This is a genomic window from Paraburkholderia sp. A1BS-2L (assembly GCF_051125205.1).
Lineage (GTDB): Bacteria > Pseudomonadota > Gammaproteobacteria > Burkholderiales > Burkholderiaceae > Paraburkholderia.
The window spans coordinates 1-230686 of record NZ_CP120432.1 but is presented as its reverse complement, the minus strand read 5'-3'; the positions used below and the strand labels follow the sequence as shown (position 1 = coordinate 230686).

Genomic DNA, 230686 nt, shown 5'->3' with positions numbered 1-230686 from the left:
CGCGGGTGCTATCGAGGCCGCGCGTGCGAACCTCATCGTCCCGATACTTGTCGGACCAGATGCAAGCATTCGCGCGGCTGCGGATCGGGCCCAGCTTGATCTCACGCCCTGTGAGATCGTGGCCACCACGGATAGCGAAGCTGCGGCCGCGCAAGCCGTGGCGATGGCTCGAGCCGGCAGGGTCCAGGCGCTCATGAAAGGCGCGCTTCACACCGATGAACTGATGCACGCCGTGGTCGACGACGAGCGCGGCTTGCGCACCGCGCGACGTATCAGCCACGTCTTTGCGATCGACGCGCCCGCCTATCCAAGGCCGTTGTTCGTCACGGACGCAGCCATTAACGTTTCTCCCACGCTCGACGACAAGCGCGACATCATTCAGAACGCGATCGATCTCGCACATGCGCTGGGCATTGCCGAGCCTCGTGTCGCAATACTCTCCGCCGTCGAGACTGTCACCGCGAAATTGCGCTCCACGCTCGATGCCGCGGCGCTCTGCAAGATGGCCGATCGCGGCCAGATCACCGGTGGCATCCTGGACGGGCCGCTCGCATTCGACAATGCGGTATCCGAAGAAGCTGCGAGGACCAAAGGTATCAAATCCCCGGTAGCGGGCCGCGCCGATATCTTCGTTGTGCCGGATCTCGAAGCCGGCAACATGCTTGCCAAACAACTCGAGTATCTCGCCGGCGCGGAGATCGCAGGCATCGTGCTAGGCGCCCGCGTACCCATCATCCTGACGAGCCGTGCCGATAAAACGCTTGCACGGCTCGCCTCCTGCGCGGTCGCGTTGCTGCTCGCGCGCCATCAGGGCGGAACGAAGCCGTGAGCGATACCATCCTTGTGCTGAACGCCGGCTCGTCAAGTATGAAGTTCTCGGTTTTTCCAGGCCACAGGCTACCGAGTCGCCAGGATCTCGTCTGTGAAGGCGAGTTCGAAGGCATTGGACATCAACTGCATTTCATCGTGAAAGATCGTGCAGGTACGTTTCTGGCCGATGATTACCCTCCCGGAACGACGCATGAGGACGCTCTCTCCGTGCTACGACTGTGGCTCGATCGTCGCTATCCAGACCAATGCGTGATGGCGGCCGGGCATCGCATCGTGCACGGTGGCCTGCGCTATACGGCGCCCGTTCGCATTGACGCGACCGTCATGACCGAACTCCAGCGTCTCATCCCGCTGGCGCCGCTTCATCAGCCACATCACATTGCCGCAATTCAGGGCGTCTCAAAGCTGCACCCTGCGCTGCCGCAAGTCGCCTGCTTTGATACCGCCTTCCATCATACGCAATCTGCGGTGACGACTGCCTTCGCCTTACCGCGAAAAATGGGTGACGAAGGCATTCGGCGTTATGGATTTCACGGGCTTTCCTACGAATACATTGCGAGTGTGCTCCCGCAGTTCATTGGGCGCGAGGCCGCTGATGGTCGCGTGATCGTTGCACACCTGGGACGCGGCGCAAGCATGTGCGCGATGCGGCGTCGAAAAAGCGTGGCAACGACAATGGGGTTTACCGCGCTCGATGGCCTGCCGATGAGTCGCCGCTGCGGAACCCTTGACCCGGGCGTCGTCCTCTATCTGATGCAGGAGAAGGGTATGTCGGTCGACACCGTCAGCCACCTCCTCTATCAGGAATCAGGCCTACTTGGCGTTTCGGGCCTGAGCGACGACATGCGTGTCCTGCTGGCGAGCGACGAGCCTGGCGCGCGAGACGCCGTCGATCTGTTCGTCTACCGCATTGGAAGGGAACTGGGTTCCCTGGCTGCAGCCCTGGGCGGCCTCGATGCGCTGGTTTTCACTGCAGGCATCGGAGAACACGCAAGCGAAATTCGACGCCGGGTCTGCGAGCAGGCAACGTGGCTCGGTGTGGATCTGAACGACATTGCAAACCGGTCCGGCGGCCCGCGCATCACCCGCGACGAGAGCCAGGTGCGAGCCCTGGTCATTCCGACGGATGAAGACCTGATGATCGCACAGCACGTCTGGACGCTTCTCGGGCGTCAGGCGCAAGGCGTTTGAACCCCGGCAGCAATACGGGACGCAATCGGCAATGGCGGTGTGTCGCCTATGGCGCTGAACCGTACATCGGTTTGGATCAAACGCGCAGGAAGGAGGTAGGCATGAACCAGGATCAGCTGTCCTATGAGGCGGGCCAGCCAGCAGTCGAGCAGGCCGCTATCCAGTGCGGACTCACGGAGGCCGAGGCGGCTCGGCGCCTCGACCAATTCGGCGAAAATGCGCTGGTCGAGCATCACGTTACCGTGCTCGAGCGGCTCGCTCACTTCTTCTGGGGGCCGATCCCCTGGATGATCGAAATAGCGGCAGTGCTCTCGGCCACGCTAAAGCATTGGGCAGACCTTGCGATCATCCTGACAATGCTTCTGGTCAATGCTGGCGTCGGGTTCTGGCAGGAATTCAAGGCCGACAATGCCATTGCGTTGCTGAAGAAGCGCCTCGCACTGAAGGCACGCGTGCGACGCGATGGTGTCTGGAAAGACATCGAAGCCCGGTTTCTCGTCCCGGGCGATCTCGTCCTCGTCAAACTTGGCAATGTCATCCCGGCCGACCTGAAGCTCGTCGATGGCGCTTACCTGAGCGTTGACCAGGCGGCATTGACCGGAGAGTCACTGCCGGTCGACAAGAAGATCGGCGACGAGGCTTACTCCGGATCGGTGGCCAAGCAGGGCGAAATGCGCGGCATCGTGACTGCAACCGGCATGAACACCTATTTTGGCAAGACCGCCCATCTTGTGGAACAGGCTAGAACCGTCTCCCACTTTCAGCGCGCCGTACTGCGTATTGGCAACTTCCTGATCATGGTGACAGTCGGGCTCGTGTTGCTCATTGGGCTCGCCGCCCTGTTCCGCCACGATCCGCTGGTCGAGACAATCCAGTTCGCGCTGATCCTGACCATCGCCTCCATTCCCGTTGCGCTGCCCGCTGTCCTCTCGGTCACAATGGCCGTCGGTGCCGAACGCCTCGCCGCGCTCAAGGCGATCGTCTCGCGTCTGGTTGCCATCGAAGAGATGGCAGGCATGGATCTGCTATGCAGCGACAAGACCGGGACGCTTACCAGGAACGAGCTCACGCTCGGAGACATCGAGCCCGCACAAGGCGTGCGACGCGACGATCTCATGCTGGCAGCTGTCCTCGCCTCGCGCCGCGACGCGCCCGACGCGATCGATGCAGCCATCCTCGCCGCGATGCCATCAGATCAGTCGTCAAATCGCTACGCGATCACAGATTTTCATCCCTTCGACCCGGTCGCAAAACGGGCCGAGGCCGACGTGACATACGAGGGCAGGCACTTCAAGGTCACCAAAGGGGCGCCCCAGATCATCGCCGACCTCTGTGACCCCGACGAGGATGCAAGGCGCGCAATTGCTGCGAGCGTCGAACGCGCCGCTGCGCGAGGCTTCCGTACCCTCGGTGTCGCCCGGACCGACGAGACGGGCAAGTGGAGCTACCTTGGGCTGATGCCGCTATTCGATCCGCCGCGCGAGGATTGCGCACAGACAATTGCTGCGACCCGTGAGATGGGCGTCGACATCAAGATGGTGACGGGTGATCACGAAGCGATCGCCAAAGAGATCGCGGGCCAGCTGAAACTCGGACAGAACATCGTTGTGGCTGAATCCGTGTTCGGACACGACAACGAAGGCGAGCAGCTCGCGCGCATCATTGCCGCAGACGGCTTTGCCCGGGTCTTCCCCGAGCACAAGTTCAAGATCGTCAAGACGCTGCAAACTGCAGGCCATATCGTCGGCATGACTGGCGACGGGGTCAATGACGCCCCCGCATTGAAGCAGGCCGACGTTGGAATCGCGGTAAGCGGGGCGACCGATGCCGCGCGCGCAGCCGCCGATCTTGTGCTAACGGCGCCTGGCCTTTCTGTTATCACAAAGGCCATCGAAGAGGCCCGGCGCATCTTTGAGCGGATGACCGGCTATGCAATCTACCGGATCGCCGAAACCATTCGATTGCTGCTGTTCATGACCGCGAGCATCCTCGTCTTCAATTTTTATCCAGTCACGGCGATCATGGTCGTGCTGCTCGCATTGCTGAACGACCTGCCCATCATGATGATCGCCTACGATAACGCTCCGCTTGCGATGAACCCTGTGCGATGGGATATGACGCGGGTGCTGACGATCGCTTCTGTACTCGGCGTGTTCGGGGTCCTGAGCAGCTTTGGCCTGTTCTGGTTCGTTCGTGACCACCTGAAGCTCGCGCTGCCGCTCGTGCAGGCCCTGATCTTCCTGAAGCTGCTGGTTGCCGGGCATATGACGATCTATCTCACGCGCAACAAGGGGGCGGTCTGGCATCGTCCCTGGCCAAACTGGCGGCTGGTGGTGTCGTGCGAGACAACACAGGTGATCGGGACGTTGGCGGTCGTCTACGGCTGGTTCATGGCGCCGACGGGCTGGACCTACGCGCTCATGGTCTGGGGCTATGCGCTTGTGATGTTCGCGCTCGCAAGTGTGGTCAAGATCAGCGTATACAGGCTGCTTGACCACCGCGCGGCTCGCCAGTCACGTCATCTCGCGCGGGTCGAGCAACACCTTGCGCCGTTACCGAAAGGAACCTGAAGGCGCGGCTTTAACAAGCTGCCCATTCGGCTTGACATAAATCAACGTGAAGGTCGTTCATGGGCAATAGTCTGACAATCGTCATGACAGTCCTGTACTACAGGCTATGCCGGGTAACGGGCGCGCCTCTATTTGGTTGACGTTACATGACAGGCGGCGACCAGACATCGGCGTGGCGCTACGGACGGGCGAAACGTATTCCGCATGTGCCACAACCGGATCTGGGCGGGCAGACATCGCCAGTATGCCAATGGCGGTCGCCGCTGCAGTGACGAGGAGCGCAATTGCAGTTCACGGGCCAGACAAGGCGCGACTGGAATTCGGATGGAGCGGGAGTTGGATCGATATGAGCCCGGATCAGCGGACACAGGATAAATCTCAGGTCGAGGCCGGTGAGACTCCGGTGAGTGGAAGCCAGGGCCTGACCGAGGACGAGGCGGCCAGGCGACTGGCGAGGTTTGGCGAGAATGTCCTGAGCGAGCACCACATTACCGCATTCGAGCGCCTGGCGCGTTTCTTCTGGGGGCCGATACCCTGGATGATCGAAATCGCCGCCGTCCTGTCTGCAGTGCTTGAGCACTGGGACGATTTCGCCATTATCGTAACCATGCTGCTTGTCAATGCGGGCGTGGGGTTCTGGCAGGAATTCAAGGCCGACAATGCGATTGCGCTCCTGAAGCAGCGGCTCGCGCTCAAGGCGAGGGTGCGCCGCGACGGCCAGTGGAAGGACATCGAAGCTCGCCTGCTCGTTCCGGGGGATCTCGTGCACGTGAAGCTCGGCAATGTGATACCCGCTGACCTGAAACTCGTGGACGGAGAGTATCTGAGCGTTGATCAGGCAGCATTGACGGGCGAATCGCTGCCCGTCGACAAGAAGGCTGGCGACGATGCCTATTCCGGTTCGATCGCGAAGCAGGGAGAAATGAGCGGTGTCGTGACCGCAACCGGCATGCAAACGTATTTTGGCAAGACAGCGCACCTGGTCGAACAGGCGAGCACCGTCTCGCACTTTCAGCGCGCCGTGCTGCGCATTGGCAATTTCCTGATCCTGGTTACGATCGGCCTTGTCCTGCTCATCGGTCTGGCCGCTTTGTTTCGCCGCGATCCTGTGGTCGAGACGATCCAGTTTGCTCTCATACTGACGGTCGCATCGATTCCCGTTGCGCTGCCTGCGGTCCTGTCCGTCACTATGGCTATTGGAGCGGAGCGTCTGGCGAAGCTGAAAGCCATCGTTTCGCGGCTGGTGGCGATCGAGGAAATGGCGGGCATGGACCTGCTGTGCAGCGATAAAACCGGAACGCTCACCAAAAACGAGTTGACGCTGGGCCAGATCGAGCCCGCGGCATCGGTCAAGCCTGAAGAACTCATGCTGGCCGCGGCACTGGCCTCTCGCCGCGAGGCGCCGGATGCGATCGACGCCGCCATCCTCGCCGGCATGCCGTCCGGCGCGACGAATCGCTACACGATCAAAAGCTTTCGCCCGTTCGACCCGGTCGCCAAGCGCGCAGAGGCGGACGTCCAGGGCGAGGGCCGCGGCTTCAAGGTGACCAAAGGCGCCCCGCAGGTTGTCGTCGATCTCTGCGCACCGGACGAGCACACGCGCCGCACGATCGCTGATAGCGTCGAGCAGGCGGCGTCGAGAGGGTTTCGCACGCTCGGTGTCGCGCAAACCGACGAAACGGGGAAGTGGCACTACCTGGGACTTCTCCCGCTTTTCGACCCGCCGCGCGACGACTGTGCGCAGACGATCGCGGCCACCCGCGAGATGGGCGTCGGGATCAAGATGGTAACGGGCGATCACGAGGCGATCGCGAAGGAAATCGCGGGGCAACTCAAGCTTGGCCAGAACATTGTCGTCGCGGAATCGGTTTTCGAACATGACAACGAGGGCGAGCAGCTAGGGCGCATTCTCGCCGCAGATGGTTTTGCGCGGGTGTTCCCGGAACACAAGTTCCGGATCGTCAAGACGCTGCAGGATGCCGGGCATATCGTCGGCATGACGGGCGACGGTGTGAACGATGCTCCAGCGCTCAAGCAGGCCGACGTCGGCATCGCGGTGAGCGGCGCGACCGACGCAGCACGCGCCGCGGCCGACCTCGTGCTGACCGCGCCGGGTCTGTCGGTGATTACGACGGCGATCGAGGAGGCGCGGCGGATCTTCGAGCGCATGACGAGCTACGCGATCTACCGGATCGCCGAGACGATCCGTCTGCTGCTGTTCATGACGGCGAGCATTCTTGTCTTCAACTTCTATCCAGTGACTGCCATCATGGTCGTGCTGCTGGCCCTGCTCAATGATCTGCCGATCATGATGATCGCGTATGACAATGCACCGATGGCCACGAAGCCCGTAAGGTGGGACATGGCGCGCGTGCTCACCGTCGCGTCCGTACTCGGCGTTTATGGTGTGATCGAAAGCTTTGGCCTGTTCTGGCTCGTACGGGATTACCTCGCCTTGCCACTGCCGGTCGTGCAGGCACTCATCTTCTTGAAGCTGCTCGTTTCCGGTCACATGACGATCTACCTCACGCGCAACAGGGGCGCCGTGTGGCAGCGCCCCTGGCCCAACCTTAAGCTCGTTGTACCGTGTGAACTGACCCAGCTTGCCGGCACGCTGGTGGTCGTCTACGGCCTGTTCATGGCCCCGACCGGCTGGCGTTACGCGCTGCTGGTCTGGGCCTACGCGCTGCTGTCGTTCGGTGTGGCAAGCATGATCAAGATCGCTGTGTACCGTCTGCTCGATCACCGCGAAGCGAGACAGGAGCGTCATCTGTCACGTGTGGAAGGCAATCTGATGCCGCACGCAACGAAGTTTCGTTGACCACGGGGCCGGTCGTGCGCAAGCCCTCACGGCCCCGTTGCCCATTCACATCATGGAAATGTATATGCCGAAAGAACCCTCGATCAAAACATCCGGGCTGTCGTTGCTGAGCGTACCCGCATTCTGGCCCGTGGCCATGGCGCAGGCACTTCTCGAGGAAGGTGGTGAGCTTTACGCAAGGAACCTCAAGTTCATCGACGAAGAGATCAGGATCCGCGAGGAGTCAAGGCCAAAGCTCGCAACGGCGAACCAGATCCGTCTGGACCTGCGCACGATGCTGCTGCGGGACTATGGCAAGCCGGATGGCCACGTACCGACTCTGGTCGTCGCGCCCTATGCCGGACACACCGCGGTGATCGCCGACTACCGCCAGGGGCAGAGCCTCGTCGAAACCTTGCTTGCGAACGGCATAGGCCATGTGGCGCTAACCGACTGGAAGTCGGCCACGCCCGACATGAAGGACCTGGAAATCGACAACTATCTGGCAGAACTGGTGGTGGCCATCGACGACCTGGGCGGGCGCGTGAACCTCGTCGGGCTTTGCCAGGGCGGCTGGACGTCGGCCATGATTGCGGCGCGCTTTCCCCAGAAGGTGGCCAAACTCGTGCTCGCGGGCTCACCGATCGACACCGATGCCGGAAACGGAGCGATCAAACGGATGGTGCACACGTCGCCGCTGTCGTTCTACGAGGAACTGGTCGAACTGGGCGGCGGCCTGATGAAAGGTAAATTCATGCTGCAGGGCTGGAAGAACATGCACCCGGACCAGCACTACATCCAGCAGCATGTCGATCTGTACGAACATATCGACGATCCCTCGTACCTCGCGAAGGAGGAAGCGTTCGAGAGCTGGTACGAAAACCCGATCGACCTGCCGGGACGCTGGTACCTCCAGGCGATCACGCAGCTTTTCAAGGAGAATCGGCTCGCGAAAGGCACGTTCGTCGGGCTGGGCCGCAGGCTCGACCTCCACGACATCGTCTGCCCCGCGTTTTTGCTCGCGGGTGCCGCGGACGACATTACCACGCCCGAGCAGGTCCTCGATGCCAGCCGGTATCTCGGTACAGCAAAAGACCTGATTGTCCGGAAGACCGTCGCGGGCGGGCACATTGGTCTATTCATGGGGGCGAGAACGCTGTCGGAACACTGGCCGCAGATCGCCCGATGGATCGCGGGGCAGTGAGGCCGATGATCGACGAGGGCGCGTCGACCGTGCCATGTTCATGGCGCCAGGGGGCATGACGCGCAGGCTGGGAGAGGCAGGATGAAAATCGATTCCGGTGACTTTCGGGTACGCGAGGGCGCGCTGGTTCAACTCGGGAAGTGGCCCACGCGCGTGGCCCCGGTCTACAAGTCGAAGAGCCAGTATCACGCCATGCTGGACGAACACATCCGGCACTTGAGCGAGCAGCAAAGCCTGCTCTATGCCGATGATCGTTACGCGGTCCTGTTCATCTTCCAGGCGATGGACGCCGCGGGAAAGGATGGAGTGATCAAGCACGTCATGTCGGGTGTCAATCCACAGGGCTGCCAGGTGTTCAGCTTCAAGCATCCGAGCGCGCAGGAGCTTCAGCACGATTTCCTCTGGCGTACCACGCGCGACCTGCCTGAGCGCGGCCGCATCGGCATCTTCAACCGCTCGTATTACGAGGAAGTACTGATCCTGCGGGTGCATCCGGAGATACTGGCCGGTGAGGGCGTGGCCTCCCACGCGGGCACCGGCGAGAACCTGTGGCAGGGCCGATATCGCTCGATCAACGATCTCGAGCGTCACCTGCATCGCAATGGCACGTGTATCGTAAAATTCTTTCTGCACCTCTCGAAGGAGGAGCAGCGCAAGCGCTTCCTCGCGCGCATCGACGAACCCGACAAGAACTGGAAATTCAGCACGGCGGACATCGAAGAGCGCAAGTTCTGGGCGCAGTACATGAGTGCCTATGAGCAATGCCTGAGTGCGACGAGCACAGATGCAGCCCCCTGGTACATCGTGCCTGCCGACGACAAGGAGAACGCGCGGCTCGTCGTGTCGCAGATCATTCTGGATACGTTCGAGCGCCTGAAGCTGCGCTATCCCGAGACAACGCAGGCGCGACGAAGGGAACTGGCCGGGATTCGCAGCCAGCTCGCGGGAGATGAGGGCGGTTAAGCGCCGCCGGAAAGCGAGACACACTGAACGCCGGAGTCGCTCGGCGCTGCGCCGCGGATTTCGCCAGCGCATTGATGACCTGCACCTTTGCATGAAGGGATAGTCTGCGAAAGCCGGCCGCAGGTGAGGGTCATGCACGTGCAAGGCATCATAACGGATTCCCGACAGACAGGCCATTACCATGAGTGAAGCAAGTGACAACGAAGTGTTGATCTCCGATAACGCGGGGGCTGTCAACCATCATTACCGGTTTCACATGCAGCACCTTCATCTCAGTTCGGTGTTCGGCGACGACTGGTTCGGGCGCAAGGCCGAGCACTTCGCGCGTTTCTTTGGGACACCGACCTTTCTCGTGGCGCAAACCGCGATAGTTGGCGTGTGGATTGTCGTGAACGTACTGGGATGGACAAAATTCGACGTCTACCCGTTTATTCTGCTCAATCTTGCGTTCAGCCTCCAGGCTGCGTACGCCGCACCGATGATTCTGCTTGCACAAACGCGCCAGGCGGACCGTGACAAGGCACATGCGGACGCCGACGCTCGTCACCGCGAAGACCTCGCCAAGGCGAGTGAGCAGCGGCAGGCGTTAGCTGCCCAGCAAACGGAGCAGCTCGTTGCCCTGCTTGAACAGAATACCCGTCTCACCGAAATGACAAAGGCACTGAGCGAGCGTATTGAGGCCCTGACACTCGAAGTGCACGGCAAGCTGACGAAACACAAGGGAGATGCGTAGCGCCGTCTGACCAGCCAACGAGACACTGCAGGAGGCGTGACCGACCTGCAGTGTGAGTGAGCCACGTGTGCGCCAGGCCCAGACAGCCCCGGCTTCGTGCGCTTTCTGTGCCTCTGCGCGCAGCCGGCGTCGGAGTTCGCGCACGAGCATCCACGCGCCCATCGCAATCGCCACCGTAAAGAGAGCCGTCAACGACGTCAGCCATGCGGCGCGCACACGCCAGTCCGCATAGACCTCATTCAGCGCGGGCGCCACATCGACGATGGACGGCAAATCGCCTACTTGAACTTGTTCTCGTACGACCAGTCCTCACCCTGCGGAGCCATATCGGACTGACGTTGCCCGCGATTTTCGCATCCGCTAACCGAGCACTTATTATGCCGCTTCCTTTCGCTGTGCGGCGTGCCAGTCTTGTTCAAATTGCATCGGACTGACGTAATTCAACGTCGAGTGCAAGCGCGAATGATTGTAGAAGCTCAACCAGTCGATTACCTCGTCCATCGCTTCGCGACGCGTCGCAAAGCGTTTGCCGTGGATGCGCGCCTGCTTCAGCGATCCCCACAGGCTTTCGGTCGGTGCGTTGTCCCAACAATTTGCTCGGCGACTCATCGAGCTTTGCATGCCGTAGCTCTTGAGCAGGTCCTGAAACTCGGCGCTGCAATATTGGCTCCCACGGTCGCTGTGCACGATCAGACCGGTCTCGGGGCGACGACGGAACCACGCCATACGCAACGCGTCAGAAACCAGCTCCGTGCGCATGTGCGGCTTGAGCGACCAGCCCACGACCTGGCGGCTAAACAGATCCAGGATGACCGTCAGGTACAGCCAGCCCTCGTCGGTCCACAGATACGTGATGTCTGTCGTCCAGACCTGATCGGGCTTCGCCGGCGAGAAGTCGCGTTGCAGCAGGTTCGGTGCGACCGGAAGGTTGTGGCTGCTGTCTGTCGTGGCCTTGAAGCGGCGTTTGGTCCGCGCCTTGATGCCATGCAGCTTCATCAGCCGTTGAACCCGGTCCTTGCTCACGCGAATGCCTTGCGCAAGCAGCTTTTTCCACACGCGCGGCCAGCCGTACTCGCCTTTGGATTCGGCGTGCACGGCCTTGATGTGGACCAGCAACGCATCGTTGCTGATACGTCGGCGCGGCCGATCAGGATCAACGTCTCGGGCCTTGCGGTTGTGATAACCACTGGGGCTGACACCCAGCGCCTCACAGGCCACGGATACCGGCCATTGTCGGCTGTGCCGCTCAATCCAGGCATACTTCACGCCGACCTCTTCGCGAAGTATGCCGTCGCTTTTCCCAGGATGTCGCGCTCCATGCGCAGCTTCGCGTTCTCTGCCCTGAGTCGCGCAATTTCCATCTGTTCGGCCGATACCTGTTTGCCTGCGCCAGCGAGCTTGCCAGCCTCGTCAGCCTTGAGCCAGCTGTTTAGCGTCTGCGTACTGATGCCCAGAATCTTTGCCACCGCCGCCTGGCTCTGGCCGTTACGCACCATGCGAACCGCCTCAACCTTGAATTCCAGCGTGTACCGCGCCCTCGGGTTACCCATTGCTCAATCCTCCGTCACTGAAGTTTTACACACTCTCAATAACGGATACGTTTTTCGAGGGCAAGGTCAGACCAGTGTGGTGAGTTGCGGCTTAACAGGTCGCTGAAATACACCACTGACGCGGCCTCGCTCCAATTACGCGGCTCTCGCGGCAAGATCTTTCGCATTGCGCAAATTCAATGCGAATTCAACGTCCTCTTAAGCGCTTTGAGGCCAATTCCTGGCCTCATGTGCGCGTTTACCGTCACTATGGACGGACCTGTGCTAAGGATCGCAGACGCACGAGGTTGTAGGTGGCCATATTCAACACAAACATCTGATCCACCTTCTTCAACCCGCGCACCATCGCTTGGCGCATGCGCCCCGCGGTCTTCGCCCAGCCGAAGCCTTGTTCGATCAGCTTGCGCTTTTGCTGAGAAATGGCGTAGCCCACGCTCGAGGCAATCGTGTCGCCCACCGCCGAACGTCGCCCCGCAGTATTTTGCGCTACGTGCGGTGTGACCTTCATCTCGTGGCAGGCCTCGATGAATTCCTGTGCGTCGTAACCCTTGTCCGCACCCAGCGTGATCTCCGCGCTCGCATCCTGTACCGCTTGCCGCGCGTCGTTGATCATGATCTTGGCCGCTTTGCCACGCAATGGGAAGCGCCCAGCATGCGCATCATCCCTCAAGTTCCGCAACATGCCTCAGGAAGGCTTGCCCGGACCAGCATCCGGGCAGGGAATCAAGACGTCATCGACATTGTCAGTGACGTCGAGTGCGACCTTGAGCGACGGAATCGCCAAAGCCCAAAGATCGCGAGGTGACCGGCAAGCGCGAGGGAGCATGGCTCAGCCGCGTATCAGACATGATCAATCGCTTGAGCCGCGAATTTGACCATGGCGACGCGTTCGTTCCCCAATGCGGGTGCTTTCTCATTCCGCTTGTGCTCGCGCAGGTGGTAGGGCCGTTGGGGTGTTTGCCGATGCGCAGATCCGCCATCCAGTTCTTCCCCCTGAAGGAGAAGCCGACATATCAAGTCGCCACTCCGGGCTCACGTGATGTGGTCTTTTGATCCAGGTCAGTTGCACCAGGCTATTCAGCGAATAGGCTGGTTTTCAGGTTGCCATCACCTGACCTGCGCTGATGCGGCACGCTGTTGATCTGCCAGTTACTGTGCACGCGGTGGCCGACTGAGAAAAGGAGACGGCTGAGCCATTTCGCCTGCCTGCTTCCTTTGGCTAGGTGGTGGGGTGCGGGCTTAGCTGTCATAGCGTCGCCCTTGAGGCGGTTAGAAATCCGTCAATTGCGGCGCCCCACTAGCGGAAGGCCCGTTGTAGTCGGGGATATTCCGGAAGAGAGGATGCCATGAGGCAAAGTAATGCGCTCCGCGGTCTCATATTTGTCATTGTTTTATGCGCAGGTTTTCTTCTTTCGTACCACGAAATCGTTATCGGTTCGTACACGGAAAGCTTGCTTATCATTCCCGCGACATTGGTCATTTCCTTTCTGCTCAGTTCATCGCTCAGAATCGCCAATCAGTGGGAAAAAGCCATTGTTTTGCGATTGGGTCGCATTCGTTCAGTCAATGGCCCGGGAGTATTTTTTATCATCCCTATTATCGAGACGATTCCGTACTGGATAGACACCCGTGTGATTACGAGTGCCTTCAAGGCCGAAAAGACGCTTACGAAAGACACCGTGCCGGTCGACGTCGACGCGGTACTCTTCTGGAAAGTTATTGACCCCCGAAAGGCCGCCCTGGACGTTGCAGACTATTGGAGTGCCATCACGTGGGCCGCACAAACGGCCTTGCGCGACGTCATCGGAAAAACGGTACTTGCGGACATGCTCGAAGGCAGAGAGAAAATCAGCGATGAGCTTGGTCGGATTATCGACCAGCGCACCGAACCATGGGGTATCACTGTTATCTCTGTTGAAGTCAAGGACGTTTTGATCCCTTCGTCACTCGAGGACGCGATGTCGATGCAGGCGCAGGCAGAACGGGAAAGGCAGGCACGCATAATTCTGGGTGATTCGGAGCGGCAAGTCGCAGAAAAATTTGGCGAAGCCGCAAAGCGCTATGTCGAGGACCCAGTCGCGCTGCATCTCAGGGCAATGAACATGCTCTATGAGGGATTGAAGCAGAATTCTACGATCGTTGTCGTCCCAAGTTCAGCGGTGGAGACAATGCAACTGGGCTCCATCGCCGGACTTGCTGCACTCACAAAGCAACTGAATCAGGCTTCGACGATGGGCCATAGGGCGTCAGGCGCAGAGCGCGGGGAGCCGTCGGAGAGCGAGGTTGACAGGACGAGTGAAAATAACCGGCAACTCGAAACATCGGAGCAATTGACCTAATTTACGTATACATCCGGTTATCGGACGGGCGGGAAGGAAGTTGGAATGAGTACCGAACCATTACTCGTAGAAGAAGCAGAGTCCCTGACGATCAGCCGCGGTTACCTGTTTTCCGCAAACGGAGTCGGCCGGAAGATCAACGTGAATGAGGCTGTCGAGTGGCTGACGCACGATGATAGCGAGAAAGGATTCCTCTGGCTGCATTTCCCTGACGTCCCGAGTATCCTGAGCGGCTGGCCGAGGCGGCTTTTGAATTTGCCTCCGGGGTTCGGCGATACGCTTCGCGAAAGCTTGCGCTCGACCCGCATCGAGCACGTCAATCAAAACCTCATTGCCGTCGTCAATGACATCGACTATGACTTTGAGCGAAAAGGCCCGCTCAAGGTCGCAACGCTGTGGGTAAGCGTTGGGGCGCGCTGCCTTCTGAGCGTTCGAAGTCTTCCTCTGCGTTCAGTCGATCAATTGGCGCACGAAGTCGAGGCCGGGGTCACGTTCCCTAGTACGATGGCGCTCCTGATAGGGCTTCTTCAGCGACAGGCAGATCTCCTGTTCGGCATCGTGCGCAGTTCGACCCGAACAGCCAACGAGGTCGAAATAGCCTTGCGTGCCGGAAAACTGCCAAAGCGATCGAGTCTGGGTGGTGTTCGTCCCGACCTTGTGCGACTGCGGCGCCTGTTAGTGCCGGAGCCAGCGGCCCTGTTTCGACTCATCAACCGACCGCCCCTTTGGGTGCGGGAGGAGGACGTACAGTCATTGAGGCAGTCTGCTGAAGAATTTTCGGTGGCATCCCGTGACATGGCAAGTCTTCGGGAGCGTGTTCAGTTGCTCGAAGAGGAAATCGCAGCCAACGTTGCCGAGCATACCAATCGGAGCGTGCTGATACTGACTGCCGTGACGGTCATCGCTTTGCCTGTCAATCTGATTTCTGGCCTGCTAGGCATGAACATAGGCGGCCTTCCCTTTCGGCACTCGGATAACGGCTTCCTGTTCGTTGTTCTGCTGTCGTCGATCCTGACGAGTTTGAGCGCATGGCTGATTTTCCGGGGAAGACGGGACTGAATTTGCGATCGTGAGTCTCACTTCGGTCGTGCGCTACATGTGGCGTCCGTCACCAGTAAGCCTTGCGGGATCAGATCAGGTTCCGGATTAGCCTTCGAAGTCCCGCAAGTGCAAACCTCGCAATTGCCGCCAAACTCTGGAAAAGTCATTTGGCCGTCCAGACGACAGCTCCGCATCGCAATCCGCCGCTCGCCTGCCGAAAGCGCATATCACATCATCAAACGACACAAACGCACTGGCGGTCTCAAACAGGTGGGTGCTTTCGCCTGCCGACTCTGCTCGTCGGACGAGATCGCTCAGGAGCAACTTCGCGACCAGTTCAGGTCGGCTAATGCCAAGCGAAGCGAATTTGACCTCTCCGCCGCAGTAGACGATGGCCGATCCGGTCATTACCCGATATGTGCCGCTGTGCGTGGTGCCATCCCGGGATCATTCGGACATTGCGTCGCCAATTGTCGACGAGGCAGTTGAACAGGCGAAAGGGAGTCGCCAGCGACCCTTGCGCCGAAGGACCTCATCGTTGTCCATACACTCAGAAAAGCATACCTTCCGGTCAACAGCCATTCCACCGATGGCGGTGAAGGTACCGCTTTCAGTGATTACGTGAATATTTACCTGTCCGCCAAATCGCTCTGAACTGAGCGATCGGCCATTACTTCCTGGCATTTTATAACTTTTGGCCGAACTCAATGAGCCAGTAAAGAACTGGCGCCTTTTCTATGCTCCGATCAATCTCTTGCAATGTGACTCCAGTGGCGCAGAATGGCTTGCGCTGAACGGTCATCGGCAGCAGAGACGTCGCACGACCACACAGAATAATCCACTCGGGAACGTGCCTCACGCACCGCACTTTGTTACTCCCCGTGCCGCTTCACCTGAGATAATTTGGCAACCGGATTATATGCCTGCACCGAACTGGGTCCACTCGCAGTCACAGGCAGCTGCCCGACTTGCATCATGGGAAATCTCACGCTGCGCACGCTTTACGAATCGATCTGCGTTATCTCCTGCGCGTCGGTGCCAGCCTTGAGCTTGCCGTTTGGCGCATCCTTGTCCTCCAGCAACGGCTGCAGCACCGGCGCCATCGACTTGAGCAACTGTACCGCCATCGCACTCGTGAACGTGTAACGTGCCGCGTACGGCTCGTGCACCCACGCGGTGATCGCGCCATAGAAGCGGTCGCCGATCACGAACACAAAGGTCGCACAGCGGTTCACCTTGCGCGACTCAATCAGGTGCGCGCCCTTTGCGTAGACGTTGAAGCGCTGGTCGCCCGTGCCGGTCTTGCCGTAGACCGTCAGCGTCTTGCCATCCGGGAGCGTCATGCCAGCGGCGAGGCGCGTCGCCGTGCCGCCCTCCACCACTGATGTGAGCAGCTCGCGCACCACCTGCGAGATCTCCGGCGAGATGAGCGGCTGCGGTGGCGTAGTCGCATGCAGGAAGCGCGTTTCGTAAGGCGTGCCGCGCGCGAAGTCAAGCGATTCGAAGCTATGCGTCGGCAGCTTTGCGCCGTTGTCGGAGACGAGGCCGATCAGATACGCGAGCGCCGACGGCCGGTCGCCCGCCGCGCCGATCGCCGAGGCATACGAAGGCGTGATGTTGTCAAAGGGATAGCCAAGCGCGCGCCACGACCTGCCGATCGCGGTATAGGCCTTCAGCTCGATCATGTGGCGGATGCGCCGGTCCTGGGTGGCGTGATAGCGCGTCTTGAAGAGCCACCTGTAGGTATAGAGGCGTGCGTCGCGGCTTTGTTGCTGGACCTGATCGAGCGTCGCATTGGGATGGGCGCGCCGATCGTTCAGCAGCCACAGTTCGAGCGGATGGATACCCGCGATATAGCCGCGGTCGTTGAGGTTGAACTTGTCGATCGCGTACTTGCTGTAGTACTTCGCGAGGTCTTCGTCGTCGAGCCCCTGGAACCGGGTGTTCTTGAGCTGCGCACGCATCTGCGCGTTGAACCACGCCTGGTCGCCGTTCGGGTTCACGCTGCGCAACACCGTCGCGATCCGCGCCGGGCCCTTGCGCGTATGCTGCAGCAGGACTTGCAGCGACTCGTCGCTGTTCATGCCCTGGTAGCGCGTGTAGAAACGCTTCATATAAACCTGGCTTTCGGCGTCGGCGAACTGCGTGAGATAGTGGTTGCGCACCGCCGGATCGTCGAGGTATTTCGCGGGCGGCCCCGCGACCTGGAACATCTCGTAGTGGACGATGTCGCGCATGAGCCGCACGAACACAAGATTCACCGAATGCTGGAACGCGCGCTGCACGGTGAGGATCTGCGCGTTGTCGCTCGATTCGAAATTATTGAAGGTCTGCGCGCCGCCGCCCGTGTAGAAGACCTCGCCCGGATTCGCCGAATACTTGCGCTGCACGGCCGCTTCGAGCATGGCAGGCAGCGACCGGTCGGGCGTCGTCGAGAGATAGTCGAGCGCCCAGCGCGTGAGCGCATCGCCCGGGTCGACCTGCGGAATCATCGCGCGCAGCGTCTTCGCATCGTCATTCGCGTACTTCGCGTGCAGCACGCTCACGATCTGCAGATACGTAATGAGCGTGCGCAGCTTGGCCGTCGAGCCGAGATTCAGGCGCGCACCGGAATTGATGTCGAACGGCTCGTTCACGCTGTCGGTCTGCACGCGCATGAGATTCTCGCCTCCGCGGCGCTCGAACAGCGTGAAGCTGTATGCGATCTTCGAGGGATCGTCGGCAGGCTTCAGCATCTCGAAGCCCACGAGGCCTGCTGCGCGCGCGCCCTCCCTGGTCGCGGCATCGGTGAGCCGGTCGCTTACGGCCTGCTGCACGGCGTCGTCGAGGGTGGACGCCGCCGAAAGATCGAGGCGGTCGATATCGTAGATCGTCTTGAGACCCAGCGCCTGCATCAACTGCGTGCGCATCGTGAGCACCGCCTTGCGCTCCACGTAAGGGACGGCCGGGCGCGGCGCGGGCTTCGAGCGGCTGAGCGTGAGCTGCGTCTCGAGCGCGGCGTCGCGCAGCGTGGGCGAGATCACGCCGCCGTTTGCGAGCAGACGCAGATAGCTGTCGGTGAGCTTCGCCAGCGCGTCGTTGTTCTTTTGCAGGAAATACGAGGGCGCACGCTGGGCGATCAGCAGCGACAGCACCTGGCGGAACGCGAGCGCCTGCTCATCGAGCGTCGAGTTCGAAATGGGCTCGCGCAGGATGCGATTGACGTCGCCGAAGTCGCGCCCGTACCAGGCCGCGAGGCCGTCGCCGATGCCGTTGATCTCGCCTACGCCCGGCCTCGCCGAGAGCGGCACGGAATTCAGGTAGTGCACGAGGATCTGCTGGCGCGCGGGCATCGTCTGCGGGCCGTCCAGATAGGCGCGCACCGAGGCCGACGCGATCTGGCGCAGCTTTTCCGGCGGCGTGGCGGTGCGCCCGCCCGTGGAGTGGCGAAACTTTTCGATCTGCGTGGCGAGCGTGCTGCCGCCCGGCGTGTGCTGATGCCTGTTCACGAGGCGCAAGCCCTGATCGACGAGCGCGCGCGAAAAGCGCCCCCAGTCGATGGCCGGATTGCGGTTCGGCTGGTCGGCGGCAAGCAGATATTTGTCCTCGATGAAGAGCAGCGAATCGCGCACCAGCGGCGGCACAGCCTCGAAGCTTTCGTAGACGCGCTGCGGATAGCGTGTACGGAACAGCAGCGAGCCGTTCGCGTCGCGCAGCACAATTCCCGCCTGGTCCTTTTCCTCATAGGGGAGGAAGAGTCCCTCGTCGGCGAGCGAAATCATGCGTGCCGAATCGCGCGCCTGCGCCGCGACGGTGAAGCCGCGCTTTTCGAGCCGGTCGGTGAACGCTGGCAGCTCCGCATAGCCAAGCCGCACATCGTACGGACCATTCGTTGTGGGAAAGCGGATGCTGTGGCTCTGCCCCGGCTCGACCGCGAAGCCGATGTCGCGTGTGAGTTCTGAGAGGTAGTGCGCCTGCAGTCTAGAGGTGTCGATTTCGATCTGGACAATGCGCACCACGATGGCGATGGCAGCCAGCATAGCGACGACCAAAGCCCACTTGATCCACCGCCAGACTGAACCGGCATGGGTGGCAGGAAGAGGAGAACGGACCGACGGGCGATTCATGATTGTTCTCCTGGACGTCGCGTCAGATCGACCAATACACCTCCCAGATAGTCTAACTTGCTGGTTGATTCATGTGTGGCCATGTCGCACGATGGCGGCGTCAGTCGCATGGCTATGACCAACAGGTCCACCGGGCAGGTACGACCCGGGCTCGATGATGCCATGCCCGATCTCGGGAGGCTGAGTTCGCCAGAGCGCCCACCAAAAGCCAGGCGGCCTGGCGCCCGGGAGGCGACGCACGTGAGGTTTCACCGCACCTCTGTGGCCTGGGCGCCGCCTGCACCAGCCCGTCCGCGCGCTGACCTATCCACCGATGCCAGGTCCACGGTACCGCGAAAGCGCGGCGGCCACCGCGGTCACAACACGCGCAGGATCTCCCGAAAAGGCTCACCGATCTGTTCCGGTATCATCCACTCATCCAATACGCTCGGGCGCACCGCCGCGATGTATAGCCTGATCGGCCCAGCACGTCTCGACGGTCCCGATCCCGAGCCGTACCTGCGTCAGGTATTCAAGCGCGTCGCTGATTCTCTGGTCATCCCTTCGGTCGAAACGTCATGACAAAGCTCGTCGGCGTGTTGCCATTGAGATCCGCCGGCATCGGATCAGAGTTCTCGACGGCGGCGACCACAGCACGATCCCACCGCGGATCTCCACTCGAACGTTGGACCGTGACACTAAGCAGCGCCCCGCTGGGGGTGCACGTGACCGCGATTACCGCTGACGGATTGCCCTCGATATCGAAAGGTGCGAGAACGTTGGCGCGCACCCGACGTGCCACTCGCGAAGCATACGCCGCCGACGCCACCTCCCCACTATCCGGTAGCGGCCTGCCAGCGATTGCCTGGAGTGCGGCGAGCCGTGCTGCGCGCTCCCGGTCCACCGACCGATTTCGCTGCTGCGCGACGCTCAGTTCCTCCGTCAGTGGCGCCCGGAGTGTCGCACCAGCGCGCGCGATCTGCGAGTCGAGTCCACGTCGTTGCTGGGGCTTGACCGTCTTGTTGCTATGCCGCGTAAGCGGCGTCTGGTTGTTCGCAGCAACGAGCCGGGCTGGCACTGTCAACCGTGATGCCCAGTCCCGCTTGACCATGCGCGGGACCGGGACAGCAAGCGGCAAAGGCGTCACCAACCCGGAGACGGTCGTGTGCGGCCCGGCGGATGCAGTCTGCTGGCCCCTCGTGCCGGCAAACAAAAGCGCCAGTAGCACGACGTGCAGGGACACCGCGAGCCCAAACGCACGCCCCATGCCCCGCTCGCGCGGCGGTCGTAGCTGCAGGCTGGATTTCGTGCTCATGGCGGATTGACGCCGGCCCGCCCGTGCACTCTGGTGACGCGGCGAACCGGTGCCCGGTTTGCTGCCACTTCCAGTGTAGTCCCTTTACGGCGTAAAAACCCAGCCAGTGATCCCCTGATGCGTCGCCGCGGCCGCAAACCAAGTTTGTGGGCGGTCGGATGGGCGCTACGCGCTCAAGCCCTTGAGGTGGCTCCCCTCCGAGCCGTTAAGCAAATCTTAAGGATCCCGAGCTTGTTTCGTCGGCTGCGGACGAACTCGCTCGTTCGCGCCTGGGGGGCTGGCATGCGCTACGTCAGTTCAACTGTTCATGTACCTGATGTGAGGGCCGTGCCCCGGCACATCGCCATCATCATGGATGGAAACGGGCGGTGGGCGACGCAACGCAAACTGCCTCGGATGGCGGGCCACACGAAAGGTGTCGACGCGGTACGCACGACTGTCGAAAGCTGCTCAAACCGTGGCATTGGCTACCTGACGCTGTTCGCATCCAGCTCGGAGAACTGGCGTCGCCGCCGCGCAGAAGTATCGTTTCTGATGCGCCTCTTCGCCTCGGTGCTCATACGTGAGACGGCGCGGCTCGACGAGTACGGCATCCGGCTGCGAATCGTGGGTGATCTGTCGATGTTTGGCGCGGGCCTCCGGGCCCTCATTCAGCGCGCTGAAGCGAAAACCGCCCACAACTCCCATATGACGCTGACGATTGCGGCGAACTCGGGGGGCGCGGGGACATCCTCCGGGCCATCCGGCGGCTTCTAGAGCAGACTGCGGCCGACGAGCGGTCAGCTCTGATCGACGAGGCCAGCTTTGCGCAACATCTCGCACTGGCTTACGCGCCGGAACCCGATCTCTTCATCCGTACCGGCCGCGAGCGGCGCATCAGCAACTTTCTGCTGTGGCAACTGGCCTACACCGAACTGTACTTCACCGATACCTTCTGGCCGGACTTTGATGATGCGACGCTCGAGGCCGCTCTGGCATCCTATCGGACGCGGGAGCGTCGCTTTGGCCGCGCGAATGCGTGACACAGGTGCGAAGCTTGGCGGTCCCGACTGGCGGCGCGAGTTTTTCGACATTTGCCAGATTCTCAATTCTCAGTCCCGGCGAAACGGCGAAGCAAATGTGATTTTAAGTTTCTTTTAACGATATCCGCCTATATTGCAAACGCTGTCATTTTGAGCATGGCGCCTGCCGGCCCTTTTTAGCGGCCCAAAGCGCGCTGCAGCTCCGAGGATCGGAGTGGTGTGATGGAATACGCCCATCCCAGGGGGCTGGCGGCCCTCTTACTGGCGGCGCTTTCTTCAGGCTGCGTGGCACAACCATCGTCAACGCAAGCCTATTTCGGCGCGTCGGGCGGCAACGGCAAACCTGAGTCGCATGGTCATGCACCGGTCATCGTGACGGACTTCTCTACACTCGTTCGCAGGAACGGGCCGGCGGTGGTCAATATCAGCACGACGACCCCGAAACCCACCCCCGAAATGCCTCGCCTCTGGCCCCCTGCGGGCAGCGACCACGATCCGTTCTTTCGCTTCTTTGAACAGTTTTCGTCCGCCTTCCCCAGCATCACGGGAGGCCCTTCGCAGGACCTTGGGTCAGGCTTTATCGTGAATTCCAGCGGCTACGTTCTCACGGCTTCCCAGGTCATCACCGGCGCGACGAAGATCAAGGTCACCCTCGCAGATGGACGTGAATTCAAAGCCACGGTCCTCGGGAATGATCCTGCAAGTGGCATCGCGCTGCTGAAGATTCCGGCAACGAAGCTGCCCACACTCAGGATTGGAACGGTGGCCGAAGAAAAGGCCGGCAACTGGATTGCATCGATCGGCAATCCATATGGTTTGAGCAACACCGTAACCGCTGGCATCATCAGCAACATGGCGAGGGAACTGCCCCGCAGTTCATATATCCCCCTGATTCAAACCGATATGACGGAGAGCGCGGGCGACGCCGGCAGCCCTGTCCTCGATCCTGGCGGTGACGTTATCGGGATTGAGACGCCGGTCATCAGCACCCTTGGCGGCGTAGACGGGCTGGCATTTGCGATTCCGATTCACGAGGCCATGAAGATTGAACAGCAGTTGCAGCGACATCATGAGGTCCAGCACGGACGGCTTGGCATCACTGTCCAGGACGTGAGTGGGCCGCTCGCACAGGCGTTCGGCCTGACCAAGGCACAAGGCGCGCTTGTCAGCTTCGTCAACCCGGGCGGCCCGACGGCAAAGGCGGGTCTACGCTCGGGTGACGTCATCCTTCAGATCGACGGTGCCGCTACTGATTCCGCGCGATTGCCCGTAACCGTGGCGGATCTCAAACCCGGCACGAGCGTCCAGCTCGTGTCCTGGCGCGACAACGCGGCGCACAATGCGTCGATCATACTGGGCAAGCGCGGCAACGGTGCACAGGAATCCACCGCTTCCGCTCATGCCATCGCAACAGATGGACTCACCGTGCGTGGTCTGATGGCCGAAGAGCAACATGACGCAGGAGTCAAAAGCGGCGTCCGCGTCGAGAAGAGCGTCGGTCCCGCCGCATTCGCCGGCATCGAACCCGGTGATATTATCCTGATGGTCAATTACACGCCCATATCAAGCCCAATGCAGTTCCGCGACAAGGTCGAGAGCAGCGGGCATTCGCTTGCGCTACTCGTCGAGCGCAACGGTGAACAGATGTTCGTGACCATCGACGTGGTGTAGCCTAAATGGGTGCGCACGCAGGCCATCGCATGATCAATCAAGGAAACCGAAATGAAACTTGCAGCAACGCCGCGATCGGGCTTCACTGAAGAAAAAGGCCATGATTGTCCAACGCCGCCTGACAAGCGGCACGGATCCCATCGGCGCCTCTGGGTGCTCGTTCTCACGCTTCCCACGCTGATCATTGCGCTGGTCATCGGTCTCGAAATTTTTGGCCTGCTCGTACGATTGTTCAGCGTCTGAAATCAATTGACCTCTCGCGAGAACCAGCCTGCACATCGTGAATCCGATATCGACAGTCGAAGTGCGGAGATTATGATGAAAGCCGTTCTCGATGAACCTGTTGACCCTCAACGTCGCATCTGGCTGATCGCAACCTCGACTGCAGGCGGCATCGCCGGCGTCGCGACGCTCATTCCCTTCATCGACTCCTTTGCGCCGCCCGCGAGCGCCAGGGCCGCCGGCGCACCCGTGCATGCGGACCTCACGAATCTCATGCCCGGCTCGATGATGACCGTCGCGTGGCGCGGCAAGCCGGTCTTCATCGTCAATCGCATGCCGGAAATGCTTGCCGCCGTGGTGAAAGCGAATCCGATGGTTGCCGATCCATACACTGAGCATCCGTTCTCCATGCCGCTGCCAGCCTATTGCCGCAACCAGTACCGCTCGCGCCCGGAACACCGTAATTTTCTCGTGGCGGTCGGCGTGTGCACGCATCTGGGCTGCACGCCAATTCCCCGCTTCCAGGCCGGCGCGCAAGCGAATCTTCCAGATGATTGGCCTGGCGGCTTTCTCTGCCCTTGCCATGGCTCCACGTACGACCTCGCTGTACGCGTCTTCAAGGACAAGCCCGCGCCACAGAATCTCGACGTGCCACGCTTCATGTTCGTCTCACCCACGAACGTTGTCATCGGACGCGACGAGCACGAAGAAAGCTGAGCACATCGAAAAATATCAATGACCAGCGCTCTGTTCGTGCTGAATACCACGGTCTGGACTCGTCCAGACTGCGCGCTTGCCGCGGCGTCTCAAGGCGTCGGACGGCAGCGCGACAACCGTGGTCACCATGTTGATCAACCAGAACGCGATCGGATACGAGACGGTATCGAGCAAACAGAGCAGCAGCTTTTCGTCGTAGCGCTGGTCAATCAGGCAGCCCACGAAGATCTGCAGCACGCAAGTCGCAACCAGCAGCATCCAAGCCTGTTAGTCCGCAAGGTCCAGCAGGTCAAGCTACCGGACGGCGCAACGTCTGAGGGCTGTGCCGTCCGTCTCGAGATTGAACACGTGTCACGTCGACTCCATACTCCGTCTCCGTTCGGTCGGTGAGCCGACCTGTCAATTGCGCAGATCGCAATCCGGCACTTTCCGCGGCAACTGCGCGGAACAAGAACCGCAAGAAAGAGGCGCGCCGACGTCGTCGGCTACGACACGCCGCTCGCTCGTGGACGCCAGGAGCCGGTCGCAGACAACCATCGAAGTGCGCCGGCACCGCGTGCCGGCCGTCTTTCCCGTTCGCGTTGGGGGGCTCGCGTCAGAAACGATGCATCATCGCAACGCGATAGACCATCTGATTGCAGCTTGACGATGGCGCTGCCGAACCGAAGATGTACGCGTTGTCGAAGTCGGTTCCGGTCTTCCCCGTCGCGTGCTGGTACGCTCCCTGGACATAGAGGGACGTCCGCTTGCTCAGGTCGTAGTCGAGCATCAGCGAGACCTGGTGCCAGTTCGGCGATGCACTGCCCGTGGTCGTCGAGATATGCGCGTGCGTGAATGTGTACGCAGCGCCGAGCCAGAAGTTGGGCTGGAAGAAGTACTGGCCGTTGACTTCGAAGTTGTCGAACTTCCAGGAATTCTGGGTTCCCGCTGCCGGCTGATTGACGAAGTAGGCGTTCGACGTCGGGTTGTACACGTCAACGTGCGAGTAAGCAAAGGCGACTGTCGCCTTGTCACCAAACTTGTACGAGACGCCAGCATCAATGTTCTGCTGCGAGCTGCCCGTGAACACGGCTTCGTTGCTCGACATCGCACCGCCAAAGGTCGAGCCGCCGTTGTTCGTCTTCATGTAGGCAACCGCCGCCGCGAGCGGTCCCATCTGGTACTGGACAGCTGCGCTATAGACACGATTCTGCGCAAACCCTCCGGCCTGATTGCTGAAGCCGTAAAGCAGTTCGCCCGTCAGGCCCGCGTAGGTCGGCGTCACGTATTTGACGCTGTTCTGGATCCGGAAGTCGTAATCTGCGTTATCGGTGTCGTACGGGTGGGCGCCAAGATCTCCTTCCCAATTTCCCGCCGCCGTGAATCCGCTCCACATGTCGATCGTGGGGTCATACTGGCGCCCCATCGTCAGTTTGCCGTAGTAATCGGAAGCGAGACCCACATATGCCTGGCGGCCGAACATGCGAGATCCCTGCCCCAGCCTGCCGGTATTCGTGTCGAAACCGTTCTCGAGCTGGAAGATCGCCTTCATCCCGCCGCCGAGATCCTCCGCACCTTTCAAGCCCCAGCGGCTGCCAGCCGTATCGCCGCTCACCATCTGATAGCCCCTGTCGCCCGCCGCATTCGTCGTGAAGTTAAAACCCTCGTCAATCAGGCCATACAGTGTTACGGAACTCTGGGCGTGACTCGTCAACGTGAATCCCATTGCACCCATGGCTGTCATGGCCAGAATCGTCTTTTTCATTGCCGATCTCCTGTTGTTGGAATTCGAAACTTGAATATCTGCTGGTAAAGAGACGACCGGGTGCGGGGCTAGCAAACACACGAGGCAGATCTGCATGAACCTCGAGCCGCACAAGCGGCGCACTCAAGCCGTCCTGAATCAGCTGTACCGCGTTGTGCCGTCCATGCAATTTGTCGTTTTGCAGAACATTTTCTGATCGAGCTCAACGCGAAACTCCGCGCGCGTCGCTACGCGCCAAAAGAAGGGTTGCACATCGCTCGCATCCAGTAATCGGTGGGTAGCACTTCGGCGAACTCAGAGGACGTTTGTGGCATCTGTGCGTTCCCGATTCGGTTCATACGATCCCGGTCCCGAACCGCTGGGCTGCAGCTGTACTGGATACAACATGGAATTCGCACGTTCCGCCTTACTCATTTCCATTTGGAATCCTTACTGCATCAAGTGGTCATCGCTGAGCTCTTTTTGCATTCTATCGCTAACGAAGGACTGAATTTTTATAAGACTGCATCGTACCGTGGCAAAAGCGCGAACAAGGCGACTGTTGCTTTAAGACCAAAGATCTTGACACTCGTCGAGGACCAGGTCACTGGCGACTTTCGAGTCCGGCAGCAACTGGTCCGAAAAGATTCGCGCAAGCGTGTGACCGGCGACACGCAGCAACTCCCGATATGATCGCCAGGTTCTACTGTGTCGCGACTGCTATCGACGACAATCCAGTCATCGACCGGCTGCGAGCATTGCAAACGAACAGCAGGTCACCGCCCATCGCATTCGAGTTACGATCATGCCCAACGGCTAACGCTGTCGCTCAAGTCTGATCTCGCAGGCTGACTCAACAAGTCGCTGGATCGCTGGAACAATTTGACACTGATCAGCGAAGATGAGCGGCATGACCTGTCAACACGAAAATGCGATGGTTTCCTATTGCAAGGTAAGCGCAAGCTGGTAACGCAACCGCCATGTTGCCGCCGCGGATGCCATCATTTCGCCGCGTCGACTACCAGCGTGGCTCGCATGGCGTCACGGTAGTGTCCTGGCTCGTTACAGAAGGCAATATAACGACGCGGTTTGAGTACGAGCCGTGCAGTGACCGTCTCACGAGGATTGAGATCCTCGACGCCTTGAAGATCACCCAGGCGCGCTTCCTTTACCTGTTGTGTTTTCTGATCGTAAGGCAGCGCGGTGCTGGCACCGGACCACGGCAAAATCATGAAATCGTGCTTCAGCGCGCGAGACTCATTCGTAATCGTAAACTCGACCGGCCCAGCCCGTATCGTTGACGGCGCGAGAGTCAATGACATCCCCTTAGCTTCCCCCGTCTGACAGATGAACCGCGACGGTGGACGGCTCAGCGGATAGGGCTCCTGTCGAGACCGCGAAGAGGCCTGCTGTCATCGCAGCCTGCAATGCATTCGCCTTCATGACTACCCTCCCGTGCGACAGGAATCATCCACGCCGTCACCCGCTGCTGGGACGCAAACCCCTTCTATGTAAAGGTGCTGCAACCGCCTCGGGGATTCGACGCCCAATGTAATGCCCGTTGCCTTAAGATCAACTTAAGGATTCGCCTGAGATCGCGCAGGCGTTCCTCTGCACACGGGACCAAAGCCCCTATCGTCCAGTTCGTGATCGGGGCACATTTATTGCCAAGCCCGCACGCTTTCGGGTCCAGCCTTCCAATATTCACGAATTCACGACAAGCATCCCGTTAACCGTGTCTTAAGTCTGGCGTTTCAAACTGCAATTGCTGGAACACGAAGGCCAGCATGCCCCGACGGGCTAACCACGGAGGTACTTGTCATGAACACCATCATCAAGGCGCTTGCCCTGTTGCTTGCCGTCGCCACGCCGATCATGGCGTTTGCACAAGACGCAAACGATTCATTGACCCGCGCGCAGGTCGAAGGGCAACTGATCCAGCTCGAGCACGCCGGCTACACGCCGAGCAGAACACAATATCCTGCCGACGTTCAAGCGGCCGAGGCTCGAGTGGCGGCACAATCAGGCACAGGTTACGGTGGCACGGCAACCGGTACCTCGCAGTCCGGTAACACCATCTCGCATCACAGGTGGAATTCGGAATACGGCCACCACTGACGACAAGCCGAACAGAACGACAGCATGCGGATACTTCTGGTAGAAGACGATGAACTGATTGGCAGCGGCTTGCAGCAGGGACTGCAGGGCGAGGGCTTCGCGGTGGATTGGGCCCGGGATGGCAACGAGGCCGCCCTCGCCTTGCGTACGACCTCATACGGGCTCCTGCTACTTGATCTCGGCCTGCCGAAACAGGACGGGCTGACTTTGCTCGCCCGGCTACGGGAGCGGGACGACGACACGTCCGTCATCATCGTGACGGCCCGCGATGCCGTTCCGGATCGTGTGGCAGGACTCGACGGCGGCGCCGACGACTATATCGTCAAGCCCTTTGCACTCGATGAACTGCTCGCGCGAATGCGTGTCGTGCATCGTCGGCAGGCTGGTCGCGCACAGACAACGTTACACGCAGGCCCGCTGCGGCTCGACCCCGCCCAGCGTCGGGTCTGGCTGCACGATGAAGAGATATCACTCACCACGCGCGAGTTCGCGCTGCTTCACGAGTTGATGCACAAACCGGACACGATCGTTTCCCGGGAGCAGCTTGAAGAGCGTCTCTACGGCTGGAATGAAGAAGTCGAGAGCAACACGATCCAGGTGCATATCCACAACTTGCGCCGCAAGCTGGGCACAAAGGCGATTCGCAATGTTCGGGGTGTGGGTTACCAGATCGGAGAGATTGTTTGAGATCCCTGCGCCGGCGTTTGCTGATCTGGTTGCTGCCTGCCGCGTTGCTCACCGGGTTGCTGGCGAGCGCGGCGACCTACCGGGGGGCGCTATCTGAACTGAACGAGGTACTCAACGACCAGCTCAAGGGCATCGCACAGCACGTCGTGGTCGAACCCGACGGTCACCTCGCACTGCGGGACATGCAGGGCGCAAACGAGGACCGCCTCTCGGGCGAGCAATCGCACACCGTGCTGCTTCAGGTCTGGCGGGGCTCAACGCGCGTGTTCAGCACCGACCGTGACTCGTCCTTGCCGCCGCCACAGAACGCGGGGTTTTCGGACATCGAAGTCAACGGGCAGCTCTGGCATACGTATGTCGAGCGCAACGGCGACCTGCTCGTCCGTATTGCCCAGGCGCGCCGCGCGCGCTGGGAAGCGGTGGCGGAGATCGCCACGGCCCTGCTCTGGCCTGTGCTATCGCTGGTACCGGTGCTCGCCCTCTTTGTCTGGTTTGGTATCGGCTACGGTTTGAGGCCGCTGCGCCAGATCGCGGCCAACCTGAAACGGCGCGACATGGACAACATGCAGGCAATCGACACGACGGCCATGCCGGCGGAAGTCAAACCGCTGGTCGATGCCATCAACGATCTCTTGTCGCGACTCGATCACGCGTTCACCGCCCAGCGTCAGTTCATCGCCGACGCCGCGCACGAGCTGCGCACGCCGATCATGGGGCTCGGACTTCAGGCTGATCTGCTGCAAAAGGCGTCAGGCCCACGTGAACGCGAAGCGGTCACGGCGCAGATTCGCACCGGCACCGCACGCCTCGCTCATCTCGCTGAGCAGTTGCTGACACTCGCGAGACTGGGGCCCGAGTCGCCGGCCCCGGTCTTTAGCGAGGTAGACCTGAGCGCGCTCGCACGGGCCGTAGTCGGCGACAGGGTACGCCACGCAGAAGCCAGTGAAATCGACCTGGGCCTGATTGCTACGGGCGTTGTCGCCACGATGGGCAATGCCGATGGCCTTCGCATCCTGCTCAACAACCTCGTCGACAATGCCATCCGCTACGCAGGAGCCGAGGCACGCGTTGATGTCATCGTGCGCCGCGAGGACGGCTGCGCCGTGCTTGAGGTCCGCGACACCGGCCCCGGTATTCCGGAGGAAGACCGCACGCGGGTATGGGAGCGTTTTTACCGCGGCGAGGGGCACAGTGCGTCGGGCAGCGGGCTGGGGCTGTCGATTGTCAGGCGCATCGCCGAACAGCATCACGCGCCCATTTCGCTTGGCAGCGGTGAAGGTAATTGCGGTTTGGCGGTAACTTTGCGCTTTCCGCGTGGCGAACCCCATCTTGTTGGCGTGGAAAAGGAAGAAACCAGCCGTACGGCAACCGTCTAGACCCACAGGCAGCGGCCAGCTGTTCACGCGGGAAGCGACGCATTACCAGCTCATCACAAGGCACGACCACGGACACCATGTCATCCAGACGCATCGAAATTCCGTATAACGCCCGGGCTCCCGCCTTACTTAATCCTTTTCATGAGCGCGACTTCATCCTCGTGCTGCTGGCTACAGGACCACTATCACCCGGCACCTCCAGACGACATCTTCTACCGATGCCGGGTTCACGCCCCGGGGACGCTTCTCGCGCGCTCAAACGCGCGGCAACCAGTGCCTCCGGTGTTCTTGCTGAGAAACGTCACCAACCCGAGCGCATGAATGCAGGGATGAATTAAGGCTAACTTAAGTATTGTCACCCTACAGTTAGCGCGAAGTTGATGACGAACGTCATCTTGACGCCGATCCTGCCCGCTTCACGCAGGTGATTGATAGGCCAATATGCAGCGGAATCCGGTGCTGCGGCTGACATCACCTTTCAGGAGCCCCGGCCAGCAGGCCGGGGCCGCTTTTTCAGGGACGGGTGAATCCCCCGCTTGATACACCATCTTCAGTCATTAGCATTCCCCATCAAACTGAGCAGGCAAACCATACGAACGGCGCCGCCACCGGCGAAAGCGCGCACGGCATGCACACCGTCTGTTTGACCAACCAACCCCACTGTCTCGACATTGAACAAAAGTCACTTCGGTTCCAACGTCCATCTCTGCCCCGTCAGTGAGCCGATGTTGGCAATTGCGCGAATCGTAATTCGATGTTGGAATGCATGATAGAAAGATGTAAGGGAAACGGGATTCATGCTAATCCTTACGCAATCCTTAAGCCTACGGAATATAACGAAAAAATAATATCCAAGGATCGCAACGCCGATGCCGTCAGGCTATATGCCGTGTTTCGGCAAACTTTTTCGGGAATTTTTTCATGGCAATTCAAGCGGTTTCCGCGCAGCCCACTAGTCTAGCAGCCACGACACATGCACGTGGCCAATCCCAGAAGGCAACCGAAGCGGGCAGCGCAAGCAACGCATCCCAATCCCAGAATGGTACGGTGACACAGCAATCGGCATCTTCAGCTTCATACACTGTCAAGATCTCGCCCGGCTGGATGGACGACAGGGACTGTCCTGCGCGCCCACTGCTCAAGCGTTCAGAGCCCACATTCGCGCAACAATCCGGCGGGGGCGACCCGCATGGAGAGCTGCGCGGCATGACCGCGACGAATCTCCTGGCGGATACGCTCAATGGATCTGAAAGGCATGTATTTCCCGCGTGCCCAACGGCTCCCAATTGCCGACTCTTCCAGAACGGCGTCGCGCCGCAAATTCGTAACGTACTTCCTACCGGAAGTCGAGCAATGTCCCAGCCTGACGGAAACACGTCATCGAGCACCCATGCAATCGTTCACCATCCTGGCCACCACAGAATCCTGTGCGCACAGAATCCATCATGACGCACATTCCCTTCTGCTGAAAGGATTGAATGCTTTAGGGTTGAAATGCATACAAGTAGAAGACCGGCACAATCGGTGCCGTCACGGTGAGCGACGCGGGTATCGGCTGAAGACGGACGAATGGAATCGATCCGCATCCAGGTTCCAGGCCGGCACGTTTGCAGGATCGCGCCGGATCTGCGGCGGCTGGCTTCTGCACCATTGACCTGGCGCTTAACGAAGCTGGCAAGGTGTTCGACTGTGGCCGGCGCGCCGCCGTGCTGTCGCTGCAGCCGAACCTGGCGCACCCTCGCAAAACGCGGGTACCGAAATACGCAAGGCTTCGCTGACGGTTATTTCCTCGTCGGGATTGGAGACACCAACGGTGCACCGATTCATTGTTCGTCGCACAACGCGCCTTCACCGCGCGACCCCGCAGACTTCAGTACGATAGAGCATGCAGGATCGCACTGGCGTGCCGACGGCCTGCGGCCGGCCAACCATTGCGTGCGGGTCGCACGGCCCACCTCCGCGCTTGAAGAATTGATGCTGCGGCTCGTGGTGCGAGCCTCGTGCCTGCTCATCTTGTTCTTAACGACAGCCATCGCTTCCGTGATTATTGTTTTGCGTGCGAGGGCGCGCGACCTCGCGTCTGGCGGCACCCTAAAGTGGACCCCGAGTTTGAGACGGTAGTTTAAGCTGTCGTCCGCGAAAGGATGGCAGAGAATGAGCGAAGGAAAAAAACGCAGGGTGCACACGCCGGAATTCAAGGCGAAGGTCGGCTTGGAGGCGGTACGCGGGGTGAAGACGGTCAGCGAAATTGCGCAGACATATGGAGTGCATCCGGTACTGGTCGGGCAGTGGAAGAAGGAGATTCTGGAGAAGGCAGGCGCCCTGTTCGAGGTCAAGCGCGGCCCCAAGCCGGTGGACGAGAACAGCAGCGAGGACCGGTTATACGGCGAGATCGGGCGACTGAAGATGGAAGTGGACTGGCTTAAAAAAAAGTTGGGGGAGTAAGCAAGGAGAAGCGCCTGGCCTGGATCGAGCACGGTGATGTCCGGCTGCCGCTGACGCGCCAGTGTGAACTGGCGGCCGTGCCACGCGCCACGGTGTACCGACGACTGGACGCGGCATTGCGGCAGGCCCGTAAGGACGAGGAAGACCTGAAGCTGCGCGCGCTGATCGACGAGGAATACACGCATCGCCCGTTCTACGGCTCCCGGCGCATGGTGGTGTTTTTGCGTGGTCGCGGCTGGCGCGTTAATCGCAAGCGTGTGCAACGGCTGATGCGCGAGATGAGCCTGGCGGGCATGGCCCCGGGGCCGGCGACGAGTCAGCCCCACCCGCAGCACAAGGTTTATCCCTACCTGCTGCGCGGGGTGGCGGTAACGCGGCCCAATCAGGTGTGGTCCACGGACCTCACGTATATCCGGCTGGCACGCGGCTTCGCCTACCTGGTCGCGGTCATCGACTGGTACTCGCGGCGGGTGCTGTCCTGGCGCGTGAGCAACAGCATGGACGCCTCATTTTGTGTGGACTGCCTGGAAGATGCGCTGCGCGAGCATGGCAAGCCCGATGTGTTCAACAGCGATCAAGGCGCCCAGTTCACCAGCGATGCCTTCACGGCCGTGCTCAAACGCGAGGGCGTGGCGATCAGCATGGACGGACGCGGGCGGGCGTTGGACAACATCTTCGTGGAGCGACTGTGGCGCAACGTGAAGTATGAAGATGTGTATCTGAAGGGCTACGCCAACATGGGCGAGCTGATGGTGGGATTGGCACAATATTTTGCATTCTACAACGCCGAACGCCCGCACCAGTCGCTGGGATACGCAACTCCGGATCAGGTCTATCGCCTGGGTGTCGGTGGCGGCGCCCTGATCGTCGATAAATATGGCCACACGGATGAAGGGCCGGGAAAGGAATGCAGGACGGGGCAGCGCCGGGCAGCTGTGCAGTTGGACGCGATTACAGCTTAAATCAAGCAGAAAAGTGTCTTGACTGACGGGTCCACTTTACCCTTCCTCCGCGGTTGGGCACCCGCACGCACAACGCGCTCGCGCCGACCAACCCTGATAGTTCGATGACCACCAAGTTGAGAACACCATCCGGGCGGCTCGCCCCCCTCTACCAGCGTCCAGGCGCGCCTTCGCACGCACGTCGCCCCCTCCCTGACGAGTTCGCGCCCCAACTGCGGATGACGCTCACTGAGCTCGCATTACCCCTGCAGGGCACGTGCACAACGACATGCTGAGCGCCGGTTCGCCGACTATTGGACGCGGAAAGACGCGGCCGAAGCGACTCCTCCACCTCGCGCAGGAGTTGCTCCGACTCGTCTGCGAAGACGCCTACGCGCCGCGGCCGGGAACTACTGTGAGCCTGCGGCGCCTGAGTGAGCAAGTCATCAGCGACTTCTTGCCGCTGGCCGAGGAGAGGGACATAGACCTGGGGCTCACAGTGCGCCCGCGCGTAACTGAGGACGACAGCTGCGAGCTGGCAGCCGATCCACGGGGACTCGTCATGCTCATGAACGACCTGCTGGGCAAGGCGATCCGCTTTACGCCGCGCGGCGGCACGATCGTTCTTGTCCTCGCGCGCGTGGGTGGTCGTCCGGGTATCGAGGTGATTGAAAACGGCCCTGCCGTTGCCGAATAGCAGGCACGCGACTATTCCACCAGATTCGTCGCGCGACTCACGTACAAGGAATGAGCAATCGGAGCAAAACAGCTGCTGCCGCACCCGAACCGATGCCGTCCGCTTCAGCGAACCGCAATAAGCTGTACAGGCGTTCCGATCGTGGCCTGCATCTGCTTGCCTTAACATTTCATCGCTATGGTGGCCATGTTGACGATCACTGTGGAAATGCCAGATGACGAAGTGGCCGAACATGATCGCGCTGGCAGTCAGCCCACTTGCAACGAGCGTTACTGTGCATGCAATGTCCGTCGACGGATGTGTGAAGGAAGCACAAGTAAGCCTTGCGAGGACACGCGCGGTAGTCCTGAACGCTCAGCCTGGAAAGATCACGGCTGAGAAACTTGAAAAGGAGCCGGGCGGCAGTGGCTTGCGCTATTCGTTTGACATCTCAACGCAGAAGGGAACCCAGGAGGTTGGCGTGGATGCATGTACATGCGCGGTGCTTGAACACAAGGTGGAACGAACATTTGAGGACTGGGAAAAGATCTGAAAATGGGCGTTAACCTGCCCTTAAGTTCAAGGGGAGAAACTGCACTTGCTGGCACACATGAGGCCAGCGCACTGCAAGCAGGCACAACCACGGAGGTACTGCTCATGAACGCCACCACAAGGACGCTCGCGATATTACTCGCAATCGCTACTCCAGCGATATCGTTCGCGCAGCCGACGGGCGGTCCGGTTACCCGGGCGCAGGTCCGGGCAGAACTTGTCCAGTTCGAGCATGCCGGTTACAAGCCGGGCAAGGTCCATTATCCAGCGGATGTGCAAGCCGCCGAGGCCCGCGTGAGCGCCAGGGACGCCCACGGAGGTAGCGCAAATTCAGGTTATGGCGGAATGGCTGTCGGGGTGTCACAGTCCGGTCAGCGCGTTTCGACGGACAACTGGCGTGCGATGTATGGCTATCCTGGAAAGTAACCAAAGCGACATCACCGGGTAGAGGCGCCGCTTGTGGAAAGCACTGTACTGCCCGTCAGCATCGGAGCAGCGAAGCATTTGCAGTAACCTCGGCCTGAAACGGCGACGCGGCTTTCCTCGCGTTGTGCACGAAATCAGGGCGGTTCGCTCCGCTCGTTCGTGGCCTTCCGGCACACGGCCGGCCGAAGTTGCTCGCCGGGCTCTCATGTTTGCCTTCCCACGGGGACACGCCACTATCCGGAGCGTCCCGAATGAAATTTGACTGCCGCGCGACATGCGGCTCCGTCGCTTGCGAACCGCATCCGCGCACGTGCCACCAGGGCATTCGCAATTTCCAGAGGTATCTGCGGACAGCGCCACGCCCCGATCGACCGCAGTACCGATGAACGCGCGCAGCGCGTCCAGTATTTTCCTCCCTACTCCCCTACCGTGGAAGGCAACATTCTCCTTCAATCGCCACCGCCTTCTCTTGCCTCCTCCCTACGCCGCATACACCGACGATAACTCGTGGCGCCAGCCTACTGGGCGAAATGATCTGGGCGCGACGCTGGGCGCATCCGGTAACCGACGCCCCGGACCGTCACGATCTTCTCCCCACCAAGCTTGTGCCGCAAACGGTGTATCAGAACGTCGGCCGCATTGGCCGCGACGCCCCTGGGACGCCCATAGATTTGCGTCGCCAGTTCAGCACGCGTAAATACGCGCGTGGGCTCATTCATGAGCGCAGCCAGCAGCCGGTATTCGCTGGACCTTAATGCTACGGGTAGTCCGTCGAGCAATACCGAACAATCGAGCGGGTTTAAAACCAGATTGCCGATCGTGACCGGCTCCTTATCGTGGGGCGATCGGCGAAGCAACAGGCGAACCCTCGCGCTAAGATCCTCCGACTCAAACGGCTTCATAAGATAGTCGTCGGCGCCGGCGTCGAGCGCTACTGCCGGGCTATCAAAAAGACGGTGGGGAAGCATGGCGATGACGGCTGCACGGCCCCCGATTCTTCGGTAGCCTCGCAGAAGGCGGATCGGATCCAGCCCCGGGCTCCCAAAATCGAGAAGTACGAGTTCGTGGGATCGATACTCGTAGTCCGCAATAAAAGTGACACCTTTGCGACGATAAATGTGTCACAACGAGGCAGGCGGGCCCCAGCCCGGAGCCGAAAGATTGGCGCCGAGGCGACACAACAAGCACGTCGCCGCTCTCTGCGAACTTCCGGCATCGCCCCCAAAGGGGCAGTGGCACTTCTTTCATGCGCCATTCGCAGCGAAGCGAGACACGTAATCAGTATCGAGTCGGAAATTCCGTCAGCGTCTATGGCGCTATCGGATTCAGAAAGCGTACGATGCGACGCTATCTATAGCCAAGCTTTTCAACCACGATCGAGTCGTTTGACCGCTTCCTGGATGACGCAACGCAACCACACTAACCCCGGGTCTTGCGTACGATATTTATGCCATTGGATCGCTTCTTCCATTGGCGGAATCGCAAATGGAACGTCTCGCACCTCTAGCGGCCAGACCCGGCGCATTGCTCGAGCAAGCCGTTCATGCACGGTCGCTATGTATTCAGTCCCCACAACCAATGCTGGCATTACGGAGAAGCTGTAAGTAGTCACGGCGATGCTGCGAGAATAGTCGAGTCGCTTGACGGAGCCGGCTTCATATGAGGTATCGCGTTCCGGACCAGGAGGCTGCATTACCACGTGTTCCGCGTTGAGGTAACGCTCAATCGTCAACTCGCTTTGGGCGAGTGGGCTATTGCTCCACATTACGGCGACGAACCGCTCTTCATAGAGAACTTCGACGGGGTGCTCCGCCGACACAAGTCCCCGAGGAATGATCAGTAGGTCCGCCTCGCCGCGCTCTAGCGCCCTCTGAGGATTCGACACATGGGGAAGCAACTCAAACCGGGCTCTGGACCGCATCTCGGCGGCAACGGATAGCATCAAAGGCACAAGCACAGTTTGCGAATAGTCAGACGCGAAAATTCGAAAAGTTCGATTGGTTTCGCTTGCAACAAAGTCCGGTTGCGTCGCGATCGTGCTGTCCACTCGCAACAGTACGTCACGTACTGCATCGTGCAACCCCTCGGCACGCGGAGTGGGCTCCATCTTTCGGCCGACTTGCACCAGAAGTTCATCATCGAAGTAATCGCGAAGGCGGCCCAGTGCACTGCTCATCGCGGATGGGCTCATATTCAGCCGTTCGGCAGCACGAGAAATACTTCGCTCGACAAGTAGAACATCAAGCGCTACCAGCAAATTCAAGTCAAGCCCATTAAATCGCATAAGGGTATTCCCTCAATTGCTCCACGAAATCGAATCGTATCGTCTATCGAAACGATTTTTCATGCTGCTGGCGCAAGTATAAGCTTCGATCACGTTCAAAACAAATATCAGGAGACGATATGTTCCTGTTCCCGCGCCGAACCTCCGGGGGAATTGTGAAACGGAGCCGTATTTATGGTTTGCCGTTTCGAAGCGGATGGTCTGACCGGCTTCTTAAGTCTATAGGACTACTTACCGCTGTATGGTGCGTGGCCGCTGCCGCCCAAAATTCCCCGTCGCTGGAACAATCGACAGGCACTCGATTTGTCACACTTGGTACACAGGGAGGCCCCCTACCGGCTGGCCACCGGGCTCAACCTGCAAATGCTCTGGTCGTCCGAGGTCGTGTGTACCTTATCGATGCCGGTAACGGTGTCGTACAACAACTGCGTCTAGCGGGTATCGACTACCGGCGAATCAACCAAATCTTCATCAGCCATAACCACGACGATCACAACGCCGATTGGGGAACGTTGATGGGCCTTCAGTGGAGCACCGGACGTCGTAAAGAGGTGAACGTCTATGGTCCGGTCGGAACTGAATCCATGCTTCAAGGCTATCTCAGGTACTTTGAGCCAAACGCTCGAATTCGTGAGTCCGACGCCAAGATCGCGGAGACCCCGGAATCTCTTTTCCGAGCTCACGATATCGGCTCACCGGGCATCGTCTATCAAGACGACCTTGTAAAAGTGACGGCGATCGAGAACTGCCACTTCCACTTCGAGCACGGCACACCCGCAGACGTTGCGCAGGATAAGTCCTGGGCGTTTCGCTTTGAGACTGCAGATCGGGTGGTTGTCTACAGCGGCGATACGGGCAAGTGCGCAGACATGGTCAATTTCGCCAGGGATGCAGATGTCTTGGTGCATGAGGTAATCAGCCTGCCGCTCATTGAAGACAGCCTGAAAAAATTCATGGCCTCCCAGCCCGGAAAATCGCCAGCCGGTCTGCTCCAGGGACTAATGCGGCATATGGCCGAGGATCATACAGATCCCGAGGACATCGGCCGACTTGCTCAGGCGGCGAATGTGAAGGAAGTGGTGCTAACACATGTTGTGCCCGGCCGTGATACGGATCCGGATTCTGCATACACAGACGGCGTGTCGAAGTTTTACAAGGGCCCGGTGACTCTGGCCCGCGATCTGATGGAGTTTTAAAAGTGTTCCGCTATTTTCCAACCAACTACGTCTGGAACCTGTCCGTCGATCTCGCAATCGAGATGGGCGCGCGCATCGGCGAGATCGAGGAGATGTGCGCACCGCTGCAAGAAGCTGCGCGTCAGCCGGATGCTGCGGGAACGCAGGCCTTCCGTGAGACGTGGGCAAAGATGGCCGACAAACTATGTGGCCTTGCCGAAGAAGACGAGGCCGCGGGACGTATGCTGTCTGCCGGCGAGAAATACAACCGTGCCGCTATCTACTATCTGACCTGCGAGCGGCTCCAGGGTCAAGACTCGCCGGGCCGTCTGGAACTATACCGTCGCTTTCTCTCCACCTTCGAAAGGGGGATCAAACTTTCGAGGGAGAACTGCGAGCGTGTCGAGATCCCATACGAGGGTGGTCATCTGTCCGGGCTGTACGTGCGAGCCGAGGGCGTCGGCGGACGAGCACCGATTCTCATGCAGGTCAATGGCCTGGATTCGACGAAAGAAATGAAGTATCGGGTTGGGCTGCCAGGATGGCTTGCCAAGCGCGGAGTCTCGTCGGTCATTATTGATCAGCCTGGTACAGGTGAGGCGCTTCGATTGCATCACATGACAGCGCGGTTCGATAGCGAACACTGGGCTAGTCGCGTGGTCGATTGGTTAGAGACACGGGAGGATGTCGACCCCGCTCGAATTGGTATGGAAGGCGTTTCCCTCGGCGGTTACTACTGCCCCCGCGCAGTCGCGTTTGAGCCTCGTTTCGCGTGCGGCGTTGTCTGGGGCGCCAATCACGATTGGCGGGACGTTCAAAAGCGCCGACTGGAAAAGGAAGGTGATTTCCCAGTCCCGCACTACTGGGCTCACGTCCGCTGGGTATGGGGAGCGAAGGACATGGACGAATTCATGCGGATCGCCGAAAACGTGCATCTAGACGGCATTCTGGAACGCATTCGGGTTCCATTTCTGGTAACGCACGGGGAAAAAGACTCTCAGATTCCCGTGAAATGGGCCGAGCGAACTTACGATCAGTTGATCAATAGCCCGAAACGAGAACTGAAAATCTTCACGGCGCGGGAAGGCGGAGTCCAGCACTCCAGTTTTGATAACAGCATCAACGCCGGTCAATACATTGCCGATTGGGTCGCCGAGACTCTCGGCGGCAGCGTGGCTTAAGCAGGAGCATCATTATGAAAATTATCGGACCGGACACGCTCGTCTTCGGTGTTGAAGACCTGCAGAGTTGCAGGCAGTATCTTGTTGACTACGGCCTTGTAGACGATGGGAACGGCACGTTTGAGGCGCTAGATGGCACGGGGGTCGTGCTCAAACGAGCCGACGATCCCGCTCTGCCGCCGGCGCTGCCTACTGGAAGCATGCTACGCAAGACAATCTACGGCGTAGTGGATGCTACCGTCCTTGACGATATTGAGGCGGAACTGCAAAAGGACCGCGAAGTACGTCGATTGCCGGACGGATCCATCGAGTCGGTTGACGACATGGGCTTCGTCCTTGGCTTTCAAGTCAGCATTCGCAAGCCGCTCAGCATGGAGGGAGAAGTCTCAAACGCTCCAGGCGCATCGCTTCGCCGAGGCGTGAATACCGTTGGCGCATCGCAAGACAACGCTGCGTTACCCAGAACCCTCTCACACGTCGTCTACTTTGTGCCTGACGCGGCACGTGCCGAAGCGTTTTACGCACGTCTTGGGTTCGTCACCACCGACCGATTTACCGGCGTTGGTCCGTTTATGCGTCCTGCCGCAACCGAGGATCATCACACCCTTTTCATGATTCAAACGCCGCCGCAGATGAAGGGCGTGGAGCATTTCACTTTCCATATGGGTGGTCCTACAGAGGTCATGCTAGCTGGCACGCGCTTCGTTGAGAAGGGCTACCAGTCGTTCTGGGGACCCGGTCGTCACAAGTTCGGCTCGAACTGGTTCTGGTATTTCAACAGTCCGCTCGGATGTCACGTCGAGTACGACGCAGATATGGACCTCCACGACGACGAATGGATCGCACGCGAAGCTCCTATGAGCGCAGATGCGTCCCAGATTTTTCTCTTCCACCATCGGGAGAAATGGGCGCCGGGTGGACCGCCTCCCAAAAAGTAGGGAGAACTACTTTTGTCGTCGCTTAAACGTGCTGCGGTTTGTCTTCTTACAGTTGCCGAACTGAGTGAGTGGGAAGAAAGGACCTCAAGGGGATTCGATCCCGAGGGAGCGGGACAGGATTCGATATTCGTTGTTCGGCTTCAGGGTCTGCGGGCGTACCTGAACTCTTGCCCGCATTGGCCCGGAACACCGCTCGCGTGGCGCAAAGACCATTACCTGGATACAGACCGGCAATTCATCGTCTGCAGCGCACATGGTGCGCACTTCGAAATCAACACGGGAGTATGCGTTGCCGGTCCCTGCATCGGTCAACGCCTTACTCAAGTTTCACTCATACAAACAGCTAAAGGCGAAATATGCCTCGCTGATACTGACATTTAAGCATACGAGATCATGAGCTCGCACGAAAAGCGGATTCTAATTATCGGCGGTGGATTCTCCGGAATGTCCGCGGCCATTCAGTTGCGCAAACTGGGAATGTCTGTCGATCTCGTGGAGATTGACGGTAGCTGGCGCTCCTATGGGGCTGGCATCAGCTTGGGCGGCGCGACCTTCCGCGCATTCAGGACCCTCGGGATTTTGGACGAATTCATGCGTGCAGGCAGTGCGTCTGATGGCATGGAGTTGTACCGGCCAGATGGGGTCCATCTTGCGACGCTAGCAACTCCGCGCATCGCGGGCCCCGACGTCCCGGGCGGCGGCGCAATCATGCGGCCAACGCTCGCGCGCATCCTTGCTGACGCGACCCGAGCTTCGGGCACCAGAGTTCGCCTCGGATGCACCTTCACGTCGATCGAGCAAGATGCGGAAGGCGTTGAAGTCACGTTCAGTGACTCAAGCCGCCAACGCTATGACCTGGTAATTGGCGCGGATGGCCTCTATTCCAAGACTCGAGAACTGCTCTTCCCCGATGCGCCGAAGCCCAAGTACAGCGGCCAAGGCGTGTGGCGCGCAGTGCTTCCACGGCCATCGGGCGTTAAGACTGCGATGATGTGGGTAGGAGGAAAGGTAAAGCCCGGCGTCAATCCGGTATCTGCAAAATCGATGTACATGTTCATCACGGAACACCGCCCAGTGAACGAGTACATCAACCCGGCTGAATTTGCCGATCGTATGACGGAACTCCTCAAGGCGTTTACGGACCCTCAAATTCAGGAGATGCTTCCGCATCTACAAGGTCCGAACGCTCAGATCATTTACAGGCCGCTTGAAGGTTTGCTTGTGCCGCAGCCGTGGTACGCCGGCCGCGTGGTCCTGATCGGAGACACCGTTCACGCAACCACTCCTCATCTGGCTTCGGGCGCGTGTATCGGTATTGAGGACGCCATTGTCTTATCCGAAGAGATTTCTAAGCACGCAAATTTGACTGACGCGCTGGCAGCATTCCAACTCCGCCGATGGGACCGTTGCAGCATGGTTGTCCGGAATTCCGCGCGACTGGGTGAAATCGAAATCACATCGGGCGACAAGGAAGAACACGCTCGCATCATGCGGGATTCGATGATGGCATTGGCCGCATCGATTTAGTCTTGGTAGGAAACTAACTATATTCGGAGACACACAATGGTAAGCACGGAGCGCTGGACCGGGCGGCTAGCTTTAATGGTCGCACATTGTGCTGGGATGATAGACCTTGTTGCGCTGCCGATTTGGGTAGGTACACTCATTGAATCCTATCATTTCGATGCCCAGCAGGCAGGAGGGTTAGCTACCCTATTCCTTTGCGGCGCAGTGGCCAGCAGCGTCTTCTTCGCCCGTCAACTGAGTCGCCTCAGTGCTAGGGTCGCGGCTACATTGGGCTTTGCATTGGCGGCTATCGCCTTCGGATGCGTTTTCACGACGTCATCCTACTGGGAGATGGCAGCGTTGCATGTCTTGGCAGGCGTCTCTGCTTCGTGCGCGCTTACCTTCACTCACGGAACGATTGCACGAAGCGCACGCCCACACCGATTATTCGCGGTCGTTGGCGTTGCGCTTGGAGTTTTCGCCATTGCTTTTCTCGGCGGCGTCCCAAACGTTATTGCATCTATCGGGGGCAGGTCGCTCTTCTTAATCTTCGCTGGAATTATGGGATTTGCGTCACTTGTCTGTTTGGCGCTCTTTCCTTCGTGGCAATCCGAGGCAATCACGGGTGCGCACATCGATGTGAAACTGAGGCCGTTGGAGTGCACGGTCTGGCCGTGCGTGATAGGCATCGGAAGCCTCGGGTTAGTGCAGGCTATGATCTTTAGCTTTCTTGAGCGAATTGGAATCGATCGCGGCTTTGGACTCAACGCAATGACGGGGATTCTTGTCGCACTGGGCGTGATCAACCTGCTTCCTGCCGCACTCGCAGCCTTACTTGAACGCCGACTGCCCGCAAGGACGGTTCTGATTGTCGGCCCTATTGTACAGGCGACCCTTGCATTCGCCATCGCGCAAAGCACATCGTTCATATGGTTCGCGATCGGCGCCGCCTTCTTTGCAGCCACCATGATCTTTACGCATACCTTTGCCTTCGGGCTAGTCGCAAAGCTTGACTCGTCCGGTCGGGTGTTGGCGGCAACACCGGCGATGCTGATGGTAGGTGCTGCGATTGGACCGATCCTCGGAGGAACGCTAGTCAAACATGCTGGGTATGGCAGCTTAGGGTTTTCTGCTATCACGATCGACATCGTGGCAGTGATGTGTTTTATACGGATCCGGAAGCAGGAAACCACGCTTCCCCGCATCGCCTGAGAGAGGTAAAAATGCTAGCCAAATCAAAGCGCCAGCTCATCGATCTTTCGATCTATCTGGAAAACGACGTGTTGTCCGACCCGCCACCATTGGCACCCAAGATCACGTACCAGAAGCATGTCGACACTGTTGGCGAGTTTATGGCAATGCTTCCCGGCACAAAGGCGGAGGACTTTCCCGATGGGGAGGCGGCCGCAGCCGAGTGGGTCACACTGACGACTCATAACGGGACTCATCTTGATGCGCCCTATCACTTTCATTCGACCATGGATGAGAAGCTCGGTGAAAAGCGGCCCTCTATAACGATAGATGAGGTTCCGCTGGACTGGTGTCTTCAGTCGGGCGTGAAACTGGACTTTAGGCATTTTCCGGATGGTTACGTCGCAACAGCAAAGGATGTGGAGTCTGAACTGGCGCGTATCGGGCATGCGCTGCAACCGCTCGACATCGTTCTCGTCAATACCCGTGCCGGCTCGCGCTATGGGGAGCGCGACTACCTTCAAGCGGGGTGTGGCATGGGTTACGAAGCAACAATGTATCTTCTGGAGCGCGGAGTTCGTCTGACGGGTACAGATGCCTGGAGTTGGGACGCGCCGTTTTCATATACGGCAAAGAAGATTGCCGAAACGGGAAACAAAGCTCTGATTTGGGAAGGCCATAAAGCTGGCAGAGATATTGGATATTGCCATCTTGAGAAACTACATAATCTGGAGGCTCTTCCTCCGAACGGGTTCTTGGTAAGTTGCTTCCCCCACAAAATCCGGGGCGCTTCGGCAGGTTGGACACGAGCGGTCGCCATCCTGGAGGCGCAGGCCGAGTAACTCTCGTTGCAGTAGGCGGAAACCATTTAATCGAGAAAAGCCGGCCGCATTGCGGCCGCGGCGGCGTGCCGCCATTCAAAATATAAAAGTGGAGACAAACGATTATGAAAAAGGTCATTACAGCCGCGGGCTTATTATCTGTAGCTTACGCGCTGCCTGCTGCGGCACAGTCGTCCGTGACTATTTATGGGATTCTCGACGAAGCGGCTCAATACTCAAATGTAACGAATCGGGGAAGCGTGACTCAAATGCTCCCGATCGGGAACGTTCCCTCCCGCTTGGGATTTCTCGGAAGCGAGGATCTGGGAAATGGTCTCAGCGCAGTGTTTCGACTTGAGCAGGGGCTCGCATTGAACAGCGGAAATTCGGTTCCGCAGAATCGGCTTTTTGGCCGCGCGGCCTATGTTGGCTTGAACTCCAAAACCATGGGTGAGCTTCGCCTCGGCCGAGACTATGCGCTGATGCAGCTCGAACTGGGCAAGTATGACTTGGATCACCTGTCGAGCTATTCGCCCGCTCTTGCCGCGCAACAGTCGAATCTTGATCAGACGTCTCAAGACAATATGATCAAGTATCTTACACCGACTTGGAACGGCTTTTCTGCGCAGGCGACGGTGTCTTTGAGAGACCGCACTGGCGTGGCGCCCGGCCCCGGTCCACAGATCATCGGTGCGGGGAGCCTTCACAACGCTTATGGGGTGATGCTTGCGTATGACGGAGAATCATTCGAAGGCGGCATTACGTTTCAGACCAGAGGCCAAAATCTAAATGCGGGAGGGGAGGCGAACCAAAAACTCATTGCGGCCGCCGGCATTTACAAGTTCTCCAAAGTCAACGTGGGCGCCATGTTCTGGCAACAACGCAACGACCTTTCAAACGGGCGGACCCCGGTGACCAACATATGGTCGGTGGGCACCGTATGGAAAGTGACCCCCGCTTTCGAACTGGTCGGGCAGGTGGGCTTGGGGATCGACAACGGAATGACGTATGCGACTGGCGCGACTAAGGCGAAGGGGAGAAACACGTGGATCAACCTGGGTGCGAACTACAGTTTTTCGAAGCGCACAACCGCCTATATGCGCGTCGGACGCGTAACGGATTCCGATGGGGGATTCAACGGCCGTCCCAATCTGGCGGCCCCCTCGATGCAGACGACACCGCTTCCAGCTAACGGGTCCGCACGCGCAGTCCTGGTTGGCCTCCGTCAACGCTTCTGAGGTGCTCCAATGAAGTTTGCAACTTTGAAAAATGGTTCTCTCGATGGGCAGCTGGTGGTTGTTTCGCGTGACATGCGCGTTGCCCTGCCGGTCCCGGAGATCGCCGCTTCTCTGCTTGATGCACTGCAACGGTGGGACGAAGTTGCGCCTCGCCTGGAGGCCGTTTCAGCTGATTTGAATTCCGGCAAGACAAGAACCGCAATGGCATTTGATCCGGCTGTTTGTGCGGCGCCGCTACCCCGGAGCCCACAGTGGTGCGACGCTTCGGCGTTCCTCAACCATGGCAAGCTAATGGAGACGGCATTCAATACTGAGCCGATACCAGACTTCGACACGATCCCGGTAATGTACCAGGGCGCAAGTGACGATTTTCTGGGTCCTTGCGACAAGGTTTCACTACCCTCGGAGGCGGATGGTATCGACTTTGAAGGGGAATTCGGCGTCATTGTCGGGCCCGTGAACATGGCGGTTACGCCGGAGGAAGCTCTCAGTGCTGTTCGATTGATCGTGCAGATCAATGATTGGAGCCTTCGCGCACTAGGGCCTCGCGAGATGAAGTCGGGATTTGGGTTCCTGCAGGCAAAACCTTCGACGAGTTTTGCGCCGCTGGCCGTCACGCCAGACGAACTAGGTCAATCATGGCACGGTGGCCGAGTCCATATGCGCCTGCATGTTTCCTGGAACGGGCAACGCTTCGGGGAGCCGCACGGTGGAGAAATGAACTTTGACTTCGGCGAACTGGTAGCACACGCAGCGAGAACGCGCCGTCTCAGCCCGGGAAGTATCATCGGTTCTGGCACAGTGTCGAACCTGTCTCGGCATACCGGTTCCGCGTGCATCGCAGAGCGTCGGGTCATCGAGATTATCGACCACGGTTCGGCATCCACTCAATACATGAGGTTCGGGGATCGGGTTCGCATGGAAGCTCTGTTCGAGGAAGGACGTGAAGGTCCGTTCGGGGTCATTGACCAGGAAGTAACTAAGGCACGATAGCGAAATCCGCACGCTCAGGAAAAGCCCCCCAGTTACCTAGCGGGCCGACCTAGGTTCGCGACGCGTCGTTTCAATCCACACAGAAAAAAGTGTGCCCCGCTTCGCTCCCGAGGCTATGGCGGGACGTGGGTGCTTTGGGACCATCGTTCCTGATCTCGGGCCTAAGCCCTTAGTGCCCGTAAGCCGGAGCGGATTTTTGTTGCTACAAAAAAGGGAATAAAACCTGGGTCTGCAGGATTAAAGCGCAGATTAATATTCGAAAGGAAATTGAAATGGAATCGAAGCAAGCACCTAACTCTACCCGCCGAGCTTTGCTTGGCGGCCTTGCAATGGCTGCGGGTGCCGCGATCGTTGCTCCTGCGAGGGCGCAGTCGACTAATTTAGGTACCGGTGCACTAACACTCGATCAGCGGGCTGATCTCGTTAAGGCAGCGCTTCGTGACGCAAAAGGTACAAAGCTCGTCATTCTCGGAACTGGCGCCGGCCCCATTGTAGGAATGCCACGACATCAGACGAGCCATGTGATGGTGCACAACGGATCGGCTTACGTAGTCGATTTTGGCCTCGGGGTGTCTAACGAGTTCGCGCGTACGGGGTTGAAATTCGAACAGGTAAGGGCGGGTTTTCTGACGCACCATCATCCTGACCACAACATCGAGTATGGTCCATTCCTGCTGCTAAGCTGGATTTACGGCATGAACCCCTCCGCACAGATGTATGGGCCGCCACCTCTCAACCAGATGACACAGGAGTATATTCGCTCGCAAGCCTCGACGATCCAGTTCTGGGCGGAGGATTTCAAGGAGCCACCGCTGACGGCGGTTAAAGTGAATGAGTTCTCAGAATCCGGATTGGTCATGACTGACGAGAACGTGCGCGTGAGCGCCGTTCGCGTGGAGCACCCGCCCGTGAATCCGGCGTTCGGCTATCGCTTCGACTTTCACGACCGTTCAATCGCGTTCTCGGGAGACACGGTGCCTCTCGAGGCTGTCGCACAAATGGCAAAGGGTGCGGATATTCTGGTCCATGAGGCGATGAATATCGCAGCGACACAAAAAATGGCCCATGCACTTGCGCAATCAAATCCGAAAAGGGACTACGACCAGATCATGCATCACATGATGGCAGATCACTCGCCAGTCGAGGAGGTCGGGCGCATAGCCCAGGAGGCAGGGGTCAAGACGCTCATACTCTCGCACCTCACGCCGGTCATGCCGGTCACGCCTGATGCGGAATGGCGCAATCAAGCCGCGAAGCATTTCAAGGGCGAAATCATCGTGGGCTACGATCTGATGGTTATTTGACCAACTACGCTCGATGCTTCGAGAAATCAAGAGCGCATCATGTCGACCCTAGAACAGGTTGCTATAGGGATGCTACGTCGTGATGCGCCCTTTGCTTCATCTTTCTTACAACGCCGGAAATAGCGCATCGGGCGGCGCACCGAGCCAAGCGTGTGAGTGCTTGCTCTGGCGTGTCGAACGCCGCGGCACGGGATGGGGTGTCGCTAAGAGATATTAGCGACATAGCTGCGTTTTTTGCTCAAACACGCAGCCTGGAAAACGCGTCACACCAAGCCTCACCTCACCCCACCCCATAACCTGTTACCTATACTGGGGAGATGCCCAACCCATCCACCCCACCGTCGTTTCCCGGCACCGTCTCCCTCTGCGCGCTGCGCGCGTGGTACGACGGCGCCGGCGCTCGCGACGCAATCCTGCGATATTGCCCGCAGGCGCTCGATGGCAGCCATTCCGCGCGCGGTGCGATCGGTCGCATTCGCCGGCAGGTGGCCGGATTCGCCCTGACCCGCCATCGCGCCGATCTCGCGGAGCCGTTTCAATGCATGGACGGCGAGCGTACCCGTCATCGCGGTGCCGCGATGCGGGCGCTCGACCTCCTGCCGTTAGTTCCGGTTCCGCAGCCGCTAGTGAGCGATGCGGTCGAAACCTGGCTCCAACCCCGGGTCATTCCGGTACTGCACCGGCACGGCATCCGGACGTTAGCGGACCTGACTGTCCGGGTGCCCCGCCGCCGCCGGTGGTGGGTCGCGATCCCCGGGCTCGGTGAACGCAGCGCCCGGCGAATCGAAGCCTTCTTTGTCGCTCATCCCGCGCTCACCGAGCGGGCCCGCGCCCTGGTCGTCATGGCAGCGGGTTCCCCCGTTACACCATGGGAAAGCATCCGCGTTCCGCACGACGTGGACGGTTCATCCGGCATCTTCCGCGCGCCGAAGCGGCTGTGCGCCCTCGAGGCCGATAACGACTGGCAGGCAATCAATGCCTGGCTCGAACGCCATGAAGCGCCGGAAACCCGGCGTGCCTATCGCCGGGAAGCGGAACGGTTGCTGCTGTGGGCGATTGTTGAGCGCGGCAAGGCGCTGTCCTCGCTGGCGAGCGAGGACGCGCCGGCGTATCGCGCCTTCCTGCGTCATCCGGCTCCGCGAGTCCGCTGGGTCGGGCCAGCGCAGCCACGATCGTTCCCCGGGTGGCGACCGTTCACGGGCGCGATGTCGCCGGATACCATCGCCTATGCGCTGTCGGTGCTTCGCGCCATGTTCCGGTGGCTGATCGCGCAGCGCTACGTGCTGGCGAATCCGTTCGCGGATCTAAAGGTACGGGGGGCGCAGCGTGCCGGCGAACTGGACGTCTCGCGCGCCTTCACGGCCGGCGAATGGGAGCTTGTCCGTACCATCGCCGATGGCCTCGAGTGGTCGCATGGCTGGGCGACGCCGGCTGCCCAGCGCCTGCGCTTTCTCCTCGATTTCGGTTATGCAACGGGTCTGCGCGCGGCCGAGCTGGTCGGCGTCACACTCGGTGACATTCACAACGGCGCACACGGTGAGCGGTGGCTGCATCTCACCGGCAAAGGAGCGAAAGGTGGCAAGGTTGTGCTGCCACCGCTCGCGCGCTTTGCGCTCGACCAGTACCTGATGCAACGTGGTCTGCCGGTGAGCGCCAACCGGTGGGCACCGGATACGCCGCTGATCAGTCATCTCAACATGAACGGCAGCATCACCACGCCGCGCCTGAGGGAAATACTGCGCCGGTTCTTCCGTACGGCCGCCGACGTGATAGAGGCCGACGACCCGATGCTCGTCCAGAAACTGCGTCGCGCGACGCCGCACTGGATGCGGCACACCCACGCAACCCATGCACTGACCAACGGCGCCACGCTGACCACCGTGCGCGATAACCTGCGACACAAATCGATCACCACCACCTCAATCTACCTCGATCACGATGAAGTTCAGCGTACACGGCAGATTGAGCGGATCTTTGTTCGGCGGCCTTCGGCATAAACGCATCCGGGCGGATGCCGTGCCGGTCATCGCTTATCCGGCACTGCTCATCCCAGATACCGCTGGAAATACTGCCGCGCGAACGCCCTGCGATGTTCCGCTGTCATCCATGGATCCCGGCCTGGCGTCCACCCCGGGCCTCCATAACTCGCCAGGCAATACGCACAACGGTATGGCGCTTCAAGGAGCCGCACATTCACGCGGTACGGCGCTTCGTAGCCGCATGTCTCGCACGCCGATTCCAGTACGCGGGCGTGTGCGGGACACAGCTCGTTACTCTCCATCTGGTGCAGCACCGTGTGATAGCCGTGTGCAACACAACGGCGGCAGTAGCGGAATACGCTGCTGTACCGCCGGCGCGGTATCGCAGGCAGCAGCGACGCGCGCAGCGTTTCTACGGGCACGCGAAGACTCTCGTGCAACCGGTCGACATCGATGATACCCAGCTGCGGCACCACACCCTCGTATGGATCGACGTCCGGCCCCAGCAACCGCGCAACCACGTGGCCCGGCAGTGCGTTCGCCTTCTCGAACTTCCACAGTATCGAGACGAGAGACTCGTACGGATCGAGCCACTTCCTGTTGAAGATGTAACCCAGCGCAGGCGTCAGCTTCCGCTCATCGACCGTGAGGATCGGAAAGCGCGGTGCCTTGAGCGGCACCGCACTACGCTGCGGCGACGAGGACGCGACCGGTCGCATGACGGGACTGGACGTAACCGCAGTGCCGGACCGCGTGGGCCCACAGCGCTTCTGCCGGACAGTAACCTGGCGCATCCCTGGTCTCGCTATCCTTGAGCACGATCTCGACCGCGCGCGCGAACGATTCCATGGGCAGCTCCAGACGTCCGGGCAGCGTGGCCTTGTGGTGTGCGACCTCGAACGCACGCCAGAGTGTGTCGGCATCGTCAACCAGCCGGTACCCGGCGTCAAAGGCCTGCGGGACATAGAAGCGCGTGAAGCTCCACGCGCTACCCTCCGGATAGGCGGTCTGGTCATATCCGTTCAGACAGGTCGCAACATCCTGCGCGTTGCGGATCCCGTAGAACGACAACTCCTCGACCATCAGGCGCGCGACAATCTGGGTCTTGCCCGCGAGCTGCAAGGCCGTCTTCTGTGCCAGGAGTTCCTGCTGGCCTACCAGCAACGTAAAGAGCTTGATCTGCTGACGGTCCAGCGCGTCATGAACATCACGTAGCCATTCGTACTCGTTCTCGTTGTAGCGCTGGGCCTCGTCGCAAAACAGCAATACGGTGCCGCTACCGGTACGCGCGGCCGCCTCGCGTATGCGCAGCGACAGGCGCATGCGCTTTGAAGGATTCGTCCCGGCATTGGGGTCCGGGTCGCCTACGGCCTCGAGCAGATTGGCAAAGAACGGGCCTTCCGCGTGCCGCGGCTTGTGCTCGCACTGCGCGTGGTAACTCGTCATCCGCGGATGATTGCGTGCCAGCAGCAGGCGGACATATTCAATTGCCCGGGTTTTGCCGATGCGTGACGGGCCGTGAATCAGCGCGCCCATGATGCGGTAGCGCAGGCAGCGCTCGACGAGTTCGTAGAAAGCCTCGATGGCGGGTGTGGCAATGCGGTAGTTGCCGGTGACGAGCGGATGCAACGAGGGATCGACTGGCCGCGGAATTTCAACTGACATGATGACGCCTCCGATACAGGAGCTGGGGTTAGAAGACCTGGCCGGTACCGATCGTGAGCTTTCTGGGATGGACGGGCCCAATCGACACGGAGTCGACGACGGCCGCCGCCACTGCCGCGGGCGTTGGCATCGTGACCGCTGACAGGGTTTCCGGAGTTTGCGATGCGCGTGTCGGCCCTGCCGGCGTGCGTACGGTCGGCGCCGATGCAAGCAGTCGCACTGCGTGGGCAAGTTCCGAGGCCGCCTTGCGCGTTTTCTTTGCCTGTGCGAGTTTTTGCTGCACGTAGGCTTCGATTGGATTTTCTCCGCCTGGAGCGTCGGTCCGCCGTCGGCCTTTCTGCCTGCGTATCTCCTGCCGCAGCTTGAGGTTGTGCGGCACCACGCGCCACGCCCCTTGAGCATCGAGTACGCCAAGTTCGGTGCCATCGGGCAGAAACGCGCGCACGCACCGCAGATCGTCAGCGTTCATGTAGACGAGCAGCCGCTGGCCGATCAGATGCGTGCTCGTCGCCAGAACAGTGCTGGTGTAGCGCACGCCGTGAAGATTGATGTGGGGGCGAATGCCCTGATCGAGATAGGCACGCACAGGACAGCGGCGCGCCGATTGCATCAGACACAACGTGCGGCGGTGATGCTCAGCAAGCCACGTCACCATTGTCTGCCGTCCGCGAACAAAGAATTCCATCGCTTCGAGCGGCGTCGCATTGTTCAGCCCGCTGTGCGGCGTGCCGTTGTAGCTCGCAATCGAATACTCAACCAGTTCCTCGAGCTCGCCGAGCGAGACATACAGACGCAGGTTGCCCTTTGGGTCAGCCAGCGCTCGCCGCAGATCGCGCGGATGGGAGCCGGTGTAGCCAGGCAGGCGCGACGACAGGCGGCTGGCGACAGTGCCGAAAAAACGCTCGATATAAGGTCGCTCGTCCGGGCTGTGGCGCGGCCCCGCATCGACAAGGCACCCGACAAATTCACAAAGCGCCCTGATTGTGTCGTCGGCCAGGTTCGCCTTTGCGTTGTCGAGCTTCAACCGCTCCCACACGGCATACGCGAGCTCCGGCATCCGCTGCGACGCGAAGCCCTCGTGCACACCGTAGCCGAGGCCGGCGATCGAGAAGGTCTTCGGCCGATGCGGTTCAAGCGCGTTTTCGATGGTCTTGATGACATCGTAGCGGCTGTACTCGCTCGCCAGCACAATGTGATAGCCTAGGACGACCCGCGTGCACACGTCAATGATGACCAGCAGCCAGACACGCTCCATCTCGAATTCATGCTCAAATCCCAGCGGATCGCGCACCACAACCTTGAGGCGGATATCGAGCCGGTGGCCGTCGAATTCGACCACCTGATAGGGACGCGTCGCCGCCACCGTCACCTCGTCATCGAAGCGCGGCAGCCCCTTCAGGTGCGATGCGCCTGCCGCTCGTGCGGCTGTGCCGAATCCACGCAACATTTCCGCCTTCACGCGGCGGGACAGGGAACGTATAGCGTGCCCCGCGGTGTTGAACGGGTAGTCTGCAGCAGTGAGCCCAATTTCGCGGCACTGACGCAGGAATCCGTCATGCAGCGCCTGCAAGCCACGCAGGCGCGTGCGCAGGTGTCCGTCCGTATTAATCTGCCCAAGCAACACCCGGCGCTGTTTCACCTGCAACAACAGCCACGCGGCAAGCGTCGGAAAGCGCTCCAGAAGCTGGGAGAGCGCGCCGACCGTGCCACGGCTACCACGCTCGCCACGCACCACCACAGCACGCAACCTGACGTAGTCGGCAATCCTTGCGTACCTGACCAGGGCACGAAAGCCGAAGGGCCTGCCGTCCGGATGGGGAGACAGGGCCCGTGCGAGGAGGCGATAGAGCTGGCGTCGGTCGACTCCCGTCGATTGCTCTATCTGTACGAGCGAGTCGCCTCGTGTGTAACCCAGAATCGCCTGCATCCGCGATTCGAAAACACGCCGTGTGTCACCATCGAGCTCCGTGTAAGCGACGGTCGGCCATGCGGTGACATCGATTCCCTGAAATTCCGGTTTGCGGCGATTCATGGATGCGCCCCTTCGATCAGAAAGGTCGTGAGCAACGATAGCGGCTGCGTGCGCAGGTCCGGCGCACTGATTTTCCCGGCATGCAACAGGCGAAACAGCGTGGCTCGCACCAGCACGGGATCGCCGGTCGCAAACTCCCGCTCAACATCAAGCAGTCTGTGCGGTTGAGCCAGAAAGCGCTCGATCGCGCGGGACAATGCTGCAGACATGAGATCCCGGTTCGCAACGATGTACGGCAACATACGCTGCCAGTTTTCGATCCATACCTGTGCTGCGGCGATCTCTGCTGACGCAACGGTCCGGACTGGCAGGGTAGCGGCGTCGAGATCGCGATGCGTTACTACCGGCAGATTTTCGATTTCCACATCAGTAAGGATTACTAATTCTTGTCGACCAGAAAAGCGAACCCAGAAGTCTGCGAGCCGCCTCTCGTCCTCAACGACAACGTAGCCCGGGCGTTCGCAGAATGTGATCACACGGGGGTCCGCCTCAAGCAGAATCCACTGATCCAACTGCACACGCCGGAAAAAGATCATTCGTCGCGAGAGCTTCGGGCTGAACGCCTCGAGGCGCCGAGCGCCGCGAGGCCGAGCCAGCGCGACCGGCTCCGCGATTTTAAGAAAATTTTCCATAAGATCAGAACCTTACGGACGGGATTCGAAGTTTAGGAGGCGAAGTGACGAATTTAATGCGGACTTATGCGAATTGACGCTTTTATTACGATTCAAAGGTAAATAAAAGTGTCACCAAGGTGGCGCTTTGCCGTGCGCCGTCGCGCTGGTGGCAGTGACAGATTTATTGCGGTCTACGATACTGCAGGCCAAGCTCCGCCTCGTAGGCGCTGCTCGCCCAGTCGAGTTCATACCCCGAGCGATGCGCCCATTCCATGACCGGAAGCGCACCTTCATCGTCGTCTACAACCAGTAGCAGCCTCACGCGATCCCCCCAGTCACCTTGACGGGATTGTCACTGTACGGTACTTAAGCTCAGCTTAACCCGTGCAAACACATATGTCTGAAGTACCATGTCGATTCAGGCTGAAATGGATTCAGTGTTCCCTGCAGCACCAGGCAGGGATTGGTACACCGCAATGTCGCGCCCGCGACGGCGCAAACCATTCAGACAGGGCCCACACCATGACACATATGCTCCGCGCGATCCTGCGGCCGGAGGGCGACTGGACATCGAGCGTCCATTCAGGTTGGTCTACAACGCATCAGGCAGGCACGGATCGCGCAAACCCGTACCTGCCCACATGACACTTACTGGCTGATTTCCTTGCCGCTGGAATCCTTGATCTTTGCCTTCCATTGCGACTCAATTTCGCCAACGACCGACTGCGGCAGCGAGATGTAGTCGAGGCTGTCGGCAGCCGGCGTGCCGTTCTTGAACGCCCACTGGAAGAACTTGAGCGTTTCCTTGCCCTGCTCCGGCTTGTCCTGCGCCGTGTGCAGCAGCACGAAGGTCGCGCCCACGACCGGCCAGGAATCCTTGCCCGGCTCGTTCGTGAGAATCTGGTAGAACGACTGCTTCCAGTCCGCGCCTGCCGCTGCGGCCTTGAATGTTTCGGTGGTCGGCTGGACGACTGCGCCCGACTCGTTCTTCATGGCCGTGTAGACCATGTGATTTTGCTTGGCGTACGCCCATTCGACGTAGCCGATCGCGCCCGGCAGACGCTGCACGAAGGCCGCAACGCCGTCGTTGCCCTTGCCGCCCGTGCCCGTCGGCCATGCAACGGTCGTGCCTTCGCCGATCTTGCTCTTCCACTCGGGATTGACCTTCGAGAGGTAGTCGGTCCAGATGAAGGTGGTACCCGAGCCGTCGGCGCGGCGAACCACGGCGATGTCCAGATCAGGCAGCTTGACCTTCGGGTTCAGCGCGGCGATGGCCGGATCGTTCCACTTCTTGATCTTGCCGAGGTAGATGTCGCCGAGCACCGGGCCCGACAGCGTGATTTCGCCGGCCTTGATGCCAGGCACATTGATCGCCGGCACGACGCCGCCGACTACCGTCGGGAACTGGAACAGACCGTCCTTGGCCAGTTGATCGTCCTTCAACGGAGCGTCCGAGCCCGCGAAGTCGACGGTCTTCGCCTGAATCTGCTTGATGCCGCCCGACGAGCCGATGCCCTGGTAGTTGATCTTGCCGCCGCCCGACTTCTCATAGGCGTCCGCCCATTTCGCGTAGATCGGTAGCGCGAAGGTACTCCCTGCGCCAGTGATATCTGCAGCCTGGACTGCGGTTGCCGACGCCAACGCAAGCATCACCAGGGGAATCGCTTTCAGTTTCATTTATGCTCCTCATTTGCACAACCAGGTAAGTGGCGACGGAAGATAGCCCCGGCATGTGACATTTTCATGAACCTGAAATCGCTTTTACTTTTCCTCCAGGGACAGCAGCCAGTTCCGACGCCGGCAATATGCTGCGTTCGGAGAACCGTCGTCCGCCACTGACGACGTCACAAAAAACTGGCGCCGGACAACTGCGGCACTGGCCAGTGTCTGCCTGCGCGCACCGCACGTCTGCGTTGCGACGGACCTCGAAAACGCCCCGTAACGGGATAGAGCGCCGTTTCGACATGATTTTTCTTACGCATGCTTGCCAGCACGCAACGTGCCGTTAACTTTGGCATAAGTATCCCTTCCTAAGATGGAATTTAGATTCTCTTGGTACGACCTGAAGGTCGGGAGGCTTATATGAACGCGACAATCATCAGGATCGCCATTATCGGCGTTCTGCTCACCCCCCTGGCTTCGTTTGCCCAAACGACCACCCCACTGACTCGCGCGCAGGTACGCGCCCAGCTTGTACAAATTGAAAAGGCAGGCTACAACCCGGCCCGGCGTGACAACAACTATCCAGACGATATTCAGGCAGCCGAGGCCCGAATCGCAACTCAAGAATCGGCGGGCGCAATAGCTGTATCGGGCATGGGCAGCGGCACCGGGAGCAGTTCGCAATCAGGCGAATCCCACAGTGCACACTACGACAGTTCGACGTTTTACAAACACCACTAATAGCCGCGCACCCGCTTGTCGCGCAGGTCTCGGCCAGATCGAACCTCGTACGCGCGCTACACGACGCCGGAACGTTTGGCTCGTCCCGGCGGCATCAACACGCGGCCACAGCCGAACACCTGCGCCACAACGCCACTGTACCCGGTCAAATACCTGTAAAGATTTCTTCGAAGCCTTCAGGGGGCTGCAAGATTTCCCGCTGCTGCTCGTAGGCCTTGCGCACATCGTAGGCCAACCCCAAAAATGGTCCGTCATCCTGACGAAGTAATGGCGAACGGTCATTGACATCGTGAACGACCTCGTGCAGCTCGATAAGCGAATGGTAGTCGCCGACAAGCAGAATGCCAGCGTGATTTTTCAGCAGCTAATAGTCGAGCACAGGTGGCTCCCTCGGCATCAAAACGGCATGAATTCGAAGTCTGACGGTGCGGAAACGACCTTGCAGCGCTTCAGCCAGAGCTTCAGATTCCTGATATCTTCGAATGCAGCAAGATCCTGCTCCAGGGTCCGGACATTCAGACGGAGTTCCTTGAGATCAACTGCAAGGTTTTGCAACACGCCATCGGGAGAAACGGTTTCGAATGGATCGATTCCGTAGGCATAACGGAAAGATGACTCGACGTTAAGGATCTCCTGATCCAGTTCGCGCACCTGCTCCCTCAGGATTGTGTTGTAGTGTTTCAGCCGCTCTTCGCTCATGTTGTTGAGGGCGTGCTGGTCAATATGCTCGAGTTCGAGCTGCAGTTCCAGCAATTGAAGGAGGTTGTTTTTCTGGTAGGCCTCGTTCACGCGCTGCATCAACCGGGTCTTGCGCTCTCGCTCCTGCGGGTCGGTTTCGCGATCCGGATGCAGTTCGCTGGCCAGTTTGCGGTAGACCTCACGAATGGACAGGTTCAGCTTTGCCTGCTGCTCCTGTGCCCGCGCTTCGGCAGCCTGCTGCCTGGATGATTTCTTCCGTTTCGCGCGTCGGGCGTCGCTTTGCCTATTCTCGCTTTCCCATTGCGCCTGAGCCTGCTGAAAATGGGACTCAGCACGTTGCAGCAGGTCTTCCGGGGTATTCAAATCCTCATCGTCTCCCAGATCAACGCCAAACATCGCCTCAAGCATGGACTTCATCCCGCCGACTTCGGTCGCCACCTCGCTGTCGTAGCTGGTCGGGCTGTACTTGTCGTAAATCGCCTTCAGGGCTTTGCCTTCATTCTCGTCTTCGCCGATCAGATCACCTGCCAGATCGACGATCACGAGCGCAACCTTCCGGCGCTCTGTCTTGGTCAGGCTATCGAAGGCCCGGTCCAGGCAATGCACCATCCGGACCTGCAGTGCCACCGAAGTCTTCTCCAGGGGCAGGAGCTCATCGACGTACCGTTTCTGGAAGGCAGGCTTAACCGTTTCCCAGTCGCGCAAGCGCTTGCGTCGTTTCCCGATCTTCCCGATCAGCGAGTTGAACGTCTTCTGGGCTTTCGACAGGGCCGACGTGTTGTGATCGGGCGCAATGCTGACAGATCGCGATGTTCTGGACATGGGGAAATCCGCTGAAGTCGGGGAGAAAGTCAACGACGGCGCCCATTTTACCCGACGCAGGGCCACGCGCACCGGGATGCCGGACGGTCCGGAAGCGAAATCACATTAGGCTGTATCGCTAACCCTATTAGCGAGATAGCCGCGTTTCCTGTTCAAACATGCCGCAGGAGAAACAAGTCACTCCGACCGACACGTCGTTGCCTATACTGAAGAGATGCCGAATGCTTCCACGCCATCGTCGTTTCCCGGCCACCTCCCCTTTGAGCGAGCGCAAGTCGCTTGCACAACTAAAGTTGTTAACACTGCGGTGCGATGCAAAATCTATCTCGGAGGCCCACCGCGTAAGGCGCAACGCCCGGTTTGCATTTCAATTAAAGTTGTTAATAGTAAAGGCTCCGGCGTCAACTAAAGTTGTTATCTAATCGACGAATTCAACTAATCTTGTTAATTACTGAACGGCGCGGGCGTAGCTGCGGACATGAGATTGTGCAAGGAGCGTAGGGGCATCCGTGCTCGCGATGCCGATGATCGACAGACGGACATCGCGTCCGTTATCCGGGCAACCGCAGCAAAGTCAACAACAAGACCTCCCCAACCCGATAGGTTGCACGATCTGCGTTTTCAACTAATCTAAGCTGGTGATGTTGATGCGCTCGTGGAGGCTTGCGATGACACGACGCTCGCGCCTTCGGGCATGCAACTCTTTCAGAAGCGACGCCGACTTCTTGGGCGATATCGATTTAACACTCTGGGCACCCATCGATGAACTTGCGCTTTCGGTAGAACGGCGCGCGCTTTATCGCCGGCGCGAGCGAGCAATTCGCCTTTATCTTGCGGGCGGCACAGACGCCCAAATCAAGGCGGCTTGCGGCATGAGCCTTATCCAAACCTACCGCTTGTTGAACGAGCGCTGCCTCAAGCAACACATTGACGGATCCGTCTACGGCTGGCGCGGCTTGCTGCCGCACTCGCGGGTGAAGACCTACGAGCGAACAGCACCGTTGAAACTCAATGCATGGAACGGCGGGGCTGTCGGCGCCCTCCAGTGGGTGTTCGAGTCGTCGGCGGGACATGGAGTCGAAGACCGGTTGCGAGAACGAATCCTCGGTAAGCGTGGTGAGCTCGAGGCGTCGCGCCGGCCACGCATGGCCATTTTTCGCTGGTTCCTGGCCGAACTTCGCGAACGCGGCTTTGAGCGCCGCGGCGAATGGCCGTTCAACGTTGAGAAACGGGGCTACGTAACGCTCGCCCGCTACATCGACCGCGTACTCGCCGAGCATCCCGCTCGCGCTCGTCAGCTGACAGGAGGAGAGGATGCGGTACGCAAGGCTCGCAGCGGCGATGGAACGCGCCGTCCGCCCCTAGCACCACTCGACCGCGTCGAATGTGACGCCCACAAGCTTGACGCTCGCATGATGGTACTGGTGCCCTCCCCTCATGGCGGCACGGAGCCTCGCATGATTCACCGGCTGTGGGTCGTCGTCATCATTGATGTCGCATCGCGCGCAGTGCTTGGCTACCATTTAAGCCTGCGCCGTGAGTGCTCGGCCGAGGACGTGCTGCGTGCCGTCCGCTGTGCGCTAACACCGTGGACACCACGAGACCTTCAGTTCAGCAGCCAAGCCTACGTTCAGGGCGCGGGCTTGCCCTCGTACCTCCTCCCGCAGCTTTCAGGCGCATGCTGGAATGAATTTAGCGTTGACGGCGCACTCGCGAACACCTGCGCGCGCGTCGAAAGCGTGTTGCACGATCTGGTCGGGGCGACACTCATCAAGCCACAGGACTCAACAAGCTTCAGTTGTCGGCGCAGCAAGGACGATCGCCCCTTCGTCGAATCGTTCTTCGGACACCTGGCTACCGGAGGCTTTCACCGGCTTTCGACGACCACCGGCAGTTCACCAGTTGGCAAACGCGGTGCTGATCCTGACGCGGCCGCGCTCGCTACGCAATTCCAGCTCGAATACGCGCAGGAACTGCTCGATACGCTGATCGCCAACTACAACGCGACACCGCACTCAGGGTTAGGCTACCGCAGTCCGCTAGAACAGCTTGAACGATGGATGGCCGATCGCTCATCAGTGGTCCGTGTGGTTGATCCGGAGGCGGTACGCCGTATGGTCGGCGTGCGCAAGCTCTGCACACTGCTCGGCGGCATCGAGACAGGGCGTCGGCCGCATTTTAATTTTGCCAACGCCCGTTACTCAGCCGAATGGCTGTGTTTGCGCACCGATCTCCTGGGAAATAATTTCTGGTTACACCTGGACGATGAGGACGACGCACGTTATGCCGCCGTCTCCACGCAGCACGGCGTTTTCATCGGGGTGGTGCGCGCCGCGCCCCCATGGCATCGCACGCCACATTCGCTCTACGTGCGGCAGGCAATCCGCGCGCTTGAGAAGCGCCGGCTACTGCACCTGGCGAATCACGGCGATGCGGTTGAAGCGTTGCTGCGCTACGCAGAAGACTCACCTGAGCGGAAACTGCCTGTCCACCCGGCTTATCTCGAAGCTCGCCGGATTCTGGAGCAGCATGCGCAACGGTTAGCCGGCCAATCGATGGTGAGTATCGTCAAACACGCTGAGGTGGCAGCAGCGAACGTCAGCACGCCGACCGCTGCCGCTGCACGCAGTAATCCGATCGCCCTGCCGCCGATGCGCCGGGCCCAGCAATGGTAACCCCGTCCAGACCGGCCACGGGCGCGCTCGTAGCCCCGCACGTGCCCCGTGACCACCCCGTTGTCACGCGCGATTATTCGCTGTTCACGATCGCGATCAGTGACATGGTAGAGCGCATCGCTGGTTGGCTAGACGACCAGATCGATGGCGCAACCATCTTCGGGCCGTCGAGGTTCGGCAAATCAAGTGCTGTTGACCACTGGCTCCAGCGTCTGCTATCCGAACGCCACGGTGGCTACGTGCCACTCGTTATCTGGAGCCACACCGATTCAGGCTGCAGTCAGGGCGTTGGCCGTTTTTACGCGCACCTGCTCGAGGCGAGCGGTCACCGGCTCGCCCAGGCACGACGCAATCCGCTCGAACGACAGATCATGCTCGTGGAACGCTGGATCGAACTTGCGGCGCAAGGCGGGGGCCACTTTCTCGTTCTGGTCATCGATGAAGCGCAGGGTATGAGTCATCGCGAGTGGCTGTGGCTCGTCGAGCTGCACAGTCTTCTTGAGAAGCAGCGAGTCCGTTTGTGTGTATTTTCGATTGCTTCGTTGCAGTTCTTCGATGAACCACTCGGCATGGCGCTCGCGGGCGGCGCCCATGTAGCCGCCCGCTTCATGCTCGCATCGGAGCCCTTTCACGGTGTGCGAAGTATTGACGAGCTCGCGTACGTGATGCGTGGCTATGACGACGGTAGCGAATGGCCACCAGGCTCGGGCCGTTCATTCACAGCGGGCTTGGCACCGCGCCCGTGGGCCGGAGGATTTCGTATGGAGCATCAGGCCGACAGGCTCATGCGAGCGATGAACGAGACATTACCGTCGCATTATGCCGGACCGATGGATTTTCCAATGAAGACCGTGACGCAAGCGTGTCGCCATGTACTTCTTTACATCGCCAGTGGCGGGAACGTCGAGACAGGGACCTCGCCCGAAGCGTGGTGTCTGGCTGTGGAGAATTGCGGGCACCGGACACTGATGGCATTGGTGTCAGCGACTGCCGCTCTTCGCGGTGCGAGTCGCCGCGAAGCAAGTCATGCCTGAACGCTGTCTTGCCTGGCATCGTGGCAGTGTGTTGCCGTATGCATCGCTGTGGCACACAGTTCTGCGCGCGTGTGCGCTCAACGCCCTCCACCCTGCTGACCTGCCGACCACCGGGGCGCGTCCAGCCCAATCGTTGGATCTGTTCGATATCCACGCTGGCAAGATCGATGTTGCGGCGCTCGCGCGCGCACTCGGCGAGCCGCCAGAAGTCTTCCATTGGTCGACTCTTGACGCACTGCCAGATCCGCTGCGAGTCGCGCTCGCCATGCCCCAGCCACGCGTCTGCCTTGCATGTCTGGCGGCGGGCTACCATTCGGCGCTGTTTTCCGTCGCATTGCTGGATGCGTGCCCGATTCATCACACCGCGCTTGTCGGTCGCTGCCACTGCGGCGCACCGTTTGACGCCGCGCTACGGTCTCTTGCCGACTTCCGAATAGCAGGGAGCTGTCCGTGTGGGCAGTTGCACTTCTTTACGCATGAGACCTGCCGTCGATCGACGATGACGCCAGATATGACGCATGCGCTTACCGCCGTCGTGGCATGGCTGCACTCGTTATCGCAACTCATCCGACCGTCGCGATTGGACCTGGCCCTTTCCCAACAAGCGCCTGGCAGTCTCGAGTGGCTGATCACCACCGCGCAATCGCTTGGGATTGCTTACCCCGCGTGCCTTAGACATACGATCTTCGCGTCCGCTCGCATCGAAGCCGTTGGGTATGGCTCTCCTTCCAGGTTGGCACCGCACCGAGATCGTCCGTCGCCGACTGACGCTCAAGAGAGTGAGAGAACGCCGCTTTCGCAAACAGCCTCTGCCTTCGACGCGTACCGCGCAATCGCGCGCCATGTCCGGCGTCACGTCGCACCCGACGGCGATCTATGGATATCCCGGTTCATGGACTCGTGCGACCCAATCGAAATCGGTGAGCTCATTTGCCATAGCCGCAATGCGCAGACGGCATTTATCACCATGCTTTGGGCGCGCTCGGTTGAACCGGGCGTTGAACGACGTCGCTGGCCGCACCGACTCCCCGCAAGCGGATTCAATAACACGCTTGCCGAGATCGTGGCAGACGATTGTCGGCTCTGCGGCGCGGATAACGCCGACACCAGGACGCGGCACTGGCTGACATGCCATGCAGCTCGCGTGAGTCTCGGCGCGCTATGGCGCGACACTCAGGCACGCGCTTCGGGCGCTGCCCGATTCAGGCTTGCTACCTGGTACAGCGCGTCACCCGGGACGTCGTGGCGTGACAGCGCATGGCTCGCACTCGCCACCCCTCACGGCGTGCGATTCGCGGCTGAAACCTCAGCAAACTTGCCGACGGCGCCGCACACCAGCAAAACACGGCGGAAGGCGGCACACGCCATACATGAACTGGCGCGCCGCAACGCGATGTGGGCCACCTGTCATGGCTCGTGCTTGTCCTGGTCCGAAGCAAACAGCTGGCACGTGATCGATGCAATCTCGCCCGTTGACTTCGATGTGCGCCACCGCCGCTTGCTCGGGTGGCGAGACGGGCGTCCGTGGTGCTGGCTCTATCGAACGGCGGATGGCCATTTCGTTGCCAGATGGGATCACGCACCGTTACAGGTGCTGGCAGCGACGCCCGGCGACGCGCTTGCCGCGCTACGGCGCTGTGCGTTGGAATATCAGAGGATCTGTAAGGTCGCTTTACCGATCGCGCCTTCGTTTTCGACCGCAGCTCCCGCGCCGATGGAGACCCGTTCGGCACAGTACTACCGATTTTCCGTGGATGCCGCTCGGTGCAACGAAGGATTCTGGCGAGACGCGCGAATACTTGCTGAAGCAGCCCGCAAATATCGAAGCACCTACGTTCTTGCCACAACGCACCGGAGCAAGCAGCCCCATCGACGGTATGGTGACGAGTATTAACAACTTTAGTTGAAATCTATTAACAACTTTAGTTGTGTGAGCGTCAAGTTTTACTGAGAAATGCGCAACACAATCGCACTATTAGGAGGTGAGTAGACCCGGGGAGTTGCACCCCGAGTACCGGGTGACCGGAGGCAGTCACCCGCCCCCGGTTCCCACAGAACGTAGCGTGCGGATTTCCCGCACTACGCTCTTCAGCAGTTGATTCACAGCACCGCGATTGCTTGCAACGCCCGGTAGGGAAGATGCAGCTTTGGTCGCATTAATGGAAACCGCTTCTTGATCTCCTGGAATGTCTCCCAGGTAACGCCGCCTGAACGGCTCCGGCTGCTCAGCATTTTGCGCCAATAGCGCTCCACCGCTCTATGTACTTTCTGCAACGCCCGGAAGTTCCCGGCAATGCCATAGTAGGCATAGTGGCCACGTAATACCCGATTGAGCTTTTCAGCTTGCTCCCGAATCGATAGATGCCGAACTTGACGCATCAGGTCTTGCAAGCTAGCCAGGCTACGCCGGAGTCGAGACTTTTCCGTGCGCATCCCTATCTTGAAATTGCCTTTCAGGTTGCGCGTGCAGTACAGGGTGAAGCCCAGAAAGTAAATCGTCTCTGGACGCCGCTTCCCATGCTGGCTTGCGTACCGTTGGGCAAAACGACCAAATGCAACGAGCTTGGTTTTGGTCGGTTCGAGCGCGAGACCAAATTTCCCCAATCGTTTGCGCAAGGCATCCTGAACACGAAGGGCATCGGACTGATTCTGGAAACACATGGCGTTGTTGCGTAAATCAGGCGTAGAGACGACATGATCTGTGTGCTCTCAATCTCAGGCGATACGGACGGACTGCGGGCGAGCGAGGGCTACCATGCGATTGAGTACACCCGCACGGATTGATACCTCGGTGGCTTGCGAGCCCGTCGCGCGCGCCCACAGACAGGAGCCCGTGAGTACCTTGAGCCGGTACATCAAGGTCTCGGCGAGCGATCGCCGGTGGTAGCCGCTCGCCTGCTTCCATTCGCGCCTGCTGCTTCCTTCGATAGCGGCAATAGCTGCATTGCGCCAGGTGGCGCCGGGCGTGCGGTCTGGCCACGGCTTCGCTCCCTCGCGCGGCGGAATCGACGGGCTGGCGCCACGCGCGGCGATCTGCGCGTGACAAGGCTTGGTGTCGTAAGCGCCATCGCCTGCGATGGTATCGATCATTACATCAGCCGGAATCTGGTCGAGCAGATCGGGCAACACTTCGCCATCGCCTTCGTCCTGATGGGTCATCAGCGCGGCGCAGATCTGGCCTGTGTTCGCATCCATCGCGAGGTGCACCTTGCGCCAGGTGCGACGCTTGGACCAGCCATGCTTGCGCACCTTCCACTCGCCTTCGCCGTAAACCTTCAGCCCGGTGCTGTCGATCACGAGGTGCATGGGCTCATGGGGACGTTGCGCCGGCAGCGCGACCTTGAGGGTCTGGGCGCGACGGCTCAAGGTCGTGTAGTTGGGTACCGGCAAGCTCGGAAAGGCGAGCTTGCGCAAGCTCTGGGCGAAGCCTTGCAGTGCGCGCAGCGGCAGATGAAAGACTTGCTTGAGACTGAGCAGCATCTGGATCGCTGCATCGCTGTAGACACGCGGTCGGCCGTGCCTGGTCGGGCCAGCCTCGGGTACCTGCGTCAGTACGCCTTCATCAATCCACATGGTTACATCGCCTCTTGCGATCAAGCCCGCGTTGTAATCCCGCCAGTTCCTGACGCGGTACACCCCTTTGGGTTCGCTGGCCTTGCGTTCGTCCTTGCGCATCTTCTCGGGGAAAAAATCGAGAATCTACGCAGCTCGATGCGAAGTTAACATCCTGGTCAACCCGAGCGTTGCACGTAAACGTCAGTCCACCTGGAAGCGCCCCAATTTCTGCAACAACGCCGAAACACATCACAAAATCGTCGATATAGCGGACCAGATAAGCCTCGCCCTGCAGGTGACGCTTGACCACGCGCTCAAACCACAGATCAAGTACGTAGTGCAGATACACGTTGCTTAAAAGCACACTAATCGAACCGCCTTGCGGGGTCCCCTCCTCGTTTTGATGCACCTTTCCATCTTCCAGAATGCCTGCTTTCAGCCAGCGCCGGATCAGACTGATCAAGCGCGGATCCCCAACTCGGTGCTCAACAAACCGGAGTATCCATGAATGATCCAGACTTCCGAAGAAGTTCTTCAAATCCGCCTCCAGCACCCAGCTAACCTTGCCACCGGCAATCACCTCATTGAGGGTTGCCAATGCCTTGTGAGCACTCCGCTCCGGTCGCCCGCCAAATGAACAAGATAGAAAGTCCTGTTCATAGATGGCCGACAGTACTTCGGCGGTGCTTCGCTGAAGCGCCCGGTCAGCGACAGTCGGCACCCCTAAAGGGCGCATTTCCTGTTTGCCGGGCTTCGGGATATACACGCGCCGGATGTCTGGCGCATGGTACCCCTTGCGGTGCACAGATTGGACCATCGGCCCAATCCAGCTATCAAAGCTCTCCTTCGCCTGCGTCACCGTCTGGCCATCCACTCCCGCCGCCGAGTGATTCGGAATCTTCCACAGATTCGTCCACACCCGATCGGGCGTTATGTAATGCGCCAGCGAGGTAAAACGAAGGGCTGGTTCACGCCGAGCTTTTGCTGCTATTCGTTCGAGTCCCGTTTCCATGGCGGGTGATTCTTCTCTTTGCATAAAAGACCTTACCTCCCTTTGTATGGAGTCCATGTTGCCCACGAACGATTCAACTTCCGCTGGCCGCTTCCCCATGTAGCCGGTTCTCCCGGCCTCGGAGTACTATCAGCCAGTCTGACTTCCGTCAGGTCATCAGGCCGTTCTGCCTTCTCGGCTCGTCGGGCCTTACAAGCAAACTTCACTTGAACCTGACGGATCTCCCTTGTTCACATAAAATCCTTCGGTTGCATGCTGACGGTACGAACCCCGGAAGCACCCCAGTACACTTGCCATGACGTGTACCGGAATTCTGCCTTCCTCTTAGAGAGATAGAGTCGGCTACTCCGACCACGATCGATTTCGGGGCTATCTTTCCGTTCACTTATGTTTCGGCCTACAACCTCCCTGTCTACGCTTCGCAGTGGCCGTTGCCGGACACCACGCAAGACTCGGTACACGGCTGCTGGCTAAGCTTTGCCGCGGTTGCCATCTCAGGCAACTGAATTTCATGCGCTTGCAAGGCGCAACTCTCGCAGAACCGAACGTGAGCCTCTCGACTCATTCGGCTCCCGTTATCCAACCGATACCCCGACGACACGCCAGTGGACAAACAACCAGGGGTGGGCGGACTTCACCTTGCGTAGCCATTCCGCACTACGTCGCTTGTGCTGCCACAGCCGCTTGTACTTTCTCCGAGCCCACCGCATAAGCCGTAGGTCGATGTAGTTGAAGAGGTTGTGCATCGCCGTCCGATAGAACGCCCCATAGTAGTTCCACCACCCTTGTATCGTCGTGTTGCATTGCTGCGCGAGTTCATCAAGCGTCGCCGGTGTTCGTCGGTGTATGCGCCAACTCCGCACGGTATGCCTCATCCTCTTCAGGGCATCATTGCTCACCGCCGGCAGAAAGCCAGTAAATAACCGTCGATGTTTGCTCAATGCCCGTCTCGGTCTAAACGTAAAACCGAGGAACGTGAACTGCACGTTCGAATAAGTACCAGTGCGCTTACCGTCCTTGCAATACACGATCTTGGACTTCTCCGGATGCATCGTCAGACCACACTCTGCCAGCCGCTCTGCAATCGCTTGCATCACGGCTTGTGCCTCCGCCAGACTGCGGCAATGAACTACCGCGTCGTCGGCATAGCGCGCAAAGGGAGACTGCGGCCATGTCCGCTGCATCCAGCTATCGAACGTATAGTGCATAAACAGATTCATCAAGATAGGGCTGACCACACCGCCCTGGGGTGTACCCCGCATCCGGGGCAACCGTGCCCCCTCCGCAGTTTCGAACGGAGCTGTCAACCACCGCTCGATGTACAGCAGGACCCAGCCTTCCTTGATGTGGTGGCGCACCGCCTTTAACAACAACGCATGATCAATCTGGTCGAATGCCGCCTTGATGTCAAACTCAACAACCCAGTCGTATTTCCAGCAACGCGTACGCGTCACGGCAATCGCCTGTTTCGCCGACTTGCCCGGCCGATATCCATAGGAATCCATATGGAATATCGGATCGAGAATCGGCTCGATCATGAGCTTGGCGACAGTCTGAGCAACTCTGTCAGATACAGTGGGCACGCCCAGCTTTCTCGTGCCGCCCTTGGCCTTCGGAATCTCAACCTGCTTCACCGGTGGCGGGAGGTACGACCCCGACGACATCCGGTTCCACAGCTTGTACAGATTTCCAGAAAGGTTCTGCTCGAACATGGCGATAGTTTCATCATCCACGCCAGCAGCTCCGCGGTTGGCCCTCACCAACTGGTACGCTTCCCACACGACCCGCTTCGCAATGCTGTACGGTTTCGTTGAGGTCATGTCACTCATCCCCGCAGTGCAGGTTGGCGACCTTCGTCAACAGGATAACGCTGCCCCTTCGCTCCACCTTCATTACAAAGGCTTCAACACTACTACGAGCAGCTCCGCCCCTCGCTTCGACATCGGTATTCTTCCTCATGGTGTCTGCCATTTGTCATTTCCCTTTGCATTCGAAGCAAGGTTCTCACGTTCCATACCGAAGCCTGTATTGAGTTCATGCCGCCTTTACACCGGCTGCCATCGGGTCCGTAATCAGGTGTCGTCCCGACTGATCCTGGAATAAACTTACGACTCCAGTTTTGACAGCGCCTTATATAAGTAACGATGCGTCGTCGGACGGTTTGCTTTCGCTCATCTACTCAACACGTACCTGCCACCCTCATCGGGTGACTTTTTCCACGGTCGCTCACCACCACGCCTTTTGGACGCAGCAGCACCGGGCGGTTTGAAGCCTGCTCCTGAAAGCCGACTTCGGGAGGCCTACTCCCATCTTCAGTACAGCACCGCAGGCGCTCGCCTGCGTTCGTGACACACTAAGTTTTCTTATCATAAGGTGTTGATTCTTGCAGTAAACTCATCTGCATGAAAACGCGCCACACTCCTTGCCCTGCCCCCGTCCCCGCCGGCCCGCCCGGCTTTCCCGCTGCGGACGAACTTGCCATGCTGCGCGCGTGGTACGCAGGACTGCCGGTGAGCCAGGCCGTCGAGCGCTATCTGCCTGCGGCACCCGGTAACGGGCAATCCGCACGCGGCGTGCTCGGGCGCCTCCGGCGCAGGCTCGTCGCTGCGGCGCAGGCGGTGCACCGCGACGATCTCGCCGCCCTCCTCGCGCACCCGGTCGCCGAACGGATGCAGCACGCCAGGGCTGTCGCGCACGCGATCGACACGTTGCGCCACGCATGCGCGCCCGCGCCGCAAATCAGCGACGCCATCACGCAGTGGTTCGCGCCGCGCGCCGTGCGGGTGCTCCACGCGCACGGCATCACCACCCTCGCCGATCTCACCGTGCGCATTCCGCGCCGGCGCCAATGGTGGAAAGCCGTGCCGGGACTCGGCGCCGCGAGCGCACGCACCATTGAAGCGTTCTTCGCCGCCTGGCCCGCGCTCACGGAAAAGGCGCGCGCGCTCGTCGTGGCGAGCCAGCGCGGCCCAAAGGACGCGATCTGCGTGCCGTGGGAAGCCCTGAAGGTGCCTCATGAGGTGGACGGCACCGAAGGCACGTTTCGCGCCCCGCGCGCAACCTGCACGCTCGACGCGTCAAACGACTATGAGGCCGTGCAATCGTTACGCGCAAGAAAAAAAAGCAATGGACACCAGCCGGAGCCTTGAAAATGCTGGGATCCGCAGCCTGCGGAGTGTCCATCAGATCAGCCGAAAAAGTGGACAACTCGACCGTCTCAGTGTCCATCTTTCGCCGCAGGTTTCGCATGGTCGGAAGCCCGACAAAGCCGCGCTTCCGACCATGCTGGAGCGTGTCAAACCATCGCGCGTCAAGGGTTCACTGCGCCGGGCTGCGCCCGCCCTTGACCCGTTCAGCGGTATCACAGAACCACGATCGAATTTGACACGTCACTACGCCGGGTGCCCCGTAGCGGGAACCTTCGCGAGCACCAGGTCGAGGCAGGTGAAGCAGCCCAAGTCCCCGTTTCGAGCGAAAAGGCCCGGCCCGATCTAGCGCGGGTGCAGGGGCAGGACGCTACCGCCACGTAGCGCGGCCAGTTCCTTGCGCAGGTTGAACACCTGACGCAGCAGTGCGAGCTCACGAGCCAGCGATTCGTCAAGCTGTGCCTGCAGATCCTTTGCGTCGCCCTTCGCGCGGTTCAGACGCTCGGTGAGTTCGAGCTTCGGGTTCCCGGCGACTGCGTTGGCCGCGTCGATCGCTTCGATCAGCCCGGCGAACTGCGGGCGCGACTTCTTGATACTGCCTTTCTTGCGGCCCGCCTCGATCGCCACGGTGTCATTGTTGATACGCACTCCTTTGCGTTTCTTCAGCCGCTCAAGGGCGGCGTAGTAGTCGGCCATGGCGTCACTCATGCTGCCTCCGGCTTGATCAGTTTCTCCTGTGCGTCAAGGAGTCGTTGCAACGTCTGTGCCTCCATACGGTATTCGACGCTTGTCTCATCAACCGCGCGCAGTTTCCCGACCGTAGCCTGCTGCGCCTTGATCACTCGCTGAAGCTTCGACGGCACGACGATGAGATTACGGCAGTTCGATTCAAGGCAATCCAGACGCATCCAGTCGAGCGGTGTCGACCTGCACGACTCGACGCTGGCGCAGCCGCCCAGCACCGTCTCGCGATATGCGAGTTCACCCTTCTCGAACATTCTGATCGTTTGCTCGCGCGAGTAGACCGACACAGGCGAGGCCTGCACGGCACGGCTCTGCGTCCACGCTGCGTGCCCGCCGAATAGCCGCTCGTCAGAGAAAAGCACCTGCTCGGCGTACGCAAGATATTCGGACAGGCCTTGTGCCTCGGCCCATTCCTTCGCGAAGTGGGTCCTGTCGGTGTCGATGAAGCCCTTCGCGAACGCTGAGCCACGCGCGTAATACATCGACATTTCTTGAGTGATGTGCTGCAACTGACGCTTGAGCGTCGGCAGCGTCACGAGACCGCTGCGGTGCGCGTACAGCGCAAGCGCCCTGCGAAGCTGGTGGCGAGTGAACGGCCACTGCTTCCCGAGCGCGTACTTCGGCTCGTCTTCCCAGGCACGGTGCATGTCGACACGCTTCAGCTCAGCGATGTCCTCGACCGTGATCGTCGGAAAGACGCGCTCGCGAAAGGCTTCGATATCCTTACCTACTTTATTTGCCCGGTTTGCCACGTACCCATAACGCAGACTCGGCGCCCGGTCTGCCACGTACCAATTCCGCAGACCCATCCCGCAGAACAGCAGGTGCGAACCGTCCATCGATTCGGCGTAACCTCGCGCGCCGTGCGCACGGTGCGCCTCGCCCGACAGGCGTTGCGCGAGCCTGACAGCGCGGGCAGCGAGCGGGCTGGTCACCCAGCACGCGCGCCTGGGACGACCGCCCGACAGTTTGGTCGTGACGCCCTCGATGGTGTAGTGCGTCACACCATCCAGACGGGTCTCGCTCAGGCAGTTGTAGGGCAGGTTCTCTGCTTCTGCCGCGCGCATGCCGGTGAATGACAGGATGACAAGCTGGCATAGCGCGGTGATCGATCCCACAAGCGACAACACGAAGTAACGGCGGTCCTTGCACCGGAAGTGCTCAGCAACCCTTACCAGTGCGGCCGAGACGGCAGGCCTCTCACCAGCGTACACGCGTGCGAGGTAGTCCGACAGAACGTCAGCGACGTCCTCAGCGATGCCGAGGTCATGCTGACAGGTCGACAGGAAGTGCTGGTAGATCCGCGTCGGGATGACAGGGTATTGCGAGTATCCGGCGTGTTGCGCCCAGCGTTCAAGCAGCGGCTTATGCAATTGGGCCAGCGGTACGCACAGCCCTGTGGTCCCGACGCCCAGACGGTGAAGCTTCGCCAGAATCGAATGAAGGCGCTGGGCCTTCGTCTCCATCCCGGCTTGTGCCGCATAGTCCAGAACAACGGCGACGTTGGACAGGCCCTCGTAGAGCGTAATCTGACGTGTGGCGGCAAAGAACGTGAACTCCCTCAGGTTGATTGAACGAGCCTGAAGCGTGCCGGACGCCGGTACCATATCGGTCGCTTCGTGCATTAGAAAGTACATGACCTGCTTCCATTGACGCGTGGTCGCTTCCGAAAGCGCGCGGCTCACGCCGTCAGGCAAGTGGCTCCTAAAATGGAGATACGTGCTGCGTGACCCAGCCGCGTATGCACGGATGTCCCAGGCATCGTCACCAAACAGCGAAACAGTGTTCCCAGCCGTGTCGCGCGTGACGACCGTAGCGTCCTCGACCCGATACCATTCGGGGCGCCCGGCGATCGGCACGATTAGCGTGTTGTTCATGCCACTCCCAGTTCGTAAAGCTGGTCGAGCTTGGCCGACCAGAAAGCGTCCAGATTCCCCTCAATATCAACGTCCCGCTCGATCTGATCCACCAGCGCGGCGTCGCGCTTGCGCAATTCATCCAGCAGGAACCCAACGCGCCGCAGCACCGCGCCGAACGAGCTGTCGTATTGCTCGATCGAGCCAGCACGCCCGCTCACGAGCCTGACGCAGTGACGGCAGCTCAGCAGCTTGCGGATGTCGGCGGCGTCAGCGTGCACGCGGTACTGGTCGCAGAAGAGACACCCTTCGGTCGAGTGGCAGTCGGGCTGTACGGTGACCGAGTCCGCGATCGGCGCAGGCTTGTGGATCCCGATGCAGACGCCGACCGCGCTCCTGATGCTGCCAGCCGGATCGTCGCCGGGCTTCAGCACGGTCTTCTCGACCGAAGCGAGGAACGCGCCCAACTCGGCCTTGTGCGCGGCATCCGTGCCGTTCGAGTACAAGCGCAGCGCCGTTGCCAGCGAGTGCCCCATCAGCCTGGCTGCGACGAGAGGGTCGTGGTTGCGCACCGCCCAATCCTGCTTTGCCGCACGCCACTGACGTGCGCTAATGTGCGGCAGCACGATCCCGAGCGTGTCGAGTCGACGGTAAAGCCGATCCAGGAAACGGGTTGAGAGACCCGTTAGCTGCCGCAGCTGTGCATGATGCCCGACTACGACGAACAACGCGTCCCAGTCTGCGTCCTGCACCAGATACTCGCGCAACGCCAGATACGCCCTGAGCTTCGGCATGAAGCCTAGCGAGACGGTGAACGTAATCTCCTTCCCGCCTGCCCGGTACTTGACCTCACGAAACTTCTGACGCGCAACCGACGCATCCTGCAGACTTGCGGCAAGCTGCGGACTCCACTTCATGGCTAGCAGTTGCGCGAGGTTGATGCCCGTTTCGGCAAGAAACAGCGCGGCGAAGCAAGAGGCCGCTATCGAAGCGTGCGAGCGTCGGATCGGTGATTGCGCGTCCGCGTTCGCCGCAGCAAGATGTTTAGCCGCTAACCTGGCGATGTTCCACGAACGTTCACCCGGATTGTTAGCCCCTGCCTCAACCATCCGCGTCCTGAGTTCCTCCCGTGTGCGCGGCTCTCCTGTCTCCAGATTCCAGCCGATCAGGCCGCGCGAGTCGTCGCCGTCACTTCGGCCGTAGATGTGCGGAACGAGGCAAAGATTCTCACCTCGCACCGTGGTCACGCGTACCGGGTACGGCTTGAAGTCGAGCACCAGCGTGCTGATGCTGCTGAAGAGCGCGTCAGCCCACGCGAGCAGGGCGGCCTGTGCCTCGGCGTCCGGCACAACCGTCGGCAACCAGGCATCCTGTTGGTGACGCAGCACCCTCGCATCGGCGCAGAAGTCGTCGTTTCGGAAGAACTCACGGAGCATCGACAACAGATTACGCTGGTCGCTGGCGACGGAATGTATCCGCCCGAGAATCCCCATTATTGAGTGTGTGGCGCGGAAGGCGGACGATTCTCCCATTGCAACGACGGGAGAACATTCATGCAGGAAACGGAGAGGTTGTCTGGGGATGCAGCGGCGCACGCACTGCCCCGCAGAGAACGGCCCAATCGGAGTACACGTCCATGGCAGGAGCTCGTGGACGAGTATCGGGCGAGCGGCTTGTCGATCCTGGCGTATTGCAAACGCAGCGGGATTTCCCGTTCCTCGATGTCGAGGTATCTGGTGCGTGCGCGCGAAGCTGAGCGAAGCGGCGACACGCACGCCGCAAGTGCGACGGGCGCGATAGCGCAGGCCATGACAGGTTTTGTGCGCGTTGGGATCGTCGATGGCGGCGTTAACGCCACCGCCAACGGCAGCGCATGCGACGTACCGGAGTTGATTCTGGGCAACGGGATTCGGCTGCGACTTCCGGTGTATTCGATCGAGCCTTTGCTTCAGGCGATGATCGATCGTATTGGCGGGGGAACGCGATGATGATGCTCTCGACGGCAGTCAAGGTTTACATCGCGGCCGAGCCGATCGACATGCGCAAGTCAATCGATTCACTTTCGATGCTGGTGCGCCCGATGTTCGATCAGGACGCACTCAGTGGACACGTGTTCGTCTTCTATGGTCGGCGCAGGGACAAGATCAAGGTATTGGTTTACGACCGCACAGGTTTTTGGCTGATGTACAAGCGTTTCGAGAGCGGATCGCTCGCTGATCCCGCAGCGATCGCGCGGCGCGGAATCTCGCTTGCAGAACTGACGACATGGCTTGAAGGAATCGATGTCGGTGTGCGCCGGCGCGTGCATGCGGTGAACGCAACGGTGGTCGCATGAATCGTGAAGATATGCTCATGAGCGGGTCAATCGCGGCGATAATGCTGACCTATGCAACCGCTCAACGTCCCTGCCGCGAAACAACCCTTGCCGATGGCATTGGGGGCATGGAACCTGCCGGAGTTGCTCGGCGAGATTGCCGTGCGCGATGCGACGATCGAGCAGCAGCAGCGCGAGATCGAACGGCTGCGCGAACGAGTCGAGGGGCAAAGCGAGTTGCTGGCGAAGACGCAGCAGGTGCTGCTCGAGCTGCGGGCCAAACTGGCCAACGCGCGGCAGGAGATGTTCGGGGCGAGCCGCGAGCGCATGAGCGAGTGGCAACTGGATATCTTCGATCAGGAGCACGAAGCGCCACTGCCGCCACAGGAGCCGGATCTGTCGATTCCCGTGGAGGGGCACCGGCGCAAGCGCCGCAGCAAGGGCCGTCCGGCGCTGCCAGACGATCTTCCGCGCGAGCGCGTCGTGCATGCGATGCCGGAACAGGAACTGGCGCAGTACGACCAGGCGACGGTGATCGGCGAGACGCTCACGCGCACGCTCAAGTACACCCCGGCCCGGATTTCGGTCGTCGAGCATGCGTGCCTGCGCTATGCGCTGGTCAAGGACGGGGTCTCGACGGTGCGCGGCGTGACGTTCCAGGCGTCGCCGCTGATGAAGAGCAATGCAAGCCCGGAGCTGCTTGCGCGCATCATCGTGGCGCACTTCGACTCGGGCATGCCGTTTTACCGGCTGGAGGAAGAGTTCGCGATGCACGGGTTGCGGATTTCGCGCAACACGATGAGCGACTGGACGATCCGGCTCTCGAAGCTGATGCTGTGCCTGTACGAGGCGTTCAGGCGGCAATTGCTCAGCGCGCGGGTGATTTTCGGCGACGACACACCCTTTCCACAGTTGTGCAAACAACTGGAGCGCACCCGCACGGTGCGGCTGTGGGGCTATGCGAGTGCGGGAGCGGTGTTGCGCGATGCCCAGTGGGTGCCGGTTCCCAGGGTGGTGTACTACGACTACACGGCGAGCCGCGCTGGCTGTCATCCCATGGCGCTGCTGCGAAACTACCAGGGCTACCTGCAGGCCGACGATTACTCGGGCTGGGCGGCACTGTTCCGCGGTGGCAAGATCCAGCACGTAGCCTGTCATGCGCATGCACGCAGGATGTACTACAAGATTTACCGGCAGCTTCGCAAGGAGTCGCCCCAGACAGCCCGCGAGAGCGTGGCCGCGCAGGCGCTGGCGTGGATCCGCAAGCTCTACGACATCGAGCGCAAGCTGCGCGATGCCGATCCGTCAGAGCGAAGACGGGTGCGGCTGGAGGAATCGGTTCCGCTCTTGCGCGATTACCAGCTTTGGCTGCAGGCCCGGGCGGGCGAAGTCTTGCCCAAATCGGCTCTGGGCCGGGCAATCGCCTATACGCTGTCGAACTGGGAAGCGCTCACGCGCTACGTCGACGATGGCAACCTGGCGATGGACTCGAACCTCATCGAGCGCGCCATCCGCAGGGTCGCAATTTCTCGAAAGAACCATCTCTTTTTCGGCTCCGAGTCCGGGGGCAAGGCCGCAGCGGTGTTCTACAGCGTGCTGGCGACCTGCCGGGCGAACGATGTGAACCCGTACGACTATTTGGTCGACGTGCTCGGGCGGATTAACGACCACCCGGTTAACCGGATCGAGGAATTGGCCCCGTACAACTGGAAGCCCTCTGGAGCGGCCGGATCAACATCGAGCGTGGCCTCGACATCGTCCTTGCCGGTTGCGTGCCCGGCGACCCGCCACTGAACTGCGCGCGCATCAACGGAACGAAACGATGAACAAGACAAACGCGGGCAAGGCCGAGCGCAAGATCTCCGAGACGATTCTGGACTTCGGTGAACCGCTTCTGTCCGAGGCCATTACAGAAGACACGCCGATCGCCGTGGTGCGCGAGATATACAAATTGGTGGTGCTTGTCTGGAACGCGCATGTTGCAGCCACCCCTCGCTGGGGAGATCCTGGTCATCTGCAGATGCTGCAGCAGATCGCGGCCTCGCCGCAGATGCCATCGCAAGCGCGTGCCTGGATCGGCAAGCTCTCACACCGATGGCAGGAGAAGTTCTCCGACGCCAAATACTGTGTTGGAGAATGGCATGTCAAGATCAAGGATGACGACACCCTGAGCTTTTTCTGCGACGCCCGGGAAGCGCCGCGGCGGTAATCCGTCTTCGCGCGCACTGTTCTCCTAACAGTGTGCGATGTTGACGTGTATGCACGAATCGGCGCCGCCGCTAAACACTCTGCGCGACGGTACTGGAGTTTCCACGAAATCGGCCGCACTCTCTACCACGGGTATTCTCGGGCGGATACGACGGAATTGCGGTTCAGTTTACCCAGTGAGACCTGTTCGCGCTTCTCACGGAGGTAGCGATAAACCGCCTCCGCCGTAGCCTTCTCGTCACAGAGCACCTGATGCAAGCCCTGCCTGTCGGCCCAGTTCACGAAATCAAGCACAGCGCGCAAATACATGGAGATCGTCTCCGGGCGCCTCGCGCCAAGGGTCATGCGCGCTGAAAGCTGCGTCACCAGCAGACGCACGACCCTGGCGCGTTCGCTGCTGAAGCTTAGGATGTCGAAAGTGCGTCGCACGCGATGCGAGCTCGACGTGTCACGTACCAGATAGCAGATCTGGCCGATATCGGAACGCTTGCTCGTGCTCATGCCTTCCCACCTGAGCAGCACGCGCTCGGGATGCAGAAGCAGCGTGCCTTCCGTGAGCGGCATGCGCACTTCCTCGTACTGGCGGCTCATACTGCCACCGCAGTAGTGTCGAGGGTGCGCGCGACCAGCGTCGACAGGTGCGCGCCCCAGCCGTCCTGCACCGCGTCGAAGAGCTTGCGGTTCTCGCGATAGCCGACGTAATCCTCGGTCGTGGAGAGCCGGGCGTGCCACATCAGCTGCCGCAACTGATCGAGTGCCCGCGTGTACTTCGTCTCGTTCGCTGTCATCGCGTCGACCATGTTCAGCCCGAAGGTCGCGCGCAGGTCGTGGAAGCTGAACTCGTACCTGGGGTTGCCGAGCTGTACGCGCATCATGGGCAACAGTTCGTCCCTGATGAACTGACGCACGGCCTGCCCGGTCTTGATGTGGCGGCGCACCTGCGGGCCCGTGCTGAGCGGGCCGCGCGACGCACGATCCTCGTAGAGCGGCGCACCGCGATGGCTCAGGAAGAGCGGCTGGTCGGGGTGATCACCGCCGTCTGCCATCTGGCGGCGCCTGCGAGCACGATCGCTGTGCACGTAGAGGTACAGCCGCTCATAGAAACCGCGCGGCAGGTGCAACACGCCCTTGACACCGCCCTTCGTGTCGATGCCCGTACCCGGCCCGCAGGCGAGACGGATGTCGTCGCCGTGAAACTCGCCCGGCTTGCGCATCACGTGTTTCGCGCGCACGGTCAGTACCGTCTGGATGCGGGCGCCTGTCAACAGCGCGAACAGATGAACGAGCGTCATCTCGGTGTTGCCGAGTGTGGCTAACGATTCGAGCAGCACCGACTGCTCGGCAGAGGGGAGCGGGCGCAGGCGACCGCCGTCCTGAATGTGATCGTCCCACGGGTCATCTGTGCACCGGCCACTGATCGACAGGTCCGTGGTCTTGACCTCGATCGCGCTGCTGAAGCCCTTCTGGTCCCTGAACTCGATGAAACGGCCGGATTCGACCCACGGCGCGTTCGCGGGCTGGAAGCCCGCTTCGGCCATGAGCCAGCGATAGAAGCGCACCACGGTGCCCATACGACGCCTGGCGACACCCGCAGACAGCTCGCCTGCCTGCACGGCCAGCCTGATCGAGGCGCTATAGCGGTAGGTCGGACGTTGCCGCTTGTTCGCGGGGAACACCAGCCAGTCGATGCCTTCGTCATCCAGATAGCGACGAAACGCCACCAGGTCGGCAGCGATGCTGGCGAAGGTCAGCATGTTGGGCGACGGCTTCGACTCCATCATATCGATGAGCCAGATGTTCGCCTCCGCCCACGGCGCGCCGTCAGCAAGCCGGACAACAGGAAAGAGAGGGAAGGAGCCCGCGATCCACCGCGCGCGAGCGTCGCGTCGCCTGCCGGTGTCGGGGTCTGCGAGCGGGACCGTGTGATAGATGGTGCCGCCCTCGAGTGTGGTAATGCTGACCGGCGTCGCGCCGGGTGTGTCGCGGTCAACGACCTCGGTTAGCGGCAGTTGCCGGATGGTCGTTCGTCTTGCTGTCATCATGCAGGTCCTCTGCTGTGTTTGTGGGGGATGTCCGCTTTAACACAGCCTGCGAGTACCACGAAATCGTTCTTCACTTGCGCATAAGACCTGGCTCGCGCTGCACGAGTCGCCCGCCACCCAGCGCACCTACCGCAAGGAGGCCGAGCGGCTGATCCTGTGGGCCATCGTCGAAAGGGGACGGGCGCTCTCCTCACTCACGACGGAAGACGCCATCGCCTACCGGACGTTCCTGCGCCACCCGTCGCCGCGCGGCCGCTGGGTGGGGCCGGTGCGCGCGCGCACCTCACCGGACTGGCGGCCGTTCAACGGGAGCCTCTCTGCGCGCTCGGTCGCGCATGCGCTGTCGATCCTCGGCGCCCTGTTCCGCTGGCTCATCGAACAGCGCTACGTGCTCGCCAATCCGTTTGCTGGTGTGAAGGTGCGCGACGCGACCGGAATCAACGTGCTCGACGCCTCGCACGCGTTCAGCGAGGGCGAATGGGCCCTTGTGCGAACGATTGCGGACGGGCTGGAGTGGTCGCAGGAGGGGTCACCGCGCTGGTCAGCGCCCGCCGCACAGCGACTGCGCTTCCTGCTGGATTTCGGCTACGCAACGGGCCTGCGTGCGAGCGAACTCATCGGCGCGACGCTGGGACACGTCGAAACGGATGCGCGCGGCGACCACTGGCTGCGTGTCACGGGCAAGGGCAACAAGCTGGCCCGGGTCGCGCTGCCGCCGCTCGCCTGGGACGCGCTTGCGCGCTACCTTGCCGAACGCGACCTGCCGGTGTTGCCCGTGCGCTGGAATCCGGCGACACCGGTGATTGGCAGCCTCGAGGCGGACAGCGGTGCCGACAATCCCACCAGCATCAGTAGCACGCGCTTGTGGATGGTGATGCGGCGGTTCTTTGTACTGGCTGCAGAGGCGATCGAGGCCGATCACGCGCCGCTCGCTGAGAGGTTGCGCCGCGCCAGTCCCCACTGGATGCGCCATACGCACGCGACGCACGCCCTCGGCCGCGGCGCGGAACTCACCACGGTGCGCGACAACCTTCGGCATGCCTCGGTGTCGACGACTTCCATCTACCTGCACAGCGACGAGGTCAAGCGCGCGCGGCAGATCGGTGAGGCGTTTGGCTGAACCAGATGAATATGCACACAACCAGGCGCGCACGCCTGCCCCCCCGCCAAGCGGCACGAGGATCGTGCATAGCTCACCGTCAAGCGACCACAGTTATGCACATTGCATTTTCAACAGCATCGAACGTGATGCTCGTTGGTCGAGCAAGTCAATCCGGATACATTCCTGTCGACCAGTCATATATCATTGTGTCTGGCGTTATAGTCTTCACCAATACATAGAGACGTCTTAGGGGAAATTCCGTGTCTGCATATATCGCTCGTCCAAGCGGTGACGACTGGCAAAATGACCTTGCCCTCGAAAAACGTATCCGTTATTGAGAGTGTGTAAAACTTCAGTGACGGAGGATTGAGCAATGGGTAACCCGAGGGCGCGGTACACGCTGGAATTCAAGGTTGAGGCGGTTCGCATGGTGCGTAACGGCCAGAGCCAGGCGGCGGTGGCAAAGATTCTGGGCATCAGTACGCAGACGCTAAACAGCTGGCTCAAGGCTGACGAGGCTGGCAAGCTCGCTGGCGCAGGCAAACAGGTATCGGCCGAACAGATGGAAATTGCGCGACTCAGGGCAGAGAACGCGAAGCTGCGCATGGAGCGCGACATCCTGGGAAAAGCGACGGCATACTTCGCGAAGAGGTCGGCGTGAAGTATGCCTGGATTGAGCGGCACAGCCGACAATGGCCGGTATCCGTGGCCTGTGAGGCGCTGGGTGTCAGCCCCAGTGGTTATCACAACCGCAAGGCCCGAGACGTTGATCCTGATCGGCCGCGCCGACGTATCAGCAACGATGCGTTGCTGGTCCACATCAAGGCCGTGCACGCCGAATCCAAAGGCGAGTACGGCTGGCCGCGCGTGTGGAAAAAGCTGCTTGCGCAAGGCATTCGCGTGAGCAAGGACCGGGTTCAACGGCTGATGAAGCTGCATGGCATCAAGGCGCGGACCAAACGCCGCTTCAAGGCCACGACAGACAGCAGCCACAACCTTCCGGTCGCACCGAACCTGCTGCAACGCGACTTCTCGCCGGCGAAGCCCGATCAGGTCTGGACGACAGACATCACGTATCTGTGGACCGACGAGGGCTGGCTGTACCTGACGGTCATCCTGGATCTGTTTAGCCGCCAGGTCGTGGGCTGGTCGCTCAAGCCGCACATGCGCACGGAGCTGGTTTCTGACGCGTTGCGTATGGCGTGGTTCCGTCGTCGCCCCGAGACCGGTCTGATCGTGCACAGCGACCGTGGGAGCCAATATTGCAGCGCCGAGTTTCAGGACCTGCTCAAGAGCTACGGCATGCAAAGCTCGATGAGTCGCCGAGCAAATTGTTGGGACAACGCACCGACCGAAAGCCTGTGGGGATCGCTGAAGCAGGCGCGCATCCACGGCAAACGCTTTGCGACGCGTCGCGAAGCGATGGACGAGGTAATCGACTGGTTGAGCTTCTACAATCATTCGCGCTTGCACTCGACGTTGAATTACGTCAGTCCGATGCAATTTGAACAAGACTGGCACGCCGCACAGCGAAAGGAAGCGGCATAATAAGTGCTCGGTTAGCGGATGCGAAAATCGCGGGCAACGTCAAAACTGGGCGAATCAACTACTCAGCTGTCACTACGGGCCAGCTAACTACCAAGTTGTTCCCGACAATGACAAGGGCGATGCCGGTATTGAGGGATTTACGGTTTCGTGTGGACATGCCTACCAAGCGTACGGGTGCGAGGAGCCGCTTACGACGAAAGCGCGCTTCATCAAGCAGCGTACGAAGATGACCGATGACGTCGCGAAATTCATCAAAAACAAATCTGCCCTTAGCAAGATCTTTGGGACGGTGAAGATCACCCGCTGGATTCTGTTTGTTCCTTATTTCGACAGCAAAGAGATAGTTGCACTGAGGTTCCCTCGGTTTTTCGCCTTCCAGAGGCCCTTGGTTATGCAGCCGCATCCTTGGTCTGCTGAGCTTTGATCCAGTTTTGCAGGAACTGATCCGGCGATATGAAGCCGAGCGACGAATGACGACGACTGCGGTTATAAAACACTTCGATGTATTCGAACAAGTCCGTCATCGCTTCCTGATGGGTACGGTATCGCGTAGCATGCACCCGTTCGTTCTTCAGGCTGTTGAAGAAACTTTCGGTGGGGGCGTTGTCCCAACAATTTCCCTTGCGGCTCATCGAGCAGTGCATGCCGTATTGCGCCAGCTTGCGCTGGAAGTCGTCGCTGGCGTATTGGCTGCCCCTGTCCGAATGAAGCAGCGCGCCGGGCTCGGGCCGGCGTCGAAACCACGCCATCGTCAGCGCGTCCGTCACGATGTCAGCCGTCATGCGCGGCTTGATCGACCAGCCGACGACCTCCCGGTTGAACAGATCCAGCACGATCGCAAGATACAGCCAGCCCTCATCGGTCCAGATGTACGTGATGTCCGACGTAAAGACCTGATTCGGCGCCGTCGGCGTGAAGTTGCGAGCCAGCAGATTTTCTGCAACCGGCAGCTTGTGCTTCGAGTCCGTCGTGACGCGGTAACGGCGCTTGTGACGGGCCCGGATGCCATTGTCGCGCATGAGCCGCTCAACCCGCTCCTTGCTGGCCGGGAAGCCGCGTGCGCGAATCTCCTCGGTCATCCGTGGCGAGCCATAGGCGCCCTTGACCGCAGCATGGATAGACCGGATCAGGGCGAGCAACTGCGCATCTGTGAGCCGCTTGCGCGCGGGCGTGCCGCCGCGCTTCCACGCGCGATAGCCATTCAGACTGACCGAGAGGACCCCGCACAGCGCCGACAGCGGATAGTGCCGGCGATGCGAATCAATCCAGGCGTACTTCACAGGAGGTCCTTCGCGAAGAACGCCGCCGCTTTTTTTGCGATTTCAAGTTCCATCTGCAGACGCTTGTTCTCAGCCCGCAGGCGAGACAGCTCCATCTGCTCTGGCGTGACAACCTTTGCCCCCGCGCCATTGAGCGTGCCTGCCTCATCGGCCTTGACCCAGTTGCGCAGCGACTGGTGTGAAATCCCCAGTTCACGAGCAACGTCCCGCGCGCCTTGCCCGTCCTTCACTCGCTGTACCGCGAGCGTCCTGAACTCCGCGGTGTATGCCTGCTTCGGTATTTTGAACATCGATTCTTTCCTTCCTTCGGGTCGAGTTTACACACGACCTGCTGGAAGGCGAAATTTCAGGGGAAGCTCAGCACACGCGGCGACCAAAACTGCGGAAGTAATTGACGCTAACCTTCCGTACGTCGACAAGTCTTTCCGAGTTAAGGTGTCGCAGGAGGAAGACTTTGCCGTCGAGCGCGACAAGCTTCTAAATGTCACGTCCGAAAAACTTAAGATTCAGGCACAGCCTGCAAGCGCGATTGCACTGCAAGACTGGTCGGAAAAAAACAGCGTGCTGGTGGCAACCCTCGATTCAAAGCTACAGAAACTGCCAACACTTCCGACGGAAGCGGCGCGCATAGCATTTCGAACGAAAGTCCTCCAGTGGTACGTAGACGGTCAAGACGTACTCGATCAGTTGCGGGAATATCCAGAAATTTATGAGCGCGTGCTCGAAACGAAGTTGCATCGAGAGGGCTTTTTGGCAATGTCCAGCGTCCTCGGGAACAACTCGACCACATCGCTGAAATCAGCACTCGATGACGTGAAGAGTGATTTTCAGAAGGAGGTTAAGGCGCTACACGCCTTTTCTGCAGAGACGCTTGCGTACGAGGCGCTCTCCGATTGGCTCCTTCGCTGCCCGCTAGACTTCCCGGAGAAAAGCAGTGTCTGAGCTTCCTGACGAATTTGACATTTCTGAGCTAGACATTTCGTTTCTCTTTCGACAACGGCCGATTGCTATCCCAGGTGATCTCCGTACGACATGGAAAATCGCTCTGCTTGTTATGTTGCTTTCGAAGTGCTGCCGAGGTGGGAAGTCAAGCCTCACTAAGCTGCACGTGCTGAACTGGGCGATACGAAACCCTGCACATCGCGACGCGCTTCATGCCGCAACAACCGGAACAACTTCGCCAGAGACCCTGCTCGTCCGCTTTGAGCCTTCCATGAATCGAGCAATCGACCTAGCAGGCTGTTGAAAAGTGCCTCGTCATGAAGACCGAAGCAATGTTCAGGAGTGTTTCGCGTGCGATTTTCAGCTGAAATCCAGCTGCGCCAGTCAGTTTGTGCAGGCAACGCGCCTGCGCGGCGGTGCCATGCGCCTCAGTCCGTGCGCTACGGCGGCTCATCGCACCGCTCCCGTAAGCACCGCGTCCATTATTCGCGCCATGCGCGTAAGGTTGCTCGCCACCATCGTGAGCTTGAAGTGCTGGTCGACCCGCTTGATGCCGCGATACACGGTCTGCCGGATACGGCCGACCGTCTTGCCCCAGCCGAAATGCTCCTCGATGCGCTTGCGGATGACCTGGCTCATTTGGTATCCCGCGTGCCGCGATGTACGGTCATCGATCGCGCTGCCACCCGGGCGGGCATCATTGCGTGCGACATGCGGGGTCACATTTCGCACTCGGCAATCGTTTACGAAATCATGCGTGTCGTACGCCTTGTCGGCACCGACTGTCTTGGTGTGAGTGCCCGGCACGCAGTCAAGCAGTCGCAACGCATTGGCCCGCTCGGCAAAGCCATCTGCATGGCTTACCACGGCACCGACCACCAGCCCCGAGCGATTCTCCATCAGGATATGCCCCTGGTAACAAAGGATCGCCGGACTCTGCTTACTCTTCTTGAACAGGCGCGCATCCGCATCGGTGCTCGACTCATGCGTTTCATTGCTGCGCCGCTCTCCCTTCCAGTCGGCTTCGGCGTTGCGCCCGCCGCCGGCCGGCGGATCGTCCGAACCGTCCTTACGGCGAAAACTCTTGTGACTCGCCCATGCCTGAATCAGCGTACCGTCGACCGAAAAATGCTCCCGGGACAGCAGACCCTGTTTATCGGCGAGCCTCATGACTTCCGTGAAGAACGACTCCACAACTTCATGCTCGAGCAGCCGGTCGCGGTTCTTCGAGAAGACGGAGTGATTCCACACCGTGTCCTCGATGGCCAGTCCGACGAACCAGCGAAACAGCAGGTTGTACTGCATCTGCTCCATCAGCATGCGCTCGCTGCGCACCGAATAGAACACCTGCAACAGCAGCGCACGCACCAGCTTCTCCGGTGCAATCGAGGCCCGACCGCTGTCCGCATAGATGACGCTGAACAGTCCGTTGAGTCGCTTCAGAGCCTGATTGACCAGCAACCGGATGGGGCGCAACGGATGGTCGGCTGGAACGAAGTCCTCAAGCTTGACCGTCGTGAAGAGGGTTTCCTGCATCTCATCCATTCCGCGCATCGAATTCACTGCCAAAGATCATGAACACGATATCCATAACGCGTGGCCCCGGAACCCCGTTTACACGGGATCGAAGTTCAACACCCTGCTAGGCATCGGCGATGGCCTTATCCGTAGATGTGGCGGGGGACACGTCGAGCTCACAGCTTTGGGAAAGGCTTATGCCGAAGAAATTGAAAGCGATCAATCGCTCCTATTAGGCGAAAAGTGCTTTGCCAGTTCCATCCGATACAAAGTAACCGAGAAGCTAATAAATGAAATTTTCGGGGTGAGGTCTTAGCATGCGCTTCCGTTGTCTAAAAATCATGCTCGCGACCTCAGATGGTCCGTATGGGACCACATTAACGTTCCCAAACGGCCTTGTGGTTGTCTGGGCAGACAATTCCATGGGCAAGTCGACATGCGTGCGTTCTATACTCATAGCACTCGGCATGGAAGCTATGCTTGGAACTATAAAGTGGACCCGTCAGTCAAGACACTTTTCTGCTTGATTTAAGCTGTAATCGCGTCCAACTGCACAGCTGCCCGGCGCTGCCCCGTCCTGCATTCCTTTCCCGGCCCTTCATCCGTGTGGCCATATTTATCGACGATCAGGGCGCCGCCACCGACACCCAGGCGATAGACCTGATCCGGAGTTGCGTATCCCAGCGACTGGTGCGGGCGTTCGGCGTTGTAGAATGCAAAATATTGTGCCAATCCCACCATCAGCTCGCCCATGTTGGCGTAGCCCTTCAGATACACATCTTCATACTTCACGTTGCGCCACAGTCGCTCCACGAAGATGTTGTCCAACGCCCGCCCGCGTCCGTCCATGCTGATCGCCACGCCCTCGCGTTTGAGCACGGCCGTGAAGGCATCGCTGGTGAACTGGGCGCCTTGATCGCTGTTGAACACATCGGGCTTGCCATGCTCGCGCAGCGCATCTTCCAGGCAGTCCACACAAAATGAGGCGTCCATGCTGTTGCTCACGCGCCAGGACAGCACCCGCCGCGAGTACCAGTCGATGACCGCGACCAGGTAGGCGAAGCCGCGTGCCAGCCGGATATACGTGAGGTCCGTGGACCACACCTGATTGGGCCGCGTTACCGCCACCCCGCGCAGCAGGTAGGGATAAACCTTGTGCTGCGGGTGGGGCTGACTCGTCGCCGGCCCCGGGGCCATGCCCGCCAGGCTCATCTCGCGCATCAGCCGTTGCACACGCTTGCGATTAACGCGCCAGCCGCGACCACGCAAAAACACCACCATGCGCCGGGAGCCGTAGAACGGGCGATGCGTGTATTCCTCGTCGATCAGCGCGCGCAGCTTCAGGTCTTCCTCGTCCTTACGGGCCTGCCGCAATGCCGCGTCCAGTCGTCGGTACACCGTGGCGCGTGGCACGGCCGCCAGTTCACACTGGCGCGTCAGCGGCAGCCGGACATCACCGTGCTCGATCCAGGCCAGGCGCTTCTCCTTGCTTACTCCCCCAACTTTTTTTTAAGCCAGTCCACTTCCATCTTCAGTCGCCCGATCTCGCCGTATAACCGGTCCTCGCTGCTGTTCTCGTCCACCGGCTTGGGGCCGCGCTTGACCTCGAACAGGGCGCCTGCCTTCTCCAGAATCTCCTTCTTCCACTGCCCGACCAGTACCGGATGCACTCCATATGTCTGCGCAATTTCGCTGACCGTCTTCACCCCGCGTACCGCCTCCAAGCCGACCTTCGCCTTGAATTCCGGCGTGTGCACCCTGCGTTTTTTTCCTTCGCTCATTCTCTGCCATCCTTTCGCGGACGACAGCTTAAACTACCGTCTCAAACTCGGGGTCCACTTTACTACTCAGCAGGAGTTGCCGCTGCCGCCCGCGGTGAAGGCAAGTCTCAAGAATAACGAAGACGAGCACCATGTTCTCCAATCCGAAGTGTTTCTGGAGATTGAGAACAAGAAGGGAGAGCTGATAACAATTCAGCGAACCATTAAGGGTACCCGCGACAAAAACCTAATTACCGTTATTCACGGCCCCGCGCTCACTACGAGTGATAGGTCATTTACTTCCACCGACTTCTTCGTGAGTCGAGCAGGCGCAGCGACACGCGAGCTGGGCTTCCACCGCTACCTCGCAGAGTTTCTAGGATGGGAACTACCTGACGTCCAGACGTTCGATGGAAATACAGTTCCTCTGTACCTACAATGTATTTTCCCATATTTCGTCGTCGAGCAAATGCGCGGGTGGTCGACGATCCAGCCGCCGCTTCCTGGGCAATTCCGCATCCGTGAACCCCACAAGCGGGCGGTCGAATTCCTGCTTGATCTCGATGCGCATCGCAACGCGGTCAAAAGGCAGGAACTTCGCCTGAAGAAGGCTCAATTGGAGTCCAGCTGGGCCGCACAGGCGCGTCGCCTGTCCGCCCTAGCCAGTTCCGTGAATGGAGTATTCCAAGGCCTCCCTCGACAGCCTGTCTCAGCTTGGCCACCCGCGATCCACCCAATTTTGATGGTTCGACATCAAGATACATTGATCCCAATTGACCAGCGCGTCAAAGACCAGACCAGTCGACTTCGGGAACTTCAAAGGAGTGAAATTCCTCGGGTAGCCGACGCAGCCCCGGCCCTTGAGGGTGAACTTGCTTCTGCCGAAAGCGCAGTTCAAGAACGACAAGCGCTGGTAAATCGCTTGTCCGATATCCTAAATACAGAAACTCATGAGCTGGGCCAGGTTGAGCGACGTATAACAGTCCTGCGCGAAGATATCCAGCGTAATAAAGACGTGAAGACGCTGAAGGCTCTAGGTTCCCGCAGGAATTCGGAAGTTGAAGCCGATCATTGCCCCGTATGCCATCAAGACCTTTCGGGAGCCCTTGTTCAGTTGTCTCCTGAACAAGAAGTTATGCCGATTGATGAAAACATCGAATTCCTGTCTGAACAGCTCCGAACGTTCCAGGCGATGGAAGCGAGCGCAACAAAGCTGGTTGAAGCTCGACGCCAGCAGATGCATGCCACGCGCGACGACCTAAATCGGCTCCGTCAAAGAGTCCGCGTACTACGGAAGACTCTGATAGAAGACGACCGTGCTCCATCCGCAGCCGCAGTCCAAGAGCGTTTTGAGCTCGAAAACATTTTACGTCAAGACGAAATTCTCTCCGAACGCGTCGCCGTCGAATTTGAGACATTCTCCAATTTGGCAAAGGATTGGAGAGCCGTGGAAACAGGCCTTGCTGCGTTGCCCTCAGCCGACATCACCGACGGCGACCGCGCGAAGCTAAACCAATGGGGATCAGCTATTCGGACGCAGCTTGGCAACTATGGCTTCAAAAGCCTTTCCGCGGACCAAGTGGATCTGTCGTCCGACGCCTATCGCCCGGAGTACGACGGCTTCGATCTGCAGACTAGCATCTCTGCGAGCGACCTCATCCGCACAATTTGGTCCTACCTCTACGGCATGCTCGAACTCTCGCGCGATAACCACACTCAGCACCCTGGTTGCGTGCTATTCGACGAACCGCGACAGCAAAGTACCCGAGACGTGAGCTTCAGAGCTTTGCTCGAACAAGCGTCCCACGCAGGGAAGTTCGACCAGCAGGTAATATTCTTCACAAGCGAAGACCGTCAGCGTTTGAAACTGCATCTCAAGGGCTTACCACATACTTTGCGTGAGATCGATGGGCGTATTCTTAAGCCGCTAAATCCGACTGAGTGACTCTAGCCGTTTGGCGCGTTACCGCACCGAGGTCCGCGTCAAGCACGATTGAAATCAGACGGCGCCACGACAAGCTCATGTCGTTCGCGAAGCCGCGGAATACGGTGATCGGCGGACTGCCAGCAACATCGTAAGCGACTAGAGCCGTTACGCGCATCGTCGTGGCATCGGGGGAATGAATTTTTAGACCGCACGAGAGGTGAGAAGCAGGAATCTGGGAAATTTAAATCCTCGGCCTGATAGTTCTCGCGTCTTAGTCACAGGTAACCCGACGCTCGCGAGAGCGGACATGTATCGCTCAAGCGGGTGGTGGAAATGCGTTGTAAGCATATCACTAGCTTGCTTGCGGATTTTGAATTCGCCCTCTACCGCGAACGACTTTTCGTAGCGGAACTTGGGATCGGATGCGTACCCCCAATATAAAGGCCAGAAGCAAGGGTGCGGAATAGTGGCGATAAATAACGCGTCCCTCTTCAGTATCCGGCGTGATGCGGCGAAAAAAGTCTCCAAATCGGGCGCGCTACTCGCTGCCATGTTTGAGATTGCGGCATCGAAACGCGAACGCGAACGCCGATGCGCATACTCTTCGATACTCTCGGCATGATAGGTTATGGAAGGACTTGCATGACGCATCTGCGCAATTGCAATTGACTCATGACTTGGATCTAATCCGACAGCGATTTTGGCTCGCGACGCGACGCGGGCAGTGAGCCAACCGGTGCCGCAGCCGATGTCTGCCAAGTAGTCGACGTCCGTTAGCTCGTCAAGTATTGCAGGCGCGAGTACAAAATTGGCGCTGTGATCTTTGCCTGAGGAAATCTGTTGCTCCCGCAACGCAGCGATTGCATCCCACTCGCGCCTAATACGCGACAAGCTTTTAGTTTTTCTTAAACTTATCATTGGCGGCCCTAATGGAGCGAATGAGATCGTGTGCCATCGAATATGTTGGATGCGACGAGTCAAGTTCCTCAATAATGTGCGGCTCGTTGGGCTTTTTGCGACCTACAGCCACGTACGAAGAGGCATGATTGCCTGCATTCACGACCGTGAAGCGGGTCACTGGCTCGAATCCGAAGGCGCTGTATTCAATTATTTCCGCTCCGATCGCACCGAGTGCTTTGACCTGTTCCGTGCTGTGATGGACCAAGAATGTCAGTTCCCCACGGCGAGCCTTGTTCTCAAGTAGGGAGTAGATCCGCTGTTCGGAAATCCAGCTAGCGTCACGAGAGCAAATTTCGCATTTTCCACTGCTGCGCAGGATCGCATACATGTAGTCGTTGATCGCGCTAGTATTCTTATATTGCTTCGCGGCTCGCTTACGCTCCTCACGAATATCCGCGATGGCGACGGCACCGAATACCAACACCGTCAGAAAGACAAAGCCAATTTGTGTGTTAGTGAGAGATGCTGCTGGTGGTCGGAGAGTGAAAAACAGCCCAATGAGAGAAGCCGCCGCAGCGAGCCAGTTGAGAATAGGCCTCATAGACGTCCCAGTATGGATTAGCGCAATGCGTTCCGCAGGATCTGCAGGATAATCTGCGCCATGCGAGATGTTCTGGACATTGATTTTTCTTGGATGTGTCTTTTGGTTTTCGTTCAGGTTCGCGCCCCGATGCGCGGACGCGTAAGTATATAAGATCCGTAAAACTCGGCTTGCTTGATCTCGAACATCCCGCTTACCGACCAACGATGTAGTTTCACTCCATTTGATATTACAGGAGGAGTGTCGCGGCGCGGCGCCGCCGGGGCACGCAAACTGTCGGCGCAGTATCGTGTGGTCCACGACACCCCGTTTTCCTATGCCACTACCACGGCTTCTTTTGAACCGTTTTGTAACGCGTGGTCGCCCACTCGATCACATCCGGCTCAATCTGTCCGACACTATCGGACTGACCGATCTTAACGATCGTTGGCGGCTCGGCGTTCTCCGATCCGGCTGCGGCGAGCAGCCTGCCATTCCCTTTGGAGACGTTCCATGATCCATTGCTGTGTCCGTGGACTATCAGGTCTTCATCGCCTGCTTCCAACCGGAAGCAAACGGCGCATCGATGTTCGTTGATATCGCTCATAGTGGTATTCCGATCAGTCGTTCCAGTCCCGCGATCGCTTCCAAACGCCGTCTTTGTACTCGAACTCAGCTTCTTGGCTCGACTGCGCGTAGACGAACGTGACTGTCGCAATCAGCCGGCCGCCCTCACGAAAATAGCTGACGTACGGGGAGGTGTCCGTTGGCAGTGCCGCGATCTCCTTCGCGTACAGTACGTCGATCCGTTCGCAAAGTGACTCTTGCTTGTCCGTCTGGACGTTGAATTCTTCTTCTCGTTTCATTTGAATCTCGTTAGCCGATCAATGTGAAATTTTCCTGTGTCCAATTACTTGCGGCGGCGAGCACGCTCGATTGCGTCGTCGGCAATGGTATTCGGAGTCTCGAACGTCACGCCACCGTCCCATTCGAGCGTCACCGGAGCACCACACGACGCACAGGTGGACGCCTCGCTGAGCTTCCCCTGAAATTTCGCCTTCCAGCAGGTCGTGTGTAAACTCGACCCGAAGGAAGGAAAGAATCGATGTTCAAAATACCGAAGCAGGCATACACCGCGGAGTTCAGGACGCTCGCGGTACAGCGAGTGAAGGACGGGCAAGGCGCGCGGGACGTTGCTCGTGAACTGGGGATTTCACACCAGTCGCTGCGCAACTGGGTCAAGGCCGATGAGGCAGGCACGCTCAATGGCGCGGGGGCAAAGGTTGTCACGCCAGAGCAGATGGAGCTGTCTCGCCTGCGGGCTGAGAACAAGCGTCTGCAGATGGAACTTGAAATCGCAAAAAAAGCGGCGGCGTTCTTCGCGAAGGACCTCCTGTGAAGTACGCCTGGATTGATTCGCATCGCCGGCACTATCCGCTGTCGGCGCTGTGCGGGGTCCTCTCGGTCAGTCTGAATGGCTATCGCGCGTGGAAGCGCGGCGGCACGCCCGCGCGCAAGCGGCTCACAGATGCGCAGTTGCTCGCCCTGATCCGGTCTATCCATGCTGCGGTCAAGGGCGCCTATGGCTCGCCACGGATGACCGAGGAGATTCGCGCACGCGGCTTCCCGGCCAGCAAGGAGCGGGTTGAGCGGCTCATGCGCGACAATGGCATCCGGGCCCGTCACAAGCGCCGTTACCGCGTCACGACGGACTCGAAGCACAAGCTGCCGGTTGCAGAAAATCTGCTGGCTCGCAACTTCACGCCGACGGCGCCGAATCAGGTCTTTACGTCGGACATCACGTACATCTGGACCGATGAGGGCTGGCTGTATCTTGCGATCGTGCTGGATCTGTTCAACCGGGAGGTCGTCGGCTGGTCGATCAAGCCGCGCATGACGGCTGACATCGTGACGGACGCGCTGACGATGGCGTGGTTTCGACGCCGGCCCGAGCCCGGCGCGCTGCTTCATTCGGACAGGGGCAGCCAATACGCCAGCGACGACTTCCAGCGCAAGCTGGCGCAATACGGCATGCACTGCTCGATGAGCCGCAAGGGAAATTGTTGGGACAACGCCCCCACCGAAAGTTTCTTCAACAGCCTGAAGAACGAACGGGTGCATGCTACGCGATACCGTACCCATCAGGAAGCGATGACGGACTTGTTCGAATACATCGAAGTGTTTTATAACCGCAGTCGTCGTCATTCGTCGCTCGGCTTCATATCGCCGGATCAGTTCCTGCAAAACTGGATCAAAGCTCAGCAGACCAAGGATGCGGCTGCATAACCAAGGGCCTCTGGAAGGCGAAAAACCGAGGGAACCTCACGCCGTCATGCAAGTCACCATCGAGGCGTTCTTCACCACGCTTACCGCATGCAGCGCATTTGTACGTGTTGTGAACACACAAAAGAGTTTGACACCATGAACGTCACATAATCAGTCACTTAGCGGAACGCTTGATCACGCTCTGACGAAATAAAGTTTGACACAATGACAATCCAACACCTTTGGTATCGGCATCTCGCGATAAAAGAGTTTGACACAAGTGGGAGCGCCGAAAAGGCTTTTGAAAGTGCGCCGGCGATGCCGCCCCGAGATCGGAGGGCCGAAGCCGACCCGCTCCGGCCGCTCGCCTTGGCTTGAATGCAACGGCCGCTTCCAAGTTACACCGGCCGTTGCTATTACGCGGCCGCGATCGATGGAAAATCGGCCGGAACAACCGTTCGCATGTTGCCAGCTACGGTCAATGCGCAATAATCGATTTGACGCTTTGCGAACTGGAGATGCGGTTCCGAGCCAACATCCCCGCTGAGACATTCGTGCGCCCTTCAGGCGCCGGGATCACTCTGTTTTTCTCATCAGCAATTGCAGGAGCACCGGCAACACAAGCAGCACCAGCGGCAATTGCACGATCAGCCCGGAAATGATCGCGACCGCCAATGGCTGCTGCATCGCGGAACCCTGTCCCAACGCGAATGCGAGCGGCAGCAGTGCGAGAATTGCGGCGATCGTCGTCATCGCAATCGGGCGCAGCCGGTTTCGGCCCGCTTCGATCAGCGCCTGCCGGAACGGAACGCCTTCGTCGAGCACGAGGCCTTGCAGTTCCGATACATAGAAGATTGCGACCTCGGTTACGATTCCGATGATCATCGTCATGCCCATCATCGCCGAGATGTTCAGCTCTATGCCGCTCACCCAGAGTCCGACAAATACCGCGCCCGCCGCCAATAGCGGCATCGCCATTACGGCAAGCGCGACGCGAAAACGCTCGTACAGGAACAGAAGCAGGCCGAACACGAGCGCGATCGCCGCGCCAAACACCGTCAAAAGGCCCTTGAATGCGATCTGCTGTTGCCGATACAGGCCACCCAGTTCGTAGTAGACGCCGGCAGGCAACAGGCTGGACTCGCCGAGTGCCTTCTGCACGTCGGCAATCGTCGAGCCGAGATCTCGGCCGTCGATGCGCGCGGTCACCGCGACCATCCGCTTCAGGTTGTCCCGGCTGATCTCCGGCTGGCCGGACACTGACACGCGGTCTGCAACGCGATTCAACGCAAACAGATGGCCATCCGGTGCGCGGATCTCCAATTGCCCCAGTTGCGTATCGGTCAGTTTCATTGCATTCGCGACGCGCACGCGCACGCTGATCGTCTTCGGCCCCGTCTGGAACTGCGTCGCGACGCTCCCTTCGACCATGTCGGACACTACCTGCGCGATCGACTGCGGGTCCATGCCTTCCGCCGCGGCGGCTTCGGGCCGGATGCGCAGTTCGAGCGCGTCGCCGGCCGGATTGATGCCGTTGTCCACGTCCACGATGCCGGGAATCTTGCCGATTCGCGCTGCGACCTTTTGCGCAGTCGTGTCGAGCGTGTCCTGATCGTCCGAATAGATCTTGATCTGCACCGGCTGTGGTACCGCGGTCAGATCGCCGATCAGGTCCTCCATCAATTGAGCCAGCTCGATGCTGGCGCCCGGCACCTGCGTCTCCACCTTCGAGCGGATCTCTTCCATCACGGTTTCGATCGGCTCGCGATCGCCCGACTTCAGCCGCACGAAAAAGTCGCCCTTGTTCGGCTCGTTCAGGTCGCCGCCGAGGCCGGCACCCGTGCGGCGCGAATAGGTGGCGACATTCGGATTCGCGCGGATGATCGCTTCGATCTGCTGCATCAGCCGGTCGGTCTCGGTGATCGACGTGCCCGGTTCCGTGTGGTAATCGAGCACGAAGCCGCCTTCGTCCATCGTCGGCATGAAGCCGCTGCCGACACGGGTGAATGCAAACGTCGCGACCATCACGAGCGGAATCAGTCCGATCAGCACGAGCGGCGGCCGTGCGGTCACGTGCTCGATCAAATATGCGTAGCGCTGGTTCATCCATTGCGCGAAGCGCGACTCGGCGTGCTCCTCGGCGTCCTTCGCCTTCAGCCAGCGATCGCACAGAATCGGCACCGCGAGCCATGTGACGAGAAACGATATGAAAAGTGCGCTTGCCATCGTCACCGACAGCGCCTTGAAGAACGCGCCGGTCACGCCGGACAGAAACGCGAGCGGCACGAAGATGATCAGCGTCGCGGCCGACGAGCCGGCCAGCGGCCGCGTGAATTCGAGCGCCGCGCTCATCACGCGGCCGTGGAACGCCTGAGCGCCGGCCTCGCGCATCCGCCGCGTGATGTGCTCGATCATCACGATCGCATCGTCGATCACGAGGCCAACCGCTGCCGCCATCCCGCCCAGCGTCATGATATTGAAGCCCATGCCGAACACGTCGAGCAGCAGGATCGCGGCGGCCATCACGACCGGCACGACCGCTACCGCGATCGCGGTGATCTTCCAGTTGCGCAGGAACGCGAACAGTGTGAACGCGGCGAGCAGAACGCCGATCAGGATCGCGTCACGCACGCTGCCGGCCGACGCAATCACGAGTTCACTCTGATCGTACCAGTTGGACAGATGCACGCCCGGCGGCATCTGATGCTGGAACGCCGCGAGTTTCGCGCGGATCTCCTTCGCCATCGCGACGCTGTTCGCGCCCGGTTGCTGGAATATATTGATCAGCACAGCATCCTGGCCATCGGCGGTCACGCGCATCCATTGCGGTGTCACGCCTTCGCGGACCGATGCAATATTGCCGAGGCGGATCTGTGTCGCACCGGTTGCAGATACAACAACATCTTTCAACTGGTCGATTCGGGTGATCGTCGCGTCCGCAATCACAAGATACAACTTGTAATGATCTTCGATGCGGCCCGTTGCCATCAGCACATTGCTCGCGCCGATCGCCTTCGATACATCGGCTAACGACAGCTTGTACGCGGCCAGGCGCGCAGGATCGATTGCGACTTCGAATTCGTCCTGTGCGCCGCCCATCACGTCGACGCGCGCGACGCCTGCCACCGACGACAGCAGCGGCCGCATCTGAAACTGTGCGAGATCGCGCAGCGCCGACGGCGACTGCTGTTTCGACGTGAGGCTGTACGCGAGCACCGGGAACACGGTCGGATCCATCCGCCGCACCTGCATCGAGGTGCCCTGCGGGAGGGTCGCGAGAATCTCGCTGATTGCCGATTGCGCCTGCAACGTCGCCTGCGCCATATCGGTGCCCCAGTCGAAATTGATCGAGATCTGGGCTGACCCGCGGCTCGTCGTCGACTGGACGTCACGTACGTTCGGCACCCGGCGCAGCGCTTCCTCGACGGGCATCGTGACAAGCGTCGCCATCTGCTCGGCAGGGCGATCGCCGGCGTCGAGCGAGACCACGGCGCGCGGAAATGCGACGTTCGGAAACAGCGAAATCGGCAGACGGAATGCCGTCATCGCCCCGGCAATCGCGGCGAGCGCAATCACGAACAGCAGCGACCGCCGGTGCTTCTGCATCCATTGACCGAAATTCATCGTGCCGCGCTCCCGGCGATCTGCACAGCCATGCCGTCCTTTAATTCATAGTTGCCGCTGACGACGAGCGGCCGCGCCCCGTCGAGCATGCCGTCGACGCCGTAACGGTTGCCGTCCTCGACCTTCGTGACCACGGTGACGCGATGCGCCTTGCGATCCGGCGTGATCTGGAACACATATTCACCCTTTTCATCCGTCAATACCGCCGAGCGCGGAACGACCCAGTGCTCGCCAGTGAGCGTCGCAATATCGGCGCGCACCCGCGTGCCCGGGATGAACGCGGTCGGGCCGACCGGCACGTTGGCACCGACATTGACGAGCTGGCTTTGCGCATCGACCGACGCGCCAACCATCACCACACGCCCCGTCACCGCCGCCTTCGCGAGCGCGGTGGACAGGCCGTGCAGCGTGACGGCGTCACCGATGTGAACGGCGGCGGCATCCGCCGGTTCGATGCCGAGCATCACGTTCGCGCGTGCGTCCTCGCCGCTCGCCGCGACGGCCAACTGCATGATTGCGGCGCCGGCCTGCACCTGATCGCCTTGCGCGACGGACACCTGCAGCACGACCGCGTCGACCGGCGCGGCGATCGTCCTGCTGCCCGCGGCAATCCCCGTCTGGGCCTGGGCATCGAGCGCCTGCTGTGCGTCCAGCAGTGCCTTCTTCGCGGCGGCAAGCTGCGATTGAGTGGCGAGGCCCTTGTCATACAGCGATTGCGTGCGGCTGAGTTCGCCATGCGCAAGCGCCAGTGCGCTTTTCGCCTGGCTGGCGGCGACAACGGCGGCTGGGTCGGCCTGGACGACGACAAGCGGCGTGCCGCGCTTGACCGCTTGCCCCGGTTGCACGCGCATCTGCACGATCCGCGCGACGTAGAGCAGGTTCACGGTCGTCACGTTCGATGCCGAGGCTGCGACGATCCCGTACGCACGCACCGGTTGCGCAATTGTGCCGCGCTCGACATGCGCGGTCTGGACCGTTGCGACCGCGGCGTCAGGCGTGTCGTCGGCATGTGCGGGCAGGCTCCAGCCGACCGCGACAGCAACGAAGGTGGCTGCGCTGCATGCCGCAACGCGCCGGACCGGCATGGAGAATCGGTTATTTCGCATGGGTTTCGGTGAAAGTCTGATCGGAGGAGAAGGCGTCGGGAATCGCACTGCCGAGCAGCGCCTGCAGACCGACGCGTTGTTCGGCGAGCGATTCGTGCAGCGTCGCGACATCAACGCGCTTCGAAAGCGCAGCGATCTGTGCATCGGCGTACGCGCCGATCGTGAGATTGTGATCGGCATACGCTTGCGCGGCATGCCGCGCGTCGCTGTCGACTCCGGGCAGCGCAGCCTGGGTCTGTTCGAGCTGGCGCGCGAGAATCGCGCTGTCCGCGCGCAGGTGCGCCACGTCCGCGTACGCCTGGTTCAGGCGATTCTGGTATTCGTCGCGCAGCCGCTGGCGAGTGGCTTTTTCGATTGCGACATTGCCCTGATTGCGGTTGAAGATCGGCAGGCTCAGATTGATCTGGAAGCCGCTCGTGTAGATCTCCGACGTATCGCGTGCGCGGACGAATCCGACCGACAGGCTCGGAAACTGGCTCAGGATCGCCGCGCGATACTTCTGTTCCTGTGCTTGATAGCCCGCCTGCAGCGCAAGCAGATCGGGGCGCCGTTTCGGCAACGAAGCGGCGGCCTCGTCGATAGTCGCATCGGCCACCGGCGTTGCGTCGTCGTCACCCGTGAGCTGCAGGTGCACATCGGGGGCGAGTCCGAGCAGCGCGTTCAGATCGTGATGGGTCTGCTCCGCCGAGCGCTCGGCGTCGGTGTATTGCTTGCGGGCGTCGTTATATGAAGTGAGCGAGGCTGTCAGGGTGTCTTCCGTCAGATTGCCCTCACGCCGCGCTTCGGCCATCCGTTCGTAACGCGTGCGCGTCAGGTCGCGCTGTTGCCCCAGCAACGGCAATGTCTCGTCCAGGAGGCGAGTCTTCAGGAACAGTTGCTTCGCCTGAGCGACGACCTGCCATTCCTGCCACAGCAGGCCAAGATCGGTTTTGGCGACCGTCGCATCGGCCGACTTCCTGTTTGCGGCGCGCGTGACGATCGCCATCACGTCCATGCTCAAGCCGTAATTGAACGCGCGAGAGAAACCCGCAGCGCCGGGATAGTCACTTGAGACGCTCAGTTGCGGATCGGGCAGCAGACCTGCCGAAAATGCCTGTGCGCGGGCGATGCCGAGATCATCACGAGCCAGTTTCAGATCGGGATTGTTCGCGACGGCCAGCATCGCGACTTCCTCGATATCGAGTCCGTCGGACGGATCGAAGCGATGTGCGGCCAGTTCCGGCAGCGGCATCGTCGCCGGGTCAATCCGAATTCGTTCGAGTGAGCGAGCCGATGTCGACGTAAGTTGCACGGACAGTGGTTCGGGATGGTACCAGGCGCAGCTGGCGATGAAGAGCGCGCACATCGGCGCGAGGACGCGAAGTGACGCGCGACAGGCAGCGTGAACAGTTTGCAAATTTAGGCTCCTGACGGGAAGCGGCGCGAGTGCAAAGTCACAGAGGGACTCGTATCTGGACGCGGGCTATTCTGCCGGAACTTGCTTAGCTAAGCCTGAACATGTCGGCAGAAATTATGCATGAGCGGAAACGAAATAGAGCCTGGCAGTCTCGGAACAACCATGGAAGAAACAGGAATGACCTTGCAAGGCATGGGTCGCCCCCTAACGATGGCCGGACTGAGGGCTCAACGCCAACCACCACTCAAGGCGGACGCTCTTCGGCGCCTGCCCAACTATTTCCGGAAAGGACGAGACTTGAATCTGTCATCACCAGCCGACAGCCCGCTTTCAGGTGCGGCCCGGTCGCTCGAATGGCGGTGTGAGCACGATGAGGAATGGCTGATGATGGCCGGCAAGCGCCCGTCGCCAGCCAGCGCATCGATGCGATATGCATATTTGGGTCCGCACACATTGAGCATCGGAACGTGCTGTTCCCCGCTTCGGGACCGGCGTAGCATGGCGAATAGCACCGACTGTCGAGCTTGAAGATTTTCGATCTGACTCATTTCCGGCGCTGATACGCACGCCCACCGATCGCCTGACCTCGCCACGCCGGTGGACCATCCCACTTGATCGTAATTCCCGCTCTGGACAGTTTTTCCAGCACATCGATATTTGCAGCCAGTGGTAACAAAGGCTCCCATCCACAGTATTCGATGATTGCCTGAGCGGCGTATAGTCCTACACCGGACAGAACGACAGCTTCGAACATCGGCGGTGCGTCTCCCCGTGCGCTCAGCACGGAATATGCCCACCACAACCGCCTTGCCCGGAAGTGCCACGTCGACTCCCGGTTGTCGGTAACCCGCTTGAGCGTGCGTGGATATCGTTCGCGGTGCCGGGGGGTGTCCACGACAGACACAGGCAGCGCTGCGAGCAAGCGCTCCTTCGTTACCTGTTGTGGTTTGCCGGACTGGGCGAGTAATTCGGCGGCGGCCGTGTCAACGTGCGCTGCAAAACGCTCGTCATCCGGTGACGCAGTTTCCGCAGACGATCTTGGACGCACTCCGTCCGTTGCCGGCGCCGAGAGCGTTTCAATAAGCCATTTCCGGTCATGCTCGTAGAGCCACGAAGTGATGCGATTCACTCTGCGCCACAGGTCTTCGAGCGTCGTTTTCGGATATTTTGATAGCTCGTCCCGTATCCGGCCCCGGTACGCCGCACGTGGAGTGGTTGGCGGCGACATGACGGAACGCCCCGAATGTAAATCAGCGGCCCTCGTGCCGCGAACTGCATCCTCATCGGACACTCGTTGCAGGGCCAGCGCAAACTTGTCTCGCGTACCAAAAAGATACATCGCCAGCAGCAGATGCCGAGTAATCGGCATATCCCAGGTGGTGTTGTCACCACCTGTCAAGCGTATCCAGAAGCTCATCCTCTTTGAGGCAAATGCCGGATCAACCTCGGAAAGAAACGCGTCACCCAATTCTCCGATCAAGTGTTCCTCAAACGCTTTCGCCTGTACCTGCGATCCCCATGCAAAGCCCAATTCGCGAATACGGCTCTGATACGCAGCACGAAGGCGAAAGCGACCTACCTGACCCAATGGGTAATTAAGCAGATCGTGGGCAAAACGCGCGTAATCAAGCATGACCCGCAGGTCCGATGCACTCGTGTCTTCCGCCCCCGCCACGAGCCAGCCACAGTGGCAAGCGTGCCACGGTTGACGCAGCAGGCGTGCCCGAAACTGGAACGGTCGACGACATTGAGGGCAACTCGACAGCAAGCGCCCGCCGTGTCGCCAACACACGCTGACACCCGGCACATGGTGGGCACGGTGCCAGTAACCCATGCCAAACGCATGGACGTCCTCTTTCACGCAAGCTGGACACAACCGGGCTTCTCCGTGATGCCCGACCACGCGGCGAGGTAGTCGACTCACCATGGCGCCAATGTCTGTGGTAGTGGATTGTGGTCCACCGGCCAGAAATGGCTCGAAAAGCGGCCAGAGGGTATTCTGTTCCAGAAGCTTTTTCCGTGCCGCAGGCGAACTGTCACCCATGCGATCCGCAAGATTCAGCATCGGCGGCGACACGATTTGCTCCAACGCAAACGGGATGCTGTCGAACAGGTCCAGAAATGTCTCTGCCTCAACCCGGTTGCCCGACAGCACGTGATGACGGGCAACGCGCGACTGGATGGTCTCGTCAGGCAACGACGGAACAAAAAACAGTAGTGCTCGCATCGAAGTCATGAGGCAGCATATGCCGTCGAAAATTCAAGAGCATCTTCCAGCAGCCATCCGGCGTCTTGTAATGCAACACGCGGTGCCTCATGCCCGGCAAGGGCGCGTGCTTCGGACGGAATTCGCTCTCCAGCGTTCGTAGTGCTGGTCGCTGGATTTTGGGTCATTTCGCACACTTCCGGCGAAGATGGCACAGAGCTCGCGGCGACTGGTCGCCGCATCTCACGAAGCATCGACAGTTGTGACGGCAAACGCGCGTCGCTATCGATCACTCCCATCATCGCGGCGATCTGGCTGTCGGGTGGGAGCAGATCCTCGAATTTCGCCATGCGCGTGGTGTCGCCGCTACGCAATGCATCGAGCGCTGGTTTGAGCAACTGCATCCGCGTGTCGGCGATGGTGCGCAACAGCTTGACCGTCAGGCGTTCTTCGCCCGTATGGATAGCGTGCCGCTGGGCGAGCACGAGCAGCTTGATAAGTATGTCCGTGACGCCTTGCGTCAGGTCGTACAGCACGTTGCGCAACTCGGCGGTGATTGGCTCCGCATGGCGAATCCACTGGTACTGCCATGCAGCATCTACCAGAAGCGCCCAGGCCGGATCGTCACTCGTTGGCTGCCTGAAGTCACTCAGCCCGAGCCCCGTGGCGCGCCTTGCGTTGCGCATCACATTCGAAAAGAGATCGATCATCGAATTTGTGCCCACAAACACGACCGGTATGCCAATGCAGTTGATGAGGTTCACAAAGAAGTTCAGCATGTTTTCCTTGCCACCGGTCTTCGCCACACGCAGATGCTGAAGTTCGTCGATGATCAGCACACCGACGAAATGAGTGCTCGCGATCTGTTCAATCTGGTGAACAAGCGGGACGATCCCGCGTATTGACCTGTAGCGTTTGGCATAGCGCTCATCTCCGATCGCTCGGTCAATGGCGCGAAAGAAAGCGTGGCATAACCCTGTGAGCGAACCGTCGAACGGACATTCGATCTTCAGCCAGGGGATCTGCACCTGAACAAGCTCGCGACCTCTGTAATGCTGGTGACGAATAGCCTGCGGATAGAGCCGAAGAATGGATTCCAGAGCCGTCGATTTGCCGATCCCGCTCAGTCCCACAACGCTCAGTGTGGATGCAGTGGATCGGAAACCACTTTCTGAGGTTTGGCCAAGGGCAAGCGCATACATGTGCCGCCACGTCGAGTGCGCAAGTGGATTGCGACCGACGTATCCGCTACGAATCAGCGAGGACAGCGCAGATTCGAGTTCCAGGTGGATCGGCAGCGGTTGAACCAGCTGCAGCAACCGGTCGATGCAGTGCAGCCGAACTTCCTTCGACAGTCCAACCTCACTCCCCGGTTCTTCCGGGAACAGTGCCAGGGCTGCTGCGGCATCCGCCTCGGTGCGGATTGACGGCAATGCTTCGATGAGCGGATTACCCTGATACTGTGCGATGGGCGACTCGACATATCCAGCGGCAACGAGGCGAGCAGGTGTCGTCATGTCCGATTGCTCCTGTTACGCAGTCGCCCGAGCAGATCCAGCACTTCCGCGCCGCGTTCGCCAGCGTAGGTATCGACAACGCCTTGCGTAGCCACGGCAGGCGCGGGGCTGACTGCCGGTCTCTTACCATCCACCGGCGATATGTCGCTCGCTCGTCGACGCTCGGCAGCTTTTTCGAACGTCCGATGCATCCTGATATCGCCTACCTGGCGGCTATCCGGGAGGGGCGTGGCTGGTTTCGCCGCGCGTTTGTCGATGCGAGCCTGTTCCACGGTTGCGTCGATATGCGCATCCAGGCGGACCCGATCGTTGAGCGTGGCATACGCGTTTTCGGTTGCTGGCTTGCCGGTCATGCCAAGCATGTCGAGAACTTCCTCCAGACGGCGCCGGGCGACCCGCTCCTCTGATGCGAGCAGGTCGCAGCGCACGAAGCAGCGTTGTGGGTCCTGAAGCCACACGTGAGTCGTGTCGTTCGGGTCGTACCAGACCGGTACACTGCGGCGTCCGCTCCGGCGTGCTGTGGCGAACCAGTTCTGCTCAATAGCGAGGGTGCACGAGTAATACATACCCTTGAAGCAGATGCCACCACGCTGGATCGACGCATTGTCGCGTGGCAGCAGGTGCAGGTAAACGAGGTCCTGCGGCTGCGTATTCGGTGTGGAGAGTCCGTGGTCCATGCCCCATCTCCAGAGATTGACCGGTGATGGCTCCAGCTCCGAGGGGATCATGTCGGCCGTCAGCCGTTCAGGTCTGCGGCTGTGATGGTTGTAATGCAGCACGCTGCGAATCATGATGCGGGTGAACTCCTCGAGGTCGAGAATCGCATCGAGGCGGTAATCCCGCTCACCGCGTTCGGCGATTCGCTGCCTGACCGCGCCTGGAATCCAGTGAATCTGCGCAGTCTTGTTCAGCAGACGGAACCGGCTTTCCACGATCGATTTCCAGTCTGGCCGGAACGGCGGCGCGATCGCAATGTCGATCCCAAGACCCGATACGATACCCTCAGCCGCCTGCCCAAGCATTTCACCGCGGTCTGCCATCAGTTCATGGGGAAGATGGTGCGACGGCCACGCCGACGGCTCGATATCAATGCCATATGTACTGCAGAATGCCACCTTGTCGGAAAACGCGTTGAACAGTGCGTGCCGTGCCCCGTTCCAGCTCGGTCCTTCCAGTCCGACGAAGGTTCCCACGATCATTGTCGAGAAAACGTCGATCACTACGTAGACGACGGGGCGTCCGATGACCCAATTCCGGTTGTATCGGCTGACCAGATAGATGTCCGCAATGGTCGCGTCGATTTCGAAGCGGTGCCCCGGCCCGTAGACGCCGTCGTTGGACCGCCCGGTCAATCCGCGATGATCCTTTTGCCAGCGCCTCTCGCCCATGCGTGACCGGTGAACCACCAGATCATCAAATGCCTTTTTCCCCCAGTAGCTGAACTGCCTTTGGCTGGGCAACTGATGAAGGGGCTTGAGCGTGAGGTCGTCCGTCGACGCGCCGGGCATGACGTGCTCTTCAACGTAGAACCGTCGCAGGGTCCGGTGATAAGCATCCACCACCGACGCGACTTCGTTGTTCCGGTAGAGGGAGTATCCGATCCGGATGAAGCCTTTGTCGTCCTCACCAAGTATTTTTCCACAGCGCCCGTCGCCGGCAACTGCATATACAGGAGGCCGCCCGGGACGTTTGCCGGGCGCGAATACGCGATCTTTGCCGGGGCCACCGGCGTTCCCATAGTTGGGCAACAGCGCGTTGCGGATCTGACCGAACATCCAATACCGGTAGAGCAAGCGGTAGAGCGTCTTGCGCTGTGTTTCTGTCGCTGTGGCATGTCGCGCGACGAGCGGGCCCATTGCTCCTTCGGCGAATATTTCGCCTGGCACGCCGGTCTCGACCAGACCGGCAATACGCTTCCAGTTGCGATCACGTGAGTCCCGGTCGGACGGCGAGATATCTTCTTCAACCTGGAGCATGTACGCAGGCAATCGGAACTGGGTACATCGTGCGTCGCCGCGTTCAAGCCATGTGCGAATCTCTTCGCCCGAGATGACCCACGGTTTGCGGGGTGTGGGCACAATGGAAATTAGTGTGGCCGGTGCAGCAGGGCCGCCGATCCAGAGAATGCGCGCCAGTCCTTCGAACGGCAGGCTATCGGACAGAGCTTCAATAACCGTATTGAGCAGCGTCGTGGTGTCGTCCATGTCACGCTGCCCTCTTATGGTGAAGCAGACCGTCTGACGCGATTTGTATCCGCGGCGCGGGTGATGTTACTTTCATGGGCGTTTCGAGATCGACGAGAAGCACCTTGTGCCAGACCAAATGTCTGAACAGACTGACGGCATCTGGATAAGGCATGCGCAGCCGATAACTCACGGTGCGAAGCAGCGACAAAAGTGTCCGGTCGTGCGTGCCGGCGTCTGCAATACCCCCGACAAAACTGGCCTGCAGGGTGTCGTCGCGCAATTCCCGTGCAATTTCTGCGCAACCGCGAAGCCAGATAAGATTGCTGGCCATCACGTCGCTCATGCTTGTCTCGGTGACGAGCTTCCAGTCGACGCCGCGCTGCGCCCAGAAAGCTTTTTCGAGTTCGAGCTTTTCGAGTGTGCGAGCAAGCCGGTTGCTGGGTGCCAGCTCGTCCGCATATTTGACGGTCCGGGCGAATTCGCTAACTGTGCCGTCATCTGATTTCACGGTGACGACGAAATCGGTCGTCATCACGAAAGGCATGGTTGTCCCCGCATAAAGCGGATAGCGGATGCCCCGTCGTCTGGCGATATCCTGAACCGACTCAACCGGAAGAATCGGGAACTGCTCGCGAATGTCGATGACGCGCTCTGAAAACTCAAGCGCTACAAGATAGCGATACTCAAGATCAGAGAGCACGTGGTGAATGCGCCCAGCCTTGAGTCCATGAACCTTTCGCGAACGTCCGCGGGACGGTACGTCCTGGACGCGAAGCCACGGTTTGTAGTCAACACCGACGCCCTGCCCAAAGCCTTGGGCCACATACCGCTCGATGTCCTGCTGTGTTCTGAAACGCCGCGCCCGCATGCCTGCCCCGTAGAATGAGAGGGCAGGAGGATACCGGGATGCAACCGGTTTGTGTCAATCTTTATTGTCTTGTGTCTAACTATTTTGTCTCGTGTCGAACTCTATTGTTTGCTCACAAGTTGTCCACGTACAGACAAAGCGTTTGATGAGACATAAAATTTTCCGTTATGTTTGCCGCAGCCGGTAAGTTAGCCGTGCCTCAAGTGAGGTCTGGAGAAATTTTCCAACGTTTGTATGGCGGTGAGTATTTGCTTTGTCAATTCGTTATCGGATGAGGTGCGAGTTCCGAAGACCTCAGATCTGACCTTGCTCGAAAATTGACGGTCAACACGAAAATTTTCACCTTCACTTACACAGTTGTCCATATAGCTTTCGATCGCCGCATACAGGATCGATACGCATCGCGACAGCAGTTGTGTCGCTTCGCGCGCCTCGGAGCCCCAAATTGCTTCCGCTTCAAGACTACGAGTATCGAACTCTTTCAAAGCGGTCGCGACATGCGACCAGCGATTCTTGAAAACATGGTTCCAAGCGTTCACTTCGTCTTTCGTCGATGGATTGACGCCGGCTTGCTTGTACCCTGCGGGGAATTCAGCTGCGACCACGAGCGGAGCCCTGCAGTTGAAAAGAGCCTCACGAAGCGAATACGATGCGCGCATTAGCGCTAGTGCAGCCTCGAACTTTGTCCTTCCACCAAGCTCGCGGAGCCAGTTATTGAGTCCTTTCCGTGCAACTAGTGCCGTGACGATGCCTGCCACCCCGAGCAAAACATCTTTTCCCATGCCCACGACTAGACCGATCTCAGCTAGTCCCATGGCAACTCCCACGCAGTCTCATTCTTTGTTTTCCTTGATCCCTGATCAGTTGGGTACTGTGCATTTCCCCGTTAGCAGCCACATTCCGGTTCGGTCCTCAGCGAGATAGCGATGCCCGCGCTTGATGATCGTTGGCGACCCAAGGATCTTGCATCCAGCTGCTTGCGGCTCGCCCTTCGTCGTTATTTGATATTCGACGTCTCCGAGCGCAACGTGCATCGGATCTTCGGCAACGTCTTCCTTGGTCAGTTTGTGAATAACGATGCTCTCCACGCTCATATTACCGGCGGCGAGTCTGCTCCCTAAGTCGCCTTCATAGGCAGGGATGGAGTGCACAATCTTGCTTATCCCTATTGGGTCATTCACGCCCGAGAAGCTCTGTGCTTCAGCGCCCGACACCACCGAGAGCAGTGTCAGAATAAGCGCATGGTGTCTTGTCGTTAGTAACTTGTTCATTGACTTCCCTACGCACCTGTTTTCCTAGTCGCGTGGCGGTTCGCCATCGATTTCGAGCTTTGCCAATGTGGCCAAGCGGCTCAGATAGGCATTCATATGAGCTGTGCTGTCCGTGGGTACGCAACCGTCGTTGTAGAGGAAGATCGTGTCGACGTTGGTATCGCCTTTGTATGAGATCTTCGCGGCACGAGCCGCTGTTAGCCCCTTGATTTTCACCAAAGTGGGGTGATCGGCGTACGTGACAAACGCATTCGTCCAAAAACCGACTGGCTTGTATTCACGATTCAAAACTGCGTATCGGCCATCCTCTTGGCGCTTCACGCAGTACGGCAGAAAGGTCGAGCGGACATCTTTCAGTGGCATGGCATCCTCGTTTTCTCGTTATGCCTGGCGTGACCGGCTGGTTTCCGTTTTCCGTTATGGCTATTTTCCCAGAATCTTCCTATCGACAAACCGGTGGTTCCGAGGCGCGCGCGTTGGCTTGAGCAGCGGTCATCGTGCGATACATGTCGACCCGCTGCACAGAAATTTTGTACCGCTCCTCCGCGAGGTTGTACGCATCGATTTCTTTTCCACATCCCATACCAAACGTGGAGTTCTTTTGGCATTCTTCTACGGCATCGAGAGCCGTTCGCTGGTCGCCACTAGCTTGCTCAAGATCTTGGCCCAACTGAGCCATATCCATATTCTGAGTCAACGCTGCGATTCGAGTCTCCGTAGCCGCATGTTGCTGCGCCGAGACGCAGCCAACGCTCGTTTGCGCGTACACGGGAGTCAACACGAGGAGTACAGCCAGTCCATTCCATCTCGAAGGCGAGCGCACGCGATTCTCCTTGTTTCCGCCGTCAGATAGTCTCAGCGTACATCCGTCCGTCGAGGCAACCAAACTCCACCTTTGCCGGGAACGGTCGAATACCTTGCTGCGCTAAAGCGACGCAGCTGAAAGCCCAATCTGCTAGTTCGAGCGGAAGACGACACAACGTCCGTTCGTTTGCGCAATCTGCGGTGATCGTGGGTAACGCGCACTTTCCAGGGCCGATGGATGGCGCGTCAACCTTTGCCGCATCACAGTCGGCCACGTCGACATAGAGGAAGCCGACCTTATAGACGGTGAACACCGATCCGGTTTCTGATGCCACTGAGATTGCCGGAACGCCTATCTCGGGAAGGGCCAGCCACTCGGCCACTGACGTCACCTTTCTCTCGCTCATCGTGTACCTCTCCTTCAAATCAATTTTCCTATGTCAAAAGCGCAGCAATATCTTTGTCGCAGGAGAACTTGATTGCCAAGAGCATTTCTTGCGCTGAGGTCAGTCGTTGGATCCTCGTTTCGAACCTCCACGTCGAGCGATCCAATATTGGATCGCTCGGCACAACGCCAGCCATTCGGTGAAAATCTAGCGCATCAATGATGCGGCTCCAAGCGTCGACCGTCGTACAGGGGTAGGTGAAGCGCAGCATCGTGTTTTCCGTTCTGTTAGCTCGACGCCACTCTGAGGACCCTTACCTCGGCCACACGCACAATGAATTCGATGCGCCCGGTGCGATGCGAAGCCAGGACTCAGTTGTCGGTAGTCTCGTAGTTGACATACATCGATTGAATGCCCACGCGCCCCGGTCCAGTAAATCTGTTCACGATGAAATTCATTCCAGCCCCGAATAACCCGCTTGTGAGTCGATCGACCACTGTTTCCATTTTGACACCTGGCGTCTTATACAGCCAACCACCCGATTTCCGTCTGACCCATCGTACCTTTCGTGCGCGAGTGCACGTGGCGCAGTTCATTGGCGGAAGCAATCCCAAGTTCATCTCTTAAGCTCATAGTTCGCTTTCTCCTGTTCAAGCTGCTTTGCGGCGTTTTCCTACTTGTCCGTCACGCCGCCTCTATGTGACACCGCCAGATTTGCGCGGATTTAGACCGCCATCTACACCAAGCGGATCGTCGGCTGCCCGAGAGCGTTCGCGAAATGACGCCCCGGCGGCCGTGCGGCTCAACATGTCGCCGGCGGCGACGAACGCCACACTCAAACGCGCATGCTGCTCGACGATTCGCTGCTCGTGCGCAGCCGCTACAAGATGGTGCCGACCAAATTCGACGCGTGCACGTCGGTGCGCACCTACCGGATTGGCTGCCCCGACTGCCTGAACGTGCTTCGTGCCGAAGCGCGTAGCTCTGTCGTAGCTCATCAGGTTGAATCTTCATCAAAGTAATCGCTGTCTACTTTCGGCACCTTGACTGTCCGCACCGAGACGCCAAGCTCGTAGTCGATCATGAGTTCCGCCAACCTCACTCCATCGACGAGCACCACGCGCTCCACCGACTTGGCAAACTCAATCGCTTGCGAGGTATACGCGGACGTCGTGATGAACACACCCTTATTCGCCCGCTGTCCCGCGAGTGCGCCGTAAAACGCTTGCACTTCCGGTCGGCCAACAGTTTGCTGCCAACGTTTGGCCTGGACATACACCTTCTCAAGACCGAGCCTGTCGAGAGAAATAACCCCGTCAATTCCACCATCGCCGGAACCGCCAACGCGTTGCAGATCTGCCCGACTCGCTCCGTAGCCCATACGGTGAAGCAGATCGAGGACGATGGTTTCGAAGTAGGATGGCGATACGGTAGCAAGCGTTTCAAGAAGCTCAGCGGCGACCGCTTGACGTAGCTCCAATACCGCTTCGGCCAAACGGTCATCCGGACTCGCCACGGTTGGCGAAGCGGACGCAGGGGCGATTGCCACAGTCGATGCAAATGAAGCACCGTTTGGAGTCGGCCTTAGCCGGACGTCTGTAAACGCAAGGGCAAGTTTCTCGACGTCGCTTGAGGACAGGGGCGCAGGGTGTGACCGCGCGTACGCCAGACCTTCAGCGGTGAGCTGCCAATATCCGCGGCGTGGACTGCTGGATAGCCCCGCGCGCTTCAACCTGTCGTGTGCCCAGCCAGCGCGATTCTTGTAGATTGGCTGCGAACTGCTTGCCAACAACTCCTGGCGATCTGCGTCGGAGATCTGCAGCGCTTGCGCTGCGGCTTCGTACGCTTCGCGAGCGGGAGCTCCGGTAGGCCGAGCTTCAAGATAGCGAAGGATCGGTTCGATGAATTGATCGTAGCTCGGAATGGTCATTTCTGTGGTGGGTCGCTGCACTTTCCGTATCGATATTCAAGACGCTCAGACGCATAGGCTCATTTGAACGGCGATGGTGTTGCCGCGCTGCTACGAGTGTCCGCTCGCATTGTTGACCATTTCGCGCAGGTCATCAATCGGAAGGACTTCGGAGCCCCGATGCAACATCGCGTGACAATTCGGACACACGGGACGGAGATCGCGAATCGGATCGATCGCGTAGCGCTCCCCAATGCTTGAGAGCGGGACCACATGATGCACGTGAATATATCCCCTTCCCAGCGGCCCATAAACCACGGCAAAATCGAAGCCACATACACTACATTTCGTTCCGTAATGGTCAATGCAGGCTTTGCGTGCTCGAGGGTCACGCTCATACGCGTTGACGTTGACGGTGCGACTCGCGCCTTCAAAATACAGAGCGGGAGTCAGGATTTCGTCCGGTGTCATCGCCGGTGCCTGACCATGAGCTTGGAGGTGCGCACTCCAAAGGCCTTCTAGCTGCAATGCTGCCGTTGGTTCGATCGAGATGCCGGACGATTGCGTCCGCCAGTTGACGGCGGCCAATGGGCCATTTTGAAGTTGATCCAGCGGCAAAATCTCATTTTTCGTTGGATCGAGCAATGTGTCGAAGCGGACATAAACGTAGAGCGCTTTGTCCTCGCGAGCTACATCCCAATGCGCGTCGGCATGAGGGGATGACTTCGCCTGACCTGAGGCGACGATGCCACGCGGTTCCACTCCCTGGCGCAGAAGGAAGAGACGATCTCCCGGTTTTATGCGCCGTGTATGTCCGCAACTCCATCGATCTTCGAAGAACCCATGCGCCTTAAGGATCGCAAGGTCGCTGGCTAGGTCCCAGTTCCATCGCTTTGGGTTCCAGGTGAGGAGGTAAGTGTTCATCTCCCAATGTGCTCCGTATCGATTGGTTGATGCAATCGGAATACCTCACGAAGCTGCTCGCTTTATCCGCAGCACTCTGTTTTCCTTGGGCTCAGCCCTTGTCCGTGATCGCATAGTAGAGGTGCCACCACCAAGCGGTCCGAGTCTCCACCGTGCATTTACTCAAAGCGCTCGGATTTTGTGCACCAATCGCCGCAACAGTCTCGCGCATGTTCGGACACATCCCGAGCCACAGTGCATACCGCTCGTTTTCAACCCGTACCAGCGCTTTGCCGAGCACGAAAGCCACGGCAAGGAGAAGGACAATGAATAGAGTGCGCACGGATGTTTTCCGACTCAATGATGTTTGTGTACGGGCCGCCGGTGGGCAGTTGTAAGCAGGACGTTGTCGCCGGCCGCGGCGTCAAGCGATGACACCGAGGCATCAGCCACGACCACGTGGACTTGCTGCGCAAATGCTTCCTCAAACCGCTTCCGGGCGTGTGCAAGGCACTCAGCCTCCGTGCCTTCGCCGGCCGCCGCCGCAGCCCGAGCCGATGCCTTCGCCGCGAGACCGAACACGGCGACGGCTTCGTCCCATGTCAGGCCGGTCGAGATTGCCTCTTCGACGAATCGTTCGACCGGTTCGCTTGCTTTCGTTCGTAGGGTGCCCATGAATTCTTCCTTGCCTCCTTTAGAGCAAGTCATCTGCTCGCTGCTGCGCACATCCCAGTCACGTGAACCTCGCACGGTTGCTCCAGCGACGGGCGAAGGCGCGTGCACGCTCGGAACATGTGGAGATGGAGCGGCCGTTCGCTGATACTCACGTCCCCATTCGGCCTCAGGACGACAGCAGAGAACAGTACGCCGGGCCCGATCCGTATGCAATCGTCCATGATGTTCTTCTTTGATTCCCAAGTTGACGCGCGGCTATGTGGCGGTTTCCCCGTTGTCCCAGACGTGTCACCTGCGTACCGATTCCACTAGCCGCGCTGACACGTGCTGCGAGCTCGTCTCACGTCATCCGCAACTGCTTCATCGCGAAACGCAAGAAGTCCCGCCGGGCACGGTCCGAAGACCGCTTTGGTGCCTCTGTCTAACCCTTCTTTATCGGCATCTCTGTCCAAACCTGTATATCCGAACGAGGAGCTCGACCAAAATTTATGCGAAATGCATTTAATCGCGCAGGTTGACTGCAGCGACGGCTTCACGGAGCTCTCGCTGCGATACATCCAGATATGGCGCAATGTGATCGAGGTGCGAATGCCCAAAGAGGATCTGAACAGTCTCGAGCGAGTGCCCCTGGGCGACAAGGCGGCTCGCAAATGTCCTCCCCCACGACTGTCTGCTGTATCCGGCACGGAGGGCTGCGGCGCGGTACAGACTCGTCACGTAGCTCTGCAGGCTGTCGGCGGCCGGTTACTCGACAGCTTCGCCTTCGAAATTGACGCGGCGCTTCAAATTCAGTTCGAACGGCCCCCCTTCTGCGTGAGGATGAGTCGTGTGTGAGGCATGAGCCCGCGATACTCGCACTTGTCCAGCAAGACGCCATTAGCACGTATATACCCCCTCAGGCGGCTGAGAGTCTTTTTCCCGACATTCGAGCTTCAAAGCCACGAATGTCCGCTATCACTTCTCGTGGATGCGTAGTCTGGACCCGTTGCAGTCTTTCCGGAAATCTGGCTAACGGCCGCTCAGCAGCGGTTGCTGCCATTGACGGGCACGCCGTGAATTCACGGCTTCCCCCGCATCGCCGTCTCACACTGTTTGTCGCCCCGAGCGTGTAACATTCTGCCACACACGTTCCGCAAAGAAGATTCATGAGGCTGCAGGCCTTCTAACGACTGTAGGCGTCGCCGCGGGTAAAAACAGGGGGACAAGTGGCAACGAAAACCGACAAATACGCTGCCGGCGAGCAGGGGCTGGGTTACGTCTACCAGATTCGCTTCGCGCTCGCCCATCTGATGAAGCAGGACGAGGGGCAGTCGCTGCTTATTGAGGCGGACGACGATGTCGAGCTCCGAGACATCGAAGGCCGAAAGACACTCATCTCGCTGAAACACAAGCAGGCCGGCGAAACTGTTGGAACGCTATCGACCGATTTCTGGAAGTCAGTTCGAATCTGGCTCGATCGCTACGTCAGAGACGGCAAGCTCGCTTGCGAGCATTCGTATTGCATGGCGACAACCGCACGCGTCGGTCCAAGCTCGATGCTGAAGTACTTCCAAGAAGGCTCTGCACCGAAGCCGGCAGACTTTGCAATGCAGTTGATTGCTGAACTCAAGGGTTCGAAGGCCGACCTCAGTGCTGAGGTGAACGCTACCCTCGCTTCGTTGTCTGGTGATGAGCAACGCGACTTCTTTGAACGCATCGTGATCGCTGACAGCTCTTTGCGCATCAAGGAGCTGGACTCCGCTTTCGAGCCTCTCATGCGGTCCGTTGCCCAAAAATTCCGCGTGGATGTGCGGGAGCGGATGGAGGGCTGGTGGCTGAACCAGGCCATCGAAGTCATTCAGGGCGACCGCGAGCCCATCACAGGTGCAGAGGTGTGGGCGAAGTTCGCCAGCATCAACAGCGAGTACTACGATGAACGCCTGCCCATTACCTTCGACGATGAGTACCCGCCCGAGGGCATAGACCCGTTGAAGGACCCGCGCCAGTTCGTCCAGCAGTTGCGTGCCATCGGCATGCCGACGGACAGTCTCGAGTTGGCCATTCTCGACTTCTACCGGGCGTTCTCCCAGCGTGCGCATTGGGCTAGGGTGAACGTGCTGTTCGGGGGAGAGATGAAGAAATTTGAACGCCGCCTCGTTGAGGAGTGGAAGCGTGCCAAGGCATGGGTCAAGGTTAGCGAAACGGACAACGAAGAACAGCTTCAAGAGGCCGGCAGGCGACTGTATGACTGGGCAGAGAACCAGTCGAGGGGCCTTCAGATTCGGAGGCAGGTCACCGAGGACTTCATACGTCGTGGGAGCTTCCACATTCTGGCGGACGAGAAGCCCGATCCGCGAGTCCACTGGCATCCCAAGTTCCTCGAGAACCTAAAGGCCACCTTGAAGGTGCCAGCATGATTGATTGGTCCACACGCCCATTTGAAGAGCGAAACCTCTTCAATCCAGCTTTCTGCGCGCTGATCCTTGCCGCAGCAATTCGCGAGTACGAGCGGGTCGCCGGAAGACCGATGCCTTATTCGCTGACGCTCCTCGTACTGCCGCTGTGCCTGCATCAGGCAGCACGCGACGAAATTCTCGGCAGCAAGAAGCTCTCGGTATTGCGAATCGTCGCGCTCCAGCCTGACCTCCTGGTCGACTTCGCTGAGCGGGCTAGGTCACTCGTTCAGTACGCCACCGAAGCCTTCGCTTTACTCGCCAGCAAGGGCTGTATAGAGGTTTCCGACGACGGAGGCATCCACCTTATCCCTAGAAGAGTCTCCCCTCAGGCACTTAGCACCGACGACGCCGAGATGTGCCGCAACGCAGCCACGGCCTTAGGGCGAGACTTCGCCAAGATCAATGACCGCGTGACGATCTACGCAAGCTTGTCCATCCGACCATGAAGATTGCGTCAATCCACATCTACAGCCACGACGGACGTAGGCGCGACCTCACCTTGAAACCCGAGGGGCTAAATATCATCACAGGCCTGGCTTCGACAGGCAAGTCGTCGCTATCGGACATCGTCGAATACTGCATGGGCGAAGACAATTGCAAGATCGCGGAAGGGTTCATCCGCGAGAGGGTGTCGTGGTTCGCGGTGACGTTCCAATTTTTGCACGAACAGGTGTTCGTCGCCAAGCCCAACCCGAAACCAGGGAAGGTCCAGTGCTCGCTGGCAATGGTCTTGCGCGGCAGAGAGATTCGAACGCCCGACTTCGAAGCGCTAATGCACAACGGGGGTGACGAGCTTGTCCACGAGGTTCTATCGTCCCTTCTGGGTATTCCGGAAGCCAAGACGCCGGTGCCAGAGCGGAGCAGCCGCACGGGCTACTCAATCAACGTAAAACACACGACTTTCTACTTGTTCCAAAAGCAGGGACTGGTTGCTAGCAAAGAGCTGTTGTTTTACCGGCAGGCGGAAGAGCACCTTCCTCAAGCCATTCGCGACACCTTCGCAGTGCTGTTCCGCATCTCCAATGTGGGCGACATGGAGGCTGAGGCTAACCGGCGCGCCACGCAACGCGAGTTGAAGATTGCACAAAGGGAGCTACGCGTTGCTCAGGAGACGGAAGATACTCTGGACACGCGAGGCCTCGGGCTGCTAGCTGAGGCACGGGCGGCTGGCATCCCGTTCAGCAACTCCGCTGCCAACAATGCGTGGAGTGAACTGGCGGCTTCGCTCCGGGAGGTGTTGGCATGGCGACCCGGACAGATTCCCCTTCTAGCAGACAGCGAGATGGCCAAGCTGCAGGCCCGTCGTTCGAGACTGCGCGCGGAACGACGGCAGGTTCAGGACCAAATCGCTGCCGTGCAGCGGTACGTCAAGGGTGCCTCAGACTTTCAGACCGAGGTGCAAGAGCAGCGTTCGCGCCTGGAATCCATCAACGCCCTGCCGCGTTCCCCTAGCGGCGCATGGCAGTGGCCCTTCCTCAGCGAAGCCGACGCACGCATGGACGGGATCGCCCAAGCCTTGCTGGAGGAACTGTCCAGCTTGGATAGGGATCTCGAGAACGTCGGTGGGGCGCGTCCCCGGCTAGACGAGCACTTGGCCGGACTCACCGACAAGGCTAGTCGCCTGAGGGAAGAGATTTACGGGATCGAGGTCGACCTCAACGCTGCTGTGCTTGCCGAAGAGAAGGCTGCCGCTCAAGAAGACGCTAACACCCAGGCTGCCAAGATCCAAGGGCGCGTCAGCTTCTATCTGGAGAGTCTCACGCCCAGCAACACGATCAGCACGCTCAAGCTCAAGGTCGAACGGCTGCAGGCGAAGTTGAATCAACTCACTCAACAGAGCGGCTCCGACGACGCGGACGCACGGATGGAATCAGTCATCACGCACATCTCGGCGGCGATGAGCGCGCTTGTGCGCGAGTTCAAAGCCTACTTCTCGGAGTTTCCGTTCAGGCTGGATATGCGCAATCTCACCGTGCTGGTTCAGCGGCCCGGCAACCCCGTTCCCATGATTCGCACCGGTGGCGGCGCGAACTGGCTGGCGTATCACATCTCCGCTTTGCTTGCACTGCACCAGTACGCTTGGGAGAACAACGTGCCGATCCCTCGGTTTCTCATGCTGGACCAGCCGACGCAGGTGTACTTCCCATCGCAGACTGCCTACGAGTCGGTCGCGGGCGATGCCAAGCGAGTGCGAACCGTTGATGTCGACCTAGCTGCAGCCAAGCGGCTCTTCGAGACGCTGTTGAACTACACCAAGGTACTCGTACCCGGCTTCCAGCTCATCGTGACGGAACACGCCAACTTCGCTGAGGACTGGTTCCAGGAGGCGCTCATCGAAGAGCCGTGGATGGATCCGCCGGCGTTGGTGCCAAAAGACTGGCCAAGCTGGGGTTCGTAACGTCTCGGTGTCTATCTTCGCGCGAATGGGCAGGAACACGGTCACGGAGTACGGTCCAGTTCAAATGGAGAATGGCAATCTTGTAACTAGTTTGGTGAAGTACCTGCACCAGCTGCCTGTCGCATTCACGGTACTTTGCCAGTCTCACATCACTAATCGTCCGTTTCGTCTTGCTATGAACCAAAACGCAGAACCGCTTTGCCTAGACTATTTTTCCACCGGCGTACCTAGCGGGCTATCTTTCGAGATGGCGCTCGATGAGCTCGCCAAAGCATGCGATCGTTCAGCGAGAGGTCTAAGTCGTGTGAACGAGATCTGTTTTATCGGATTGGTTTCATATTTTGAAGCGTTTTGCAAGGACCACTTTGCATCGATCATCAATATAGAGCCGACGCTCCTGAAAGGTCTTCGGAAAAGTGGGCACGACACATCGATCGATCCAGAGAGACTACTTAATTTTCGTGATGATTGGATTGTCAAACTAGGATTTTTGGTCTCTGAGAAGTACGACTTTGGCACAGCACAAAAGATCAATGCGCTGTTCATGGCGCTGCTTAAAATCAGCCCATTTTCGAAAGACGAAGCAAAAGAATATGAAGAAATTTTGAGAGACAGAAATTTGCTGGTTCATCACGGCGGCACAATCACTCTAGCTTATGCCAATCAAACCAGTGCACTCGAAAACAAATCGTATACGCCATACTATGATTCGCTAGTGGTGACAGCAGACTATTTCGATCAACGACTCAAGTTCATCCGCGACATTGCAGCGAAATTGCGCAGAGCAACACATTCTGCGCTCAATTCATATATCCACCAGTCGGGTGAGCAATATAGCGAGGAGCGCAAAAAAGCGCTAGACGCATTCCTCTGGCGGTATGAGGACGAGCCGGATCCTGATGAGCCCATTATTGATGGCGCCGACGCGCACCAACTCTAGGATCATTGGGCGCTTGCAAGGGGTGTTGCTTTTGTCGTTAATGCGCAGGATTCGCCTGTTCGCGATACGAATCTTGACAGTACCCCCAGACTGTCAGCATTCCCGCCGACTCATCGCGGCCGCCATATCGCCGTTGGTCTAATCGCGGTAGGGATACCCATTACTGTGCACCCTCCGCACCGATCGCGGCGTGCGATTCGTTCTCAGCGGGAGCGGCGGCACAGCAATGCGGCGGCTGCCCGACCCGGTGTGCGAGCTGCGCGAGCGGCGCGGACTGACGGTCTGGCTCGTCTTTAAAGTTAGATACCCAACAACCTAATCCGACGGTCATAGTTCATCCGGGTGAGTACCTTTTTCATTGCCTTCACCTCTCTCTCGTCGATCTTTCGAATATCCAGCTCATAATTCCGAAGACTGGTTGTCAAACGCACTACGGCCGATTTTCTGTCAAGGTGCAGTGCTTCCAGCAATTCCTCATCGTCTTCCACGTACCGTTCAAACGAAACGCTCACTCCTCGCTCCCAATCGCCCAGCAGGTGTTCGTATTTCGGCGTGCGCAGAAGGGTGAGGCTTTCGATCTCGGTTGGATCCGCTGGGTCGATGACCGCAAAGGATACGATCAAGTCATCCCCGTTCTCGGTCGAGATAAACGCGACGGTTTCCATCATCTCCGGTCCATGATTTCGGCAGTCACAACGCACAGTCTTCGCGCCGCGTCGCCGCCTTAGCGACGAGAAGGAGGTCAAGTCCGAGTCTGACTCAAGCGATCCGGCTTCCTTCAGTTCTGACATCCGCAGCAAGGCTGCCTGTCGCTAGCAGAAACACTACAACATCGTGACGGCAATCGATTTTGCAGAGCACTGGGATGGCTTATCAGTGCCCAGAGAAGAAATGGTATCGTCCGCCGGTTTTGACGCCCGGCCCGCGCCCCGTCACGATGGCGCAGACTGAGAAGACACCCGCAGCGACCACCACGTGGCAATTGAAATGGCCTATGGCTGGATTCCCTCGCAAACAATCTTTGACGCTGGCCGTGAATTTCGTAGTCCTTAATCGAGCGAGCTACGATCTTTTTCGAGGCCGGCCCGCAGACGTGCAAGGGGATGGGTATTTCCGACGGCAGGCGGCGTCTGTCAGCGGGCATCGAGGATATCGGCGACCTGATCGCCGACTTCTCGCAGGCGCGGCAGTTGGCGGCTTGGCATTCGCATTTTTGAGATTGCGAACGAGACTGGCGCGCTGGCCTCGCTTGTCCTGCTCCCGGCAGCGCCGTCGCCGACACACGTAACGGCCAGTGCGTGTGCGGGACGTGTCGCTCAGAGGTCACCCTCGTCGATCTCGACAACGAATGGTGTGGCCAAGTCGACCGGACCCGAAGGTTGGTAGTGAACGCCACGCTCCTGCACGATTTCGCGGATGCGCGACGCAATCCTCGCCTGCGCCGGCGGGTTGCTCCTTTCATGGCGATCGATGGCTGCCGGATCGATGACGATGACAAAGGGCGTGTTGCGTCCCGGTGCGTCATCCGGCCCGACCACCTACCATTCGACAACGACATGGTTCGGTATGCTCCCTTCAAGGAATTCAACGTCAGACGGGAATTCCTCCTGGAGCACGAGCCTGATCCATTCGGACTCGTGGGACATGGTGATCTCCGCGATCGGATTCCGGAAATCCTAGGGGCCACGACAAGCATCTGGACGGACGTTCGAACCCGCATCGTTGCCGCGAGCGGCTCACACGGTCCGACGTCTCAGTGAGTTCGCGCGAGCGTACGAAGGAGGATGTGCCCGTTCTCCGTCATGCGAGGCCGCACGACACCGCCCGCAAGCTGCTCCATCGCAACCAGTTGACGTTCGAGCAGTGCGTCAAGTTCGTCGCGGTCGGCAATCTGGTCGGCGGAGTCCTTGACCAGCATCAATGTCGCAAATTCGTGGGGACTGAGCATACCTGCCTCCTGGAAGAATGAGTAGGTGCTGCATCGGATTGCATCGGCCACCGGGCTGCAAGCGGTGCCCGCCCGGCCATGTGCCTGCTTTCTGCAGCGCATTACCGGTCGCGTGTCTGGCTGCGGTATGCAGCGAGGGAGTCCATGGTAAAAGGCTGTTCGGGAGCACGGCAATTCGGGGTGTCCCGCATATTGGGAGATTTTGGCCGTCGGGCACTGCGAGGGACGCGGCAGTGACGAAACGCGTCATAGAAGCGAGCCGGTGAGCCAGGGGCTCTTTCCAGCCATCTACGGCCGAACCGCTCCGGCAATTGGCGACACAAAAATGCGCGTCGAGGCCAACCATCGTACGCGCGAACAGCTACTTGCAGGCATGCGTGCCCCGAGTTAGATCTCCCACCCTTCACTTGCATTGTCAGGCTCAGCCTGGGGGACGCAGCGCAAGCTCAGCGGCAAGAAAGAGGCGCTGTTGATCGCCACCGCCTGCGACAGAGGTACTAGACTGGAAGTCCGCCGGCGCCACGCGCCCGGCGACCCGGCACTGAACTGCGCTAACGCATCAACGGAACGAAACGATGAACAAAGCAAGCACGGGCAAGGACGAACGCAAGATCTCCGAGACGATTCTGGACTTCGGTGAGCCGCTTCTGTCCGAGGCCATTACGGAAGATACGCCGATTGCTGTGGTGCGCGAGATATACAAGCTGGTGGTACTTGTCTGGAACGCGCACGTCGCAGCCACCGCCCGCTGGGGAGACCCCGGTTATCTGCAGATGCTGCAGCAGATGGCCGCCTCGCCGCAGATGCCATCGCAAGCGCGTGTCTGGATCGGCAAGCTCTCGCACCAATGGCGGGAGAAGTTCTCCGACGCCAAATACTGCGTTGGAGAATGGCACGTCAAGATCAAGGATGACGATACCCTGAGCCTTTTCTGCGACGCCCGGGAAGCGCCGCGACGTTAGTCCGTCTTCGCGCGCACTGTTCTCTCCACAGTGGCGACGTCGCCGCCTGCCACGCTCCCCGACGGTACTGTAGTTTGCCCAGTGGTTCGGCAATTGGCTCAGTTTGACATTGGCGGCAACACTGACGCATCAAATGCCAACATCGCCAGATCTATAATGAAAAAATTCAGGATATCAACGATCGCATGGAGCCGTACTTTATGAGTCAAGCCCGCGGGCGATATGCGGGATCCCGCGACAGCGGCCAACGCCAGGCTCGCCAGGAAAAGAAGTCTCAGCCCAACCGGCCGAGACAACCGTATGTGAAGGCGCCTGCCCAGGACTCCGCCCAGACCGCCTCCATTTTCAAGACACGGTCGTTCCAGTTTCTGGTCGATACGGTAGGCGCAGAGAATATCGCCATCGCGCTTGAATCCAGCATGACGCGCGTGGCCGAACTGCTGAAGGGCGAAAGATTCACACCTGAGACCGCCTTTCATATGGAAACCACACTTGGTTTGCCGCAGGGCTTCTTTGACCAGCCCAATCCCGGGCTCGCGACGGAGACCATCGCCCGTCTGAAGTCACCACTCGACTTTATTCAAACCGACGACGGAACAGACGCGGAGTCCGAAGCACTCAAGCCGGCTTCTGTCCTGACCGTCGACCCGCAACCCTCTCTTGAAGACCGTTTGTCCGAGGAAGCGCAAATGCTAAGGAAAGCAACCAGCGGTACGCCCAGGGCCGTGAAGACCAGTCCGGGCGGAGCGGCTGGACAACCCGAAGCCCGTACGCCGCGAAAGGCTTCGCGTTCGAAACACGGCACGTCGCCTGAAACGGCCCAGCAGCAGTCACTGGCACTCAACGATGGCGCCGACGTAGAAAACATCCGGCGCGCGAACCTCCACGTTCTCACGAGTCGCACCGGCTCGAAAGCAAGACTGGGTGTGGTTATGGAGTTGAGTGGCTCCAACATGGCCCACCGGCTACATGGCAAGAAGCGCCTGGACACTGTCGAAGCCAACCGGTTCACGGAACGGCTTGGCTTGCCCGCTGGCTGGCTGGACACCCCGCGCTCCGAAGCCGAGATTCCAGCGTCGGTGTCGCAGATGCTTGCGCCTGCTTCGCGCGCACGCGTGTCCGGTCAACCACACGAACCGGTTGCGGCCGCAACAAATAACGACGTGCCAGTGAAGGCCGCCGGTACGAAGACGCGTGCGCGGCGCACGCGCGCGAGCGATCCAGAAAGCTCAACTGCTTCGGCGGATGTCGCCGCAGAAAAAGAGACGAACGTTGTCGGCCCGCAAGATCATGCGAACGTTTTTCCCGGCGACGTGACCGGTCACCGGCCTGAAGAAGGTCGTGACGGGGCCCCGGCAGCGACACCGGCAACCCCAGAGTCGTTCGCGGCGTCCGCCGTACCGCAGCGAAATCCGGCAGCGCTTGCGCTCGCTTCCGTGACGAGCCTGGACAATCTTCACGGTATTGAGCCGATAGCGGAAGCCTTGATCAAGACGCTGGCAGGCAAGGCACGCACGGGTCGCCTGGACGAACTGAAAGCGCTGGAACTGCTGCAGCAGGCGATCCTGCTATAAGCCGGTAGTAGCGCGCCGGCCCCCCTCGCGCCATGACGCACAAAGCGCATCGCGGTGACCGGGTCCCGGTACGCAAAAAAAAATGCGCCATGTCAGGTCGACTTGCCACCGACCTGCATCGCCGGGCTGACCGGAGAGGTCAATCATCTGACGCTGCCGGGGACGGCGGAGACTGAATTTTTCTCGCGGGTTTTCCTGGGCATACTGAACAGCGTGTGCCAGGCTATCCGCGGCGCGGAGTTCGCCTGCCGTTCAATGGAGTCTGGACATGTGACGGCGGCGGGCAGTTGCCAAAAGCGGATTCTCGTCGGCTTCGGCGTCGCGCATTGCCGCACCGTCATCCGCAATCACAACGTGGACGTCCTGCGCGAAGGCATCTTCGAAGCAGCTGCGCGCGCGTGCAACGCATTCATCTTCCGGCGCATCGCCCGCACTCGCGGCCGCCTGCGCAGCTTTAGCGGCCAGGCCAAATGCGGCGACGATCTCTTCCCACGTCAGTCCGGTCGTCATCGCTTCCTGCACGAGCTTGCCCGCGACAGCACCAATCTTCGCTCTTGGTTCATCGGTCATCTGCTTTTGCTCCCACAATCCTTGTACCGCGCACCTGTGGTATCACGCTTCCTGTTTCCGCGGGTCAGGCCGATGCGTCACAGGCGGCTACAGCTACCAGGACGGCTATTCTAGCGCCTGCTCATCGCTCACTACTCACCGGGTCCGTTGCTCCAATGTCCGCTGAACAGCGGAATCGTTCCCGCGTAGCATTCCTGGAAGGACATCGCGGGCAATGCGGCCCGCGACGCCATTTGACGGGCCGAAGCGCGTTTCAAGGTGAACCAGCCCATCTTTCCCGCGTGTCTTCCAGGTCCTCGACCGAGCCGGTATTGCGCCTCCCATCGTGAACGCCAGTTCGCGGACAGACTCCGGCTCCGCCTGCGCAATCAGCGCGAGGAAGGCACACCTGTTTTATTCCTGACCCGGGCAGCAATGCCCCTCTGCCTGCTCCGACTTTCCAGCAGTTCGTGGGGAGTGTCGCCAACGCAGGAAAGCGGAGGGCGCCGTCAGGCGTTTGCTGGAGTTGCGGCGCGCGGACAGTTAGTCGCGTTTATAGGCGGTTTCGCAACAAGGCAGCATCGAGGCATCGAAAGGCGACCACACAGAAAACGCGACGACCCGCGATACAGGGACAAAGTTTGACGGGTGCTCTTGCGCTGCGGTGAAGCGTCCCAATATGCGAACCCGAAATCCATTCGCCAGCTGTCGAACATGTCAAACAAGAACTACCGTTCCCCGCGTCGTCCGTCTGCCAGTGCGCGTGCAAAATCGCTCTTTCTGCCCATGCCCCGCAAGGAATCCTCGGATCTTGCGCTGCGTGCACGGATTGCGCTCGAGCGTCTGCGCAATGGAGAAGCGGACCGCTCGCTGGTCAATCTCCTGTCGCAGATCATCATCATCACGAGCTTCATCACCCGGGCCGGACACGGGCAGCTCGATATCGCGGACATCGAACGCGTTGAACGTGGCCTCGGAGAGGTACTCAATCAGGCAGACCACACTGGCGTCTGGAATGTGCCTGAATCGTTGACTGACGGTCTCACCGCCGTTGTCAATGAATACGACCGCGCGCTCAGCGTGACCCGAATGGAGATCGTAGTGAGGGCGAGTGATTACCTCGGAAAGCTGGTGGGTAGGGTCGCGCATGACACCCGCACCAACGACAGTCATCTCCAGGTTGCACAATAACGTCGTCAATGCGCCCCGTCGCGCATTCGCACATCAGTCTGCTCATGCGCATTAAAGGCTGTCGATGAACAAGGACGGGCGGACGTGAGAGAGGCTCACGCGAACGTCATACGGTTATTCTGGCATCGGACGGTAACCGGCCCCCATAGACGGGCACCAAAACGCCGGGCTTGCATCACAGGGAAATAGCGTCGCGGGCGGTACAGCCTGCGATGGTCGGCAAAAGCGCGCAAGCGCTTACAACAGAACAACGACAGGTGTATCGCGCGCTACACTGAGTCCATAACCCTGCATAGCCCTGTGCACATTGCATGCGCTCCCGGCAACCACATCTCCGAAAGATAACAGCATGGACATCCGCGTTGCGTACGAACACAGTCTCGCCACGGCGCCGGAGGACCTCATCGTTCAGGTGCCTTCGCAGCTCGTGACCGATATCCCCGCGAACGTGCCGCGCGCGCTGCTGCCGGAGTTCATCGCGAACCTGATCGTCGAACGCTCACCGGCAATCGGAAAGATTCGCAATCTCAGAATTCTCTAGCGGGCTATTTTCAGCGGTGATGCCTGGGTGTCGACAGGCGTTGTGCCCAGCCTCCTGAAAACTCAGAAGAGGCTCTGTTGCCGGATATCGCGCGCGGGAGGCAATGACGGTTTCTGGCGTCGCGCGCCCGTGCGCCGGCGAACAACACGGCGTACATGGGCGATCAGCTCGAAGCTTCCGTTCGCAAAACTGAGCGTGAGCCTGAATTGCGTCAGCCCATCCGGTCCGATACCGGGCTGCACCCGCAGCGACGCACGCATGTCGAGCCGACGGCAACGGTCCACGAGCTGCGCGCGGCTCATCCCCGGCCATGCGAGCGAGATCAGCCGACCCACCGCCGGAGGAATCGACTCGGGTGGACAGTCAACGGGCAACGCGAGAGATACGAGCGCGAATCGGTAAGCCATTGGATTGACGGCGCGCGGCGCTGTGTCCGCACTTCCTCATGTACAAGCATGGCGCCGCTCTCACGTGAGGCGACGCGCGAAGGGACTTGAGTAATCAGTCGTAGCGGGCCGCGAATGCGGCGTAGCCAGCATGTCACTCCGCCAGCTACGACTGGATCGCCCGTTACCGCCGTTGTCCTTTACGCTGCTGCGACTTCAGGCGTGGCAGCAGCCTCAACTGCGGCCGGTGCCTTTCTGGCTGCAACCTTGCGCGGTGCCGAAACCTTTTTCACGGGTGCTGCGGCCTTGCGCCCACGCACACCCTTTGCCGGAGCCGTTGCTGCATCGCCCGCCTTTTTCGTTGCGACTGCCGTCTTCGCCGCCTTTTTAGCCACGACACGTTTTGCGCCCGCCTTCTTCGCAGCAGCCGTCTTCGCAGGCGCTGCCTTGGCGCCGGCAGTCCTGGCCGTTGCCGCAGCTTCAATCAGGAATTTCGAACGGTCCTTGACGTCGCGAATCCAGAGCGGCGCCAGACCACGGCCCGACCACGTCGCGCCCGTTTTCGGATCCGCGTATTTCGGCGCCACGTGATGCACGGCCGCACGCGGGGCTTTTGCTGCCGCCTTTGCCAGCGTCGTCCCAGGTTTGCGACCGCGGCGCTTTGCAACAAAGCCTTCGATGTCAGCGACAGTCAGGCCGTGTTTTTGCATCAGGTCACGGATTTTCGTCAGCCCAACCGACGTCTGTTTTTCAGCGATCGTGGCCGCCTGTTTTTGCAGCTTTGCAATTTTCAAGTTGATTGCGTCCAAAGTAGCCATATTCCAATCCTCCCTGTGAGTTTTTCGACCAGGCGATCCTGAAACTTACCTGGCTTGTTTGCCAGGCACTTCGAAGTTTGGTCTGCCCGGCAGAGCTGACGCCATCGTCAATGGCGGTGATTATGACTTTATCAGTACGCTCGTGCAAACTGAATGCCCAGCGCCCCAGCAGTTCCAGTGTTACTGGACATTAAAACCTGAGTTTGATTCTCCATTTCCCGGACACGTACCCCGCGTTTCGTCGCTCGCGTGACCGATACTCTATTCCGTACACGAACTCATGAGTGAAACACAAGATTACAAACTGTGCGGGAGCTAACCAGGCAGCACCTTCCGGTTGATTTATACTGTCTGAAAAGAAAGCGACCGCCAGTCGCTGCGTTTTCGTGTGCTGTTCCCAACAGAGCGCCGTTCGAGAATACCCTACCCACTTCGCTACCGCAGCATGGCCTGCTGGAGTCGGGTGTTATCCTGGCGGCACGCGGTTTGCAATTACCGGCCCAACAACAGCTTGTTGTGCGGAGAATACCGAATGGATGAAAGAAAGCGCGATAGCATCGTGGCCTATCTGCGCAGACGGATGGCCGAATTTGGAATCAGACCGGAAGACATCGCGACTTCACTTGCGGCAGATCAGGCGCGTTTGCGGGCGGTGCGTTTTCGCGACGCTTCCGGTAATACATGGGATGGCAAGGGCGCTGCGCCGCAATGGATTGTTCAGGCAACCAGCGCCGGGCAGTCTCTTGAGCATTTCGCCATTGATGGAACGCCGAACCGGCACGCAGACAAGGGCACTGGCGCCGACTGGCGCAATGACCCGTTTGCTGGCACCAGACTGGCCACAATCAGGACAGAGGGCATTCCCGCCGCCTGAGGTGATGATCAAGGGTCAGCCAGGATCTGAAGCCAGACCGCCTCTTCCTTGCGCCAGGATCGTGGACGTGCGCGAGTTGCGCCTCGATGCCGATCAGGAATAGTGCTTCCACCATGGGTCAAAAAGCCACGTAGTACGCGACGCGCGCGAGCTGGCCAATGACTGGAAATACACCGACTGGAGCGCGCCTGACGAGCCAATGCGACGGGATCATGGCGAGGGGCAAGACTTCTGGCGCCCCGTCCTTCGCTGGATCTGCCGCACCTGTTTCAGACACGTCCGACTCTGGAGCGCAGCCGGTATCGTCAATCAGTTGCAGCGCGCGATCTGCACCGGCAGGCTCGCGTATGAGCGCGCACGGCGCCGCGACGAAATGATCGTGATATCCGGCTCGTTGATGCTGCTGGCAACCGTGGTGGTTGCAAGGCATGCGCAGAGGATGCGGGCGCCCCTTGACCGCCGGTGGAGCAATGGTGAAGGGATCGGCTACGACGGGTTGTGACGGCGCACTTCGCGTACCTAAATTCTCCGGCGACAGTCCCATGTCGCCGTCAGCCCCGTCAAGACGACTCCGGGCTTGCCGCTAAAAGCGGCTTCAGGAGCCCGGCGTCGCCATGTCGCCTGTCGTTCCGGACGCATCGGTTTTCATCCCGCTCTTCCGCTTGAACCAGTCTCCGAATGACGAGTCATCTAACGCGTATTCCCCGCGGGCCGAACGCCAGACCAGGTCTTTCTTGCGGAGTGCGTCGAGCGCCTTCTGGATGTGAGTCGCGGCGAGAGTCGAGCCCACAATCCGCGAGCAGGCGGTGATGGTCACTTCAGAGAAGGGTTCGAATTGTGGTCCGCCTTCGACAAGCAGGCTGAGCACCGCCTGCTGCGGCCTGCTCAGGTTGTCGTACGCCCTCGAATACTCGTCCCAGATTTCATCCTGCCGTGCGATCGCCCCTCGCGCCAGCCGCTCTCCAAGACTGTGTGCGGCGCCTTCATCCAGGGCGATTTCCGAAATGATTTTCTTCAGGACCTCGGGGCGATGGCCCACCAGCTTGAACGCGTCAAATACGGCATCCGGTTCAAACCGGTTGTCTTCTGCCAGGTGCTGATTGATTCGCCCGGTGTACCAGTCAACGTAGTCGCGACCAAGAAACGGGAAAGGTTGAACAGAACTTCCATAGAACGGCTGCTTCTTCGTGAGCACGAGGTGCAGGAGTTTGTCGCGATGTGAACCCGTGCATACGATGAAAAGTCGCCGGGCACCGTGCGCATCGACGCCGACAGTGTCGCGCGCCGACTTGAGCGAGAACATCAGGTCATCGGCAGAATTGAGTACCTCCTGCGCTTCATCGACGACGAGCATCACCGGCTTGCCGGCTACTTCGGACAGTGTTCTAAGGGCGACCGCGAGTGTCTTGCCGTCGGGTGCGCCGACGTTTCCAAGCCCGAAATCCTCAAGGGTTACGGCCGCGGCACTCATGCCGGACTTCAGGGCAAGTTCGTCGGCAACCCGGCTTTGCTCGATGCGCAGCGCGTTGACCACGGCCGTCGCGACGAGTCGCGTCGGCGGGGTCTGCTGCGACTCCCACAAGTCCACATACACCGGCAGCCATTGCCTCTCGACGGCCTCTGGCATCAGGTCGCGCCGGAGAAAGGTCGTCTTGCCGGTGCGCCGCGGTGCGGCCAGGAACAGGCCCGAACTCGCATCCACAAGTCCGTCGCCCGTCAGTGCGTCGCAGTAGTCTGCGGCCAGCTTCTGTCTGGTGAAATACTGCGACATGGCAATTACCCGAGATTATCCATTGTAGGATAAATTATACCAGTAAAAGATAATTTAGTATAACCCAGAGGACACGCGATCCGACCGGCCTCCCAGCCACAGTCGGCGAGGGATTCTGGCTAGATTCCGCGCGGCGCAATGACGACTCTCAGCGTCTCAAACCGTGTCGCGGTTTTCTCGAGATCCCGTACGAGACCGGCAGGATTCTTGACCCGAAGCTGCGGATCATAGACGAAGCAAACAAGGTGTCGGGCTTCGGGATGTTCTGAATATCGCCTGATGTCAACGAGCAACTCGTCCGCGAGTTTCTTGTCCGTCAGGTTTTCACGCGTCATTTTCGTTTCGACCGCGATGCCCGGGCCGACCAGGACGAAGTCGATGCGACTGTTCTGTGCCGCGACGGACGGAGAAAACTCCTCATCACGGACATCGTCGAAGTCCGCAGCGAGCACGGCCGCAAGGAGGTCCTGGACATCGTACTCGTCGTCAACGGCGATCGTCCGGCGGTTTGCATGACGCCGCGCCAGTCGCCTCGCGACAAGGTGGAAGCGCTGGCAGATCTGCTCAATGCGGGCGACGGCGTTGCTGGCGTTACCCGAACTGGATACGTGTTCAGCCCACGGATAGGCTGCGCCACATTGAGGACAGCGGTTGGGCAACGACCAGTTTGCGACGATGACGCCCGGTGCCCTGGGTTTGCCAGGAATGCGTGCGTTGCAGTGAAGGCAATGACCCAGCAGGGGCTCCCCGCAGATGAGGCATCGTCCGTCCGGGGGAGTTCCGTTGGGGTCGAACTGGTCCGTCCGGACATGGCCGTTACGGCACACATATGTCTGAGTTTCCTGCACCACGGTCATCCGCTGTCGTTACCAGAATCTGGTGATTTTAAAGGACCGTTAATTGCTCTGGCGGGTCATTCACCCCGCGGCCAAACCGTTTCAGAACACGATCAAGCTACCGTCGCTTTCTGGCTCGTGAACGGACGCCATGCGTGGCGACGCACGGATCTGGATGAGCCCCGACGATGTCCCGGGAAGCGCAATTACCGTTAATTATCTGAATGACGATAATTTATACCAAATTCGATAAACAAGGATAGTTCAACAGTTGCCCGCGACCAGCTCACCTGATTGGGGCGCCTCTCCTTAGGCACAAACTTCGCTGCCCGCCCCTTTCCGAGGCGGAATTGTCTCCGCACTGCGCAGACAATTCATCCCGTCCCCGACGCACTCAGCATCGAAATATCTGGGGGAGTGGGTCGTACGTCGACGCCCCGGTGACTTTTCTGGAGAGACCGGTTACGATAACTGTATATTTATACAGTATGTATTGGGGGCACCATGGCGCTGCCGCTACTGAACGTCGAGGCGATACACCCGGATTTGTGGCGAGCCTCACAACTGGCTTCGGCGCACGGCCGCACGGTGACGAGCGGACACGAGGCGCTCGACGCGGAGTTGCCGGGCCACGGCTGGCCGACGGGGGCCCTGACCGAGGTGATCATCCCGCAACCGGGCTGCGGCGAACTGCGTCTGCTTAAAGCTGCACTTGAAGCCGTCGCAACCCGGCCCGTCTTTGTGCTGCAGCCTCCGCATCGGCTGCAGCCGGCAGCGTTCACCTGGTGGGGTGTGGGCGCAGAAAACATCCGCGTGCGATGAGCGAGGCCACAACGGTGCGCGACGTAAACGAGTACGCCATCACGCGAATGCTCTTTCGCGCCTCACCGATCGTATGCAGCACCAGCTGCTCCGCACCGCCATCGGGAGAAAACGCGGATTCGACGGTCGCAGCATGCGCCGGTACGACCATGAGAACGGCGGCCGAAACGAGTGCTGCTGCCGCGGCTGCGATGACAATTTGTTTGTTCATAACGGGGTTCCTATACGGCCAAAGCCCCTCTCCTGTCGGAGCGGGGCCGTTGGCGAAGAGATGAAAAGTGCGTTCAGCAGGACTTGGGATGCTTCGCCGGAAACACCAGCACGCGCCCGTCCTCACAGATGCGGAAGTCGCCCTGTTCGCCCCGGGGGGGCGTGCACGACGATCGTTGGACGGGTAGCCTGCGGCCGTACCGTTGCCGGTGTGCATGCGCCGAGGGACGAGGTGCCCGCTGCCGCGATGAGCAGCATTAAAAAGTTCATCATGGAAGGTTAGAGAGAGAAAAATGAGGAGCCCCCTGCGGGGAAGCTCCCCGCAAGGGTTAAAAGAAAGTCACACCGCCAGGGCTTCGACGTCGATGACGGCATCGGCCTCGAGTACGAGATCGGGCGTCTGCGAGATAAAGAATTCGCGCGCATAGCCTCCCTGACGGAGAACCTCGCGCTTCATCTTCATGAACTGGACTTTCCGCTCAGGATCGAGCGGGCCGTCCGATTCGTCGCTGAACAACGTCTCGTAGGGCTCACCGGCATTGCGTGCGAGATACAGGGCGATGCCGCGTGTCAGGCACTCATTGATCCAGACCTTCTGCCCACCCGACATCACCGACACTGCCTTGGTGCTGTCGTTGTCGGCGTCATGGACAAGGATCTCGAAGCCTTCACGCAGGTCACCGCTCGCAAGCTCGCGCTGCGTACGGATTTCGACGGTGAAGCGCGGTCCGTAGCACGCCAGCAGCAGGTCATTGACCGTCTGCGTGAGTGCGGGGCCCGCATCGTCGATCGTCAGCGCCACGAGGCCATCGTTGCCAAGACCTCGCGTGAGCAGCTTCCAGTGCGCGATCTCATCCGAGAGACGTTCGGCCTGTGCCCGTGTCGCATCGAAGCCCGCCAGTTCCGTCCTCATCGCGTCGCGCTGTGTTTCGCGCGTCGCGTGCTGACGGATCAGGGCTTCAACGCGTGCATCGAGCGCGGTGGTGGCCTCCCGGTTCGCCAGCAGCTGCCTGTCGAGTTCCGCGATTGCAGCCGTGACGTCCTGCGCCGCGAGGCGTGAGGTTTCGCTGTCGATGTCGCGTAGCTGACCCTGCAGGCGCGTCGTCTCCGCCTCCCGGCGTTGAGCGACCTGCGCCGACTGCGCACCCATTTCGGCAAGCTCTGCCTTCACCTGTGCCAGCGCCGTTGCCGCGGCTTCGAGAAGCGGCTTGCGGGCCGCAAGCTCGGTGGTCGACTGCAACGTCCGGCGAGCGGTGGCCAGCGCATCGGTTGCCGAACGAAGCTCGTCACGTTTGTGCGTGAGCTGCGCAACGATGGGGGCAAGCCCCTCGGCAAACGCCTTCTTCGCGCGGTACTGCTCGCGAAGATCGTTCACGGCGATACGCTGCTCTCCAGCCTGCTGCGACGCAGAGCGGGCCTGGGAAAGCAGGGGGCACGTCGAATGCATGGCGTGACCCGCGCATGGCACCTGGCCGACAACCGCGGCCTGCTGCTCAAGCGTCTGAAGCAACTCGGCCTTGGTCCGGCCTCGCGACTGGAGGCTGGTCAGGGCCGCGTTTGCTTCGGTCAGGGCCATGTGCTTCGGCTCAATCGCCGCGACTTCGGTCTGAAGCGCCTGAATGCGCGCCTCTTCCCTCCCGATCGCGAGCCTCGCCTGATCACACTGCGCCTGGGCGCCTTCGATCTGCACACGCTGGGCCAGCGTTGCCTCGTGTGAAACACAGGTTCTCAACAGAGCCGTGTTGCGCTCGTTAAGACGACGGGTCAACTCACCCGCATCCGCGACGACGGCATCGAGTGACGTCTGCACCTCAGCCCGCATTTTCGCCAGCTCACGCAGGCGGGCCTCCGCCGTTGCCGACTCGGCCTGCTTCGCTGCGAGCGTCGCGCGCTGCTGCCCAAGCGTCTGCGCAGTGGCCAGAAGGCCCTCGCGCTCGCGCCGTGCTGCGGCGATCGACTCCGCGTCGGACAGAATGGCCTGCTCAGTCATCGCGAGGGCATCGCGTTTTTGGGCAAGCGCGGCGAGCTCGCGCTGGATGCCGTCCAGTTTCGCGGACAGCACCTTCGCCACTTCCCCAGCCTTCGCCGAGAGCGTACGCAGATGGTCGATATGCAGCAGTTCGGCCAACAACGACTTGATCTCGCCCGTGTTGTACGAGGCAAGCGGCCGCCGGTTCTGCGCCGAGAAAACGCTCGTAAAAAACGATTCGAGCGAGCCGCACACCGATTCGACACAGCGGTCATACGTCTCCGCCTTGCCGTCCGATTTCGTGCCGTCAGGCGCCGAAAACGGCTGCCAGAGGCCGGCCCTGTCGCGCCACGCGAGGAAATACTCCGCCTTGCCTGTCTTGCCCGGCTTGCGAAACGCGAAGGTCGAGCGGTAGCGCACGTTGGCGTGCTCCCACTCCAGGATCTTCTGCGCCTGGGCGCCACACAGATGGTCCCAGTACGAGAAGGCATCCACTGAGAGCTTCGCCGCGCGCGAGGGCATGATGCGGTACGGATGCAGGTTGTCCATCAGCGTGGACTTGCCTGCGCCGTTCGGCCCGGTGAGCGCGATGAGTCCACTGGGCAGCGATTCGAGATCGAGCGTGACGCTTTCGCGTTTCATCCCGTCGCGAACGCCCATGAAGCCCTCGAGAGTCAGGATCAGCGGTCGCATGGCAGTCCCTCCACCAGCGGTACCTCGTGCAGATAGTCGGATGGCAGCCAGGGCACGTCATCGTCATCCGGCAGCGAGGCGGCAATCACCGGATCGGGGACCGCTGCTTTCACCGGGACAGGGGCTGGAGGCTCAATCGTGCCGTCAATTGCGCGTTCGAGTGCCGTGCACGCGGCACGAAACCGCGTGCCTGCCATCGTCAGCAACTGCTCCCAGCTATCACACGCCGTGAGCGCCTTCAGTTCGCGGGGTGACCACTGGCTCGCATAGCCATTACTGTGCGACCAGAGCAGGTTCGTCATTTCGACGTCAGGCGCCACGACGAACTCAATCTCCGTAGCGTCGACGTCCTGAACCATCACGACGAAGCCGTGGCGGACTGCAATGACGGCGCCGCGTGCGGGACCATAGGGTTGATGGAACAGACCGGCCGTGAATCCAGCATGCTTCACGAGAAGCTGCTGGATCTCGCGGGCGGGCGTCGCGGTAGTGAAATGACGGACCCATTCGGGACCGGCGGGGTAAAGACCAAACATGGGCACACTCCAGGGTGATGGACGGAGTGCGCCCCTGCTGGGGATCGCTCCCCGTCAGGGTCAACAAGAAAATGGATGCAGCGGGTGCTGCGCTCGATGCGCCATGGGCGCGGGTGAACCTTGTTCCGGCAGTGCGCTCATCGGGAACGCACTGTCGGGACACGGCAGTGTCCACGCGCGGGCGAGCCGTACTGGCCCCGCCCGCGTTTGTGGCGGCATCAATCAAGCCGCGAAAATCACGCAGCAAAGAGATCGCCGTCAAGCCAGGCCGAGCCGTCCCCGTGCGCATGAGTTGCCTGCACAACGGGTGTGGCGTCGGCCGCCTCGACAGCCTGCGCCTGATTCACGACAAGCGAGAGCGGCGCAACGGACGGCGTCTGATCGAGGCGAGCGAGTACCGCTTCGGCGATCGCACCGGCGTCGCCCGTGTCGAGCAACTGCAGGCGCTCGAGCACAGGTGACGGATTCACGTTCGCCAGCTCGCACCAGCGATCGAGCTTCGCGTCGACGGACGTCTCCAGGCTGATGCCCTGTGCGCGACTGCGCACGACCGGGAGAATCCGGGGCTCGACCTTCAGGCCCCGCGAGTTTGCGAACATCGCCTCGATGGCGGCACGGTCGACCGACTGCCGGTGCTCCTCATCGATCTGCCAGCGAACGCGCACGAACGCATCGGACGTTCCGGCGGCCAGCTGCGCGAGCTGCTCCATGTCGGGCGGACCGTCGAAGTCGATGCAGAGCATGCGACGCGACGGCGTGGGCACCAGATCAGCCGAAGCCGAATCGGCATCCACTTCCCATAGCAGGTAACCCTTCTCGCCCTGCTCGCCGTAGTGAAAGCGGCCGATGGAACCCGGGTAGGCGATGCGGCGGCCGCCCTGCTCCCATGACTGCGACTTGTGGATATGCCCGAGCATGAAGGCCGAGCACTGCGCGTCGAACAGCGCCGAGAGCGAGAACTCATGATCGAATCCCGCCATCGTGACGCCATGCTCCGTTTCGCAGCCGACGACTGTGCCGTGTGAAATGCCCACGGTCGCGATGCCTGCCTCGCGAAATCGCGCGTTGGTACGCCCCGACGCCGCCAGATACGTCGCCAGCACATCGCCAAGATCCGTCGCCGCGGCGAGTGCGCCAACACTCGTTGCAAACTGCCCCTTGTTGACGGTTGGCAGGCAGGTAAACACGGCTTCCGGTTGCATCGCGATCAGCGAGGCCAGTTCGTCCTCGTTGAAGAGCGGCCCGGTCGATGCATGAAAGCGTCCACCGACCAGTGCGACCTGCTGGATGCGACTGGCGACGAAGACCTCATACGTCGATCCCATGAGCCCGAAGATATCGAGCGTCCCGGGCGGCTCATGCGAGAACGTGCCCTGCAGCATGATCACCGGCATGGCGGCCGCCAGACGATGGATCTGCCGTGCAAGCGCGGAAAGCGCAGGCGAGTGGGCATCGAGCCGGTGATCGGTCGAGTCACCTGAAACCACGGCGACGCGTGCGCCGCGCGTGATCGCGTCGTGCACGGCGAAGCCGAAGCAACGGTCCGCCTCGTCCAGACGTTCCGGCGAGTAATGCAGGTCAGAAAACTGTGCGATCTTCAAGATGCACCTCCGTAAACGAAAAATGGCCACCCGTGGGCAGCCTCAATGAACGATGCCGCGTGGAGCGGCGCTACGAATGGGAGCGAGGGTCGAGTACGCCGCGAACGTGCGTGAGCGTCTTGCCGAGCAGGTTCAGTCCGCGCCACTTCAGCGGATTGCCGATCTCAGGGTCGTCCGCTTTCAGTCCGACGCCCCAGATGCAGTCCCATGGACTTGCCTCGACGAGCTCAGTCGGATCTGTTGAGAGCAGCACGTCCTTCAGGCGAGCGTTCTGCGAGAACTTCTCGCGGCAGCCGACGAAGACGATCGACTCGCGCTTCGATTCCCAAATTGCGGATTCAAAGCCGGCGACCTTACGGCCAATCGCCTTCTGCTTGCGAGGGTCGTGCGTTGCGAGGATCGCGGCGGCCGACTGCTCGTCGCCGAAAAGCTTTGCCTTCGAGAACATCATGAACTGGTCGACTGACGAGAACGCATGGCCGCGATAGACAAACCGGCAGCGATGCCAGTTGCTGAGCGCGTCGTCCGCGCCAAAAAACATGGTGTAGTTGCCGATCCTTTGCACCGGACGACTCCTATAGCGAGGAATGGATGGCCGCACGAGGCGGGCGTTTTTCGATGCGCTATTGCGCGGTCGAAAGCGTTTGAGCAAGCCTGCTTGCTGAAACACTCTCGCGTCGCGGTCTGGAAAAGAAGGGACGCCGACCCCGTAAGGGGCCGGCGAGAATCAATCGAAAGCACCACCCACAACAGCTTCGATTTCCCGGTGCAGTGCGTCAGGATCATCGAGCGCAGCAGCCAGACGGACGTTCATGCTGTCAACGTCGTCTAACCGTTGCGACCACCCCCGACCGAATCTGGTCTGCGCGAAGATGCGGAAATCGGTTTGCCGGTTCTCCGCGTTCAGCCCGAGGCGCGCCAGCAGATCGGCCATGCGATCGCGCTTGTCCGCGAGCGTTTCCGGCTCGGTCTCACCGCCCGTTACGTCGGTGGCGTGCTCCGCCCCGGTTGCCCGGAGGGGGTACACCGTCGCCGTTGAGTTCTCGGCTGTGCCTTCGAGCAGCTGCGCGGCCTGCGTTGCAGCAGCAAGCGCCGGGGCATGATCTTCGGCACCGTCGAGCAACGCACTGATGTCGATATCGGCATCGAGCACCGTGAGCATCTGCGCCTGGCGAACTGCCTCGCCCTGCTCGTTGATGCGCGTGATCTCGAACTCGCGCTTCGAGATCCAGAACCGCGTGCCGGTGAGCCGCCCGCGCGCGAGCGCCACGGTCTGCATCGCCGAGTACGCCTTCTGCAGCACGTAGATCGAGTTGGTCGGAAGCTCGATGAGTCCGAGGCCCTTGATCTCTGGCACCGCGAAGATGAAACGCGCCGAGAGGTTGCATTGCCGCGCCTGATACTGCGGACACTGCTGCGGGTTGCACACACCATCGGGAATCGCATCGTCGTGCCGCAGCACCGCGGCGCGGGGTCCGAAGTTGCGCGGCGAGCGCTGCGCCCGTGGGTCACGCTCGGGCTTTGCGTACAGCTTGCAAAAGCGCGTGCCGTCTGCCCCGTACTCGGAGAAGAACTTGCGTCCGTTGGTGCCCCACGTTGCCATCTCGTTCGGGATGTTCGCCATCCAGTCGTTGAATGCGAAGGTGACGGGAAAGCGATAGAGCTTTACGCCATCGCCCCGATCCTCGCCATAGAGACGCAGGATCTCGTCGGCAACGTCTGGATTGGTGAAGTCCGAACGGCGGCACGTGAAGTAAGGCACGTTGCGTGGTGCAAGCGCATTCTTCAATCGGCAGCGCCGCTCGATCTCCTCGCCCACCTTCTCGAACGATTCACCGGAGGCAACCAGTTGCTCGTACAACCTGACGGCCTGCTCGTTTTGCCTCGCGGCAGATGTGAGGACCTTGATGCCGGGACGGATCCGGCCGATGACAGGAGCGCGCGGTAGACGCTCCTCGACGATGCTGCGAACAGGCGCAGCGCCGAGCGCAACGACAGCGTTCATGACGGTTTCCTCGCAAGAAAGAAGATCGCCGAAGTGCGCATCTCGCCGGCTGACTGCGCCAGGTTCGATGCTGCCGTCTCTCCGCGACGGCTGGCGATATGGGAAAGGACAACGCGGCGCTCGCTGTCGGCGAGCATCGCGATCTTTGCGACCTCACAGCGCTCGCGCCAGGCGGGCGATGCGGTGTCGGCTTGTTTGCGCTCGCCTTCGATCGTGCTGCTGATCGTTTCGGCGATGCGCTGGTCAATAGCATTGGGAAGAAGCATGGAAGCGCCTCCGGACAGGGAATGAAAAAACGCAGGACGAAAAAAAACGCGCTCCCCGGTCATGAGGAACGCGTTGGTGAATTCTGGTGAAGATGACCCGCGCGCCACGTCCCTTTCGGGGACGTGGCGCACAGGGAGCCGTGAGGCTCTCAGCGGGGAACGTTAGGTCGTTCCCGGCGCGACATGGTCACGTCGCGCAGACAGCCCATTTCCGAAAACCGTGTTTTCGCCGCAGGATCACGGGTCAGTCCACTTCGATCGCTCTACCCGGAAGGGTCTTGAGAGAGACACCCGAAATCTCCGGGTTCGAACGATGTCGCGGCGCAAAGACATGCGGCCGGCGACGAGTATTACGACTGACGGAAGGGGGAGCAGGTGGCGAGCTGCCCAGCACAAGAAAGATTCCACACCGGTAGCCAACCGGTCGGAGCATGCCCAGGGGCACGACTTGAGGCAGAGGACGGACTCCGGGCTACGGAGTCGAGGTCGATGCGTCAGAAGACGCAGGAAGTAGAGTCAGTATCGCCAAAATTCCGCGTATGTTGCGGCGAAATGGTGGCCGATTTGGGGTAGCTTTTGCCCGCAAACGTCTGAGGAAACGGTAAGAGAATGTCAGGCGAGAGAGACCAAACCCGAAAAACCTCTATGGCCGCCGTTCCAGAAACCGCGCCGCAGCCGGATGCACGATCCGGCAACGTGGCGCAAAGCGGGGTGCCCGACGCACCCGCCGCGCTCGCACTCGTTGCGTCAGCCACGGGCCTCAAGCCCATCGAGCGGCTGACGAGCGACACACGCTACGCGAAGATCATTCCCGACGCGGCGCAGACAACGCTTCTGCGCTACAGCTCGCTGTTCGTGCGCGCCTTCATCCGCTCGGACTACAACTTCTGCGCCACGAAGATTTCGGTCGCGCGCGATGGCAAGCTGCGCGCGCTCGACCAGGCCATGCGCGAGACGGGCGAATGGTTCAGGAAGGCCAACGACTGGATCGAGCAGCTGGGCGCACGCACCCTGCCCCGCCCCTTCGAGACGATCGAACTGGAGGTCAAGCGCCCGCTCGCCGGGCAGCTCGTGCGATGCCTCACGCAGTATGAGCGCCTCTTTGAGCGCGCGTTCTCCGCGCGCGCGGGCCAGGTACTGAGCGACGAACGGTGCACGGCCATGCTCGCGAATGCAGAAAAGAAGCTTAACCGTATCGTGCAGCTCTGCATCCCCGATAACGAAGAGTACGAGCCGGACGGCTCGCGCCGCGAACACTGAGCGCCCCCCTCGTTGAAACTGCCCGGCTTGACTTTCCAGCCGGACGGCTACGCTCGACCGTACATCCTGAAGGAGAAAGCCCATGCAAATCGATCTTCGCGAGATACAGGCGCTACATGCGCGCTATGCCCGCGAGCCCGTCGTGATCGACCTTGAGAACCAGATACGCGCCATGCCCGCGCCGCTGCTGTTGTCGCACGCGCCCACGAGCCGACCGACCGGGCTGCGCCGTGCGTGGAATGCGCGCTGGCAGATTGGACGTGTCTCGCTCACGGTCATCGGCGGCACTGTCGTCTGCGCGGCACTCGGTATGGGCGCTGCCCGGCTGTGGCCGACGCCCCACAGCCGCGCGATCAACACGCCGCCGGTTCCGGCAGCAACGCCCGCCTCCCCACAGTCCGACGCTTCCCTTTCCGCGCCCACGCCATCCGCTACGGCGCAGCCCCTGAACTCTCAGGCGCTCGAAACCAGTCCGCGGGGCACACCCGGCCTTGCCGCCGTCGATCCGTCAGCGCTGATTCAGGACCACGGTAGCTTGCGCGCACCCGGCACCGCGGCTACCCAGCCCGCTGCGACGACCGAGCAGAAGGCGATCGTGTCGCCGATCCGGCAACGCGCAATTACGGGCGCGTCCGCGGCGGCCGTCGCGAACGTGGCTCGCGTCGCCCCCGTCGCCCCCGTCGCAGCCAGCACGCCCCAGGCGGCTTCGGTCGAGCCGACAGCGCACGCGAGCGCCGCGTCGCAAGCGCCGGCGTCCCAGCCCGAGGCGCACAGGCCCGTGCGTCATCTGGTGCACCTACATCTGGTGACACCCAGGGACATGCCGCCCGCAGCCGATGCGCAAAAGTCCGCCGCCGCGCCCGCGCCGCGCAACGGCGACGTTCAACTCTTCTGAAGCAGGCGACCACCATGAAGCCACAAGCCACCCTTAACGTCACGCTGCTCGCCGCCGGCTCCGCCATCGAGGGCAACCTCATTCTCGATCATGGCCTGAGCCTGTTCGGCATCGTGGACGGCAACGTGATCACCAACGACGGGTTGCTGCATATCGGCGCCGGCGGCCTCGTGAAAGGCCAGATCGAAGGCGAGCACGTGCGCGTCGACGGCACGGTCGAGGGCGACGTCCATGCACGCGGCTCACTGGAAATCAACGGACGCGTGAGGGGCAACATCTTTTATTGCGGCACGATCCGGCTCGGCGAGCGGGCCTCGATCGACGGCCAGCTTAAGCGCGTTGCGCGCGAACTCACGATCGAGAGCGAACCGGCGGCGATCGCCGAGACGCCGAACGTCCAGTCATTGCAGCGGCCCGCGACCGCCGCCGCATAACGGATTCAACCACCAACGGAGCAATCAATGAAGAAGTCCCTCACAGCTCTTGCCACCAGCCTCGCACTCAGCACGGCGGCGCACGCCGGGCCGACGGCACGCACCTACACGCTGGACGCCACGTGGACCCGCGACGGGGTGCTGGTTGCCAGTGAGACGTCGATCATCCGGGACGCTCTCGGCAAGACCCAGCCGTTCCTGAGCTCATCCGGCGACAGCATCGGCTATCTCGAGTGCACGAAACTGCCCAACGGGGTGCGGCTCGTTTCGCACCAGAAGTGGGTCGGCCGCATGCTTCAGATCAATGCGACGAAGGACGACGGGGAATCCTTCGATCTGGACGTGACGGCGATTGATACAGTCTCGACCGGCAAGACGAAAACCGGAACCGGGGACTGCGTGAGCGAGGTTGTGAATACGACCGGTCTCGAGGCCCCGGACATCAACGTTCACATGCATGCCGGCAGAACGATTGAAGTGCCGCTGGGCGATCCGCACTACAAGCTGGTGCTCAAACTGGTTGCGGGGTGAAGACCCGGTGGCTGGGAATCAGCGGCCGTTCGCCCAGGTCGTCGGAGCCGCCCGGGTGGCATGAAACGTAACCGTTAAATGGACTATGAACAAATTCTATGATCCCGAAATGGCAGCCCTGATCGGGCACGAGGCGGCGCTCGAGGTGGCGCTCAAAGGCGCGGAGCTGGGCGCTGCGATCGAGTCGTTCAACGCGATCCGACGCGCCAAAGGCTTGCCATCGCTGCAAGAGGAAGACGCGGCATATCTGCAATCGATTCGCGACGACGTTGCGAGGGGCGAGGCCCACTTTCACGATCCGCTGTCGGTTGCGGAGGCTATGGGTTGGCCGATCACCGACGAGCTTCGCGAAGCATCGGAGCGGCTCTATGGGAATCCTCTTTCATGAAGTCGTAATATGGCCAGGGGACGATCCATCGTCTCTTTTCTTCACGCGTCCCATCTGTGTCCGCCTTCGGGCGGATTTTTTTATAACGCCACGAAGGCAACGAACTGTATGCCGCTGACGGGCGGGTCCGGTCGGCCGGATTGGACGGCTTTGTTTATCGCGCATCGACGGCGCGGGAAAAAATGATTGCGGACCTTCGGCGCTGAACATGGCTCGCAATTGCCAGCACGGAAACAGTGAGTTTCCTGCCGGCCGGTTCACGCGATGTGAGGACGTGCGTAGACTTCGTCTTGTGCTGTTTGCAATGAACGGCCGCGTCTCTCTCCCCATCTGCCCCGCTCCCCCGCGGGGATTTTTTTGGCGATCGTTTGGCGCCTTCCCGAAATAAAGCGGGACGGTGACCTTCCCGGGCTGCAACTCGGTCGAAGCCCTCAGGCTTCCGGCACCTGTGACTCATGGATGAACCGCGTCGGCGGATTCTTGCGGACCGACGAGATGGTCAGCGTCTCCCGGGCGCGCGTCATGGCCACGTAAAAAAGGCGCCGCTCTTCGGATTCGGGGCTTTTCTGGTCCGGCACAACGTTTTCCTCGGCGCGCGTGATCCACACGTGGTCCCACTCCAGGCCCTTCGAACTGTGCATGGTGGTCAGGACCAGCGCATCCGGTGCAGGCTCGTTGTTGGTGCGCTTCAGGAACTCGATCCGTTCGCTGAACGAGCCATTGAGCCGCGAAATCACGTCGTAGGTGGCGACGATCGCGCGCTCGGCAGCCTCCTTGCGCACGTATGTCATCATCCACTCGCGCACGCCCTCGAGCGCGAGCGAGTAGAACTGCCGCTCGCACAGCGCCTGCCATTCGGCAAGACGCTTCATGAAGCCGCGATAGGCCGTGGCGGTATCCTCGGTCAGGCCGAGCGCCACCAGTTCCTTCTTCTGTTTCTGCGCGAGCGTCGCGCCCATCGCGTTGTGCAGCGCCGTCAGGTCGCGCGTGCTCATCCCCGCATATCCGAGCACGGCATCAAGCCCGTTGAGCTTCACGCGCTGCACGATCTGCAGGAGGTTGCACATCAGCGCACCCTCGGGCTGGTCGAGCACCGATCGGCCGGAGGCGCGGTAGTACTTCACGCCGTACGAGCGGCACACGGACTCAATGGCGTCCAGCACGCGGTTCGTACGCGAGAGAATTGCGCAGGACTGCCCCGAACGGAGTCGTGGCTGGAATGCCTCGACGGCTGCCGCCGCGTCCTCGTACTCGTCGTTGAACCGGCGCGCGAGCACGACACCGCCTGCGCCCTTCTCGGCATGGAGAACCTTGGGGATGCGGTCGGTGTTGTGCTGGATCAGCCGGTCGGCGACTGTGAGGATCTCGGCGCGGCACCGGTAGTTGCTACCCAGAACGACGCGCTGCGCTTCGAATTTCGAGGCGAACCCCTCCATGCCGCGGAAGCCCATCGCCGCCCGAAAGCCGTAGATGCTCTGGTCATCGTCGCCGACGACCGTCACGCAGGCCCCTGCGGCCGCATGCAGTTCGACCCAGCGGTATTGCAAAGGGTCGGTGTCCTGGAACTCGTCAACGAGCAGATGGGTGAACGCGTATGGTTCTATGTCACCGGACTCCATGCCCGCGATCGACAGGCGCAGCATGTCCTGGAAATCGATCTTGCCGTTTCGCGCGAGTGCCTCCTGATAGGCCTCGTACAGAATCGCCTCGGGCGACCCCTCGATGGCATGCGTAACGCCGGTCTTTAGCTGCTCGATCACCGGCACGGCCTCCTCGACCTTCCAGTTCAGGCCCGTCTCGGCCAGGGCGCGCATGAGCAGGCCCGTGCGGTCGCCGTCGGAAGCGATGTCCTGACGCTTGCCGCCCTGGCGGCCGATCTGCCGGAAGCCGAGCGAGTGGAAAGTGCCCGCAATGAGCCGCGTTTTCGCGGCGGCACCCGCGAGCTTGAGAATGCGCTCGCGTAGCTCGACGGCGGCATCCTTGCTGAACGTGACCGCGCCCACCAACGAACGCGGCTCCTGAAGCAGCGCCGCAGCCTTCGTGGCGATCGTCTTCGTTTTGCCGGCGCCCGGGCAGGCGACGGCCAGGCAGTGCTGGCGCGACTGCGCGACCTCGCGCTGCTGGGGGTTCAGGCCGTCGAGCATGACGCGCCGCTCAAAGGCCGCGAACGGCCGTCATCAGGCGCAGGTGGGTCATGTAACCCCGCACGCCGACCGGCTGGAACTTGCGCAGGAAGCGGCCGGTTTCCTCGTCGATGTCTGACTGGTCACGCGCGCTGTTCCAGACGAGAAAATCGAAGTGATCCATCACCCGGTCAAAGCGCATGATGATCGACAGCAGTCGCATTGCGAAGCGCGAGTACGCTTCGACCGTGATATCAAGCGAAGGCTTGGTGACGGTGGGCTTGAACACGATATCGCCTCGGGCCGTCATCTCGCGTTCGGTGCGCTCACGAAATGCCTCGGCCACCTGGAACTGCTCGTCGACGTAGGCCTCGAGCGCGTCGAGCTGCTTGTCGAACCACGCGTTGACGGTTTCCTTGTCCTCCTCCCCGAACGTCGCACGGCCAAAGCGCTGCATATTCAGGCTCATGCGGTTCAGGTACGGCCACCATTGCTCGAAAAGCGGGCGAAGCCGCGTGTGATTCAGGCGAACCTGCGCGGGAACAATGGCGGCGCCAGAAAGTTGCTTGTCGAGCAGCTGCCGGCCGATTTCGCGACGGCGAAGCACGATGGCCCTGCGTTCAGCCGGGGGCAGGTCACGGAAGAAGCGGCGCGTGCGCTCGACCTGCTCGCGCTTCTCGTTGGCTTCGGTCTCGCTGATCATGCCTTCGCGCTGCAGCGTCGCGGCGTCGCTCTCCATCTGCTGGAGTTCGTTCTCCAGTTCGGCATCGTCTGCGCCGTCAGTCAGCTGGCGCGCATCCGCGCCGTTGGCCGCACTGGCTGCCTCGCCCTCGCCCGCCGCAGCCGGGCGGGTTGCCGGTGCGCCCGCCACCGTGGCGGCTGCCGCATGATCGATCGTCACATCTTCGTTGATGGTGCTCATGTCTGGGTCCCGTATCAGTTGCACGCGCACCAGCGCGCGGCACCTACCTATTGTTGCGGGACGCCAGCGGCGCACAGGGGCGAAACGCAGGCAATTCGGGGGGCTTTCAGGACGACGCGGGTTCAGCAGAGACGCAGCGCACGGTGTCGTGCAGGCGCCTGCACGTAAAAAGGCAGAAAGCTCACAAAAATCGTGAGCTTTCCGGGGTAGGGACGAAGGAGCGGATCGACGCTTCAGGCTGAAGAGTTCACGATCCATATGAGCAACGGCAGGAGGACGGCCAACAGCGTCCAGCATTGCGCAATGAGCGGTACCGGCAGCAGCAGCACGACAAAGGCACTGCCGAGCAGCATGAGTAACGCATGCATGGCCAGATGGAAGGAGAGCGGACTCGCCATGCCGGCGGCGGCCGCCCGGATCTTGCGCCGAACCGCCCCATCGATTGCGGCAGCCATGCCCAGCACCACAATTCCTGCAAGCCAGACGTGCATCACCAGCGCGCGATAGAGCGCGCGGTACACCAGCAACCAGAACTGGCGTGCCCAGTCCCGCGCAAAACCGCCCATGCCGTCGGCGTCCAGATCGTCATGGCTGCGCGCACTCATTGTCGCGCGCACGGCCCCCGAGTCCACAAACCAGCGCCGGAAAAGCACGTTAGCGGAGTCAACCGCCTCGCCTGCGCGCGCATCGCCCAGCGTATCGACGACCGACTGCGATTCGAGATCGCTGATCTCGAAGAGTGCCCGGTCCGGCACGACCGGTAGCACAACGGCGGCCAGCAGCGGCAGAACAAAAAACCACCATTTGACGTGACGTGCGAAGCGGCTGCTAGCCATTCAGCCACTCCACTACGGACACGAGCAGGTAGGCGGGGAACGCGATGAGACCTGCCAGCCCGAACCAGAACCGCACGGGGTTGCGTACGATCACCACCGCGAGTCCATACGCGCGGGCGGCTCGTCCGCGTGCAAATTCGCGCGGCGCAGGCGCGGCCAGATCGTCCTGGGCGCGCACCGTCGAGAGCACGCGCGCAGCGTCGGCCGCATCAAGCCCCGACAGTTTCGCTATCAGGGTAGCTGTGAGCGACATCGTAGTCCTCGAAGTAAAGCCGGAATCCCTCACCGGTGAGCGCGCGCGCTGCAAGCTGGAACGCGGCCGTCTTGTGCGTGATGCGCTCGGGACAGGCCTCGTGGACCATGGCGGCGGCGCCCTCAGGGAATCGAGCCTCGAAGCCCGTCACCGGTTCGAGCATCGGACACCACACGTGCACGCGCTCGCCGTCAGTCACCACGTAACGCCGGGCATAGAGCAGATACGAGCGGCGGAACAGGCCCTGCATGAACGCGACATGCGGCTCGCCCGTCTTGCGCACGCGCTTGTAGGCCGCGATACCCTCTTCCAGCATCTCGCACATGAGCGGCCTGGACTCGCCGACGAAGCGCTCGCCGATGAAGTCCGCCAGCCGCGAACAGGCGAGTTCGAGCTCGGGCGCGAGCGTGAACACCGGCACAAGATGCGACGAGAGCTTGTGTTCGCGAATGATTTTTTTGAACAAGGTGGAAGTCATGCCTGTTTTTTTAGCCTTGCAGGATTGGAATGCGGCCCTGATACACAGCGCCCCCTGAGATGCGCAGAAAGTACTGCAGGTTCGGTAATCGCTGGATCAGCGCCACCGGAATGAGCGGCGCCTTCTCCAGTTGCAGCGACCGGGTGATGGTTCCATTGAACTCGCCGATGTGCCCTTCGCTGCCGCGACTCGTGCCACCGGACACCTGGATATTGCGTATGGCAGTCTCCCCGACCTTGTCCGAGAACCACTGCGCCGTGTCGCTGTCCTCCAATCTTAGGATGACCTGATTATTGAGATTGCCCAAAACCTGCAGCATCTTCGCGGCGTTTCCGAGTTTGGCCTCAAGATCCGAGCGGGTCTGGAAGGCGACAAACGCCTTGAACCCCGCGCCGCGCCCCTTGTTGAGGATCTGGATCACCTGTTCGTTGATGGCTTCGGCCACCTCGTCGATGATCAGCACGACATCGGGCGTCTCCTTGTAGAAGTTGTAGATCGCGCCGCACACGGCCGCCACATCGGCCAGCACCAGCGACGCGATCGCCTTCTGCACGATGCTGTTGGACAACGAGTCGAAGCCCATGTAGAGCACGGCCTTCTGCTTGATGATGCGGTCGATGTCCCAGATTTCGCGCTCGTCATCGAAGTCCTCGACCTTGGGCGCGAGCAGGAGACCCGTCTCTCCCGTGGAGAGCATCTGCAGCAGCGGCATGACGGATGCGATGACCCGTGTGTAGTGGTCGCGGTCGTGCGTGTGCGTCGCGATGAGCCCGTCGATCGCCTCGTGACCGAGATCGTTGTGCGCGTACCGCTCGTTGTAGAGCAGCGCCATCGCGTCAACCCGGGACGTACTGCCGGGCTTGCCCCCAATTTGCGTGATCGTCGTCGCGACCAGCTCTTCCCAGTTGTCGAGCCCCTTCTCGCGAAAGAACCGCTCCAGGCTGCGCTCGAGCAGCTTGGCAACGCCCGCCTGCGCGTACTTGAGGATCGAGCGCAGGTTCGGCTTGTCGCCGATGTACAGTTCGCCCTTGACCGCGCGATCGATGAAGAGGAAAGCGAAGTCGCGAAACGGCCCCTCCTCCATCAGCTGCGCGATGCGCCCGGGAATTTCGGATGGCTGAGACCAGTTCTCCAGCGGGTTGAGCCGGATCGATTCGAGCGGCTTGGCCTGACTGAAATAGAGGAACTTGCGCCCCATGCGTGCGCACTCGCGCTCCACACGCGCTTTCCAGTCCTTGTCGTTCTTCGGGTCAATCACGATCAGCACGTCGCCGCAGTGAATGACCTGCGTCGAGATGACCTCGTAGGTCCGTGTCTTGCCCGAACCGGTCGTGCCACCCACAGCGGTGTGCGCGCTCATCGCCTTGTAGTGAAACGGCACACGGACCTTGTCCGGCTCCATGCCGTGGATCCACGACACACCCTGAGGCTCACGGTCGCGGATGCTGTCGGCCGGAACGAACAGTCGCTCAATCGCGGCCTCAATCTCGCGCCCGCGGCGAGTCTTCCCAAGCCACTTGGGCAGGCCGGGAATGTCGGTGGTGGGCATGCGCAGGATGTCGTGGGCGATCTGGCAATGCTTCTGCGTCCACTCGAATCCGGTGCCGAGGTACATCGAGTTGCTGTCCTCGCGCATCTTCTTCTGGACGGCCATGAGCTGCGGCACTGGCAGCGTCGTCAGCCACTTGGTCGAGATCGCAAGGCGAAAACGCAGGGCCTTCCACACCTGGGAGCCGCGCACGAGCAACGGTACCAGAATCACCAGTGCGAAGGCCCACCCGTACGGCATGCCCGAGAACGGCAGGAACGCGAGGGCGATGAACCAGAAAAGCGTGGCGCGGACCTCGTAGATCGGCCGGAAATGATTGATGTAGGGGGTCGTGGCGTTCATGCATGGCGCTCCACGATGAGTTCGCCCGCGCGCGGCGCGAGCACGATTTCCGCCTGCACGTTCGCGACGAGCAGGCCCTTCTTGCGCAGATGTTCAACGAGCGTGTCGCTTGCCACGCCGTAGCTGCCCACGAGCCGTTTGGGTACCGACAGGCCCTTGTCCGTCCAGGCCACCTTTGCCTTGCCGGCGGCGACGTCCTCGGCGAGCGCGCGGAAAAACTCGCGGATCATGTTCGGCTGACCCTCGAGCACCTGATCGAATGTACCGGGCACGCCCGCGCGCTCCTGGCGTGGTGCACGCGGACGCATCGCGGCCGGGTCGATGGGGGTGGGTGCGGTTCTGGCTGCGAGCGCGGCGGCCGCGTCCCCCTGGAAGGGCAGACCGAGTTGCGGATCATGCTTCGGGCTGGCCGTCGTCGGCATGCTGTCGGGCGCGGGCGACGAAAGGGATTCGTCCTCGCCCGCGACGGCCTGGGCCAGATCGTCCTGGATGGCTTCCATCACCGAGGACGGCTCCGGTGCGCGCGCCGCCGCCTGCGGCGACGCCATCGGAGCCACAGGCACCGAATGAGGCGAAGCGGCCTGCCCCGCGTCGACGGCCGCCGACGCAGGCGGCGCGGGCATGGCTGCCGATGGTGTCGCGGCGGTGTTGCCGGGCATACGAGCCGATCCAGCACCCGAAGGCTGGGCCGCGACCGGATGCGCGGCCGGCGTCACGACTGGCTGCACCGCGGCGGCGACGTGGATGGCGGCGGGCACCGGATACTGGACCGCCTCGTACACCCCCTGCTGCGCCTTGCGATCGAAGTCGGCCGCCACGTTCACCGCCTGGCGCACGACCTTGTGCACGAGCGATTCGGCGCCCTGGGGGTTCGCGACCGGATTGATTGCCCCGAAAAGCTGCGCGAGCACGTCGGCCTCGTAACCCGTAAGCAAATCATGGCCAATGAGGTTTTGTGCGAAGAGCGCGGTACGCATGCGCTCTACGGGCAGCGGCGCCGCCCGGCGCTGCAAGGCGTAGGCGCTCCCACCAAGCCAGGGCCCAAGCGGCCCGTGCGCGGCCGGATTCCATTCGGCGCGGTCGCGCTCGCGCAGCACCACGAAGTGCCGGTAAGGTTCATCCAGTCCCGAGCAGACCGCCGCGAGAAAGACGGCGTGGTTGTACTGCGGCTCAATGCGTCGACGATGCTCCGACGGCAGGTTCGTGCCGAACTTCTGCCCGCCCGCCAGACGCATCGCATAGAACGCGGTTTCGACGGTGCAGCGGAACGCACCGCCTGGCTCGCGGTAGAGCTGCGGCGACCAGGGCAGGCTCGAGAACCACGCCGCGCAGCGCCCGAGCACATCGCCCCAGCGCAGACGGTATTCCGCATCGGTTGCCTCGTTGGCCGCCTGGCGGATAAGCGCCACGCGGCGATCGTGCACCGCAAGCAGCGCCGCCGCTTCGATTGGCGAATGCAGGGCGCTGGCTGTCACAGGATGCCCCCGGTCGCCACGCTCCCCACCTTCTTCAGCATCGAGCCCGAAGCATTGGCACCTCCACCAAACATGGCCGCGAACTTCGGAATTTCGAACGACAGCAGAAAGACAAAGAGCGACAGGTCAAACACGTACACCCCCCCCTCGCCCGTCGTCAACCCCTTGGCCGTCGCGGTCGTAAGTGCCGTCGAGAGCGAACCGATCACGAGCCTCGTGAGAATGGCGCTCACCACGCAGTACATGCCGGCGCTGATCATGTAGTCCAGCCACGTCCTGAAATAGCCGCGCGTGTAGGACGAGAAGCCTAGTGCAATCGCGATCTGGCCCATGACGATGCCCACAGCCGCCTGGATCAGGCCGAGATTGTTCATGAAGGTGAAGACGACACCGGTGAGCATCAGGATCAGGTAGGCCAGGATGAGCGGGATCAGCGAGATCGTCAGTGCGATGTACTCGTACCAGTGCGTGCCCTTGTAGGCCTCGACGACGGACTCAAACGCAGAGCCGGCGATACCGCCGATCGCGCTGAGGAAGCCGCCTCCTGCGCCGGACTGGATCATGCCGGCCAGCGTCTGGAACCATCCGTAGAAACCCGGGGCGAAACTCTGGTAACCCACGTAGATCGACGCGAAGATCCCCAGCGTCGCGAGTTCCTCGAACACGACAACCCACGCATTGACCGGGTCTCGCGTCGCGGAGAAGCGCACCCATGTCAGCACCAGGGTGATGACACCAAGGCCCGCCGCGAACTTGTCCGCTTCCGGCTTCACGCTCTGGCTGGCCGTGACGGCGGCCGGAATCACCGCGCTGAACATGTCCGTCAGCTTGCCCATGGCCAAAGCATTGCCCTGCGCGATCTCGCCTTTCTTGATCGTCGAGGCGAACGTGTCATTGCCCTTGGACGTCACCGTGACCGTCGTGTCACTGGGTGGCGTGATCTGCTGCCCCTCAGCGGGTGTGTCGTCGGCGCGCGCGCCCATCGACACAAACAGCGTCAGGCAGAACGCCAGTACAGCGACCCAGTTGCGTCTTGCGTTCATGCTCAGCCTCAGTTCGTCGGCAGCGCGTTAAGCGCAGCGCGCTCCGCGTCCTGCTTCGCCTGGAAGCTCTGTGCGGCGGCGGACCGGTCCTTCGCCATCGCGTTGTCAATCGCGGACTGCTGGGCGTCGTTCTGGGTCTTCGCGGCCATCATCTGCAACAGGTCGCTGTTCTGGCTGGTGACGATATCGAGGTAGTGCGTCGTGAGCGACGCCGTCGCTTCCTGGGTCGGCGTCATCGACAGCTGCGACTGAAGCTCGGCACGCCGCGTGGCCAGCGTCTGCACGTGCTGGTTCACGTCGTTACCCATCTGGAAGAGGCTCGTCGCAGTTGCGTCGCCCTGCTTGTAGAGCGCGTTCATGTCCGAGAGCCACTGGGTCGGCGACTTGCCCGACGTGGAAATCAGGTTCTGCACGTGCGTGATGTACGAGCTGCCCTGCGTGAGGCTCCCGTAGAGACCCTGAAGGTTGCTGTTATACGCGCTGACCTTGGCGATGTCGCCCGTGATCTGGTCGTACTGCGCCTTCATCGCCGTCGGATTCAGGTTCGTCGCCTGCAGCAGCTGGTTCGCCATCATCTGGTACTGGTAGACGATGTTCGTGTTCTGGTAAATCTCGCCACGCACCGCCTTGGCGGCCGTGATGATGTTTTGCCCGAAGTTCGCCGGGTCGAACACGGTCAACTGGGCCGACGCTGTCTGGACGAGGCCCAACACGCCAGCCGCAACATAGAGAACACCTGCAATCAGCTTTTTCAAGATCACCTCCCTTAGTCGTGCGCGAGCATTTCGCGCATGTAGTTCTCGCGCCAGTGCTCATCGCCTGACGCAAAATGCCGGTCGAGCACGTTCTGCGCGCGGCCATCGGCGCGCAGCGCGGCGAGCGTCTCGCGGTCGAAACTCGCCTGCAACATGCGGGTATGCGTGGGCGTCACCCACAGGTAGTCGCGGTTGGGCACGGCGTCCGCGATCATGTCGATCTGGCTCTCCGTGAGCCCGAACACGTCCGCGTACAGCTTGCGGTTACTGCGCGCGTCTGCATTGGCGAGGTAGACGATGTTCTGCAGCTGCTCCTTCAGGATCTCGAAGTTCGCCACGCGCTCGAGCTGCTTGAGCGACTGCGTGGCGAGCGCGAGCATGCCGTTCAGGCGCCGGATCGTGACCGCCCACAGTTCGAGCCGCGCATAAAAGCGCGGATACAGGAAGTAGAAGCCGCACTCCTCGATCTCGATGACCGTGAAGCGTTTGCCGTCCAGCCACTGCGAGACGCGGTAGAAGGCGTAATCCATGAAGAGGAACGCCGCCTCGGGATGGTTCTGGAACAGGTCGCCGCACTCGATGGCGAGGTTTTCCGATAGGGCGAAGGCATCCTCCGCATGGTCGAAGAACTGGCCGTTCTTTTCGCCCTTCGTCCAGATGCGCAGGCGCTCGCGAAGCTCCGCCGACAGCAGCGTCGTCAGGTACGACAGCGTCCAGTACTCACGGTCGTAGCCGGTCGCGAGCAGCTGCACCTTCTCGTAGATTTCGCGCTCCTGCGCGGGCGAGCACCGGAAGCCGTTGCCCTCGTCGTCCTCGATCGCCATCTGCACCCAGTTGGCGACGTAGACGTAGTGGCGCTCTTCGTCGAGCAGCGAAAGCGGGTTGATCGGCGTTGCAGCCGAGTAGCGGCCCGTCACGTCGATAAAGTGCCCGCCCGAGAGCACGGTCGGGATGCGCGTGGAGCGCTCTTTGTCAAAGCGCACACGCCGCGCGTCGTGCCGCCCCATCTGCGAGAGCAGGTAGTTGAGCAGCATCGTCTTGCCCGCGCCGTTCGGCCCCACCACGAGCAGGTGGGCGCGGCCGCTCGGGTGATGGAGAACCACGCGCTGAAGCGTGCGGTGGCGCGTGGGCAGGATCGTCGTCGGCCCCGTCCTGCGGCCAAACTGCTGCGTCAGCCATTCGTTGACCTCGGGGCCTTCGGGGACGCCGCGCACGGGCGCCACATCCGATACCGCTGCGGTCTCAACGAACTGCAGGCGCTTTTGCTGGTCCCAGCGACCCGGCAGCGTGCTCGCCCAGGCCGCGGGCAGGTTGTCCTTTTCGAGGATGAGTCCGAAGCCCGCGTTGCTCAGGCGCCCCACGACCTCGGACGTTGCCTGGTCGCACTCATCCTGCGTGTCGCCGTACACGACTATGGAAATATTCGCGTAGCCGAACTGCGCACCTTCAGCATTCAGGCGTTTGAGCGCATCCTCGGCCTCGTCGGCCAGCGTCTCGCGGTCCTTGTCGTTCTTCTGCTCTTCCTTGGCGAAATACGCTTTCGCGATCGCCCAGGGATTGAACGCCGCCGCCTTGAAGAACTTGCGCACCGACTTGATGAACTGCTCCGCGCGGCTGGTGCTCAGGAACCGGAACATCACGCAGATGTCGAGTTCCGCATCGACGTCACACAGGACGTCGAGCGCCGCTTCCTGAAAGCCTAGCCACTCCTTGACCGCAACGACCTTCGCGAAGCGTTTGCCGTGCGCTGACTCGAACAGCAGGTGTTCGGCGCCATACGTGACGAACGTTTCGGTCAGGTGCGTGTCGAGCATCGTGACCGGGTAGCGCACACGCCGCGGCGGTACGGAGGGGTTGGCCGTCTGATGCAGGTAGGCAAGCGCGTTCTGCAATTCCAGCCGCTTCATCCTGAGCCGACCGACTCCGCCACGGAAGGCATCGAGCACGCCCTCGAAGCGCCGGATGTCCGCGGTGAGCTGGTCGATATCGAAGACGAAGGCATTGCGGGTGAGAAGCTGGTCGCGCACCGCCTCGAAGAGCGCGAGCGGCATGGACTTGCCGCCGACCTTCAGGTGGTAGCCGACCTTCTCGAAGAACTTGTTGATGCCGGTCTCGGGCGTGAAGGCGAGCGACAACGAGTGGGAGTTGCGAAAGAATCTTCCGCTGCCCACGTTGCGCCGGTTGATCTCATCGAGCCGCGCGTCGAGCGGCGAGGCGAACTCGCCGTCGATATCGCCTTTCACCCGCCGATGGGCCACCCGCCACCAGGCCGTGACGCGATGGTCGAAATTCTTGCAGGCCTGGTCGAGGTTGTTGCGCGCGGCCGTGATATCGCCTGCGTTCGGCGTATCGATGTCGATGCCCTCGAACGTGAACGACGTGAGCAGCGACCCGTCCTTGTCGAGCACGAGTTCGGGGGTCACCATCGTGGCCCACGGCGCGATTTCGTGGACGGGCCGGCGCGCGAGCGCGCGCCGCTTTCCGGGCTTCAGCATGGCAGGTCCTGATCGAATCCGTATGGCCGGCGAAAGCGCGCCGATGCCTTGATCGACGGCGACGGCTCGTGAACGTCCGGGTACCGGTTGTAGACGAGCATGACGACGCGCCACCAGGGATCGCGCGAGCTCATCCAGCGCAGGAAGAAATGCATGCACACGCCCATCGCGATAAAGCCGACGCAGCTGCCCAGGTCGAAACCGGTCGAGTAGCACAGCATGACGGTGACGAGGCCGTTGGCGAGCGCGAGCACCCGGTCCGCCCCGCCGATCTGGCGCGGCAGCGAGAGCGAGCGGCTGACCTTGACGGGCTGACGTCCAGATTTAGGTGCAGACATAGCTAATCTTGAAGTGGTCCTTCAGCACGGGGATCGCACAGGCGGCGAAGCCGATACCGACGAAGGCACCGGAGAGCACCTTGGCGATCGTGCTTTCCGAGGTCGCAATGGCGATACACGCCACGATCATGATCACGAGGCCAATGCCGAAAAGCCAAGGCCCGCTGATCCAGTTGGAGACGAGGCAGATCACGTCGGTTGCCGACCCCAGGTCGCTCAGGTCGGTGGAGCTTGCCGAGGCGATCGGCGCGACGGCGCTCAGTGCGAGCGCAACGAGCGTGGTGCGCAGCTCGTGCCGACTGAAGAATCGCGTGAACGCTGCGTGCGCGCGCTGCGCGATACGTCGTCGGATGGTGGTCAGGCGTTGCTTCATGGGGTGGTCCACTCCAGTGGTTTAGAAAACGCGTTTGAGGATGTAATCCCCGTTGTCATAGCCCCGCACTTCGAGGATTTCGGAGAGGTGGCGCATCTCGCCCGTGCGATTCATGTGCACGACGTAGTGAAAGCAGCTGGCGATGTTCTGGCGCAGGTCGCCGATGTCCCAGCGCGTACCGGACGGGACGCCCAGCATGGCGAGGCTCTCCAGCCGCCGAAGGCCGCCGCGCGCCGTGCTCGAGTGGATGGAGCCGAGGCCGCCGTCGTGGCCCGTGTTCAGTGCCTGGATGAAGTCGTACGCCTCACCCCCGCGCACTTCGCCCACGAGGATCCGGTCCGGTCGAAAGCGCAGGCACAGGGCGACGAGCATCTGCGTCGTCACGCCCGTGTCCGTGTTCGAGAGCAGGCGCAACAGGTTCGGCACCGGGAGCTTCAGTTCCTTCGTGTCCTCGATGGTGATCACCCGATCCTCATCCGGAATCTCCGAACCGATCGCATTGAGGAAGGTGGTCTTGCCCGAAGAAGTGCCGCCGGCAACGAGAATGTTCTTCTTCGCGCGCACGATGTCGCGCAGTGCCTGGCGCAGATCGTCGTTCTCGGCGCCGGGCGGGAAGTAGTCGACGTCTTCGTCCTGTCGCGCGCGCAGCCGCGAGAACGCGCCAGCGCGCACGTAGTCGGCGAGCGACAGGTGTTTGTCGCGATGCTTGCGGATCGCGAGGGCGTCGCCGTCGATGGAGGTGGGCCGCATAACCGCGGCGATACGCAGGTTGCCGTGGCCCGCGTTCAGGATGCCCTGGTTCGTCCCCGCCTTCGCGGACTTCTCAACCGACGAGGCCAGCGAATGGATCGCACCGGAGAGCGTCGAGGGATTCAGTTCCAGCGGCACGCGCGTGAGCACGCCACGGCGCTCGATCCAGATATCGTCGGGATGGTTGACGAGTATTTCCGCGATGTCCGGCGCGTCCAGGAACTCCTGCAACGGCCGAAGCGAGGCGAAAAACATCTTCACCGCGCTCTCTTCGAGGCGGTTGAATTTCAGGGCGGAGTTTTCTGCGGCATCGGACATGCCTGTATTGTTCTGGCGCGCCTGCGTACGCGGTCCGGCAAAAGCCCCGCGATATTGGTCAGCATTTTTCACCGGCCGCCCTCTCGCGCGCACGCGCGCGAGGCAGCCGGATCGCCGTGCAGGCGCCTGCACGTCTTTTCCCGGAAAGCTGCACTTTTTGTTGAGCTTTCCGGTCTCGCCAACGTCGCGACAGACGAAAAAAAACCCGGCTCAAAGAGCCGGGTCGGATGCAGGAAGATGGACGGTCAGACAATCACCTCGACCATCTCGCCAAACGGTGCGGGTGCCACACGGTTCAGTGGCGTGGTCGACGCCCAGAGGACCGGGTACGAAGGCGTCACGTCGGGGAACCTGCCGTCCATGTCCGTCAGGTAGACGAGGAATGCCGGGCTGATGCCCTCCTCTTCCAGCCGCCGGAACGGATCGACAAACGACGTGCCGCCGCCGCCCTTGACCGGTGCAAGCTCGATCGGATCGCCCCGCTCGAACACCTGAACCTGGGTGACGCGCGTGTCACAGTCCATCACGATGAGCCGCGCGGGGCGCACAACCTCGGCCACGTTGATGACCTCGGCCGCAAACTGCGCCTGCGTCTCGTCGAACACCGAACCGCTGCTGTCGCGCACGAACACGGCCTCTCCTACGGCCAGCGAATGCAGCGACGGCAGGTAGAGGCCCATATGCAGATACCGGCGGTTCGGCATCGCCCAGCTGTAGTCGTCGTTGGTCACCTGCTGCGCGAAGCGCATCAGGATCGCACGCCAGTCCACAGAGGGCTCGGTCGCCGCGTCCACGAGAGACGCGAGGCTACCGGGAAGCGCGCCACGCATCTTTGCCGCCTTCGCGGCCTGCAGCGTGGCGACCTTCCACTCGGCCTCCTTCACGGGCATGTCCGGGCCTGGATAGGGGCGGACCTCGCCGCAGGACGGCGGGGCATCGGGTTCGGGAGCCGCTGACGGAGTGTTCGCGCCGTTCGCGGGTGTCTTCTGGCCATCCGGCGCATTCGCGCCAGGCTTGCCGCCAGACTTCTCCTTCTCCTTTTGCCTCGCCTCCTGCGTCAGGACCGCGTAAATCTCCTCGGCCGACTTGCCATGAAAGCGCACATCGTCGAGGTGCGGCGATGGGAGCAGGAAACCCGCCTGCTTCACGACCGGGTTGATCGCATAGTCGCAGGCGTCGTTCCACCGGTCAGCGTCACGCGGCCCCTGCCGGAAGCAGTGGCCGTTGGCAACGTGCAGGATCTCGTGGGCGAGGATGCCCCGGCATTCAAGATCGTTCAGCGTGGCGAGAAACGCCGGGTTGTACCCCAGCGACTCCCCATCCACCCAGAACGTCTTGCAGGCCGGATCCTCGACCACCTTCAGCCGCAGTGCCAGCGAACCGAAGAACGGCTGGTCCAGCACCAGTGCCGAACGCTGCTTCGAGATACGGGGATCCATGGTCACCTCACGCAGCGATGCGCAGATGCGGCGCGTGGCCGGCCGCAGGCATTACCGCCTGCGGCTTGCCGCCCATGAAGGCTTCCATCAGTTCCTCGATCTCGGTTGCCTTGGCGGCCACCTGCGAGCGAAGCACCTCGGATTCCTTCAGGTCGTTGCCGGTGTGCACGGCCAGGTGCCGCTTCGCCTGTTCCAGGATGTGGTTGAGCTGCGGGTCGTTGCTGAAATTGAGCTTCGGCAGCAGTCCGCACAGCTCCCGCACGTTGTCGGCCACGTCGATGCGCACATTGCCCGCCGCATACAGCCGGTTGGCCATGGCCGACACCGCTTCGTACAGGCGCTGCACGATGTCCTGGTTGGCATGCTCGATCGAGCGCATGACGTGCTGGTCGATTTCGGAGCGCAAGGTCGTGAGCACGTCCTCGGGCAGATCGACACCAAACTGACTCGCGTCCGGGAACGGCAACACGGCCATGCGCACGCCGAACTTCTCGCCAAGCTGCGCGAGGGTCGGGTAGTCCGCCTCGTTGAACAGGCCGTTCATCTCCTGCCTGGCCTGTTCCTTGAGATCCAGGTAGTCGGTCAGGAACACCTGCACGGCGAGATCGAACTCGTCCTTCATTTTTCGCATCTGCGCCGAGAATTCCATATAGATGTCGGTCGGCAAAAGACGCACGGAGAGCTGGTTGTATTCCAGCGTGTGGTCGTAGAAGTAGCGGCGAATGCGCCCGCCCAGCGACACGACTTCCTTGAAGCTTGCGGCGTTCTCGGGCAGCAGGCGCTTGTTGAAGCGTCCGATGCCCTTCGTGTCGTGACGGCTTTCGACTTCTTCGGTGACCTTCAGGTCGAAGCGTCGTGCGACCCACGACGAGATGGTGACCGAGCAGAGCATGACGCGCGATTGAATATCGGTGATGTTCATGGAGAGACTCCAGAAAAAAGTATGGAATGGGATGAATCAGGAAAGGGAACTGCGACGCGGGAAGCGCGTTGCGCGCGACCCGGAACAACGAAAGGAAGGTGTGACGGTTAGCCGTGGATCAGCTTGCCGATGGGACCGCCCTGTGCCTTGATGAAGGCATGGGTGCTCGCAATGGCAGGCGTCTTGCGCAGCGCGTCCGTCACCAGCAGCGCGGCGAACTCGTTGAGCCCCGAGCCGATCAGGCGTTCGGTGTAGGTCACGACGCGCTCGAAATTGCTTTCGTTCGCGTACATGGCCAGCGCCGCGCTGATTGCGTACAGGGCTGAGGGCTTCTCGGGGATCGGCGCCACGTCGGGTGCCGCAAGGACAGCCGCCGGCGACGGCAGTTCGCGGTAGATCTGCACGAACGCCATCAACTCTGTCGCCGGTCCCTCGCCCACCGATCCTGCGTAGGAGATGAGTTCCAGTTCCTTCGGCAGCACACCCATCGTCTTTGCGACAAACCCCCAGCTGCGGGGACTCGGCGTCGCCTCGATGTCACGCGAGGTCTTCTGGACCGACAGCAGGTCCGGGCGAAAGCGCAGGAACGCGATGAGTTCCGGCTTCACATCGTTGGCCACAGCCCAGGCAGTCCATTCCTCGATGGTCGCCTCCAGCTCCACGACCGTCGCGAAGCGCGAAATCAGCGGATCGAGGATGCCGCTCACGCCCGCGTTGTCGTTGCGGCGGTTGGTGGCCGCGAGGAACGTGACGTTCTCCGGCAGCTTGTGCTCGCCGATACGGCGTGCGAGCAGCAGCTGCATCTTGGCGGCCTGCACGGCGGGCGAAGCCTGCCCGAGATCGTCCAGGAACCAGATGAGCGGGCGCTTGCGAGGTTGCAGCGCACGCTCCAGATCGCCAAACGGCAGGAAGCGCGCCGACTGCCCGTCGGTCGCCGCAAACGGCAGGCCCTTGGAGTCGGTCGGGTCTTCAACGACTGGATGGCTGATCAGCAGGTCGTGCTCGAGCGTGTCGGCAACCTGCGCGACGATGTCGCTCTTGCCGATACCCGGGCGTCCGGTGATGAGCACCGGCAGACGCTGCGGGACAAAGGCCGTGAGGAGAGAATTGAGTTGGGAAGCGTTGACTTGCATGAGGTTTCCTGAAAAAGAGAAACCCCGCGCGAGCAAACTCCCCGGCGGGAGCGTTGTCCCGGCGGGGTCATTGAGAATGCCGCGGTGGCGGCAATGCGATGCGTCGTGAGACGCGTTAATTCGTTTTTACAGCAGGGCTGCGTCGAGCGCTGCGCGCTGTTGTTCGCTCAGCGAGGCGCGCGAGACGCCCGCCCAACCGTGGTAGATCGCGAGACCATACACGTCGGCCAGTGCGCGTGCTTCTGCGCACAGCGACGGCTTTTCGGGATCGGCAGACGGGCGGCGTTCTCGCCAGTGATTGATTGCGCATTCAAGCTGCGCGACCGGCACCTCGGCGGGTTGCGGGTTCATGGCACAGGTCCTTTCGGAGAGCCTGGCAGGAGAGCACGCCCTTTCGGGGACGATGCCCCCGTCAGGCGGGTTGGATTGCCGGCTGCGCCGGCTGGGTCGATGCGTCAGGGACGCGGGGGATAGAAGCCAGTTTAGGCGCGCGCCTCTCGTCCGGGCGGTGCAATGCTCGCGAAATCGATACAGCTTTCGCCCTGCTCGCGTTTTCTACGGAATCGGGATAGGGGCAGGCCTCGCGGCCCGACCCCTCCCACATACATGGACGCCCCCGTTTTGCCAGGCCTTCGTTGATGACGGCTCGATGATTGAGATTGCGGCCATACATCCGGACTGTTGCGAGGCGCGTTCCGCTGCCTCTGTCCCTGATGGAATCAGCTGATCGGACTCTAATCACCACCTCGCGCTCGAAGCGCCTGTGGGAGGGCAGAGTGTCCCGATCCCGGTCCAACCTATCTTGCCATCACGGTGCGAGTGCCTGAGCAACCTCTTGGGGGGAACTGTTCACACCAAACCGATTGGATTATGCGGCGGCGCCAGACGACGCGTAATCCAATCGGAACGCAGTGCCTCGTGTCAGCAACGCCCAGACGATTCGGGCATTGTGGTTCGCGACTGCCACGACGGCAATGTTCTTGTGCCGCCGCGTCAAGAGACGGCGAAGCCAGTCCGAGAACGAATCATCTTTGTCGGCAAGGTACCGAACGACCGCACGCGCCCCGTGGACCATCAATGTCCGCAAGTACTTGTCGCCGCGCTTGGTAATGCCGAGCAGCAGCGGCTTGCCTCCGCTCGAATGCTGTCTGGGCACCAACCCCAGCCAGGCCGCCAATTGCCGGGCGCTGCCGAAGCACTTGGCGTCTCCGATCGAAGCAACGAGCGCGCTGGCCGTGATCGGACCGATCCCGGGAATCTGCGCAAGTCTTCGGCTGGCGTCGTTCGCATGGTGCCAAGCCTTGATCTGTGTCTCGAGATCTTCGACCTGTCGATCCAGTTCCTTCAGATGATCGATCAAGCGCTGAATCAATAAGCGAAACGAGCCTGGCAATTCGTTGCTGGCATCCTCGATGAGTTCCGGCACCTGTTGCGCGACCTTAGCAATCCCCAGCGGGATGATCAGCCCAAACTCCCCGAGCAGCCCGCGGATTTGATTCGCCTGCGCGGTGCGAGCATGCACGAAGGCTTGCCGAGCACGGTGCAGAGCAAGAACCGCCTGTTGATCGACGTTCTTGACGGGCACGAATCGCATGTTCGGCCGCGCTACGGCCTCGCAGATGGCTTTCCGCATCGGCCATGTCGTTCTTGTTCGTCTTCACGTAGGGCTTAACGAACTGGGGAGCCATGAGCCGCACCGTGTGCCCGAAGCCCTGCAGTTTCCGCGCCCAGAAGTGAGCGCTGGCGCAAGCCTCCATACCGATGAGGCACGCCGGAAGGTTCGCAAAGAACGTAGCCATCTGGTGTCGCTTCAGTTGCTTCGTCAATACCGGCTTGCCATGCTCGTTCACGCCGTGAACCTGGAAGACATTCTTGGCAAGGTCAATGCCGACTGTAGTAACGTTCATGATGACGCCTCCTCCGATGATGGTCGTGCTTCGACGCACTACCACTTTGGCACATCGATGCCGTTTCGGACGGGGGCGTCCATTCCATTACCACCGTGCGTACGGGGCCGTACACGGCGGTTCGGATCGGTTGATCGACTACTGACGTAAAGATGGAAGACCGAGGGACCGCAGGAAGCGGTTGGTGAGTGCGTGCTGGAGCGCGGGGCTATTGCTCAGTCTCCATGCAGCGTGCGGAGAACCCGCCGTCTGGGCGGCAAGGTCCCGGCTGACACCACGCGCGGTCAACTCCCGGAATCGTGTTCGGCCCCGCTTCCACTGCTTCCAGAAGAAGCAGCGTACGCGACGGCGAACCCATTCATCCAGGCGCTGCAGCACGCTGGGCGTTTCGCAGAAACCAAAGTAGCCACGCCAACCCGTCAGGTAACGGTGCAGCGTCCCGATCATCTGGTCAGCGCTGACCCCTCGCGTGCGTTGAGTCAACTCCCGGATTCGATCCTTGAAGCGAGTCAGCGCCTTGGGCGCAATGCGCCGTTTGACCTGTGCCCGGTTCGAGAAGGTGAAGCCGAGGAATTTGCGTGTGTGTGGCTGCGCGACCGCGCTCTTCGCCTCATTGACCTTTAGCTTCAGCTTGCCGGTGAGGAAGGCTTCCAGCCCGGCCATCACCCGCTGGCCCGCGCGTTCGCTGCGTACGTAGACGTTACTGTCGTCGGCGTACCTCACGAATCGCAGTCCGCGCCGCTCAAGCTCCCGGTCGAGATCGTCGAGCATCAGGTTGGATAACAACGGCGATAGCGGACAACCCTGCGGCGTCCCTTCGTCCGTTGCGCCAACCAGCCCGTTTTCCATCACCCCTGCCGTCAGAAAGGAGCGAATCAGTTTCAGGACGCGCCTGTCACTGACCCGCTTTGCCACCCGGCTCATCAGGATGTCGTGGTTCACGCGATCGAAGAACTTTTCGAGGTCGAGGTCTACCACCCAGCGGTATCCCGCCTGAATGTAGCCCTGCGCGCGCTCCACGGCCTGATGTGCCGAGCGTCCCGGACGGAAGCCATAACTGGAATCCGAGAACGTCGGGTCCCACTGCCTTTGCAGCACCTGCAGTACCGCCTGCTGGACGAGCCTGTCGAGCGCAGAGGGAATGCCGAGCTTGCGCACGCCCCCTCCATCCGGCTTGGGTATTTCGACCCGCCTCACAGGTTGCGGCCTGTACGTGCCGTTCAGCAGCGTGACTCGAATCGCCGGCCAGTGCTCACGCAGGTACGCCGGTAATGCCTGAACCGTCATGCCGTCCACACCCGGTGCACCCTTGTTCGCTTTCACACGCCTCAACGCCTGCTTGAGGTTCTCCCGTTCACATATTTCTTCCATCAGTCGGTCACAAGCCGACGGGCTTTCAGACTCGGGGTTCGCCGCCATAGGTTCAGCCCCTCGGACGTCGGCCTTCGGGGCTTCACCCCTACCTCCGGCGCCAAGGACGCGATGCGTTTTCTGCTGCGCTCCCATGTCGAGTTCTCCGGCTTACTCGCCGCTCCTCTCCGTTTGGGCCTTCAGGCGTCGCCGCCCTAATATGCCCGCTGCTGACTCCTGCACGGTGGTCAGCGGCCCTTACGAACCGCTCAGTCCTGAATCCAGGACACCGGGCAGGCCTCCCGAAGGTAAGTGCAACCGCCTTCGCCACACACCCGCCAGATTTACCACCCCGGGCCTTGATGGCTATGGACTTCGCGATCATTGGCTCGCTCGTCCGCCCGGGTAGGCCTCGCATCTGGTTTCTGTTCGTCGGGTCATGGCTTTGCTACACGCTTCCTTCAGACCCCGCCTCACGGCGACGCCCTTGCGTTTCGCTAGTCCTTCACCACCATCAGGTTGGACAGGGGACTCACACCCCCAAGCTGTTGCGCATGCTCGGCGCACCCAAAAAAAAAGCCGACGCACAGGGCGTCGGCGGGTTGCAGAAGTTGGGATACCGGCTCACGCAGCGCGCCGGTCCAGCACGGCGCGCGCATACGCGAGCGTGCCGTCCTTCGCGCTCAGGCGACGAGCGGCGCTTTCGTTGCCGCGCACGAGCGCGTAGCGCAGCGTCGCACCGTGCCGGAAGCTCTGGATCGTGCAATAGCCCTCGCTGATCGCGCGATCGATGTGCTCGACGCCAGTCAGCTCGCCTTGGCCCGGTCCGATGTAGCGGGCGCGGGCCGCTACATCGCGGGCTTCCTTCAGGTCGCGCTCGGCATCGCGTTCGGCCTTCGCCTGCGCCGCGTCGCGCTCCCACTGCGCCTGCTCATCTTCGTTGAAGCCGCAAAGGTGAAACACGGCGCGGCGACGGGCGGCGGAACGCAGTCCGAGAACCTTCACGCCGAGGACCTCGTGGAACGCCATCTTGCTCGAACGGTTATGCTCGTCCGAGGTGTCCAGCACGTCGAGCAGCAAGCCGACATTGCGTTCGTCCAGCGCGCGAGAGAGACGGTTGCCGTACGCGAAGGTATGGCGCCCGTGCTCAAGCCGCGCGATGTTGCAGCGATGCCGGTGCAAGCGCCGGCTGATGTTGCCCGCGGCCAGCGCCCTGTCGGCGTAGTCGATCGCACGCTTGCGCACGGTGTCGGCAACGAGCTCGCGCACGCGCTTCGCGAGTGGCGAGACCGGTTCGCCCACATCGACCGGCTGGTCGAACGTGGCAGGCAGCGGCAGATCGTCGATGAGGCCGTTGGCATGCAGCACGTCCTCGACCTCGGGGTGGCTCGGGCGGTCGGGCAGCAGCCGCGCGACCATGGTCAGGATGTCGGCATTCTGTGCGTCGATCGTCTTGCCGTTGTGCTTCATCACGGAGACGACCGGTTCCAGCTTGGCACCAGGCATGGCGCCGCGCAATTCCGGCACGCGGATGAGCGTTTGCGCCCAGTACGGGCCGTAGCGGAATGCTCCGGCGTTTTGCCGGTAGTCATCGAGCACCGCCTCGGGCACCGGCAGGTTCGCGAGCAGTGCATAGGCGACCTGCACTTCGTGGCGGCTGTTGACGTCGCGGGTTCCGGGAATCGCGGGACCGCAGTAGCCGAAGCTGAAAAGGCGCGTCATGGTCTCGATGCAGAGTTCGCAAAGCTCGAACCGGCGACCGCGCTCGCGCGCTTGCGAAGTGGCCGCCTCGACCTGGTTGGTCGAGAGCAGCAGCTGCGGCTTACGGCACACGTCCACGAACTCGAACAGGCCGTCCCAGTCCGCTGCGCGGATCTGCCACGACTCGCGCTGCGCGCCTTCGTCATCGAGGAATCCGCCGCTGCGCACCTCCTCGAGCATGGTGGTGACGATCGACTCCGCGCTGCCGGACTGACGAAGCGCCAGTTCGCCGTTGTAGCGGATGACGCTCACGTCGGCCGGCGCACCGCGAAGCTCGATGAGGGCCGTGTCGGTTGCCCGCACGCGCTCGTCGCGGAACAGATTGAAGAGACCGGCGAGCGTGCTGGTCGAAAGGACTGCGTCGGGAATGCAAAGCGTGTACATGGATGAAGCTCCTATGAGGCGAAGCATCACCCATCCGGGGCGATGCCCCGCAAGGGAAGAAAAAAACGGAAAAGTTGAAGGTCAATCGATATCGAGCAGGCGCGACACGACCGCAGCGACCGACCAGGCGAGCGTGCGGTTCAGCGTCTTGATCCGGATGAGCGGCACGCTGCCCCAGTGGCCATTGCCGTCGCCCTTCTCGTGAAACCGGACGTGCTCGATGGGACAATCCAGCCTTCGGACCGGCCACGCTCGACGGAGAGGCAAAGGCGTTCCCGTGGACCGTCTGTCTGTGGCCATGGCGCAGTTTCACGCAGGCCGTAGACGTTGGTCTTCGCGTCGCCGACGAAGTTGGAAATGGCGACCCACTCCGGTTCAAGTTCGGTCTTGCACAGGTGTCGGCCGATTTCGCGGGCCACCTCTGCGACCGTTTTGCCGAGCGTATCGAACGGCGCGGCCGCGAGTGCGACCGGCAGATCGAGTTCAAGCGTTGATTGCATGTTTGCGATCCTGCAAATAAAAAGGGCCACACCGTTAGGTGCAGCCCTTGATGGGATTTGCCGGCGTTCAGCCGGCGCTACAGTGAATTGTTCAGTGCGAATGCCCGCGGCGTTCGCGGTCGGCCTTGCGGCCATTGTGGTCCATGACGAGACCCAACGCGCTGAACGCGATTGCGACCGCCAGTGCGAAGAAACTCCAACCCATAGTTAGTCTCCGTTCATCGACACGATACCTGCATAAAAGAGTACCACAGCGGCAACACACAAATTGAGCTCGGCGAGGACATTCTGCCACCCCCAAGTCGTCGTCGAGTGCCAGAAACCGGTTGCGCCGATCGTCGCGCCCGCAGAGAGCGTGTGGAGGTAGCGTCCGGCCTGCTGTCGCTGGTCCTTGGTTGGCTGACGAATGAACTGTCGAAGCCGCGCGACGAAGCCTTTCGCAGGCGGCCTGACCGCTTGCCCGGCGGGAATCCGGAAGTCGCCGCGCAAAGTGGGCTCAATATCGATCTTCTGCCCGTGAAACGTCGCCTTGATGGAAGGTCGCGCTTCCGTCGTATCGAGCGCGCGCACAATCTGCTTGAGACGCTCCGAAACAAGCACGTCGCCAGTCTCTTGATTCCACGTAGCCTGGTCGACGATCGTCAGGCCGCCCGCGTATTCGATTTCTATCTCGATGATCTGCATCGGAGGCCCTCCTAACGGCGTTCGTGATCGAGCCCGTTGGCAAGGCGCAGCGAGCCGAGCATCGCCTCATAGCCCTCGCGCGACGATATCTGCTCGAGACTCACCGCGTTATCGCCACCGCCCGAAAGGTCGGCGCGGCCGCGGCGGGTGCGGAACGAAACGGCGACACTGTTGCGCGCCGGTGCGTCCGCCACCTCAACGATGAGGCGCCCGGTGTTGAGCCTCACGCGGCAACCCTGACCCTGTGCGGCCGGATGCTCGGTGATGTCGTGTTCGCCCGTGCGCAGACGCAGGTCGCCTGCCACGCGGCGCAGGAAACCCCGCGCGCGGCGTGTGATTTCAGTCTCGCGTGCCGCGCCCGCACTGCGGCGGTCGGCATGGAGTACTTTCGTAATGTGATTCATGGAAACCTCGAAACAAAAAAATGGCGAGGCGTCCCGGAAAGGGAAACGCCTCGCCGTGCTGGAGAGGAAGGCCGGCATGTCGCCGGCGAATGAAAAAAAGCGCCTCAGTGCGTGACGCGCGCGCCAGAGCTGCTGGTGACTAGCAGAACCTGGTCGCCCGGCTTGAAGTGCTGGTCGTCAGGCTGCGTGACCACGAGCATCGAACCGTTGGCCTTGCGGACCACGATTTCGAGGCCAGCGGTGCGTGAGAGCGCAGCGCCTACGCGTTGTGCGATGACGCCTGCACCTGCGCCTGAGATCGCACCTGCGATGTAGCGGCCGTTGCCATTGCCGATCACCTGCGAACCGAGAAACGCACTCGCGCCCGCCGTGATGAGGCTGACCAGTCCCGTGCCATCGCCCGGCGTCTGGATCGTGATGTTGCGCACGCGAACTACCGTGACTTCCTCCAGGCTACCTGTTCGTTGAACGTCGGAACGCTGGTAGACGTCGGGCGAGCCGAAGTCAGTCATGTTCGCGCAGGCGGCGAGCGTGGAGAGGAGAAGGATGGAGAAGAGAGTACGGATCATGGTTGCCTCGCGAAATTGCGGGCAACCGTCCCGTCAGGGGCGTTTGCCCTGTCGGGAAGACATGGATGAAGCGAAAGGCGCAGACCGGACAAACCGGTCTGCGTATGGCTGTGCTCAGGACAAGCGATTCAAGTTGTGAAGCTCGACGTGGCCGCTCGAGACGAGACGGCGTTCGGCATCAAACGGCAGGTCATAGTCCCAGATTACCGTGGCGGTGCGATCGCTCCAGACCGAGACAATCGTAGCGGGGTGAAGCTGGGGCGGACTGGACTGAACGTCCTGTGCCATGACACGTTGCTTCTCAGAAAAACCATTCAGTTCCGAAACCTTGAAAGCGGGTTGAGCGGAAACGTTCAGCATGGTGCGGCTCCTGAAAGGAAAAAGGGGAGCCGCATCCCTTCCGGGAGTGGGCTCCCAGGGGGATTCAAAAGATGGAGGCAGGACAGTCGACCGGCCGGTGAGACAAGCAGAAGGCACAACGGCAAGCCGCTGTGGTCAGGTCGATGCGCCAAAAGCGCGGGGAATAGGGACAGTCTACGGGTCGGCGGTCGCTGCGCCGACCGGAATGATCGCGAAAACCACCTGGCTTTCGTCTCGCGGGGCCGCCCTCACCTCGCGCACGATGTTCGCTGTACCGCGACGTCGTTGTATCGCCCTGGACTCAGCACCAACTCTCGACGACCCACCATGCCCAGCCTTATCCAGTCCACGCCGCCGATCGCCAGTATCGGGCTGCTCGCCGATCTGACCGGCGTTGCAGGTGCGCTCGGTGCGATCATGCCGGATCTTTCTGCAGCGATCGCCAGCGCGGTCCTGCGTTCGCTCGGCGAGGACACACATACACGTTCCGTGCGGCGGCGTGAGCGCGTGCTCGGTGCGCTAGCGTGCGCGAGCGTCGGGATCGTGGCGCTCACAACGACCGGGCTGTCGCTGGTCGCCCTTGCCGCCTGCCTGCTGTGCCTCCCGTTGCTTGTCGCAGCGGACATCGATCGCCGCCACCATCTGCTGCCCGACCAGATCACGATTCCGCTGCTCTGGCTCGGTCTCTTGCTCAATCTTGGCGCCATCGTCACGCCGCTAAACGATGCCGTCATCGGCGCAGTGACGGGCTACCTCGGGCTTCGCACCCTATCGTGGGGCGTCGCGGCCGCGAGCCGTTCGGAAGGCATCGGCCACGGCGACTTCAAGCTCGTTGCCGCGCTGGGTGCGTGGCTGGGCTGGCAGGCGCTGCCGGCCATCCTGTTCATCGCCGCCGCGCTCGCGGTCCTCACCGGACTGTTGCATGCTGCATCGACCCGGGCGCGCACGCTCCCGCGCCTCGCGTTCGGGCCGTCGCTCGCGGCCGCCGGAATATTCGTTCTGTTCGTACCGTCGCTGCGGCACTGGTGACGCTCGCCGCGCACACAGAGGTACAACGGACGAAAAAAAGCGCCGCCCGTTTGAAAGGGCGGCGCTTGGGTCAAGAGAGCAGCCGATACCGCATCACCGGGTCGGCCCTCGCGATTCGCTCACCTTCAGCAGGTGCAGCGACCAGAAGGCCAGCACCACGCCGAATGCGAAAACGACGACACATGCGCGGACGTTATCAATGAGCAGGCCATCGACGAACGCGAGCGCACTCACGAACGGCTTGAGGGTCCACTCCTGCACCTTCGTGCGCAGCACGGGCATGAACGTCGGCTCTGCGTACCGGAACGCCACACGGGCGATGTATTCAGCGCCGCAGAAGAGCGAACCGAACGCCGTCGCACCGAGGAGCAGCGGCAGCCACTTCTCGCCGCCGAGCCAGTACATCGTGTAGCGATACGCGTATTCGTCCTGCAGAGCAGCGACGGCTTCGGGATGGCGTGCGATGGTGGCGAGCAGCCAGCCAAAGACGAACATCGGCACGACGCCGTACAGCATGAACACGAGCGTGCGCGCTGCCAGCTTCGTATCTCGGTCAAACAGTTTTTTCAACATCACGAACGTCCTTTTGAGGTATGCGCAAGGACCGCCCCTCCCAGTGAGAGGCGAAGTCCTTGCAGTGGAGAAATGAGTCACACGCACGCGTATAGCGTTGCGCTGGCCTGATGGCCGGTGACTCGATGAGGTCAGCCCTTGCGTGTCGCCTTTCGGCGGCGTGGAGGCTTCTTTGCAGACGGCGCTTCGTAACCGAAGCGCGCCCATGCAGCGGGGTCGATCGGAACCGGATTCGTGCGTCCCGTTGCGAGATTCACGAACACAGCCGAATACGACAGACCACCATTTCGAAACAGCGACCAGAGCAGGTTGAACGCCTGCACCGAAATCGCCTGATTGATGACGAGCGACTGCTTGCGCAGCGCGTCCGCCAGCGAGCACGAAGGCGTATCGTCGCCCTTGTCGTTCTTCGGATTCAGCAGGTCCGGGAACAGGTCGCCCACGTGGGGCAACCGGTCGTGCCGGGGCTTGCCGAATTCACCGAGAATGACCTGGCCACGGTCCGTCTCGTTGCCGCAATCGAGGTAGTAGCGACACTTGCCCCGTTTTGCGGCCTGCACGATGGCGTGGCGCGCGCGTCGCGAATCGACGCAGCCAATCACGAGATCGGCATGCAGGTTGATCTGCGAATCGACGCGTCGCGGCTCGGCAATCCAGTCCGTGCCCATCAGCAGGTTCAGCCGGTTCACGAGCAGCGTCGCCTTGAACTGGCCGACATCGTTCGGATAGAACCCCTGCCTGCCGACGTTGAACTCGCTCACCGTGTCATCGTCGTAGACCGTGCACTCGATACCACCGGGGTGACCAAGCTCCACCATCGCGTGATGCAGGCGCGCGAGCGACGGCAACAATGCGCTGCCGGTCCCGCCCGCTCCGACCACGACGACTTTCCAGGCGCCCCGCGTCATGTGCTCGGGGGTAGCATGCAGAATCGGGGTACTCATACGACCTCCCCGGCCAGTGCCGACAGCCAGCGCGCCGGAGCGCCCGCCTGAACCTCGAAGCGGCCTTTCGCACACAGACGCAAGGCAATCGACGGCGTGCGATCGCAGTTGCCCAGCACGAGCGCGAGCTTCACGTCGTGCAGGTCATCACGATCATCGGTCGACGAGAAATACGCCCTCCCGTGGCCGTGCGAATGGCAGTCAACGACAAGCCACTCGGCCTCGCGCAATTGCGGACGCTCGTAGTGCAGATGGCCCGGACCGTGCGAGAGCGATGCGAGGCGCTCCATGCGAAAGCGCCCCGTCACCGCGTCCCACACGATCCACGCTCCCACCTCGTTGGGCAGTGCCGCCCGCGCGAGGCGGGCGAACTCCACAACGAGCGCGGCGGGAATCGCGCCGCAGCGCAGCTCCGTCAGTTCCTGCGCCTGGCCATACGGTACCGGCGTATGCCAGTCGAATGAGCCAAGGCGCCGGACCAGCCGGATCCACGGGCGGTCGATCTCAAGAAACACGCCGTTCGACGCGATGAGCAGGCGCTCGCCGGGACCGGACATCGGCGCCACCGGTTCGCGCGTGGGCACCATGACCGACGGGAACGAGCCCTGCAGGACGTTATCGACGGGATTCATTTGGCCCCTCCGATCTGACCTGCGACCAGCTTGCCGACCGTCGCATCCTTCATGGGGACGAGCACTTCGAGCGGAAAGGCCTCGAACTTCCCGCCCAGCATGTCGGTCCAGAACGAGTGAAACCCGTCCTTGTACTCAACGCGTTTGCCACCGGGATTCGGGTGCGTGAAGGCGGAGGTGAAGAAGCCCTCTTCCCAGCCGTCGATGGCAGAAACTTCAATGCGCCGTGGCACTTTGGCCGACCCGATGCAGATCTGGCCGTGGTCCCAGGTGTTGAAGTACGGCGGCTCAAAGAGTGCCGTGCCCGCCTCGGGACGCGCGTCGCCCTTCACCGCAAAGACGCGGAAACCGCCCGCGCCAGCCTGAAACACGAGGCCCGGATGCGGCACGACCGCGGTGCGCTCGCCCACCTTTCTGCACTGGAAGAACACACGTCGACGCGCAGGTGGAGTCCACCAGGTCACCGCGGCCGACGTCACGCCCAGCACACTGCCCGGCAGGAACTCGGCGCGCGGCGCTGCGTTGCGATCGAGTTGCACCAATGCATCGATGAGAGCGCGGCGGCTTAACGGCCGTCCCGCACCGATCACCGGTCGCCCGGTTTGACGCTCCGCTGCGACTGCATGCACCGTCGCGTAACACGAACCATCCCGTGCCGAATACAGCAACAGGGCCGAAGACAGGGCTACGTCATGCCCGGTCTGGCCGATATGAACACCTTTCATGGAAGAACCTCCTGGTTAAGGGCTCACCACAAGCGCCAGCAGGCGATCGAGGTGGCCAAGCATCTGAAGGGCAAGGCCCCACTGCGCGTACTGCGCGCGGATGCCCTGCTTCTGGTTGGAAAATGTGAGGAAGCGGCTGTACTCGGAGGCTTCACCACCCTGGTACTCACCGTTCATAAAGTCGTCGAGCGTCTCGCTGATCCGCTCGTTGTTCTCCAGCACGAACGTGCAGCCCGAATACATCGGCCGCGCGTCATAGCCGTCGTCGAGCAGCGGACGGTTTCCCGCACGCCGAAGGAGCCGGTGCAGCGCCGCAAGCTCCACGCAGACCCGTGTCACAAGCGGCGTGGACCCGGTCTGCAGACCGCGCAGCTCGTTCTCTGACAGCACCTGGGAGCGTGCGCGGCGCCCCGGCACCCTTGCCGGAATCCGGATTTCGTCGGGGCACAACTGCGGGCGAAGGACGGAAGGCAGGTACCGCTCCACCGTCTCCTTGTCGTCACCGTAGAAGTCCATCATCCATTGGCTGACGTCCTTATCGGTCGCGCTTTCGTCGCCCTCCCAGTGACGGCAGGCCGCCTCGCAGAGGAACCAGCCAGGCGTGCGGATGAGCACGGTCTTGCCCGAGACGCGATCGACAAGATTGAAGAGCGTGTTCAAAAGCAGCGGATGCGCTTGCCGTAACGGCTGGGCCAGTGCACCGACCTCATGGACCCACTCGTTCTCCAGCTTCACGCCCAGATGCAGCGGGCCCGTTGCCTTGAAGTCATCGTGCTCGTACTGGTGCTGGATGATGTCCATCACGGCGTTCGTGTCGCACAGGTCGAGGCCCAACGAGATGAAGCGAAGCGGCTGACGGATCTGCCGCTGCACCCATGCATAGAACGCCTGCTGAAACGCATCGACCGGACTGGCCGGATCGTCGACGTCAGAGGCGCGCAGGGGCCCGTGCCGGAACTGCTCGAGCACGGTTCCCTCCAGCTCCACGTCAGCGCGCCACCGGATGGTGGCCTCGCGCGGCACATCGGGACTGAACTGCGGCAGCGTCAGAACACAATCGGAAGATCGATGTCGGGCAGCGGCAGCGCGTGGCGGTTGCCATGCCCCGCCGGCTGTTGCATCGACCGTTCGATCAGCGAATGAAGGATCGAACAGCATTGGCGAACCTCGTCGTCATATAAAAAAACCGCCCTTTCGGGCGGTTCCTGGGAGTGGAAGCCGCTCGCCGGATCGGCGAGGGCCTTGAGCAGGGTTTTCTTACGCATGGGCGCCCTTTGCACCCGCCGCGCGTACGAACCGGAAGGACGCCACTTCACCGGCGTACTCGGGACCGTCGACCGTTGCGGTCGTCAGCTCCGGGTATTGCGCCGAGTAGAGATCGCGCACCTGATCCGGCGTGAACGCCGGGCCGGGATCGGGCAGACGCATGCCGTTGTAGGTGAACTCGCGGGTGAGCGTTGCAATTGCGATGGTCATGGCGCGCTCCTCACAGAAGACTCAGGAGGTCGGTCTGGCCAGCATCGGATGCCGCCGGCGCCGACTTCGAGGCAACGTTCGCAGGTTGCGGTTTGCCACTCCCCTCGCCCGTCGACTCTCCGTCATCGCTTTCGCCACCTTCATCGGCGTCGTCGGGCGACGATGCGGGCGCGGAGAGCGCCGGCTTCGAGCCCTTCGACAACGCCTTCTGCGCCTTGCCCGCCTGCGATTTCTCGGCCGCCTGCAGGATTTCCGCCGTGGCGCTCACCTGCTCCGCGAGGGAGCGGTGCGCGCCTTCGAACGTGCGCAATGCATCGGCAAAGCCTTCATCGAGTGCAGCCGGGCTGGCCGTCAGCACCAGCGGCTGACGCAGCGCCGCCTCTTTCGAGTCGCCGCCGGGCATCACGACCACGGCCATCTGGTCACCGGCCATCTTGAGTGTGAGCGTGACCTTGCCGGTCTCGCGCACGAACGCTTCGAGTTGCTGGAACATGTAAAACCTCACGAAAAAGAAAAAACGCCGCGCGAAGGCGGCGTGAGAAGAAGAAAGGAACCGCGGCGTTCGCCGCGGTCTGCATCAGAACTTCAGAACCTTGAGCACCTTGCCCGTGTAGTCGAATCCCTCGACCGACAGCAGGGCGTCGATGACTTCGGCCTTCGATTTCGCGAAGACCTTTTTGAAGTCGTCGCCCATGGTGGCACGCAGCCCCAGTTCGTCGGCCACCACCTTCATCTCGGACTTCGTGATCAGCTCCAGAAACTCCTTGTCGAGTTTCCAGTGCTTCGCGAGATCGAGCTTGTGATGGCGGCACATCTGCATGAGATACGGGACGTCGACGCCCTGGATCGCGGACATCGCGAGCGCGACCAGCAGCTTCACCTGTACGTCGGACTCCAGCTCTGCTGCCGCCGAGGCGGCCTTCGAGAAGTCGCCGACGGCGGGCTTGTCGTCGATGAGGCGCTCCCAGATCGTGTTGACCGGTTCGGCCGCGATGCTGCGTGCCTGACCGGTCGCAACGACCGCGATCAGGTACTGGCGCGCGAGCGCAACGTCGCTGCTGACCTCACGACGCAACGCCTTGCGCCAGAGCGCGACGCGGTACGTCTTGACGCGATCGGACTCAGCCACGACCGTGGCCTCGGGCGTCGATGCAGCGGCCTTGTCGCCCTTCGGCGCGCTTGCAGCCTTCGATGAGCCCGTCGCCGCTGCAGCTTTCGCCGCAGCCGTGTCAGGACCTTTCTCGCTTTTGATGCGCGCGGCCACCTTCTTCATGTTGCAGACGGTGTCGAAGCACTGGCCCTTGTAGATATTGCCCATCGAGTCGGGCAGGCCGCTTACCGCCGCGCCGAAGTTCTGGCACGCGTAGCAGGCTTTCAACTGTTCGGCGCCGACACCCTTGGGACCATCCGCCACGAGCTGGATGCGCGTGTGGTTGTCGCCGGGACGCACGATGCGAACGGTCTGGTACTCGTCGCGCAGGCCTGCGGCCGTCGCTTCGAGCTGCTTTTCCGTTTTCTCGTTGTAGCAGGCGCGGTTCGTACAGCTGCCCGTGCCGATCGACTCGCCGAACATCTCGGCCTGGGCGGCCGAATTGTGCTGACACCCCGCGCAATCGGTCTTGTCGAAGATCGCAGCGGGCAATGAGCACGAGACCTGTTCGAGCGTCTTCTTCAGATCCGCGACCGTGCGGTTCTCTTTCACGACAACCGGCAGGAGCTTGTCCTGCTGCCCCTTCGTGAAGGCTGCGAAAAGTTCAGCGTGGCCGAGCTTGATGGTGCGCGTGTTGAGCGCATCCAGCACCGCAGCGCTGCAGTTCATGAGCGCGAGACGCGAGTCGAGCACCTGACGGCTCCAGCCTAGCTGGAGCGCCGCCTCGTCCCGGTCGCCCTTGCACAGGCCGACGAGTTCCGCCGCGTCGATGGCCTCCTCGGACGGCGCCAGGCCGTCGCGTTGAATGTTCTCGACGAGCGCGACAGCGCGCGCTTCGGATTCGCTCAGCGGTTTGACGACGACCGGCATCGGATAGTCCTCGCCGTGTGCTTCCATCGCCGCGCGATAACGGCGGCCACCGGCGACAAGCTCGTGAGAGCCATCGTCGAGCGGACGCACGATCACTGGCTGCATGACGCCCTGCACACGCACGGACTCGACCATCTCCGCCATCTTTGCGGGGTCGAAATATTTGCGGGGATTGCGGCCGAGCTTGATATCGCCGAGCCGGAGGGTAGGTTGCTGTTGCATTGCGGGTCTCCAGAAGGGGAACCCGTTCCCCAACGGGAAGAGGATTCCCGATGGGTGAAAGAAAAAAGAATGGCCGCGAGGGCTGGGGTCGATGCGCATGAAGCGCGGTAGGTAAACAGACGATACCGCGCGGTGGCGGATCGAGATGCCGAAAAGATCGCCGATACGGGGTGGCTTTTAAAGAAAAAATGGCCCGGAGCGAATCCGGGCCGTTGTTCATCATCTGGTCAGGCTTATGCGCAGGGCGCTCAACGCTTCTGCATCTAATTCTCGGGGATACGCTAAAGAGGGCAAAACACGAGTGCCGCCCATCAGACCGCGGAAGGACGCTATTCGGTTTCCGCGATGATCACCGGCGTGACATTGAAGGCGATGTCACTCCAACGACGCTCGCCGTCATCGACGAGCTTGTACAGATCTGCCGCGAGCGACTTGATAGTGACTCGCCTCGGGACGACTTCGAAGCCGATAGAGCCCTCCAGTTGCACGAGCAGGCAATAGCAGCGATTTTCCGGATCGTCCTCGAGCACAACAAAGCCCTTGAGCTTCGCTTTAGCGACGCGGAATTGCAGCGCTGCAGAGAACACCGCATGGCCGTCATCCTTCGGATCGCGATATTGCAGGCGATCCGAATCCGCGCCGGCGTCGAGCAGCATCTCGAAGACTGTTCGGCTGCCCGGTGCGTTGAGGGCTTCGACCTGCTCGATCATGTCGAGCAGCCGCCGGGAGCGGATGCTCTCGCGATCGATAGGCAGTTTCGCGCTGGTGAACGGCTGTGGCTCATTGACCGTTTGCTGGCTGGCCCCGCTACACGTCAGAGATTCATTCGAAAACATGAGGTGACTCCCAAAGGAATGAGGGAGCACCGCCCCCTGTCGGGAGTTGGGCTCCCGAAGGGTGAAGAGGAAGGAAATGCGCCCAGATATAGGGCCGGTCGATGCGCTTGAAGCGCGGGTGGTAGAGGAGACGATACCGCGCAATGGCGCTTCGAGGCCGCGGAAAGATCTCCGATACCGGCTGGCTTTTAAAAAAAGCCCGGAGTGGTATCCGGGCCGTCGTTCAGAACAAGGTCATCTGGTCGATCAGTTCAAGGAACGGTTGTGCACGCGGCTGCCCCGCCACCGCTTCATCGAACAGGTCCGCAAGGCCAGCCGTGTCCACCTCGGGTTGGTCGAGCACCGCGACATCGCCGTCTTCGACCGCGACAGGCAGAGCCGGTAGATGCGCGGGCGACTCGCATGGCGCAGCAACCGCAGCGAAAACCGGTACGGCATCGTCACATGCCGGTTCGGTTTCGCTGCCGAGCAATTCGCGCATGGCATCCTCCGAGCCGCGGGCACGCAGACGATGGCTCCAGCCGCCGAGCACGTGCGCCGGCGTGAACCAGTGCCCCCACACCTCCATCGAAAGCGCGTTGCCGTGTACGACGATGGCCGGAATGTGCAGCAACGAGAGTTGCAGATAGGCCATATGAACGCAGCAGGGGTCGATGTCGATACACGTTGCGTGCATCGCCTGCTGGTAGTTGAGGCCCGCGTCGTGGAACGCCTCTGCCGTAGCGATGACCATGCCCCCGGCCCCGCACGCGGGTTCGTGAACACGTTCGAAGCCGCGTGAGCGTGCCGAGTCGATCGTAGCTCCAATCAGCATCGAGGCCATAAGATGCGAGACATGGTACGGCGTGAAAAACTGCCCGCTGCGGTCGTTACCCAGGTCGAGCATCATGTATGTCTCGCCGAGCACGTCGGTCAATCCACCGCCGAGCGCACCAACAGAGCGTGCCGCGACCAACACCTCGACGCGCTTTTCGAAGGACAAAGTGAGCTCGCCCAGCATCCTCGGGAAGCGCGCGACCTCTTCAGGCTTGTATTTCCCGACGATCTCCAGATAGCGCTTCTCGCGCGTGTCGCACTGCGCGCGATCCACGCTGTTGCTGATCGCAAGCGCCGCCATTTCAACAAAATCGCGAAACACCGTATTGATGTGGTGTCCGTACGAGAATTTATTGAACAGGGCGACGAGATTGCGCTGGTGTGCGTCCGCCGTCAGATCATGCTTGCGCTGTGCGCTCTTCTTGCTCATGCCCACTCCAAATGTAAGAAGGGCATGGCCCCTGCGGGCGCGATGCCCCACAGGGATAGAAAGGAAAGCCGGCAAAGCCGGTACAGGTCGATGCGTCGATGACGCAGGTGATGACGCCATGGTAAGCGCGAACCACGCGAGCCGACGTCCGCAAAGCACGCAAAACTGCACCAGCTTTCGCCTGATGTGCCGCCGCGTTATCCACAGATTCTGTTGGCAACACTGTGCAGAACGTCGTGCGGAACAAGTCGGCGGCCCCCCTATGAAGCCCGAATCTGCGGGCTTTTGGGCCAATCCCGTCACGTCGCGCGCCCGACAATTGACGCGCGCGGGCAATGCTGCCCACGCTCACTGGAGATACTCATGCTGGATCTTGCAAAACCCCGGGCGTGGGCGGGCTCGCTCACGTTCATTGCCGCTGTTTCGGCGCTCGCCTTCCCCTTCTTCTGGTTGTTTGTCGCGGCTGTAGCCCGGGAGCCGAACGTCGTCAGGATTGCCGGCGTTGCATTCGCCGCCGCACTTGCACTCGAAGCCATCCGACGGGTACGGATCGGACGGCTTCGCAAGGAACTCGCCGACGCCGACGACCAGGCCGTAGTAAAAATCTCGGTGAACGGCGTCGAGGTCGGCGAGGTCCCGGAGCCGGTCTTCGCCAATATGAAGCTCGTCGTCGCCAATGACGCACGTAATTACGTGACGCAGTTCTCGACCGCCATCGCTGCGATCTGGCGTCACGCTGTCCTCGCGCTAACCATCACCGCCGCTCTGCTGGGGATCTGGCTCGCATGGCAATGTCTTGTGTGTCCGGATGCTTTCGCGCACGCGATCCTGGCGTTCATCGCCGCGAGCAGCGCGCATTCCGTTCCCGTCGACGCGCTCGCGGCGGAACTGCACGCGGTCGCAGCCGCCGTCGCCAGCATCTATGCGATGCTCTTCATGCTGCTAACGTGCGCGCGCTTGACCTTTGGCGCTCCGGTTTCTGTATCGGGGGCGTTTCGTGCCGACCTACACCGCCGTGTGTGTCTGATCGTCGGCACACCGGCGGCGGGCGAGGTGTCCCTGCGCCGCGCGCTGGCTGCGTGAGGCTCACCGCGCCGCCTCACCTCCCTCGTGCAGGCGCCTGCACGTCTTTTCCCGGAAAGCTGCACTTTTTGTGGAGCTTTTCGGTCTTTCCAAAGCCTCGCGGAAAGACCGCCAAATCCCGCCTCTTTCGCCCGTTGACTCCGCGGTGGCTGCCTCATCATGTGGCCATGGACTTCGCGGCCGCACAACATGACGGCACCTCGTCGCTCCGCCTGCGACGTGTTCTCTATCCCACACTCCCCGCCGGAATCCGACCCGGCGTCGTCATCGAACACGAACTGGATCGCGGCATGGTGACCGTTCTCGACACCGAAGACGGCACGTTCTGGCGTGGCCGCGCAGATGACGTTCAGGTTCTGGCCTGAACCGCAGCAGCTGATCCGCCACGACCCCAACGTGACCAAGGAGATTCGTCCATGATCAACGTATCCTTCGATGGCAGCAGGTTTGCCCTGTCCGACCTGGAGGAGTATCCCGCCCGCTTCGCGCAACGCCTCGAGCGCACGAGAGTCACCACCGGATATGCGCGCTGCCTGTGCCCAACCGACGAGCCGCGTAAGCTGGTGATTCGCAGGTACGGCTCTCTATATTTCCTCGCCGGTTGGCCCGATGACGGTCCTATGCATGCCGAAGGGTGCGAATTCCGAAAGACGCCGGGCGACGGCACTGGCCGCAGCTCCGACAGCCGCGCGGCGATTCTCGAAGGCCCCAACGGGCTCAACGTGCGTCTGGACGCGTCACTCATTCAACGCGAGGCGGCATCCCGCCGCTCTCGCCCGCGTGCCACCGCAGGCTCGTCGGGCACTTCCCGGCGCGCGGCCCCGCTGCTTGCCTTTCTGCAGGCGCTATGGGCCAACGGGCGGCTGAACGCCTGGGACGGCTCGCCCCAGACCCGCGGATGGAGCGCGGTGCAAGCCATGCTGCTCCGAGGGCTCGGCGAAGACACGCGTATCAACGGCGTGGCCGCTCAGGATGTGTTGCACGTGATGCGCCGTTACGAGGAAACGGAGCGCGATGCGATCAATTCCGAGTTCGAGGCGTTCGTCGGCCGGATCACCGACGACGGCGCTGTGTCGCGGCGCGCGCTGATCGTCGGCGAGATCGGAGAAGTGGCGGACACGCCGTACGGCAAATCGATCTCGCTTCGCCAGCGCAGTCAACGCTACTTCACGACCACGGCGCTCATCGAGGAGGCCGCGAAAAAGTATGGACACGCCTGGCGCGCGATCGGCGAGGCGAACGCCCGTGTCGTGGCGCTCCTTCTCGTTGAGCGCACACCGAAAGGACATCTGCGCGCGGTCGACCTTGCCGCGATGCTGTGCTCCTCTGCTTTTCTGCCATGCGATTCGATGCACGAAGTCGCGATGGCCAACCGGCTTGTCGCTGAGCGCCGCATCTTTGGAAAGCCCATGAGTATGGCAGAAGGCGACGTGATGCTGCCGGACTTCTACCTGCTGGACACCAGGCCCACGACGCACATTGAGGTCTACGGCATGAACGGACTCGCGAGCTACGAACGACGCAAGCTGGAAAAGCAGGCGCTGCGCGAAGCAAACCGTATCCCGGCCGTTGAATGGAATACCGATAGCGAACAGCTTGCCGACGTGCGCCTGCCCGCCCCGAGTCGGCGCGGACAAGTCGGTGTCAAACGCGCCGACTGAAGGTTCAGCCAGAGCCGGCCAAAAAAAACGCCCACGGTTCCGAAGAACGCGTGGGCTGGTTTCAAGGTTTGAAGGCGAGGCGAAACTGGTCTCCACGCGCCGGTTGTACCCGACACGACGCAGCGGCCATCCACCGATCCACTTCGGCCGCACGGTGCGCGACCGTATTCGACACTCCGGCCTGACGCGCCTTCACTCGCGCAGCGAAATCGGCGGCCATTGAGTCGACGCTGGCCACCCACTCGTACATTTTGAGGCGTTCCAGCGCCTGCCCCTTCACGCCGAAGCAGTGAATTTTCGCGCCAGGCGGGAGATGCCCCTCGAGGCCTTCGAGAATTGCGAACAGGCCGTGACGTTGATCTGTCAGGTGTCGCCGACAGACGGAGCCCAGACCGATCAGCGCCGGCGGAGCGATCCACGGCATCCAGCGCTCCCACACCTGCATCATCAGGTCGATACTTCGACGGTAATCGTCCACCGCCCAGCCCTGCGCCACGGGTACGGGAATCCGGACCATGTTCTGCACCGCATTCGCACTCGAGGTTCGGGCGAGCTCGTCCTGCCATGCATACACGACTCGCAGCATGCCCTCAAGCAGCGTTGCCGTCGCATTCACCCTGTAGTCGATCGCCTGCTGGTCCACCGCTAGCTCGGGCTCGCAGCACAGATCGGGCTGCGAGACCCACGCCGCCCCGGAGAACGAGGCCAGTTCAACGAACTGTTCCATCGTCCAGGGATAGATGCCTGCAATCCCCGGCTGTCTGCCCTTCGACTGGAACAGCTTCATCGCGGTAAAACCCGCACTGTCCAGCGCGAAGTCGATCTCCGTCAGATCGCTAGCCTGAGGAATGCGAAACCGTCCCGTCTTCGGGTTCCAGAAAGCAGACGCGGACACCATCCCCTCGAAGCCTCTCTCAAAGGCATGAAATGCCAGTTTCCCGCCACTGTGAGGTATGCCCCCACGTATTAAAAGACCGTCATCGACGTGCGCGTTCAGCTGCCACATCGGCATGCGGCCGTGCTGCGTTTCAATCGGCATACGAGTGCTCCATTGCAAGCGCGGAGCAGCCCATGCGGGCCGCCCCGCATGGGTGAAAAGAAGAAGGCCGCTTACGCGGCCAACGTGCATCTGGTTGCCTTCGATGCCGCGCATCTGTGCATCGCTGATCGCGTTCTCGACCAGGTGGCCATCGAGTTCAGCGGGCGTCAGGTTCAAACGCTCGGCAAGGCGCGCGAAGTACTGGCCGCGCCGTGCCATCTCCTGATAGCGCTGCGACGCACCGGCAGGCAGTGTGAGAATCGTTTCGTTAAGCCAGAAACGCGCCGATTCGATCGCAGCATGGCCCTGAACGCGGGCATACCACGCGTGGTCGAAAGAGCAGGTTACGAACTCGCATGCCCTTGAAGCGTCGACGTCGAGCTGGTCCGTCTCCTCGAAGTAGACAGTGCGCTCTCCACCGGTGGTCTGCGCATAGGCCGACACCCGCTCCGGGTACCGATACGGGTTCCATTGCTCAGCCACGTAGTCGCGAAGCCCATCGGTCGGCGCCTCAGCATCGAAGCGGCCAACGCGGTACCAGCCGTGCAGCGGGATTGGTACTTTCGGAAACGCCTCGACCTGTGGAACACGGTAGCGGCGCCCGAGGCGATGCACTTCGAACCACGCTGATATGGCCGGAAACACGTGCGGCGCGTAGTGATGCATCGACAGCATGAAGTCGATCGCCACCAGTTGAGCCGGCGTGATCATTTCGAACTGCACGTCGCACAGGTCGCGGTTTGCCGGTGTATCGGGGATGCGACCACTCGCGAGGTCCGCATCGTGTTGCTCGGCGCGCTCCACTTCAAGCGCGTCGAGTGTGAGCAGGTACCTCAGAAGGCTCATCCTCTCCTGAAACGAGAGAACGTCGGGCTGCACCCGGATGTAGCCGTTCTCGCTCAACGACCGGCCGACCAGCTCACGCCTGCCGAGATCTCATTGCGTTGCAAGCAGGTAGTTACGGAAGTCGTTAAGACCCGACATGTATTCATGCTCAGGCTCACGCACCATCGATTCGAGCGACCGGTCGCGCTCGCCAGCGACGCAACAGAAGACGCAGCCGAACCTGGACCCGCAGGCCGCACGCTGGCCGTCCTCGCCGAGTACCACCCCGCACATTCCATCGTTGGCCGCACGGTAAAGATCGGACAGGCGCTAGATCGTCCGTTGCGAGAATGGACACGGGAAAGGCCGCTTCGCTTCCTCGGAAAACAGCGTAAGCATCGTCCACACGTCGTCGGCGCTCCAGTCACGAAGCTGGGACACGGCGAGCGCGCCGCGCGTGTCACGCACGGCTGTCGTCGCGCTTTCACCGCGCTCACGCATCGCAGCACCGCGCGAAGCGCTCTCGACCAGCCGGTTTCCCAGCACCGTCACGATCTCGCGATCGCCACGCGCGGCCGCATCGCGTTCGAGCGCCGCTCGCAAACGCCCCTGTGGGATCAACTTCCAGTCTGTCGCGCATGCGCGGGTGCGCTTGCCGTTTCGCACGCCGTTTTGCGGGGTCCGTACCAGCGTGCCGCGACCGATGGTCGATACCACGAATTGCGCCGCAAGCGATGGCGTAGCGACGTGGGTCGACACAGCCAACGCCTGCCTGTCGGCAAAGTCGTCAATCTCTTCGAGCATCGTCTGGATATGGCGGGCGAGACTGCTGTTCTCGATCGTTGTGTCGGCGGTCGAGATGAAATGAGCCGGTTGGGCTTCGCCGGCGAGGCCGACACGGCGCACGGCCTCGAGCATGAGAATGGTGGCGCAGGTCGAGTCCTTCCCGCTTACGGTGCCGCATAACGGATGGCCCGCTCTGACAAGGGCGATGAGCGCCGCGATCGCGGCTTCCATCTTCAGAATGATTTCGTCAAACATGGTTGCTCCGGTGCGCGGAGCGCTCCCAGCCGGGGAGCGTCCCCGCATGGGTTGATAAAAGAAAGGGTCTTCGCGCTTTTCTGTGGGTAAATTTCACCGACCAATGGTCTGAAAGCCAAGCTGGGCGTGGGTTTGCGGGATTTTCTGGCGTCGAAAAATCTGGCATGATTTCGCGATGGCTACTTCGCGCAAACGCAAGCGTCTGTCCGACGCATACCGCTTCGACGGATTCCGTCCTCTCGAAGAGCTCCATGGCGTCTTTGGCGACCGCATTGCGCGCGTCATTACTCTTGTTCGGCGCTCAAAAAAAAGCGCTGCAAGGGATGTGCGCGCGCATGTCCGGGTTACGACCACAAGCGAATTCTTGCGAGAGATTTGCCCAGTGGAGGTTGCAGAATCTATCTGGATCTCGAAGTATTCCGGGTCCGATGTCGATGTGATGGAACTGTGAAGCCCGAGCGACTGAGTTTTCTCGCTGACAACCCGCACTTCACGAAGCGCTTCGCGTGGTATGTCGGCCGTCGCTGTCGGGAAAGTACGCTCAAGGATGTGGCTGACGAGTTCAATCTGGATTGGCACAAGGTCAAGGAGCTGGACAAGCAGTACATGCGTGCTCAACTGGAACGGTTTGGCTCGCCCGGGCCGAAGGTCATCGGTATCGATGAGATTTCGATCGGCAAGGGGAAAGCAGCAGGCTCGTACCGGATTGTAGTGAGCGACCTGATACGGGGTCGTGCGATCTGGTTTGGTGGCGAAGACCGCAAGGATGCCAGCATGCGCCAGTTTTATGACTGGCTGGGCGAGAAGAAGACTCGCGGTATCCGTCTGGTCGTCATGGACATGTGGAGACCGTCTTACAACGTTGCAAAGGAGCGCGTCCCACAGGCCGACATTCTTTACGACAAGTTCCACGTCATGAAGCAACTCCACGAGGCCATGGATAAGGTTCGCAAGAGCGAATACGCGCGCCTGCAAGGCAAGCAACGACGCTATATCAAAGGCCAGAAGTATGTGCTGCTCAGTCACCGTGAGAACCTGTCGATGGAGGGCCGCAAGTCGTTGAAGACACTGCTGGCCGCCAACAAACGCCTTAACATTGCGTACCTGCTCAAGGAATCGTTTGGGCAATTGTGGGACTACGAGCGCGAAGGATGGGCCCGCCGTTTCTTCGATAACTGGAAAGCCAGTCTGAAGTGGCAGCGCATCGACCCGTATGAGAAATTCGCCACGATGGTCGAGAGTCATTGGGATGGAATCGCTTCTTACTGCAAGCCAGAGAACAAGGTACCACTGGGCTTCGTTGAAGGGCTCAATAACAAGATTCGAGTCATCCAGCGACGGTCATACGGACTACGTGACGAAGAGTATCTGCGGCTGAAAATCCTCACCTGCATGCTCCCTCGGCTATGAAAATCCGCATTTTTTACCCACAGAAAAGCGCGAAGACCCAAAAGAAAGTTAGTCAGTCAGCGCCGCCATCTCCTCGATCATCTGGCGATAGGTGATGAGGCCTTCCTGATGCCTTTGCATGACAGCCGAGCGGCGAACACCTCGCGTCCACCGGGCAGTCGATGCGATGCGATCGAGCGCTCCGCGATCGGTCACGCTGTAGCCCATTCGCAGCGTCTCTTCGACCGCCTCCTCAACGGAGTCGAAGCAGAGATGGCCAACGAATCCATCAATATCGAACTGCTGTATCCGCCACGTCCTTTCGCCGGACGCGTCCGGGAGCACGAAGGCCCATGACTGGCGATCCTTCATCCGGCATTCAACTCCAATCGGCTTACCGTCAAAGGCAGCCATCAGTTGCTGATAGGCGATCTGTAGTGGACGTGCGACTTCGCGCAAGTGACGCGCGAAGTCCTCCGGAAGGCCGCGGCAGGACGCTTTGCTGACACGTGCCCAGGAAGCGGACACGTAACGTCGCGGGCTGTGAGCGGTGTTTTTCATGACGGCTCCAGAAAGAACAGGAGCCTTCCCCTTCGGGAGAGGCTCCCGTGAGGAAAAAAGATGCCGGCAGTGCCGGACGGTCGATGCGCCAGAAGCGCGGGTGAATCAACAGCGTAACCCCAATACGCAGGCACGTCCCCCGGAAATGATGCTCAAATCGCGGTCTCTTTGCGCAAGGCTGGATACCCGATCAAGGTCCATCATCGGTGACGTGGACGGCAACGACGGAACAGTCGACCGTCTGGTCAGCGTACACGCCGAACTTACTCGCCCCACGCCGCCAGAGCACTTGACTTCCGCTCTCGCGCTGTAGTCTCGAAGAGATGACTGAATGTCGTGAAATGGCTTTCCTTTTCACACACACCGAATATGCCTGCCCAAACCTGTTTGCAGCCAGCCCCGAACGAAACCCCGCCTCGCGCGTCGCCCGCGCGCCGCCGGGCCATGCAGACCGCGAGGAACTAGAGATGGAAAACACAACGATCGAGTGGGGCTGACCACACGCTGAACCCGTGGGAAGGTTGCCAGAGTGTGAGCCGCGGATGCGACAACTGCTACGCTCAGGCGCGCAACGCCCGGTTCTCCGGCGGCGTCGCGCCGAACTGGGGGCCGGGCGCCCCGCGACGACGTACCGCACCGGCGACGTGGGATCACGCGCGGCGATGGAACGCGAAGCATGAGGCGTTCTTCGCGACACACAAACGTCGACAGCGTGTCTTCTGCGCTTCCCTTGCGGACGTGTTCGACAACGCCGTGCCGGATGCGTGGCGCATCGACCTCTTCCAGATGATCGCCAAAACGCCCAACCTCGACTGGTTGCTGCTAACGAAACGTATCGGGAACGTGCGAGCGTACATGCAGCGTGACGGACTCGCGTTCGACCTCATCGCCGGCGGCAACGTATGGCTTGGTGCAACGGTAGTCGACCAGATCGAGGCTGACCGCAACGTTCCAAAGCTGCTTGCTACGCCAGCGCGTGTGCGCTTCGTCTCGATGGAGCCGCTGCTCGGGCCGGTAACCCTTCCTTTCGATCGCGTCGCGCAATGGAACATGCTGGCCGCCGGACAGAACCAGACCAACGCATCGGCGTCGATCGACTGGGTGATCGTCGGCGGGAAGAGCGGTCCGAACGCTAGGCCTATGCATCCCGGCTGGGCCTCGTCGCTTCAAGCGCAGTGTGCTGCGGCGGGTGTGCCCTTCTTCTTCAAACAATGGGGCGAATGGCTGCCCGCACTGCATGCGAGCGCCGAGCAACACGCTCGCGCGAAAGCCGCCGGGTCGATGTCATGCTTTGGCCTGTTACGCGACGGAGCCGACGCGGTGATCCTGTCGGGCGACGACGCATACATGCTGAAGGTCGGCAAGAAGCACGCGGGCCGCTTGCTCGGCGGCGTCACGCACAACAGCTTTCCGGAAGACGGCGAGCCTGGTACCGACGCTCGCGCCCGAGACGGGAAGCACGTTTTTTAATCAAGCACTATCCGTGAGGAGAGCAGTTTTGCAAGGGATGGAATCCAATACGGCAGCGTTCCATGAAGCCGCCGCGGCGCCCTGTCTTAACAAAGAAGCGGCGATTGCCCTTCATACCAGAATGACCGAGACGGGCAGCACTTCATATGATTTCGGGCTGTTTTACGAAAGCATGCTCGTGGCCGGCGTATGGGCGAGCGGTACCGAAATGGCCCGGGATCTGAAGATTCAGGCGAGTCGCGTCTACGTAAAATGCAGACTGACTGTGGTCCCTCAGGCGCTCGCGGACTTCTTCGGTCGCGCACGGATTACCGGTTCGCTCGCCGAGACCGTGGATTTCGCCCTGCGTTACTGCGGCCACAGTAGTCCGTCACGGTTGCTCGAGCGCGCAGCGCTGATGCCGCCGAACGCGACCTTCGATGAAAAGGTTCGGGCCGTATTGAGTGTGGTCGAAGATCCCCCCCGCCCAACGCGCCCCGTTTCGAACTGGTGAAGGAATTCGGGCTCGCGCATCTCAGACGCTCATCCATTGCCAATCACAAAACCATGATGCACGGGAACTGCGAAATCGCGGAATTCGCTTTGTTCTATACCACGTGCCCGAAAGAGAAAATCTGGGCGAATGTGGGTTCGATGGCGAGAGCGTTGGGGATGCCGGCGCCCTTGGTGCGTCAGGTGCTTACCCCGGCCGACCTCCCCGAGGGAAATCGCTGATCTCGCGTTCGCTTCCCGACCGTGCATGGTCTAGCCAGCGAGTAAGAGCACCTGCACCGCTCACCTTGCAGTTTTGAAATCTCGCGGCCAGTGGATAATGTCGGGCAATCCATCCACGCCAACCGCCATGTACGAGCAGCTCATTCCCTGCGACCACTGCGGCGGCCGCCCCACCGTCGGCCGCTCCCAACGCCTCACCTCGTTCCTGCCCGACCCGACATACGACTGTACGCAATGGGGACGCCTCGCCGGCCCGCCCCGTATTGGCGACACCCTGCCCCGGCCGCCTGAAGCGCCCAAGACGGAACATCTGGTCTGCATCTATTGCGCCGAGTGCGGCATGCAGACACCGTGGGAAGCCATCGAGCCCAACGAGCGCGCAGCCATGAACCGCGTCGGCGAGCTGTGGAACCGGCGCCTGAACCGTCCCGAGGCCGAGATATCCGATCTGCAGCGCCTCGTTGAACGCGAAATCGGCGTTCCCGATATTCCGGCTGTACTCGACCTGCTCTCGCGCACCAAAGGCAACTGGGATGAAATGGGCCCGGTCTTCGCCATGCTCGCCCGCCGCCTCATCGACGCCACCATCGTGACCTTCGACGGCTGGCCCATCGAGCCGGTCCTCCAGGACGCTGCCCGCTATCGCAAGCTCGTGCAACTGGTGAAGTGGATTCAGGTCGAAGGTCAACGCTACGCGGAGTTCCCACGCATCTTCTCGCCCTCGGAAGACGGCGAACTGCTGTTCGAGGACCGCCTGGCGGTGGCGATCGACTCCCTGCCCGACCGCGACCGCTGGTAGTGGGCTGCACAAAAAAAAGAGACCGGCCATCGAGGCCGGTCGAAAGTTGTTCTGGCTTTGTCGAGAGGCCACCAGAACCGAGAGACAGTTCCTATTGTCCGTCCTCCCGCCTCATTAGCCGCCTCGTATCGTTCGTTCTTTGATACTCATTCGCGGCGGCGCGCTGTGCCACCCTATGCCGACGCGAGCAACCGGTAGAGCGCCTGCCGCGAAATCCCGAGTGCTGTCGCCGCGTGAGACTTGTTGCCCCCTGCTGCCGCGAGCGCGGCCACGGCCTGCTCCGGTGTCACCACAGGTTTCGCGAGCCGCTCCTGCCGCGCGAACGTAGACAGGTACGCATTCGCCTTCGTCACGCGACTATGCCCCGCCGCCTCGACCACCCGGCGCATCGCTTCTGCATGACGCGCCGGATCGGGACGCTCGCCCGCCCGCTTCACCGGCGCCGCCACCCCGGCTACCTTTTCATAGAGTTCCTGCAGATACTGGTGACGCAGGCCGTGGCTCGTCACGCCGAGTCCCGACTTCGTAATCCCGTGGCGCTCCATCACGTAGTAGTACCAGTCGCGCCACTGCCTGAGCGTCCTGTCTTCCGGCACCGTCGAACCCGTGACCGGATTGGAAAGATGAGCAGCCTCCTCGAGCACCGCGACCTTGGCCTCCAGCGGCAACTCGCGCGGCCGTCCGCCCTTGGTTCCGCGCGTCACCGCGAGGAATTCAACGTCCCTCACCGCCCGCTGCGGCTGCAGCATGAAGCTCTCTTCGAGGCGAAGGCCAAACGCGGCCTGCAGTTTCAGCTGCACCGCCACGCGCGGGCAGGTCTCGCCAATCTCCGCAATCTTCTGCGTCGCGTTCACGCCGTTGGCTTCCCACGATTTGTCCACTTCCGCGACATACGAGCGCACCAGTCCGTGTTCGCGCCGGTCCACGTAGTGCGCGAGCGTGCCGACCATTTCCGGCTTGTTGATCCAGCCAGCCAGCGCGCGCAGGTACGTCAGCTTGTTCTCGATCGTGCCGCCGCTCTGTTGCGCAGAGACCCACGTCTCGACCAGCCACGCTACATGTTTCTTGCGCAGGCTCCACGGGCTCGCCAGCGCGAAGCCACCCTCGCGCAGCTCCACGAACGCCTTGCAGATCGCGCTCGTTCGACGCTCCTGCGTCTTGATCGAGAGGGCCTTTCCGCTGATGCGCGTGCGGCTGTGCACCGCCGACACGTGCTTGTCGAAGAGGCGGATCAATTCTTCCGCAACTGTCGGCGTCAGACGATGGCCCCGTACCACCGCGCGTACATTCAGGATCGCAGCCATGCATACCTCCGTTGTGCGCCGGGCCCCACCCCGGCCATGTTCCCCTGCGCGAGCCGGTGACGCCCCTGCCCGACGTCCGGTACCTGCTCGCATAGATCGTTTTCGTGCCGCTCACCTTGCGGCTTCGCCGTTGTCCCCGGCGCGGGATGTACTGCCTTCCTGTCCTTTAGCGATTCCATCCGATCAGCCAGCCGCACGGAAGAGATGCGTTCGGACTGTCCACCTGCTGCGGCGCGGGGCGTTGCGCTTCGCGCATCACCGTCCCGCGTTCACTGCTGCTGCCGCCTGCTGTGGCTACCCGACCGACCCCGGACGCGTTCGTGCGTCTGGGCACCGCGCAGGACCATTGCGGCCTGCGGGTGCCCGGGCCAGCTGCCGGGCAATTCCTGTTGCGCTGTTCTGGTTACGGTAGCGCGCACCGTTCTGTCTTCCGTTCAGGGAGTCGCGAAACACCGGCGTTGCCGGCGCGCAAGATCTCCCCCGTCCCCAAGCACGTTCACGTCAGCCGCGGTGTATCGGGCCTCCTGAACGCACCCAGCATGTGTGCTGAAAGGACGTGTGTAATGCGCGTGAGGCAGGTCGTGGACTGTCCAACTGTCCGCGTCCACATTCGCTCATCGCGCATCATCGCGGCGGACACCCGCCGATCGTATGGATATCGCACTGTCCGGTGGTCCTCATGGTGGACCACCGTGGACTTGACGCGATTGAAAAAAAGCCGCCTCACGATGGAGCGCGGACAGTGGGGTGAAACGTGCCCTTGCGGGCGGGGGATGGTGGCCGGTTGGCCAGAGAGAGGACGCACGAAGTGCCTTGCACTTCAGGTCGATGCGTCAGGGACGCGGCAGGTATTGCCAAGAATAGCCGCCCGACGCAAGCGCGGCACACCAAAAGCTCACCAGAACAGGGCCGCTTTCGCTGACTTGACTTCTCGCAGCGCTCGATAGACTGGTCACAGCAATGTCGGAGAAAAAGATGGAGTTGCCTGGCACTGCGATGAATCTCCAGCAATTTCATGGAGATTGATCGAGCGCCGGTCTCATCCTTCAGCTTTGCTTCGTCATCGCTCTCTCGCACAGCCAAAGCCACCGCGTTTGGCCGTGCACCCGATCCAACCCGTTTGACCCTGTCCGAAGGAACACACGACATGAAAACCCCCGTCTTCGCCATCGACGTCGGCTACGGCAACACGAAATACGCGCATCGCGCGGCCAGCGGCACGGTCGCCACCGGTATGTTTCCGTCGCTCGCGCCGCTGGCCGCGAGCCGCTCACTTTCCAGTTTCAGTGAGGGCGTGCTCGGTGTGCGCAAGGTTGTGACCGTCACCATCGACAGTATCGAATACGAGGTCGGGCCCGACGTCCCGCTCACCGCAGCCTACGGCAAGACCGGGCGCGCGCTCGCTGACGACTACGTGCTCTCTGACAACTACGCGGCCCTGCTCTTCGGTGCGATTCATTTCGCGGGCCAGACTCACATCGAGCGTCTGGTGCTCGGTCTTCCGGTGCACAACATGAAGAAGTACGCCGCAGCGCTCAGGGAACGCTTTACTGGCGAGTTCGACTACGGCCATGGCCGCATTCTCATTGACAAGGTTGTGGTGATTCCGCAGCCCATGGGCTCGCTCGTGATCGCGACCAGCTCGCGCAATGGCGGCTTCGGGCGCGACGACGAACACCTGGTCGTCGACGTGGGCTACTTCACGACCGACTGGCTCTATGCCGTGGGCATTTCGATGGACGACAAGCGAAGCGACGGCGAGCCAGGCGGTGCCTCGCAGGTCTACCAGCGCATCGCGACCCTGATCGGGGAGGACGAGGGCGAACAGGTCGAGGGCATTGAACTCATCGACAAGGCGCTGCGTGAAAAGAAGCCGTATTTCTTCTACGGCAAGAACATCGATCTCGCGCCCTATGTTGCGAAGGCCGAGCCGATCATCTCAGGCGTGGTGAAGAAAATGCAGAACAACGTCGGCCGCATGCCCAACGTGCGCTCCATCATCCTGTCGGGCGGCGGCGCGGCGCTCTACGCCACGGCGATCCGGCGGGCGTTCCCGCGCCTGGTGATCGAATTGATCGACTCGCCGTGCATCGCGAACGCGCGCGGCTTCCTGCTGGTCGGCGAGGCCGGCCTTGCACGCGAGAGGCGCGCGGCATGAGCGGCACATACGAGATGGCGGTAACCATCAATCCGCTGGCTTCGCCGCTGCTGTATCAGCGGCTGGATCAGTGCGCGACGCCCCGCGAGCGCGCCGCCGTGCTGCGCGCGCTTGCCGAAGGCATGTTGCTCGCGCAACTGGCTGCGGGCGGTACGGCTGCGGCCGGTATCCTGCCCGCTGGCGCACTCATCGCGCCGGCGGGAGATCCATCCCATCGACCCGGAACTGCGACGGTCTCCGCTGCGGTCGCGGCCCCCACCCCGACAACGGGCGCGGACAATCCGACCGAGGGATTCCAGTCCGTTCGCGTCGAGGACTCCGAAGCTAACGGGCGAGCTGACATCGATGCGCTCGGGGACATGCTCGCAGGCATGTTCGACTGACGCGCCGCGCGCTTGACTTTGCGCGCGCTGTGCGAAGATAAATCAACAGCGCCGGTGTGGTGGTCGATGACCCCGCGCCGGTGCCAAACCGGAAATGGAGAGACGAAATGGAATACCAGCTTGTGAACGCGATCCTTCACGGCCAGCGTCTGGACGAGCCGCTGACTTGGGTGTACATCGCCGCGTGCGTCGCCGTCGGTATCGCCGGCTGGAAAGTCGGGTGCCTTCTCGATGCGTATGAGCACCGCGAGGAAAAGTGATGGAGCGCCTTCGAAAGGCGTGGACTGCGTTCCTGGGGTGGCACTGGTTCGCGCGCCGTGCCGCCATTGCAGCAGCGTGCTATGCGGGCTGGCTATTCACGATTTTCCTGTACTCCCAGGGACTCAAGAGCTTCGCGATCGACCTCTCGTTCATCTTCATGATCGGATTCGCCTGGGCGATCGGCGGCTGGTACGTGATTCTTGGCGCGCTACGCGTGTTTGGCTGGTGGACGCGGGCTTCGCGGTGGTAGTCCGCAGGAAGGACGAAAGACAAAAAAACGGCGGGTCCCACAGTTGCTGTGGGACCCGCCGTCGTTTCAGGGGTGAAAATCATTGAAGCGGCTTGGCCGCCGTGATGGCGAGCCGCATCGTGCAGAAGTCGAATGCCGCATCGAATGGCTGACCCTGCACCACGGTCCTGCATGCGTTGCGGTCGAACACATCGAACGCCACCGCATCGGACTTGCGCACGGGCCGGTTGCCGTTCGCCGCACCGTTGGTCGCAACGATCGTAAAGCGGTTGCCCACCATCATCTGGAAAAAGCTCATTTTCTGCCTCACAGGAAAAAGAGCCCGACGGACCATCCCCGGAGGGGACGAATCCCCACCGGGCAGGTTCAAGAAATGCCGGACTAGCCGACTTCAATCAGATGGCCAGCGCCACGTGTGATGCGTGAGATGCTGGCCGCCCCAAGGGGGCAGTTGCATTTGCTGCCATCCAGCGCGACTTCCATTGATCCGCGAAGTCTGTCCCACGTAGCTTCGGTCGATGCGGCACGACCGTGTAGCCTTCAGCACGCAACCGCTTGGCGAGGACCAGACCGGCACTCACGCCCGGAGACTGGCGCGTCCTGGGATCGATGTCATCGAAGTCCATGAAGATGTGTACGACCTTGATGCCGAGGCCTTCCGGGACAACGAACTTCGAGAGCAGAACGCGGTTCAGGCAATTCCAGACCGGTACGCCAGAGTCCATGTGCGCGCCGTAGACCGTTTCCAGTCCCTCTCCCACACCGATTTCTCCGTCGACGGGAGCCATCAAACGCACGGCACCGCCCGCGAGCGGGTTGAGCGTCATGTCGTTGAGCTTCGCATCGAGGATCTCGCCATCCGGCGACACGATCGTCGCCTTCGCGGGCTTGACCGAATCGAGGAACGTCCGATGCAATGTTCCAAGACGCCCATCGGGCAATTCGAATCGCGCCACGATGCCCGGCCACTTGCCAATCACCTTCTTGTCGTGGCGATACTCGAGCATGCCGAGACGCAGCGCCGGCGACGGCCCGGCCGTGAGGCCGGGCACGCGTTCCTGCAGATAGCGCATCGACAGATCGCCCACAGCCTGCGGCCTCGCATTACTCCACATGCCATCCAGCCGCTTCGCGACAAACGCCGGATCGGCCTTGCGTTTGGGCGCGGGCGCCGTCGAGGTGAGCGGCGCGCGTGACGGCGGCGGCGTGCCACCATCGAGCTGGCGCATCAATCGATACAGCCCGATGCGGTTCGCGCGGGCGATCAGCTGGAGGCCATCGCCTGCCATCGGATAGCCGTCGTTGCACTTTCGGCAAATCCAGTCGCCGCGGCCGCTCTTGTTGTCATAGGTAAACCGGTCATCGCCTCCGCACACCGGACAGGAACTTGCGTTGCCGGTCAGGCAGTCGGCGGAAATGCCATAACTCATCAAGGTCGAAATCCACGCTTCCGGGGAGAGCGCGAATTCCTTCAGCTTGCGTTGCAGCCACTCATACTTCTCGGGTGACAGCCCGCGTCCAGATGTACTCATAGTCACTCTCCATTCGGAAGTGGGTCGGGTCGGTGCCTGAGACAGGCGTGAAAACGCGTGCTCAAAGGAGCCGCCTGCGCGCGTGGCGTGGCGCGGGCGGCTCTTTTGAACACGGTTACGGTGTGAACAGAAACTGAGCGCGCAACGATCGGCGCGTGGACAGGAACGTCGTCGCGCGACGCACCCGAGGGTGCGCCACGACAACGATCGGTGAGGACTTACAGGATCAACAACCCCGACTGGTGAGAGGGTTCGGGATCAGATCGCAGTCCATGCGGCGCGCGGATAGGCACAAAGAAATGGGATGTCGTCATCGAGCGGATCGAAGCTACTACCCGACGGAGCACGCATGCCCGCGCCGCCGCCCGCTGACGATTGCGGCGGACGTGCGCGTGTTCCCGTTGCCGGCGGCGTCTGACGCGGCTGCTCACGCGCAGGTTGCGGGTTGCGGCCCTGAGGCTCGCTCTCGAAGTCGTCGTCCCCGCCCGGTTCGCGTCGGCCGCCACCGTTGCGGCCACCGAGCATCTGCATCTTGTCGGCGACGATTTCCGTCGAGTAACGATCGGTGCCGTCCTGCGCCTGCCACTTACGTGTGCGGATGCGCCCTTCGATGTAGACCGACGAGCCCTTCTTCAGGTGCTCGCTGACAATCTCCGCGAGACGGCCGAAAAACGAGACGCGATGCCACTCGGTCGCGTCCCTGAACTCGCCCGATGCCTTGTCCTTGTAGCGGTCCGTCGTCGCGAGCCGGATGTTGGCCACAGCGTCGCCGCTAGGCAAATAACGCACTTCAGGGTCCGCGCCGAGATTGCCGACGAGGATGACCATATTGACTGATGCCATGAGTTGAGTACTCCTTTTAACGTGTGATCGACCAGAGCCACTTGTCCCAGAGGACCTGCTGGCCGTTTTTCATGATGGGGCGCCCACTGTCAGTGAACGCCGGTACCTGGATCTTTTCGAGGCGTCTGAGGGTCACGACGTCGCCGACGCGGCAACCGCTTTGCGCAATCGCGTCCTTCAGGCCTTCGCCCTGCAAGGTGCGCTCGCCCGACAGCGTGTCGATGTGCATTGCAAACGACGTATAGAACGGCTTGCCCTGCGGCTTGCGGCTCGGAAACTGCTCCTCGCCCCAGCCAAGCACCCGGCCTACCGTCGCTGCCCCGCGATCGTCGCGCCGAGGGACCCGCTCCCGCGGTTGCCGCGGCGCAGTGGCCACGTCGTGGGCATCGGCATGATCCGGCGCGTGACCGGCTATCTCATGAACGATCTCAGCGGCCGGCGCGCTGCGTGCCTGTGCCGTTGCGGCCAGACCCTGGGCCTTGCCCTCTGCGCGGATCGCCGTGGCGATCGCGTCCTTCAGCGACGCGCGGTGCTCGCTCACGAGCGACCAGTGCGGCTCGGGTTCCGGCAGGATCTTGGTGCCGAAGCACGTATCGCGCGGCCCCTCCTCGAATGCCGGACTGAACTGCACGATGCAGTCACCCTCATCCACGAACAGATTGGGAACGCCGCAGATGAAGACGAACGTTTCGTTGGGCGCGCCCTGCCCGACCGTGCGGATTTCGGATGCACGGGGCCGCGACGGCGAAGGCCGCGCGGCGGGCGCAGCGACGGGAGGACGGGACGGAAAGAACTCCGCGAACGCGCGCAGAAGATGAATCCCAGCCATGATTGACTCCCTAGATCAGCGAACCAAAACAGAGGCGGCGCAGCTCCTCCAGATCGCGCGCAAGCAACGGCGTATCCAGGATCACCTGCTGCAGGGTCTCGGGATCAATGCCGTTCACGCTACACACGTGCTCGTAGGGCAGCGCGCCGCTCCAGTAGCCCATGATCCAGCCAAGGGTTGCGCGATGGTCGTCAGCGTCGACTTTCACGTTGCGCAGGCGCTCGCTGAGCATCGCAGCGCAGTCCATCAGGGACTCAGGCATGCGGTCGCCGCGGCGACTGTCGCGCGCGAGTGAGACGAGCGCATCGATCATCGCCTCGCGAACGGACGCGCTCCAGTACTGCGGGTCGGGGAGCGGGTCGGGTTTGGGTTGAACGACGAGCACCGGAGTGGCCTCGCCGCCGAAGATGTCGAGCTGCCAGGCAGCGACGTCTCGTTTCATGGGATTGCTCCGGAATGGCCGGGCAATCGCACCCCTGGCCGGGAATGGATTCCCGGGCCGGGTAGAGGGAACACCGCGGCAGGCGCCGCGGTGCAGGGGATGGACAGGACCCTAGTTGTGGGTACCTGTGCGCTTCATGAGAATGACGACGGCCGATTTGGCGTATTGCCGTGTCGGTGCCACCGCTTCAGGCTGTGCAGCCGCGGCAGCAGCAGCGGCGACGGCAGTCGCCTGCTTCTGTGCTTCCACAGCCGCAACGCGTTCTGCTTCGGCGCGGGCACGCTCGGCCTCGGCTTCAGCAGCTTCGAGCGCCTTGGCCTTGCGCTTGAGCGTCTGGACAAACTTGCCACCAACAGCGAGCGCCAGGAACAGGCTGACAAACATCGATATCGACGCGAGGTAGAGGACGAAGCACACGGCAACGAGTTTGCCGGGTGCCTTGAGAAGGTCCTTAATCAAAAGACTCAGCATTTTTCTCTCCAGAAAAAATAGCGCACAAGGGAATGGCCAGGCTATGCCTGGCGGTTTCGATGCCCAGATGGGGCAAGGAAATCCTGCGCGTAGCGCGTTCGCCGTGACCCCGCAGGAGGCCACCGCGATCGGACTCGCGAGACGGAAGGGAAATGGAATGAGCAGCACGAGGACCGTGCGGCAGGTTCGATGCGTCGAAGACGCGGGGGTAAAGGCAGATTACGGCAGTTGCGCGGACAACGAAGGGCGAAATGATCGCGAATTCGGGGGAGCTTATGCCGAAGGGCGGTCTCGTGCAGGCGCCTGCATGTCTTTTCCCGGAAAGCTGCACTTTTTGTGGAGCTTTTCGGTCCGCAACCGGACGCGCAAACGGCGACGATCCCGGCGACTTGACTTCGCGTGGCCTCTGACACACTCGAATCACCCCCAACTCATTGCGTGAGCATCCAAATGACCGCCTTTATCGTCCTCGCAATCCTTGCCTATATTGGCTACCGCTATTCGAAGCGTGGCGCCCGCCGCAAAACCGGCTGGCGATTCTTCGGTCCCGCCTACGTGCCGGGTCACGGCGGGCCCTACGCACCGCCCACCACCCGCGCAAGCCAGCGCGGCGAGGCCGGGGAAGCCGCCGTGCATGCCGAACTGCACCGCGTGCTGACGTGGCTATGCGGCGACGACTTTCATCTGCATGACGGGCCCGTGCTGATTGAGCATGCGCCTGGCACCGCGTTCCCCACCGCCGAAATCGACCACGTGGCCGTAACGCCGTTCGGGATATTCGTGATCGAAACGAAAAACTGGACCGGGCGCATCGCCCACGGCGCGGGATACGACGACCTGGACGTGATCCGCCCGGACGGCACGCGCGAGACGCGACGCTCGCCCCTCGCACAGAACCGCACGAAGGTCGCTTTTCTAAACGAGAAGCTGCCGCGCCTGTGGCGCATCGAAGGGCTCGGCGTGTTCGCCGCTGCTGCGTGCACACTCGATCGCGACCTTCCGCCCACCCTCCTTCACGTGAGCGAGCTGGCTTATTTCCTCAGAATGCGCCGCCACGAGTTCCTGCGCTCGGGCCAGAAACCCGTGAACGTCAAGACGGCGTGGGGCGCGATTATGCTCAATGCATCAATTAGCATAACGAAGCTAGAGGAACACGTCAAAAGGCTAAGGGAAAACCCTAAAGTATGCCCGGTAGGTGCCGATTAAGAGAGCACCCGATTGTGAAAGCTGTGTGTTTTTGATCGCCTTTCGAGCAGGTGTCGCCAAAAAGCACGCGTACCCTAGCTCTGTAACCGGGACCGGCGCCCGCTCCGCGCCCGATCCGTTGCACGCGCAACGGACAACTCCTGAGACCGACACGAAGGAAAAAAAAATGACGAAGAAAAAAACGCCACCCGTTGATCCTGATTTCGACCCGACCGTCCCGGAGGACGGCGCCCTCGTTCCCGCCGGCGAGAGCATCGGGGATGTCTACAGCGTCCACCTGCCCTCGCGCGACGAGATCTCGCAGGTCGCACGCGAGATGTTCGGCGGCAGGCTGCCTGACGAGATCATCCAGCAGCTGATGCAGATCAGCACCGATATCAACGAATCGGTGCGGCGCATCATGCACGAGCACATGGCACTCGGGTTCCGCTTCGGCGAGACCTTGAGGCTTTTGCAGACGGCTTATGCGCTGAGCTTTGGCGACACCCCGACCACCACCACGCGGGCCTACACCGATGCGCTGTCCTATCTTGAGAGGCTGCATCGCATGTCGAAGTCGAAGATACGCGTGCACCTGAAAGCCTACGCGCGTTTCCATGACAACAATGACGCCGTCGAATTCCTGCGGCTGACCGACATGCAGCTTCTGATCGTCAACGACATCGGCGACGACATCGTCGAGGCGATCATCGCGAAGAAGAAGAATGACCCGGAGATGTCGACGCGGGAGGTGAAGGAACTCATCGAGGTGCTGCGCCAGCAACAGGACCGCATTGCCGCCGACCAGGAACGACTGGAAGCCGCCAACGACGAGAACGCGAGTCTGCTTGAGCAGTTCAACACGGCCAACCTTGAAGCCCAGCGCCTGCGGCAGGAAGTCGAGCGGACGCGCGCGCAGCAGACCGAGACGCAGGCCGCGAGCGACCGCCTGCAAAACGAACTTTCGCTGGTCGCGCAGAGCAAGAACGCCCTGCATCAGCAGTTGCACGAGATGGAGCGCGAACTCGACGCTACGACCCGGCAGGTGACTGAACTTAAGACCCGCCCCCCGGCCCAGGACGATCCCCAAGTCAAGGAAGACCTGCGCCGGATGAGAGCGCATTACGACGACTTGATGAAGAAGTCGGACGAACTGGAAGATCAGATCGCCACGCGCACCAAAGAAGCTGAGCGTATCGCGGCGCAGCTTGACGCGAACGCCGCAGCGCTCGAGGCAAGCCAGCGGCTCGATCGCGAGATGAACGATCTGGTGCGGCGTTTCGGCGAGTTCGTGCAGGCATACCACAGTGTCCAGGTGATGTGCACCGCAGATGGCAACGCTGGCCGGTTCGCACCGGTTTTCGAGGCGCTGGACGACCTCGTCGGGAAGTTCCACACCGAAATCATGGCTGCACGCAAGGCGGCCTGATCCGGCGGGGCACGGGGCCGTGGCCCGCTTGAGGCCACACGAGATGACATACGTTGAGAAACACAGAAAAAACACAAAAATGCAAACGACACACAACCGGCCGAAAACCGTCGACGACTACAAGGCCATCACGCGGCTGCACGTGCCGCGCTGGATCGCGCAGCGCATCCTGGCGGTCAATTACGATCTGGTCGAGCACATCAAGCACGTGCTGGTCAAAGAGCCATCGTTCAATGAGATCTATGGGGTCGACTCCCGGGAGATCGATCATCTGGTGCACAACGCGGGCTCCTATCGCAACCTGTTGGGTACGCCGTTTCTGATCCTCGCGCCGTCGCTTCCGACGATTGAGGACTGGCGGTGCTTATTTGACGACACGCCGACGACGCTAACCGTCGATACGCTGCGCAGAAAGATGCCGCCGCTGCGCTCGCCGTTCACCACCCAGGCGATCCAGCACCACAACCGGCAGTTCCTCGACCTGGTGCAGTCCGTCGCGAACACGACCGTGCTGAGCGCGCCGTTGCTCGCCATGGCCCCCGACGTCGCCCAGTATCTCGGCGCCCTTCCCGGCTACAAGTTCCGCACGGCACTTGAGCTCATCGGCGACCTGCCGCTTTTCCGGTGGCGCTTCGTCAGCCCCGCTTTCTGGTTCGAGTTCACGGCCAACGAGCTTAACGTCGACCAGGTTGCCCACCACATCATGGCGACGACGCCGTACCGCGCGGGCGAGCTGCCCCATACCGCGAACTGGACGGAGCTGCGCCTCGGGCGCGAGACCCACGAAATGTACGCGGCGGCGCTCATGGCACACGGCTGCCGGGCGAGCACGGCCTCGAACCTCTTTGGACTGCCGCAAAGCAAGACACGCCAGATGTACATGGACATCCACGGCAAGCGCTCCCCCTGCGGCAATCAGCCCAATTCGGTCCAATGGTCCGTTGAGCGGCCGCAGCAGCGCCTGCATTCGACGGTATTCATCTGGCTGTATCGCTCCGCGCTGGAAATGGGCGCCAACTCGCCCCAAGCACTCATCGCCTCCGCAGACCTGTACAACCAGCTTTTCGCGGACCGCGCGCTGCTCGCCACCGATCGCGGCTTCAACCTGACGCGCGCGATGGCGGCCGACGCGCGACTGTCCATGGGCCCGTGCAGGGCGTGCCGCACGCACTACATCGTGTCGAACAACGAGTCGAAGATCGAGATGCAGCACAGCTTCCATTGCCCGGCGTGCAGCAACGGCCTCGGCACGCGCGGCAAGGGAGCGAAATGATGCACATCGGCGAGGAACGTTTGGACCTGCCCGCGGGCATGGTCGTCTTCAGCGCCGATGGTTCAGCGCAGTTCGGCTGGCAGCATCCCGAAACCGGTGCGTATTACGCCGAGGACGACGGGCACTGCATCATTGACGCGGTAGGCGGCGTGCTGTGGCACGCTGGCTCGATGCACTGACAGGGGCACTGCGATGGATGATCTTGCGTGGATGGTTCGCGACAGCACATCGGCCTGGCTTCGCGGTTACGGCGACTTGCGCTTCGACCAGTACGAGAGCTTCTATCGCGACGCGCGTACTGCGGACGGCTCAGGTTGCGACCTCGAACAAATCAACGAGGAATACGGGCAGTGGGTGACCGAGCGCCCTGGCAGGCTCGTCCACCTGCTCAACCGGCCACTCATCGGCCGTGCGCTGGTCGGGTTTTTCGCCGTGTGGGTCGCGGCCCAGGCCCTCCCTCACGCGGCGGGGCTCGCGCCACGATCGACCGCGGTATTGCTTGGAGTCGCGTTCGTCGGTCTGCGCGTCTTCCATCGAAAACGGCGCAAGTCCGGCTAATCGATGCACCGTGCATGAAATCCGTCCTGTGCGGCGGGTTTCTTATGCTCCCACTTAAAGAACTTTCGGATTCTTTCCGTTAGCGCTAGAGTGCGCCGCTCAGCCGCTGCGGTGACTTGACTTCGCGCACGGCCTGGCAAACTGGTATCAGGCTCGCGCGAGGGGCGCGGCTTATCACCAAAGGACTTGATCTCATGAACAACAAGAAGAATTTCCCGGCTCTCACGGCCCTCGCCTTCGCGGCCGCGCTCACGCTTGCGGCATGCGGTGGCGGTGGCGGCAGTAGCGGTGGCGGTGGCAGCAACAATTCGGCGTCGGGCTCGGGCACCGGCACGACAACCTCGCCTACCGTCACCGGCACGCAATCGACGGCTCAGTACCCGGCGAACAGCGCACAACAGGCTGCGTTCACCCTACTCAACCAGTACCGGCAGCAATGCGGCTTTGCTGCGTTCCAGGAAAATACCGTACTCGATGTGGCAGCGAACAACCACTCGAAATGGGAAGGGCTAAACAACACCGTTTCGGATAGCGAGCAATCAGGGCAACCGGGGTTTACCGGTGCGGACTACGCCACTCGCGCCACGTATGCAGGCTTTCCGGGTTCGGTTTATCTGACCGGTGCCAGCGGCGCGGGACAATCCGTATTCTCGACAAGCTTCGTGGCCGCCACGGCTGGCCAACAGTTTGTCTACGGCCTGCTGGGTGGCGCTTACCACGCAGTTGTCGCGGCTTACCCGGCAAACATCGTTGGCTTCGGTGAATATGAAACCCAAGCTACCGCTGGTTCGTACACCTATACCAACTCGTGGCAGTCGATAAGCTTCGCGAGCACGCAAACGCAGACGCTCAGCAACGCTCCCCTAACGTTCCCGTGTCAGGGTGTAACTGGCCTGCCGTACAGGGAAGTGGCGGAAATCCCGACTGCGCCGAACGCATCGGCCTCCGGAACGGGCACGCCGGTCGTCGTGATGGGGAATGCCACGGATACGATCGTGCTGCAGTCTGCAACGATGACTGACACCACAGGCAATACCGTCACGTTGCAGTTGCTCAATTCCGCGACCGATCCAAATAAGCTGGTTTCGACGCACGAGGCGGTTGCCTACCCGACATCACCGTTGTCGCCGAACACCACATACACGGTTTCTCTGGCGGGCACATACAACGGAGCGGCGTTCTCGCGCTCGTTCTCCTTCACTACGGGGAATGTGATCGGCTGACAGCAGGCAGCCCAGAAAAGCCCCACGCCACTTAACGATGCGCGGGGCTTTTTATCGTCAAGTTCCGCCGCCTTGTCCGCCGTCAGGTGATGGAACCATGGGAATCATCACTACTCCGTCAACGGTTCCACTAGGACTCAGCGCACAGGTAGCCATGTATGTGTTCCAGAGCGACCCATCAAAGTTCTCAAACGTGGGGCCTGAATAGGTGCCGAAATACCAGGCGTCCGTTGTTGCAGCTGAATTCGGTAGCTTCATGCCTACCTGCGCATTCATTATCTCGATATTGGTGAACGGATCATCCGTTGAATATGTCGGCCAATTCAGGTAGTGGTCCGTATTTGGTCCCCAATACCACCGCGAGAAATCCTGATATTTGGTGAACTGCGAAGCATTGGCAGTGTTCCAACCGAAACCAACTCCAAAGATTGTCACATTCCCCGTCACTACCGCGTTCGTACAAACCTGGGACGGGTCTTTTGGCGGTGCCGTAGGCAGCATACACCCCGGCGCACTCCAGCTTGATCCGTTCCAAACCGGGCCGCTAGTCTCGATCTGTCCACCCGGACACGGGGGCGGCGCCTGATAATTGCACGACGGCGCGCTCCACTGCGATCCGATCCACTGCGACGCGACGCTCGTTGTCCACCCTGCAGAAGCCGGACACTGTGGCTGCGGCTGCGGCGCGTTTGCCAATGCAGGCGTGCACGTCGAGTCCTGATAGCCCGGTGAACAACGGACCGGGTTGGCCAACGCGGCCGGCCCCAACAACAGAACGCCGACGAAGACCGCCGCGCGCAGGATTACTTTTCCCAGATTCACTTTCTGCGCCCTCCCTAAAACGCGCAATAGGTTGTCGCCACGGCCCACCCGCCGATGCCCGAGCCGCTTCCATCCGTGATCGACACAGTCCACGGCCCCGTACCGGACACCCCGTAGTTCACCGTCGCCGTCGGATCGACATAGAGGCTCTGACCGTCGATCACGATCTGCGGCGTTCCACCAGCCGCGCAGCTGGGCGCGGGCACCCCGGAGCCGTTTGCCACCGTGTAGTAGCCGTACCGGAGAATCGTCCCGCCAATCGGCAACCAGATGCCGCGCTGGCAGGAGAGCATGAGCCCCGACCCGTCAGCATCACCCGCGATTCCCGTGCCGCTGCACGCGGTCCTGGGCACTGCGACGTTCCCGACCTGCGCCGTACCCGTGATGGTTGCGTTGCCATTGACCGTCGCTGCACCCGTGTTGATCGGCGCCGGCGCCGTGCCCGCAGCGTTCTCAACCTGCAACGTGCCAGGTGTGCGGATCGAGTTACTCACCGCAACGTTGGATGCGGAAAGGGTCGGCGATGCAATCGTGCCGGTCGCATCGATGCTGTTGACGTTGTGCAGGCTCACGCCATTGACGTTCTGGTCGCCTGTCCACGTGAGGCTCCCGTCGCGCCGGATATAGAGCGAGGTGCCATCGTCGACTGACCCGTTGGTCGCGAGGATTGCCGCGGCCGGTGCGCCCGGCAACGGATTGCTGGCATTCCATGCCCCGTTGATCCCGTAGACGGTCGCTGAATTGCGCGTCGACGAATAGCCGAACTGCCCGTTGCTGGCGTTGCCTGCAAGCGCGATCTGCGCGGCGCCCTCGACGTCCGACACGCCGTTGCGCGTATACGGCATCGACGGGTAAAACGCCCATGTGACGTGACAGTTGCCCGCGGCCTGCGTGCAACCTGCGGGCACCATCGACATCTGGATGGTGTAGGATCCGCCCCAGAACGGCCCTGTAGCATAGTTCTGCTTCAACTCACCGGAGCTTTTGAGTTGCGCCAGCGTCGGCGCGCTCAGGACCGGATTGCCGCCCGAAGCGGTGTACTGCGTCAGCAGGTTCGAGAAGTTGTCGCTCACCCAGCTCGCCAGCGCACTGACGATCACCCCCTCGTTCTGCCCTTCGGCAGCCAGCACCTCGGCGCGGCGCTTCGCGACGTCCTGCTGGATCGACACGACCGTCAGGATCGCTGACGCCGCGAGGAACACCACCATCTCGATCAGGCTGCCCATCGCTCGCCGTCCTCAGCTGCGCGTCGTGTAAAGCTCGACGGTCGCTACCTTCCCCGCCGAACTGCACGCGCTGCCTGCGGCCGAACTGCTGAACGCAGTCGTCGGGCTGTAGACGACCGTGCCGTTGATGCTGACTTCCGTAAAGACGTTGGCCAGCGCTGCGGCGCTCATCGAGCACACGGCGGCCGGCACGGGATACGACGTAATCACCGCGTCATTGGCGTTCGTGACCGTACCCGGCGTGGCCGTGACGTCGCCGCCGAACATGCCCTGCACCGTGCTGTAGTCGCTCGCTACCCGTGCGCCTGCCGCATCGAAGGCATGGTTCTGCGCAAGCGACGTCAGCGACTCACCCGAGAAGTTCGCGTCGTTCTGCGTGGCGTTCTGGATGCCTGTGTGGAACATCGTGGCCTCGCTCTTGAAATGCGCGGCCTGCACCATGTTGCGCACGAAAGGCACGCCCAGATAGATGATCAGCGCGAGCAGCGCCATCGCGCCGAGCACTGCACCGGCTTCGATGAGCGAGAGTTCGCCAGTCTGCTTTTTCCTGCGCGCGAGGCGCCGTTGCGTTTCCAGGCGGGCCATCGTGGTTTGTTGCGTCTTCATGGTTCTTGTCCTTGTCAGAAATTGCCTGCGCTTGCACCCAGCGCGCTTTGCAGGCCAACGAGTCCGGTGACGGCATAGGAGCCCACGCCCACCCCGATAAAAAGCGCCGCTGCGATGCCCAGCAGCACGTAGTGCGTGATACGGGCGTTGCGGCGCACCGCCTCCACCACCCGGTCGAGCGAGCCGCGTCCGAGCGACTTGACCGCCTCGACGAAGTTGTCGCGCCGCTCTGCGTCCGCGATTCGGTCCACGACAAGCGCCGAGAAGATTCCGGTTTCGAGCGCACGCATGGGCTCTTCGGGCTTCAGTTCCAGCCGCCGCAGCATGCGCGTGACGTGCCAGCGCAGCCACGGATCGGCATTGACCTTGATGCGCTCGAGCGCGCCGCTGAGCGTGAGTCCGGAATCGAAAAGCCCGGACAACGAGACGATGAGCAATGCCGCACGCAGGTCGCGACGGTTGCGCCACATAAGGGGTGCCGCGTCGATCCGGTTGCGCATCGGCCCGGTCCAGCGCTTCAGTCCGTAGAAGTACGCCCAGACCAGCGCGCCGATCAGCGTCACGTTCAGCCACCAGTAATCGGCGCAGAACGTGTCGATGGCGTACAGGAATCGCCCGGGCGCGCTCCACTGCTCCAGCGGCCGGATCTCCAGCACCTGCGGATAGATGAGCGCTCCGAACATGGCGCCAAGCCCGTACATGTACGCGAGCAGCATCACCGGGTAGGCCAGCTGCATCGCCGTCGTCGTCGCCAGCACGCGTCGCGCCGAAGCGGTCATCGAGCACAGTTCGAATCCGCGCCGGGCCGCATCCTCCTTCGTCGAGGATTCGGCCAGTTCGAGCAGCGCATACTCCTCGCCGGGAATGAACGGCTTCATCGACTGCGCGAAGCCCTCACCCTTGCCGAGCCGCTCGCCGATCGCGTGATAGACCATCCACACGATCTGACGGCGTTTGCGGGCACGCTCCTCCAGTACGCCCAGCCGCTCCATCAGCGTCTCGCGGTTGCGCAGCCCCTTCGTCGCCTCGATATCGAGCCTCGATTCTTCATAGAAGGCTTCACGCACTTTCTGGAAGCGCCACGTCGCGAACTTCATGCGGTCCCGGTACGGCAGGCGCATGAGCAACGGATACAGGAAACGGCCGCTCACGACGGCATCCTCCCGTCGCGATCGGCCACGACTCGATAGGTGCGGAACGGCTTCATCGAGCGGTCAATGAAGCGCGGATCGATCAACCCCTGTGACGCCTTGTACAGCGCGTGCTCGTAGATCGTCTTGCCGGTCATGTCCGCCGAATTGAAGTCAGCCTTGCGCTCGCGGCGCCACGCCTCTTCCGCGCCGCGCCAGTCGCGCACGGAAATCTTGTCGAGGAATTCCGGCGTCGGCCGGTACAGTTCCATGGCGAGCGTCTGCCCCTTCGTGCCGGCCGCAACCTTGCCGTCGCGCGCAAGCAGCCCCTTCTTGCGGCAGTGTTCGCAGCCATCGTCGTTGCGACAGGCCATCTTCGAAGTGTCAAGGCCGAACTTCGTGCGCAGCAGTTCGAGATCGGACGCACGCATGACGTCGGCAGCAGGCAGCTTGCAATGCGGGCACAGCATCGGGATCAGTTTCTGATTGCCCACTGCATTGATGAACTTCTCGGAGGCCACCTCATCGGCCGTCATCCGCAGACGATCGCCGAGCAGCCGAATGAACACGCCGATGATGCTGTCCGCGTGGATGGTCGTGCGCACCGGGTGACCGGTCAGCGCAAGCTCAACGACAAGGCCCGCCACGGTCGAGTCGAGGATTTCCGCGACGGTCAGATCGTCCGGGTCCATACGCATGAGCGTGCGGATGATCGAGGCCACCTTGCGGCGGAATTCCTCTTCCGTTTCATCCAGACCGCGCGGCACCGACTGGTCGGAGAGCCACGGCATTGGGTATTCCGACGGCATGCTCACGGCGTACTGCTTCATGAGTTCGCGCCCGTCCACCATCCATGCCAGCGCGCGCAGCAGCGTGCTCTTGGCGGAACCCGTCTCGCCCGAGAGCAGCACCGCACCGCCGCTCGCGTGGCCAAGCGAATCCACGATCTCCAGCTGGCTCGCCTCAAGCCCCATCGTGTGCGGCAGGCGCACGCTGTACTTACGGAAGTTGCCGTCCAGCAGCCGCAGGGCGACGTCGAAACCGGCGACCTGCGGCGCACTCTGCCAGCGGATGTTCAGCGTATCGGTCGAGAGCGCGAGCGGAATCATGGCCGACTGCGCGGCCGTTGGCTGGAACGCATTGCCGCTGTTCGTGTTGCGCTGGACGAGATCCTGATAGGCCGCGGAGAGCGCACGCAGTACAGTCGCCTTCGGCATTCGACGGTAGGTGTAGAGATCGCCGTCGACGCGAAACCGCAATTCAGCATCGGACTCGTAGTCGCGCGATTCCCAGTGCACGTCATTGGAGCCATAGGCGTGCGCGGCGTCGATGATGTCGCGGAACAGCGCGATCGCGCGCGAGCCTTCGGGTACGTGCGACGAGAGCCGGATCCGCCCACGCTCGTAGACACCAGCGATCACGTCCTGGGTGGCAATCATTTCCTCACGCACCGAGATGTGCAGACGATCGAGGTCGCGCAGGTACGTCGTGTAGAGCGGCGTCTGGTGGAACTCGCGTGTGGTGATGACAACCGCCATGCCGGCCTGCATGTCGACGGCCACGAAACTGCGCCGCGTCTCGGACGTGATGCGAAGCGTTGCGTCCGCCGTGGTGTCACAGAGGATTCGCTTGAAATCGGCGAGCGCCTCGGCCGACACGAGGCGCGGCATACCCACCGGCGCGTATTCGACGTCCGGCACAGTGATCGCGTGCTCTCCGGCTACCGGGGCAGCCTCGGCTTCGGGCGGCGGGACATGTGCGCCGTCCCCTTCATGCGACGAGCTTTCCTCGCGGCAAACCTCGGCCTGCGCGTCCGCCCTCACCTCATCTTCCCGAACTGTCCTCGCCTGGTCGGTCGCGCCATCGCCCGGTTGCGCATACGCTTCACTCGCGCGCTGTGGAGCGTCGCTCACGGGCTCCCCATCAAACCGCACGCTTTCCGGCTCGCTTTCATCCGCGAACGTGGCTTTGGCGCCTGTGGGTACGTCGACAAACGCACCACCCGGCACCTCGATCGGATCGACGTCCGTGATGTCGCCGTCCCTTAGCCGCGCGCCCAGCGACCCGGGCGGCGCACCCGCGCCCCTGCGTGCGGGCCGGGCGGTTTCGAACACGGGCTCAACCGGCGCGGCGTCGCTTTCCTCCACGAAGCCCGGACGCCAGCCCCGAAGGCGCGCGAAGAGCGACGCGCGCGGCTTCGGTTCGTTTTCGACATTCCCAAAGAAAGACATGTTTTCCTCCCCGACTGAAGTTGTCTTATTGCGCGGTGGACGGCGCGATCCACGGAGGCAGCGGCGCGCCGACGTCGCGCAGCGGTCCCGACACCGCAACCGGCGTCGCATTGCCAGCGGGTGCGACGCCATCCTGAGCGCCCGAGCGCATCGCGACGGTGCGTGTGGCCTTGCCCTCGGCGACCGTCACAAACAGACCCTCGACCTTGCGCACGACCCATCCGTTGAGCAGCTTTTCTCCCCGACGCGCCGGATAGACAGCGCCGCCGTACTGATAGAGAACGTGCAGGCCCTGTTGATCGGTGAACGAACCGACGAATGTGACCGGATCGACGCGTGGTGAACGCCAGGCGGGCGCCACAAGTACAGGTGCCGGGGGCGTTGCAGGCGGCGGCGCCTCGGCACGAAGGGGCGCGGCCGACGCGGGGGCCGCGGGCGTAGCGCTCCCCGCGCCGTCGCCGTCGCGCAGCGCGCGGGCGACCTTGTTGCGCGCGAGCTGGTCGATATCGCGCAGCGTCAGATGCGCGTCGCTGGCCGGGGCGGGAGCCATAACCGGTGCCGCCACGGTCGCGGCCGCCTGCGAGGCGCTTACGACCGGCGCGGCTGCCATGTGGACGGCCGATGCAGCACCCGACGTTGCGGACGCAACGTTCGACGTGTTCGGGATTGCGGTTGCCGTTTTTACTGACTGCGCGGGCGGTGTCGCCGCGATGGCCCCATCGAACGAGGGCGTGGACGCTGCGAGCGCGCCGTTCGCCGGACCGACACCAAGTGCGAACCCGGCAGCAAGCGTCGTGGCAAGCGCGGTAGTGAGACGTTTATTGGACGACATAGTATTTGCCCTTCGCAACGAATTTGATTCCGACCTTGCCCATCTCCTCAGGCGCCTCGGTGTCGAGCGTCACCTTGAGGGTTTCAATCGTCATGTCCGGTGGCAACCGCGCGAGCAGCGGTGCCTGCCACCGGTAACCGTCGATCTCCCAGCTGCCCGAACGGATGAGCGGCCCGTGACGCTCGTTTGCCGGCGGCGGCGTATTGATGAGCGGCTGGGCGGGAGACAGCCTCACGCTGTAGCCGAAACTCTTGAGGTCGAATGGCCGGGTGGACAACTGCTGCGCCGGCGTCTGCAGCATGTCGATGAGCTGCTGCTCGCCAGGCCACGCCTTCGACTGCGTGGCGACGACCGCTGGCACTTCCGGCACCGCGGGGCCGCGCGCGCCGAGCGCGAGACCCGAGCGATCGAACGTGAGCGGCTGCATCGAAGCCGGTGCGCTGCGCGCGAAGTCCTCGAAGGTCCCGCCCATGCGCGTGTAGTTCAGCGCGCAGTAGCCCGCGCGCGGGCACGTTGCCTCCCTGAACTGCCAGCCCTCACGGTTCGAATCGAAGTCGACGATCGTCTCGATCAGCTGTGGCGCGAGCTGTGACGCCATCGGCGTACCCGCGGCGAACTCGTGGCGCAGGGCCTTCTCGTACTGCTGGGTCCAGGTCGGCCGCGCATTCGCGGGCAGCGCGGGCGGGCTGAATACGCTGACCGCTTCCTTGACCGCGAAAATGCCCACGCCTGCCGCGAGGAGGAAAACCACCGCATTGGGCACACCCACAGGGACACGGGCGAGCTTGCCGGCCTTCTTCAAGGCAAGCAGCTCGACCGTCTGGAAAGGCTCGTCGCCCTGAGCGAGCGCCTCGCCCGAGGCGAGCACAACGAGCGCCAGGCCCTGCCTGCGGCATTGCTGCGCGATCTCATCGCGCCGCTTTTCCGCCTGCGTGAGGCTCACGACCTGGTCGTTGTTGACCGCGCCGCGCACGACATAGACCAGATGCACACGCTGTCCGTCCTGCATGAGCACCAGCACGGCCGGGCGGGTACGCACGCGTTCGAGCATCGCCACACGCGCGGCGCCCGAGTAGAGCTTCACACCCTTGAGGTCGGAAGCGTCGGGCGCGCAGAATCCGCCGAGCATGACGTCGCCGACCTGCATTTCGACGTAATGCGTCGCCGTGAAGTCCTCCGCATAGCGGGCGCGTCCATCCTTTTTTCCCTTGAGGGGATAGGCTCGCCAGTCGAGGCCGAAGACCAGCCTCGCGCGCTTTTCACCCGGCAACGGTTCGGTGATATGCATGCCCATGCCTACATCGAGGGAACGACGGTTGCGGTGAGCATCACCACCTGGAACGTATGCGACTTGTTCCAGGCCCCGGTAATGCCCGCGATGCCCCCGTTTGTCGTGCCGTCGGCCGTGTCGGTGACTGCGCCGTAAAGAACGACGGTCTGTCCGTCCGAAAGCGCGATCGTCTCGTCGTCCTTGCTGCCGATCGTGTGGGCAAGCTGGATCTGCTGCGCCGTCTGGCCCGAGCCTGTGCCCGCCGAGGTGAACGGACCATTCGGCTTCGAACTGTCACGCCAGTACGCGAGGAGGATCTGGTTGTGATCGTTGACCGAGGGGAGGATGTGCAGAAAATCGCCGGTCGTTAGCGTGCCAGGCGTGAGGCCCACCACCCCGCTCGACGTGCCGGTGACGCTGCCCGCCGAGGGCGAGGTCGAACGCAGATAGTCGTCGCTCTGGAAGTTCGCCACCGATACCGGCAGGCCATTGAGCGTGAGCTTCGAGACCGTGTTGTCGGAGATCGTGCGGCCATACTTGTTCAGGCCGTTGATGACAGCGTTGGTGCCAGTGAATGGTGCGTTCGGCTCGAGCACAGACAGGCCAACAGTGCCGCCGCCAGAGGACAGCGACGTCGGTGAGGTGAAGTTCACCGCCCATTTGGCGAGCCCGCCCTGGATGCTGGTGTAGACGATATCGGCATTCACACCCGCCTGGGTGCCGCGGTTCAGCGCGATCTGGATCGTGCGCACGCGCAGCATCACCTGGCGCGTGGAGATCGCGTTCTCGCGCTTGAGCATCTCTCCCATGCGATCCGCCGCTTCCCGTGTGTCGTACACGGTCACGAGGCGGCTCTGCGGGTTCACGGTAATGCGACCCATCGGAGACTTCAGCTGCTTGAGCGTATTCTCGATCGACAGGATCTGGTCGAAGTCGCCCTTGCGGCCGCTGGAAGTCATTGCCGAGAACGTGCCGGTGTCCGTATTGGCACCGCCCGTGGAACCCGTCGACTGGTTGCCCGTCGACGTGTCGGTCCCCTTGGACATCCGCGACTCGATCGACACCTTGCCCGGGATCGCAGCGATCTGGTACATGCGCGTGACGAACCGGCTGATCGTGATGGCCGAGCCATCGAAGGACCAGTCGAGGCCGAGATCCTCCGTGACGTCGTGCAGATAGCGACCGATTGCGCACGATTCGCAGGGCTGGTCGTACACCGGCACTTCGGACGTTCTGACGCCGCCCAGGCTTGCGGGCGCGCTCTTGTCGTCGTTTGAGGCGCGCGGAATCAGGCTGTCGCGCGGGATGTAGACGTCGGGACTCACGCGCACCGGAAAACCCGAAGCGTTCGAGACAAGCGTCGCGAGCGTCCTCACGTCGAGCTTCGGCGGGAAGGTGATCTTCTTGTCGCGAAACACCGCAGGCAGCGTGGCCTCATACGCGAGGGGCACCGGGCGATCGCCGAGGAAGGCGCTGGGCACCACCTCAACGAGCGGAATACTGTTTCCAGCGCCGTCGAGCGCAGCGCTCGCCGTCGCATTCCCCTGGTCATAGGCACTGTTGACATCGCCTTGCGTGACGGCGCAACCGGCGATCATCACGACGCTCGCCGTCGCGATCAGGGTACGGATGGGATAGAGGCGCATGGTCAGTCCTTGCAGTTGGCCGCGCGGGCGATCACGCGAATTACGTTGTTGGTGTGCTCGCACACGCGTGAGGGCGTGCGCATGTGGTCGGTCGCCTGCATGACCTGCGTGAGCACCGAACGGAAGTCGCCGCTGAAGGTCGCGTTGAATTCGACCGGCAGGTCATCACCGATCTTCCAGGCAAGCTGCCAGCCCTGCGTCTGCAACCAGCGGTCGAGTGCGTTACGCAGGTTGGTGTCCTGCGGCGTGATCGTGAAGGACATCGTGCCCACAGGCTCGCCGCCTGCCGCAGCGGGGGGGACCACCACCGTCATCGTGTCAGCCGAAGCCGAAGCCGGAGCCGAAGCTTGCGGCGTAGCCGGCGTGATCGGCGCAGCGGAAGCCAGGACCGTCGGCGCGACTGGCGCCTGGCTGGACGCCGGAGCAGCCACCGGTTGCTGAGCGGGCGCAGCAGCGCCCGTGCTTGCCGCCCTCGGTGCGGCCGGCGCTGCAGGAGCGCTACCGCTGCCGAGCAGTTGCCAGCCATCGCCTGCGGGCGCCGGAACCTTCGACTGATCGGGTTGCATGGCAGCGACTGCCATGGATACGGCGCTACCGAGCGCCAGTGCCAGCAGGGCCTGCGCAATGGTCCGGACGCGCGGACCGGAATCCTTGGGGAAGTGATTTCTCATGGTTTTCAGTGGCCCTGAAGGCGTCGGTAGATCGAATTGGCGTAGACAAGCTGGCGTGAGCTCGACGTCGCGTTATAGGCGCCGACAGCTTTCCAGGTCGGCCCGAACTGGCGGAAGTTCGAGGCGAGAATCCACGTCCCCACGTAAGCGTTCACGCAGGCGTTAAAGAGGTGCTCGCGGCGGATGCCATAGCGGGCGAGCACAGGCAGCCACGAACTGTTGATCTGCATGAGACCGATGTCCTCGCTGCCATTCGCATTGACGTTGATCGCGCCCGCATGCATGCCCGACTCCTGCTGAGCAATCGCGCGCACGAGCTGCGCACTGATATGCCGGTAGGCGGCCGCATCATCGAGACAGTCAGCGTGTGCGCCCGCCGGAGCCACCGCGAGCGCGATCAGGGAAAGGAGTGCGTAGCGCATCACGAGGTCGCTCCCGCACGCTCGAAGTACTTCACGTCGTGCCGTCGTAGCACGCTGACGGTCTGTCCGTCCGCCGTCACGATGAACTGCTCCGAGGTGCCGTTGAACTTGTAGAAACGGCCTTTCTGTTCGCCCGAGCCCAGGTGGTGCACGTCAGCGACGGTCACGTTGATGACGCTTGGCGCGAACTTGAAGAACGTCTCGCCCTTCTCGTCGAATACCGCTTCCAGATGGGCGCTGTTGCCAACGGGGAAGTCGTACACGGTGCCCGGGCTGCGCGCGACCTCGACACGGTGCGCCTCGTCCGAAACGATGAAGCGCTCCGCACGGTCGATGGTCATGACGCCGGTGTCGGCATCCCACTTCGGGTGCAGCGAAACGCCATCGGTCGAGACAAACTTCAGGTCCTTCGGCCTGGCGGCAAAGCGGATCTGTGTGTGCGTGTCGTCGCCATCGCGGATCGCATTTGCGCCGAAGTACGTTGCGAGAAGTGACTGCGCGGGCGGCACCGCCGCGACAGCGTCCGGGGCCGCCGGGGCCGAAGCCGCCGCAACCACCGTCGGGTCGGCATGCGTCACCGTTGCCGCGGCGTAGGCGAGTGCGCCGGACTTTTCGACGTCGCGGCGCAGGCGCACATGACGCGCGTCGAAATCGACATCCGCGTAGAGGCCTGTCTGCCCCATGAGCCGGTCGAGTGCCTGCATCCAGTTCTCGCCCTGCCGCGTCTCGAAGCGGTCCGCGGCGGTCAGATCGACATCCTTCTGCGCCGATCCGCTCCAGCCCTGCGGCACCAGCGCCTTGACGATCGAGGCGACCGGCATGGTGGCGTTCAGCGTGCGCACGGGCTCGAGCGCGCCACGCTCGCCCACGAGCGACAGGCGTCCACTAAAGCCGGAAAACGCGACAGGCTGGTCGTCGCCAGAGCCTGGCACCGTGCCATGTCCGCCGATAAACGTGTTGGCCCGCTTCCAGCTCGCCACGGCTGTATGTCCGGCGACGCTGTACTGGATCGTGGCAGGTGTGCCGTCCACGACCATGTACGGCCCTTCGGCGTGTCCACCGGCTACCGTGATGACCTGTCCGGCACGCGGCTGGATATAGGTCTTCGAGCCGTCGTTGAAGACGAGCGCCGGACGCTCGGCGATGCCGCCCGCGATCTCGTAATCGAAATTAAAGGGATCGGTATTGGCAGCCAGAGCGAGGTGTGCTGCGCTGAATGCGCACAGGGTCGCGAACGTAAGAAGACTGCGCGTCATAGGCCAGCCTGGATCTGGTTGAGGTGATGCGCGAAGCGCGCGAGGTAAGCACTGCCCGGCACCGGGTTGGCGCTGTGGTAGAACGCGATGGCCTTCGCGACCGAGTGCGTGCGGCTGTAGTTCTCGTTGAGGATCGCTTCCGCAACGTGAATGTTCGTTGCGGGCGCAAGCGCATCCCATGGCGAGGCGAAGCGCTGCCGGTGAGCGCACCAATGGATCTGCATGATCCCTACGTCAAAGTCGCAACGGCCCGCCGCAAGAAGGGCGCGCATTGCGCCGTACGCATCCTGGCGGGAACGGAAGTAGTAGCCACGCCCTGCGACATTCAGCGTCCACGGCCACGCGCGCCCGTGGTAGGCGGTTTCGTTCAGTGCGATGCCGGCCAGCACCTTCGGATCAACGCTCGTGTGCATCAGGACGAAGGGCGTCTCGGCCTTCGCGCACGCCCAGCCGCCCCGGCCTTCGGCGATCGCCGCCTGTGCGTCGTCATCGAGCTGCCCGGGTTGCAGCCAGCCGCTGCGCACCATGAGCCCGGCGAGCGAGACCACATGCGAATCGACCGGCACGGTGATGCCCTGTGCCGGCGTGCTCGCCACCGTCTGGCCAACGAGGCGCGAAGCCCATGTGTGAAACGGCGCAAGCCCGCAGTAGAGGACGGGCGCGCCGTCGAGCGACGCGACCTCGCGCGCGTCGTGCGAGGCCAGCACCAGCGCGTCGGGGCTGATGATCCGCTCGATGGTCGCGGTGTGCGCTGTCACACTCGCTGCGGCCGAGAACAGCAAGGGAACCAGTGCGAGCCTAGCCACGGTACGGCTCCAGGTGGATGTTGCGGTTCACCTTGATCATGCCGCGCTTGCCCGGTGCCACCTTGATGGTCGGCGGAATGCTCTGGTAGCGGCTCAGGATCGACTGCGACGTCTGTGCCGCGACCTGGCCCGCGGTACTGCCCACCTGCGTGACACCGTACGGACCGCTGGTTGTTGACGAGACACCGTTCTTGTCGAACGCGCCGAGCAGCACGGCGGTGAGTGCCGACGCACCGAAGATTTTCAGGAAGTGGTTGTTGACGTCGCCCGAGAAACCCGCTTCGCCGTTCTCGTCCGCGCCCTGTGCGCCATAGAGCGGCACTTCCTTGCCGTTGGGCAGGCGCATCTCGGTGGCGGCAACCTGGATGCTTTCCTGTCCGACCTGGATATCGCTCTGGTACGGGCCCGTAATGGTGGTGCCCTTCGGGATCATGAGGCAGGTGCCCGTCACGCTGTCATAGACGTCCTGTTCGACGACGAGCGCCACCGTGCCCGGACGGTCGGAGTTCTCACCCTCGGCGGTGAGCACCGGAATGTGATGCGGCGGCGAGAGCGTGCAGGTCTTCTCCTGGCCGATGAACCCGGCGCTCAGGAATCCTTCGCCGGAGCTCGATTGCGCCTTCGCATCCTTCAGGAACTGCAGGTCGCGATCGGCGGAGGATGCGCGGGCGTTACCCTGCCCCATCGCCGCCGCAAGCGCCCCTGCCTGCGCGGCGGCCTGCCCTGCTGCTGCCTGCTGCGCGGCGAGCTGTTGCACTGCCATCTGCTGGGGCGTCATGATTCCCCCCGCCGCGGCGTTGTTCTGCGAATCCGCCTGCTCCTTGACCTTGAGGCCCGGAATGAAAATCGGCGAGGCGTAGAGACTGTCCTGCTTCGCGCTGGCCGCCAGGTTCCCGTTGTTCGACTCCCGCTCGTACTGGTCCAGCGACAGTGCCGGCTTCGTTGACACAGGCTGGGCGTCCGATGCTGCGGCAGCTTCGCGGCGGGCCTTTTGCTCGGCTGCGCGGGCGCGCGCCTGCTGGTCGGCAATGATCCGGTCGATATCGTCACTGGCCGGTGCATGATCCACCGAAGCGGCGGTCTTCGCGGCCTTGTCCTCCTTCGCCTGTTCGGCCGCACGGGCGCTTACCTTCGACTGGTAATAGAAGCCCATCGCCCCGATGGCGAGCGCGAAGATGAGACCCACCGCCATGAGCGCGTTGCGCGGCGACTTGCCCTTGACCACGCGCTCCTGATCCGCGGTTACCCCCTGGCTCTGGCTCGACATGGCTCAGAACCTGAAGATGCCGGGACGACGGCGTGTGACGGTGACCTCGTCGTCGCCCGCGCGCAGCACGATCCGGTCGGCCATCTGCTGGACAACGATGTACTGCCCGCGACGGATGAAATTCGGGCTCACGTCGTCGCCGTGGTCCTTGACGATGGGCACCGCGAACGGCGCGCCCGCGGGCAGCCGCAGCCACACGAACCTGCCGTCGTCAAAGACCGTCTCGGGCCTGAACGCTGCAGAGCCATCGACCTTGTAGTCGAAATTGAGCTTGTCGGGCGGCACGCCAAGGGGTCCCGAATCGGTCGCGCCGCCGTTCCCGCTCACCGCACCATCGGCTGCGCCGTCGGCATCGCCGCGCGCGCGCACCTTTGCCATCAGCGATTCGGCATAGTGAAAGCGCACGCTCTGATAGAAAAGGCCACCCAGCGGCGACGACACCAGCGTCATGTCGTACTCGCGCAGGTTCGTCGTCAGGTGCAGCGTGTTCACGAGCCCGGGCCTGACCGGCTTGATGAACACGTGGTTTGCGCCGTCCGTGTCGATGAGCCAGCTCACCGAATCGCCCATGGCGGGTTCGGCAATGAGCTTCTCGCCCGGCGCGAACTCGATGGTGGTGTTCTTGGCCGGTGCGGTGATGATGCGAAAGATCTGGTCGCGGCTGTAGCTGAACACGACGATGCGCGCGTCGTTGGGCATTGTGACCGGATCGGTGCCGGAGTTGTAGGGGTTCACCGGACTCATCGGGTCGCCCATGATCGAGCCAACGTCGAGGGCGGCTGCGGCGGAAGCGGCCCGCGACGCGCCGAGGGCGGAACCGGAAAGTGCGAGCGCGCCGGCGAGCGCAACCACGAGCGCCAGAGCGCGGGGGGCCTGGATCGTCATACCGTTTTCTGGAGAGTGAAGAACGGGAAGAAGATCCCGAACGGGTTGGTCCCCACGGCTTCGTCCGAGCTGGCCGGCACGATCTGGTAGCGCAGCGTGAGCGCATAGCGCTGCACGACGGGCTTGTCCGAGGGGAACTGCGTGGTGGAGGTGGAGAATTCAACGACGACCGTTGAGTCGTCGAGCACGGAAACACTGCTGACCGCCACCTCGCGCACGAGCTTCGGGTTGGTGAGGATCGACTGGAACGGCGCGTCCTGGTGCAGCCAGTCGCCGAACTGGTTCCTTGCGTTGCCCGTCATCTGAGCCTTGACGGCATTGACGTTGCGCGCGAGGCGCGAGCCCTCGATCGTTGGCGTCAGGACCGGCTCAATGGTGAACCAGCGCTGGACCGAGTCAGCGACGGACGAGCGCAGCGCAAGGTCGTCGGGCTTGTACGCGGCGAGCTGCTTCATGAGGGGACGACCACCCGCATCGGCGGCAATGCCGTAGCTCTTGACCACCGACGGCGGCGGCTGGCGCGTCCACACTGCCCCGCCCGCGATGAACGCGAGCACGAAGCAGAAGGTCTTCCAGTGGTTGGCCTCGACACGCAGGCGCGTGCCGCGATCGAAGATGATCTTTTCGGGATCTTCCTCGGAATACCCTCCCGGTGCGGGCGAAAGGGCAACATCTTTGCGGGAACGACGGAACAGGGGCATGACGCGCGCGGACAGATTGGCTTGCGTCGATTGAAACAGTCCGGCACCTCCTCCTTCGGAGCAAAAGGGAAGCTATTTTGCATACCATTGCGGCCAACCATCGACCGCGGCGTCTCTCGTGCAGGCGCCTGCACGTGAAAACGCGGAATGGTGATGCTTTTGGTGAGCTTTTAGGCCAGGTCTCCTTTGACGGGAGCGTTAGAATCGCGATGTTTCACCTGTTTCACACGCAGCGCGAAATCGAAAGACAACTAAGTCATTGATTTTTCATAGGCCTGCTTAATAAACTGGCAAATTGGCGTGCAGGCGCCTGCACGAAACATTACGATCCGATGACAAATCAAGACGCGAACATTGCAGCTGCGCTGGCCGAACACTCGGCGATGATCTCGCGGGGCGCTAATGCGTACGAGTTCGGCGTGTTCTATCGAAGCCTGATGACCAGGGCGGGACTATGGCGAACACAAGCTGAACTGGCGAAAGCCATGAATGTATCGCGGGCCCATGTGTCGAAGGCCCTTGCTGCCGCGCGCCTTCCCGGAGAAATCGTGGGCATCTTCGGCGCGAGACAGATCACATTTCGCCTCGCCGAGTGTCTGAGCCGTCTGATTGCTGAATTCGGAGTGGACCATCTGCAAAGGAACGCTACTCGCGTTCCGATAAATGCCCGCACGACCGATGAGATTCTCAGGTTTCTTGCAGAGGGCGAAATACCGGAGTCGACCGATAAACCGCGCCTCAGCGTCATAGAGAGCGGCAAGGCCCTCCGTCTAGAGTTGACAGATCTCCACATCGTGCTTCCGTACCTGACCCAGCTTGAGCACATGATCGCGTGGTCCGTGTCGGTGATTCTGAGCGACCCGGCTCGCGGTCCTCGCCGGCCACGGCGATATAAGCGACGCGCGCGAGTTAAGCCTGCTGCAGTTGACTTCTGATCTCCGAACGGCAACGAACGCTTACCGCGTGCCGCTGCCAGGTCCCAGCGGCCGACCGTCGCCATCACCCAAGAGGGTGCACGCGCGGATATGGCGATTTTCGCTGAAATCGGCGAATTTCGCGTCTGCACAAAACAAGCAGTCCCAAGCAAAGATGCCGTTTGTGCTTCCAGATTTCCTCGCCGTGACTATCGACAACTATTGCATTTCGCTGTCAAGGCGAATCCGGAAGCCGGCAAACTGGTGCCGGACACTCCGATTTTCCGACTCCTTATTTGGTCTTCGCTTTGCCAGACTTCGTCTTGTTGAAAACGTAGCTCGCGAATCCGTCTTTCAAGTCCGGGTACTTCTGGATAGTCGTTTCAGCCAGTTCACCTGTTGGATCGACACCCAAGCGACGGAGCGTAAGTTTGCCACCTGGACTGGTCCTATAGGTCCGTCGCCAGTCCTCTCGCTGCCTCGGTCCAGCGACTTCGTATGCTTCCCATCCACGCCGGATTTCTTCGCCTCTCTGGCCTTGCGCGTGAACATCCTGTGCTGCGATCCGGAGCGCAATCCGAGTCTCGGCCTGCTCTCGCACCTCAAGTTCGCGCTGCTCATTCAGCGCCATGTTTTGCTGAATCTCGATCATCTTGCGCTCCGCGTCAGAGATGATCCACCTTTCCTTCAATGCTTTCATGAAGAAACCAGCCGGACTCTTCGATACCTTGCCCATTTGCAGGCTGAAACGTGTGCGCTCGATCGCCTGTTCAAGGCGCTCGTCCGTGTAGGTGTCGCGCTCGGCAGCGATCTGGTTAAGCTGCGAACTAGAGAGCCCGAACTCCTGCTTCAGCGTTTGGTAGATCGCTTGAGCGTGCTCGTGCGTATGGAGTACGCGCTCCGCGATCTCTTTGCGCGCGATGCGAAATCTTAGTCGCCCTATCTTGCGAGACCCCGGCTCGTTGCGCGTCTCATACGACAGCGTGAGGTCGGAAACCTCGTTGATCTGCTCGACAGCCGGCGTGAGCCAGTCGCGTTTGAAGTACTTAAACTCCTGCGCCTTGGCACCCATCGCGCCTTGCCACGAGCGAAGTTCGTCAAGGGCGAGCCAGTCCGTCATGCCCTCGTCCGCGTAGGGAAGCAAGTGGTCGTACATAACTCGCGCGTAGCTCAGCGTAAAGAGCGACGTGATGCGCAGGCTCAGCCAGTGCGATTTGCCAGGGCCACGTATGATTCCGATGAGATCCGGCGGAACGCGGAACTGGAAGCGTCCGCCTGAATATGTGATGCGACCAATCAACTGCACCGAACCGAACGGTTTCTCTCCGTTTGCATCCGATGCTGCTGTCGCCTGTATCAGCGCTCTTTGCGCTTCGGTAATGACCTGTTCAAGGTGCGTGTTGTTGCGGCTCGAATAGCGCATGAGCCACTTGAAGTAATCCAACTCCACTTCGTACAAGTCACGAGGCCGTTCTTCCTGCGCGACAATGAAATATGCGGCGTCGATTAGGCGTCGTGCCGCCACCCCTAAATCAACAATCCGAATCAGGACATTGTTTCGCGCGAAACCAATGTCAGAGCGGGCTGTTTCGACGGGCAAGTCCTCGGCGTTCGCGTCGTCGAACAACGCCAATGCCAGTTGCCTCGACGTGGCCACCTGCCCTGCGATCGCCATTCCGGCCTCCAGCTTGTTGTTCAAAAGGTGATATGGACCCGTACGGTACCGACGGCAAGGTGCCCTGTCAACACAGATCACCTCACCTTTTCGCCTAGCCCGACACAGAACACCTCACCTTAGCTTCAACCTTTCACATTTCGCCTCACCCTTGCCGCCCAAATACTTCACCTTGCTCCTCAATCTGGTTCACCTTCCCGGGGTAAACGGTTCACCTTCGCGCTCAATCAACAGCACCTTTAACACAGAACACCTCACCTCTCTCGCCTAAGTCATTGATTTTATGGGCGACGAGTTTTCTGTTGGTTGTTGTTTGCTTTTTTTTATTAATTCACTAACAACCCGCAAACAAAGATCGTGCGAGTCGGTGCGCAAGGCGAAAGGATGACGAAGCTAGTGATGCTATCTGCGTATTTCGCCTCAGAAGCCACTGTAGGTTCGACTGTTTGGTCATTTCGCTGTATCCGCGAGGCTTGATTCGGTTCTGAGACTCCCGCTTTACGCTGCCGCGAAAGGTGAGGCAAATTGTGCACGTGCGGAATGAATTGTCGAAACACCGGCCTTTTGACCAGTCAAAGTGAGGTGTTCTGTGTTAGGTCCGCGAACTCTCAGGACCCACGTCGTTTGCGATGTTCTTTCGACAACGGCGATTGTTCACTCTGGGTCGACGTAAGCCATTGAATATATTGGAGTTGTTCGGTGTCGACATGAAAAAGGTTGCCTTTATAAGATTCCGATGGCAATTGTGCGCTCTGCCTAGTATTCTACGGTTCGTCAAAGATGTAACACAAAACCGTTGAAACAGACGCGGAGCGTGAAGAAATCAGCTCACCGTCGACAAAAAGAGGAACCGTCGCAATGAATCTAAGCGAGCTGCCAGGGATTGACCGCCGCGTCAAGCTCTCTAACCTTGGGGAATTTGCCGAGCGCCTGTCGGTAATGGCGAATGAACTGCGGGATCAAATCTTGGCGCCGCGGCCACGGAAGACGCCACCCGTCTTTACGATCGGTGAACTCTCGGAAATGTGCGGAATGGATCGCCAGAAGATCAACTATCTGGCCACGAAGGAAGGCGGCGAATTGCCGCCCGGGGAAGCTCATGGGACCGGAAGAGCGCGCATCTTCTCATTGAAAGATGCACGGACCTGGGTGCAGCAAGTATCCGACATTTACCAGACTCCGCTGGTTACCGGCACGCGTGAACATCGTGGGCGCGTCTTGATCACAGCAAACTTCAAGGGCGGCTCCTGCAAGACCACAACAACGATGTGCATTGGGCAGGGCTTAAGTCTTCGTGGACGCAAGGTACTGGTCATTGACCTAGACCCGCAGGCGTCTCTGTCGGAGTTGTGTGGCTTGTACGCCGAGAAGGATGTGACGTGGGAGGACACTGTGCTCCCGTTCATCTACGACCCGAGCATCGAAGGTGGCCTCGCGTCGAAGGTTCAAACGACGTATTGGGATGGACTTGACGTGATCCCGGCGCACAACTACCTGCACGACGCGGAGTTTCACCTGCCGACGGCGCAGCAGACTAATCCTGGTTTCGAGTTCTGGTCGGTGCTTCGCAAGGGTATCGAACCGCTACGGGCGCAATATGATTACATCATTCTCGATACGGCGCCGTCTCTGTCCTACATGACGCTAAACGGTCTGATGGCGGCCGACTCGATGGTGATGCCGTTGGTCCCGGAGAGCCTGGACTTCATTTCGTCGGTGTCATTTTGGTCACTGTTCGCTGAGGTTGCACACGGATTTGTCGAGCACGAACTCGACAAAACGTACGATTTCATCTCGGTCCTTTTGTCGAGGGTCGATTACGGCAACACGTCGTCGGCGCCCGTAGTGCGCTCGTGGTCCCAGCGGGCGTATGGGGATTGGCTTCACGCAACGGAAGTTCCGGCCAGTTCTGTTATGAGCAATGGTGCACTTGCCTTTTCCACCGTGTTCGATCTGTCGCGGGCTGACGCTGTGGCGAAGACACTGGCGCGGGTGAAGCAACCATTGATGGATTACTGCAAGTGGATTGATGATCAATATGTGACGCAATGGAGGGCCGGGCAATGAGCAGCCTGCGTGAGCGCATGATGAATAAGACGGCTGAGGTTCGTGCGGCGAAAGACATTAAGCTCGATCCTCAGCAGGAAAAAGCGACGAGCCCACGGACTGCGCCTGGCATGGCAGGTGCCTTGGCAGTCGCGCAACAGCGGATCATCGAGCTGGAGAAGACCGGAGCGGCGTCGGAGGTCGCGTTATCCGAGATCGTTCCTAATCCGTGGCAGCCTCGACAGTTGTTTAATGAGGCGAAACTGACGCAGCTCGCCGAATCGATTCGGGAGGCCGGCCTGGTCCAGCCGATTGTCGTGCGTCGGGTGGCTGCGGGTTATCAGATAGTCGCCGGGGAGCGACGTTGGCGCGCGCACAAGATGATCGGGAAGGAAACGATCAAGGTTGTCATCATCGATCTCTCGGACGAGGAGATGGCGATGCTGGCACTTGTCGAAAACGTGGCGCGCGAGGACCTCTCGGATTATGAAATTTCGCGTTCAGTCCGCCAGACGGAAAGGGAGTTCCCGAATCGTAAGCGTATGGCAGAGGCGTTGGGGATTTCACGTTCGGAGCTTTACCGTTACCTCGCGTTTGGCGACTTGCCCGATTTCGTCATCAAGGATCTGAATATCCAACCGCGATTGCTTGGTGCGCACGCCGCGCAAGATGTGGTGTCTGTCCTTCGCGAGAAGGATGCTCGAGCGCTTGAGATTGCCCGGAGCGTTTGGGTCAAAGTTGTGTCTGGAGATCTCGACCAGACCAAGCTCGCTCGATCAATTAAGCAGGAAGTGGAAGGCGATGGCAAATCTGACGGAGGTGTCAGTGATCGCAAGATCGAAAAGATTTTTGCCGGGAAGAGTCAGGCCGGATCCATTACGAAGGACGCTGTCGGATTCACTGTCAAAATTAAGGCGGGGATGCTGACAGAGGATAGGGAGAAACAAATACGTGCGCTTATCGCGCAGTTATTTTCGGACGATGCTTCTTCCGGTTAGTATCCTCTTAAGCCCGACCGAGTTCGGGCTTTTTTGTGTCTCCATTGGAGACAAACGCGGGCACGCTCTCCCGACTCGTATCCCGTAGCCCCATTCGGGGGGAGCATGGTCTAATCCAGAGTCACCGTACTGATGGATCGCGCGGCTCTCCCCCGAGTGTCTCCAATGGAGACACAAGGCCCGAGTGTCCCAGTCTGCACCTTGGCAATGTCATTTGGCGACGCTGCCCGGAAGATTACGGTACTTGATTGGCAACGCAACGAAGATCCGAACAGGCGCTATGTCTTACGCCATGCTCGACAGCGGGTCAAACTGCCCTGTCCCGGGGATAGTGTCGGGGATTCACGAATTAGGCAAAGGTACCCCCGGATAATGTCGGAACAGTCGGACTGACGCTAGCTGGCGCTGGATTTTGGGTGAGCACGGGCGCTTGCGCGGGGCGGCAACAATAGCAACAAGGGCACCATTGGTAGCGGTACCTGTGAACGTCAACCCACCTGTGGCTGGCGCTGCCAAGGGTGCCAAAATCATCGCGAGTCTCTGGCCTTTCAATCCAATGGTTTCGAGCGCGACGGGCGTACGTCGGAGTCGCCTGGTTCGCACACCCAGGCCGTCACATTCGATCTCGCATTGCTTCGCCGAATCCATGTGCCGCGCAGGATGACATAGCAGTCTGGGGCGGCGGGGCGCGGTGCGCACCTAGCGAGAGGAGCTGAGGTCGGATCGGCGTTCGTTTGCATTGAACAAATTTCATCCTGGCCGGGTCGCTCCTGAAGCTGCCCGCGCTTTCGACTCGCGGTGCGGACAATGCACCCGCTAGGGGCCTTGCATACGTCAATTCAACGTACGCGAATGGGGTTGCAGCAGTAGCTGCTCTATAGCAGAAAGTGGCGAGCAAATGCCTTCGCCGCCCAGCTCTCTACAATCCGCCATAGAACGGCACCGGGCCTATTTTCGGGCAACAGACGGAATTCTCCAAAGCGTGGGGATTCGCCTCCGCGAGAACGACACGCTCCCCCAAGATTGGCTCAGCAACGGCGCCAAGTTTGCTGTGCACCGGCTGGCCTTCCGAGAGGCCAAAGATGCGAGCTTACGTTGCACTGGTCCTGTTTCCTCTCTCGCTCCCAGTCTTCATCGGACGACGCCAGAGCATGAGCCCGGGGCGACGTGGCTAAGCTAGCATTCGGAGCATAGGGCGCTTGAAGGACGTTGGATCATTGTGGTGCTCGGACATCCATTGACGATCCACTGGCCCACCGAATTTCGACGCGAAGCGAACGGTCGGCGCCGCACACACGACACGGCGGAACGGGTGGTCATGTGATGCAACTAACCATCTGCTCTTCAATCTGACAATTGAGACGCGTATCGGCGTGCCAGCGGCACGGAAATCCGCCTAACCGATAACCGCAGAGACGGTGTGCCCGATCAGATGCCCTCGGTACGCGAATTGTTGGGCGAATTGATTACGCAGACGAGAAAAGGGTCGCGTCGTGAAACATTCGGACTGTAAATTTTGATGTCTGCAAACCCTTACGCGATAGGGGTTACAGCCTAACCGACGCAAATTGTTTCACGGCGCCGAGAGGCGAACGTTAAACGAACATCGGTGAAATCCAGGCAGCGCGGCGTCAAACGCGGTAATCAGCAAAATCGTATGGAACGATACGTAATTTGTACTTTAATCGCGTCGCATTATTTCCGAGCACGTCCCCGTGTGTGGTAGCTCGCGCTGCCGCGCCGTCCATCGCGCTCTAGCACCGCTGCCGTCGGCCGAGGTGCGCGGCAGGCCTGTTTTGATCATCATGGCGCATTTCGCGGGGTTCAACGTGGCTGAATCGAGGCGAGCGTGAATTCTCTCCGCAGCGCGGAAAGAATCTGCGGCGGTGGATCTGAGAGTTCCGTCTGAACGACGTTTCCGGTAACTTGCCGCCTTGTGCCGACCCCGGCACAACGGCGGGCTTCATCCAGACGTGTATCGCGATGACAATCGCGCCAAGAGAAATACTGCAGGTCTTGAAGCGGTCGCTTTGGCTCACTGCCCTGACAGATCCATGTCAAAGACCATAGTCGAGCGTCGTAGCGACATTCGATAGGCCGAGCCGGGTCTGTCAAGCGCCTGTCGCTTCTCTAGGACCACCGCACCAGTAAGTAGTCGCGATATGCACTGCCATGAATCTTCTCGGCCCGTGGATTTGCCCCCCCTAGCGGTTGCGATCATCCTGCAGGCGCGAACGAGCAGCCTGAATTGACTGATGCAGCTTGGCTTCCAGTGCCTCGCGCGGCGGGAGTACCGTCAGATATTCCGCGAGATGAGTCCCGCTCTTGCCCAGCTCGAGCAACTCGATCTGTTCTTGCTTCTTTCCGGCGCACAGGATGATGCCGATAGGCGGTTGCTCGTCCGGCTCCTGCTCATGCCTTGAAATCTCTTGGCGAGGGGACACCACCGTGCCGTGCGCGTTTTTCGACATTACCGGGCCCAACTGTCAAACGGCCGTCCACTGCCACATGCGGTGGCTATCGGGCCGGGAAACGCGACTAACTGTCTTCGGCAATTCCGCGCCCAACACCGGCGGAGTGCGAAAAACTGGGGTCTTCAGGCAGGTGGATATCGCGCCCGTGGCGCACTGCTGGCGCAGCCGAAGTTGTATGGCTGCGACGTCTTGATTGAGCGCAGCGAGGATGAACCATTCGCAAGTCGGCTCGCCAGCCAGAACGTTCGTCGCGTGTCGATCCGGCGTCGGGATTGCGCATCACGCCTCGGGTAAAATGCCGGCACTGTGCGGTTGGCCGGGAATGCGTCCTGGAACCGCGGCGTTGCGCCGAACGTCGGCGGCAATGGCAGCGCGGGCGGACAGCCTCGCGGTTGCCACATACCGCATGGAAATACCATGAAATTCGATCATCCCGATCCCGAACTCAACGATCCGCTGACTGACGAAGAGCTGGATTTTCTCGAACGCTTTCTTTCGGGCAATGCCGTTTGCAGCGATGCGATGGATGCGGTCATGTTGCATGGTTTTCTGACTGCCGTCATTTCCGGACCGAACGTGATCTTGCCGGGCGCGATTCTTCCGTGGATCTGGGATGCCAGGCACGCAACCCGTCAACCCGGATTCCTGTCAGCAGGTCGCGCTCGCAAGGTCACCGGACTGATCTTTCAGTACTGGAACGACATCAACGACACCCTGAATCAATGCCCCGACCTGTTCGAACTCCCGCTGCACACGCGCGTATACAAGGGCGAAGAGGTTCCCGTCCTCGACGAATGGTGCGAAGGGTATTGCAAGGGCATCGACATCGACCGGGAGGCGTGGGAGCCGCTGATCGAACGACACCCCTGGTGGTTCAATATCATCCTGCTGTTCGGCACAGCCTCCGGATACCAGGAACTGGCGCGCCGTGACTACACGGTTGAGCAACGCCGGTCGTTCGTACTCCAGCTTGCGGCCTCGGCACTCAATATCCATCGCCACGGGTGTGAAGAACGTCGCAGATTGATGGAGCAGGGAGAGCACCCCGGCACGGTCCCGGCGGGTTCATCGCCGAAAGCCAGGACGGCGACGCAAACCACGCCGGGGAATCTGGACGCCCGGAACGGGAGCGTGTCCAAAGATGTGTTCCTTGTCGATTCGCTTGGCCGGGTGACGGACGAAGCGTTTCATCCGCTGGCATTGTCCCCGCTGGCTACGCGCATCACGCGTGGTGGCACGTCTGTCGACGTGCACATCTATCGCGCCGACGATGATGGCCGCGACGGATGGATACTGGAAATCATCGACGCGTCTGGAACGTCCACGGTCTGGGACGAGCCGTTCCCGACCGATGGGGCTGCGCTGGCCGAAGCATGGAGCACGATCAGCACGCACGGCATTGCGCCGGTAACCGGAGACGGGCCGGCACCCGCGCCGAAACACTGAGCGCGCCCGGTGCCAGAATCCGCCTGGCGCTCCCGGAAGGGCTAGCCCTTGCGCGGCGTGGGCAGACTCCCCACGGCGCAGGCGATACGTGATCTCCTTGCGGGTCTGTCTCCCGCCTGCATGCGAACCCGCGACTTTCCCATCAACTGTCCATGTCCTTGACCGATACCGATCGCCTCTCGCCAAGAATCACACCGGCCGGCCACCTGCTTGCCGCGCCGGACGTCGATGCGCCGGCCTTGCCCGATGACGTCGCGCTGGGCGCGGCCTTCACGCGCGGCCCAGGTCATGGGCTGCTCTATCTGGGAAGCGCGACCATCGGGCGAGCATTGCCGCCCGCCTGGGCATGGTGGCGCGACCTGGGGGCCCGCTATGTCACGGCCCTGTGCACCACGCCAGAAGGTGGGGAAGTCGCGGTTGCCCAACCGGACAGGGCGGACTTCGACAGGCTGATCGACGATGCGCCACCCATGGCGGGCGCGGAATATCTCACCCCGGATGTCCTGGCGGCACTGTGGGGCGAAATCGATGGCGCCTTGCGTGACGAGCTGGCAGGTTCGGGAGCGTCGCTTCAGGCATTCCTGAGGTCGCGTCATCCTGCCTGGAATCTGGTGGGCCGTGTTCATTTCAACCTTGCCGAAAACCGCAAGGACCCCGAAGCACCATTCGCGTTCCTGGCTACGTACGCGGCGCGCCTGTCAGCCCATGGCAAGACACAGCATCAACCGCTTTCGCGGGCGCTCGAAGAGTTTTCCGAGGCGCGCAACAAGGCGCAGCTGCTCTCTCTCCTGATGCCGGTTCAGCGCGCCGCTGAACGCTGTGACTGGCTGCGCGCGATGCTCGAGTCGCGCGAAATCTACCACCCGCTGCGCTGGATGCCGACTGACGCCTGGCGTCTTCTCTCCGATCTGCCGGCGCTGGAATCTGCCGGCATCAGGGTCCGGCTACCGGCGACCTGGGCGACGGGCCGTCCTGCGCGACCCGCGGTCAGGGCGAGTGTCGGGACGCAGCCACCATCGCTCCTTGGCAGGGAAGCGCTGCTCGACTTCAGGATGGAGGTGTCGCTCGATGGCGAAGCGCTCAGTCCGGCCGAGATCCGGAGTCTGCTCAAGGGCGCCGACGGTCTGCAGTGGATTCGCGGGCGCTGGATTGAGGTGGACACGAAAAAGCTCGGCCGCCTGCTCCAGCGTTTTGAAGGTCTCGAGCAGGCCGCGCAGGCGGGGCTGCCGTTGAACGATGCCTTGCGTCTACTGGCAGGCGTGTCCGGCGATGAAACCGAAGGCTCCGACGAGCGCGACTGGGCGCAGGTCGTGGCAGGCGACTGGCTGGCCGAGACGCTGCGGCAGTTGCGCCAGCCGGAAGGGCTGGCGCAGGTCGATCCCGGCGTCGACCTGAGAGCGCAGCTTCGACCTTACCAGCAGGCGGGGGTGCAGTGGCTCTACCTGCTCAGCCAGCTGGGGCTGGGAGCGTGTCTGGCCGACGACATGGGCCTCGGGAAGACGATGCAGGTGCTCTCCCTGTTGCTGATTCTCAAGCGCGATCTGGGCGCCCCGCGCCCGAGCCTGCTGGTCGCACCGGCCTCACTGCTGGCCAACTGGGCTGCGGAAGCGGCACGTTTCGCGCCGGGTCTGCGCGTGCTGGTGGCGCACCCGTCTGTGACGCCAGCGGAAGAACTGCGCGTCCTGGACAGCACGAATCTCATGCAGACCGACCTCGTCATTACCAGTTTCGGGTCGCTGCTGCGTCAGCCGGTTCTGGAGTCGATGCAGTGGCGCGTCGCGATTGTCGACGAGGCCCAGGCGATCAAGAATCCCGGCGCCCGGCAGACGAAACAGGTCAAGAAGCTGCAGGCCCGCTCACGCATCGCCCTGACGGGCACCCCGGTGGAAAATCGCCTGTCGGACCTGTGGTCCATTTTCGACTTCACGCATCCCGGCCTGCTGGGCTCGGCGAAGGACTTTGCCGGGCTCACCCGGCGTCTGGCGAAAATGGAGCACTTCGGCCCGCTTCGAAACCTCGTGCGGCCCTACATTCTGCGTCGCCTGAAAACGGACCGGCGCGTGATCGCCGATCTCCCTGAAAAAACCGAACTCAAGGCATGGTGTCACCTGAGCCCCATCCAGGCCGCCCTGTATGAACGCGCGGTCAAGGACCTGGCGGCGGCGCTCGATGGCACCGACGGTATTGAACGCAAGGGGATCGTATTGAGCTACCTGATGCGCTTCAAGCAGATCTGCAACCATCCGTCCCAGTGGTTGGGCGATGCGGCGTGGAAGCCGGAAGCCAGCGGCAAATTTGCACGGCTGCGCGAGCTCGTCGACGTGATCGCGGCGAAACAGGAAAAGGTCCTGGTCTTTACGCAATTCCGGGAAACCACTGAGCCCCTTGCCGCATTCCTCGGATCGCTTTTCGGCCGCGAGGGCCTGATTCTCCATGGGGGCACACCCGTAGCCAAACGGCGCGAACTGGTCAGGCAGTTCCAGGAGGACGAATCGGTGCCGTTCTTTGTGCTCTCGCTCAAGGCGGGCGGAGCGGGGCTGAATCTCACCGCCGCGTCCCACGTGATTCACTTCGATCGCTGGTGGAATCCGGCGGTCGAAAATCAGGCGACGGATCGGGCATTTCGTATCGGCCAGCGCAGGAATGTCCTCGTGCACAAGTTCGTTTGCCAGGGTACGGTCGAGGACCGGATTGATCAGCTGATCGAAACGAAGCAGCAACTGGTGAAGGATGTGCTTGAAGGGGGCGCGGAACTGCTGCTGACCGAGATGGGTGACCGCGAGTTGCTCGATCTTGTCAGGCTCGATATTCACTCCGCGCAGGAAAACTGATCATGGGAAAGAACGCAGATGGCTAACTTCGGTGGATGGAAACCTTACGTTCCGGTGGCCGAACGCAGGAAAAAAGCCGGGCAGCTGGTCGCCAGGGCGACCAAAGCTGGCAAGACGCTGTCACCCATTGCGCCGTATCGCGGGGCCATCGCGAAGACCTTCTGGGGCAAGGCGTGGTGCGATAACCTGGAGCACTACAGCGACTACGAAAGTCGCCTGCCACGCGGTCGCACGTACGTGCGCAATGGTTCGGTGATCGACCTGCAGATTACGACGGGCAGGATCCGTGCGCAGGTCATGGGGTCCAGCCTGTACGAGATCGAAATTGATGTCGCAGCCTGCCCGGAAAAACAGTGGCGCGACTTGAGCGCCGACTGTGCGTCCTCGATTGACTCCATGGTCGAATTGCTGCAGGGCAAGCTGTCGGCCGCGGTGATGGGGCGCATCTGCAAGCCGGGAACCGGGCTTTTTCCCGCGCCGAAAGACATCAAACTCGGTTGCAATTGTCTGGATTGGGCGGCGATGTGCAAGCACGTCGCCGCCGTACTCTATGGCATCGGCGCACGGCTCGACCAGCAGCCCGAATTGCTCTTTACGTTACGTGGCGTTGACCCCACCGAACTCGTCAATAGCACCGATGCGAATCTGCCCGGGGCAGGCGCCGTCCCGGCGTCCGGCAGGTTGCTTGACAATGCAGATCTGGGCGACGTGTTCGGTATCGATATCGACATGGAACCCCTTGCTGATCCGCCCAGGGTGCGGGGCAAGCGCACGCGCAAAGCAGTCAGCTCGCAGACAGTCGAAGTCACGACACCGAAGTCGACGACACCGAAGTCGACAGCACCGAAGTCGACAGCACCGAAGTCGACAGCACCGAAGTCGACGACACCAAAGTCGACGACACCAAAGTCGACGACACCGAAGTCGACGACACCGAAGTCGACGACACCGAAGTCGACGACACCGAAGTCGTCCGCGACTGCGAAATCGGCACCCAAGGGTAAGGTCGAAAGCAAAGCCAAAGCCAAGGTCGCGCCGCTGGACGTAGAGCGCCGTCCTGCCGCCCCGAAAAATGCGAAAGCAAAAACCGGCTCCGGCGCAACGCAGGCGACCCGTCCGGCTGCGTCTAAAAAGCCCACTGCACGTGCTGCGCCTGCCACGGCGAAATCCGCGAAACGCCGCGGGTGAATTTGGGCGCTGTGCCGCACCGCCTGATCCGACGGCTGATTTCGCTTTCAATGTGCGCAGCGGGATCGGGATGGGGCGGGTTGACGAATCCCGGCTGAACTTCAGGCTGGAGGCGCCTGACGCCAGCGAGGGCCCCGATCAGAATGCGACGAAATGGAAAATCAGGGAGTACATGTTGGGCAGGAAAAAGAGCGCAGAAAAATTGAAGGTGGTGGTCGCATCGAGCCAGTCATCGAGCGCAGGCTGCGGTTTCTGGCCGAGACGGCCGGGGTATGTCGACAGGGCGAGTACAGAGGAAATCTGTTCGATCGTAGCGTGACTGTTGTACAGGCATCGCAGCCGGTAAAACACTTGAAGAACCATAGCCGTGCACCTTGTCCGTCCCACCGGTCGCTCGTATTCCCTGCGGGTGGTCAATGTCATCTGGCGGCCGCCTTCCGCAACGTTTGCGGGGATTCGACTCGCAGTGGAAGCCGGTTGCAGCGCCGCGCGTTTGCGGCCCGGCTTCCGTAGCCGAACGGATCCGTAACCCAACACGGCATGGCCCACCTTCGAACTGGTCGCCCTCGCGCTGTCCACCGGGTAGGTGCCAGGATCGCTCCCGCCGTTCGCGACTCTGATAGACTTTTCGCAACTCCAGTTCGCGCGTGGCAGGCGTCTGATGCGTGCGATCGCGGAATCGAGGACAGGAGGGTTCATCCATGCTGCGATGGCTTGCAAACCTGATTGCACACAATGCCGCAACGCCGGAGAAGCAGGCTGAGCGCGCGCTCGGAGAATTGCGCATGGCGCTGTTCCAGGCCGAACAGCGGGTCATGGATGCGCAATTGCAGGCTGACTATTACCGCTCACGCATAGCGTTCTGCGAGGAGGTTCGGAAGGCCGGCATCGAACAGGTGTCCGATCAACGCAAGGGACAACGTGAAACGGTTACGCACGAGTTGCGACCGAACTTGAAGCTGACGACCTCCCCATAGCCTGCGCCGCACGCTCTCTGCCGCGCAGGGCGGGGGAGACCGATGTGGGGTACGGATGAGACGCCCAAAAGGCGTGCTCGCAGCAAAACCGCTATCGTTCCAGCAATGGAAAACGACTGGTGCTCCCGCTTCATAATGCCTGGTCGCACACACAACGACGCGCGCAATGCGCGGCGGCGGGTAGAACGGCTCCGTCGTGCCCTGAATTGTGTCGTCACATTTGATCGGCTGTGACCCTGACGACGACGGGCACCTGCTACCTTGTCCTTTCGAGGACTGACTCCACGCTGGGGCGTCTCATCCGGTTAACACGTTTACAGGATCACGAATAACCGGCGACCT

Annotated in this window: 205 protein-coding genes and 12 pseudogenes (1 of these 217 cut by a window edge); 90 read left to right on the top strand and 127 right to left on the bottom strand. The window is 61.1% G+C overall.

Annotated features, from left to right (window positions below):
* From P5W98_RS34835 to P5W98_RS34805, 7 genes are all read left to right on the top strand, one after another.
* On the top strand, positions 1–829 hold the 3' portion of the coding sequence (locus P5W98_RS34835; RefSeq protein WP_421029059.1) for a bifunctional enoyl-CoA hydratase/phosphate acetyltransferase. It extends 566 nt beyond the left edge of the window; only the last 829 of its 1395 coding nucleotides appear in the window; the start codon falls outside the window, past its left edge; the stop codon is at positions 827–829.
* Positions 826–2022: an acetate/propionate family kinase gene (locus P5W98_RS34830; protein WP_421029058.1), complete on the top strand. Its 1197-nt coding sequence runs from the start codon at positions 826–828 to the stop codon at positions 2020–2022. The genes P5W98_RS34835 and P5W98_RS34830 overlap by 4 nt, the downstream gene beginning before the upstream one ends.
* A gap of 101 nt (positions 2023–2123) precedes the next feature.
* Positions 2124–4592, top strand: a complete 2469-nt coding sequence (locus tag P5W98_RS34825; protein ID WP_421029057.1) for a plasma-membrane proton-efflux P-type ATPase — start codon at positions 2124–2126, stop codon at positions 4590–4592.
* 346 nt (positions 4593–4938) lie between these two features.
* On the top strand, positions 4939–7413 hold the full coding sequence (locus P5W98_RS34820) for a plasma-membrane proton-efflux P-type ATPase (protein WP_421029056.1): 2475 nt from the start codon (positions 4939–4941) through the stop codon (positions 7411–7413).
* A gap of 64 nt (positions 7414–7477) precedes the next feature.
* Positions 7478–8596: an alpha/beta fold hydrolase gene (locus tag P5W98_RS34815; RefSeq protein ID WP_421029055.1), complete on the top strand. Its 1119-nt coding sequence runs from the start codon at positions 7478–7480 to the stop codon at positions 8594–8596.
* 81 nt (positions 8597–8677) lie between these two features.
* Positions 8678–9559, top strand: a complete 882-nt coding sequence (locus P5W98_RS34810; protein ID WP_421029054.1) for an ADP-polyphosphate phosphotransferase — start codon at positions 8678–8680, stop codon at positions 9557–9559.
* 181 nt (positions 9560–9740) lie between these two features.
* Positions 9741–10292 carry a DUF1003 domain-containing protein gene (locus P5W98_RS34805; protein WP_421029053.1) on the top strand — a complete coding sequence of 184 codons (552 nt, stop codon included), beginning with the start codon at positions 9741–9743 and terminating at the stop codon, positions 10290–10292.
* Positions 10293–10667: 375 nt separating this feature from the next.
* Here the strand turns inward: P5W98_RS34805 and P5W98_RS34800 are convergent.
* Both P5W98_RS34800 and P5W98_RS34795 read right to left on the bottom strand, forming a co-directional pair.
* Positions 10668–11842, bottom strand: a protein-coding gene (locus P5W98_RS34800) for an IS3 family transposase (protein ID WP_421028881.1) whose coding sequence is annotated in 2 segments (ribosomal slippage) — positions 10668–11593 and positions 11593–11842 — 1176 coding nt in all. Because the reading frame shifts where the segments join, the coding sequence is not laid out codon by codon here.
* A gap of 247 nt (positions 11843–12089) precedes the next feature.
* Positions 12090–12503, bottom strand: a pseudogene (locus P5W98_RS34795) (transposase); the annotation flags it as partial.
* A 685-nt stretch (positions 12504–13188) separates the two neighbouring features.
* Here P5W98_RS34795 and P5W98_RS34790 point away from each other — a divergent pair.
* Positions 13189–14181 carry a slipin family protein gene (locus P5W98_RS34790; protein WP_421029052.1) on the top strand — a complete coding sequence of 331 codons (993 nt, stop codon included), beginning with the start codon at positions 13189–13191 and terminating at the stop codon, positions 14179–14181.
* 45 nt (positions 14182–14226) lie between these two features.
* Positions 14227–15240 (top strand): CorA family divalent cation transporter, encoded by a 1014-nt coding sequence (locus P5W98_RS34785; RefSeq protein WP_421029051.1) that lies wholly within the window; start codon positions 14227–14229, stop codon positions 15238–15240.
* A gap of 983 nt (positions 15241–16223) precedes the next feature.
* Here the strand turns inward: P5W98_RS34785 and P5W98_RS34780 are convergent.
* Together P5W98_RS34780 and P5W98_RS34775 are read right to left on the bottom strand one after the other, a co-directional pair.
* A complete protein-coding gene (locus tag P5W98_RS34780; RefSeq protein WP_421029050.1) occupies positions 16224–19328 on the bottom strand; it encodes a transglycosylase domain-containing protein in 3105 nt (1034 codons plus the stop codon).
* Positions 19329–19863: 535 nt separating this feature from the next.
* Positions 19864–20622: an energy transducer TonB gene (locus P5W98_RS34775; protein WP_421029049.1), complete on the bottom strand. Its 759-nt coding sequence runs from the start codon at positions 20620–20622 to the stop codon at positions 19864–19866.
* A gap of 282 nt (positions 20623–20904) precedes the next feature.
* Between P5W98_RS34775 and uppS the strand changes: the two are divergent.
* From uppS to petA, 4 genes and pseudogenes are all read left to right on the top strand, one after another.
* A pseudogene (gene uppS, locus P5W98_RS34770) lies at positions 20905–21644 on the top strand (polyprenyl diphosphate synthase).
* Between the two features lie 222 nt (positions 21645–21866).
* Positions 21867–23315, top strand: a complete 1449-nt coding sequence (locus P5W98_RS34765; RefSeq protein ID WP_421029048.1) for a trypsin-like peptidase domain-containing protein — start codon at positions 21867–21869, stop codon at positions 23313–23315.
* Positions 23316–23366: 51 nt separating this feature from the next.
* A complete protein-coding gene (locus tag P5W98_RS34760) occupies positions 23367–23558 on the top strand; it encodes a hypothetical protein (RefSeq protein WP_421029047.1) in 192 nt (63 codons plus the stop codon).
* 75 nt (positions 23559–23633) lie between these two features.
* A complete protein-coding gene (gene petA, locus P5W98_RS34755; RefSeq protein WP_421029046.1) occupies positions 23634–24254 on the top strand; it encodes a ubiquinol-cytochrome c reductase iron-sulfur subunit in 621 nt (206 codons plus the stop codon).
* Positions 24255–24269: 15 nt separating this feature from the next.
* Here petA and P5W98_RS34750 read toward each other — a convergent pair.
* The 3 genes and pseudogenes from P5W98_RS34750 to P5W98_RS34740 all read right to left on the bottom strand — a co-directional run.
* Positions 24270–24512, bottom strand: a pseudogene (locus P5W98_RS34750) (poly-beta-1,6 N-acetyl-D-glucosamine synthase); the annotation flags it as partial.
* Between the two features lie 337 nt (positions 24513–24849).
* Entirely contained in the window at positions 24850–25998 is a 1149-nt protein-coding gene (locus P5W98_RS34745; RefSeq protein WP_421029045.1) for a porin, read from the bottom strand.
* A gap of 980 nt (positions 25999–26978) precedes the next feature.
* The gene (locus tag P5W98_RS34740; protein WP_421029044.1) at positions 26979–27299 is read right to left on the bottom strand and encodes a hypothetical protein; all 321 of its coding nucleotides are present in this window, start codon (positions 27297–27299) and stop codon (positions 26979–26981) included.
* 499 nt (positions 27300–27798) lie between these two features.
* On the opposite strand from P5W98_RS34740, the gene P5W98_RS34735 reads away from it, so the two are divergent.
* The 7 genes from P5W98_RS34735 to P5W98_RS34705 all read left to right on the top strand — a co-directional run bounded on the left by P5W98_RS34735 (position 27799) and on the right by P5W98_RS34705 (position 35198).
* On the top strand, positions 27799–28095 hold the full coding sequence (locus P5W98_RS34735) for a DUF4148 domain-containing protein (RefSeq protein ID WP_421029043.1): 297 nt from the start codon (positions 27799–27801) through the stop codon (positions 28093–28095).
* Between the two features lie 24 nt (positions 28096–28119).
* Positions 28120–28782: a response regulator gene (locus P5W98_RS34730; RefSeq protein WP_421029042.1), complete on the top strand. Its 663-nt coding sequence runs from the start codon at positions 28120–28122 to the stop codon at positions 28780–28782.
* Positions 28779–30158 carry an ATP-binding protein gene (locus tag P5W98_RS34725; protein ID WP_421029041.1) on the top strand — a complete coding sequence of 460 codons (1380 nt, stop codon included), beginning with the start codon at positions 28779–28781 and terminating at the stop codon, positions 30156–30158. The genes P5W98_RS34730 and P5W98_RS34725 overlap by 4 nt, the downstream gene beginning before the upstream one ends.
* Positions 30159–32312: 2154 nt before the next feature.
* Positions 32313–33565, top strand: a protein-coding gene (locus P5W98_RS34720) for an IS3 family transposase (protein ID WP_421024845.1) whose coding sequence is annotated in 2 segments (ribosomal slippage) — positions 32313–32598 and positions 32598–33565 — 1254 coding nt in all. Because the reading frame shifts where the segments join, the coding sequence is not laid out codon by codon here.
* A 256-nt stretch (positions 33566–33821) separates the two neighbouring features.
* On the top strand, positions 33822–34241 hold the full coding sequence (locus P5W98_RS34715) for a sensor histidine kinase (RefSeq protein ID WP_421029040.1): 420 nt from the start codon (positions 33822–33824) through the stop codon (positions 34239–34241).
* A gap of 214 nt (positions 34242–34455) precedes the next feature.
* Positions 34456–34773, top strand: coding sequence for a PepSY domain-containing protein (locus P5W98_RS34710; protein ID WP_421029039.1), 318 nt, complete (start codon positions 34456–34458; stop codon positions 34771–34773).
* A gap of 104 nt (positions 34774–34877) precedes the next feature.
* Positions 34878–35198, top strand: coding sequence for a DUF4148 domain-containing protein (locus tag P5W98_RS34705; RefSeq protein ID WP_421029038.1), 321 nt, complete (start codon positions 34878–34880; stop codon positions 35196–35198).
* A 518-nt stretch (positions 35199–35716) separates the two neighbouring features.
* Here P5W98_RS34705 and P5W98_RS34700 read toward each other — a convergent pair.
* The gene (locus P5W98_RS34700; protein WP_421029037.1) at positions 35717–36166 is read right to left on the bottom strand and encodes a response regulator transcription factor; all 450 of its coding nucleotides are present in this window, start codon (positions 36164–36166) and stop codon (positions 35717–35719) included.
* Between the two features lie 398 nt (positions 36167–36564).
* The gene (locus P5W98_RS34695; RefSeq protein ID WP_421029036.1) at positions 36565–37461 is read right to left on the bottom strand and encodes a LysR family transcriptional regulator; all 897 of its coding nucleotides are present in this window, start codon (positions 37459–37461) and stop codon (positions 36565–36567) included.
* 176 nt (positions 37462–37637) lie between these two features.
* Here P5W98_RS34695 and P5W98_RS34690 point away from each other — a divergent pair, with 176 nt between their 5' ends.
* From P5W98_RS34690 to P5W98_RS34640, 11 genes are all read left to right on the top strand, one after another.
* The gene (locus P5W98_RS34690; protein WP_421029112.1) at positions 37638–38678 is read left to right on the top strand and encodes an MBL fold metallo-hydrolase; all 1041 of its coding nucleotides are present in this window, start codon (positions 37638–37640) and stop codon (positions 38676–38678) included.
* Between the two features lie 2 nt (positions 38679–38680).
* Positions 38681–39838, top strand: a complete 1158-nt coding sequence (locus P5W98_RS34685) for an alpha/beta hydrolase family protein (RefSeq protein WP_421029035.1) — start codon at positions 38681–38683, stop codon at positions 39836–39838.
* Positions 39839–39852: 14 nt separating this feature from the next.
* Complete coding sequence (locus P5W98_RS34680; RefSeq protein ID WP_421029034.1) at positions 39853–40776, top strand: VOC family protein; 924 nt, start codon at positions 39853–39855, stop codon at positions 40774–40776.
* Between the two features lie 12 nt (positions 40777–40788).
* On the top strand, positions 40789–41157 hold the full coding sequence (locus P5W98_RS34675) for a Rieske (2Fe-2S) protein (protein ID WP_421029033.1): 369 nt from the start codon (positions 40789–40791) through the stop codon (positions 41155–41157).
* A 12-nt stretch (positions 41158–41169) separates the two neighbouring features.
* Positions 41170–42303, top strand: coding sequence for an FAD-dependent oxidoreductase (locus P5W98_RS34670; protein ID WP_421029032.1), 1134 nt, complete (start codon positions 41170–41172; stop codon positions 42301–42303).
* 36 nt (positions 42304–42339) lie between these two features.
* Positions 42340–43494, top strand: coding sequence for an MFS transporter (locus P5W98_RS34665; RefSeq protein WP_421029031.1), 1155 nt, complete (start codon positions 42340–42342; stop codon positions 43492–43494).
* Between the two features lie 11 nt (positions 43495–43505).
* A complete protein-coding gene (locus tag P5W98_RS34660) occupies positions 43506–44315 on the top strand; it encodes a cyclase family protein (RefSeq protein ID WP_421029030.1) in 810 nt (269 codons plus the stop codon).
* A 104-nt stretch (positions 44316–44419) separates the two neighbouring features.
* Positions 44420–45532: a porin gene (locus P5W98_RS34655; protein ID WP_421029029.1), complete on the top strand. Its 1113-nt coding sequence runs from the start codon at positions 44420–44422 to the stop codon at positions 45530–45532.
* A 9-nt stretch (positions 45533–45541) separates the two neighbouring features.
* Positions 45542–46525 carry a fumarylacetoacetate hydrolase family protein gene (locus tag P5W98_RS34650; RefSeq protein WP_421029028.1) on the top strand — a complete coding sequence of 328 codons (984 nt, stop codon included), beginning with the start codon at positions 45542–45544 and terminating at the stop codon, positions 46523–46525.
* 272 nt (positions 46526–46797) lie between these two features.
* Positions 46798–47829, top strand: a complete 1032-nt coding sequence (locus P5W98_RS34645) for an MBL fold metallo-hydrolase (RefSeq protein ID WP_421029027.1) — start codon at positions 46798–46800, stop codon at positions 47827–47829.
* A gap of 317 nt (positions 47830–48146) precedes the next feature.
* Complete coding sequence (locus tag P5W98_RS34640) at positions 48147–49826, top strand: phage integrase family protein (RefSeq protein WP_421029026.1); 1680 nt, start codon at positions 48147–48149, stop codon at positions 49824–49826.
* A gap of 47 nt (positions 49827–49873) precedes the next feature.
* Here the strand turns inward: P5W98_RS34640 and P5W98_RS34635 are convergent, their stop codons facing one another.
* From P5W98_RS34635 to pstS, 5 genes are all read right to left on the bottom strand, one after another.
* Positions 49874–50527 carry a hypothetical protein gene (locus tag P5W98_RS34635; RefSeq protein ID WP_421029025.1) on the bottom strand — a complete coding sequence of 218 codons (654 nt, stop codon included), beginning with the start codon at positions 50525–50527 and terminating at the stop codon, positions 49874–49876.
* The gene (locus tag P5W98_RS34630; protein ID WP_421029024.1) at positions 50493–51473 is read right to left on the bottom strand and encodes an AAA family ATPase; all 981 of its coding nucleotides are present in this window, start codon (positions 51471–51473) and stop codon (positions 50493–50495) included. The genes P5W98_RS34635 and P5W98_RS34630 overlap by 35 nt, the downstream gene beginning before the upstream one ends.
* Positions 51474–51501: 28 nt before the next feature.
* Positions 51502–53505, bottom strand: coding sequence for an integrase (locus tag P5W98_RS34625; protein WP_421029023.1), 2004 nt, complete (start codon positions 53503–53505; stop codon positions 51502–51504).
* Complete coding sequence (locus P5W98_RS34620; protein WP_421029022.1) at positions 53502–54137, bottom strand: hypothetical protein; 636 nt, start codon at positions 54135–54137, stop codon at positions 53502–53504. The genes P5W98_RS34625 and P5W98_RS34620 overlap by 4 nt, the downstream gene beginning before the upstream one ends.
* Before the next feature lie 630 nt (positions 54138–54767).
* On the bottom strand, positions 54768–55796 hold the full coding sequence (gene pstS / locus P5W98_RS34615) for a phosphate ABC transporter substrate-binding protein PstS (RefSeq protein WP_421029021.1): 1029 nt from the start codon (positions 55794–55796) through the stop codon (positions 54768–54770).
* A gap of 405 nt (positions 55797–56201) precedes the next feature.
* Between pstS and P5W98_RS34610 the strand changes: the two genes are divergently transcribed.
* Positions 56202–56522: a DUF4148 domain-containing protein gene (locus P5W98_RS34610; protein ID WP_421029020.1), complete on the top strand. Its 321-nt coding sequence runs from the start codon at positions 56202–56204 to the stop codon at positions 56520–56522.
* 145 nt (positions 56523–56667) lie between these two features.
* Here P5W98_RS34610 and P5W98_RS34605 read toward each other — a convergent pair whose 3' ends face one another.
* Positions 56668–56883 (bottom strand): DUF6904 family protein, encoded by a 216-nt coding sequence (locus tag P5W98_RS34605; RefSeq protein WP_421029111.1) that lies wholly within the window; start codon positions 56881–56883, stop codon positions 56668–56670.
* A gap of 35 nt (positions 56884–56918) precedes the next feature.
* The gene (locus tag P5W98_RS34600; RefSeq protein WP_421029019.1) at positions 56919–58043 is read right to left on the bottom strand and encodes a molecular chaperone DnaJ; all 1125 of its coding nucleotides are present in this window, start codon (positions 58041–58043) and stop codon (positions 56919–56921) included.
* A 668-nt stretch (positions 58044–58711) separates the two neighbouring features.
* On the opposite strand from P5W98_RS34600, the gene P5W98_RS34595 reads away from it, so the two are divergent.
* Genes P5W98_RS34595 through P5W98_RS34585 form a run of 3 tightly spaced genes read left to right on the top strand, consistent with a single transcriptional unit; the run spans position 58712 to position 63646 of the window.
* A complete protein-coding gene (locus P5W98_RS34595; protein ID WP_421029018.1) occupies positions 58712–60718 on the top strand; it encodes a hypothetical protein in 2007 nt (668 codons plus the stop codon).
* 41 nt (positions 60719–60759) lie between these two features.
* Positions 60760–61752: an ATP-binding protein gene (locus tag P5W98_RS34590; protein WP_421073407.1), complete on the top strand. Its 993-nt coding sequence runs from the start codon at positions 60760–60762 to the stop codon at positions 61750–61752.
* Positions 61745–63646 carry a hypothetical protein gene (locus P5W98_RS34585; RefSeq protein WP_421029016.1) on the top strand — a complete coding sequence of 634 codons (1902 nt, stop codon included), beginning with the start codon at positions 61745–61747 and terminating at the stop codon, positions 63644–63646. Before P5W98_RS34590 ends, P5W98_RS34585 begins: the two co-directional genes overlap by 8 nt.
* A gap of 206 nt (positions 63647–63852) precedes the next feature.
* Here the strand turns inward: P5W98_RS34585 and P5W98_RS34580 are convergent, their stop codons facing one another.
* The 4 genes and pseudogenes from P5W98_RS34580 to ltrA (P5W98_RS34565) all read right to left on the bottom strand — a co-directional run bounded on the left by P5W98_RS34580 (position 63853) and on the right by ltrA (P5W98_RS34565) (position 68148).
* Entirely contained in the window at positions 63853–64413 is a 561-nt protein-coding gene (locus tag P5W98_RS34580; RefSeq protein WP_421029015.1) for a group II intron maturase-specific domain-containing protein, read from the bottom strand.
* A 54-nt stretch (positions 64414–64467) separates the two neighbouring features.
* On the bottom strand, positions 64468–65427 hold the full coding sequence (locus tag P5W98_RS34575) for an IS5 family transposase (protein WP_421026637.1): 960 nt from the start codon (positions 65425–65427) through the stop codon (positions 64468–64470).
* Positions 65315–66343 (bottom strand): reverse transcriptase domain-containing protein, encoded by a 1029-nt coding sequence (locus P5W98_RS34570; protein ID WP_421029014.1) that lies wholly within the window; start codon positions 66341–66343, stop codon positions 65315–65317. Before P5W98_RS34570 ends, P5W98_RS34575 begins: the two co-directional genes overlap by 113 nt.
* A gap of 537 nt (positions 66344–66880) precedes the next feature.
* Positions 66881–68148, bottom strand: a pseudogene (gene ltrA, locus P5W98_RS34565) (group II intron reverse transcriptase/maturase).
* A 573-nt stretch (positions 68149–68721) separates the two neighbouring features.
* On the opposite strand from ltrA (P5W98_RS34565), the pseudogene P5W98_RS34560 reads away from it, so the two are divergent.
* Positions 68722–69423 (top strand): annotated as a pseudogene (locus P5W98_RS34560) (phage integrase family protein); the annotation flags it as partial.
* Positions 69424–69810: 387 nt separating this feature from the next.
* Here P5W98_RS34560 and P5W98_RS34555 read toward each other — a convergent pair.
* The 3 genes from P5W98_RS34555 to P5W98_RS34545 are packed head-to-tail and all read right to left on the bottom strand — an operon-like array spanning position 69811 to position 73558.
* A complete protein-coding gene (locus tag P5W98_RS34555) occupies positions 69811–70161 on the bottom strand; it encodes a hypothetical protein (protein ID WP_421029012.1) in 351 nt (116 codons plus the stop codon).
* Positions 70162–70169: 8 nt separating this feature from the next.
* Positions 70170–72086, bottom strand: a complete 1917-nt coding sequence (locus tag P5W98_RS34550; protein ID WP_421029011.1) for an integrase — start codon at positions 72084–72086, stop codon at positions 70170–70172.
* Entirely contained in the window at positions 72083–73558 is a 1476-nt protein-coding gene (locus tag P5W98_RS34545) for an integrase (RefSeq protein ID WP_421029010.1), read from the bottom strand. Before P5W98_RS34545 ends, P5W98_RS34550 begins: the two co-directional genes overlap by 4 nt.
* A 60-nt stretch (positions 73559–73618) precedes the next feature.
* Between P5W98_RS34545 and tnpA the strand changes: the two genes are divergently transcribed.
* Genes tnpA through P5W98_RS34525 form a run of 4 tightly spaced genes read left to right on the top strand, consistent with a single transcriptional unit; the run spans position 73619 to position 76588 of the window.
* Positions 73619–74053 carry an IS66 family insertion sequence element accessory protein TnpA gene (gene tnpA, locus P5W98_RS34540; protein WP_421023126.1) on the top strand — a complete coding sequence of 145 codons (435 nt, stop codon included), beginning with the start codon at positions 73619–73621 and terminating at the stop codon, positions 74051–74053.
* Positions 74050–74400 carry an IS66 family insertion sequence element accessory protein TnpB gene (gene tnpB / locus P5W98_RS34535; protein ID WP_421023125.1) on the top strand — a complete coding sequence of 117 codons (351 nt, stop codon included), beginning with the start codon at positions 74050–74052 and terminating at the stop codon, positions 74398–74400. The genes tnpA and tnpB overlap by 4 nt, the downstream gene beginning before the upstream one ends.
* Before the next feature lie 51 nt (positions 74401–74451).
* Positions 74452–76173 (top strand): IS66 family transposase, encoded by a 1722-nt coding sequence (tnpC, locus tag P5W98_RS34530; protein WP_421023124.1) that lies wholly within the window; start codon positions 74452–74454, stop codon positions 76171–76173.
* Between the two features lie 28 nt (positions 76174–76201).
* Positions 76202–76588, top strand: a complete 387-nt coding sequence (locus tag P5W98_RS34525) for a hypothetical protein (RefSeq protein WP_421023123.1) — start codon at positions 76202–76204, stop codon at positions 76586–76588.
* A 122-nt stretch (positions 76589–76710) separates the two neighbouring features.
* Here the strand turns inward: P5W98_RS34525 and P5W98_RS34520 are convergent, their stop codons facing one another.
* Both P5W98_RS34520 and P5W98_RS34515 read right to left on the bottom strand, forming a co-directional pair.
* On the bottom strand, positions 76711–77151 hold the full coding sequence (locus P5W98_RS34520) for a hypothetical protein (protein ID WP_421029009.1): 441 nt from the start codon (positions 77149–77151) through the stop codon (positions 76711–76713).
* Positions 77152–77174: 23 nt separating this feature from the next.
* Positions 77175–78629: a site-specific integrase gene (locus P5W98_RS34515; RefSeq protein ID WP_421029008.1), complete on the bottom strand. Its 1455-nt coding sequence runs from the start codon at positions 78627–78629 to the stop codon at positions 77175–77177.
* A 43-nt stretch (positions 78630–78672) separates the two neighbouring features.
* Between P5W98_RS34515 and P5W98_RS34510 the strand changes: the two are divergent.
* The 3 genes and pseudogenes from P5W98_RS34510 to P5W98_RS34500 form a co-directional block, all read left to right on the top strand.
* Positions 78673–79749, top strand: a pseudogene (locus tag P5W98_RS34510) (tyrosine-type recombinase/integrase); the annotation flags it as partial.
* A gap of 355 nt (positions 79750–80104) precedes the next feature.
* A protein-coding gene (locus P5W98_RS34505) for an IS3 family transposase (protein WP_421028881.1) occupies positions 80105–81279 on the top strand; the annotation gives its coding sequence in 2 pieces (ribosomal slippage) (positions 80105–80354 and positions 80354–81279; 1176 coding nt in all).
* Positions 81236–81703 carry a hypothetical protein gene (locus P5W98_RS34500; RefSeq protein WP_421029007.1) on the top strand — a complete coding sequence of 156 codons (468 nt, stop codon included), beginning with the start codon at positions 81236–81238 and terminating at the stop codon, positions 81701–81703. Before P5W98_RS34505 ends, P5W98_RS34500 begins: the two co-directional genes overlap by 44 nt.
* On the opposite strand, the gene P5W98_RS34495 is transcribed toward P5W98_RS34500, so the two are convergent.
* Positions 81669–82849, bottom strand: a protein-coding gene (locus P5W98_RS34495) for an IS3 family transposase (RefSeq protein WP_421023114.1) whose coding sequence is annotated in 2 segments (ribosomal slippage) — positions 81669–82597 and positions 82597–82849 — 1182 coding nt in all. Because the reading frame shifts where the segments join, the coding sequence is not laid out codon by codon here. The two genes, P5W98_RS34500 and P5W98_RS34495, sit on opposite strands and share 35 nt — an antisense overlap.
* Before the next feature lie 145 nt (positions 82850–82994).
* Between P5W98_RS34495 and P5W98_RS34490 the strand changes: the two genes are divergently transcribed.
* Positions 82995–83501 carry a hypothetical protein gene (locus P5W98_RS34490; protein WP_421029006.1) on the top strand — a complete coding sequence of 169 codons (507 nt, stop codon included), beginning with the start codon at positions 82995–82997 and terminating at the stop codon, positions 83499–83501.
* A 450-nt stretch (positions 83502–83951) separates the two neighbouring features.
* Here P5W98_RS34490 and P5W98_RS34485 read toward each other — a convergent pair whose 3' ends face one another.
* Both P5W98_RS34485 and P5W98_RS34480 read right to left on the bottom strand, forming a co-directional pair.
* Entirely contained in the window at positions 83952–85055 is a 1104-nt protein-coding gene (locus P5W98_RS34485) for an IS5 family transposase (RefSeq protein ID WP_421029110.1), read from the bottom strand.
* 492 nt (positions 85056–85547) lie between these two features.
* Positions 85548–86800 (bottom strand): IS3 family transposase gene (locus tag P5W98_RS34480; RefSeq protein WP_421024845.1). Its coding sequence is split into 2 segments (ribosomal slippage): positions 85548–86515 and positions 86515–86800, totalling 1254 coding nucleotides; the frame shifts between segments, so codons are not numbered across the junction.
* On the opposite strand from P5W98_RS34480, the gene P5W98_RS34475 reads away from it, so the two are divergent.
* Entirely contained in the window at positions 86757–88724 is a 1968-nt protein-coding gene (locus P5W98_RS34475) for a hypothetical protein (RefSeq protein ID WP_421029005.1), read from the top strand. The genes P5W98_RS34480 and P5W98_RS34475 overlap by 44 nt on opposite strands.
* Positions 88725–88907: 183 nt before the next feature.
* Here the strand turns inward: P5W98_RS34475 and P5W98_RS34470 are convergent, their stop codons facing one another.
* From P5W98_RS34470 to P5W98_RS34455, 4 genes are read right to left on the bottom strand one after another with little or no spacing between them, the layout of a single operon-like run.
* Positions 88908–89624 (bottom strand): class I SAM-dependent methyltransferase, encoded by a 717-nt coding sequence (locus P5W98_RS34470; protein WP_421073405.1) that lies wholly within the window; start codon positions 89622–89624, stop codon positions 88908–88910.
* Positions 89602–90507, bottom strand: coding sequence for a hypothetical protein (locus tag P5W98_RS34465; protein ID WP_421029003.1), 906 nt, complete (start codon positions 90505–90507; stop codon positions 89602–89604). The genes P5W98_RS34470 and P5W98_RS34465 overlap by 23 nt, the downstream gene beginning before the upstream one ends.
* Before the next feature lie 22 nt (positions 90508–90529).
* Positions 90530–90793, bottom strand: coding sequence for a hypothetical protein (locus P5W98_RS34460; protein WP_421029002.1), 264 nt, complete (start codon positions 90791–90793; stop codon positions 90530–90532).
* Positions 90794–90806: 13 nt separating this feature from the next.
* On the bottom strand, positions 90807–91052 hold the full coding sequence (locus P5W98_RS34455) for a hypothetical protein (protein ID WP_421029001.1): 246 nt from the start codon (positions 91050–91052) through the stop codon (positions 90807–90809).
* A gap of 239 nt (positions 91053–91291) precedes the next feature.
* On the opposite strand from P5W98_RS34455, the gene P5W98_RS34450 reads away from it, so the two are divergent.
* Positions 91292–92472, top strand: a protein-coding gene (locus P5W98_RS34450) for an IS3 family transposase (RefSeq protein WP_421023114.1) whose coding sequence is annotated in 2 segments (ribosomal slippage) — positions 91292–91544 and positions 91544–92472 — 1182 coding nt in all. Because the reading frame shifts where the segments join, the coding sequence is not laid out codon by codon here.
* Positions 92473–93027: 555 nt separating this feature from the next.
* Here the strand turns inward: P5W98_RS34450 and P5W98_RS34445 are convergent.
* The 12 genes from P5W98_RS34445 to P5W98_RS34390 all read right to left on the bottom strand — a co-directional run bounded on the left by P5W98_RS34445 (position 93028) and on the right by P5W98_RS34390 (position 108086).
* The gene (locus tag P5W98_RS34445; RefSeq protein ID WP_421029000.1) at positions 93028–96075 is read right to left on the bottom strand and encodes an efflux RND transporter permease subunit; all 3048 of its coding nucleotides are present in this window, start codon (positions 96073–96075) and stop codon (positions 93028–93030) included.
* On the bottom strand, positions 96072–97181 hold the full coding sequence (locus P5W98_RS34440) for an efflux RND transporter periplasmic adaptor subunit (protein ID WP_421028999.1): 1110 nt from the start codon (positions 97179–97181) through the stop codon (positions 96072–96074). Before P5W98_RS34440 ends, P5W98_RS34445 begins: the two co-directional genes overlap by 4 nt.
* Complete coding sequence (locus P5W98_RS34435; RefSeq protein ID WP_421028998.1) at positions 97171–98412, bottom strand: TolC family protein; 1242 nt, start codon at positions 98410–98412, stop codon at positions 97171–97173. The genes P5W98_RS34440 and P5W98_RS34435 overlap by 11 nt, the downstream gene beginning before the upstream one ends.
* Positions 98413–99121: 709 nt before the next feature.
* The gene (locus P5W98_RS34430) at positions 99122–100813 is read right to left on the bottom strand and encodes a TnsD family Tn7-like transposition protein (protein ID WP_421028997.1); all 1692 of its coding nucleotides are present in this window, start codon (positions 100811–100813) and stop codon (positions 99122–99124) included.
* Positions 100810–102300, bottom strand: coding sequence for an ATP-binding protein (locus tag P5W98_RS34425; RefSeq protein ID WP_421028996.1), 1491 nt, complete (start codon positions 102298–102300; stop codon positions 100810–100812). Before P5W98_RS34425 ends, P5W98_RS34430 begins: the two co-directional genes overlap by 4 nt.
* A complete protein-coding gene (locus P5W98_RS34420; RefSeq protein ID WP_421028995.1) occupies positions 102297–104504 on the bottom strand; it encodes a Mu transposase C-terminal domain-containing protein in 2208 nt (735 codons plus the stop codon). The genes P5W98_RS34425 and P5W98_RS34420 overlap by 4 nt, the downstream gene beginning before the upstream one ends.
* 1 nt (position 104505) lies before the next feature.
* Complete coding sequence (locus P5W98_RS34415; RefSeq protein ID WP_421028994.1) at positions 104506–105354, bottom strand: TnsA endonuclease N-terminal domain-containing protein; 849 nt, start codon at positions 105352–105354, stop codon at positions 104506–104508.
* Positions 105355–105542: 188 nt separating this feature from the next.
* Positions 105543–106169 carry a hypothetical protein gene (locus tag P5W98_RS34410; RefSeq protein ID WP_421028993.1) on the bottom strand — a complete coding sequence of 209 codons (627 nt, stop codon included), beginning with the start codon at positions 106167–106169 and terminating at the stop codon, positions 105543–105545.
* A gap of 45 nt (positions 106170–106214) precedes the next feature.
* Positions 106215–106625 (bottom strand): hypothetical protein, encoded by a 411-nt coding sequence (locus P5W98_RS34405; protein ID WP_421028992.1) that lies wholly within the window; start codon positions 106623–106625, stop codon positions 106215–106217.
* Between the two features lie 24 nt (positions 106626–106649).
* On the bottom strand, positions 106650–106988 hold the full coding sequence (locus P5W98_RS34400; RefSeq protein ID WP_421028991.1) for a hypothetical protein: 339 nt from the start codon (positions 106986–106988) through the stop codon (positions 106650–106652).
* A gap of 482 nt (positions 106989–107470) precedes the next feature.
* Positions 107471–107836, bottom strand: coding sequence for a hypothetical protein (locus P5W98_RS34395; protein ID WP_421028990.1), 366 nt, complete (start codon positions 107834–107836; stop codon positions 107471–107473).
* A 28-nt stretch (positions 107837–107864) separates the two neighbouring features.
* Positions 107865–108086 carry a hypothetical protein gene (locus P5W98_RS34390; RefSeq protein WP_421028989.1) on the bottom strand — a complete coding sequence of 74 codons (222 nt, stop codon included), beginning with the start codon at positions 108084–108086 and terminating at the stop codon, positions 107865–107867.
* 503 nt (positions 108087–108589) lie between these two features.
* Here P5W98_RS34390 and P5W98_RS34385 point away from each other — a divergent pair.
* Positions 108590–108802, top strand: a pseudogene (locus P5W98_RS34385) (LysR family transcriptional regulator); the annotation flags it as partial.
* A 10-nt stretch (positions 108803–108812) separates the two neighbouring features.
* Here P5W98_RS34385 and P5W98_RS34380 read toward each other — a convergent pair.
* The 4 genes from P5W98_RS34380 to P5W98_RS34365 all read right to left on the bottom strand — a co-directional run bounded on the left by P5W98_RS34380 (position 108813) and on the right by P5W98_RS34365 (position 111302).
* Positions 108813–109745, bottom strand: coding sequence for a restriction endonuclease (locus P5W98_RS34380; protein WP_434716302.1), 933 nt, complete (start codon positions 109743–109745; stop codon positions 108813–108815).
* 90 nt (positions 109746–109835) lie between these two features.
* Entirely contained in the window at positions 109836–110648 is an 813-nt protein-coding gene (locus tag P5W98_RS34375; RefSeq protein WP_421028987.1) for an HNH endonuclease, read from the bottom strand.
* A gap of 91 nt (positions 110649–110739) precedes the next feature.
* Positions 110740–110970, bottom strand: a complete 231-nt coding sequence (locus P5W98_RS34370; protein ID WP_421028986.1) for a hypothetical protein — start codon at positions 110968–110970, stop codon at positions 110740–110742.
* A 14-nt stretch (positions 110971–110984) separates the two neighbouring features.
* Positions 110985–111302 (bottom strand): hypothetical protein, encoded by a 318-nt coding sequence (locus P5W98_RS34365; RefSeq protein ID WP_421042793.1) that lies wholly within the window; start codon positions 111300–111302, stop codon positions 110985–110987.
* A gap of 1205 nt (positions 111303–112507) precedes the next feature.
* Here P5W98_RS34365 and P5W98_RS34360 point away from each other — a divergent pair.
* From P5W98_RS34360 to P5W98_RS34345, 4 genes are all read left to right on the top strand, one after another.
* Positions 112508–113698 (top strand): ABC-three component system protein, encoded by a 1191-nt coding sequence (locus P5W98_RS34360; protein WP_421028984.1) that lies wholly within the window; start codon positions 112508–112510, stop codon positions 113696–113698.
* On the top strand, positions 113695–114183 hold the full coding sequence (locus P5W98_RS34355; RefSeq protein ID WP_421028983.1) for a three component ABC system middle component: 489 nt from the start codon (positions 113695–113697) through the stop codon (positions 114181–114183). Before P5W98_RS34360 ends, P5W98_RS34355 begins: the two co-directional genes overlap by 4 nt.
* Positions 114180–116135, top strand: a complete 1956-nt coding sequence (locus P5W98_RS34350; protein WP_421028982.1) for a DUF3732 domain-containing protein — start codon at positions 114180–114182, stop codon at positions 116133–116135. Before P5W98_RS34355 ends, P5W98_RS34350 begins: the two co-directional genes overlap by 4 nt.
* 64 nt (positions 116136–116199) lie before the next feature.
* Positions 116200–117075, top strand: coding sequence for a hypothetical protein (locus P5W98_RS34345; RefSeq protein WP_421028981.1), 876 nt, complete (start codon positions 116200–116202; stop codon positions 117073–117075).
* 299 nt (positions 117076–117374) lie between these two features.
* On the opposite strand, the gene P5W98_RS34340 is transcribed toward P5W98_RS34345, so the two are convergent.
* Positions 117375–117743: a hypothetical protein gene (locus tag P5W98_RS34340; protein ID WP_421028980.1), complete on the bottom strand. Its 369-nt coding sequence runs from the start codon at positions 117741–117743 to the stop codon at positions 117375–117377.
* A gap of 396 nt (positions 117744–118139) precedes the next feature.
* On the opposite strand from P5W98_RS34340, the pseudogene P5W98_RS34335 reads away from it, so the two are divergent.
* A pseudogene (locus P5W98_RS34335) lies at positions 118140–118292 on the top strand (cystathionine gamma-synthase family protein); the annotation flags it as partial.
* 99 nt (positions 118293–118391) lie between these two features.
* On the opposite strand, the gene P5W98_RS34330 reads toward P5W98_RS34335, so the two are convergent.
* A complete protein-coding gene (locus tag P5W98_RS34330) occupies positions 118392–118613 on the bottom strand; it encodes a hypothetical protein (RefSeq protein ID WP_421028979.1) in 222 nt (73 codons plus the stop codon).
* Positions 118614–118828: 215 nt separating this feature from the next.
* A complete protein-coding gene (locus P5W98_RS34325) occupies positions 118829–119023 on the bottom strand; it encodes a hypothetical protein (RefSeq protein WP_421028978.1) in 195 nt (64 codons plus the stop codon).
* Between the two features lie 575 nt (positions 119024–119598).
* Between P5W98_RS34325 and P5W98_RS34320 the strand changes: the two genes are divergently transcribed.
* Together P5W98_RS34320 and P5W98_RS34315 are read left to right on the top strand one after the other, a co-directional pair.
* Positions 119599–119985 (top strand): hypothetical protein, encoded by a 387-nt coding sequence (locus P5W98_RS34320; RefSeq protein ID WP_421028977.1) that lies wholly within the window; start codon positions 119599–119601, stop codon positions 119983–119985.
* A 200-nt stretch (positions 119986–120185) separates the two neighbouring features.
* Positions 120186–121559, top strand: a complete 1374-nt coding sequence (locus P5W98_RS34315) for a hypothetical protein (protein ID WP_421028976.1) — start codon at positions 120186–120188, stop codon at positions 121557–121559.
* Between the two features lie 252 nt (positions 121560–121811).
* Here P5W98_RS34315 and P5W98_RS34310 read toward each other — a convergent pair whose 3' ends face one another.
* Positions 121812–122129, bottom strand: coding sequence for a hypothetical protein (locus tag P5W98_RS34310; RefSeq protein ID WP_421028975.1), 318 nt, complete (start codon positions 122127–122129; stop codon positions 121812–121814).
* Between the two features lie 693 nt (positions 122130–122822).
* Between P5W98_RS34310 and P5W98_RS34305 the strand changes: the two genes are divergently transcribed.
* Complete coding sequence (locus P5W98_RS34305) at positions 122823–123299, top strand: hypothetical protein (RefSeq protein ID WP_421028974.1); 477 nt, start codon at positions 122823–122825, stop codon at positions 123297–123299.
* A 349-nt stretch (positions 123300–123648) separates the two neighbouring features.
* On the top strand, positions 123649–123840 hold the full coding sequence (locus P5W98_RS34300; protein WP_421028973.1) for a hypothetical protein: 192 nt from the start codon (positions 123649–123651) through the stop codon (positions 123838–123840).
* A 62-nt stretch (positions 123841–123902) separates the two neighbouring features.
* Here P5W98_RS34300 and P5W98_RS34295 read toward each other — a convergent pair whose 3' ends face one another.
* Together P5W98_RS34295 and P5W98_RS34290 are read right to left on the bottom strand one after the other, a co-directional pair.
* Positions 123903–124142 (bottom strand): hypothetical protein, encoded by a 240-nt coding sequence (locus P5W98_RS34295; RefSeq protein WP_421028972.1) that lies wholly within the window; start codon positions 124140–124142, stop codon positions 123903–123905.
* A 284-nt stretch (positions 124143–124426) separates the two neighbouring features.
* A complete protein-coding gene (locus tag P5W98_RS34290; protein ID WP_421028971.1) occupies positions 124427–125044 on the bottom strand; it encodes an H-NS histone family protein in 618 nt (205 codons plus the stop codon).
* Positions 125045–125576: 532 nt separating this feature from the next.
* Between P5W98_RS34290 and P5W98_RS34285 the strand changes: the two genes are divergently transcribed.
* Positions 125577–125918, top strand: a complete 342-nt coding sequence (locus P5W98_RS34285; RefSeq protein ID WP_421028970.1) for an H-NS family nucleoid-associated regulatory protein — start codon at positions 125577–125579, stop codon at positions 125916–125918.
* A 199-nt stretch (positions 125919–126117) separates the two neighbouring features.
* Positions 126118–126420, top strand: a complete 303-nt coding sequence (locus tag P5W98_RS34280; protein WP_421028969.1) for a hypothetical protein — start codon at positions 126118–126120, stop codon at positions 126418–126420.
* Positions 126421–126513: 93 nt separating this feature from the next.
* Here P5W98_RS34280 and P5W98_RS34275 read toward each other — a convergent pair whose 3' ends face one another.
* Together P5W98_RS34275 and P5W98_RS34270 are read right to left on the bottom strand one after the other, a co-directional pair.
* On the bottom strand, positions 126514–127689 hold the full coding sequence (locus P5W98_RS34275; RefSeq protein ID WP_421028968.1) for a hypothetical protein: 1176 nt from the start codon (positions 127687–127689) through the stop codon (positions 126514–126516).
* Between the two features lie 119 nt (positions 127690–127808).
* Positions 127809–128546, bottom strand: a complete 738-nt coding sequence (locus P5W98_RS34270) for a DUF2321 domain-containing protein (protein WP_421028967.1) — start codon at positions 128544–128546, stop codon at positions 127809–127811.
* Between the two features lie 483 nt (positions 128547–129029).
* Between P5W98_RS34270 and P5W98_RS34265 the strand changes: the two genes are divergently transcribed.
* Positions 129030–129347 (top strand): hypothetical protein, encoded by a 318-nt coding sequence (locus P5W98_RS34265; RefSeq protein WP_421028966.1) that lies wholly within the window; start codon positions 129030–129032, stop codon positions 129345–129347.
* Here the strand turns inward: P5W98_RS34265 and P5W98_RS34260 are convergent.
* The 7 genes and pseudogenes from P5W98_RS34260 to P5W98_RS34230 form a co-directional block, all read right to left on the bottom strand.
* Positions 129340–129498 (bottom strand): annotated as a pseudogene (locus tag P5W98_RS34260) (phospholipase D family protein); the annotation flags it as partial. The gene P5W98_RS34265 and the pseudogene P5W98_RS34260 overlap by 8 nt on opposite strands.
* A 399-nt stretch (positions 129499–129897) precedes the next feature.
* Positions 129898–132219, bottom strand: a complete 2322-nt coding sequence (locus tag P5W98_RS34255; protein ID WP_421028965.1) for an SMC family ATPase — start codon at positions 132217–132219, stop codon at positions 129898–129900.
* Entirely contained in the window at positions 132207–132755 is a 549-nt protein-coding gene (locus tag P5W98_RS34250) for a hypothetical protein (protein WP_342964300.1), read from the bottom strand. Before P5W98_RS34250 ends, P5W98_RS34255 begins: the two co-directional genes overlap by 13 nt.
* Positions 132756–132991: 236 nt before the next feature.
* A complete protein-coding gene (locus P5W98_RS34245) occupies positions 132992–134356 on the bottom strand; it encodes a metallophosphoesterase family protein (RefSeq protein ID WP_421028964.1) in 1365 nt (454 codons plus the stop codon).
* 70 nt (positions 134357–134426) lie between these two features.
* Positions 134427–134921, bottom strand: coding sequence for an NADAR family protein (locus P5W98_RS34240; RefSeq protein WP_421028963.1), 495 nt, complete (start codon positions 134919–134921; stop codon positions 134427–134429).
* Positions 134922–135083: 162 nt separating this feature from the next.
* Positions 135084–136361 (bottom strand): hypothetical protein, encoded by a 1278-nt coding sequence (locus P5W98_RS34235; protein ID WP_421028962.1) that lies wholly within the window; start codon positions 136359–136361, stop codon positions 135084–135086.
* Positions 136358–136690 carry a DUF7696 family protein gene (locus P5W98_RS34230; RefSeq protein WP_421028961.1) on the bottom strand — a complete coding sequence of 111 codons (333 nt, stop codon included), beginning with the start codon at positions 136688–136690 and terminating at the stop codon, positions 136358–136360. The genes P5W98_RS34235 and P5W98_RS34230 overlap by 4 nt, the downstream gene beginning before the upstream one ends.
* A 582-nt stretch (positions 136691–137272) precedes the next feature.
* Here P5W98_RS34230 and P5W98_RS34225 point away from each other — a divergent pair.
* The 5 genes from P5W98_RS34225 (at position 137273) to P5W98_RS34205 (ending at position 140135) form a co-directional block, all read left to right on the top strand.
* Positions 137273–137887: a DUF1845 domain-containing protein gene (locus tag P5W98_RS34225; protein WP_421028960.1), complete on the top strand. Its 615-nt coding sequence runs from the start codon at positions 137273–137275 to the stop codon at positions 137885–137887.
* 82 nt (positions 137888–137969) lie between these two features.
* Positions 137970–138782: a hypothetical protein gene (locus P5W98_RS34220; RefSeq protein WP_421028959.1), complete on the top strand. Its 813-nt coding sequence runs from the start codon at positions 137970–137972 to the stop codon at positions 138780–138782.
* Positions 138783–138796: 14 nt separating this feature from the next.
* A complete protein-coding gene (locus P5W98_RS34215) occupies positions 138797–139216 on the top strand; it encodes a bactofilin family protein (protein ID WP_421028958.1) in 420 nt (139 codons plus the stop codon).
* Between the two features lie 27 nt (positions 139217–139243).
* Positions 139244–139747 carry a hypothetical protein gene (locus P5W98_RS34210; protein ID WP_421028957.1) on the top strand — a complete coding sequence of 168 codons (504 nt, stop codon included), beginning with the start codon at positions 139244–139246 and terminating at the stop codon, positions 139745–139747.
* 109 nt (positions 139748–139856) lie between these two features.
* Positions 139857–140135 carry a hypothetical protein gene (locus P5W98_RS34205; protein ID WP_154671453.1) on the top strand — a complete coding sequence of 93 codons (279 nt, stop codon included), beginning with the start codon at positions 139857–139859 and terminating at the stop codon, positions 140133–140135.
* Positions 140136–140566: 431 nt separating this feature from the next.
* Here P5W98_RS34205 and P5W98_RS34200 read toward each other — a convergent pair whose 3' ends face one another.
* The 25 genes and pseudogenes from P5W98_RS34200 to P5W98_RS34080 all read right to left on the bottom strand — a co-directional run bounded on the left by P5W98_RS34200 (position 140567) and on the right by P5W98_RS34080 (position 165598).
* Positions 140567–142279, bottom strand: coding sequence for an ATP-dependent helicase (locus P5W98_RS34200; RefSeq protein ID WP_421028956.1), 1713 nt, complete (start codon positions 142277–142279; stop codon positions 140567–140569).
* A 10-nt stretch (positions 142280–142289) separates the two neighbouring features.
* Complete coding sequence (locus tag P5W98_RS34195) at positions 142290–143180, bottom strand: ATPase (protein WP_342964308.1); 891 nt, start codon at positions 143178–143180, stop codon at positions 142290–142292.
* Positions 143181–143413: 233 nt separating this feature from the next.
* Positions 143414–144016: a DUF4400 domain-containing protein gene (locus P5W98_RS34190; protein ID WP_421028955.1), complete on the bottom strand. Its 603-nt coding sequence runs from the start codon at positions 144014–144016 to the stop codon at positions 143414–143416.
* Complete coding sequence (locus P5W98_RS34185; RefSeq protein ID WP_028214833.1) at positions 144009–144269, bottom strand: hypothetical protein; 261 nt, start codon at positions 144267–144269, stop codon at positions 144009–144011. Before P5W98_RS34185 ends, P5W98_RS34190 begins: the two co-directional genes overlap by 8 nt.
* The gene (locus P5W98_RS34180; protein WP_421028954.1) at positions 144226–144747 is read right to left on the bottom strand and encodes a hypothetical protein; all 522 of its coding nucleotides are present in this window, start codon (positions 144745–144747) and stop codon (positions 144226–144228) included. Before P5W98_RS34180 ends, P5W98_RS34185 begins: the two co-directional genes overlap by 44 nt.
* Positions 144748–144757: 10 nt before the next feature.
* On the bottom strand, positions 144758–146638 hold the full coding sequence (traD, locus tag P5W98_RS34175; protein ID WP_421028953.1) for a conjugative transfer system coupling protein TraD: 1881 nt from the start codon (positions 146636–146638) through the stop codon (positions 144758–144760).
* The gene (locus tag P5W98_RS34170) at positions 146635–148113 is read right to left on the bottom strand and encodes a TraI domain-containing protein (RefSeq protein ID WP_421028952.1); all 1479 of its coding nucleotides are present in this window, start codon (positions 148111–148113) and stop codon (positions 146635–146637) included. The genes traD and P5W98_RS34170 overlap by 4 nt, the downstream gene beginning before the upstream one ends.
* The gene (locus P5W98_RS34165; RefSeq protein WP_421028951.1) at positions 148110–149156 is read right to left on the bottom strand and encodes a type IV secretion system protein; all 1047 of its coding nucleotides are present in this window, start codon (positions 149154–149156) and stop codon (positions 148110–148112) included. Before P5W98_RS34165 ends, P5W98_RS34170 begins: the two co-directional genes overlap by 4 nt.
* Positions 149157–149164: 8 nt before the next feature.
* Positions 149165–149917: a type VI secretion protein gene (locus tag P5W98_RS34160; protein ID WP_421028950.1), complete on the bottom strand. Its 753-nt coding sequence runs from the start codon at positions 149915–149917 to the stop codon at positions 149165–149167.
* A gap of 5 nt (positions 149918–149922) precedes the next feature.
* Positions 149923–152406, bottom strand: coding sequence for a VirB4 family type IV secretion system protein (locus P5W98_RS34155; protein ID WP_421028949.1), 2484 nt, complete (start codon positions 152404–152406; stop codon positions 149923–149925).
* Positions 152400–152678, bottom strand: a complete 279-nt coding sequence (locus P5W98_RS34150; protein ID WP_028214827.1) for a conjugal transfer protein — start codon at positions 152676–152678, stop codon at positions 152400–152402. Before P5W98_RS34150 ends, P5W98_RS34155 begins: the two co-directional genes overlap by 7 nt.
* Before the next feature lie 52 nt (positions 152679–152730).
* Positions 152731–153117 (bottom strand): TrbC/VirB2 family protein, encoded by a 387-nt coding sequence (locus P5W98_RS34145; protein ID WP_028231624.1) that lies wholly within the window; start codon positions 153115–153117, stop codon positions 152731–152733.
* Positions 153118–153138: 21 nt separating this feature from the next.
* A complete protein-coding gene (locus tag P5W98_RS34140; RefSeq protein ID WP_421028948.1) occupies positions 153139–154185 on the bottom strand; it encodes a CpaF family protein in 1047 nt (348 codons plus the stop codon).
* A gap of 245 nt (positions 154186–154430) precedes the next feature.
* Positions 154431–155624 (bottom strand): vWA domain-containing protein, encoded by a 1194-nt coding sequence (locus P5W98_RS34135; protein ID WP_421028947.1) that lies wholly within the window; start codon positions 155622–155624, stop codon positions 154431–154433.
* 7 nt (positions 155625–155631) lie between these two features.
* A complete protein-coding gene (locus P5W98_RS34130) occupies positions 155632–156546 on the bottom strand; it encodes a hypothetical protein (protein WP_421028946.1) in 915 nt (304 codons plus the stop codon).
* Between the two features lie 107 nt (positions 156547–156653).
* On the bottom strand, positions 156654–157679 hold the full coding sequence (locus tag P5W98_RS34125) for an ATP-binding protein (protein ID WP_421028945.1): 1026 nt from the start codon (positions 157677–157679) through the stop codon (positions 156654–156656).
* Positions 157680–157805: 126 nt separating this feature from the next.
* The gene (locus tag P5W98_RS34120) at positions 157806–158030 is read right to left on the bottom strand and encodes a DUF3717 domain-containing protein (protein ID WP_028231619.1); all 225 of its coding nucleotides are present in this window, start codon (positions 158028–158030) and stop codon (positions 157806–157808) included.
* Positions 158031–158547: 517 nt separating this feature from the next.
* Positions 158548–159586: pseudogene (locus tag P5W98_RS34115) on the bottom strand (IS110 family transposase).
* Positions 159587–159724: 138 nt separating this feature from the next.
* Positions 159725–161092 (bottom strand): group II intron reverse transcriptase/maturase, encoded by a 1368-nt coding sequence (ltrA, locus tag P5W98_RS34110; protein WP_421073421.1) that lies wholly within the window; start codon positions 161090–161092, stop codon positions 159725–159727.
* A 468-nt stretch (positions 161093–161560) separates the two neighbouring features.
* Positions 161561–163081 carry a hypothetical protein gene (locus tag P5W98_RS34105; protein ID WP_421028944.1) on the bottom strand — a complete coding sequence of 507 codons (1521 nt, stop codon included), beginning with the start codon at positions 163079–163081 and terminating at the stop codon, positions 161561–161563.
* 81 nt (positions 163082–163162) lie between these two features.
* Positions 163163–163348 carry a hypothetical protein gene (locus tag P5W98_RS34100; RefSeq protein ID WP_421028943.1) on the bottom strand — a complete coding sequence of 62 codons (186 nt, stop codon included), beginning with the start codon at positions 163346–163348 and terminating at the stop codon, positions 163163–163165.
* Between the two features lie 440 nt (positions 163349–163788).
* A complete protein-coding gene (locus P5W98_RS34095; RefSeq protein WP_421028942.1) occupies positions 163789–164265 on the bottom strand; it encodes a hypothetical protein in 477 nt (158 codons plus the stop codon).
* An 11-nt stretch (positions 164266–164276) separates the two neighbouring features.
* Positions 164277–164669, bottom strand: a complete 393-nt coding sequence (locus tag P5W98_RS34090) for a hypothetical protein (RefSeq protein WP_028214818.1) — start codon at positions 164667–164669, stop codon at positions 164277–164279.
* 104 nt (positions 164670–164773) lie between these two features.
* The gene (locus P5W98_RS34085) at positions 164774–165238 is read right to left on the bottom strand and encodes a hypothetical protein (RefSeq protein WP_421028941.1); all 465 of its coding nucleotides are present in this window, start codon (positions 165236–165238) and stop codon (positions 164774–164776) included.
* Positions 165239–165352: 114 nt separating this feature from the next.
* Positions 165353–165598 (bottom strand): hypothetical protein, encoded by a 246-nt coding sequence (locus P5W98_RS34080; protein ID WP_028231614.1) that lies wholly within the window; start codon positions 165596–165598, stop codon positions 165353–165355.
* A gap of 327 nt (positions 165599–165925) precedes the next feature.
* Here P5W98_RS34080 and P5W98_RS34075 point away from each other — a divergent pair, with 327 nt between their 5' ends.
* Entirely contained in the window at positions 165926–166627 is a 702-nt protein-coding gene (locus P5W98_RS34075) for a prepilin peptidase (RefSeq protein ID WP_421028940.1), read from the top strand.
* A 93-nt stretch (positions 166628–166720) separates the two neighbouring features.
* On the opposite strand, the gene P5W98_RS34070 is transcribed toward P5W98_RS34075, so the two are convergent.
* The 11 genes from P5W98_RS34070 to P5W98_RS34020 all read right to left on the bottom strand — a co-directional run bounded on the left by P5W98_RS34070 (position 166721) and on the right by P5W98_RS34020 (position 175301).
* Complete coding sequence (locus P5W98_RS34070) at positions 166721–167200, bottom strand: hypothetical protein (protein ID WP_421028939.1); 480 nt, start codon at positions 167198–167200, stop codon at positions 166721–166723.
* A gap of 131 nt (positions 167201–167331) precedes the next feature.
* Positions 167332–168144, bottom strand: coding sequence for a PRTRC system ThiF family protein (locus P5W98_RS34065; RefSeq protein ID WP_421028938.1), 813 nt, complete (start codon positions 168142–168144; stop codon positions 167332–167334).
* Complete coding sequence (locus P5W98_RS34060; RefSeq protein ID WP_421028937.1) at positions 168141–168776, bottom strand: PRTRC system protein A; 636 nt, start codon at positions 168774–168776, stop codon at positions 168141–168143. Before P5W98_RS34060 ends, P5W98_RS34065 begins: the two co-directional genes overlap by 4 nt.
* Complete coding sequence (locus P5W98_RS34055) at positions 168773–169501, bottom strand: PRTRC system protein B (RefSeq protein ID WP_421028936.1); 729 nt, start codon at positions 169499–169501, stop codon at positions 168773–168775. The genes P5W98_RS34060 and P5W98_RS34055 overlap by 4 nt, the downstream gene beginning before the upstream one ends.
* A 15-nt stretch (positions 169502–169516) precedes the next feature.
* On the bottom strand, positions 169517–170524 hold the full coding sequence (locus P5W98_RS34050; RefSeq protein ID WP_421028935.1) for a PRTRC system protein F: 1008 nt from the start codon (positions 170522–170524) through the stop codon (positions 169517–169519).
* A gap of 23 nt (positions 170525–170547) precedes the next feature.
* Positions 170548–170766, bottom strand: coding sequence for a hypothetical protein (locus P5W98_RS34045; RefSeq protein ID WP_421028934.1), 219 nt, complete (start codon positions 170764–170766; stop codon positions 170548–170550).
* Entirely contained in the window at positions 170759–170977 is a 219-nt protein-coding gene (locus tag P5W98_RS34040; protein ID WP_421028933.1) for a PRTRC system protein C, read from the bottom strand. The genes P5W98_RS34045 and P5W98_RS34040 overlap by 8 nt, the downstream gene beginning before the upstream one ends.
* Before the next feature lie 10 nt (positions 170978–170987).
* The gene (locus tag P5W98_RS34035) at positions 170988–171470 is read right to left on the bottom strand and encodes a PRTRC system protein E (protein ID WP_421028932.1); all 483 of its coding nucleotides are present in this window, start codon (positions 171468–171470) and stop codon (positions 170988–170990) included.
* A gap of 84 nt (positions 171471–171554) precedes the next feature.
* Complete coding sequence (locus P5W98_RS34030) at positions 171555–173219, bottom strand: PRTRC system ParB family protein (RefSeq protein ID WP_421028931.1); 1665 nt, start codon at positions 173217–173219, stop codon at positions 171555–171557.
* A gap of 329 nt (positions 173220–173548) precedes the next feature.
* The gene (locus P5W98_RS34025; protein WP_421028930.1) at positions 173549–174055 is read right to left on the bottom strand and encodes a hypothetical protein; all 507 of its coding nucleotides are present in this window, start codon (positions 174053–174055) and stop codon (positions 173549–173551) included.
* Positions 174056–174278: 223 nt separating this feature from the next.
* On the bottom strand, positions 174279–175301 hold the full coding sequence (locus P5W98_RS34020) for an N-6 DNA methylase (RefSeq protein WP_421028929.1): 1023 nt from the start codon (positions 175299–175301) through the stop codon (positions 174279–174281).
* A 363-nt stretch (positions 175302–175664) separates the two neighbouring features.
* Between P5W98_RS34020 and P5W98_RS34015 the strand changes: the two genes are divergently transcribed.
* The 3 genes from P5W98_RS34015 to P5W98_RS34005 all read left to right on the top strand — a co-directional run bounded on the left by P5W98_RS34015 (position 175665) and on the right by P5W98_RS34005 (position 178045).
* Positions 175665–176384, top strand: a complete 720-nt coding sequence (locus tag P5W98_RS34015) for a hypothetical protein (RefSeq protein ID WP_421028928.1) — start codon at positions 175665–175667, stop codon at positions 176382–176384.
* A 167-nt stretch (positions 176385–176551) separates the two neighbouring features.
* Positions 176552–176749 (top strand): hypothetical protein, encoded by a 198-nt coding sequence (locus tag P5W98_RS34010; protein WP_421028927.1) that lies wholly within the window; start codon positions 176552–176554, stop codon positions 176747–176749.
* A 51-nt stretch (positions 176750–176800) separates the two neighbouring features.
* Positions 176801–178045 (top strand): DUF1173 family protein, encoded by a 1245-nt coding sequence (locus tag P5W98_RS34005; protein WP_421028926.1) that lies wholly within the window; start codon positions 176801–176803, stop codon positions 178043–178045.
* A gap of 61 nt (positions 178046–178106) precedes the next feature.
* On the opposite strand, the gene P5W98_RS34000 is transcribed toward P5W98_RS34005, so the two are convergent.
* Both P5W98_RS34000 and P5W98_RS33995 read right to left on the bottom strand, forming a co-directional pair.
* Positions 178107–179987: a DUF7221 family queuine tRNA-ribosyltransferase-like protein gene (locus P5W98_RS34000; RefSeq protein WP_421028925.1), complete on the bottom strand. Its 1881-nt coding sequence runs from the start codon at positions 179985–179987 to the stop codon at positions 178107–178109.
* 252 nt (positions 179988–180239) lie between these two features.
* The gene (locus P5W98_RS33995) at positions 180240–180950 is read right to left on the bottom strand and encodes a hypothetical protein (protein WP_421028924.1); all 711 of its coding nucleotides are present in this window, start codon (positions 180948–180950) and stop codon (positions 180240–180242) included.
* 175 nt (positions 180951–181125) lie between these two features.
* On the opposite strand from P5W98_RS33995, the gene P5W98_RS33990 reads away from it, so the two are divergent.
* Together P5W98_RS33990 and P5W98_RS33985 are read left to right on the top strand one after the other, a co-directional pair.
* The gene (locus P5W98_RS33990) at positions 181126–181401 is read left to right on the top strand and encodes a hypothetical protein (RefSeq protein ID WP_421028923.1); all 276 of its coding nucleotides are present in this window, start codon (positions 181126–181128) and stop codon (positions 181399–181401) included.
* A complete protein-coding gene (locus tag P5W98_RS33985; RefSeq protein ID WP_421029109.1) occupies positions 181311–182360 on the top strand; it encodes an ISL3 family transposase in 1050 nt (349 codons plus the stop codon). The genes P5W98_RS33990 and P5W98_RS33985 overlap by 91 nt, the downstream gene beginning before the upstream one ends.
* Before the next feature lie 48 nt (positions 182361–182408).
* Here P5W98_RS33985 and P5W98_RS33980 read toward each other — a convergent pair whose 3' ends face one another.
* Positions 182409–182900, bottom strand: a complete 492-nt coding sequence (locus P5W98_RS33980; protein ID WP_421028922.1) for a hypothetical protein — start codon at positions 182898–182900, stop codon at positions 182409–182411.
* A 467-nt stretch (positions 182901–183367) separates the two neighbouring features.
* On the opposite strand from P5W98_RS33980, the pseudogene P5W98_RS33975 reads away from it, so the two are divergent.
* The 3 genes and pseudogenes from P5W98_RS33975 to P5W98_RS33965 all read left to right on the top strand — a co-directional run bounded on the left by P5W98_RS33975 (position 183368) and on the right by P5W98_RS33965 (position 185883).
* A pseudogene (locus tag P5W98_RS33975) lies at positions 183368–184370 on the top strand (phage Gp37/Gp68 family protein).
* A gap of 37 nt (positions 184371–184407) precedes the next feature.
* Positions 184408–184863 carry a hypothetical protein gene (locus tag P5W98_RS33970; protein WP_421028921.1) on the top strand — a complete coding sequence of 152 codons (456 nt, stop codon included), beginning with the start codon at positions 184408–184410 and terminating at the stop codon, positions 184861–184863.
* Positions 184864–185211: 348 nt separating this feature from the next.
* A complete protein-coding gene (locus tag P5W98_RS33965) occupies positions 185212–185883 on the top strand; it encodes a Lar family restriction alleviation protein (RefSeq protein ID WP_421028920.1) in 672 nt (223 codons plus the stop codon).
* A gap of 173 nt (positions 185884–186056) precedes the next feature.
* Here the strand turns inward: P5W98_RS33965 and P5W98_RS33960 are convergent, their stop codons facing one another.
* Positions 186057–187187 carry an integrase domain-containing protein gene (locus P5W98_RS33960; RefSeq protein ID WP_421028919.1) on the bottom strand — a complete coding sequence of 377 codons (1131 nt, stop codon included), beginning with the start codon at positions 187185–187187 and terminating at the stop codon, positions 186057–186059.
* A gap of 1147 nt (positions 187188–188334) precedes the next feature.
* Between P5W98_RS33960 and P5W98_RS33955 the strand changes: the two genes are divergently transcribed.
* From P5W98_RS33955 to P5W98_RS33940, 4 genes are all read left to right on the top strand, one after another.
* Positions 188335–189345: a PRTRC system protein D gene (locus P5W98_RS33955; protein ID WP_421028918.1), complete on the top strand. Its 1011-nt coding sequence runs from the start codon at positions 188335–188337 to the stop codon at positions 189343–189345.
* Positions 189342–189728: a hypothetical protein gene (locus P5W98_RS33950; protein ID WP_342964627.1), complete on the top strand. Its 387-nt coding sequence runs from the start codon at positions 189342–189344 to the stop codon at positions 189726–189728. The genes P5W98_RS33955 and P5W98_RS33950 overlap by 4 nt, the downstream gene beginning before the upstream one ends.
* 107 nt (positions 189729–189835) lie before the next feature.
* Positions 189836–189988: a hypothetical protein gene (locus tag P5W98_RS33945; RefSeq protein ID WP_154671315.1), complete on the top strand. Its 153-nt coding sequence runs from the start codon at positions 189836–189838 to the stop codon at positions 189986–189988.
* Entirely contained in the window at positions 189988–190239 is a 252-nt protein-coding gene (locus P5W98_RS33940; RefSeq protein WP_421028917.1) for a hypothetical protein, read from the top strand. The genes P5W98_RS33945 and P5W98_RS33940 overlap by 1 nt, the downstream gene beginning before the upstream one ends.
* 79 nt (positions 190240–190318) lie before the next feature.
* On the opposite strand, the gene P5W98_RS33935 is transcribed toward P5W98_RS33940, so the two are convergent.
* The 6 genes from P5W98_RS33935 to P5W98_RS33910 all read right to left on the bottom strand — a co-directional run bounded on the left by P5W98_RS33935 (position 190319) and on the right by P5W98_RS33910 (position 194356).
* Complete coding sequence (locus P5W98_RS33935) at positions 190319–190537, bottom strand: hypothetical protein (RefSeq protein WP_028231592.1); 219 nt, start codon at positions 190535–190537, stop codon at positions 190319–190321.
* A 97-nt stretch (positions 190538–190634) separates the two neighbouring features.
* A complete protein-coding gene (locus tag P5W98_RS33930) occupies positions 190635–191771 on the bottom strand; it encodes a primase-helicase zinc-binding domain-containing protein (protein ID WP_421028916.1) in 1137 nt (378 codons plus the stop codon).
* 258 nt (positions 191772–192029) lie between these two features.
* A complete protein-coding gene (locus P5W98_RS33925; RefSeq protein ID WP_421028915.1) occupies positions 192030–192614 on the bottom strand; it encodes a single-stranded DNA-binding protein in 585 nt (194 codons plus the stop codon).
* A 16-nt stretch (positions 192615–192630) separates the two neighbouring features.
* Positions 192631–193443, bottom strand: coding sequence for a hypothetical protein (locus tag P5W98_RS33920; protein WP_421028914.1), 813 nt, complete (start codon positions 193441–193443; stop codon positions 192631–192633).
* Positions 193444–193453: 10 nt separating this feature from the next.
* A complete protein-coding gene (locus tag P5W98_RS33915) occupies positions 193454–193885 on the bottom strand; it encodes a hypothetical protein (protein WP_421028913.1) in 432 nt (143 codons plus the stop codon).
* 111 nt (positions 193886–193996) lie between these two features.
* The gene (locus P5W98_RS33910) at positions 193997–194356 is read right to left on the bottom strand and encodes a hypothetical protein (RefSeq protein ID WP_421028912.1); all 360 of its coding nucleotides are present in this window, start codon (positions 194354–194356) and stop codon (positions 193997–193999) included.
* Positions 194357–194806: 450 nt separating this feature from the next.
* Between P5W98_RS33910 and P5W98_RS33905 the strand changes: the two genes are divergently transcribed.
* From P5W98_RS33905 to P5W98_RS33880, 6 genes are all read left to right on the top strand, one after another.
* Positions 194807–195562: a nuclease-related domain-containing protein gene (locus tag P5W98_RS33905; protein ID WP_421028911.1), complete on the top strand. Its 756-nt coding sequence runs from the start codon at positions 194807–194809 to the stop codon at positions 195560–195562.
* Between the two features lie 166 nt (positions 195563–195728).
* Positions 195729–196970 carry a hypothetical protein gene (locus P5W98_RS33900; protein ID WP_421028910.1) on the top strand — a complete coding sequence of 414 codons (1242 nt, stop codon included), beginning with the start codon at positions 195729–195731 and terminating at the stop codon, positions 196968–196970.
* A complete protein-coding gene (locus tag P5W98_RS33895; protein ID WP_421028909.1) occupies positions 196873–198243 on the top strand; it encodes a FlhC family transcriptional regulator in 1371 nt (456 codons plus the stop codon). Before P5W98_RS33900 ends, P5W98_RS33895 begins: the two co-directional genes overlap by 98 nt.
* The gene (locus P5W98_RS33890; RefSeq protein WP_421028908.1) at positions 198240–198422 is read left to right on the top strand and encodes a hypothetical protein; all 183 of its coding nucleotides are present in this window, start codon (positions 198240–198242) and stop codon (positions 198420–198422) included. Before P5W98_RS33895 ends, P5W98_RS33890 begins: the two co-directional genes overlap by 4 nt.
* 13 nt (positions 198423–198435) lie before the next feature.
* Entirely contained in the window at positions 198436–198801 is a 366-nt protein-coding gene (locus P5W98_RS33885) for a hypothetical protein (RefSeq protein WP_421028907.1), read from the top strand.
* A 194-nt stretch (positions 198802–198995) separates the two neighbouring features.
* Complete coding sequence (locus tag P5W98_RS33880) at positions 198996–200024, top strand: CAP domain-containing protein (RefSeq protein WP_421028906.1); 1029 nt, start codon at positions 198996–198998, stop codon at positions 200022–200024.
* A gap of 57 nt (positions 200025–200081) precedes the next feature.
* Here the strand turns inward: P5W98_RS33880 and P5W98_RS33875 are convergent, their stop codons facing one another.
* From P5W98_RS33875 to P5W98_RS33805, 15 genes are all read right to left on the bottom strand, one after another.
* Positions 200082–200471: a hypothetical protein gene (locus tag P5W98_RS33875; protein WP_421045106.1), complete on the bottom strand. Its 390-nt coding sequence runs from the start codon at positions 200469–200471 to the stop codon at positions 200082–200084.
* A gap of 389 nt (positions 200472–200860) precedes the next feature.
* The gene (locus P5W98_RS33870; RefSeq protein ID WP_421028904.1) at positions 200861–202072 is read right to left on the bottom strand and encodes a hypothetical protein; all 1212 of its coding nucleotides are present in this window, start codon (positions 202070–202072) and stop codon (positions 200861–200863) included.
* 12 nt (positions 202073–202084) lie between these two features.
* The gene (locus P5W98_RS33865) at positions 202085–202678 is read right to left on the bottom strand and encodes a type 4 pilus major pilin (RefSeq protein ID WP_421028903.1); all 594 of its coding nucleotides are present in this window, start codon (positions 202676–202678) and stop codon (positions 202085–202087) included.
* A 14-nt stretch (positions 202679–202692) separates the two neighbouring features.
* Positions 202693–203829, bottom strand: a complete 1137-nt coding sequence (locus P5W98_RS33860; protein ID WP_421028902.1) for a type II secretion system protein — start codon at positions 203827–203829, stop codon at positions 202693–202695.
* Positions 203826–206039 (bottom strand): ATPase, T2SS/T4P/T4SS family, encoded by a 2214-nt coding sequence (locus tag P5W98_RS33855; RefSeq protein ID WP_421028901.1) that lies wholly within the window; start codon positions 206037–206039, stop codon positions 203826–203828. Before P5W98_RS33855 ends, P5W98_RS33860 begins: the two co-directional genes overlap by 4 nt.
* A gap of 25 nt (positions 206040–206064) precedes the next feature.
* Positions 206065–206871: a hypothetical protein gene (locus P5W98_RS33850; RefSeq protein ID WP_421028900.1), complete on the bottom strand. Its 807-nt coding sequence runs from the start codon at positions 206869–206871 to the stop codon at positions 206065–206067.
* Positions 206858–208159, bottom strand: coding sequence for a hypothetical protein (locus tag P5W98_RS33845; protein WP_421028899.1), 1302 nt, complete (start codon positions 208157–208159; stop codon positions 206858–206860). Before P5W98_RS33845 ends, P5W98_RS33850 begins: the two co-directional genes overlap by 14 nt.
* Positions 208160–208167: 8 nt before the next feature.
* Positions 208168–209787 (bottom strand): type II secretory pathway protein, encoded by a 1620-nt coding sequence (locus tag P5W98_RS33840; protein WP_421028898.1) that lies wholly within the window; start codon positions 209785–209787, stop codon positions 208168–208170.
* A 2-nt stretch (positions 209788–209789) separates the two neighbouring features.
* Positions 209790–210353 (bottom strand): toxin co-regulated pilus biosynthesis Q family protein, encoded by a 564-nt coding sequence (locus tag P5W98_RS33835; protein ID WP_421028897.1) that lies wholly within the window; start codon positions 210351–210353, stop codon positions 209790–209792.
* A gap of 110 nt (positions 210354–210463) precedes the next feature.
* Positions 210464–210880, bottom strand: coding sequence for a lytic transglycosylase domain-containing protein (locus P5W98_RS33830; protein ID WP_421028896.1), 417 nt, complete (start codon positions 210878–210880; stop codon positions 210464–210466).
* Entirely contained in the window at positions 210880–212136 is a 1257-nt protein-coding gene (locus P5W98_RS33825) for a TrbG/VirB9 family P-type conjugative transfer protein (protein WP_421028895.1), read from the bottom strand. Before P5W98_RS33825 ends, P5W98_RS33830 begins: the two co-directional genes overlap by 1 nt.
* Positions 212133–212942 (bottom strand): transglycosylase SLT domain-containing protein, encoded by an 810-nt coding sequence (locus tag P5W98_RS33820; protein ID WP_421028894.1) that lies wholly within the window; start codon positions 212940–212942, stop codon positions 212133–212135. The genes P5W98_RS33825 and P5W98_RS33820 overlap by 4 nt, the downstream gene beginning before the upstream one ends.
* On the bottom strand, positions 212935–214209 hold the full coding sequence (locus tag P5W98_RS33815) for a TrbI/VirB10 family protein (RefSeq protein ID WP_421028893.1): 1275 nt from the start codon (positions 214207–214209) through the stop codon (positions 212935–212937). Before P5W98_RS33815 ends, P5W98_RS33820 begins: the two co-directional genes overlap by 8 nt.
* A 3-nt stretch (positions 214210–214212) precedes the next feature.
* Positions 214213–215094 (bottom strand): TrbG/VirB9 family P-type conjugative transfer protein, encoded by an 882-nt coding sequence (locus tag P5W98_RS33810; RefSeq protein ID WP_421028892.1) that lies wholly within the window; start codon positions 215092–215094, stop codon positions 214213–214215.
* Complete coding sequence (locus P5W98_RS33805; protein WP_421028891.1) at positions 215091–215795, bottom strand: type IV secretion system protein; 705 nt, start codon at positions 215793–215795, stop codon at positions 215091–215093. Before P5W98_RS33805 ends, P5W98_RS33810 begins: the two co-directional genes overlap by 4 nt.
* A 332-nt stretch (positions 215796–216127) precedes the next feature.
* On the opposite strand from P5W98_RS33805, the gene P5W98_RS33800 reads away from it, so the two are divergent.
* A complete protein-coding gene (locus tag P5W98_RS33800) occupies positions 216128–216730 on the top strand; it encodes a hypothetical protein (RefSeq protein WP_421028890.1) in 603 nt (200 codons plus the stop codon).
* Positions 216731–217001: 271 nt separating this feature from the next.
* Here P5W98_RS33800 and P5W98_RS33795 read toward each other — a convergent pair whose 3' ends face one another.
* Positions 217002–218384 carry a replication initiation protein gene (locus tag P5W98_RS33795; protein ID WP_421028889.1) on the bottom strand — a complete coding sequence of 461 codons (1383 nt, stop codon included), beginning with the start codon at positions 218382–218384 and terminating at the stop codon, positions 217002–217004.
* An 858-nt stretch (positions 218385–219242) separates the two neighbouring features.
* On the opposite strand from P5W98_RS33795, the gene P5W98_RS33790 reads away from it, so the two are divergent.
* Positions 219243–220451, top strand: coding sequence for a ParA family protein (locus P5W98_RS33790; protein WP_421028888.1), 1209 nt, complete (start codon positions 219243–219245; stop codon positions 220449–220451).
* Entirely contained in the window at positions 220448–221428 is a 981-nt protein-coding gene (locus P5W98_RS33785) for a ParB/RepB/Spo0J family partition protein (RefSeq protein ID WP_421028887.1), read from the top strand. Before P5W98_RS33790 ends, P5W98_RS33785 begins: the two co-directional genes overlap by 4 nt.
* A gap of 2204 nt (positions 221429–223632) precedes the next feature.
* Here P5W98_RS33785 and P5W98_RS33780 read toward each other — a convergent pair.
* Positions 223633–223854: pseudogene (locus tag P5W98_RS33780) on the bottom strand (PDDEXK nuclease domain-containing protein); the annotation flags it as partial.
* A gap of 465 nt (positions 223855–224319) precedes the next feature.
* Between P5W98_RS33780 and P5W98_RS33775 the strand changes: the two are divergent.
* From P5W98_RS33775 to P5W98_RS33765, 3 genes are all read left to right on the top strand, one after another.
* Positions 224320–225348: a UPF0149 family protein gene (locus P5W98_RS33775; protein ID WP_421028886.1), complete on the top strand. Its 1029-nt coding sequence runs from the start codon at positions 224320–224322 to the stop codon at positions 225346–225348.
* 152 nt (positions 225349–225500) lie between these two features.
* Positions 225501–228179: a DEAD/DEAH box helicase gene (locus tag P5W98_RS33770; RefSeq protein WP_421028885.1), complete on the top strand. Its 2679-nt coding sequence runs from the start codon at positions 225501–225503 to the stop codon at positions 228177–228179.
* A gap of 18 nt (positions 228180–228197) precedes the next feature.
* Complete coding sequence (locus tag P5W98_RS33765; RefSeq protein ID WP_421028884.1) at positions 228198–229367, top strand: hypothetical protein; 1170 nt, start codon at positions 228198–228200, stop codon at positions 229365–229367.
* 138 nt (positions 229368–229505) lie between these two features.
* Here the strand turns inward: P5W98_RS33765 and P5W98_RS33760 are convergent, their stop codons facing one another.
* Complete coding sequence (locus tag P5W98_RS33760) at positions 229506–229790, bottom strand: hypothetical protein (protein ID WP_421028883.1); 285 nt, start codon at positions 229788–229790, stop codon at positions 229506–229508.
* Between the two features lie 278 nt (positions 229791–230068).
* On the opposite strand from P5W98_RS33760, the gene P5W98_RS33755 reads away from it, so the two are divergent.
* Positions 230069–230344 carry a hypothetical protein gene (locus P5W98_RS33755; RefSeq protein ID WP_421028882.1) on the top strand — a complete coding sequence of 92 codons (276 nt, stop codon included), beginning with the start codon at positions 230069–230071 and terminating at the stop codon, positions 230342–230344.
* Positions 230345–230686: the final 342 nt, after the last annotated feature.

Bases quoted from the DNA above. Each gene is read 5' to 3' on its own strand.
- P5W98_RS34825 (WP_421029057.1), top strand. From the start codon at position 2,124: ATGAACCAGGATCAGCTGTCCTATGAGGCGGGCCAGCCAGCAGTCGAG.
- P5W98_RS34820 (WP_421029056.1), top strand. From the start codon at position 4,939: ATGAGCCCGGATCAGCGGACACAGGATAAATCTCAGGTCGAGGCCGGT.
- P5W98_RS34815 (WP_421029055.1), top strand. From the start codon at position 7,478: ATGCCGAAAGAACCCTCGATCAAAACATCCGGGCTGTCGTTGCTGAGC.
- P5W98_RS34810 (WP_421029054.1), top strand. From the start codon at position 8,678: ATGAAAATCGATTCCGGTGACTTTCGGGTACGCGAGGGCGCGCTGGTT.
- P5W98_RS34805 (WP_421029053.1), top strand. From the start codon at position 9,741: ATGAGTGAAGCAAGTGACAACGAAGTGTTGATCTCCGATAACGCGGGG.
- P5W98_RS34790 (WP_421029052.1), top strand. From the start codon at position 13,189: ATGAGGCAAAGTAATGCGCTCCGCGGTCTCATATTTGTCATTGTTTTA.
- P5W98_RS34785 (WP_421029051.1), top strand. From the start codon at position 14,227: ATGAGTACCGAACCATTACTCGTAGAAGAAGCAGAGTCCCTGACGATC.
- P5W98_RS34780 (WP_421029050.1), bottom strand. From the start codon at position 19,328: ATGAATCGCCCGTCGGTCCGTTCTCCTCTTCCTGCCACCCATGCCGGT.
- P5W98_RS34775 (WP_421029049.1), bottom strand. From the start codon at position 20,622: ATGAGCACGAAATCCAGCCTGCAGCTACGACCGCCGCGCGAGCGGGGC.
- P5W98_RS34765 (WP_421029048.1), top strand. From the start codon at position 21,867: ATGGAATACGCCCATCCCAGGGGGCTGGCGGCCCTCTTACTGGCGGCG.
- P5W98_RS34760 (WP_421029047.1), top strand. From the start codon at position 23,367: ATGAAACTTGCAGCAACGCCGCGATCGGGCTTCACTGAAGAAAAAGGC.
- petA (WP_421029046.1), top strand. From the start codon at position 23,634: ATGAAAGCCGTTCTCGATGAACCTGTTGACCCTCAACGTCGCATCTGG.
- P5W98_RS34745 (WP_421029045.1), bottom strand. From the start codon at position 25,998: ATGAAAAAGACGATTCTGGCCATGACAGCCATGGGTGCAATGGGATTC.
- P5W98_RS34740 (WP_421029044.1), bottom strand. From the start codon at position 27,299: ATGTCATTGACTCTCGCGCCGTCAACGATACGGGCTGGGCCGGTCGAG.
- P5W98_RS34735 (WP_421029043.1), top strand. From the start codon at position 27,799: ATGAACACCATCATCAAGGCGCTTGCCCTGTTGCTTGCCGTCGCCACG.
- P5W98_RS34730 (WP_421029042.1), top strand. From the start codon at position 28,120: ATGCGGATACTTCTGGTAGAAGACGATGAACTGATTGGCAGCGGCTTG.
- P5W98_RS34710 (WP_421029039.1), top strand. From the start codon at position 34,456: ATGACGAAGTGGCCGAACATGATCGCGCTGGCAGTCAGCCCACTTGCA.
- P5W98_RS34705 (WP_421029038.1), top strand. From the start codon at position 34,878: ATGAACGCCACCACAAGGACGCTCGCGATATTACTCGCAATCGCTACT.
- P5W98_RS34700 (WP_421029037.1), bottom strand. From the start codon at position 36,166: ATGCTTCCCCACCGTCTTTTTGATAGCCCGGCAGTAGCGCTCGACGCC.
- P5W98_RS34680 (WP_421029034.1), top strand. From the start codon at position 39,853: ATGAAAATTATCGGACCGGACACGCTCGTCTTCGGTGTTGAAGACCTG.
- P5W98_RS34670 (WP_421029032.1), top strand. From the start codon at position 41,170: ATGAGCTCGCACGAAAAGCGGATTCTAATTATCGGCGGTGGATTCTCC.
- P5W98_RS34665 (WP_421029031.1), top strand. From the start codon at position 42,340: ATGGTAAGCACGGAGCGCTGGACCGGGCGGCTAGCTTTAATGGTCGCA.
- P5W98_RS34660 (WP_421029030.1), top strand. From the start codon at position 43,506: ATGCTAGCCAAATCAAAGCGCCAGCTCATCGATCTTTCGATCTATCTG.
- P5W98_RS34655 (WP_421029029.1), top strand. From the start codon at position 44,420: ATGAAAAAGGTCATTACAGCCGCGGGCTTATTATCTGTAGCTTACGCG.
- P5W98_RS34650 (WP_421029028.1), top strand. From the start codon at position 45,542: ATGAAGTTTGCAACTTTGAAAAATGGTTCTCTCGATGGGCAGCTGGTG.
- P5W98_RS34645 (WP_421029027.1), top strand. From the start codon at position 46,798: ATGGAATCGAAGCAAGCACCTAACTCTACCCGCCGAGCTTTGCTTGGC.
- P5W98_RS34640 (WP_421029026.1), top strand. From the start codon at position 48,147: ATGCCCAACCCATCCACCCCACCGTCGTTTCCCGGCACCGTCTCCCTC.
- P5W98_RS34635 (WP_421029025.1), bottom strand. From the start codon at position 50,527: ATGCGACCGGTCGCGTCCTCGTCGCCGCAGCGTAGTGCGGTGCCGCTC.
- P5W98_RS34630 (WP_421029024.1), bottom strand. From the start codon at position 51,473: ATGTCAGTTGAAATTCCGCGGCCAGTCGATCCCTCGTTGCATCCGCTC.
- P5W98_RS34625 (WP_421029023.1), bottom strand. From the start codon at position 53,505: ATGAATCGCCGCAAACCGGAATTTCAGGGAATCGATGTCACCGCATGG.
- P5W98_RS34620 (WP_421029022.1), bottom strand. From the start codon at position 54,137: ATGGAAAATTTTCTTAAAATCGCGGAGCCGGTCGCGCTGGCTCGGCCT.
- pstS (WP_421029021.1), bottom strand. From the start codon at position 55,796: ATGAAACTGAAAGCGATTCCCCTGGTGATGCTTGCGTTGGCGTCGGCA.
- P5W98_RS34610 (WP_421029020.1), top strand. From the start codon at position 56,202: ATGAACGCGACAATCATCAGGATCGCCATTATCGGCGTTCTGCTCACC.
- P5W98_RS34600 (WP_421029019.1), bottom strand. From the start codon at position 58,043: ATGTCCAGAACATCGCGATCTGTCAGCATTGCGCCCGATCACAACACG.
- P5W98_RS34595 (WP_421029018.1), top strand. From the start codon at position 58,712: ATGACACGACGCTCGCGCCTTCGGGCATGCAACTCTTTCAGAAGCGAC.
- P5W98_RS34585 (WP_421029016.1), top strand. From the start codon at position 61,745: ATGCCTGAACGCTGTCTTGCCTGGCATCGTGGCAGTGTGTTGCCGTAT.
- P5W98_RS34580 (WP_421029015.1), bottom strand. From the start codon at position 64,413: ATGTGTTTCCAGAATCAGTCCGATGCCCTTCGTGTTCAGGATGCCTTG.
- P5W98_RS34575 (WP_421026637.1), bottom strand. From the start codon at position 65,427: ATGCGCAAGGACGAACGCAAGGCCAGCGAACCCAAAGGGGTGTACCGC.
- P5W98_RS34570 (WP_421029014.1), bottom strand. From the start codon at position 66,343: ATGCAAAGAGAAGAATCACCCGCCATGGAAACGGGACTCGAACGAATA.
- P5W98_RS34555 (WP_421029012.1), bottom strand. From the start codon at position 70,161: ATGGCCGACTACTACGCCGCCCTTGAGCGGCTGAAGAAACGCAAAGGA.
- P5W98_RS34550 (WP_421029011.1), bottom strand. From the start codon at position 72,086: ATGAACAACACGCTAATCGTGCCGATCGCCGGGCGCCCCGAATGGTAT.
- P5W98_RS34545 (WP_421029010.1), bottom strand. From the start codon at position 73,558: ATGGGGATTCTCGGGCGGATACATTCCGTCGCCAGCGACCAGCGTAAT.
- tnpA (WP_421023126.1), top strand. From the start codon at position 73,619: ATGCAGGAAACGGAGAGGTTGTCTGGGGATGCAGCGGCGCACGCACTG.
- tnpB (WP_421023125.1), top strand. From the start codon at position 74,050: ATGATGATGCTCTCGACGGCAGTCAAGGTTTACATCGCGGCCGAGCCG.
- tnpC (WP_421023124.1), top strand. From the start codon at position 74,452: ATGCAACCGCTCAACGTCCCTGCCGCGAAACAACCCTTGCCGATGGCA.
- P5W98_RS34525 (WP_421023123.1), top strand. From the start codon at position 76,202: ATGAACAAGACAAACGCGGGCAAGGCCGAGCGCAAGATCTCCGAGACG.
- P5W98_RS34520 (WP_421029009.1), bottom strand. From the start codon at position 77,151: ATGCCGCTCACGGAAGGCACGCTGCTTCTGCATCCCGAGCGCGTGCTG.
- P5W98_RS34515 (WP_421029008.1), bottom strand. From the start codon at position 78,629: ATGATGACAGCAAGACGAACGACCATCCGGCAACTGCCGCTAACCGAG.
- P5W98_RS34485 (WP_421029110.1), bottom strand. From the start codon at position 85,055: ATGCGCGGAATGGATGAGATGCAGGAAACCCTCTTCACGACGGTCAAG.
- P5W98_RS34470 (WP_421073405.1), bottom strand. From the start codon at position 89,624: ATGATAAGTTTAAGAAAAACTAAAAGCTTGTCGCGTATTAGGCGCGAG.
- P5W98_RS34460 (WP_421029002.1), bottom strand. From the start codon at position 90,793: ATGAGCGATATCAACGAACATCGATGCGCCGTTTGCTTCCGGTTGGAA.
- P5W98_RS34455 (WP_421029001.1), bottom strand. From the start codon at position 91,052: ATGAAACGAGAAGAAGAATTCAACGTCCAGACGGACAAGCAAGAGTCA.
- P5W98_RS34445 (WP_421029000.1), bottom strand. From the start codon at position 96,075: ATGAATTTCGGTCAATGGATGCAGAAGCACCGGCGGTCGCTGCTGTTC.
- P5W98_RS34440 (WP_421028999.1), bottom strand. From the start codon at position 97,181: ATGCGAAATAACCGATTCTCCATGCCGGTCCGGCGCGTTGCGGCATGC.
- P5W98_RS34435 (WP_421028998.1), bottom strand. From the start codon at position 98,412: ATGCCGCTGCCGGAACTGGCCGCACATCGCTTCGATCCGTCCGACGGA.
- P5W98_RS34430 (WP_421028997.1), bottom strand. From the start codon at position 100,813: ATGACTTCGATGCGAGCACTACTGTTTTTTGTTCCGTCGTTGCCTGAC.
- P5W98_RS34425 (WP_421028996.1), bottom strand. From the start codon at position 102,300: ATGACGACACCTGCTCGCCTCGTTGCCGCTGGATATGTCGAGTCGCCC.
- P5W98_RS34420 (WP_421028995.1), bottom strand. From the start codon at position 104,504: ATGGACGACACCACGACGCTGCTCAATACGGTTATTGAAGCTCTGTCC.
- P5W98_RS34415 (WP_421028994.1), bottom strand. From the start codon at position 105,354: ATGCGGGCGCGGCGTTTCAGAACACAGCAGGACATCGAGCGGTATGTG.
- P5W98_RS34410 (WP_421028993.1), bottom strand. From the start codon at position 106,169: ATGGGACTAGCTGAGATCGGTCTAGTCGTGGGCATGGGAAAAGATGTT.
- P5W98_RS34405 (WP_421028992.1), bottom strand. From the start codon at position 106,625: ATGAACAAGTTACTAACGACAAGACACCATGCGCTTATTCTGACACTG.
- P5W98_RS34400 (WP_421028991.1), bottom strand. From the start codon at position 106,988: ATGCCACTGAAAGATGTCCGCTCGACCTTTCTGCCGTACTGCGTGAAG.
- P5W98_RS34395 (WP_421028990.1), bottom strand. From the start codon at position 107,836: ATGAGCGAGAGAAAGGTGACGTCAGTGGCCGAGTGGCTGGCCCTTCCC.
- P5W98_RS34390 (WP_421028989.1), bottom strand. From the start codon at position 108,086: ATGCTGCGCTTCACCTACCCCTGTACGACGGTCGACGCTTGGAGCCGC.
- P5W98_RS34380 (WP_434716302.1), bottom strand. From the start codon at position 109,745: ATGACCATTCCGAGCTACGATCAATTCATCGAACCGATCCTTCGCTAT.
- P5W98_RS34375 (WP_421028987.1), bottom strand. From the start codon at position 110,648: ATGAACACTTACCTCCTCACCTGGAACCCAAAGCGATGGAACTGGGAC.
- P5W98_RS34365 (WP_421042793.1), bottom strand. From the start codon at position 111,302: ATGGGCACCCTACGAACGAAAGCAAGCGAACCGGTCGAACGATTCGTC.
- P5W98_RS34355 (WP_421028983.1), top strand. From the start codon at position 113,695: ATGATTGATTGGTCCACACGCCCATTTGAAGAGCGAAACCTCTTCAAT.
- P5W98_RS34350 (WP_421028982.1), top strand. From the start codon at position 114,180: ATGAAGATTGCGTCAATCCACATCTACAGCCACGACGGACGTAGGCGC.
- P5W98_RS34345 (WP_421028981.1), top strand. From the start codon at position 116,200: ATGGAGAATGGCAATCTTGTAACTAGTTTGGTGAAGTACCTGCACCAG.
- P5W98_RS34340 (WP_421028980.1), bottom strand. From the start codon at position 117,743: ATGATGGAAACCGTCGCGTTTATCTCGACCGAGAACGGGGATGACTTG.
- P5W98_RS34325 (WP_421028978.1), bottom strand. From the start codon at position 119,023: ATGCTCAGTCCCCACGAATTTGCGACATTGATGCTGGTCAAGGACTCC.
- P5W98_RS34320 (WP_421028977.1), top strand. From the start codon at position 119,599: ATGAACAAAGCAAGCACGGGCAAGGACGAACGCAAGATCTCCGAGACG.
- P5W98_RS34315 (WP_421028976.1), top strand. From the start codon at position 120,186: ATGAGTCAAGCCCGCGGGCGATATGCGGGATCCCGCGACAGCGGCCAA.
- P5W98_RS34310 (WP_421028975.1), bottom strand. From the start codon at position 122,129: ATGACCGATGAACCAAGAGCGAAGATTGGTGCTGTCGCGGGCAAGCTC.
- P5W98_RS34305 (WP_421028974.1), top strand. From the start codon at position 122,823: ATGTCAAACAAGAACTACCGTTCCCCGCGTCGTCCGTCTGCCAGTGCG.
- P5W98_RS34300 (WP_421028973.1), top strand. From the start codon at position 123,649: ATGGACATCCGCGTTGCGTACGAACACAGTCTCGCCACGGCGCCGGAG.
- P5W98_RS34295 (WP_421028972.1), bottom strand. From the start codon at position 124,142: ATGAGCCGCGCGCAGCTCGTGGACCGTTGCCGTCGGCTCGACATGCGT.
- P5W98_RS34290 (WP_421028971.1), bottom strand. From the start codon at position 125,044: ATGGCTACTTTGGACGCAATCAACTTGAAAATTGCAAAGCTGCAAAAA.
- P5W98_RS34285 (WP_421028970.1), top strand. From the start codon at position 125,577: ATGGATGAAAGAAAGCGCGATAGCATCGTGGCCTATCTGCGCAGACGG.
- P5W98_RS34280 (WP_421028969.1), top strand. From the start codon at position 126,118: ATGCGACGGGATCATGGCGAGGGGCAAGACTTCTGGCGCCCCGTCCTT.
- P5W98_RS34275 (WP_421028968.1), bottom strand. From the start codon at position 127,689: ATGTCGCAGTATTTCACCAGACAGAAGCTGGCCGCAGACTACTGCGAC.
- P5W98_RS34270 (WP_421028967.1), bottom strand. From the start codon at position 128,546: ATGACCGTGGTGCAGGAAACTCAGACATATGTGTGCCGTAACGGCCAT.
- P5W98_RS34265 (WP_421028966.1), top strand. From the start codon at position 129,030: ATGGCGCTGCCGCTACTGAACGTCGAGGCGATACACCCGGATTTGTGG.
- P5W98_RS34255 (WP_421028965.1), bottom strand. From the start codon at position 132,219: ATGCGACCGCTGATCCTGACTCTCGAGGGCTTCATGGGCGTTCGCGAC.
- P5W98_RS34250 (WP_342964300.1), bottom strand. From the start codon at position 132,755: ATGTTTGGTCTTTACCCCGCCGGTCCCGAATGGGTCCGTCATTTCACT.
- P5W98_RS34235 (WP_421028962.1), bottom strand. From the start codon at position 136,361: ATGAACGCTGTCGTTGCGCTCGGCGCTGCGCCTGTTCGCAGCATCGTC.
- P5W98_RS34230 (WP_421028961.1), bottom strand. From the start codon at position 136,690: ATGACCGGGGAGCGCGTTTTTTTTCGTCCTGCGTTTTTTCATTCCCTG.
- P5W98_RS34225 (WP_421028960.1), top strand. From the start codon at position 137,273: ATGGCCGCCGTTCCAGAAACCGCGCCGCAGCCGGATGCACGATCCGGC.
- P5W98_RS34220 (WP_421028959.1), top strand. From the start codon at position 137,970: ATGCAAATCGATCTTCGCGAGATACAGGCGCTACATGCGCGCTATGCC.
- P5W98_RS34215 (WP_421028958.1), top strand. From the start codon at position 138,797: ATGAAGCCACAAGCCACCCTTAACGTCACGCTGCTCGCCGCCGGCTCC.
- P5W98_RS34210 (WP_421028957.1), top strand. From the start codon at position 139,244: ATGAAGAAGTCCCTCACAGCTCTTGCCACCAGCCTCGCACTCAGCACG.
- P5W98_RS34205 (WP_154671453.1), top strand. From the start codon at position 139,857: ATGGCAGCCCTGATCGGGCACGAGGCGGCGCTCGAGGTGGCGCTCAAA.
- P5W98_RS34200 (WP_421028956.1), bottom strand. From the start codon at position 142,279: ATGCTCGACGGCCTGAACCCCCAGCAGCGCGAGGTCGCGCAGTCGCGC.
- P5W98_RS34195 (WP_342964308.1), bottom strand. From the start codon at position 143,180: ATGAGCACCATCAACGAAGATGTGACGATCGATCATGCGGCAGCCGCC.
- P5W98_RS34190 (WP_421028955.1), bottom strand. From the start codon at position 144,016: ATGGCTAGCAGCCGCTTCGCACGTCACGTCAAATGGTGGTTTTTTGTT.
- P5W98_RS34185 (WP_028214833.1), bottom strand. From the start codon at position 144,269: ATGTCGCTCACAGCTACCCTGATAGCGAAACTGTCGGGGCTTGATGCG.
- P5W98_RS34180 (WP_421028954.1), bottom strand. From the start codon at position 144,747: ATGACTTCCACCTTGTTCAAAAAAATCATTCGCGAACACAAGCTCTCG.
- traD (WP_421028953.1), bottom strand. From the start codon at position 146,638: ATGAACGCCACGACCCCCTACATCAATCATTTCCGGCCGATCTACGAG.
- P5W98_RS34165 (WP_421028951.1), bottom strand. From the start codon at position 149,156: ATGAACGCAAGACGCAACTGGGTCGCTGTACTGGCGTTCTGCCTGACG.
- P5W98_RS34155 (WP_421028949.1), bottom strand. From the start codon at position 152,406: ATGCTGAAGCCCGGAAAGCGGCGCGCGCTCGCGCGCCGGCCCGTCCAC.
- P5W98_RS34145 (WP_028231624.1), bottom strand. From the start codon at position 153,117: ATGAAGCAACGCCTGACCACCATCCGACGACGTATCGCGCAGCGCGCG.
- P5W98_RS34140 (WP_421028948.1), bottom strand. From the start codon at position 154,185: ATGTCCGATGCCGCAGAAAACTCCGCCCTGAAATTCAACCGCCTCGAA.
- P5W98_RS34135 (WP_421028947.1), bottom strand. From the start codon at position 155,624: ATGGATCCCCGTATCTCGAAGCAGCGTTCGGCACTGGTGCTGGACCAG.
- P5W98_RS34130 (WP_421028946.1), bottom strand. From the start codon at position 156,546: ATGAACATCACCGATATTCAATCGCGCGTCATGCTCTGCTCGGTCACC.
- P5W98_RS34125 (WP_421028945.1), bottom strand. From the start codon at position 157,679: ATGCAAGTCAACGCTTCCCAACTCAATTCTCTCCTCACGGCCTTTGTC.
- P5W98_RS34120 (WP_028231619.1), bottom strand. From the start codon at position 158,030: ATGAACCCGCAACCCGCCGAGGTGCCGGTCGCGCAGCTTGAATGCGCA.
- ltrA (WP_421073421.1), bottom strand. From the start codon at position 161,092: ATGGGAGCGCAGCAGAAAACGCATCGCGTCCTTGGCGCCGGAGGTAGG.
- P5W98_RS34105 (WP_421028944.1), bottom strand. From the start codon at position 163,081: ATGTACACGCTTTGCATTCCCGACGCAGTCCTTTCGACCAGCACGCTC.
- P5W98_RS34095 (WP_421028942.1), bottom strand. From the start codon at position 164,265: ATGCAGATCATCGAGATAGAAATCGAATACGCGGGCGGCCTGACGATC.
- P5W98_RS34090 (WP_028214818.1), bottom strand. From the start codon at position 164,669: ATGAATCACATTACGAAAGTACTCCATGCCGACCGCCGCAGTGCGGGC.
- P5W98_RS34085 (WP_421028941.1), bottom strand. From the start codon at position 165,238: ATGATCCGTACTCTCTTCTCCATCCTTCTCCTCTCCACGCTCGCCGCC.
- P5W98_RS34080 (WP_028231614.1), bottom strand. From the start codon at position 165,598: ATGCTGAACGTTTCCGCTCAACCCGCTTTCAAGGTTTCGGAACTGAAT.
- P5W98_RS34075 (WP_421028940.1), top strand. From the start codon at position 165,926: ATGCCCAGCCTTATCCAGTCCACGCCGCCGATCGCCAGTATCGGGCTG.
- P5W98_RS34070 (WP_421028939.1), bottom strand. From the start codon at position 167,200: ATGTTGAAAAAACTGTTTGACCGAGATACGAAGCTGGCAGCGCGCACG.
- P5W98_RS34065 (WP_421028938.1), bottom strand. From the start codon at position 168,144: ATGAGTACCCCGATTCTGCATGCTACCCCCGAGCACATGACGCGGGGC.
- P5W98_RS34060 (WP_421028937.1), bottom strand. From the start codon at position 168,776: ATGAATCCCGTCGATAACGTCCTGCAGGGCTCGTTCCCGTCGGTCATG.
- P5W98_RS34055 (WP_421028936.1), bottom strand. From the start codon at position 169,501: ATGAAAGGTGTTCATATCGGCCAGACCGGGCATGACGTAGCCCTGTCT.
- P5W98_RS34045 (WP_421028934.1), bottom strand. From the start codon at position 170,766: ATGCGTAAGAAAACCCTGCTCAAGGCCCTCGCCGATCCGGCGAGCGGC.
- P5W98_RS34040 (WP_421028933.1), bottom strand. From the start codon at position 170,977: ATGACCATCGCAATTGCAACGCTCACCCGCGAGTTCACCTACAACGGC.
- P5W98_RS34035 (WP_421028932.1), bottom strand. From the start codon at position 171,470: ATGTTCCAGCAACTCGAAGCGTTCGTGCGCGAGACCGGCAAGGTCACG.
- P5W98_RS34030 (WP_421028931.1), bottom strand. From the start codon at position 173,219: ATGCAACAGCAACCTACCCTCCGGCTCGGCGATATCAAGCTCGGCCGC.
- P5W98_RS34025 (WP_421028930.1), bottom strand. From the start codon at position 174,055: ATGTTTTCGAATGAATCTCTGACGTGTAGCGGGGCCAGCCAGCAAACG.
- P5W98_RS34020 (WP_421028929.1), bottom strand. From the start codon at position 175,301: ATGAGCAAGAAGAGCGCACAGCGCAAGCATGATCTGACGGCGGACGCA.
- P5W98_RS34015 (WP_421028928.1), top strand. From the start codon at position 175,665: ATGCTGGATCTTGCAAAACCCCGGGCGTGGGCGGGCTCGCTCACGTTC.
- P5W98_RS34010 (WP_421028927.1), top strand. From the start codon at position 176,552: ATGGACTTCGCGGCCGCACAACATGACGGCACCTCGTCGCTCCGCCTG.
- P5W98_RS34005 (WP_421028926.1), top strand. From the start codon at position 176,801: ATGATCAACGTATCCTTCGATGGCAGCAGGTTTGCCCTGTCCGACCTG.
- P5W98_RS33995 (WP_421028924.1), bottom strand. From the start codon at position 180,950: ATGTTTGACGAAATCATTCTGAAGATGGAAGCCGCGATCGCGGCGCTC.
- P5W98_RS33990 (WP_421028923.1), top strand. From the start codon at position 181,126: ATGGCTACTTCGCGCAAACGCAAGCGTCTGTCCGACGCATACCGCTTC.
- P5W98_RS33980 (WP_421028922.1), bottom strand. From the start codon at position 182,900: ATGAAAAACACCGCTCACAGCCCGCGACGTTACGTGTCCGCTTCCTGG.
- P5W98_RS33970 (WP_421028921.1), top strand. From the start codon at position 184,408: ATGGAATCCAATACGGCAGCGTTCCATGAAGCCGCCGCGGCGCCCTGT.
- P5W98_RS33965 (WP_421028920.1), top strand. From the start codon at position 185,212: ATGTACGAGCAGCTCATTCCCTGCGACCACTGCGGCGGCCGCCCCACC.
- P5W98_RS33960 (WP_421028919.1), bottom strand. From the start codon at position 187,187: ATGGCTGCGATCCTGAATGTACGCGCGGTGGTACGGGGCCATCGTCTG.
- P5W98_RS33955 (WP_421028918.1), top strand. From the start codon at position 188,335: ATGAAAACCCCCGTCTTCGCCATCGACGTCGGCTACGGCAACACGAAA.
- P5W98_RS33950 (WP_342964627.1), top strand. From the start codon at position 189,342: ATGAGCGGCACATACGAGATGGCGGTAACCATCAATCCGCTGGCTTCG.
- P5W98_RS33945 (WP_154671315.1), top strand. From the start codon at position 189,836: ATGGAATACCAGCTTGTGAACGCGATCCTTCACGGCCAGCGTCTGGAC.
- P5W98_RS33940 (WP_421028917.1), top strand. From the start codon at position 189,988: ATGGAGCGCCTTCGAAAGGCGTGGACTGCGTTCCTGGGGTGGCACTGG.
- P5W98_RS33935 (WP_028231592.1), bottom strand. From the start codon at position 190,537: ATGAGCTTTTTCCAGATGATGGTGGGCAACCGCTTTACGATCGTTGCG.
- P5W98_RS33930 (WP_421028916.1), bottom strand. From the start codon at position 191,771: ATGAGTACATCTGGACGCGGGCTGTCACCCGAGAAGTATGAGTGGCTG.
- P5W98_RS33925 (WP_421028915.1), bottom strand. From the start codon at position 192,614: ATGGCATCAGTCAATATGGTCATCCTCGTCGGCAATCTCGGCGCGGAC.
- P5W98_RS33920 (WP_421028914.1), bottom strand. From the start codon at position 193,443: ATGGCTGGGATTCATCTTCTGCGCGCGTTCGCGGAGTTCTTTCCGTCC.
- P5W98_RS33915 (WP_421028913.1), bottom strand. From the start codon at position 193,885: ATGAAACGAGACGTCGCTGCCTGGCAGCTCGACATCTTCGGCGGCGAG.
- P5W98_RS33910 (WP_421028912.1), bottom strand. From the start codon at position 194,356: ATGCTGAGTCTTTTGATTAAGGACCTTCTCAAGGCACCCGGCAAACTC.
- P5W98_RS33905 (WP_421028911.1), top strand. From the start codon at position 194,807: ATGACCGCCTTTATCGTCCTCGCAATCCTTGCCTATATTGGCTACCGC.
- P5W98_RS33900 (WP_421028910.1), top strand. From the start codon at position 195,729: ATGACGAAGAAAAAAACGCCACCCGTTGATCCTGATTTCGACCCGACC.
- P5W98_RS33895 (WP_421028909.1), top strand. From the start codon at position 196,873: ATGGCAACGCTGGCCGGTTCGCACCGGTTTTCGAGGCGCTGGACGACC.
- P5W98_RS33890 (WP_421028908.1), top strand. From the start codon at position 198,240: ATGATGCACATCGGCGAGGAACGTTTGGACCTGCCCGCGGGCATGGTC.
- P5W98_RS33885 (WP_421028907.1), top strand. From the start codon at position 198,436: ATGGATGATCTTGCGTGGATGGTTCGCGACAGCACATCGGCCTGGCTT.
- P5W98_RS33880 (WP_421028906.1), top strand. From the start codon at position 198,996: ATGAACAACAAGAAGAATTTCCCGGCTCTCACGGCCCTCGCCTTCGCG.
- P5W98_RS33870 (WP_421028904.1), bottom strand. From the start codon at position 202,072: ATGGGCAGCCTGATCGAGATGGTGGTGTTCCTCGCGGCGTCAGCGATC.
- P5W98_RS33865 (WP_421028903.1), bottom strand. From the start codon at position 202,678: ATGAAGACGCAACAAACCACGATGGCCCGCCTGGAAACGCAACGGCGC.
- P5W98_RS33855 (WP_421028901.1), bottom strand. From the start codon at position 206,039: ATGTCTTTCTTTGGGAATGTCGAAAACGAACCGAAGCCGCGCGCGTCG.
- P5W98_RS33850 (WP_421028900.1), bottom strand. From the start codon at position 206,871: ATGTCGTCCAATAAACGTCTCACTACCGCGCTTGCCACGACGCTTGCT.
- P5W98_RS33845 (WP_421028899.1), bottom strand. From the start codon at position 208,159: ATGCATATCACCGAACCGTTGCCGGGTGAAAAGCGCGCGAGGCTGGTC.
- P5W98_RS33840 (WP_421028898.1), bottom strand. From the start codon at position 209,787: ATGCGCCTCTATCCCATCCGTACCCTGATCGCGACGGCGAGCGTCGTG.
- P5W98_RS33835 (WP_421028897.1), bottom strand. From the start codon at position 210,353: ATGCAACCCGATCAGTCGAAGGTTCCGGCGCCCGCAGGCGATGGCTGG.
- P5W98_RS33830 (WP_421028896.1), bottom strand. From the start codon at position 210,880: ATGCGCTACGCACTCCTTTCCCTGATCGCGCTCGCGGTGGCTCCGGCG.
- P5W98_RS33825 (WP_421028895.1), bottom strand. From the start codon at position 212,136: ATGACGCGCAGTCTTCTTACGTTCGCGACCCTGTGCGCATTCAGCGCA.
- P5W98_RS33815 (WP_421028893.1), bottom strand. From the start codon at position 214,209: ATGTCGAGCCAGAGCCAGGGGGTAACCGCGGATCAGGAGCGCGTGGTC.
- P5W98_RS33810 (WP_421028892.1), bottom strand. From the start codon at position 215,094: ATGACGATCCAGGCCCCCCGCGCTCTGGCGCTCGTGGTTGCGCTCGCC.
- P5W98_RS33805 (WP_421028891.1), bottom strand. From the start codon at position 215,795: ATGCCCCTGTTCCGTCGTTCCCGCAAAGATGTTGCCCTTTCGCCCGCA.
- P5W98_RS33800 (WP_421028890.1), top strand. From the start codon at position 216,128: ATGACAAATCAAGACGCGAACATTGCAGCTGCGCTGGCCGAACACTCG.
- P5W98_RS33795 (WP_421028889.1), bottom strand. From the start codon at position 218,384: ATGGCGATCGCAGGGCAGGTGGCCACGTCGAGGCAACTGGCATTGGCG.
- P5W98_RS33790 (WP_421028888.1), top strand. From the start codon at position 219,243: ATGAATCTAAGCGAGCTGCCAGGGATTGACCGCCGCGTCAAGCTCTCT.
- P5W98_RS33785 (WP_421028887.1), top strand. From the start codon at position 220,448: ATGAGCAGCCTGCGTGAGCGCATGATGAATAAGACGGCTGAGGTTCGT.
- P5W98_RS33775 (WP_421028886.1), top strand. From the start codon at position 224,320: ATGAAATTCGATCATCCCGATCCCGAACTCAACGATCCGCTGACTGAC.
- P5W98_RS33770 (WP_421028885.1), top strand. From the start codon at position 225,501: ATGTCCTTGACCGATACCGATCGCCTCTCGCCAAGAATCACACCGGCC.
- P5W98_RS33765 (WP_421028884.1), top strand. From the start codon at position 228,198: ATGGCTAACTTCGGTGGATGGAAACCTTACGTTCCGGTGGCCGAACGC.
- P5W98_RS33760 (WP_421028883.1), bottom strand. From the start codon at position 229,790: ATGACATTGACCACCCGCAGGGAATACGAGCGACCGGTGGGACGGACA.
- P5W98_RS33755 (WP_421028882.1), top strand. From the start codon at position 230,069: ATGCTGCGATGGCTTGCAAACCTGATTGCACACAATGCCGCAACGCCG.